The organism is Cytophaga hutchinsonii ATCC 33406, from assembly GCF_000014145.1.
Taxonomy (GTDB): Bacteria; Bacteroidota; Bacteroidia; order Cytophagales; family Cytophagaceae; genus Cytophaga; species Cytophaga hutchinsonii.
This window is the reverse complement of the sequence record NC_008255.1, coordinates 3,268,774-3,499,459: the sequence shown is the minus strand read 5'-3', so window position 1 is coordinate 3,499,459 and position 230,686 is coordinate 3,268,774. Positions and strand designations below refer to the sequence as shown.

At 37.1% G+C, this 230,686-nt stretch carries 189 protein-coding genes, 5 tRNA genes and 1 pseudogene (2 of these 195 running past the window's edge); 129 read left to right on the top strand and 66 right to left on the bottom strand.

All coding sequences use genetic code 11. The features are described from left to right. The 4 genes from fbaA to CHU_RS14860 all read left to right on the top strand — a co-directional run. Nucleotides 1-161, top strand: the 3' end of a protein-coding gene (gene fbaA / locus CHU_RS14875; RefSeq protein WP_011586409.1) for a class II fructose-bisphosphate aldolase. 937 nt of this gene lie to the left of the window's left edge; 161 of the gene's 1,098 nt are visible here — the last part of the coding sequence; its start codon lies off the left edge, out of view; its stop codon occupies nucleotides 159-161. Between the two features lie 137 nt (nucleotides 162-298). Then, nucleotides 299-598 (top strand): hypothetical protein, encoded by a 300-nt coding sequence (locus tag CHU_RS14870; RefSeq protein ID WP_011586408.1) that lies wholly within the window; start codon nucleotides 299-301, stop codon nucleotides 596-598. A gap of 112 nt (nucleotides 599-710) precedes the next feature. Continuing rightward, nucleotides 711-1,112, top strand: a complete 402-nt coding sequence (locus tag CHU_RS19890) for an IS3 family transposase (RefSeq protein WP_011585551.1) — start codon at nucleotides 711-713, stop codon at nucleotides 1,110-1,112. Next, complete coding sequence (locus tag CHU_RS14860; protein WP_148206043.1) at nucleotides 1,103-1,915, top strand: IS3 family transposase; 813 nt, start codon at nucleotides 1,103-1,105, stop codon at nucleotides 1,913-1,915. The genes CHU_RS19890 and CHU_RS14860 overlap by 10 nt, the downstream gene beginning before the upstream one ends. An 80-nt stretch (nucleotides 1,916-1,995) precedes the next feature. On the opposite strand, the gene queA is transcribed toward CHU_RS14860, so the two are convergent. Beyond that, a complete protein-coding gene (gene queA / locus CHU_RS14855) occupies nucleotides 1,996-3,042 on the bottom strand; it encodes a tRNA preQ1(34) S-adenosylmethionine ribosyltransferase-isomerase QueA (RefSeq protein WP_011586406.1) in 1,047 nt (348 codons plus the stop codon). 239 nt (nucleotides 3,043-3,281) lie between these two features. Continuing rightward, nucleotides 3,282-3,851 carry a fasciclin domain-containing protein gene (locus CHU_RS14850; protein ID WP_011586405.1) on the bottom strand — a complete coding sequence of 190 codons (570 nt, stop codon included), beginning with the start codon at nucleotides 3,849-3,851 and terminating at the stop codon, nucleotides 3,282-3,284. A gap of 277 nt (nucleotides 3,852-4,128) precedes the next feature. Between CHU_RS14850 and CHU_RS14845 the strand changes: the two genes are divergently transcribed. The 6 genes from CHU_RS14845 to CHU_RS14820 all read left to right on the top strand — a co-directional run bounded on the left by CHU_RS14845 (nucleotide 4,129) and on the right by CHU_RS14820 (nucleotide 8,630). Continuing rightward, nucleotides 4,129-5,484 (top strand): ethanolamine ammonia-lyase subunit EutB, encoded by a 1,356-nt coding sequence (locus CHU_RS14845; protein ID WP_011586404.1) that lies wholly within the window; start codon nucleotides 4,129-4,131, stop codon nucleotides 5,482-5,484. Nucleotides 5,485-5,514: 30 nt separating this feature from the next. Then, nucleotides 5,515-6,252, top strand: a complete 738-nt coding sequence (gene eutC / locus CHU_RS14840; RefSeq protein WP_011586403.1) for an ethanolamine ammonia-lyase subunit EutC — start codon at nucleotides 5,515-5,517, stop codon at nucleotides 6,250-6,252. A gap of 27 nt (nucleotides 6,253-6,279) precedes the next feature. Then, nucleotides 6,280-6,645 carry a DUF1801 domain-containing protein gene (locus CHU_RS14835; protein ID WP_011586402.1) on the top strand — a complete coding sequence of 122 codons (366 nt, stop codon included), beginning with the start codon at nucleotides 6,280-6,282 and terminating at the stop codon, nucleotides 6,643-6,645. Next, on the top strand, nucleotides 6,642-7,325 hold the full coding sequence (locus tag CHU_RS14830; protein ID WP_011586401.1) for a class I SAM-dependent methyltransferase: 684 nt from the start codon (nucleotides 6,642-6,644) through the stop codon (nucleotides 7,323-7,325). The genes CHU_RS14835 and CHU_RS14830 overlap by 4 nt, the downstream gene beginning before the upstream one ends. Nucleotides 7,326-7,439: 114 nt before the next feature. Then, nucleotides 7,440-8,000, top strand: a complete 561-nt coding sequence (locus CHU_RS14825; RefSeq protein ID WP_041932434.1) for a dihydrofolate reductase family protein — start codon at nucleotides 7,440-7,442, stop codon at nucleotides 7,998-8,000. A 45-nt stretch (nucleotides 8,001-8,045) separates the two neighbouring features. Beyond that, nucleotides 8,046-8,630, top strand: coding sequence for a YbhB/YbcL family Raf kinase inhibitor-like protein (locus CHU_RS14820; protein WP_011586399.1), 585 nt, complete (start codon nucleotides 8,046-8,048; stop codon nucleotides 8,628-8,630). Between the two features lie 23 nt (nucleotides 8,631-8,653). On the opposite strand, the gene CHU_RS14815 is transcribed toward CHU_RS14820, so the two are convergent. The 3 genes from CHU_RS14815 to recA form a co-directional block, all read right to left on the bottom strand. After that, nucleotides 8,654-9,061 carry a response regulator gene (locus tag CHU_RS14815; RefSeq protein WP_011586398.1) on the bottom strand — a complete coding sequence of 136 codons (408 nt, stop codon included), beginning with the start codon at nucleotides 9,059-9,061 and terminating at the stop codon, nucleotides 8,654-8,656. Nucleotide 9,062: 1 nt separating this feature from the next. After that, complete coding sequence (locus tag CHU_RS19000) at nucleotides 9,063-10,547, bottom strand: sensor histidine kinase (protein ID WP_049755583.1); 1,485 nt, start codon at nucleotides 10,545-10,547, stop codon at nucleotides 9,063-9,065. Nucleotides 10,548-10,724: 177 nt separating this feature from the next. Next, on the bottom strand, nucleotides 10,725-11,792 hold the full coding sequence (gene recA, locus CHU_RS14805) for a recombinase RecA (RefSeq protein WP_011586396.1): 1,068 nt from the start codon (nucleotides 11,790-11,792) through the stop codon (nucleotides 10,725-10,727). Between the two features lie 349 nt (nucleotides 11,793-12,141). Here recA and CHU_RS14800 point away from each other — a divergent pair, with 349 nt between their 5' ends. The 9 genes from CHU_RS14800 (at nucleotide 12,142) to tsf (ending at nucleotide 19,539) form a co-directional block, all read left to right on the top strand. Beyond that, entirely contained in the window at nucleotides 12,142-12,951 is an 810-nt protein-coding gene (locus CHU_RS14800; RefSeq protein WP_041932788.1) for a DUF3108 domain-containing protein, read from the top strand. A gap of 111 nt (nucleotides 12,952-13,062) precedes the next feature. After that, nucleotides 13,063-14,412 carry a TlpA disulfide reductase family protein gene (locus CHU_RS14795; RefSeq protein ID WP_049755582.1) on the top strand — a complete coding sequence of 450 codons (1,350 nt, stop codon included), beginning with the start codon at nucleotides 13,063-13,065 and terminating at the stop codon, nucleotides 14,410-14,412. Between the two features lie 8 nt (nucleotides 14,413-14,420). Then, the gene (locus CHU_RS14790) at nucleotides 14,421-15,107 is read left to right on the top strand and encodes a response regulator transcription factor (protein ID WP_011586393.1); all 687 of its coding nucleotides are present in this window, start codon (nucleotides 14,421-14,423) and stop codon (nucleotides 15,105-15,107) included. Between the two features lie 13 nt (nucleotides 15,108-15,120). After that, the gene (locus CHU_RS14785; RefSeq protein WP_011586392.1) at nucleotides 15,121-16,173 is read left to right on the top strand and encodes a sensor histidine kinase; all 1,053 of its coding nucleotides are present in this window, start codon (nucleotides 15,121-15,123) and stop codon (nucleotides 16,171-16,173) included. After that, nucleotides 16,160-16,882 carry an RluA family pseudouridine synthase gene (locus CHU_RS14780; RefSeq protein WP_011586391.1) on the top strand — a complete coding sequence of 241 codons (723 nt, stop codon included), beginning with the start codon at nucleotides 16,160-16,162 and terminating at the stop codon, nucleotides 16,880-16,882. Before CHU_RS14785 ends, CHU_RS14780 begins: the two co-directional genes overlap by 14 nt. Nucleotides 16,883-16,975: 93 nt before the next feature. Then, nucleotides 16,976-17,419: a 50S ribosomal protein L13 gene (rplM, locus tag CHU_RS14775; protein ID WP_011586390.1), complete on the top strand. Its 444-nt coding sequence runs from the start codon at nucleotides 16,976-16,978 to the stop codon at nucleotides 17,417-17,419. 11 nt (nucleotides 17,420-17,430) lie between these two features. After that, nucleotides 17,431-17,817 (top strand): 30S ribosomal protein S9, encoded by a 387-nt coding sequence (gene rpsI / locus CHU_RS14770; protein WP_011586389.1) that lies wholly within the window; start codon nucleotides 17,431-17,433, stop codon nucleotides 17,815-17,817. A gap of 24 nt (nucleotides 17,818-17,841) precedes the next feature. After that, nucleotides 17,842-18,606: a 30S ribosomal protein S2 gene (gene rpsB, locus CHU_RS14765; protein ID WP_011586388.1), complete on the top strand. Its 765-nt coding sequence runs from the start codon at nucleotides 17,842-17,844 to the stop codon at nucleotides 18,604-18,606. A 96-nt stretch (nucleotides 18,607-18,702) separates the two neighbouring features. Next, on the top strand, nucleotides 18,703-19,539 hold the full coding sequence (gene tsf, locus CHU_RS14760; RefSeq protein ID WP_011586387.1) for a translation elongation factor Ts: 837 nt from the start codon (nucleotides 18,703-18,705) through the stop codon (nucleotides 19,537-19,539). Between the two features lie 192 nt (nucleotides 19,540-19,731). Here the strand turns inward: tsf and CHU_RS18995 are convergent, their stop codons facing one another. Next, nucleotides 19,732-20,607 (bottom strand): leucine-rich repeat domain-containing protein, encoded by an 876-nt coding sequence (locus CHU_RS18995; protein ID WP_011586386.1) that lies wholly within the window; start codon nucleotides 20,605-20,607, stop codon nucleotides 19,732-19,734. 132 nt (nucleotides 20,608-20,739) lie between these two features. After that, the gene (locus tag CHU_RS14750; RefSeq protein WP_011586385.1) at nucleotides 20,740-22,026 is read right to left on the bottom strand and encodes an aminopeptidase P family protein; all 1,287 of its coding nucleotides are present in this window, start codon (nucleotides 22,024-22,026) and stop codon (nucleotides 20,740-20,742) included. A gap of 43 nt (nucleotides 22,027-22,069) precedes the next feature. Here CHU_RS14750 and CHU_RS14745 point away from each other — a divergent pair, with 43 nt between their 5' ends. The 6 genes from CHU_RS14745 to CHU_RS14720 all read left to right on the top strand — a co-directional run bounded on the left by CHU_RS14745 (nucleotide 22,070) and on the right by CHU_RS14720 (nucleotide 29,255). Beyond that, nucleotides 22,070-23,629, top strand: coding sequence for a S8 family peptidase (locus CHU_RS14745; RefSeq protein ID WP_011586384.1), 1,560 nt, complete (start codon nucleotides 22,070-22,072; stop codon nucleotides 23,627-23,629). 37 nt (nucleotides 23,630-23,666) lie between these two features. Next, nucleotides 23,667-24,905: a M16 family metallopeptidase gene (locus CHU_RS14740; RefSeq protein WP_011586383.1), complete on the top strand. Its 1,239-nt coding sequence runs from the start codon at nucleotides 23,667-23,669 to the stop codon at nucleotides 24,903-24,905. Then, nucleotides 24,905-25,552, top strand: coding sequence for an O-methyltransferase (locus tag CHU_RS14735; protein WP_011586382.1), 648 nt, complete (start codon nucleotides 24,905-24,907; stop codon nucleotides 25,550-25,552). Before CHU_RS14740 ends, CHU_RS14735 begins: the two co-directional genes overlap by 1 nt. 87 nt (nucleotides 25,553-25,639) lie before the next feature. After that, nucleotides 25,640-27,310, top strand: coding sequence for a LysM peptidoglycan-binding domain-containing protein (locus CHU_RS14730; RefSeq protein ID WP_238379295.1), 1,671 nt, complete (start codon nucleotides 25,640-25,642; stop codon nucleotides 27,308-27,310). 145 nt (nucleotides 27,311-27,455) lie between these two features. Continuing rightward, nucleotides 27,456-28,841 (top strand): PAS domain-containing sensor histidine kinase, encoded by a 1,386-nt coding sequence (locus CHU_RS14725; protein ID WP_011586380.1) that lies wholly within the window; start codon nucleotides 27,456-27,458, stop codon nucleotides 28,839-28,841. A gap of 3 nt (nucleotides 28,842-28,844) precedes the next feature. Next, a complete protein-coding gene (locus CHU_RS14720) occupies nucleotides 28,845-29,255 on the top strand; it encodes a response regulator (RefSeq protein ID WP_011586379.1) in 411 nt (136 codons plus the stop codon). A 78-nt stretch (nucleotides 29,256-29,333) separates the two neighbouring features. On the opposite strand, the gene CHU_RS14715 is transcribed toward CHU_RS14720, so the two are convergent. Then, nucleotides 29,334-30,266, bottom strand: coding sequence for a hypothetical protein (locus tag CHU_RS14715; protein ID WP_011586378.1), 933 nt, complete (start codon nucleotides 30,264-30,266; stop codon nucleotides 29,334-29,336). A gap of 2 nt (nucleotides 30,267-30,268) precedes the next feature. Continuing rightward, nucleotides 30,269-31,534 carry a CHASE2 domain-containing protein gene (locus tag CHU_RS14710; RefSeq protein WP_238379294.1) on the bottom strand — a complete coding sequence of 422 codons (1,266 nt, stop codon included), beginning with the start codon at nucleotides 31,532-31,534 and terminating at the stop codon, nucleotides 30,269-30,271. Between the two features lie 164 nt (nucleotides 31,535-31,698). Between CHU_RS14710 and CHU_RS14705 the strand changes: the two genes are divergently transcribed. The 5 genes from CHU_RS14705 (at nucleotide 31,699) to CHU_RS14685 (ending at nucleotide 34,806) form a co-directional block, all read left to right on the top strand. Then, entirely contained in the window at nucleotides 31,699-32,415 is a 717-nt protein-coding gene (locus CHU_RS14705) for a phenylalanine 4-monooxygenase (protein ID WP_041932432.1), read from the top strand. Between the two features lies 1 nt (nucleotide 32,416). After that, nucleotides 32,417-32,980 carry an acyl-CoA thioesterase gene (locus CHU_RS14700; protein WP_011586375.1) on the top strand — a complete coding sequence of 188 codons (564 nt, stop codon included), beginning with the start codon at nucleotides 32,417-32,419 and terminating at the stop codon, nucleotides 32,978-32,980. Nucleotides 32,981-32,985: 5 nt separating this feature from the next. Continuing rightward, nucleotides 32,986-33,228 carry a TM2 domain-containing protein gene (locus tag CHU_RS18990; protein ID WP_049755581.1) on the top strand — a complete coding sequence of 81 codons (243 nt, stop codon included), beginning with the start codon at nucleotides 32,986-32,988 and terminating at the stop codon, nucleotides 33,226-33,228. 138 nt (nucleotides 33,229-33,366) lie between these two features. After that, a complete protein-coding gene (locus CHU_RS14690; RefSeq protein WP_011586373.1) occupies nucleotides 33,367-34,014 on the top strand; it encodes a class I SAM-dependent methyltransferase in 648 nt (215 codons plus the stop codon). Between the two features lie 93 nt (nucleotides 34,015-34,107). Then, entirely contained in the window at nucleotides 34,108-34,806 is a 699-nt protein-coding gene (locus tag CHU_RS14685; RefSeq protein WP_049755580.1) for a T9SS type A sorting domain-containing protein, read from the top strand. A 95-nt stretch (nucleotides 34,807-34,901) separates the two neighbouring features. Here the strand turns inward: CHU_RS14685 and mdh are convergent, their stop codons facing one another. Continuing rightward, nucleotides 34,902-35,840 carry a malate dehydrogenase gene (gene mdh, locus CHU_RS14680; protein ID WP_011586371.1) on the bottom strand — a complete coding sequence of 313 codons (939 nt, stop codon included), beginning with the start codon at nucleotides 35,838-35,840 and terminating at the stop codon, nucleotides 34,902-34,904. Between the two features lie 69 nt (nucleotides 35,841-35,909). Then, nucleotides 35,910-37,262 carry a tRNA lysidine(34) synthetase TilS gene (gene tilS / locus CHU_RS14675; RefSeq protein WP_011586370.1) on the bottom strand — a complete coding sequence of 451 codons (1,353 nt, stop codon included), beginning with the start codon at nucleotides 37,260-37,262 and terminating at the stop codon, nucleotides 35,910-35,912. Nucleotides 37,263-37,307: 45 nt separating this feature from the next. Here tilS and CHU_RS14670 point away from each other — a divergent pair, with 45 nt between their 5' ends. From CHU_RS14670 to dnaA, 11 genes are all read left to right on the top strand, one after another. Then, the gene (locus CHU_RS14670; protein WP_049755618.1) at nucleotides 37,308-38,831 is read left to right on the top strand and encodes an OstA-like protein; all 1,524 of its coding nucleotides are present in this window, start codon (nucleotides 37,308-37,310) and stop codon (nucleotides 38,829-38,831) included. Between the two features lie 79 nt (nucleotides 38,832-38,910). Further along, nucleotides 38,911-39,708, top strand: coding sequence for an outer membrane protein assembly factor BamD (locus tag CHU_RS14665; protein WP_011586368.1), 798 nt, complete (start codon nucleotides 38,911-38,913; stop codon nucleotides 39,706-39,708). 27 nt (nucleotides 39,709-39,735) lie between these two features. Continuing rightward, a complete protein-coding gene (locus CHU_RS14660; protein ID WP_011586367.1) occupies nucleotides 39,736-40,080 on the top strand; it encodes a DNA-directed RNA polymerase subunit omega in 345 nt (114 codons plus the stop codon). An 8-nt stretch (nucleotides 40,081-40,088) separates the two neighbouring features. After that, entirely contained in the window at nucleotides 40,089-41,294 is a 1,206-nt protein-coding gene (gene coaBC / locus CHU_RS14655) for a bifunctional phosphopantothenoylcysteine decarboxylase/phosphopantothenate--cysteine ligase CoaBC (protein WP_011586366.1), read from the top strand. After that, nucleotides 41,291-42,193 (top strand): DUF4835 family protein, encoded by a 903-nt coding sequence (locus tag CHU_RS14650; protein ID WP_011586365.1) that lies wholly within the window; start codon nucleotides 41,291-41,293, stop codon nucleotides 42,191-42,193. The genes coaBC and CHU_RS14650 overlap by 4 nt, the downstream gene beginning before the upstream one ends. A gap of 48 nt (nucleotides 42,194-42,241) precedes the next feature. Beyond that, nucleotides 42,242-42,469 carry a hypothetical protein gene (locus CHU_RS14645; RefSeq protein ID WP_011586364.1) on the top strand — a complete coding sequence of 76 codons (228 nt, stop codon included), beginning with the start codon at nucleotides 42,242-42,244 and terminating at the stop codon, nucleotides 42,467-42,469. A 3-nt stretch (nucleotides 42,470-42,472) separates the two neighbouring features. Continuing rightward, complete coding sequence (gene recN, locus CHU_RS14640; protein ID WP_011586363.1) at nucleotides 42,473-44,128, top strand: DNA repair protein RecN; 1,656 nt, start codon at nucleotides 42,473-42,475, stop codon at nucleotides 44,126-44,128. Between the two features lie 64 nt (nucleotides 44,129-44,192). Next, nucleotides 44,193-45,017 (top strand): enoyl-ACP reductase FabI, encoded by an 825-nt coding sequence (locus CHU_RS14635; RefSeq protein WP_011586362.1) that lies wholly within the window; start codon nucleotides 44,193-44,195, stop codon nucleotides 45,015-45,017. 85 nt (nucleotides 45,018-45,102) lie between these two features. After that, nucleotides 45,103-45,897, top strand: a complete 795-nt coding sequence (locus tag CHU_RS14630; protein WP_143144000.1) for a pirin family protein — start codon at nucleotides 45,103-45,105, stop codon at nucleotides 45,895-45,897. A gap of 4 nt (nucleotides 45,898-45,901) precedes the next feature. Beyond that, on the top strand, nucleotides 45,902-47,143 hold the full coding sequence (locus CHU_RS14625; protein ID WP_011586360.1) for an S-adenosylmethionine:tRNA ribosyltransferase-isomerase: 1,242 nt from the start codon (nucleotides 45,902-45,904) through the stop codon (nucleotides 47,141-47,143). Between the two features lie 369 nt (nucleotides 47,144-47,512). Continuing rightward, nucleotides 47,513-48,928: a chromosomal replication initiator protein DnaA gene (dnaA, locus tag CHU_RS14620; RefSeq protein WP_011586359.1), complete on the top strand. Its 1,416-nt coding sequence runs from the start codon at nucleotides 47,513-47,515 to the stop codon at nucleotides 48,926-48,928. A gap of 146 nt (nucleotides 48,929-49,074) precedes the next feature. Here dnaA and CHU_RS14615 read toward each other — a convergent pair whose 3' ends face one another. Beyond that, the gene (locus tag CHU_RS14615; protein ID WP_143144001.1) at nucleotides 49,075-49,443 is read right to left on the bottom strand and encodes a hypothetical protein; all 369 of its coding nucleotides are present in this window, start codon (nucleotides 49,441-49,443) and stop codon (nucleotides 49,075-49,077) included. Between the two features lie 32 nt (nucleotides 49,444-49,475). After that, the gene (locus CHU_RS14610; RefSeq protein ID WP_011586357.1) at nucleotides 49,476-50,894 is read right to left on the bottom strand and encodes a trypsin-like peptidase domain-containing protein; all 1,419 of its coding nucleotides are present in this window, start codon (nucleotides 50,892-50,894) and stop codon (nucleotides 49,476-49,478) included. A gap of 77 nt (nucleotides 50,895-50,971) precedes the next feature. Here CHU_RS14610 and CHU_RS14605 point away from each other — a divergent pair, with 77 nt between their 5' ends. After that, the gene (locus CHU_RS14605) at nucleotides 50,972-52,396 is read left to right on the top strand and encodes a hypothetical protein (protein ID WP_011586356.1); all 1,425 of its coding nucleotides are present in this window, start codon (nucleotides 50,972-50,974) and stop codon (nucleotides 52,394-52,396) included. A 12-nt stretch (nucleotides 52,397-52,408) separates the two neighbouring features. Here CHU_RS14605 and CHU_RS14600 read toward each other — a convergent pair whose 3' ends face one another. From CHU_RS14600 to CHU_RS14585, 4 genes are all read right to left on the bottom strand, one after another. After that, nucleotides 52,409-53,728, bottom strand: a complete 1,320-nt coding sequence (locus tag CHU_RS14600; RefSeq protein ID WP_011586355.1) for a hypothetical protein — start codon at nucleotides 53,726-53,728, stop codon at nucleotides 52,409-52,411. A 74-nt stretch (nucleotides 53,729-53,802) separates the two neighbouring features. Beyond that, on the bottom strand, nucleotides 53,803-54,525 hold the full coding sequence (locus CHU_RS14595; protein WP_011586354.1) for a glycosyltransferase family 2 protein: 723 nt from the start codon (nucleotides 54,523-54,525) through the stop codon (nucleotides 53,803-53,805). Nucleotides 54,526-54,550: 25 nt separating this feature from the next. Beyond that, a complete protein-coding gene (locus tag CHU_RS14590; protein ID WP_011586353.1) occupies nucleotides 54,551-55,813 on the bottom strand; it encodes a hypothetical protein in 1,263 nt (420 codons plus the stop codon). A gap of 5 nt (nucleotides 55,814-55,818) precedes the next feature. After that, entirely contained in the window at nucleotides 55,819-57,546 is a 1,728-nt protein-coding gene (locus tag CHU_RS14585; RefSeq protein ID WP_011586352.1) for a hypothetical protein, read from the bottom strand. A gap of 95 nt (nucleotides 57,547-57,641) precedes the next feature. Here CHU_RS14585 and rffA point away from each other — a divergent pair, with 95 nt between their 5' ends. The 7 genes from rffA to CHU_RS14550 all read left to right on the top strand — a co-directional run bounded on the left by rffA (nucleotide 57,642) and on the right by CHU_RS14550 (nucleotide 65,903). Further along, complete coding sequence (gene rffA / locus CHU_RS14580) at nucleotides 57,642-58,775, top strand: dTDP-4-amino-4,6-dideoxygalactose transaminase (protein ID WP_011586351.1); 1,134 nt, start codon at nucleotides 57,642-57,644, stop codon at nucleotides 58,773-58,775. Then, complete coding sequence (locus tag CHU_RS14575) at nucleotides 58,772-59,704, top strand: glycosyltransferase family 2 protein (protein ID WP_011586350.1); 933 nt, start codon at nucleotides 58,772-58,774, stop codon at nucleotides 59,702-59,704. Before rffA ends, CHU_RS14575 begins: the two co-directional genes overlap by 4 nt. Further along, complete coding sequence (locus tag CHU_RS18985) at nucleotides 59,697-60,404, top strand: GNAT family N-acetyltransferase (protein WP_011586349.1); 708 nt, start codon at nucleotides 59,697-59,699, stop codon at nucleotides 60,402-60,404. Before CHU_RS14575 ends, CHU_RS18985 begins: the two co-directional genes overlap by 8 nt. An 89-nt stretch (nucleotides 60,405-60,493) precedes the next feature. Continuing rightward, nucleotides 60,494-61,984, top strand: a complete 1,491-nt coding sequence (locus CHU_RS14565) for a GH3 auxin-responsive promoter family protein (protein WP_011586348.1) — start codon at nucleotides 60,494-60,496, stop codon at nucleotides 61,982-61,984. Beyond that, nucleotides 61,981-63,156 carry a 1-deoxy-D-xylulose-5-phosphate reductoisomerase gene (locus tag CHU_RS14560; RefSeq protein ID WP_011586347.1) on the top strand — a complete coding sequence of 392 codons (1,176 nt, stop codon included), beginning with the start codon at nucleotides 61,981-61,983 and terminating at the stop codon, nucleotides 63,154-63,156. Before CHU_RS14565 ends, CHU_RS14560 begins: the two co-directional genes overlap by 4 nt. Nucleotides 63,157-63,191: 35 nt before the next feature. After that, nucleotides 63,192-64,484, top strand: a complete 1,293-nt coding sequence (gene rseP, locus CHU_RS14555; RefSeq protein WP_011586346.1) for an RIP metalloprotease RseP — start codon at nucleotides 63,192-63,194, stop codon at nucleotides 64,482-64,484. A 21-nt stretch (nucleotides 64,485-64,505) separates the two neighbouring features. Further along, on the top strand, nucleotides 64,506-65,903 hold the full coding sequence (locus tag CHU_RS14550; RefSeq protein WP_238379293.1) for a LysM peptidoglycan-binding domain-containing protein: 1,398 nt from the start codon (nucleotides 64,506-64,508) through the stop codon (nucleotides 65,901-65,903). A gap of 285 nt (nucleotides 65,904-66,188) precedes the next feature. Here the strand turns inward: CHU_RS14550 and CHU_RS14545 are convergent, their stop codons facing one another. Then, a complete protein-coding gene (locus tag CHU_RS14545) occupies nucleotides 66,189-68,327 on the bottom strand; it encodes an OmpA family protein (protein ID WP_011586344.1) in 2,139 nt (712 codons plus the stop codon). Between the two features lie 144 nt (nucleotides 68,328-68,471). Here CHU_RS14545 and lon point away from each other — a divergent pair, with 144 nt between their 5' ends. From lon to CHU_RS14520, 5 genes are all read left to right on the top strand, one after another. After that, on the top strand, nucleotides 68,472-70,913 hold the full coding sequence (lon, locus tag CHU_RS14540) for an endopeptidase La (RefSeq protein WP_011586343.1): 2,442 nt from the start codon (nucleotides 68,472-68,474) through the stop codon (nucleotides 70,911-70,913). 55 nt (nucleotides 70,914-70,968) lie between these two features. Beyond that, nucleotides 70,969-72,009 carry a type IX secretion system protein PorQ gene (gene porQ, locus CHU_RS14535; RefSeq protein WP_011586342.1) on the top strand — a complete coding sequence of 347 codons (1,041 nt, stop codon included), beginning with the start codon at nucleotides 70,969-70,971 and terminating at the stop codon, nucleotides 72,007-72,009. A gap of 14 nt (nucleotides 72,010-72,023) precedes the next feature. After that, the gene (gene hslU, locus CHU_RS14530; protein WP_011586341.1) at nucleotides 72,024-73,418 is read left to right on the top strand and encodes an ATP-dependent protease ATPase subunit HslU; all 1,395 of its coding nucleotides are present in this window, start codon (nucleotides 72,024-72,026) and stop codon (nucleotides 73,416-73,418) included. A 25-nt stretch (nucleotides 73,419-73,443) separates the two neighbouring features. Then, nucleotides 73,444-74,175: an SDR family oxidoreductase gene (locus tag CHU_RS14525; protein ID WP_011586340.1), complete on the top strand. Its 732-nt coding sequence runs from the start codon at nucleotides 73,444-73,446 to the stop codon at nucleotides 74,173-74,175. 375 nt (nucleotides 74,176-74,550) lie between these two features. Further along, complete coding sequence (locus CHU_RS14520; RefSeq protein ID WP_011586339.1) at nucleotides 74,551-75,135, top strand: DinB family protein; 585 nt, start codon at nucleotides 74,551-74,553, stop codon at nucleotides 75,133-75,135. Nucleotides 75,136-75,232: 97 nt separating this feature from the next. Here the strand turns inward: CHU_RS14520 and gap are convergent, their stop codons facing one another. Continuing rightward, a complete protein-coding gene (gene gap / locus CHU_RS14515; RefSeq protein ID WP_011586338.1) occupies nucleotides 75,233-76,240 on the bottom strand; it encodes a type I glyceraldehyde-3-phosphate dehydrogenase in 1,008 nt (335 codons plus the stop codon). Between the two features lie 193 nt (nucleotides 76,241-76,433). Here gap and CHU_RS14510 point away from each other — a divergent pair. The 6 genes from CHU_RS14510 to CHU_RS14485 all read left to right on the top strand — a co-directional run bounded on the left by CHU_RS14510 (nucleotide 76,434) and on the right by CHU_RS14485 (nucleotide 80,433). Further along, a tRNA-Glu gene (locus CHU_RS14510) sits at nucleotides 76,434-76,508 on the top strand. Between the two features lie 104 nt (nucleotides 76,509-76,612). Next, a tRNA-Glu gene (locus CHU_RS14505) sits at nucleotides 76,613-76,687 on the top strand. Between the two features lie 656 nt (nucleotides 76,688-77,343). Further along, entirely contained in the window at nucleotides 77,344-78,135 is a 792-nt protein-coding gene (locus tag CHU_RS14500) for an MlaE family ABC transporter permease (RefSeq protein ID WP_011586337.1), read from the top strand. Nucleotide 78,136: 1 nt separating this feature from the next. Further along, nucleotides 78,137-78,910, top strand: coding sequence for an ABC transporter ATP-binding protein (locus CHU_RS14495; RefSeq protein WP_011586336.1), 774 nt, complete (start codon nucleotides 78,137-78,139; stop codon nucleotides 78,908-78,910). A gap of 123 nt (nucleotides 78,911-79,033) precedes the next feature. Beyond that, complete coding sequence (locus CHU_RS14490) at nucleotides 79,034-79,891, top strand: MlaD family protein (protein ID WP_238379292.1); 858 nt, start codon at nucleotides 79,034-79,036, stop codon at nucleotides 79,889-79,891. Nucleotides 79,892-80,136: 245 nt separating this feature from the next. Next, the gene (locus tag CHU_RS14485; RefSeq protein WP_011586334.1) at nucleotides 80,137-80,433 is read left to right on the top strand and encodes a hypothetical protein; all 297 of its coding nucleotides are present in this window, start codon (nucleotides 80,137-80,139) and stop codon (nucleotides 80,431-80,433) included. 86 nt (nucleotides 80,434-80,519) lie between these two features. Here CHU_RS14485 and CHU_RS19615 read toward each other — a convergent pair whose 3' ends face one another. Together CHU_RS19615 and CHU_RS14480 are read right to left on the bottom strand one after the other, a co-directional pair. After that, nucleotides 80,520-80,675 carry a hypothetical protein gene (locus CHU_RS19615; RefSeq protein WP_177254142.1) on the bottom strand — a complete coding sequence of 52 codons (156 nt, stop codon included), beginning with the start codon at nucleotides 80,673-80,675 and terminating at the stop codon, nucleotides 80,520-80,522. 96 nt (nucleotides 80,676-80,771) lie between these two features. Then, nucleotides 80,772-82,733, bottom strand: a complete 1,962-nt coding sequence (locus CHU_RS14480) for an AMP-binding protein (RefSeq protein WP_011586333.1) — start codon at nucleotides 82,731-82,733, stop codon at nucleotides 80,772-80,774. A gap of 127 nt (nucleotides 82,734-82,860) precedes the next feature. Here CHU_RS14480 and CHU_RS14475 point away from each other — a divergent pair, with 127 nt between their 5' ends. From CHU_RS14475 to CHU_RS14445, 7 genes are all read left to right on the top strand, one after another. Next, the gene (locus CHU_RS14475) at nucleotides 82,861-83,253 is read left to right on the top strand and encodes a DUF1573 domain-containing protein (RefSeq protein ID WP_011586332.1); all 393 of its coding nucleotides are present in this window, start codon (nucleotides 82,861-82,863) and stop codon (nucleotides 83,251-83,253) included. A gap of 269 nt (nucleotides 83,254-83,522) precedes the next feature. Continuing rightward, the gene (locus CHU_RS14470; RefSeq protein WP_011586331.1) at nucleotides 83,523-84,512 is read left to right on the top strand and encodes a 2-hydroxyacid dehydrogenase; all 990 of its coding nucleotides are present in this window, start codon (nucleotides 83,523-83,525) and stop codon (nucleotides 84,510-84,512) included. Between the two features lie 113 nt (nucleotides 84,513-84,625). Next, on the top strand, nucleotides 84,626-87,790 hold the full coding sequence (locus tag CHU_RS14465) for a CHAT domain-containing protein (protein ID WP_011586330.1): 3,165 nt from the start codon (nucleotides 84,626-84,628) through the stop codon (nucleotides 87,788-87,790). A 2-nt stretch (nucleotides 87,791-87,792) separates the two neighbouring features. Further along, nucleotides 87,793-88,917, top strand: a complete 1,125-nt coding sequence (locus CHU_RS14460) for an aminotransferase class I/II-fold pyridoxal phosphate-dependent enzyme (RefSeq protein WP_011586329.1) — start codon at nucleotides 87,793-87,795, stop codon at nucleotides 88,915-88,917. Beyond that, entirely contained in the window at nucleotides 88,914-89,534 is a 621-nt protein-coding gene (gene bioD, locus CHU_RS14455) for a dethiobiotin synthase (protein ID WP_011586328.1), read from the top strand. The genes CHU_RS14460 and bioD overlap by 4 nt, the downstream gene beginning before the upstream one ends. Next, nucleotides 89,527-90,834 (top strand): adenosylmethionine--8-amino-7-oxononanoate transaminase, encoded by a 1,308-nt coding sequence (gene bioA, locus CHU_RS14450; protein WP_011586327.1) that lies wholly within the window; start codon nucleotides 89,527-89,529, stop codon nucleotides 90,832-90,834. The genes bioD and bioA overlap by 8 nt, the downstream gene beginning before the upstream one ends. Nucleotides 90,835-90,870: 36 nt before the next feature. Beyond that, a complete protein-coding gene (locus CHU_RS14445) occupies nucleotides 90,871-92,436 on the top strand; it encodes a hypothetical protein (RefSeq protein WP_011586326.1) in 1,566 nt (521 codons plus the stop codon). 24 nt (nucleotides 92,437-92,460) lie between these two features. Here CHU_RS14445 and CHU_RS14440 read toward each other — a convergent pair whose 3' ends face one another. The 4 genes from CHU_RS14440 to CHU_RS14425 form a co-directional block, all read right to left on the bottom strand. Then, the gene (locus tag CHU_RS14440) at nucleotides 92,461-93,237 is read right to left on the bottom strand and encodes an enoyl-CoA hydratase/isomerase family protein (protein WP_011586325.1); all 777 of its coding nucleotides are present in this window, start codon (nucleotides 93,235-93,237) and stop codon (nucleotides 92,461-92,463) included. A gap of 47 nt (nucleotides 93,238-93,284) precedes the next feature. Beyond that, complete coding sequence (locus CHU_RS14435) at nucleotides 93,285-95,195, bottom strand: ComEC/Rec2 family competence protein (RefSeq protein ID WP_143144002.1); 1,911 nt, start codon at nucleotides 95,193-95,195, stop codon at nucleotides 93,285-93,287. A gap of 74 nt (nucleotides 95,196-95,269) precedes the next feature. After that, nucleotides 95,270-97,096 (bottom strand): T9SS type A sorting domain-containing protein, encoded by a 1,827-nt coding sequence (locus CHU_RS14430; protein WP_148206042.1) that lies wholly within the window; start codon nucleotides 97,094-97,096, stop codon nucleotides 95,270-95,272. A gap of 164 nt (nucleotides 97,097-97,260) precedes the next feature. Continuing rightward, complete coding sequence (locus tag CHU_RS14425; protein ID WP_011586322.1) at nucleotides 97,261-98,247, bottom strand: PhoH family protein; 987 nt, start codon at nucleotides 98,245-98,247, stop codon at nucleotides 97,261-97,263. Between the two features lie 111 nt (nucleotides 98,248-98,358). Here CHU_RS14425 and CHU_RS14420 point away from each other — a divergent pair, with 111 nt between their 5' ends. Both CHU_RS14420 and CHU_RS14415 read left to right on the top strand, forming a co-directional pair. Beyond that, the gene (locus CHU_RS14420) at nucleotides 98,359-99,144 is read left to right on the top strand and encodes an SAM hydrolase/SAM-dependent halogenase family protein (protein WP_011586321.1); all 786 of its coding nucleotides are present in this window, start codon (nucleotides 98,359-98,361) and stop codon (nucleotides 99,142-99,144) included. A gap of 197 nt (nucleotides 99,145-99,341) precedes the next feature. Further along, a tRNA-Leu gene (locus CHU_RS14415) sits at nucleotides 99,342-99,423 on the top strand. Between the two features lie 736 nt (nucleotides 99,424-100,159). On the opposite strand, the pseudogene CHU_RS19945 reads toward CHU_RS14415, so the two are convergent. After that, nucleotides 100,160-100,984 (bottom strand): annotated as a pseudogene (locus CHU_RS19945) (recombinase family protein); the annotation flags it as partial. Between the two features lie 64 nt (nucleotides 100,985-101,048). Between CHU_RS19945 and CHU_RS14410 the strand changes: the two are divergent. The 3 genes from CHU_RS14410 to CHU_RS18980 all read left to right on the top strand — a co-directional run bounded on the left by CHU_RS14410 (nucleotide 101,049) and on the right by CHU_RS18980 (nucleotide 102,388). Next, nucleotides 101,049-101,273: a hypothetical protein gene (locus CHU_RS14410; protein WP_041932428.1), complete on the top strand. Its 225-nt coding sequence runs from the start codon at nucleotides 101,049-101,051 to the stop codon at nucleotides 101,271-101,273. Nucleotides 101,274-101,529: 256 nt separating this feature from the next. Further along, nucleotides 101,530-102,012: a hypothetical protein gene (locus CHU_RS14400; protein WP_041932427.1), complete on the top strand. Its 483-nt coding sequence runs from the start codon at nucleotides 101,530-101,532 to the stop codon at nucleotides 102,010-102,012. Nucleotides 102,013-102,091: 79 nt separating this feature from the next. Further along, complete coding sequence (locus CHU_RS18980) at nucleotides 102,092-102,388, top strand: hypothetical protein (RefSeq protein ID WP_049755578.1); 297 nt, start codon at nucleotides 102,092-102,094, stop codon at nucleotides 102,386-102,388. Here CHU_RS18980 and CHU_RS14390 read toward each other — a convergent pair. After that, complete coding sequence (locus CHU_RS14390; protein WP_041932426.1) at nucleotides 102,373-102,915, bottom strand: RNA polymerase sigma factor; 543 nt, start codon at nucleotides 102,913-102,915, stop codon at nucleotides 102,373-102,375. The two genes, CHU_RS18980 and CHU_RS14390, sit on opposite strands and share 16 nt — an antisense overlap. 138 nt (nucleotides 102,916-103,053) lie before the next feature. On the opposite strand from CHU_RS14390, the gene CHU_RS14385 reads away from it, so the two are divergent. From CHU_RS14385 to CHU_RS14370, 4 genes are read left to right on the top strand one after another with little or no spacing between them, the layout of a single operon-like run. Beyond that, nucleotides 103,054-104,436 (top strand): hypothetical protein, encoded by a 1,383-nt coding sequence (locus tag CHU_RS14385; RefSeq protein WP_011586316.1) that lies wholly within the window; start codon nucleotides 103,054-103,056, stop codon nucleotides 104,434-104,436. Next, complete coding sequence (locus CHU_RS14380; RefSeq protein WP_041932425.1) at nucleotides 104,403-104,768, top strand: hypothetical protein; 366 nt, start codon at nucleotides 104,403-104,405, stop codon at nucleotides 104,766-104,768. The genes CHU_RS14385 and CHU_RS14380 overlap by 34 nt, the downstream gene beginning before the upstream one ends. Before the next feature lie 51 nt (nucleotides 104,769-104,819). Continuing rightward, nucleotides 104,820-105,650 (top strand): SUMF1/EgtB/PvdO family nonheme iron enzyme, encoded by an 831-nt coding sequence (locus CHU_RS14375; protein WP_011586314.1) that lies wholly within the window; start codon nucleotides 104,820-104,822, stop codon nucleotides 105,648-105,650. Nucleotides 105,651-105,685: 35 nt separating this feature from the next. Beyond that, a complete protein-coding gene (locus CHU_RS14370; protein ID WP_011586313.1) occupies nucleotides 105,686-106,114 on the top strand; it encodes a hypothetical protein in 429 nt (142 codons plus the stop codon). Between the two features lie 9 nt (nucleotides 106,115-106,123). On the opposite strand, the gene CHU_RS14365 is transcribed toward CHU_RS14370, so the two are convergent. Further along, nucleotides 106,124-106,777, bottom strand: a complete 654-nt coding sequence (locus CHU_RS14365; protein WP_011586312.1) for a recombinase family protein — start codon at nucleotides 106,775-106,777, stop codon at nucleotides 106,124-106,126. A 417-nt stretch (nucleotides 106,778-107,194) separates the two neighbouring features. Between CHU_RS14365 and CHU_RS14360 the strand changes: the two genes are divergently transcribed. Then, nucleotides 107,195-108,355 carry a hypothetical protein gene (locus CHU_RS14360; RefSeq protein ID WP_143144003.1) on the top strand — a complete coding sequence of 387 codons (1,161 nt, stop codon included), beginning with the start codon at nucleotides 107,195-107,197 and terminating at the stop codon, nucleotides 108,353-108,355. 26 nt (nucleotides 108,356-108,381) lie between these two features. On the opposite strand, the gene CHU_RS14355 is transcribed toward CHU_RS14360, so the two are convergent. The 4 genes from CHU_RS14355 to CHU_RS14340 form a co-directional block, all read right to left on the bottom strand. After that, nucleotides 108,382-110,688 carry a DUF4365 domain-containing protein gene (locus CHU_RS14355; RefSeq protein WP_011586310.1) on the bottom strand — a complete coding sequence of 769 codons (2,307 nt, stop codon included), beginning with the start codon at nucleotides 110,686-110,688 and terminating at the stop codon, nucleotides 108,382-108,384. Continuing rightward, nucleotides 110,681-116,347 (bottom strand): ATP-binding protein, encoded by a 5,667-nt coding sequence (locus tag CHU_RS14350; RefSeq protein ID WP_011586309.1) that lies wholly within the window; start codon nucleotides 116,345-116,347, stop codon nucleotides 110,681-110,683. The genes CHU_RS14355 and CHU_RS14350 overlap by 8 nt, the downstream gene beginning before the upstream one ends. A gap of 115 nt (nucleotides 116,348-116,462) precedes the next feature. Beyond that, nucleotides 116,463-117,515, bottom strand: coding sequence for a hypothetical protein (locus CHU_RS18975; RefSeq protein ID WP_011586308.1), 1,053 nt, complete (start codon nucleotides 117,513-117,515; stop codon nucleotides 116,463-116,465). Between the two features lies 1 nt (nucleotide 117,516). After that, nucleotides 117,517-119,568: an argonaute/piwi family protein gene (locus tag CHU_RS14340; RefSeq protein WP_011586307.1), complete on the bottom strand. Its 2,052-nt coding sequence runs from the start codon at nucleotides 119,566-119,568 to the stop codon at nucleotides 117,517-117,519. A 449-nt stretch (nucleotides 119,569-120,017) separates the two neighbouring features. Between CHU_RS14340 and CHU_RS14335 the strand changes: the two genes are divergently transcribed. The 18 genes from CHU_RS14335 (at nucleotide 120,018) to CHU_RS14245 (ending at nucleotide 145,342) form a co-directional block, all read left to right on the top strand. After that, nucleotides 120,018-120,425 carry a hypothetical protein gene (locus tag CHU_RS14335; RefSeq protein ID WP_011586306.1) on the top strand — a complete coding sequence of 136 codons (408 nt, stop codon included), beginning with the start codon at nucleotides 120,018-120,020 and terminating at the stop codon, nucleotides 120,423-120,425. Next, nucleotides 120,422-120,793 carry a hypothetical protein gene (locus CHU_RS14330; RefSeq protein ID WP_011586305.1) on the top strand — a complete coding sequence of 124 codons (372 nt, stop codon included), beginning with the start codon at nucleotides 120,422-120,424 and terminating at the stop codon, nucleotides 120,791-120,793. The genes CHU_RS14335 and CHU_RS14330 overlap by 4 nt, the downstream gene beginning before the upstream one ends. Continuing rightward, the gene (locus CHU_RS14325) at nucleotides 120,790-121,125 is read left to right on the top strand and encodes a hypothetical protein (protein ID WP_011586304.1); all 336 of its coding nucleotides are present in this window, start codon (nucleotides 120,790-120,792) and stop codon (nucleotides 121,123-121,125) included. The genes CHU_RS14330 and CHU_RS14325 overlap by 4 nt, the downstream gene beginning before the upstream one ends. Before the next feature lie 205 nt (nucleotides 121,126-121,330). Then, nucleotides 121,331-121,735, top strand: a complete 405-nt coding sequence (locus CHU_RS14320; protein WP_011586303.1) for a hypothetical protein — start codon at nucleotides 121,331-121,333, stop codon at nucleotides 121,733-121,735. 193 nt (nucleotides 121,736-121,928) lie between these two features. Beyond that, the gene (locus CHU_RS14310; RefSeq protein WP_041932422.1) at nucleotides 121,929-123,413 is read left to right on the top strand and encodes a recombinase family protein; all 1,485 of its coding nucleotides are present in this window, start codon (nucleotides 121,929-121,931) and stop codon (nucleotides 123,411-123,413) included. Nucleotides 123,414-123,479: 66 nt separating this feature from the next. Further along, entirely contained in the window at nucleotides 123,480-126,050 is a 2,571-nt protein-coding gene (locus tag CHU_RS14305) for a sacsin N-terminal ATP-binding-like domain-containing protein (RefSeq protein ID WP_202944118.1), read from the top strand. Nucleotides 126,051-126,052: 2 nt separating this feature from the next. Beyond that, the gene (locus tag CHU_RS14300) at nucleotides 126,053-127,123 is read left to right on the top strand and encodes an AlbA family DNA-binding domain-containing protein (RefSeq protein WP_011586299.1); all 1,071 of its coding nucleotides are present in this window, start codon (nucleotides 126,053-126,055) and stop codon (nucleotides 127,121-127,123) included. Nucleotides 127,124-127,206: 83 nt separating this feature from the next. Then, nucleotides 127,207-127,800: a hypothetical protein gene (locus CHU_RS14295; protein WP_011586298.1), complete on the top strand. Its 594-nt coding sequence runs from the start codon at nucleotides 127,207-127,209 to the stop codon at nucleotides 127,798-127,800. 239 nt (nucleotides 127,801-128,039) lie between these two features. Next, a complete protein-coding gene (locus CHU_RS14290) occupies nucleotides 128,040-129,080 on the top strand; it encodes a hypothetical protein (RefSeq protein WP_041932421.1) in 1,041 nt (346 codons plus the stop codon). A 133-nt stretch (nucleotides 129,081-129,213) separates the two neighbouring features. After that, nucleotides 129,214-130,068 (top strand): hypothetical protein, encoded by an 855-nt coding sequence (locus CHU_RS14285; RefSeq protein ID WP_011586296.1) that lies wholly within the window; start codon nucleotides 129,214-129,216, stop codon nucleotides 130,066-130,068. Between the two features lie 271 nt (nucleotides 130,069-130,339). Further along, the gene (locus CHU_RS14280) at nucleotides 130,340-131,890 is read left to right on the top strand and encodes a hypothetical protein (protein WP_011586295.1); all 1,551 of its coding nucleotides are present in this window, start codon (nucleotides 130,340-130,342) and stop codon (nucleotides 131,888-131,890) included. A 1,060-nt stretch (nucleotides 131,891-132,950) separates the two neighbouring features. Further along, nucleotides 132,951-133,721: a hypothetical protein gene (locus CHU_RS14275; protein WP_011586294.1), complete on the top strand. Its 771-nt coding sequence runs from the start codon at nucleotides 132,951-132,953 to the stop codon at nucleotides 133,719-133,721. A gap of 286 nt (nucleotides 133,722-134,007) precedes the next feature. Next, nucleotides 134,008-136,359 (top strand): type I restriction-modification system subunit M, encoded by a 2,352-nt coding sequence (locus CHU_RS14270; protein ID WP_011586293.1) that lies wholly within the window; start codon nucleotides 134,008-134,010, stop codon nucleotides 136,357-136,359. 9 nt (nucleotides 136,360-136,368) lie between these two features. Next, complete coding sequence (locus CHU_RS14265) at nucleotides 136,369-137,514, top strand: PDDEXK nuclease domain-containing protein (RefSeq protein ID WP_011586292.1); 1,146 nt, start codon at nucleotides 136,369-136,371, stop codon at nucleotides 137,512-137,514. Continuing rightward, complete coding sequence (locus CHU_RS14260) at nucleotides 137,504-138,802, top strand: restriction endonuclease subunit S (RefSeq protein WP_011586291.1); 1,299 nt, start codon at nucleotides 137,504-137,506, stop codon at nucleotides 138,800-138,802. Before CHU_RS14265 ends, CHU_RS14260 begins: the two co-directional genes overlap by 11 nt. Nucleotide 138,803: 1 nt before the next feature. Continuing rightward, nucleotides 138,804-140,303: a DUF262 domain-containing protein gene (locus CHU_RS14255; RefSeq protein ID WP_011586290.1), complete on the top strand. Its 1,500-nt coding sequence runs from the start codon at nucleotides 138,804-138,806 to the stop codon at nucleotides 140,301-140,303. Further along, on the top strand, nucleotides 140,293-142,233 hold the full coding sequence (locus CHU_RS14250; RefSeq protein WP_011586289.1) for a DUF262 domain-containing protein: 1,941 nt from the start codon (nucleotides 140,293-140,295) through the stop codon (nucleotides 142,231-142,233). The genes CHU_RS14255 and CHU_RS14250 overlap by 11 nt, the downstream gene beginning before the upstream one ends. Before the next feature lie 4 nt (nucleotides 142,234-142,237). After that, entirely contained in the window at nucleotides 142,238-145,342 is a 3,105-nt protein-coding gene (locus CHU_RS14245; protein WP_011586288.1) for a type I restriction endonuclease subunit R, read from the top strand. 54 nt (nucleotides 145,343-145,396) lie between these two features. Here the strand turns inward: CHU_RS14245 and CHU_RS14240 are convergent, their stop codons facing one another. Further along, nucleotides 145,397-145,609, bottom strand: a complete 213-nt coding sequence (locus CHU_RS14240; protein WP_011586287.1) for a helix-turn-helix transcriptional regulator — start codon at nucleotides 145,607-145,609, stop codon at nucleotides 145,397-145,399. Nucleotides 145,610-145,782: 173 nt separating this feature from the next. Between CHU_RS14240 and CHU_RS14235 the strand changes: the two genes are divergently transcribed. The 6 genes from CHU_RS14235 to CHU_RS14210 all read left to right on the top strand — a co-directional run bounded on the left by CHU_RS14235 (nucleotide 145,783) and on the right by CHU_RS14210 (nucleotide 151,331). Next, nucleotides 145,783-146,100: a hypothetical protein gene (locus CHU_RS14235; RefSeq protein WP_049755616.1), complete on the top strand. Its 318-nt coding sequence runs from the start codon at nucleotides 145,783-145,785 to the stop codon at nucleotides 146,098-146,100. 34 nt (nucleotides 146,101-146,134) lie between these two features. Further along, entirely contained in the window at nucleotides 146,135-146,479 is a 345-nt protein-coding gene (locus tag CHU_RS14230) for a hypothetical protein (protein WP_011586285.1), read from the top strand. A 294-nt stretch (nucleotides 146,480-146,773) separates the two neighbouring features. Then, the gene (locus CHU_RS14225) at nucleotides 146,774-147,415 is read left to right on the top strand and encodes a metallophosphoesterase (protein ID WP_011586284.1); all 642 of its coding nucleotides are present in this window, start codon (nucleotides 146,774-146,776) and stop codon (nucleotides 147,413-147,415) included. 323 nt (nucleotides 147,416-147,738) lie between these two features. Continuing rightward, on the top strand, nucleotides 147,739-148,047 hold the full coding sequence (locus CHU_RS14220) for a hypothetical protein (RefSeq protein ID WP_011586283.1): 309 nt from the start codon (nucleotides 147,739-147,741) through the stop codon (nucleotides 148,045-148,047). A gap of 146 nt (nucleotides 148,048-148,193) precedes the next feature. Next, entirely contained in the window at nucleotides 148,194-148,781 is a 588-nt protein-coding gene (locus CHU_RS14215) for a DUF1543 domain-containing protein (RefSeq protein ID WP_011586282.1), read from the top strand. A gap of 513 nt (nucleotides 148,782-149,294) precedes the next feature. Next, complete coding sequence (locus CHU_RS14210; RefSeq protein ID WP_011586280.1) at nucleotides 149,295-151,331, top strand: LamG-like jellyroll fold domain-containing protein; 2,037 nt, start codon at nucleotides 149,295-149,297, stop codon at nucleotides 151,329-151,331. A 72-nt stretch (nucleotides 151,332-151,403) separates the two neighbouring features. Here the strand turns inward: CHU_RS14210 and CHU_RS14205 are convergent, their stop codons facing one another. From CHU_RS14205 to CHU_RS14130, 17 genes are all read right to left on the bottom strand, one after another. After that, nucleotides 151,404-152,501 carry an AI-2E family transporter gene (locus CHU_RS14205; RefSeq protein ID WP_011586279.1) on the bottom strand — a complete coding sequence of 366 codons (1,098 nt, stop codon included), beginning with the start codon at nucleotides 152,499-152,501 and terminating at the stop codon, nucleotides 151,404-151,406. Nucleotides 152,502-152,695: 194 nt separating this feature from the next. After that, nucleotides 152,696-153,694, bottom strand: coding sequence for a PorP/SprF family type IX secretion system membrane protein (locus CHU_RS14200; protein WP_011586278.1), 999 nt, complete (start codon nucleotides 153,692-153,694; stop codon nucleotides 152,696-152,698). A 12-nt stretch (nucleotides 153,695-153,706) separates the two neighbouring features. Then, nucleotides 153,707-155,431 carry a gliding motility-associated C-terminal domain-containing protein gene (locus CHU_RS14195; protein ID WP_041932420.1) on the bottom strand — a complete coding sequence of 575 codons (1,725 nt, stop codon included), beginning with the start codon at nucleotides 155,429-155,431 and terminating at the stop codon, nucleotides 153,707-153,709. Nucleotides 155,432-155,442: 11 nt separating this feature from the next. Further along, on the bottom strand, nucleotides 155,443-158,637 hold the full coding sequence (locus CHU_RS14190) for a gliding motility-associated C-terminal domain-containing protein (RefSeq protein WP_011586276.1): 3,195 nt from the start codon (nucleotides 158,635-158,637) through the stop codon (nucleotides 155,443-155,445). A 2-nt stretch (nucleotides 158,638-158,639) separates the two neighbouring features. Continuing rightward, on the bottom strand, nucleotides 158,640-159,125 hold the full coding sequence (locus CHU_RS14185; protein WP_011586275.1) for a hypothetical protein: 486 nt from the start codon (nucleotides 159,123-159,125) through the stop codon (nucleotides 158,640-158,642). Continuing rightward, on the bottom strand, nucleotides 159,125-163,114 hold the full coding sequence (locus tag CHU_RS14180; RefSeq protein WP_011586274.1) for a T9SS type A sorting domain-containing protein: 3,990 nt from the start codon (nucleotides 163,112-163,114) through the stop codon (nucleotides 159,125-159,127). Before CHU_RS14180 ends, CHU_RS14185 begins: the two co-directional genes overlap by 1 nt. A 12-nt stretch (nucleotides 163,115-163,126) precedes the next feature. Further along, the gene (locus CHU_RS14175; RefSeq protein WP_011586273.1) at nucleotides 163,127-163,831 is read right to left on the bottom strand and encodes a hypothetical protein; all 705 of its coding nucleotides are present in this window, start codon (nucleotides 163,829-163,831) and stop codon (nucleotides 163,127-163,129) included. Between the two features lie 360 nt (nucleotides 163,832-164,191). After that, nucleotides 164,192-166,483, bottom strand: coding sequence for a DUF7619 domain-containing protein (locus tag CHU_RS14170; RefSeq protein WP_011586272.1), 2,292 nt, complete (start codon nucleotides 166,481-166,483; stop codon nucleotides 164,192-164,194). 171 nt (nucleotides 166,484-166,654) lie between these two features. Further along, on the bottom strand, nucleotides 166,655-167,221 hold the full coding sequence (locus CHU_RS14165; RefSeq protein WP_011586270.1) for a DUF4256 domain-containing protein: 567 nt from the start codon (nucleotides 167,219-167,221) through the stop codon (nucleotides 166,655-166,657). 80 nt (nucleotides 167,222-167,301) lie between these two features. Then, nucleotides 167,302-167,847 carry a dihydrofolate reductase family protein gene (locus tag CHU_RS14160; protein ID WP_011586269.1) on the bottom strand — a complete coding sequence of 182 codons (546 nt, stop codon included), beginning with the start codon at nucleotides 167,845-167,847 and terminating at the stop codon, nucleotides 167,302-167,304. 19 nt (nucleotides 167,848-167,866) lie between these two features. Beyond that, nucleotides 167,867-168,055, bottom strand: a complete 189-nt coding sequence (locus CHU_RS19885; protein WP_316910141.1) for a YdeI/OmpD-associated family protein — start codon at nucleotides 168,053-168,055, stop codon at nucleotides 167,867-167,869. Next, entirely contained in the window at nucleotides 168,045-168,446 is a 402-nt protein-coding gene (locus CHU_RS14155; RefSeq protein ID WP_011586267.1) for a DUF1801 domain-containing protein, read from the bottom strand. The genes CHU_RS19885 and CHU_RS14155 overlap by 11 nt, the downstream gene beginning before the upstream one ends. A gap of 45 nt (nucleotides 168,447-168,491) precedes the next feature. Then, nucleotides 168,492-168,875 (bottom strand): DoxX family protein, encoded by a 384-nt coding sequence (locus tag CHU_RS14150; RefSeq protein WP_011586266.1) that lies wholly within the window; start codon nucleotides 168,873-168,875, stop codon nucleotides 168,492-168,494. A gap of 30 nt (nucleotides 168,876-168,905) precedes the next feature. Further along, a complete protein-coding gene (locus tag CHU_RS14145) occupies nucleotides 168,906-169,370 on the bottom strand; it encodes an SRPBCC family protein (protein ID WP_041932419.1) in 465 nt (154 codons plus the stop codon). Between the two features lie 5 nt (nucleotides 169,371-169,375). Then, the gene (locus tag CHU_RS14140; protein WP_011586264.1) at nucleotides 169,376-169,711 is read right to left on the bottom strand and encodes an ArsR/SmtB family transcription factor; all 336 of its coding nucleotides are present in this window, start codon (nucleotides 169,709-169,711) and stop codon (nucleotides 169,376-169,378) included. Nucleotides 169,712-169,890: 179 nt separating this feature from the next. Then, nucleotides 169,891-170,337: a hypothetical protein gene (locus CHU_RS14135; protein ID WP_011586263.1), complete on the bottom strand. Its 447-nt coding sequence runs from the start codon at nucleotides 170,335-170,337 to the stop codon at nucleotides 169,891-169,893. A gap of 173 nt (nucleotides 170,338-170,510) precedes the next feature. Further along, nucleotides 170,511-171,533 (bottom strand): helix-turn-helix transcriptional regulator, encoded by a 1,023-nt coding sequence (locus CHU_RS14130; RefSeq protein ID WP_041932418.1) that lies wholly within the window; start codon nucleotides 171,531-171,533, stop codon nucleotides 170,511-170,513. 271 nt (nucleotides 171,534-171,804) lie between these two features. Between CHU_RS14130 and CHU_RS14120 the strand changes: the two genes are divergently transcribed. From CHU_RS14120 to CHU_RS14110, 4 genes are all read left to right on the top strand, one after another. After that, entirely contained in the window at nucleotides 171,805-173,322 is a 1,518-nt protein-coding gene (locus CHU_RS14120) for a TROVE domain-containing protein (RefSeq protein WP_041932779.1), read from the top strand. Nucleotides 173,323-173,608: 286 nt separating this feature from the next. After that, nucleotides 173,609-173,694: transfer RNA gene (locus tag CHU_RS19455), tRNA-Tyr, on the top strand. A 34-nt stretch (nucleotides 173,695-173,728) separates the two neighbouring features. Further along, nucleotides 173,729-173,801, top strand: a tRNA-Phe gene (locus tag CHU_RS14115). A 155-nt stretch (nucleotides 173,802-173,956) separates the two neighbouring features. After that, nucleotides 173,957-175,390, top strand: coding sequence for an RtcB family protein (locus CHU_RS14110; protein WP_041932417.1), 1,434 nt, complete (start codon nucleotides 173,957-173,959; stop codon nucleotides 175,388-175,390). A 93-nt stretch (nucleotides 175,391-175,483) separates the two neighbouring features. Here the strand turns inward: CHU_RS14110 and CHU_RS14105 are convergent, their stop codons facing one another. Next, nucleotides 175,484-175,921 (bottom strand): hypothetical protein, encoded by a 438-nt coding sequence (locus tag CHU_RS14105; RefSeq protein WP_011586258.1) that lies wholly within the window; start codon nucleotides 175,919-175,921, stop codon nucleotides 175,484-175,486. Nucleotides 175,922-176,202: 281 nt separating this feature from the next. Between CHU_RS14105 and CHU_RS14100 the strand changes: the two genes are divergently transcribed. The 4 genes from CHU_RS14100 to CHU_RS19605 all read left to right on the top strand — a co-directional run bounded on the left by CHU_RS14100 (nucleotide 176,203) and on the right by CHU_RS19605 (nucleotide 178,224). After that, nucleotides 176,203-176,553: a hypothetical protein gene (locus CHU_RS14100; protein ID WP_011586257.1), complete on the top strand. Its 351-nt coding sequence runs from the start codon at nucleotides 176,203-176,205 to the stop codon at nucleotides 176,551-176,553. A gap of 63 nt (nucleotides 176,554-176,616) precedes the next feature. Continuing rightward, nucleotides 176,617-176,754 carry a hypothetical protein gene (locus tag CHU_RS19610; RefSeq protein WP_177254143.1) on the top strand — a complete coding sequence of 46 codons (138 nt, stop codon included), beginning with the start codon at nucleotides 176,617-176,619 and terminating at the stop codon, nucleotides 176,752-176,754. Between the two features lie 159 nt (nucleotides 176,755-176,913). Beyond that, the gene (locus CHU_RS14095; RefSeq protein WP_011586256.1) at nucleotides 176,914-177,546 is read left to right on the top strand and encodes a suppressor of fused domain protein; all 633 of its coding nucleotides are present in this window, start codon (nucleotides 176,914-176,916) and stop codon (nucleotides 177,544-177,546) included. 522 nt (nucleotides 177,547-178,068) lie between these two features. After that, the gene (locus CHU_RS19605; RefSeq protein ID WP_177254144.1) at nucleotides 178,069-178,224 is read left to right on the top strand and encodes a hypothetical protein; all 156 of its coding nucleotides are present in this window, start codon (nucleotides 178,069-178,071) and stop codon (nucleotides 178,222-178,224) included. A 64-nt stretch (nucleotides 178,225-178,288) separates the two neighbouring features. Here the strand turns inward: CHU_RS19605 and CHU_RS14085 are convergent, their stop codons facing one another. Then, nucleotides 178,289-182,932, bottom strand: coding sequence for an FG-GAP-like repeat-containing protein (locus CHU_RS14085; RefSeq protein WP_041932415.1), 4,644 nt, complete (start codon nucleotides 182,930-182,932; stop codon nucleotides 178,289-178,291). Between the two features lie 331 nt (nucleotides 182,933-183,263). Here CHU_RS14085 and fbp point away from each other — a divergent pair, with 331 nt between their 5' ends. Next, nucleotides 183,264-184,304 carry a class 1 fructose-bisphosphatase gene (gene fbp, locus CHU_RS14080; protein WP_011586252.1) on the top strand — a complete coding sequence of 347 codons (1,041 nt, stop codon included), beginning with the start codon at nucleotides 183,264-183,266 and terminating at the stop codon, nucleotides 184,302-184,304. A gap of 50 nt (nucleotides 184,305-184,354) precedes the next feature. Here fbp and CHU_RS18970 read toward each other — a convergent pair whose 3' ends face one another. Next, nucleotides 184,355-188,308: a PAS domain S-box protein gene (locus CHU_RS18970; RefSeq protein WP_049755575.1), complete on the bottom strand. Its 3,954-nt coding sequence runs from the start codon at nucleotides 188,306-188,308 to the stop codon at nucleotides 184,355-184,357. Nucleotides 188,309-188,555: 247 nt separating this feature from the next. Here CHU_RS18970 and CHU_RS14070 point away from each other — a divergent pair, with 247 nt between their 5' ends. The 7 genes from CHU_RS14070 (at nucleotide 188,556) to CHU_RS14040 (ending at nucleotide 197,235) form a co-directional block, all read left to right on the top strand. Beyond that, a complete protein-coding gene (locus tag CHU_RS14070; protein WP_041932414.1) occupies nucleotides 188,556-191,213 on the top strand; it encodes a hypothetical protein in 2,658 nt (885 codons plus the stop codon). A 10-nt stretch (nucleotides 191,214-191,223) separates the two neighbouring features. Further along, a complete protein-coding gene (locus CHU_RS19760) occupies nucleotides 191,224-191,922 on the top strand; it encodes an acyltransferase (RefSeq protein WP_041932413.1) in 699 nt (232 codons plus the stop codon). Nucleotides 191,923-191,935: 13 nt separating this feature from the next. After that, the gene (locus CHU_RS14060) at nucleotides 191,936-193,165 is read left to right on the top strand and encodes a glycosyltransferase (protein WP_011586248.1); all 1,230 of its coding nucleotides are present in this window, start codon (nucleotides 191,936-191,938) and stop codon (nucleotides 193,163-193,165) included. Between the two features lie 3 nt (nucleotides 193,166-193,168). Continuing rightward, entirely contained in the window at nucleotides 193,169-194,248 is a 1,080-nt protein-coding gene (locus tag CHU_RS14055; RefSeq protein WP_011586247.1) for a glycosyltransferase family 4 protein, read from the top strand. Between the two features lie 131 nt (nucleotides 194,249-194,379). Continuing rightward, the gene (locus tag CHU_RS14050; RefSeq protein WP_011586246.1) at nucleotides 194,380-195,579 is read left to right on the top strand and encodes a DUF1972 domain-containing protein; all 1,200 of its coding nucleotides are present in this window, start codon (nucleotides 194,380-194,382) and stop codon (nucleotides 195,577-195,579) included. Nucleotides 195,580-195,590: 11 nt separating this feature from the next. Beyond that, entirely contained in the window at nucleotides 195,591-196,733 is a 1,143-nt protein-coding gene (locus CHU_RS14045) for a glycosyltransferase family 4 protein (protein ID WP_011586245.1), read from the top strand. Further along, a complete protein-coding gene (locus CHU_RS14040; RefSeq protein WP_177254145.1) occupies nucleotides 196,726-197,235 on the top strand; it encodes a response regulator in 510 nt (169 codons plus the stop codon). Before CHU_RS14045 ends, CHU_RS14040 begins: the two co-directional genes overlap by 8 nt. Before the next feature lie 30 nt (nucleotides 197,236-197,265). Here the strand turns inward: CHU_RS14040 and CHU_RS14035 are convergent, their stop codons facing one another. From CHU_RS14035 to CHU_RS14000, 8 genes are all read right to left on the bottom strand, one after another. Continuing rightward, nucleotides 197,266-198,573, bottom strand: coding sequence for an O-antigen ligase family protein (locus CHU_RS14035; protein WP_041932412.1), 1,308 nt, complete (start codon nucleotides 198,571-198,573; stop codon nucleotides 197,266-197,268). 1 nt (nucleotide 198,574) lies between these two features. Further along, nucleotides 198,575-200,878: a GumC family protein gene (locus CHU_RS14030; protein WP_011586242.1), complete on the bottom strand. Its 2,304-nt coding sequence runs from the start codon at nucleotides 200,876-200,878 to the stop codon at nucleotides 198,575-198,577. A 9-nt stretch (nucleotides 200,879-200,887) separates the two neighbouring features. Continuing rightward, nucleotides 200,888-202,000, bottom strand: a complete 1,113-nt coding sequence (locus CHU_RS14025; protein WP_011586241.1) for a glycosyltransferase family 4 protein — start codon at nucleotides 201,998-202,000, stop codon at nucleotides 200,888-200,890. Continuing rightward, nucleotides 201,972-203,237: a lipopolysaccharide biosynthesis protein gene (locus CHU_RS14020; RefSeq protein WP_011586240.1), complete on the bottom strand. Its 1,266-nt coding sequence runs from the start codon at nucleotides 203,235-203,237 to the stop codon at nucleotides 201,972-201,974. The genes CHU_RS14025 and CHU_RS14020 overlap by 29 nt, the downstream gene beginning before the upstream one ends. 6 nt (nucleotides 203,238-203,243) lie before the next feature. After that, complete coding sequence (locus CHU_RS14015) at nucleotides 203,244-203,987, bottom strand: polysaccharide biosynthesis/export family protein (RefSeq protein WP_011586239.1); 744 nt, start codon at nucleotides 203,985-203,987, stop codon at nucleotides 203,244-203,246. Between the two features lie 3 nt (nucleotides 203,988-203,990). Next, on the bottom strand, nucleotides 203,991-204,467 hold the full coding sequence (locus CHU_RS14010) for a response regulator (RefSeq protein WP_011586238.1): 477 nt from the start codon (nucleotides 204,465-204,467) through the stop codon (nucleotides 203,991-203,993). A gap of 265 nt (nucleotides 204,468-204,732) precedes the next feature. Next, complete coding sequence (locus CHU_RS14005; RefSeq protein ID WP_011586237.1) at nucleotides 204,733-206,082, bottom strand: sigma-54-dependent transcriptional regulator; 1,350 nt, start codon at nucleotides 206,080-206,082, stop codon at nucleotides 204,733-204,735. 178 nt (nucleotides 206,083-206,260) lie between these two features. Next, nucleotides 206,261-208,651 carry a PAS domain S-box protein gene (locus CHU_RS14000; RefSeq protein WP_238379291.1) on the bottom strand — a complete coding sequence of 797 codons (2,391 nt, stop codon included), beginning with the start codon at nucleotides 208,649-208,651 and terminating at the stop codon, nucleotides 206,261-206,263. Nucleotides 208,652-209,106: 455 nt separating this feature from the next. On the opposite strand from CHU_RS14000, the gene CHU_RS13990 reads away from it, so the two are divergent. From CHU_RS13990 to CHU_RS13950, 9 genes are all read left to right on the top strand, one after another. Beyond that, nucleotides 209,107-210,120: an LLM class flavin-dependent oxidoreductase gene (locus CHU_RS13990; protein WP_011586234.1), complete on the top strand. Its 1,014-nt coding sequence runs from the start codon at nucleotides 209,107-209,109 to the stop codon at nucleotides 210,118-210,120. A 47-nt stretch (nucleotides 210,121-210,167) separates the two neighbouring features. Further along, nucleotides 210,168-210,755: a Crp/Fnr family transcriptional regulator gene (locus tag CHU_RS13985; protein ID WP_049755573.1), complete on the top strand. Its 588-nt coding sequence runs from the start codon at nucleotides 210,168-210,170 to the stop codon at nucleotides 210,753-210,755. 95 nt (nucleotides 210,756-210,850) lie between these two features. Beyond that, nucleotides 210,851-211,324: a hypothetical protein gene (locus CHU_RS13980; RefSeq protein WP_011586232.1), complete on the top strand. Its 474-nt coding sequence runs from the start codon at nucleotides 210,851-210,853 to the stop codon at nucleotides 211,322-211,324. Between the two features lie 227 nt (nucleotides 211,325-211,551). Beyond that, nucleotides 211,552-212,235, top strand: a complete 684-nt coding sequence (locus tag CHU_RS13975) for an aspartyl/asparaginyl beta-hydroxylase domain-containing protein (protein WP_011586231.1) — start codon at nucleotides 211,552-211,554, stop codon at nucleotides 212,233-212,235. Between the two features lies 1 nt (nucleotide 212,236). Continuing rightward, the gene (locus CHU_RS13970) at nucleotides 212,237-213,205 is read left to right on the top strand and encodes a hypothetical protein (protein ID WP_041932411.1); all 969 of its coding nucleotides are present in this window, start codon (nucleotides 212,237-212,239) and stop codon (nucleotides 213,203-213,205) included. Between the two features lie 154 nt (nucleotides 213,206-213,359). Further along, nucleotides 213,360-213,899, top strand: a complete 540-nt coding sequence (locus CHU_RS13965; RefSeq protein ID WP_011586229.1) for a phage tail protein — start codon at nucleotides 213,360-213,362, stop codon at nucleotides 213,897-213,899. A gap of 75 nt (nucleotides 213,900-213,974) precedes the next feature. After that, complete coding sequence (locus CHU_RS13960) at nucleotides 213,975-215,135, top strand: ABC transporter substrate-binding protein (protein ID WP_011586228.1); 1,161 nt, start codon at nucleotides 213,975-213,977, stop codon at nucleotides 215,133-215,135. Between the two features lie 39 nt (nucleotides 215,136-215,174). Continuing rightward, on the top strand, nucleotides 215,175-218,906 hold the full coding sequence (locus tag CHU_RS13955) for an HYR domain-containing protein (protein ID WP_011586227.1): 3,732 nt from the start codon (nucleotides 215,175-215,177) through the stop codon (nucleotides 218,904-218,906). 294 nt (nucleotides 218,907-219,200) lie between these two features. After that, nucleotides 219,201-220,052, top strand: a complete 852-nt coding sequence (locus CHU_RS13950; RefSeq protein ID WP_041932409.1) for a DUF2911 domain-containing protein — start codon at nucleotides 219,201-219,203, stop codon at nucleotides 220,050-220,052. 77 nt (nucleotides 220,053-220,129) lie between these two features. Here CHU_RS13950 and CHU_RS13945 read toward each other — a convergent pair whose 3' ends face one another. The 3 genes from CHU_RS13945 to CHU_RS13935 all read right to left on the bottom strand — a co-directional run bounded on the left by CHU_RS13945 (nucleotide 220,130) and on the right by CHU_RS13935 (nucleotide 225,637). Further along, nucleotides 220,130-221,107, bottom strand: a complete 978-nt coding sequence (locus CHU_RS13945; RefSeq protein WP_041932408.1) for a c-type cytochrome — start codon at nucleotides 221,105-221,107, stop codon at nucleotides 220,130-220,132. 228 nt (nucleotides 221,108-221,335) lie between these two features. Next, nucleotides 221,336-223,030 (bottom strand): sodium:solute symporter, encoded by a 1,695-nt coding sequence (locus tag CHU_RS13940; RefSeq protein ID WP_041932407.1) that lies wholly within the window; start codon nucleotides 223,028-223,030, stop codon nucleotides 221,336-221,338. A gap of 120 nt (nucleotides 223,031-223,150) precedes the next feature. Beyond that, nucleotides 223,151-225,637 (bottom strand): PIG-L family deacetylase, encoded by a 2,487-nt coding sequence (locus tag CHU_RS13935; RefSeq protein WP_041932406.1) that lies wholly within the window; start codon nucleotides 225,635-225,637, stop codon nucleotides 223,151-223,153. Nucleotides 225,638-225,982: 345 nt separating this feature from the next. On the opposite strand from CHU_RS13935, the gene CHU_RS13930 reads away from it, so the two are divergent. From CHU_RS13930 to CHU_RS13920, 3 genes are all read left to right on the top strand, one after another. Further along, a complete protein-coding gene (locus tag CHU_RS13930; RefSeq protein ID WP_011586222.1) occupies nucleotides 225,983-226,219 on the top strand; it encodes a DUF2798 domain-containing protein in 237 nt (78 codons plus the stop codon). Between the two features lie 38 nt (nucleotides 226,220-226,257). After that, nucleotides 226,258-227,505 (top strand): beta-ketoacyl-ACP synthase II, encoded by a 1,248-nt coding sequence (gene fabF / locus CHU_RS13925; protein ID WP_011586221.1) that lies wholly within the window; start codon nucleotides 226,258-226,260, stop codon nucleotides 227,503-227,505. A gap of 78 nt (nucleotides 227,506-227,583) precedes the next feature. Continuing rightward, nucleotides 227,584-228,192: a TetR/AcrR family transcriptional regulator gene (locus tag CHU_RS13920; protein WP_011586220.1), complete on the top strand. Its 609-nt coding sequence runs from the start codon at nucleotides 227,584-227,586 to the stop codon at nucleotides 228,190-228,192. Nucleotides 228,193-228,367: 175 nt separating this feature from the next. Here CHU_RS13920 and CHU_RS13915 read toward each other — a convergent pair whose 3' ends face one another. After that, the gene (locus CHU_RS13915) at nucleotides 228,368-229,834 is read right to left on the bottom strand and encodes a TolC family protein (protein WP_041932405.1); all 1,467 of its coding nucleotides are present in this window, start codon (nucleotides 229,832-229,834) and stop codon (nucleotides 228,368-228,370) included. Then, on the bottom strand, nucleotides 229,827-230,686 hold the 3' portion of the coding sequence (locus CHU_RS13910; RefSeq protein ID WP_011586218.1) for an efflux RND transporter permease subunit. Its footprint extends 2,308 nt past the window's final position; only the last 860 of its 3,168 coding nucleotides appear in the window; its start codon lies off the right edge, out of view; its stop codon occupies nucleotides 229,827-229,829. Before CHU_RS13910 ends, CHU_RS13915 begins: the two co-directional genes overlap by 8 nt.

The following is a 230,686-nucleotide window of genomic DNA, read 5'->3' as shown; positions in this document are numbered from 1 at the left end:
AAGGACAAATTGGTAACCCTAAAGGTGCTGATCAACCGAACAAGAAATTCTATGATCCACGCGTTTGGTTACGTAAAGGTGAAGATACATTTGTAGCCCGTTTAAAGAAAGCATTCGAAGACTTGAACTCATTCGATGCGAATACTAAAATGGGGAACTAATTTTCTTCAGAATTACTTCTTATATTTAAAGGGATGTTTTAGTACATCCCTTTTTTTTTGAGATTGTATCTCAAATAAAACCATAGTTGAATTATTTCGTAGTAATACTTAATTAGAATTTAAATAGGGAGTGAATTATGGAAAAGACGCAGCAAGAAGTAACGTTGATTGAAAAAGAAGATTTGCATTCAATATTATTTTCAAACAAAGATGTTATTGATGATCCCGTAAAAAGACGATTAAGACAGATTTATTTAGAGCGCGCAGAACGTTTAGGGAACGCCTACCACGGCAAAGTAAAAATGACTTTTATTACAGAAGAAGGTAAGCTCATGATGGTAAATACAACTATCTGGTCGGCCGATCAACAATATATTACATTAAAAGGAGGGATTCATATTCCTACGGTTGCAATCGTTGAAGTTGAATTCAGTTAATAAACAGTAGAAATTATTGCATTAAAAAAGCCTCTCCGCAAATTGCAGAGAGGCTTTTTTAGTAATGGAGTTGTATCGTCCTGAAATAAGTTGACACAAAATAGTCAAACTTATGGAAAAGACAGGAAAAAGAGTTTATGTAAAGCGGACTCAAAAAGATTACAGTTTAGCCTTTAAACTACAATTAGTAGATGAAGTAGAAAAAGGGGACTTAACCTACAAGCAGGCACAATTGAAATATGGTATCCAGGGAAGAAGTACCGTATTGACTTGGTTACGAAAACATGGTAGATTGGATTGGAAAGAATCTGACCAGATGAAAAAGAAGGCCCCCAATAAGCAAATCAAAGAACTGGAGCGTAAACTAAAACGCCTGGAAGCCGAGAAAGAAATTCTCAATGCCGCTATTGACATAGCAGATGAGCTGTTTGATACAGAAATCAGAAAAAAGTATTTGCCCCTCTCAGAAGCCGCTTTCAAAGAGAAGGGGAACAAAGAAGATTTATCACAGTAAAAGGTATAGCTTCAACGTTAGGTTATAGTCGTCAGTATTTATACAAAATGCTCAAGCAGGAGTTGATACTCATTGACAGAAGAAAGGCTATCAAACAACTGGTAGATACACAAAGAAAGCAGCTTCCTAGATTAGGAGGAAAAAAGACTTACCATATTATAAAGCCGTTTATTGATCAGGCAGAACTCAAAGTTGGCCGGGATAAACTCTTCTCAATATTAAGGTTTTATGATATGCTTATTAAGCCCAGGCGCAGATATATTCAAACAACGATGTCTAAGCATTGGCTCAGGAAATATCCCAATATAGTGAAAGGGCTCATCATACATAGACCTGAGCTGGTATGGGTTAGTGACATCACATACATAAAAACAGATGAAGGAAACTGCTATTTAAATATGGTCACTGATGCCTACAGCAGAAAAATAATGGGCTACTCTATAGCAGACTCTATGGATACAGAATCCATGATAAAAGCGTTTGAAATGGGATTGAAAAATAGAAAGTATCCTGATTCAAAATTGATTCATCATTCTGACAGAGGGCTTCAGTATTGCAGTAAAGAATATGTAGCATTGTCAAATAGCAATGGAGTAAGCATAAGTATGACCGAACAATCTGACCCTTATGAAAATGCGTTAGCTGAAAGGATGAATAGAACGCTCAAAGAAGAATTTGGATTAGGTCAAAAAATAATAACCAGACAAGTAGCAAAAGAGCTTACTGAGCAAGCAATACAATTATATAATAACGTAAGACCTCATTTATCATTAAAAATGAAAACGCCAGAAATGGTGCATTAAACAAAAATCCCAGTTACTTTTGATAACTGGGATTAGTATTAAAATCTGTCAACCTATTTCAGGACGATTCAAGTATTCTATCAGATGATGAGCATTACGTCTCCGTAACTTAAGAAATTATATTTCTCTTTTATAGCGGTTTTATATGCTTTTGTCATTAACTCATATCCGCCAAATGCACATGCCATCATATATAGCGTAGATTCCGGCATATGGAAATTTGTAAGCATACAGTTTGCGATTTTAAAATCATATGGCGGGAAGATAAAACGATCTGTCCATCCTGCATTTTGTTTCAAACGGTTGTTTGCTGAAACAGAAGATTCTAACGCACGCATACTTGTTGTACCAATGGCACATACGCGTTTTTTATTATCCAGTGCTTTATTTACCACGTCGGCTGTTGTGCTTTCAATGATAAAGTTTTCCGAATCCATTTTATGTTTCGTAAGATCTTCAACGTCTACCGTTCTAAAAGAACCTAAGCCCACATGTAATGTTAATGGAGCAAAGTTTACACCTTTGATTTCCATACGCTTCATTACCTGCTTTGTAAAGTGCAAGCCGGCTGTTGGAGCAGCTACCGCACCTTTGTTCTCAGCAAAGATTGTCTGGTAACGGTCTTTATCTGCTTCTTCAATCGGACGTTTGATATAACGCGGAAGAGGCGTTTCGCCAATCGTTTCAATGATTTTTGAAAAGTCTTCCGAATTACCGTCAAATAAGAAACGGATCGTACGGCCTCTGGAAGTTGTGTTATCTACAACCTCAGCCACCAGGTCGCTTTCGCCAAAGTATAATTTATTTCCTACACGTATCTTACGCGCCGGATCAACCAATACATCCCAAAGATGTAGTTCAGCATTCAGTTCGCGTAAAAGAAATACTTCAATCTTAGCGCCTGTTTTTTCTTTGTTACCATATAAACGCGCTGGAAATACCTTGGTATTGTTCATAACCATGATATCACCTTCGTCGAAATAATTGATAATGTCTTTGAAAATTTTGTGTTCGATGGTGCCTGTAGCGCGATTAATAACCATCATTTTTGCTTCGTCTCTGTTTGCAGCGGGGTGTTGTGCAACGAGTTCTGCCGGAAGGGCAAATTTAAATTCAGATAATTTCATTTAATATTACGGTATTAAATTTAGAGTGTAATTGAAGATGCAAAGATAACGCTTTTTTGCAGGAAAAAGTGCTAAATGGCCAAATGTGTTATTAAGTATTTGAAATTGAGAATGGTTTGGCAACATAGTGGAATGGAAACCGGTCATTCTAAAAGATGAAAAATTAAAAAAAAACTCTTAAAATAGTAAAAAGCAGCCTTTAACCGGCTGCTTTTTTACTATCAAAAACTAAAGAAGTCTTACTTAGGCATTAATACGGAATCAATAACATGAATAACTCCATTGGATTGATTCACATCGTATGTAGAGATCGTTGCCACATTGCCTGATTCATCTTTAACAACAATGTTATGTGCACCGTTTTTCATAATCGTAAGCGTACCGCCGCTAACCGTTTTTAATGTTGCTTTGCCTTTGCCTGCTGTAATTAATTTATCCATAGCAGCGTAGTCATACGTTCCGCTTACAACATGGTACGTTAATACTTTCGTAAGTGTCGCTTTATTCTCAGGCTTTAACAATGTTTCAACTGTTCCTTCAGGCAAGTTTTCAAACGCATCATTAACAGGAGCGAATACGGTGAAAGGTCCTTTGGATTGTAATGTTTCCACAAGGCCAGCTGCTTTTACGGCTGCTACCAACGTAGTATGTTTTTTTGAATTAACTGCATTCTCAACAATATTTTTTGTCGGATACATAGACTCTCCACCCACCATCACCGTGTTATCCATGGTTTGCGCGTGTGAAGAAAAAACAATAGCTGAAAAAAGAACAGCAGATGCAAGTGATTTTAAATTCATCGATTTCATAATTGTAAAAGGTTAGTGTTTCTAAAATTTGTATAGACTAGATACGAGTGCAGATCTTCAACTGGATTTTTGAAACAGATAAAAACTGAAATTAATTACAATTCAAATGCATCGTACTGAATCAAAACAATCACATTCAGCCTGTTCCGGATAATAAAAAAACAGGTGTTCTACATGAAACAACAATAATTTAATGCACTTGGATTTGCTTATATGCTCTAAACCATTCATATTTAATAAGGTAGTAGATACAAAACCGTTTTATCAAAGAACTATTATGTATAAGCATACCGTATCACAACATGTTTTTACGTTTGACAGCTTAACCGAATTGATGGCAAAGGCAAGTCCGCTGCGATCAGGTGATCAACTGGCAGGTATTGCAGCGGGTTCTTATCAGGAACGGATCGCGGCACAAATGGCGTTGGCAGATCTTCCACTCACTACTTTTTTACAAGAACCATTAATTCCTTACGAAAGTGATGAAGTAACACGATTGATCTTTGATACGCATGAACACACCGCATTTACAGCTATTGCACATCTTACCGTAGGTGATTTTAGAAATTTTTTGTTGAGCAACAATACACACACGTCTCAGTTAACAGCATTGCAAAAAGCAATTACGCCGGAAATGGCAGCAGCTGTTTCCAAAATAATGAATGTACAGGACCTGATTCTGGTCAGCTCGAAATGTGAGATCATTACACGCTTTAGAAATACGATTGGTGTTAAAGGTTGTATGTCTACAAGGCTGCAGCCCAATCATCCAACAGACGATTTAAAAGCGATCATGGCTTCTGTCCTGGATGGATTATTTTATGGGAGCGGAGACGCGGTTATTGGCATCAATCCGGCAACAGATCATATATCCACTCAGGTTCAATTGCTGAAACTGATCGATGCTGTACGAGAGCAATATGCTATTCCTACACAATCGTGTATCCTCAGTCACATTACAAATACCATTCTTGCTATTGAACAGGGTGCGCCCGTTGACCTGGTTTTTCAATCTATCGGAGGAACAGAAAAAACAAACAGCAGTTTTGGTATAAATCTTTCGCTGCTGCAGGAAGGTTACGAAGCGGCGTTATCGCTGGGGAGAGGAACGATAGGTAATAACGTTATGTATTTTGAAACGGGGCAGGGCAGTTCACTTTCTGCGAATGCGCATTACGGCATTGATCAGCAAACGCTGGAAGCACGTGCATATGCAGTTGCCCGTGCGTTCAATCCGCTTCTGGTGAATACAGTGGTGGGTTTTATTGGCCCTGAATATTTGTTTGATGGAAAACAAATTATACGCGCAGGACTCGAAGATCATTTTTGCGGCAAACTGATGGGGCTTCCTATGGGCTGCGATATCTGTTATACCAATCATGCAGATGCGGATCAGGATGATATGGATGCATTATTAACGTTGTTAGGTGTAGCAGGCTGTAATTTTATTATGGGAGTACCCGGCTCAGATGATATTATGCTGAACTATCAAAGCACTTCTTTTCACGATGCATTGTATATCCGAAAACTACTGAACGTAAAACCTGCACCCGAGTTTGAAGAATGGTTATTGAAAATGGGCATCATGAATACGCAACATGAAATTACGGTTCACAGAATATACTGCGGTTAGATGATTTAAATGGACTAACCGGATAACCTTATGGAAGAAGATTACTGGAAGGAATTACGGAAGTTTACACATGCACGTATAGCTATAGGCCGTGCAGGGAATGCGTTGCCTACTTCTGAAGTATTGAAGTTCCGGATGGCACATGCCATAGCACGGGATGCCGTTCAGTCTGAAGTAAACATGGAGTTGTTACAGGAAAAACTTTTTGATCTGGGACTGAACGTGCAACAGGTGAAAAGCCACGCCGCAGATCGGTTGGATTATATAAGACATCCGCACAAGGGTAGATTGCTGCATGAGCAAAGCAGACAGCAATTAGAAGCATTGCATATTGAGAAAACAGATTTGTGTATCATCTTTGCCGACGGTTTATCCGCAGATGCTGTGAATCTGCATGCCATTCCTTTTCTAACAATCTTATTGAAAAATTTATCGTTCTGGAACATTGCTCCGGTAGTGCTTGCAGAACAAGGTAGGGTTGGATTATCTGATCCCGTTGGTGAAGCACTGAACGCACGAATATCATTGATTTTATTAGGAGAACGTCCGGGTTTAAGCGCACCAACAAGCTTGGGTGCATATATCACCTATATGCCGCAAAGCGGCAATACGGATGAAAAAAGAAATTGTGTTTCTAATATTCAGCCTGCAGGATTGAGCTATGAACAAGCCGTGGAAAAAATTTCATATCTCTTACATGAAATGCGCAGGCAGCAAGTATCTGGTATTATGCTTAAAGATAATCAGCAAAATAATTTCTTATATTGAATATATTTTTTACAAAAAGATACGGATATGAAAGAACTTGATAATTTTTATTTCCGTCAGGAAGAGCCTGTTAAAAGCTGTATGCTGGCGTTGCGGAGTATTATACTTTCACAGCATGAAGAGATCACAGCAGAATGGAAGTATGGCATGCCATTTTTTTGTTTTAAAGGAAAAATGTTTTGTTACATATGGTTGCATAAAAAATACAATATGCCTTATATAGGCATGGTAGAAGGCAAACATATTGAACATCCGAAACTCATTCAGGAAAACCGTTCGCGCATGAAAATCATGTTATTCGAAGCAGATAAAGATCTTCCCGTTAAAACAATTGAACAGATTGTACAAAAGGCAATCGGCTTATATGTATCAGGTGAAATTAAAATTAAATGATACCAGGCGGAAATACATTGAAAGAAACAGCTGTTGTACCAGCTGCAACAGGTTATGATCGGATTGCATTTATCTACGATATAATAGCTGGAATTGCATCATTCGATCAAATCAACAAAAGTCAGCTTGCCTTTTTATCAAGTATTCCAACTCAATCTACGTGTTTGATCTTGGGCGGTGGTACAGGTTATTTTTTACAGAAGCTGCTGGAACAAAACGCAACGATACAGGTGACCTATGTGGACGCTTCTCAAAAAATGATTGAGTTCGCACAGAAACGTATTGCTGAAAAAAAACCTTATGACGCACATCGGGTAACATTTGTTTGTAAGCAGGTAAATGTATTTGAATTCGACACGTACGATAGTATTGTTTGTAATTATTTTTTAGATCTTTTTGAAGAGGCGGATGTAACTATGTTGATTAAAAAATTTAAAAAGCATCTGAAAAAAGATGGTATACTCTATATCACAGACTTTACAATGCCGATACGCACAGGCATCATTGAATGGAGTGCAAAAGCAGGATTGAAAGTGTTGTATTGGTTTTTTAAACGGACTACTTCTTTGTCAAATAATCAGCTGCCCGATATTGAATCTGTTGTATTGAAACAGGATTTTATAAAGCTGCATTCTGCGGATTTTTTTAAAGGCATATTAAGATGCAGTTTGTATCGTTGATTTAAGAGTATGATTTTACAGATATATTTTTTATCTTATATACATAATGCACTGGCGTTAGATGTTGTATCTTTCTAGCCGCAATATCAATTTTTAATACAGTTATAGTAAATAATGAGAAAATTAATCGCATCCATCAACATGACCCTGGATGGATTCTGTGATCATACAGCAGTGATTGCCGATGAAGAAATGCACCAGCATGTAAACGATCTTTTTAAAACGGCAGATACAACTATTTTCGGACGTGTTACCTACCAGCTTATGGAAAGCGGTTGGCCACCAATTGTAAAAGAGCCTACAGGTGTTAAGGCCATTGATGAATTTGCTATATTGATTGATACCATACATAAAATTGTTTTCTCCCATACACTGAAAGGGCTTACCTGGAAAAATAGCACACTTGCCAAAGGTGAATTAAAAGCAGAAATTATCCGCTTAAAGCAACAGCCAGGGAAAAATATTCTTGTCGGAAGTCCCAGTCTTATTGTAGCGTTAACGCAATTCGGTTTGATCGATGAATACCAGTTATGCATACAGCCAATTATTTTAGGTAAAGGGCTAATCTTGTTTAAACACATGCAGGATCGGATAGATTTGAAATGCATACGAACAGAAACATATGCATCTGGCGCTATCCTTGCACGCTATGAACCCGCAACTAAAAATCAATAACACAAAGTACAATCACAGCTTCATAAAAAATCATAACATTCCTTTATGAAAAAGAAAATTTGGATTTCGGTAGTTGTTTTATTTATTCTTGCGCTTATAATCAAACCGGTAATGACCGCAGCACAGCAAAAGAAAGAGTTTAAGTATCACAACAATCTTTTAAAAACAATTACACTTACTTCAACGGATTTTATTGCAGACGGAAAAATCCCTGTTGAATGTACAGGAGATGGAGAAGAGCTTTCTCCTGCATTACAATGGACTAATATACCGAAAGGAACAAAATCATTTGTGTTGCTGATGACAGATTATGATGCTCCTGCACCGTTTTTTAAAATAAGCACCGTAGATCATTGGGTTATATATAATATTCCTGCTGAACATACTGCATTAAGCAAAGGCCTGACAAGCGGGCAACTGCAGGAGAGTAATATAAGTTCAGGACAGAATTTTAAGAAGGGAATAGAATACAAAGGCCCAAAGCCGCCGCTTGGTGTGCACAACTATTATTTCCGTGTATATGCGTTATCTGTCTCTGCACTTAATCTGAAAAATCCAACAAAACAAGAGGTCATGAACGCAATGAAAGGGAAGGTCCTTGCATATGGAGAATTGATAGGGAAATATTAAGAGCAGCTACGATGTAGCGTAAATTAAAAATAACTTTCCATTATTTCACTCGCCATTTTCATCGATAAGGGTTTAACACGAAAGCCTGCAACTTCTTTATATTGTTCTGCTCTCTTTCTGTGTTCAGGGTTTACAGAGGTTGTAAGCATAATGACTTTAATGTTGGTTATATAATTCTGCGGAAGCTGTGCGTATTTTTCAAGGAATTCCCATCCATCCATGCCTGGCATATTAATGTCTAAAAAAATCAATTCCGGACGGTCAGGATCTATCTGCGCATTTTGAGACAATATATCCAATGCCCTATGCGCGCTTTGCAATACGATGATTTCATTTGCGCAAGCTGTTTTAGTTAATATGATTTTGTTGATGAAGTTTACTGCTTCATCATCGTCAATCAAAAAAATCTGATTTAATTTAGTCACGGTCATATTATTTTTTTATTGTGAAATAAAATGTGCTGCCTGCCCCCTCTGTAGAATCAGCCCATATTGCTCCGCCAAGCAAATCAATAATTTTTTTACAATAGGCCAGGCCAATACCTGAACCTTCATAGTCACTTTTGTTATGTAAACGTTGAAACAGCGAAAATATTTTATCGCTATAAGAAGGGTTAAAGCCTATGCCATTATCCGATATTTTAAATTGCCATAGATCACCTTTATTTTCAACAGAAATATAAATAACAGGAGGCGTATTACGCTTTTTGAACTTAATGGCATTCTGAATAATATTTTGAAAGACAATCCGCAATTGCGTGGGTTTAGAATACAACACAGGCAATGCATTTATATGGATCTGTGCCTGCGTGTCCTCAATAATATAAGCAAGGTCTTTTATGATCTCCTGCAGTAAAGCGGAACAATCTACCGTTTCATTTTCTATCTCGCGGCTTAGCAGCGAATATTCTAATAAGCCTGTAATAAGGTTCCGCATTCTGTTTGCAGAATCGCTTATGTAATTCAAATATGTTTTTCCTGTCTCATCCAATACATCATTATAGTCAGCAGATAATAATTCTACAAAGCTGGAAAGGCTTCGTAACGGTTCCTGCAAATCATGTGAAGTAATATGTGCAAACTGTTCCAGTTCTTTGTTTTTAATTTCAAGATCCCGGCTGTGTTGTTTAATCGTGTCTTCTGCTTTTTTTCTATGAGTAATGTCGGTATAAGTTCCAAGCACGCCAATGATTTCTCCTTTGAAATTTAACAAGGGAGACTTATTTGTTTCGAGCCAGGTTTCTGTACCGTCGGCGTTTAATTGAGGTTCTATAATATCGAGTTCAGCCTGTCCGCTTTCAATAACACGCTTGTCAATAAAGCGAAAAAAATCAGCCTCTTCTTTTTTCCAGGCTAAATCATAATCCGTTTTGCCAAAAATCCGTTCACCCGATTTAATACCGGCATCCTGGGCAAATTTATTGTTGCATCCCAAATAATTCAGATTGGTATCTTTCCAGAAAATACGGGTAGGAATTGTATCCAACACATTCTGAAACATTTTTTTAATCTCTAATACATCTTCTTCGAGTTTGTTGTCAATGGCTTCCCGGATGAAAAAACAATTTATGTCTTCGCTTACAGTAACATGGTCACCCTGATAAGCTGTTACTATTGTTGAAATGCAGGTGCCATCATTCTTTTTTAACGGAAGCTGCTGGGCGTATTTTTCTTTTTTATACTGAAGATAACCACCTAATATGGTGCTGAATTCTTCCTTGGAATCTACTTCAAAAAGACTATGAAGCGGTTGCCCGATAATATTTTCCATCGTAGATTCAGAAAGGCTGCACAACTTTGTACTGCAATCCAGAATGATATTGCTAAGTGCATCTGTTAATACATAGGCTTCGCTGGATAATTCAAGAATTTTAAAAGCTGTACTGGTTTTGTCTAAAAAAAGCTGTTGTTTGTTCATACTCATTTTTAAAAAAAGAAAAACTAAAAGTGATATTAAGATAAAACAAATAGTTGGATACAATATATAATCTTAAGATAATATATTAACAGACAATAAAAAAAAGGCATCTGTTCATTCCTGAACAAGATGCCTTTTGCCATGAGAAATTCCTGCGGTAGAATTCGCAGGGGAAGATTATGCTTCTTCCTCTTCGAGCTCTTTCGCTTCCATGGCTGCGGGAACTCCGCTTAACTGTACTTTCTGACGAATTTTTAATTCAATTTCATCCTGCATTTCAGGATTGTCAAGGAACACTGTACGTACAGCATCTCTTCCCTGACCTAATTTTGTGCCTTCATAAGAGAACCATGAACCGGCTTTGTTGATGATACCTAATTCAACACCAAGATCAATGATCTCACCTATTTTAGAAATTCCTTCGCCATACATGATATCAAACTCAATCACTTTAAACGGAGGCGCCATTTTATTTTTTACTACTTTAACCTTTGTACGGTTACCTGTAATATTGTCAGCACTTTCTTTAATCTGCCCGATACGGCGGATATCTAAACGTACGGATGCATAAAATTTCAACGCGTTACCACCTGTAGTAGTTTCAGGGTTACCGAACATTACACCAATTTTTTCTCGTAGCTGGTTGATGAATATACAGCAACAGCCTGTTTTGTTAATCGCTCCGGTTAATTTACGTAAGGCTTGTGACATTAAACGTGCCTGTAAACCCATTTTACTGTCACCCATTTCACCTTCGATCTCTGCTTTTGGTACTAAGGCTGCAACAGAGTCAATCACAATAATGTCAATCGCTCCGGAACGGATCAAATGTTCCGCAATTTCTAATGCCTGCTCACCATTATCCGGCTGAGAGATCAATAAGTTTGTTGTATCAATACCAAGTTTTTCTGCGTACGTTTTATCAAAGGCGTGCTCCGCATCTATAAAGGCTGCAATACCACCGGCTTTTTGTGCTTCTGCAATGCAATGCATAGAAAGTGTGGTTTTACCGGAAGATTCCGGTCCATAGATCTCTACAATTCTTCCTTTAGGTAATCCCCCGATCCCTAAAGCAATGTCAAGTCCTAGCGAACCTGTTGAAATGACAGGAACGTCCATTACAACTTCATCGCTTAATTTCATTACAGTACCTTTACCATAGGTTTTTTCTAACTTATCAATGGTAAGCTGTAAAGCTTTTAACTTTTCATTTTGTGGATTTGGTGTACTAGTGCTTTTACTCATGGCAATTGTTGTTAAAAGTTGTTTTTGAAAGATTTACTTGGTATTACAGCGAAATATTCTACTCTTTCGCCAAACCCTTAAATAAAACCGGTTACTTAACCAGCGATACAAACCTATAAAATACTAAAATAATTAGCAAATAAAATGCTAATTATTTTAGTATTTTATTATTATCTCACTAATATACAAACTTTTATCTGTCAGTATCAGGAAGAATTATCAACAATTTGGCATGCTTTTGAAGGGATAATGTAAGAGTTTGACATTAATTTCCTTCAAATCATATTTATATGAATATTGGTATGTGTTTTGTATATTATATTATATCGTAAAATAAATGACAAAAACTATGAAACGCTTGCTGACATGTTTATTCGTATTGGTTTTGGCAACTTCGTTTACATTACAAACACAGGCGCCTCAATCTCCATTTGCTGCTTATGGTCCTAAAGAATCGTTAGTGTATCGCTTACATTACGGATTCGTTACGGCTGGGGAAGCACGTATAGAAGTAGATCCAACCTTGTATATGATCAATAATAAAGTTTGCTACAAAACATCCGTTATTGGTGCTACTTCAGGGTCTGTTGATATTGCCATGCGCGTGCGTGACCAGTGGACCAGCTACATAGATACTGCAACTAAAATCCCGCAGCGGAGCATGCGTAATATTGCAGAGAATAACTATCGTTTGAAAGAAATGGTGATGTATGATTATGCAAACAAAAAGGCTAATGTAATTACAGAAAGTGGTAAGGAACTTGAAAAATCTACTGCGGAATATGCAATTACAAATAACCTGCAGGACATTGTAAGTGGTGCATATTACCTGAGAACACTGGATTATTCTAAAATGGCTCCGGGAACGCCAATCACTATGAAGGCTTTCTTTGAAGACAAGTTATATGATTTTACCCTGAAATATGTGGGTAAAGAAAAATTACACACAAAACACGGATATATTAATGTTATTAAAATTCAGCCTGTAATGCCGGATAATGAATTGTTTGATGGCGGTAATTCAATCAGATTGTGGCTTTCAGATGATGATAATAAAATACCTGTAAAGATTGAAGCGGATATGTTTGTAGGTAAAGTTGAAGTTGAACTAAAAAGCTTTGCAGGATTGAAGCATCCGATCGTATTTACTAAAAAATAAGCACGCCGTGCATTATATTTGCATTACCAGTAAATTAAGGAATTGTTAAAACTAACGTATTCGCTTAATTTGCTGGTAATCTTCATTTAAATATATCTAACTTTGAATAACATGAAATACATAAAGAGCGTTTTCATTTCTTTGCTTGCTTTTACCTTATTGTTATCTGCTGTTACGGCAAAACCAATAAGTATTAAAGGGAAGTTCACAAAGACGGAGACTGGTTACTCTACCATTTATTTGTATAAATATTTAGGAAATGCTGTATATGTATTCGATTCAACGAAATATGTTAACGGTGCATTCGAATTTAAATTCAATGATGTAATTCCAACAGGTTTTTATAAAATTGGTTTTGATAAAGCGGATGCAATAACGCTCGTTGCAGGGTATGAAAGCATTGTTATTACAGGTAATCCCGATATTGAGCGCAGCATGACTATTACAGGCTCAAAAGAAAACGACCTGTTTCATGAATATCAAAAAATAAATAAGACACAGAATGCTCAAAATGCAATTCTGAATCAACAGGCACAACAATTACAGCAAAGACCTGGCATGACGGAAGAGTTATTTAATATCGAAATTGCCGGATTAAGAAAAAAAAGTGATTCGTTGAATACCGCCTATTCCGCACAGATGACTAAGCTTGCAGCAGAACATTCAGGTTTATTTATGACAAAGGTGATAAGTATGTTTTTGTTTGATAACAAAACAGCTGAAACCTTCTTTACCCCCGCAGAATTTACAGATAAAGAATATGCAGCCGGCGATATGCTTCCATCAAAGGTTCAGGCATACTTTCAATATTATGTTACTCAGGATCTGTATTCATGGAAAGCTGCAGCAGAAAAATTGATTAATACTTGTCCTGCAGGTTCAGATAACAGACAGGTATTTTATGCAAGTGTTATTCCCTTGTTTACGCAAAATGACCTGGATTATGCTAAGGGCTTAACAAATACATTTCTGAAAGAATATCCCAAATCAGCAGAAGCAAAACAGTTAAAAGCAAGCATGCCCAAAGGTGCATTATCCATTGGAGAAGAGGTTCCTGATATTACCCTTACAGATATAAACGGAAAAAGACTTTCACTGAGTTCCTTAAAAGGTAAAGTGGTTTTAATTGATTTCTGGGCTTCGTGGTGTGGACCGTGCAGAGGGGAAAACCCGAACGTTGTGAATGCATACAATAAATACAAAGAAAAAGGCTTTACTGTATTCAGTGTATCGCTGGATACCAACAAAGATCAGTGGCAAGCCGCAATTAATAAAGACGGATTAGCCTGGCCAAATCACGTTTCAGATTTAAAAGGATGGAGTTCTGATCCTGCAAAATTATACAATGTTAAAGGTATACCGGCAACATTTCTTATTGATCAACAAGGTAAATTAATTGCAATGAATCTTCGTGGAGAAGACTTGCAAGCGAAACTGGCAGAACTATTAAATAAACCTTAATTAATAAAATGAAAGCGAACAGTCGAATTTTGATCGTAGATGATGAACAGGATATAATTGAATTACTTGAATATAACCTGACAAAAGAGGGGTATGACGTTCGCACCGCTAATAATGGTTTAAAAGCAATAGAAGAAGCTAAAGACTTCCTGCCGCAGCTTATTTTAATGGACATCATGATGCCCAAAATGGATGGGGTAGAGTCTTGCCGTAAAATCAGAGAAATTCCAAAACTGAAAGAATCATATATAATTTTCCTTACGGCACGCTCAGAAGAGTTTTCAGAGATCGCAGCATTTGAAGCCGGTGCCGACGATTTTATTACAAAACCGATCAAACCAAGAGCACTTATCAGCCGCGTTTCTGCATTTTTCCGCAGAGGTACTAAAAACACCAATGAAAAGGAAAGTGTTGTGATTAAAGATCTGGTGATCGACCGTTCAAGCTATACAGTCATGAAAGGGCCGGATAAAATCATCCTTCCTAAGAAAGAATTTGAATTGCTGTATTTTTTGGCAAACCGTCCAAATACTGTTTTCAACCGCGATGAATTGCTGAAGAATATTTGGGGAACAGATGTGTATGTCGTACCAAGAACAGTTGATGTACACATTCGTAAAGTACGAGAGAAAATTGGTGAAGACTATATAACAACTATTAAGGGAATTGGTTATAAATTTGCAATTGATGAATAATTGCCTTTAATAAATGACCCATCCCCGTAATGTAGCCATCTTTTTAGGCGTATTCGTAACTGGTATTACAGCACTTTTACTGTATAGCTACTCGGTAATTCCCGCCTTAGCTGGTTGGCAGTGGATGCTGTTTTTTTTATTTATTTCCATTTCTATATCTACGTATGTATTGCTCAATACAACGCTATATAAAGAACTGGATAACATTTCAGACATGCTTCGCCCGTTTAAAAAGAAAGAAGGAAATCCCGAACGCAATAAATACATCAACACAACAGACCCGATTGTAAAAATCCGGAAAGAATTGTCGGATTTTGCTGTACAGAAACAGCGCGAAATAGAAGAACTGAAGAAGCTGGAAACCTTCAGAAGAGAATTTCTGGCAGATGTATCGCATGAATTAAAAACACCGTTGTTTGCTGCTCAGGGCTTTGTACACACCTTGATGGAAGGGGCCATGGATGATCTCAACGTGCGCGAACGGTTTCTTAATAAGGCTGCTTACAGCCTCGATGGCTTAAATGTACTGGTTGAAGATTTAATTACAATTTCCCAACTGGAAATTGGAGAGATTAAAATGCATTTCCAGAATTTTGATATCCGTAAACTGACCGAAGATATTTTCGAGCAGTTGGAAGATACCGCTGAAAAAAAAGGTACGCGGTTAAAATTTAATAAATATTCGCCTAAATCCTGCTACATCCACGCAGATAAATTACGCATCGGGCAGGTTGTTACTAATTTGATTGTCAATGCAATAAAATATGGAAAAGATAACGGAACGGTTGTTTTTTCCTATACCATTGAAAACGAATCGGTCTTAATTTCTGTCAAAGATGATGGTCCCGGCATAGAAGAGCCACATTTAAATCGTATTTTTGAACGATTCTACCGGGTAGAAAAGAGCCGGTCTAAGGATAAGGGCGGTTCCGGCTTGGGCTTATCGATTGTAAAACACATACTTGAAGCACATGATTCCAGAATCCATGTAACAAGTAAAGTAAATGAAGGGACTGAATTCCAGTTCCGGTTAAAGAAAGGAAAAGTAATAAATGAAAAAGGTTGATATTAAGGATTTAATCATTTTTGAAAATGATGACTATTTTTTTATCAATAAACCTCCTTTTATTTCTTCTCTGGATGAACGTACCGGCGGCGCTCCAAGCATTATACGGATGGCTAAGGAATACTGGCCTGACGCGCAGCTTTGCCACCGGATAGATAAGGAAACCTCCGGTGTACTGGCAGTGGCTAAAAACCCTGCCGCCTACAGGCATTTATCTATGGCATTTGAATCCAGAAATGTAACCAAGGAATACCATGCAGTAGTAAATGGAACACATGATCTGGATGGGGTAGATGTCTACCTGCCGATTTTGGTGTTGCCTACCGGAACAGTCAAAATTGATAAATCAAAGGGGAAATTAGCAGAAACCATTTTCTTCACGATTCAGGCCTATAAAAAAGCAACACTCGTGCGTTGTTTACCAATTACAGGCCGTATGCACCAGATCCGGATACACCTCGCTACACTTGGTGCATCGATTGTCGGGGATGAAACCTATGGCGGGAAGCCTCTCTTTCTTTCAGAAATTAAAAGAAAAAAATTTAATTTGAAAAAAGATTCAGAGGAGCGTCCATTAATTCAGCGGTTTGCGTTACACGCTAATTCTCTGATATTTACAGATATGAATGAGCAGATTTTAGACATAAAAGCACCGTATCCCAAGGATTTTGATGTGCTTGTAAAAAAATTAGAAGAGTATTCTTCATGATTTTTTTGAACTAGGTTTGCATTTAAATTTCTAAACAGGTATCTTTGTATCCCTTTTTGAATTGAAGGGCGAATTATTTATTGATTAAAGAAAATGGATAGCATTAGCTACAAAACAACATTTGCAAACAAGGCTACAGTTCAGAAGGACTGGGTTATTGTTGATGCAGCAGGTAAAACACTAGGTCGTTTTGCCAGCCAGGTTGCAATGATTTTAAGAGGAAAGCATAAGCCTTCTTATACTCCACACGTAGATTGCGGTGACAATGTCATCATTATCAACGCTGAGAAAATTCGTTTAACTGGAAATAAAATGAATGATAAGGTTTATACTTCTCATACAGGTCACCCAGGTGGACAGCGTTTTCAGACACCAAAAGAAACATTAGCAAAGTATCCGGAGAAAGTTCTTGAAAGAGCGATCAAAGGTATGTTGCCAAAAAATCGTATTGGTAGAGAATTATTCAGACACGTTCACGTGTTCGAAGGAACTCAACACCCGCACGAAGCACAACAACCAAAAGTTATTCAACTGTAATTATTGTTTAGATGGAAGTATTAAACGCCATTGGAAGAAGAAAGACGTCAGTAGCACGCGTTTACCTGCAATCAGGTAAAGGTTCTATTGTAGTAAACGGTCTTGATTTCAAAACATATTTTAAAACGGAACCACTTCAGATCTCTGTTGAGAGCCCTCTTAACCTGGTAGCTGAAGCCGGTAAATATGATATTAATGTAAACGTACAAGGCGGTGGTGTTACTGGCCAGGCAGAAGCGATCCGTTTGGGTATTGCTCGTGCGCTTGTATTAGTTAACAGTGAATTTAAATCTCCTTTGAGAAAAGAAGGTTTAATGACTAGAGATTCTCGTATGGTAGAACGTAAGAAATACGGTAAGAGAAAAGCTCGTAAAAGATTCCAATTCAGTAAACGTTAATATTTCTCTCTATTTTATAATACGATGGCTAAGAAAATCGAATATAAAGACTTATTGGATGCAGGCGTTCACTTTGGTCACCTTACACGTAAGTGGAACCCAAAGATGGCACCATATATCTTCATGGAGAAGAATGGCATTCATTTGATCGACTTAAATAAAACATTAGTTTGTTTAGACGAAGCTAATGCAGCTCTTAAGACAATTGTTCGTTCAGGACGTAAAGTTTTGTTCGTTGCAACTAAAAAACAAGCTCAGGAAGTTGTTACAGCTGAAGCTAAAAGACTTAAAATGCCTTACGCAACAGAGCGTTGGTTAGGCGGTATGCTAACAAACTTCGCAACAGTTCGTAAATCATTGAAGAAAATGTCTTCAATGGAGAAAATGATGAAGGATGAAGCATTCAGTTCTTTAAACAAAAAAGAAAGACTTGTATTAAGCCGTGAAAAAGAAAAACTTGAAAAAGTTTTAGGCGGTATCGCTGACTTAACACGTCTTCCTGCAGCTATCTTTGTTGTAGATGTTAAAAAAGAACACATTGCAATCGCTGAAGCTAAGAAATTAGGTATCCCTGTATTTGCTATCGTAGATACAAACTCTGATCCTACAATCGTAGACTTCCCGATCCCTGCTAATGATGATGCATTCAAATCGATCTCTATCTTAACGCAAGCAATCGGTCAAGGAATTGAAGATGCATTGTCTGAAAGAAAAAGAGAAAAAGATGACGCTAAATTAAAAGAAGACGAAGAATCTAAAAAAGCTTCTGATAAAGCTGAGATTCAATAATTAGTTTTCTAAATCATAGTTAAAATTGAACATTGGTCTCCAATGTTCAATTTTTTTTGAAAATAAAATCAATTCAAACAACAAACACATTTAATCATGTCAACAATTACTGCGGCTGAAGTTAATAAGCTAAGAACAATGACTGGTGCTGGTATGATGGATTGCAAAAAAGCTCTTACTGAATCTGGTGGAGACTTTGAAGCAGCTATCGATATTCTTCGTAAAAAAGGACAAAAAGTATCTGCAGCACGTGCAGAAAATACAACTTCTGAAGGTATTGTTTCAATCACTGTTTCTGCAGATGGTAAAAACGGTAAATTAGTAGCGCTGGCTTGCGAAACTGAACCGGTTTCTAAAGTAGCTGATTTCAAAAATCTTTCTGAAGCAATTATGGCTGTTGCAGTTGCCAAAAAACCTGCTACAACGGAAGAACTTTCTGCTTTACCATTAGCAGACGGACGTACAGTACAAGAACACATCATCGACCTTACAGGTAAAATTGGTGAAAAAGTTACTATTACTTCTTACGTTTCTATGGATGGCGAACAGGTTGTTCCTTATATCCACTCAAATGGTAAATTAGGTGTAATGGTTGCATTGAAAAACACGGGCGGAAAAGATTGTTCTGAAGCTGGCAGAGATGTAGCTATGCAAGCTGCAGCTATGAAACCTGTTGCTCTTGACAAAGACGACGTGGATCCTAAAACTGTTGAACGTGAAATCGAAATCGGTAAAGAACAAGCTAGAGCAGAAGGTAAGCCAGAAGCTATGCTTGAGAAAATCGCTTTAGGTAAATTGAACAAGTTCTACAAAGACGCAACGCTTTTAAACCAAGAGTTCGTTAAAGACAATTCAAAATCTATTTCTCAAATGTTAGATGGTTTCCACAAAGGATTAACTGTTTCTGCATTCGTTCGTATTTCTTTAAGCTAATTACTGGCTTCATGTTGTTTATTTACTGAACAACTAACACCATATAATTGAAAAAAGGTATCGGGATTTCCTGATACCTTTTTTGTGTCTATTATACATAGCCTTCTGCTTCTCAGGCCGTGAGAGAGATACATAAAAAAAGATCCTGTCAGTAACACTGACAGGATCTTTTTTTTACCGCTATACCAAACATTATTCGAATGCAATTTCAGTATTTGGTAATAATGATTTAATTCGTTGTTGCTCTTTTACAGAGATTTCATTTCCAACCAATATTAATTTCTTTAGATTTTTAAGATTGGTAATTTCTGCAGGTAAGGTAGTAAGCATGTTTAACGCTAAGTCTAAATCCTGAAGATTTTTAAGCAAACCAATATTCGGAGGTAATGATTTTAACGCATTTTGTCTTAATGTAAGCGTCTTAAGGTGGGATAGAGATCCGATTTCAACCGGAAGTGTAGTTAATTGGTTTTTATTCAGGTTTAATTCCTGTAACTCAGTCATTTTACCAATTACCGGAGGTAATAATGTTAAACGGTTACTGCCTAAATCAAGTGAAATCAATTTATCTAAGTATGTCCATTTTTGAGAAAGTGTCACAAGCTTGTTATTGAACATGTTTAATTTAACTAGGTAATGCAGGTTCTCAACGCCATCCGGAATATCCGTTAAAATTTTAGAGCTGAAATCCGCGCAGTAAACAATTTCCGGTTCAATAAATGCAGACTCCATATTAAAGCATTCGCCTGTGCACAATTCGTTTATTTTTTCAGAAGCTTCATCCTTACCGTATACCATAGAATAAATCAAATCGGAGCAAAGTTCAGAACTAACAAATCCCATTTTTTTGCCTAACAGTTCTTTGGAGTAGGCTCTATAGTAATATGCATCACCAAATTTAGGATTCATACTAATTGCATTGGTAAAGTCACCAATGGCTTTAATATAGTCTTTTTGATTTAAGCTAGATAAACCAGTTTCATAATAATTTTTAGCATCCGGTTGGTTAAAAGATGAACCAAAAATCAATACGGCTAGTACAGAAGAATATGTAAATAATTTTTTCATGGCGGTTTCGGTTGTTAGCTTTAAAAGAAATAATTAAAGTCACAGTGGTTATTTTAACGAAAAATAATCGGCCTTGGTTGTCCTTTTTTTGATTAAAATTCGTTTAAAAAAGAGGTTTTTATAACATTCAAATTATGAACTCATTAGTGATTCGATAGCTTCAATCTCAAGCGGAATATGTTCCATTAAATCGATATTCCCATTTGTAACTAACAGAATATCATTCTCTAAACGAATTCCTATACCTTCTTCCGGAATGTAAATTCCGGGTTCAAGCGTTATCACCATACCTTCTTTTAATGGTTCATTTTTTACATGCACATCATGCACATCCAAACCTAAGTGATGACCAATTCCGTGCATGAAGTATTTTTTATATGCGAGGCTTCCATCTGGTGCATCAACCTCTTTTTTAGAAAGCAGATGTAAACGCAGTAATTCTTCGGTAACAAACTTACCTGTTTGGGTATTAAGTTCTTGTAACGTAACACCTGGCTTAATACATTTTTTGATTTGCTTGAACACGGTTAAAACAGAAGTATACACTTCTTTTTGTCTTGCCGTAAATTTTCCGCTTACGGGAACAGTACGTGTTAAATCCGAGGCATAGTTTCCGTATTCAGCGCCAAAATCCATCAGGATCAAGTCGCCTTCCTTACATACCTGATCGTTTTGGATGTAATGCAATACACATGCATTTGCACCGGCTGCAATAATGGGCTGATAGGCGTGTCCTCTTGAACCTTGTTTTATAAACTCATGAATGATATCGGCTTCTATTTCGTATTCTTTTATTCCGGGTTTAATGGATTTTAATATGCGCTCAAACGCATCTTTAGTTATGTTACATGCTTTTTGAATGGTATCAATCTCTGATTTTGATTTGATACTTCTCAATGCGTTGCTGAGCGGGGCCAAACGCTTGTATTCGTGCAGGGGATAACGTGTTTTGCATGTTTGTACAAACCGGTCATTCCTTGTATCTATAAGCTTTTCAGCGCGGCCATGTTCATTTTGATTGCAATAAATCGTTGTGGCATCATACACCAGCTGCTTTAATATTGCATCAAATTCATGAAACCAGAATATGGTTTCTATGCCCGATAATTTCTTTGCTTCTTCTTTTGAAAACTTCGCTCCTTCCCAGATCGCCAGATGTTCATTGGTTTCAAGAATGAACAATACTTCTTTATATCGCTTATCAGATGCATCCGGAAAGACTAATAGAATCGTGTCTTCCTGATCAATACCGGAAAAATAAAAAAGATCGTTGTTTTGTCTGAATGGCATCGTGCCATCTGCATTGGTCGGATAAATATCGTTTGAATGAAAAATTGCTAACGCGTTCGGGACTAACTTTTCTGCTAATTTGCTCCTATTTTGAATAAAAAAGCTATTATCGATGGGCGTGTATCTCATTTTGATTAAATTTATACTTGAAGTAATTAATAATTGAACATTTATGCAAACTATTATTCGCGCGGTAAGTGCAGTACTGTTTTTTTCTGTTGTTGTTTTACAAACGAATGCTCAAATTCAAAAATATTGGATTTCATTCAAAGATAAAGAGACTGTTGGATATAATTATAAAAACAATTTAAGCCCTCAAACAATTTTAAACAGAACGGCTTATTCAATTCCATTACATCAATACACAGATATTCCTGTTTCAAAAATATTTATTGATTCAATTGCAAAGCTGGATGTTTTAATCATTGCAAAATCAAAATGGCTGAATGCGGTAACTGCAAACTTAACACGGGAACAGGCCGAACAAATAAAACAGATTTCTTTTGTTGCTTCTGTTGAGCCGGTGAATATTTATTTGGTCGGATCTTCTACAAATGAGCTGGAAATTGCTCCTGAACTGATGCATGCTGCCATGAAACAAATGAAATCAAAAGCGTTTAATGAAAAAGGCATTGATGGTAAGGGGATCCGTGTAGGTGTTATCGATGCAGGTTTTTACAAATTACATGAAGATCCGGCAACAAGTTATTTAGTGCAGGATAAAAAAATATTGGGACAGCGTGATTTTATTGATAAATCAAGAACAGACTTAATTGTAAATGCAGCAACATCTGCCGACGACCACGGCAGGCAAGTTGTTCGGATGATTGCAGGTTATGATACCTCTATTAAAGCACAATACGGCATGGCTGTTAATGCATCTTTTTATCTGGCAAGAACTGAAAACGGCGAAAGAGAGTACAGGGGCGAAGAAGATATGTGGATCATGGCAATGGAGTGGATGGACAGCTTAGGCGTTCGATTAATAAGCACTTCGTTGGGTTATGCTACTAAAATGGATGATCCGAATGACAATTATAAGCAGTCTGAAATGGATGGAAAGACAGCACGTATCACAAAAGCAGCGCAGATTGCATTTTATCAAAAGGGAATTTTCTTAGCTGTTTCGGCCGGCAATGAAGGCGACACGCAATGGAGAATTATTTCGGCACCAGCTGATGCTGAAGGAGCCTTAGCTGTAGGTGCTACAAAAGCTTCCACCTGGGACCGCATTTCTTACAGCAGTATCGGCCCGGAACCATTGCCGTATCTGAAACCGAACGTGTCCTGTTATTCTCCAAACGGTACATCATTCTCTTGTCCGGCTGTAGCAGGATTTGTTGCTTGTATGATGAACAATGATTCAACCTTAACCAACGTTCAGTTAAAAGAAATTATTCAGCGTTCAGCGCATCTGTATCCATACGGAAATAATTTTATAGGTTATGGCATTCCGCAGGCTGATCGTGCATTGGTATTAAGCAAGGATCAAAATACGGATTTTGGGAAAGCCGTTCTGATTCATAATTCGAAAAAGGTTTTTAAACATACATTCGACAAATCCATAAAAGTTGAACTGGTGCTGTTCCATAAAAAAAATGAAACGATTGTAATTGATCAGCAAGTAATAATGGTAAAGAAAGGAAAGCTCAAGATAAAGCGACCTAAAAATGCTGAACGTACAACAATTGTTGCAGACGAGTTTTTAACGCTTGAAATAATTTGGGAATAAAATTACTACAGGTACGCTGGTACCTTGAATATATCGGATGACTAAAGAATTTAATGTTTATCAATATCCCAACGGGATAACGTTGCTGCATAAACAGGTTTTATCAACCCGTATTGCTCATTGTGGTTATATTTTTGATGTGGGCAGCCGGGATGAAGATTTGAAAACGCAAGGGTTGGCACATTTTTGGGAGCATATGGCTTTCAAAGGAACTGACAAACGTAAAACATTTCAGATACTAAGCAGCCTGGAGCAGGTGGGAGGCGATTTAAATGCATATACAACCAAAGAAAAAATATGGTTTCATGCATCACTGCCTTTTACGTATCTGGAGCGTGCAGCAGACGTGCTGACGGATATTTCTTTCAATTCAATTTTTCCCGAAAAAGAAATTGAAAAAGAAAAAAAAGTTGTGCTTGAAGAAATGCATATGTATGCAGATAACCCGGAAGACGCTATTCAGGATGAATTTGAAACATTAATATTTCCGGAACATTCATTAGGGTATAATATTTTAGGTACCGAAAAGACACTGCAATCATTCACGCAGCAGAATTTAAAATCATTTCTTAAAAAGAATATTGATACAAGCAGAGTTGCATTTGTGGTGCTTTCGCCGCAATCTTTTACAGAGGTAAAATACATTACAGATAAATACATCCCTCATGTGAAAGCGCAGCATTCAGCCAAGGTACGCGAAAAAAACAGAGGTTTTAAACCAGCTACCCTCATCAAAAAGATTGATGCTTCTCAAACACATTGTGTAATCGGCAGTCTTGGGCTGAATATAAAAGAAGAGCGGAGATTGGGTTTGTTCTTATTGTCAAACCTGCTGGCAGGCCCGGGTATGACATCTACGCTGAACATGGCTATGCGAGAGAAGAAAGGCTATGTATATACCATAGAATCAAACTTTACTTCTTATATCGATACGGGTGTGTATAGTTTTTATTTTGCTACGGAATCAAAACAATTTGAAAAAGCACTGGATGTTTTTCATAAAGAAATAGCAAAAGTAAGGGAAAAGAAATTAAGTACAGTTCAGCTGCATCGCTTAAAAGAACAGATTAAAGGCCAGTTGATAATGGCTGAAGAGAATAACAGTAACTTTATGCAAATGATGGGCAAGAGCTATCTGGATTTTGGTAAGATAGATTCGTTTGATCATATCATAAAAAAGATAGACGGCATATCGGCAGAAGTTATTAACGACTTGGCCAACCAGTTGATGAATCCTGCGCGCATGAGTAAGTTGATTTATGAACCAGAAGCATAATGATTGATATTACAAATCCGTTAATAGAAGAATACATACGTGCACACAGCACGATAGAATCTGATTTATTAAAAAAAGTAAATCGTGAAACGTATGCGGAGGTGCTGATGCCGCGCATGCTTTCCGGCCATTATCAGGGAAGAGTATTGTCTATGCTGGCTCATATGATCCGGCCGAAACGCATTCTTGAGATTGGTACATTTACTGGTTACTCCGCCTTATGTTTGTCTGAAGGATTACCGGCAGGCGCTGAATTGATTACGATTGATATTAACGAAGAGCTGGAAGATCGTGTACGCGCGTACTTCATGGAATCAGAAAAAGCAAAGGCAATAACCTATCTGATTGGCGATGCCATGAAAGTAACAGAATCGCTTGAAGGGTTATTCGATCTGGTATTCATAGATGCAGACAAACATAATTACCTGAATTATTATCATTTGGTTTTTGATAAGGTACCTGCTGGAGGTTTTATTATGGTTGACAATACCTTATGGAATGGAAAGGTTGCTATTCCTGAAGTAGTGGCTAAAGATAAAGATACCCGAAATCTTCATTCCTTTAATGCGTTTATTGCTCAGGACGCACGTATAGAAAAAATCATTCTGCCGGTAAGAGATGGTATAACGATAATCCGAAAAAAATAATAATTCATGTTACGTTTTATAATAGTAGCTTTTAGTATTTGTTGTGCCGTTTTTACATGTAGTGCACAAACATTCACAAAGCCGTCAGTGCCTGATGTAATTGAGTTTGCAGGAATGAAACTGCAGTTAACCGCTGTTGCTAAAAGAAAAATAGAAGCAGACGTTACCATGATTTTTGCAAGCGGTAAATACCTGCAGCAAAAAATAGACCGCGCTAATTTATATTTCCCCATCATTGAACGTATGTTTCATGAGGAAGGCATGCCTGAAGAGTTTAAATATTTAGCCTTGCAGGAATCCAGCTTAGTGTCAGATGCGGTGTCCAGTTCTAATGCTGTCGGGTTTTGGCAATTTAAAAAAGAAACAGCCATTGAAGTAGGTGTGCAGGTAAATAGCCTGGTTGACGAGCGTAAGCACATTTCATATGCTTCCAGAGGCGCAGCGAAATATTTAAAGAAAAATAATTTATTACTGGATAACTGGGTATATGCATTATTATCTTATAATGTTGGTCCGGGCGGTGTAAAGTCGCATGTGAAGCAGAAGTATGTTGGTGAGAAAAACATGACCATTGATGATGACATGCATTGGTATGTGATTCGTTTTTTAGCGTATAAAATTGCCTATGAAGATTTAGTAGGGCAGGCAAATCATCCCGATCTTTCTTTAATTGAATCCAACGGTATTAAAGATAAAACGTTAACCGAAATTGCAAGGCAGGCCAATGTAGAACTGGATTTGTTGAAGGAATACAACAAATGGTGCACACAGGCACGTGTTCCGGGAGATAAAGAATATATTGTTATCATTCCATCTGCACACGGCACCAAACCTAACATAGAAGTGTCTGCACCTGTAGCAGATGAGCCGGTAGTAAGTACAGGTTCGACTCCGAAGACCGTTGTAATGCCAAAGACGTTTCCGGATATTAAAACGTACACGGATTCTATGAACATCCCGATCTTTGTGGCTATTAATAAAGTGAAGGCAATTAAAGCCGTAAAGGGTGATGATATAAATTCTCTGATTATAAAGTCTGGATTAACAAAAAGTGCTTTTTTATATTTCAATGAAATGAAAGGGTTTGAAACTGTTCAGCCGGGTAGTTTTTATTATTTACAATTGAAACGAAAAAAAGCATTGGTTGCTTATCACACGGTTTTAAAAGGAGAAACAATAAATTCCATTGCTCAAAAATATGCTGTAACAACAAACTCTATACGTAAGCATAACCGGCTTAGTAAAAAGGAAGCGGTTAAAGAAAACAGAGTGTTGTGGTTGAGAGATACACGTCCGGAGACAACACCGATTGAATATAAAACACCGCTGCCGGTATATGTTGAGCCTGTTCAAAAGAAACCTGTTGAAAAGGAAACTGTAAAACCTGTTGTTAAAGAAACTCCGGTAATAACGCTTCCTGCTGCTGCTGCTGAAGCAAAAATAAAACGCGATACGGTTTTTCATGTGGTGCAAAGCGGTGAGACTGTATTTGGTTTGTCCCGGAAATATGAGATTGATTCAGACAGTATCCGCGAATGGAACCACCTGAATGGCTACGCAATTCAATTAAACCAGAAATTAATTGTTGGTTTCAAATCAAAAGAGCGTCGGGAAATTACACATGTTGTACAAACCGGTGAAACAGCTTATAAAATTTCAAAGCAATATAATGTTGGTACTGAGGATATTAAAAAATGGAATGGCTTGCCAGATTATAACCTTAAACCGGGTCAGCAATTAAAATTGTATATTCCCTAATCTATCCGGATCAGCATACGTATGATAATGGGTCCGGCGACTTTCCTGTATTTGGTGTATGTTAAATAAGATTAGTCGCGTTATAAAAGCGATAACCCGCAGAGGGGATACGAAAACCTTTAAAATTGAAAGCAGTAAGTATAAGATGCTCTTGAACGAGGCATCGGATGCAATCTATTGGGTAAATCATAAAGGCCTTATTACATACGCAAATCCAAGTGCACAAATACTTTTTGGTTATGAAGAAGTAGAGCTGAAAGATAAATCAATCAGTGATCTGATTGTTTCTAAAACAGATCTCTTCAGTACGTTTTCAAGTAACATTATAGAAGAAAAAGGAGTTGTTATACAGCAGGAATTTGTGCGTAAAGACAACTCAACTTTTTATGGCGAAATGAGTGTGCGGTTATTCGATGATGGTTCGCACCAGGCAATTATACGCGACATTACGAAGGGGGTTATTGAGCAGCGCCTGTTGCTTGACCGTGAAAGAAAATTCAAAATATTAGTTGAAAATGCATTTGATATTATCATTGTATTAAGCTCAGACTTCAAAATAAAATTTATAAGCCCGGCCATAAAAAAGATGCTGGGGTATGAGATTGATTCGGTGCTGGGAGAAAATTCCAATAAGTTTATTGAATTCAGAGATCGTGTAATGATTAAAGAAGTACTCAAAAACCACGGAATTACCTACGCGATAAATGATCTGAAGCTTATTCATAAAAATGGACAAATCATACATTGTGAAGTAAACGCGGTAAATTTTTTAAATGATCCCCTGATCAATGGCATCATTGTTAACTGTCATGATATCAGCAAGCGTATTCAGACAGAAAATGAATTAATTAATACAAACTATGAATTGGATAGTTTTGTATATAAGGTTTCCCATGATTTAAAGGCTCCTTTGCGGTCCATGTTGGGTTTAATTAATTTATCCCAAAAGGAAAATACAGAAGATACGGTAAAATTGTACTTGGATATGATGGTCAGAAGTATTCATAATATGGATATTTTTATAAAGGATCTTACACAATTTTCCAGAAATAGCCGGATGGAGGTTATAAAAGAATCTATTGACTTTAAGGAATTAATTACCAAAATTGAAAACAACTTGAAATATGACGACAATGCCCGCTTTATTTCATTTGAAAGAAATATCAGCCAGCAAAGTTTATTTTATTCTGATCCGAATAGAGTAGAAACTATTGTGAGTAATTTATTGTCAAATGCCTACAAGTATCATAGGTTTGATAGTAATAATCCTTATATTAACGTTAAAATTGAGGTTTCTGAAACGGCGGCTTGTATTGTAATTAAAGACAACGGTTCAGGAATTGCAGATGAATATCATAATAAAATTTTTCAGATGTTTTTCAGGGCATCTGAGAAATCACAAGGGTCGGGCTTAGGCTTATATATAGTTAAAAGTGCGATTGATAAACTTGAAGGTACAATAACATTACATTCAATACCTGATAAAGAATCAACATTTACAGTTGAAATACCAAATTTGTTAACACGTTAAATAATGGCTGCAGAATCTACGTACAAGAAATTAGTAATGCTTGTTGATGATAATGAAACAGATAATTTCATTCATAGAAGAGTATTAGAAATGGGGAATTTCTCCAAAAATATTATTGTGAAAAATTCCGGCAAAAGCGCCTTAGAATATTTGGAAGCAAATCAATCAAATTCTGAATTAATTCCGGAGGTTATTTTTTTAGATATTAATATGCCGATTGTTGATGGTTTTGTATTCTTATTTGAATTTGAAAGTTTTCCTGAATCAATAAAAGAACGATGTAAAATCATTGTCTTGTCGAGCTCTGATAATAAAAAAGATATTGACCGCATCGTTGATAATGATTATGTCGTTCATTTCATTACAAAACCCTTATCAGAAGATTCAATTGCTGAATTAAAGAAGATGGTTTAAACAGATTGCTGCTTAACAGACATAAAAAAAGCTGCTCAATTATTGAGCAGCTTTTTTTATGTTTTAACCGGGTAGATATTATTGTTTTGCTTTCGCAAGGCCGCTGTCGGATAAATATTTGCCGTAAATGATTTTAAACTCGTCTACTTCAGGCTGCAATGCGATAGCTTCTTCGTAGTATTCCATTGCATTTAATGTAAGTTTGTTCTCTGCGCAGAATGAAGCTAACACCATTTTATTTAATGCCGTAGGTTCAGTCAACTCTGTTTTTAACGCTGAAAATTGATTATGCAGATCGGTTGCTTTCTTTTCATCCGAAACATACTGAAGATTATATTTATCAGAATGTACAGAAGGTGCTTCTTTAACTTTTACAATCCAAACAATGTTTTTTTCTGTTTTCAGGTTTAGCTTCGCTAAATCAACAACAAGTTGAGTATCGCTTGTTTCCTGCGTCATAAGTTCTTCATCAAACATGTTGTAGAACGTAACTACATACATTTTTGCAGGTTCTTTAGCAACTTTAACCGGGTTCCATTTAAGAATCGCAAGTTCATCTAACACAACGGCCTGGCTTGGAGCAACAGGTTTGATTTTGTCTGTAGCTCTTTCAACCGATCCTGTTACAGCCATGTGTTTGTAACGGTTTGCCGCTAAATCTTCGTTGTTTGCAGTCATCTGGCCTGCAACATACGTTACATATTTTGAACTAACACTTGCATTCTGCGTGTTCACCTGTGCTACCAATTGAGTTACCTCATAGGTACCTGGTGTTTTAAGTTCGATGGTTTTACCGCTTTTATGCGACAACCCAAGGTATCCGCCCGTAGGGATAACCACTTTATCAGATGCATATAACTTCTTCCCAACGATCAAATCCTGGGTTGAACCTGTTGATGCAACGATAGCTTTGTTTCCACCTTTTGTAATCAGTACTTTAAAAATTTCATCTTGTGCGAAAGATGAAATTGTACTCGCAAAAAGTAAAAATATGAGAGATAGAGTTTTCATAATTATTCTCCGGTTTTATTTTGATTAAGTAAAGATACATTTTTTTCTTTTGTTCTCATATAAAGGGGCTTAAGTATTCCCCAATATATTTCTATCAGGTTACCAGACAATAATAATGCCACGGATGCAAGTGCAATATCAAATGTGTAACTATAGAAATGGAATATGAGAACCATAAAGGCTGAAAGCAAAATTACGCCTATAAGCGATAAAATCATCGAAATACCATCCCACCATTCTGCTGTGTTCAAATACAACCAATTGAATCCCCAGATCATAATAAATATCAGTATTAAGGATAGAGACCAGTTGAGCCAGTCAGGCATATCATTAATATATTTCTCTTTCAGAATCATGGAGACAATATTCGCATGGACAACAACTCCATACATATCGGGTGCTGTCCGGCCTACATATTGGCTATTCAACGGGGTGCAAAATTTATCCTGCCAGTTGTTCTGACCAATTTCTGCACCCATAAAACCCATAATTACAATTTTTCCTTTAATTGTTTCAGGTGTAAATTGTGAATCCAAAACTTCGTACCAATCCAGTGCGGTAAAAACAGTTTTTGAATTTGAGGTACTTCCTTCATCATGAACATTAATATTGCCTTCGTAGTTTATGGCTTCAACATCATGATTTCTTGCTAAATACCTCTTTAATTTCTCAGGAGCATAAATACTTACCAGTTTAGACGGAAAGGATAAAACCGTATCTCCATTTTTAATTTCTTTCGGAATACAGTCACGGGCTGTATTCAGGCTATGTTTTCCTTCTGCAATCATATCTGCAAAACCCGGTTCGGCATACTGCATAAACATGTTATTGGAGTATTTAATGCTGTCTATCGTTCCGGTTGCATGATTTTCGATCAGTTCAGAAACTAAAACCAGATTTTTTGTACGTGAGAAAGCCTGTGCCAGTGCAGAGTCCAGGTCCGGATCTTTAGGATGTCTGAAAAATGCATCTATTCCAATTGCTTTAGGTTCAAAGCCATTTAACGTATTAACGAGTGCTGCTACTCCGCCACGATCCAGATTACCAATATTTACCAACACAATATTGTCTTCAACATCTTCATTTTCTTTAAACTGGGAAAAATACATGTCTGTAAGTTCAAAATCTTTGAACGCATCCGAAATCGGACTGAAAACATCCAGACTATGAACAGGAGTATACGTAAAAATAAGTGTAATGCTGCCCATAAAACCCAGAATCCAGGCCATTACTAAAAAAGTCTCCTTGAAAAGCTTTTTAAAAGTCATAAAAACAAAACTGTTGAATGATAAAGATACAATTTTAGCCGAATTCTACATATTTGTTAGCTTTAAAATTAAACCGGAGAATTTTATATTTTAATTCACAGCTTTGAATTGTAACATAAATTCACTTCAATTCCTTAAATTTGGAGGCAAACAAATATTATTCAATGGATCAAATTCATAATTACACAGAAGAAGAAAATAAGATCTGGGCAACTGCCTATAGTAGAATCTTAAATTTTTTAGGTGATGTTGCAGACGAAAGCGTAATGATCGGAATTCGGACCATAGGATTACCCGGCGATCGTGTGCCGAATGTGGAGGAAATAAATGAACACCTTGCAAAGCACACGGATTGGAGAATTGTGCCATTGGAAGATATGGTTGACGATACGCAATTCATAAGCATGCTGGCAGACAAGTTATATCCTTGCAGAACATGGGTCCGCAGTATTGATCAGGTCGATAAAATGGAAGATGAATATGATATTTTTCATGATGTATTTGGTCACACCTCTTTGCTGTATATTCCAACCTATTGCCTGTATTTGGAACAATTAGGGGAATTAGCCTTAACATACATTAACGATCCGAAGGCAATTTTATATTTGAAACGTGTGTACTGGCATACCATTCAGTATGGTTTGATTGAAGCCAATAAATCATTGCGTATCTATGGTGCACATATGATCACCTCACGTAATGAGGCTTCTTATGCGTTGAATGCAGGTGTTCCGAAATACGATCATAATGTTTCAATCATTATGGATACACCCTATGTTAAAAATCATTTCCAGGAAAAATATTTTGTTATAAGTTCTTACGAACAGCTGCTGGCTTCAATGGATACCATTAAATCGGAATTGGCGAATCGTTTGAAATAATATGACAGAAGATAAAAAGTTTTATAGAACGGTTAAGTTTTCGCAAACAACCATTACTGAATTAATGATTCCATCGTATGCAAACTTTGGAGGCAAAATTCACGGTGGTATTTTGTTGTCGCTTATGGATAAGGCTGCGTATGCTTGTGCTTCCAAACACTCATCCGGCTATTGTGTAACCGTATCCGTTGATACGGTTGATTTCCTTCAGCCGATAGAAGTAGGGGAGCTGGTTGCTTTGATCGCGTCCGTGCATTATGTAGGGAACAGTTCTATGGTAATAGGCATCAAAGTTATTGCTGAAAATGTACATACCTCAACGGTACGCCATACCAACACTTCTTACTTTACCATGGTATCTAAAGATCAAACCGATCAGATAAAAAAAGTGCCTGGTTTAATTCTTGAATCAAAAGAAGAGGTTAAAAATTTTCTGGATGCGATGAAGCGCAAAGAAATAAAAGAATTCTATAAAAAAGAATTAAAAAAATTAGGCGATGAACCGCATTCTGAAGAACATGATATGGATCTTTTAAAACACGAGCGTTGCCAGATTGTACATTAAATTTTATGTTTGAAAAAATAAATTCATTACCGTATTATCTTAAAAACGCCGATGTGCAACCACGCACACGTATGTATATTGTTTGCTTATTGTTTGGTTTTGCCGGCGGGCACCGTTTTATGATGGGATATAAAACCTGGATCTTACAATTTATTACACTTGGAGGTTTAGGCATCTGGTCGTTATATGATCTGGTGAAAATTGCGTTAAACGAAATGTCTATGGCTGACGGAAAGCCTTTATCATAAGCTAATTGAGATAAATAATGCATTTTTCAAAGAAATAAATACATATTAGGCATACATTTTGATATTCTACTTGCGTTATTGTTCGAATAGAATTAACCGGATTTTACGAACAGTATAAGAGCGCATATTTGAATTGACATGGAACAGATAAACGAAAAGAATTTTAATTTTTATAATCGGATTGGCCTGGATACTTTTCAGGCACTTGCGAAAGACGGAGGTTTCAGTACGTTTGTTGATTTGGAAATTGCATATCGATATATACAGCCAACAGAAAATATTGCAGAGATAGGTGCTGGTTACGGCCGCTGCATTGACTTTTTATTAGCTAAAAAGCATCAGGGTAAAATAATTGCAGTAGAACAGAGTCCGAAGTTATGCGAACATCTGCGGGCCGTTTATTCATCTACTATTAAAATAGTTGAAGGCGATATTTATAAAGTGTCTTTTGATCATCAAATTGATGCTGCATTATGGATGTGGTCCGGAATGATTGATTTTTCGGTAGAAGAACAAGCGGCAGTGATTAAACATATACATGAACTGCTAACCCAGAAGGGTAAATTATTTATTGATATTCCACGTATAGGAATTAAAACAATTGCAGATCATATCGATCAGCAACGCATTAAGTTAACAACCGATTTTGGTGAGATTGAATGTTACATTCCGCTCAGTTCAGAGGTTAAAGAGTATGCAGATGCTGCCGGTTTTACGCGCGTGGATGAAATTAATTATGAGACTGCTACAGATAAAAAGCGTACCATGTATATTCTGATGAAATAAACTTCCTCCTAACTTGTTTAAAATATTCTATATTTTCTTTATTTCTTATCAGAAAAAGTGTATTTTGTACAATCGCTATTAAAAAAATACACTATGAAAACAATCTTACAAAAAATCAGCTTATTCGTTCTTGCTGCTGTTGCCGCGCTATCTGTGCATGCGCAGACTGTTGAAGTATCGGTTACAATATTTAATGTTAAAAACATAATTGAAAATAACGGACAATTCGACGCATCATCTTATCAGGATCTTATACAGGGCTTTTTCCCATTAGATGTTACTATTAAAAACACGGGTTCGAGTACATTAACCCTTACAAAGGTTGCAGGTAAATACATTAACCTTTCCGGTACTGGTGCGAGTGATTTTACGATAGATGAATCCACATTAACGGGCACAATCGCAGCAGGATCTTCGGAATCGTTTAAGGTCGCTATTTCACCTTCGGCAACAAATGGCGCCGGTAAACTTGTAACCTTAAATTTAACCAGTAATGATCCGTCAGATAATACCTATTCAGGTAGTATAAAATATACATTTACAAATAAAACTACTGCAGTTACAAAAGCTTCAGAAATTGGTTTGAGCTTATATCCAAATCCTTCTAACGACGGTAAGATGCATGTATCTGCTGAAAATGTTGAAGTAGAAAGAATTGTTGTAAGCAGCGTTTCAGGCCAGACAGAAGAGTTTGCTTCAAAGGAATTCACAACTTCTTTAAAAGGATTGTTACTTGTGCGTTTGTACACAAACAAAGGTGTTGTATCTGAAAAAATTATCATCCAGGAATAAATACAACGGGTTATTAAAAACCTGCTCGTATATATAATAAAGAAGCCCATGAGTTAACTCATGGGCTTCTTTATTATATATACGTTTTGTATGTGTTACGCTTGTTGCGGTAAACCATCCAGTACATTCATTACTTCTTTAACGTGTTTTCTTGAAGTTTCCATCAATGCTTTTTCTTCGGCATTCAATTTCAATTCAATTACTTTTTCAATACCGTTTTTACCGATTACTGCAGGAACACCTAAATAACAGTCGTCTATGCCGTATTCACCTTCAAGCTTGATACAAACCGGGATGATTTTTTTCTGATCTTTTACGATCGCTTCAACCATCTGGGCTGCCGCTGCACCCGGTGCATACCATGCAGAAGTACCCATTAATTTTACTAATTCACCACCACCATTTTTAGTGCGTTCGATGATTGCGTTTAATTTATCTGCTTCTACCAATTCAGTTACCGGAATACCACCAACCGTTGTGTAACGGGGAAGCGGAACCATTGTATCACCATGGCCACCTAATAACATACCCTGAATCTCTTTTGGAGAACAGCCGATTTCGTCTGCAAGGAATGCACGGTAACGGGCTGTGTCAAGAACACCCGCCATGCCGATAACTTTATTTCTTGGTAATTTTGATGTGATGTGCGCGCAATACGTCATTACGTCTAACGGGTTTGATACCACAATAATGATCGCATTCGGAGAATACTTAACAACGCTTTCAGTTACAGCTCTAACAATACCAGCGTTTGTAGAGATCAAATCATCACGTGTCATACCTGGCTTACGTGGTAAACCTGAAGTGATCACGACTACATCTGAATTAGCTGTTTTAGAATAATCATTTGTTACACCTGTTGTTTTAGTGTCGTACTGTGTGATTGGAGCTTTCTGCCAGATATCCAAAGCTTTGCCTTCTGCTACACCTTCTTTAATATCAAGTAGAATTACTTCATTTACAATTTCTCTGTATGCTAATACGTCTGCGCAAGTAGCACCAACATTACCAGCACCAACTACTGTTACTTTCATGATTTATATTATGGTTAGATTCAATTATTTTAGAATCCCAAATTAAGAAAAAAATATCGAAAAGTAACCTCAAATTACATTGTCTAATTCCTGAATAAGCGGGGTAAAGGTAGCAATGAGTATTTTCTTAGTAGAATCAGTTATTTTGTATGTTTTATCAGTCCTGAATCCCACAATCCATAAGATTTCACCTTTGTTAATAAGAATCGGAATCTTTTTCTTTTGATGCACAGGGACTTTTAGATCAATTAAAAAGTCACTCACTTTTTTCATACCCTGCATACCAAACGGGTAAAATTTATCTCCGTCCTGCCAATTGCGGATCGTGAGCGGCCAGTCTATTTTATCTGCATCGATGTAGGCAATGTTTTGCGCATGCTCAAACCCTTTAAAAGATTCAATGCTAATGGTTTGGAAATGTATGGTGCCTGTAGGTACAGTATGGGTTGACTCTGGGTAAACGGGAAATTCAAAATCCGTTAGTTGCTCAATAGGTATCAACAGCCAATTCACCCGGTCTTTCTGCAGCATAAATGCCGGTGCATAATAATTTGCTCCCGGCGCCTGAAACCTGTTTTTATAGATGGTCTGGATGGTTGAAAAGTTAAAACCGAAAGGCAGCAATAATTCTGTTAAAATGGTAAACGGGGCAGGAGTGGCATCAACATCAGCAATCGTGATGCTGTAGCCATCGGGCGTGCTTTGTAAAAGCTGCTGGCGGTATTGTTGAATGTGGTGCTTAAACAATTGTTCTGTGCCTTTAAACCGTTCGGTATTCTGTTTAAAGACCTCTTCCAGGTTTGGGTTGAGGTTTTTAAGTACAGGCACAATTTTATGCCGGATTAAATTACGTGCATATTTTTCTTCCATGTTTGAACTGTCTTCCCGCCATTTCAGATTATTTTCTTCTGCATAGCTGCGTATTTTATCTCTGCCGGCAAATAACAACGGACGTATAATCTCCCCGTTTTTTTCAGGAATGCCATGTAAACCGGCAATACCGGTGCCGCGGCTTAAATTGATCAATGTTGTTTCAATAATGTCATTGAGCTGATGCGCCGTAGCGATGGCTGCATAGCCATATTGCCTGGCCAATTCTTTAAACCAGGTATACCGCAGTTCCCGGGCAGCCATTTGAATGGATAAGGCATTATTGGATGCAAAGGCACTGGTATCAAAACGTTTAACATGAATGGAAATACCCTGTTTAATGGCTAAATCGGATACAAACTGTTCATCTCCATCAGATTCGCTTCCGCGTAAGGAGAAATTGCAGTGCGCCACCCCAAATGAAAAACCGGCTTTTACGAACAGATCAAACAATACAATGGAGTCAATTCCCCCGCTAACAGTAAGTAAAATTTTCTCATTTGAAGAAAAAAGTTGTTTCTCTGAAATAAATTGGCGCAATTCGTGCAACATAGGTTAAATATACAATTTAATTATTTTTGTAAAATGATTACATCCATGTTTCTACGAATATCTTTAATTATACTACTGGTAATGGGTTTTTTAAATGGAGGCGATTGTTTTGCGCAGACACCTTCAGAAAAAATCGAATTAATACAAGCCGGCGCCTTAATGGGCAGCGAAGGTAAGGAAGCCTATGTAAAACTAAAGGATCATGTTATATTCAAACAGGGAGAAATGTTTTTGTATTGTGACTCGGCGTTTCAGTATGCAAAGACAAACTATGTGGAAGCGTTTGGTCACGTACGCCTGGTACAGGGCGATACATTAACCATGACCTGTAATAAACTGGAATATGATGGTAACACGAAAAAAGCAAAAGCAATCGGTGATGTTATATTGATTGATAAACAAACGATCTTAAAAACAACTGCGTTAAACTACGATCGTGAAGGTAAAAATGTAAGTTATTTTTCCGGTGCCAATATCAGTGATAAAGGAAATAACCTAACCAGTACTATTGGTGTATACAATACAGGTACAAAAATATTCACGTTTAAAAAGAACGTACACATTACCAACCCCGGACAAGGTTTCCTGCTAGATGCCGATACGTTGCAATATAATTCTCAATCCCGCCTTGCCACGTTTAGGGGCGAAACCAAGATCACCACAAAAGATGGTGTGATTAAATCAAAAGAAGGATCGTACAATACCGCAACTTCAGTGATGTACTTTGGGGGCAGGGCACAGGTCTTTTCAGGAGACAATACCATTTCCGGAAATAAAATTGACTACGATGAAAAGACAAAACTTGGTGTTGTAACCGGAGAAGTTAAAATTGAAAATAAAAAAGACAGCATTACCGTACTTGGGCAGCACGCCAAATACACAGGAAAGAACGGGTATTCAATCGTTTCCGGAAATCCCTTAATGTATCAGGTTAATAATACAGATACGTTATTTTTAAAAGCAGATACATTGGTTTCAATTAATGATACCATTAAAAAAATAAAATTACTCAAGGCGTATTATCATGTGCAGCTTTTCCGTAAAGACATGCAGGCACGGTGTGATTCTCTGGTATATAATTTTTATGATTCAACCATTTATTTATATACCAATCCTGTGTTGTGGAACGGCGAAAATCAGCTGGTGGCAGATTCTATCTGGATGGTTCAGAAAAACGGTAAGATGCATACCATGCACATGCATGTTAATGCATTCGTGATTTCAAAAGATACCATTGATAATTTTAATCAGATCAAGGGCCGGCAGATAACCGCTTTTTTTGCCAATAATCACATCAGTAAAATTTTAGTGGAAGGAAATGCAGAAAGTATTTACCATGCACTTGAAGGTGAAAAAAAACTGATGGGCGTGAACAAGGCTGAAGCAGGTTCCATCGTTGTACTATTTAAAGATGATAAATTGAGTACCATAACCTATGTGACCAAACCTGATGCTGCTTTTATTCCGCCACAAGAACTTAAACCTGAGGATGTTAAATTGAAGGGTTTTAAATGGCGGATCAAAGAACGTCCAACCAAGGAGACAGTGATAGGAACTAATTTAAAATGAGTTAGTTAACTCTCTTTGACGATATTGTAATAACAAAAATCATTTCGTATATTTGCAAGCTATGCCTTTTAAGAGTGTTTTGAGATTTTCTGTTTGCGCGCTGATTGTTTTTCTGCAAGTGTCTTGCGGTAAGTTTAATCATTTGCAAAAAACAGGTACACCTCAGGAAAAGTTAACTGCAGCCATTGAGTACTATAACAACGGTGATAACTATAAAGCAGGTGTATTGCTGGAAGACATAACTCCTATTTTAAAAGGAAAAGGAGAAGCAGAAACGGCGTTATATTATTTGGCGAACAATTATTATAAGCAAAAGCAATACATGATGAGCGCTTATTACTTCAAGGATTTTTATTTGACTTATCCAAGAAGTAAATATGTAGAAGAAACCATGTACATGAATGTATATTCGTTGTATCTGAACTCGCCTGAGTATAATCTGGATCAGACAAGTACGTATGATTGTTTAAAAGCAATGACTACTTTTCTGACACGTTATCCGAAGACGATTTATCTGGATCAATGTAATGCAATTGTTGATGAACTGAATGCAAAATTGATGCACAAGGCGTTTGAACATTCCATGATGTATCATAAAGTAGGAAATTATAAATCAGCGGTTGTCGCTATCGGCAACTTCGTTAATGAATATCCCAATTCCATTTATGGGGAAAAAGCATACTTCACACGTTTTACGTCTCAATATCATTTAGCTAAAAATAGTGTGGAAGGGAAAATTCAGGAAGAAAGATATATACTTGCCATTGAGTTTTATCAGATATTCATGGATAAGTACCCTACTACCATTCACAAAAAAGCTGCCAGCGAGATGTATGATGATATCATAAAGCGTTTGGAGAAGATTAAATTAAAATAAGTACATTCAATTAACACAACATATAGAGTGAAATCACCAATTGTATCCGCAAACTTAGTTACCAGAGACAACGATAAGATCGCTGAAAAAACTGGCAATATTTATGAATCACTTGTGGTAATTTCTAGACGCGCTAGACAAATTTCTATCAAGATAAAAGAAGAATTAAACTCTAAGCTGGCTGAGTTTGCTTCAAAAGAAGATAACTTGGAAGAGATATTTGAAAACCGTGAACAAATTGAAATTTCTAAATACTACGAACGAATGCCAAAGCCTTCTACATTGGCTACAGAAGAGTTTTTAGAAGATAAAGTAATGTTCCGTCATACAGGTATTGCTTCGGCAACACCTAGAAAAGAAGACGAAAAATAAGGAATTATATGACATTACGCGGACGGAAAATTCTGTTGGCGGTATGTGGTAGTATCGCAGCATACAAGTCTGCGTTAATTGTCCGGATTCTTAAAAAACAAGGGGCAGAAGTGCGTGTAATAATGACGCCTTCTGCCCTTACTTTTATCACGCCACTTACCCTTTCAACCTTATCTGAAAATCCTGTTGCGCACGCCTTCACCGAAGGCGATCAGGGTGTCTGGAACAACCATGTTGAATTGGCTCTTTGGGCAGATGTAATGCTCATTGCACCTGCGTCTGAAAATACCATCGGCAAAATGGCATCTGGTATTTGCGATAACTTAGTGCTCTCCGTTTATTTCTCTGCTAAATGCCCTGTTTATGTTTGTCCTGCAATGGATTTAGACATGTACAAGCATGTTACCACACAGCAGAATCTTGTCAGGCTTCAACAGCATGGCGTGCGGCTGATCGATGCTGAATCAGGTGAATTGGCAAGTGGGTTAATCGGTCAAGGCAGGTTGGCAGAGCCGGAAAACATTGTTGAAATTATTGAGGCAGATTTTGGAACGAAAGCTCCGTTACTACATAAGAAAATACTCATTACGGCTGGTCCTACATACGAAGCCTTAGATCCGGTACGTTTTATTGGAAACCATTCATCCGGTAAAATGGGGCTTGCCCTGGTTAAAGAAGCATGGAAGATGGGTGCAGAGGTAACATTGGTTTGCGGGCCGGTAAATGAAGAATTGTTGCGTATGTTACCGGCTTCTGTTCAGTTGCATAAAATTGTTTCAGGGCAGCAAATGTTTGATGTTGTTCAGGCTGAAATTGAAAAACAGGATGTAGCTATATTTGCTGCAGCTGTTGCCGATTATACACCGGAACAGGTTTCTGATATCAAAATTAAAAAAGCAGAAGATTCGTTTACGATTCGTTTAAAGAAGAATCCGGACATAGCAAAAACGTGCGGAGAAAAGAAAAAGGACCATCAGCTGTTTGTTGGTTTTGCATTGGAAACAAACGATGAGGAAACACATGCTCTAAAAAAACTGCAGTCTAAAAATTTAGATGCCATTGTTTTAAATTCATTAAATGATACCGGAGCTGGTTTTGCGGGTGATACCAATAAGATTACTATTTATGCAAAAGATAAGGAGCCGTTTCACTCTCAATTGTTAAGCAAAGAATATATTGCAAAGGATATATTAAATTATTTGTTGTTGCTATGAAAAAATTAGTACCGGTTATCATTAGCTTCTTTTTTATTCTTTCTGTTGCGCATGTATATGCCCAGGGAGAGTTATATATGAATGTTACCATTGACGCCTCTCAGATTCCGGATATTCAGGAGTCGGTTGTTACGGATATGAAACAAACGATTACCCGTTTTTTGAATGACCGTAAATGGACCAACGATGAATTTCAGGTAGAAGAACGTATCCGGGGAAACATATCTATCACCATTACGGGACAGCCCGCTCCGTATTCTTATGCCGCTACACTGCAGGTTCAGTCTTCACGCCCTGTTTACGGAACTTCGTATGAAACGATTTTACTGAATTACTTTGATAAAAATTTTAATTTTGAACTGAACATAGGTGAACCATTAAATTATAATGACAATATGTTTACTTCTAATCTTACTTCTATGTTAGCTTTCTATGCCAATATTATTCTGGCACTGGATTACGACAGCTTTGGAAAATTAGGCGGACAAACATACGTTGAAAAAGCATATAATATTGCCAACATATCTTTACAGGCAGGTGGCGGCTGGTCACAATCCGGGGATGCCAATAACAGAGCAGCACTGATTGAAAATTTGAACAGCCAATTGTTATTGCCGTTCAGACAGAATTTTTATAATTACCACAGACTTGGATTAGATATTTATTTAAGTGATCCGGCAAAAGCACGCTTACAGATTGTTGGAATGTTTAAAGCCTTAAATGAAGTAATTAAACTGAAGCCCTATTCAACATTGATCCGCAGCTTTTTTTTAGCGAAGCGGGATGAAATCATCAACATTTTCAGAGATGCTGATACAGAACAAAAAAATGAAGTGGTGAATTTGTTGCGGGTACTTGATCCGCTGAATTCAGAGCGATATGCTACAATTTTACGATAAGTTACAAACGTACTTGTTTGTATAGCGATACCTTATTAATTTGCTTGTATGGGAAAGCGATTACAACGGATTGGTATTAGTGACATTCGGGCAAATATGCAGCATCTGATTGATACGGATGTACATCTTGTTCTGAAAGACGGAGCCACTTATTATGGCATAATCACTGCCTGGAAAAATGACTCATTTGAATTTAAAGATTTCAGAAACAGCAAACACCATTTTTTACTTGCAGATGTTTTTGAAATAGTTGTTGATAAATTAGCTGCGTATTAAGCCATGCTTCAAAACTTAGTTATTCAAAATTATTCACTTATTGAAGATCTGGAGCTAGCTCCTTCAGCAAACTTTAATATTATAACAGGTGAAACCGGCGCGGGTAAATCCATTATGCTTGGTGCTGTTGGCTTGTTGCTTGGTAATCGCGCAGACACGAAAGTGTTATTGCATACAGACCGCAAATGCATTATTGAAGGAACGTTTCAGATCGGTTCGTATAAATTAGAAACGTTATTTGAAGAGTATGATCTGGATTATACCAATCAGTGTATCATCCGCCGGGAGATAAGCAGCAATGGGAAGTCCCGGGCATTTATCAATGATACACCGGTTACACTGGATGCCTTAAAAAAACTGGGCGATTATTTAATGGATGTGCATTCGCAGCACGATACATTGTTGCTGGGCAGTGTTGCCTATCAACTATCCCTGCTGGATGGCTTTGCTTCTAATCAATCAGCTCTTAAGGATTATCAGCAGGCGTTTAAAAAATACAAAGACTTACAGCACCGGTTTCAGCTGAAAAAAAATGAACTGCAGGAATTGCAGCAGCAAGCCGACTATAACCAGTTTATCTATACAGAACTTGCAGAGGCAGCGCTGATAGAAGGGGAGATGGAAGCGAAGGAAGCGGAGCTCAAAAAGATAGAGCACGCGGAAGATATAAAGCAAAAACTGGAAGCTACGCTGGATGCGTTAAGTAATTCCGAACAAAGTATTTTATCAACCCTGCAGAATTACAACAAACAGCTTCAATCGATTAAGCAATGGTCCATTGCTTACGAAACACTGGCAAACCGACTGCAGTCTGTTTTTGTTGAACTGAAAGATATAGAAGCAGAACTTGAAGCAGAATCTGCGCAGGTAGAATTTAATCCAAAGCTTATTCCGCCTATTGAAGAGCGGTTGAACAGCATATATTCCTTACTTAAAAAGCATCGTGTACAAACAGTTTCCGAATTGCTGATACTTGAAAAAACGCTTGAAGGCAAAGTGGTTTCATTGGATCAATTAAATGAAGAAGTGCTACAGCTTGAGAAAGAAGTTAAGCATACGTATGACGTTGTGCTTAGCAAAGCTAAAGTAGTTTCTGAAAACAGGATCAAAGCGGTGCCGAAATTTGAACAATCGGTTAAAGCGCTGTTAAAAGAATTGTCGATGCCCGATGCCCACATTCAGCTGGTGTTGAGTGCAGATGCACCTACTATGTACGGTATTGACAAAATCAATATGCTGTTTAGTGCAAACAAAGGTGTGGCACCTAATGAGCTGAAACAAGTTGCTTCCGGCGGTGAATTTTCAAGGTTGATGCTGGCGATTAAATATGTGCTGGCAGATAAGGTAGCGTTGCCGACAATTATTTTTGATGAAATTGATACCGGTATTTCCGGTGAAGTATCGATCAAAATGGGTAAAATGATCCGGGAGATGTCTGCCCGTCACCAGGTGGTAGTTATCACACATTTGCCGCAGATTGCATCCATGGGTGACAAGCATTATTTTGTATTTAAAGATGCCAGCGGCGAACGTTCGGTAAGTAAGATGAAAGAATTGCTTGCAAAGGAGCGGGTTACAGAGATAGCCAAAATGATCGGGGGTGAAAAACCAAGCGAAACGGCTCTGAAGAATGCAATGGAAATGCTTGAATCGAAATAAGGCGCTGCAAATAAAATTGTATATTTGATATTCGTTTTATTACTAACTCATAATCAAACTATACATGGCTTACAATTTGTTGAAGGGTAAAAGAGGAATTATTTTTGGTGCTTTGGACGAAAACTCCATTGCCTGGAAAGTGGCTCAGCGTGCGCACGAAGAAGGTGCAGTATTTACACTTACAAATGCTCCGATAGCGATGCGTATGGGGGAAATAAATAAACTGGCTGAAGCATGTGGCGCAGTGGTAATACCCGCAGATGCTACATCCATTGAGGAATTAGAAAATCTCTTTGACAAATCTATGGAAATTCTGGGTGGCAAAATAGACTTTATTTTACACTCCATCGGCATGAGCCCGAACATCCGCAAAGGCAAGGAATATGGTGATATGAATTACGATTGGTTTTTGAAAACCTTAGATGTATCGGCATTATCCTTTCATAAAATCATGCATGTTGCAGAGAAGAAAGATGCGATGAATGAATATGGTTCTATCCTTGCCTTATCCTACATTGCCGCACAACGTGTTTTCCCGGATTATACCGACATGGCCGATGCCAAGTCAACACTTGAATCCATTGCCAGAGGATATGGCGCACGGTTTGCAAAATTGAAAAAAGTACGTGTGAATACAATCTCTCAATCTCCTACTAAAACTACAGCGGGCAAAGGCATTTCAGGTTTTGGGGCTTTTTATGATTTCGCTGATCTTATGTCGCCGCTGGGTAATGCCAGTGCAGATGAATGTGCCGGTTATTCCATTGTGCTCTTCTCTGATTTAACGCGTAAAGTTACCATGCAGAATCTGATGCATGACGGAGGTTTTTCTTCCACAGGTATGACCCCCGAAATCATGCAGCTGTTTGAAGACCGAACAAACAGCTGATATGAAATAAATATATTATAAAGCCATCCACGAATTATATGGATGGCTTTTCTGTTTACATTACAGGAATTAATCTTTCGGCTTTATGACATACAGATCGGTATATATAATCATGCTCTTAATGACTGTAAGCAGTGCAGTTGCGGCTCAGCAGCCGGGCCGTGTATATCCGGCAATACCAGCGATGGATGGGGAAGGTGCAGAAGTGCTGCGGTTGTTTCCGGGTAAATTTGTGAAGCATGCGGATCCGTTTATTTTACTGGACGACTTTACCGTGTCTCCTCCGGTGGGTTTTCCAACACACAAGCATATAGGTTTTGAAGCCATTACCTACATGATTGAAGGCAGTTTTGTTCATAAAGACAATATTGGAAACAACGATACAGTATATGCAGGCCAGGCACAGCGCTTTACGGCAGGCAGTGGTCTATTGCATTCTGAAATGCCAGGCGCATCAGCTGTGAACAGAGGCTTACAGCTCTGGGTGAATATTCCGGCAGCGGCTAAAGCAGCAGAGCCAACATATCAATTAGTAGAAACACTTCCCGTTGAGTCAGCTGATAGCACACGCATTGTACGTACCATAGCTGGTAAAGGATCTGTGCTGCAAGTGCATTGTGGCTGCGACCTTTCTTACCTCGACATTCAATTAAAGAAGAATACCATTGTGTTGACACCGGAAAGCGGATATACCTCTTTTGTATATGTGCTTGACGGAATGGTTCAGATTCATGAACACGTGGTATATGCGGGAAATTTTTATTTTTTAGAATCAGGTGTTCCAAACACGATTATTGGTGATGGTGTGCCACGCTTTGTGTATCTAAGTGCGAAGCCGCTAAACCAGAAGATTAAGCAGCGTGGCCCTTATGTTTATTAATACGATGAAGATTGATACAGATAATATAGAAACATATAATTATGACTTGCCGGTTGAGCGTATTGCAGAATATCCGTTAGCGGAACGCGATCAATCAAAGCTGTTGGTTTATAAAGACGATCATATTTCAGATAAAACCTTTTCATCCATTGTAGATGAACTGCCCAGGAACACATTGCTTGTATTTAATAATACACGTGTTGTGCAGGCACGGTTTTTATTTCAGACACCAACAGGTGCAACGGTAGAGATCTTCAGCCTGGAACCTGCTGAAGGGCATGGCGGACCTGCAGAGAGCATGAGCGCGCGCGGAAAAGTTATCTGGAAATGTTTTGTCGGAAATGCGAAACGATGGAAACAGCCGGAGTTGATCCGTGAAGTACAGCTCGAAAATGGAAGCATGCTTTCTTTCCATGCAAGACAAATAGAACAAAAAGCAGATTACTACCTTATAGGATTTTCCTGGAATCTGGAGGACATCACGTTTTCAGAAATATTTTCTTTGCTGGGAGATTTGCCTTTGCCTCCTTACATGAAGCGTAAAACAGAAGCATCCGATAAAGAGCGGTATCAAACGGTTTATGCAAAGCATGAAGGCTCAGTAGCCGCGCCAACAGCGGGCCTGCACTTTACAGACGCGATTATGCAGCGGTTAGCCGAAAAAGGAATTCAAAAACAGGAAGTCACACTGCATGTAGGAGCAGGTACATTCAAGCCTGTTAAAACAGATTCTATAAAAGAACACACCATGCACAGTGAATACATTCATGTAAACCGTGCGACAGTGGAGTTGTTAAAGAATGCAGATAATCTGCAGGTAACTCCCGTAGGTACAACATCCATGCGTACGCTCGAAAGCCTTTATTGGCTGGGCTGCAAGCTGTGTAGCAAAGCTGCATTAACAGGTAAACTACTTGAACTGACACAATGGGATGCCTATGAATTACCAGCCTTATCTCTTCGGGAGGCGATGGAAGAATTGTTAAAGTATATCAATACATCTTCTGATAAAAACGCGCTTTCTGCTAAAACAGCACTGTTAATTAAGCCGGGGTATGAATTTAAAGTATGTGATGCCATCATTACCAACTTTCATCAACCTAAAAGTACCTTGCTGTGTTTAGTTTCTGCGTTTATTGGAATTGAATCTATGAATAAGGTTTACCATTTTGCTCTGGAAAACGATTACCGGTTTCTGAGTTATGGAGACAGTTCATTATTGTTTAAACACCCGCACTGTTCGTAATAATTAGTTAATAAAAGATATATACATTTAAGTGAATTTATCACTTCTCTAAATTCACTTATGTGAATTTTTCCACATTCAAACTAACAAATATGATATTGCCAATACTTATTATTACATACTCCATTTTAGTTTTACACGTAAATTTTACTTTATAACATAGTTATTAACATTTGTTAAATTATGGTTCTTTATCAAGAATATATTTAACTTTATCAAGAATATTGATGTTTCCAAATTGTTAAATTAGTGGTGCTCTGAGTACTGAAAAAGTCAAGCCTTAAGTATGATTTTTTACTAAAATATTTTTTCACATCTTTGTCATCCCTTGAAAAACGAAGGAATAAAATTTTTAAACACCCTTAGGATATGATTGATGTAAGAGACTGTAAATCAGTTTGGAACAGTTGTTTGGAGTACATCAGACAATGTGTTGGAGACCAAAGTTTTAAGACTTGGTTTGAGCCCGTTGAGCCCTTGATGTTAGTTAATAATGTCTTAACAATCCAGGTTCCAAGCCAGTTTTTTTATGAATGGTTGGAAGAACATTACGTTCATGTACTTAGAAAGGCAATAGATGAGCAATTAGGACCAGATGGCAGGTTAGAATACCAGATTTTGGTGGATAAAAACGATTTAAATCGTAAATCTTATGGTACAACCTTACATAAAGGTAGTATTATTTCAAGATCGATTAACCCTGGTGTATCTAAAGAAACGAAACAAGAGGTGCCAGCAGTTAGTCAACCGATCGATTCTCAATTAAATGCGAGTTATTCATTTGATACATTCATCGAGGGGGATTGTAACAAATTAGCTCGTTCTGCAGGTTTGGCTGTTGCAAATAAACCAGGTGTAACATCTTTTAACCCGCTTTTGGTGTACGGAAACGTTGGTTTAGGGAAAACACACTTAGTTCAGGCAATAGGCAACCAGATTAAGAAAAACCACGCTGATAAGAAGGTGTTATACATGCCGTCTGAGCGTTTCTTAAGCCAGTTTATTGAGGCAATGAAGAACAACCAGTCTCAGGAGTTTACAAATCAATTCTTAGGATTGGATGTATTGATTCTGGATGATGTTCAATTCTTATCCGGAAAAGAAAAAACACAGGAAATTTTCTTCCATATATTTAATCACCTGCACCAATCAGGCAAGCAAATCATTATTACCAGTGATTGCGCGCCAAAAGATATTAAAGGTTTACAGGAGCGTTTGTTGTCCCGTTTTAAATGGGGTTTGAGCGCAGATCTTCAGGTGCCGGATTATGAAACGCGTAATGCGATCATCTGTAAGAAAATGCAATTTGAAGGTATTGAAATTGCAGCGGATGTAATTGATTATCTTGCTTACAGCGTAGATACAAACATGCGTGATCTGGAAGGTGTTGTAAACTCTCTTATTGCACAGCATACGCTAAGCGGCCGTCAGATTGATCTTGAGCTTGCAAAGCAAATCATTCAGAATATTGTACAGAATGTAGAGACAGAAGTTAATATCGATTATATTCAGAAATTTGTTTCGGAATACTTTGCTGTAACAATCGAGCAAATGAAAGATAAAACGCGCAAGAGAGAAATCGTTATTGCCCGTCAGGTTGCTATGTATTTCACAAAGGAATATACCAATATGTCTTTAAAGTCTATTGGAAATCATTTCGGTGGCCGTGATCACAGTACTGTAATCCATGCATTAACGTCTGTTAGTGATTTAATGGATACCGATAAAAAATTCAGAGCTACCATGCAGGATTTGATTAAGAAAATAAAAATCAAATCGGCGTAAGCCTTACAACTTTAATTGTCAGAGATAATCCTCTATTTGAAAAAACCGGACGCCATGCCGGTTTTTTTATTTTAACCTAATGAACAAAGCCCATGATATCTCATATCACGGGCTTTGTTCATTAATAGGATGTATTATGAAATGTATTATTTTACACGCTCGTATACAAGAGATGTTTTATCCGGACTGGTGATTTGAATTTTACCCGGAGCCAATTCTTTTAATTCCATTTTTTCAGAAAAGTCAGCTTGCTTTTCACTTTTTGTCTGAAGATATTTTTCAGCGGTTATTTTCCATACGCCTTTAGAATCAGATTCTCCGCTTTCAATATAGGTGAAATCACTTTTAAATTCCATAAACGAATCACCCAGTATTTCTTTGGTACTCATGGCTGGTTTTCCTGCTGTTTGTATGGTTTTCAATTCCCATTTGCCAAGCAGTGTTTTATTAAAATCAACGCATGTAAAACTCATTAAAAAGAATGCTAAAAAGGCAATGCCAGAGATTTGTTTCATTGTGTTTTTCATAATCATATTTAGGTTTGTAGTTAAAAATAATACTGGTAAATAGCGCGGGAACCACTGCTGGCAATACCTTCAATGATTACCTGCCCGCGAATGTTCTCAAGAATGCTTGCCACTTCAGCCGGCGTTGATACAGGTGTACGGTTAATCGATGTAATAATAAACCCTTCCTGTAAGCCAAGCCTGCTGATCAAGCCACTGCGAACGGCAACGATACGCACACCATTTGCGAGACCCATTTTTTCTTTCTCTACCTTAGGCAGCGTACTGAAATCGGCACCTAAGGATTGAGAGGAAAATACTTCGTGTTTAACAATTTCCGTGTTGCCATCTTCATTTGTTAATGTCACATAAGCTTCTTTAAGTACGTGATCTCTCTTATAGGTAATTTTAATTTTTTCACCCGGTGATTTGTATGCAATATATTCATCAAAATCGCTTCGTGAAGTTATTGATTTATCATTTAATTTAAGGAGAACATCATTTTTTTGCAAGCCTGCTTTTTCTGCAGCAGAACCCTTTTGAAGATAGGTGATATAGGTTCCATCCAGATCAGAAAGTTTTAATTCTTTTGCAATTGTAGAATTTACTTCGCTTACTTCTAATCCGATAAATGCTTTTTGAACAACACCATATTTAATCAGATCAGCAACGATTTTTTTTACAATATCTACCGGAACTGAAAACCCATAACCGGTGTAGCTACCTGTTTTAGATAAGATAGCTGTATTAATACCGATAAGTTCACCTTTTGTATTTACAAGTGCTCCGCCGGAATTGCCGGGATTAATTGCAGCATCTGTCTGTATAAAGGATTCGATAGGGAAGCTGCTGTTTACAATATTAATATTTCTTCCTTTAGCAGAAACAATACCAGCCGTGACCGTGGAGGTGAGGTTAAATGGATTGCCAACGGCAAGAACCCATTCACCGATTTTTATATCTGCCGAACTTCCGATTTTAACTGCAGGAAGATTTTCGCCTTCAATTTTTAATACCGCCAGATCAGAGGAGGGATCTATACCAACAATTTTCGCTGTATAGGTAGTTCTGTTGTGTACCACTTCAATCTTGGTTGCCCGCTGAATAACGTGGTTATTGGTAATGATGTAGCCGTCTGCAGAATAAATAACACCGGAACCTGATCCGGCAACAAAATTATTACCATTGCCATTAAAATACCAGTCAAACCAATTGTTCGTATTTTGGTTGGCAGAAACGGTCGTTATATACACAACACTGGGTGTACTGATTGCAGAAGCAAGCGTGAAATCCGTAGCAGTATTACTTTGAACAGGGCTGCTATAAGCCGCCTGATGCACGATCGGGACAATGGTCTGATCTGTAGTAGTGCTGCTGTTAACGGGTACGGTTTTATGAAACAGCGCAGCGCCTGAGAATCCCGCAATTATTGAAATCAATAAGAATACAAAATGTTTCATTGGTTGTTAATTAAAATGTTAATCCGCCTAAATAATATTAAATTTAGCAATTCTTTTTAAAGAAATAAACTACGTACATGAGATACAATTCAATTCTGTTTCTAATCGCGGCTTCAATTATTGCGATGATTTTTTGGATATTGGTTGACAATACCTATGATGCGGGAGATAGTATCACACATTATGCAATTGCACATTATTCCTGGAGACATCCCTATCTACTCTTTGATAACTGGGGTAAGCCGGTATTCACCATTCTATCTTCTCCGTTTGCACAATTTGGATGGAAAGGCATTACGTTTTTTAATTCATGTACAGGTATACTAGCCTGCTGGCTGATTGCTGAAATAATACACAAATTAAAATGGCGTGTTTCACCTTATGCAGCATTGCTGTTGTTTTTTATACCAAACTATCCATTGGCCTTGAACTCCGGATTAACAGAGCCCTTATATGCATTGCTGCTTACCTTAACCGTTTATTATAGTGTTGTCGGGAAATACATGTTAAGTGCAATCGCCATATCTTTCCTGCCGTTTGTTAGAAGTGAAGGATTTATTTCAATAATGGTTGTTGCCGTTTTTTTTATTGCCTCAAGTAAATGGAAAGAAATACTCTACATGCTTACAGGTACACTTTGTATTTCGGTTGCAGGAATGTTTGTTCACGATAAAAATATTCTATGGGTATTTTCTACAAACCCCTATGCCGTTAGTCAGCCGGTTGATACCTATGGGGCCGGTGCGTGGAGTGATTATTTTAGTAAGCTTTACTACATGACAGGTATTCCTTTTACGGCCTTGTTCTGGATCGCGTCGATTGTTCTTACAATCATTCTGATTAAAAAAATCGGAAGTAGCCTTAAAACAGCGATCGTAAGTACAGAATATTTATTGCTCGGATTGTTTTTTTCGTTTTTCCTGGCTCACGTTGTATTCTGGAAGTTTGGTTTGTTCAACTCATTTGGCATGAGCCGGGTACTGATTTCAATCGTACCGATTGGTTTACTAATGGTCTGTTATTTATTTGACTGGTTGCTGGTATACTCCGATAAAAACATACTGACTGCCGGAATCTGTGCTTTTGTATGCGTATTGTTTCCTTTCCTGAATAATAAAAGTGCGTGGAATTTTTCGAAAGAATTTAAAGAAGATGCTGAAATAGCAGAAATTAAAAAGATTTCAAGTGATATTAGGATTGATACGTTTCAAACCGATAGAATATATTATACATCTACTCCTTTGATGGTTTTATTAAAATGTGATATTTATGATACATGTAAATATAAATTGATCAATAAATTTAAAAAAGATATAAAACCAGGTTATAGCTATATTGTTGTAAAAGATCAGTGGTCCATGAAAATGGAAAGCACGATTATGAATGAGGATCTGATTTTTGCGGGTGTTAAAAAGATTTATTCAAGACAACTTTCGGAAACAAATTCAGTTGATATTTATTCAAGTGATCAGAATGCTGCGGTATACAGAACAGGAAAGTAGAAGCTCATAGGATTATTTATAAATCTCATGAACCGGTTTTTTATTGATCAGGTAATCTACACGCAGAAAAACTTTCCAGTATTTTTCTTTGTTCATTTCATCCCAGTGGATGTAGGCATATCTGTATTGATAGGTTTGAATCTGACAGAGTAGAATGAGTGCGGCAATTACAGCATACAGTATTTTAGGAGAAGTTGTATGTTCAACCAGTAAGGCAAAAGGAATAATAAACAACATATAATATTCAATAAAAGCCCTGTTTCCAAAACAGCCGCCATATGCCCAGCTTGACCAGCTCGATAAAACAAAAACAATCAGTGCAAAGGAGATAAGCCATCTGCCGTATAGAAACGTTTGTTTCCGTGACCAGTAATAGATGCCGGCTAAGGCAACAAACAACATAGGCATGTAAACAAACAATCCCTTTCGGTAACTGAATAACACATCTGTAATATGAGGAGAAGTGAAATCAAAACCTTCTTCTTTATAAGAATAAATGAACCAGGCGCCAATTGCCAGTTTATAATAAAGCAACTGAATAAAAATAGTCGCACTGAATAACATAATACCGCTTACAAGGAAAGGGATTTTTTTAGAAAATAAATCCTGAATAACATGAACCAGTACGTTGGGCCAGATCAATGGAAGACAAAGTACGATAAGTAAATTTACAGGTCGTATAATTGTTATCAGACCCAATGCCAGGGCGGCAAACAGAAAGTATATATACTTTTGGGTTACAGCAAGTTTTTGCCAGCAGGTAAAAAAAACAGCAACCATAAAGAAGCTGTAAATGTGACTCATACCCGGTTCAAAAATACTGTAATAAAACAAATTTGTTCCCAGTGCAAAACTTATAATGGTGATGATAAGTGTTTTTTGATGCAGGTGAAATTGATTTTTTAAAAATAACCCAATAAGGAAAAATGCGGCATACAAATAAAAAGATGCTGCGATGCTGATGGATAACAATTGATATTTGCCATAGCCATCCTGCGGATCAGAAAAACATGTTGCGGCAAGATAAAAAGGAGCCATCAGGATGGAGGTTCCTATAAAATATCTGTCGATGTTCCCTCTTTCAGTTGGCACGCGAACCAATGAGGTTGCACCTGAAATAAATGGATTTTCAATTTTATCTAAAAAAGTAAAATTAGGGTCGTTATATTCAAAGAATGCAGGTAAAAAGGAATAATACCCAACAGCATCAACTTCTAATATATCCTTATAATTATCACGTCCGCTTTGTGTATTGCCAATTACACAAAGATGCAGCACAAACAAACTGAGTACAGTCCAGAATAAGCTTTTTTTAAGTGACGGTGTCTGCATAAAGGTATTATACTAAAATAACTAGAACATCGGGGACACTCTAGTTATTTTACAGTAAAAGAAGCAGCTTGGTGCTATTTGAATAAGTTATATTTGATAATACAGAATAAGGCTCTGAATGCATCTTTCATTCCGATCTTTTTACCTTCTTCGTATGTTCTGCCATAGTAGGAGATACCTACTTCGTAAATACGGATGTTTGGGATTTGCGAAATACGTGCCGTTACTTCAGGTTCAAAACCAAAACGTTTTTCTTTAAGTGCAATTTTTTTAATGATATCGCTTTTAAATACTTTGTAACACGTTTCCATATCTGTAAGATTCAGATTGGTGAACATGTTGCTGGCAAACGTTAACATTTTATTTCCAATGGTATGCCAGAAAAATAAAATTCTATGCGGGCGCCCACCGATAAAACGGGAGCCATAAACAACGTCTGCAAAATCTTCAAGGATTGGCTGTAAAAGAATGTTGTATTCTCTTGGATCGTATTCCAGATCGGCATCCTGAATAATGACAACTTCCCCCTGAGCCTTTTCGATCCCGGTATGTAACGCTGCCCCTTTTCCTTTGTTTACTTCATGATTATATAAAACGATATTGTGACCGGGATGATCATTAATATATTTTTCTATTGTTGATTTTGTATTGTCTTTTGAACAGTCATTCACTAAAATTATTTCCTTTTGAATATCATTAACAAGCGTTACATCCAAAACTTTATTAAGAATTAAATGAATCGTGCGTTCTTCATTATATGCAGGAATTACAATAGAAAGCGTTTTAATCTGCGACATATTAAAATTATTAGTAATTATTTTTTTATTTTACCGGGCTGATAAGATGACGGTAATATTGCTGCCAATCCCAATCCAGTGAACCAAAACAACCATCAAAACTATACATCATTTTTAATGTGTAAAAACTGCATAGTGTAAACAGAAGTACAAATATAATTGATATTTTCTGTTTATTTAATCTATTCGCTAAAGGAAGGAACAGGAAAGGATAAAATTCTACTAAACTCCTGTGTCCTAAACCACAGCCAAGTTCATAACTGCTCCAGGAGGCATATAGATATATAACACTAAAAAAGAGCAGATAAGGCATAAAAATAATAGGTTTTTTAAACGAATACGAGGATATATTCCATAATAAAACAACCAATAAAAATGGGGAATATATGAAAACGCCATTTTCAGGTGCGAATAAGACTTCCAGTATCTTTGGGCTGAAGACGTAAAAAAAACCTTCGCCATAATAAGGTGTTGCTGAAACAGTTGAATTTATATAATAATAATAAAAGAGTTGAGGTAGTACAATAAGGAACATGATGCCATACATGATTGTACTTATTTTAGAAAAAAATATTTTTTTTGCTGTGATCCGGATTTCACTTAGGCTGTTTTGTGTAACCAATAAAACCGGGATAAAAAAAAGTATATTCACATGGCGCACCAGAAAAATCATACCGCCCAGTAAGCCCAGCGAAATAAGTGTTTTGATGGGTTTGAGCGATAAATAATCCGTCAGGTTAATGCCTATAAATAATAATGCTGTAAAAAGAATAAAAGAGTATGCATGTGACATTCCTGTTTCATCAATACTATAATACAGCAGATTTGTACTGAGCAGCATGGCGGCACAAAGCAACGATGCATATGGAATCGAAGTGTATTTTTTAAATATTATAAACGAAAGCAGCAGGCCTAAGGCTGTATAAAAGGCCGCAGCAACATCTATTGTATAATGATATGATTTATCGAAAGGCGAATCGGAAGGGTTGACTAGTTTGTTGATCAGCCAGAAGGGGGCAATCATTATAGCTTCTCCTGCCGGATATTTTGTTATAATGGTATGGCCGTTTAGGATAAAACCATTACCTGTGTTTGCTTCAATAGCTGCAGGCATTTTCTGCGCATCAAAATTATATTCAAACAATGCCGGTAAATAAATATAGTAACCTGCTTTATCTCCCCATATCTCACTTTTATAGGTGAAAATATCCCTGCGGATATGCTTGTTTACAGATAAGGTCAATAATGTACAAAATAAAAGAAAAAACAGAACGAATGATTTTAACATGTTACTTATTTTAATTCATACAATTTAAATCCATCTTTTTCAGTTATTACAAAAGATTTTCCTTTCAATAAAACAATAATATATTTTTCAGCATTTGTATTGATATAGTCTGGCTTAATCAAATACATATCTACGTTAAATGTGTTGTTAAATGTCGTAATCTGGCTCTGGCTCGGTATAGAGAATGGATAATTCGCATTTTCACTTAACAGAATCAACGTATTCATGATGGAATCGTTTTGATAGCTTTCAAATACTTTGTCAGAAACTCTTGAAAGATATCCGCCCGTGATACTTTTTTTGTGAATGGTTTGATAAAAATGTTCCAGGTTATTAAAATTGCCTATGTGGTGCAGTCCATCATTCACACCTGTAGGCATAATTAAAACTTTATTATTGGGGCTTTTTGCTACAGCATCATAGATTGCCGGGGCATCTGCATTTACAAGTAAGTTATAAGGTTTAGGTTTAAACTCTACAATCATATAAAAAAGCAACAATACGGGTAATGCGTAACTATACAGAATATTTGGTTTGCGGGCAATTGTTTGTGCCCAAAAATAACCGGCAATAATTGGTAACGTAAGTTCAATCATCATAACCGTGCGGGTATTACAACGGATATTATTAAAGAACGGAATGAAGTGGATGATGGCCGTAGGGCTATAAATTATTTTATGCGAACCGAAATAAATGATTGGAGTTGCAAGTAAAAAAAATATTGCGGTTATGAAAATCCACGGAGCTGTTTCTTTAGGCAGGTTGTTTTTAAAGAAATTGTATAGAAGAATAATGCCCACAAATATAATGCTGTACCCTAAAAAGAGCTGATTTTCTAAATTATGCATGCCTCTGTAAGCAATGGATGTTAGTGGCTCAAGAGAGGCATTGTTATAGAGCCAGGAATTGTCGTTGGGAATAAAAAATGCAAGCATATTTCCTCCCCACCAAATACCGCCTTTGTCGTCGAAACCATGTATTACCAGCGGTTCGATAATTAAATGCATGCCAATAAATAATATAAGCAACATACCTGTTTTTTTTATACGCGATAAGTTGATCCAGTATGGGTAAAATTTATAAAAAGCAAACCAGGCGAATGAAAAATAAAGCAAATAGAATGTTGCATAGTAGTCATTTAAAATGGTTAAGAATCCAAGCAGAATACACAAATAAAAATGTTTTTTAGAAATGATTACGGGTAGAAATGATTTGGTTGAAAAATCAAATGCTTTTAAAAAACAAAGTATGTAAAATGGAATCGTTGCTGTAAGCACAAGTGTATAATGTTCGGTTAACCGAAGCATTTTGTATGCAGAAAATGAAAATGCTGCACCAATAATAAATGAAATGAGTTTGTTTTTATTCAGATACATGGAAAGCAGATACGCTCCAAAGGCAGACAGAATAAAATGGAGCATGATATACAGATTCATGCCCAGAAAATTATTTTTAAATAAGAGTGAAAAGCTGCACATGCCGGGCATGTAGCCATGCATCCATAAATTACCACCAATAGGAGACAATACTTTTTCAGTATGAAACAACGGGTTGTTGTTGGCTATATTATTTTTGAAAATATATACATCCCAGATATAGGAAGATGAATCTCCCATTGTATCCGGAGAAATAAATCCCTCATGAAGGTGTACTAAAAGAGGCCATGTAAAAAAAATGCTCAGCAGTGTATAAAATGAAATAACTACAGTATTGGTAAGCGTTTTGTTAAGCATCTATTTGGTATCTGTTGAATACGGAATAGTATATCCCGGTGAAGTGTTAAAATTACAAATTTTAACACTTATATTTGGTTAATTAAAAAAATAATATGATCCCTTTTAATAAACCGCATTTAACAGGTAAAGAAGTTCATTACATCTATGAGGCTGTTCATTCAGGGAAAATTTCAGGAAATGGCATTTTTACTAAAAAATGTCATGATTTCTTTACTTCCACATACGGTTTCACAAAGACATTGATGACATCAAGCTGTACAGATGCGCTGGAAATGTCGTCATTGTTAATGGATATTCAACCGGGGGATGAAATTATATTACCAACGTTTACGTTTGTTTCAACGGCAAACGCTTTTGTATTAAGAGGCGCAAAGCTTGTATTTGTAGATAGTTTAGCAACTGAACCAAATATGAACGTTGAGTTGATTGAAGGTCTGATCACATCTAAAACAAAGGCGATTGTTGTGGTGCATTATGCCGGCGTAGCGTGTGATATGGATGTTGTAATGAACATTGCAAAAAAATATCAGTTATTCGTAGTGGAAGATGCCGCGCAGGCAATAAGCTCCTATTATAAAGATAAACCATTGGGCGGCATTGGCGATTTTGGTGCATTCAGTTTTCATGAAACAAAAAATATCATTTCCGGAGAAGGCGGACTGTTGGCAATAAACAATTCAGATTATTGTAACAGGTCTGAAATTATCTGGGAAAAAGGTACAAACCGTAGCGCTTTTTTTAGAGGCGAAACAGATAAGTATGGTTGGGTAGATGTTGGTTCCTCGTTTTTACCATCTGAAATTATAAGCGCCTTTTTATATGCGCAGTTAGAAAACGTAGCTGAAATTCAGGCTAAGCGACTGGAAATCTGGAATACCTATTACAATACACTAAGCCCCTTAGCGGAACATAAAAAACTCAGGTTGCCTTATATACCGGCGTATGCAACCAACAACGCACATATGTTTTATGTGATCTGCAATTCTCTGGAAGAGCGGACCGCATTGATTGATTATTTAAAAGCACATAATATTCTGGCTGTGTTTCATTATTTATCGCTTCATAAATCACCTTACTTTTCAGATAAACACGATGGAAGATCGATGGATTATGCAGATCAGTATGCAGAAACGTTGGTTCGGTTGCCCTTGTTTTATGATCTTTCCACCGAAGATCAGGAATTTATTTGTACTAAAATCTTATCTTTTTATTCAGAAAAAATATGATTCACCTTTCTGTCGTATCTCCTGTATATGGATGCAAGTCTTGTTTGCATGAGTTGTATCAAAAACTTGTACAGGCATTACAGGCAATAACTCCTCACTTTGAAATTATTTTTGTAAATGATAACAGCCCGGATAATGCATGGGGAACAATTGTTGAATTGGCAGAACAGGATAAGCGTGTAAAAGGAATAAATCTTTCCAGAAATTTCGGGCAGCATTATGCCATTCACGCAGGTTTGGAGTATGCAACAGGAGAATGGGTTGTTGTTATGGATTGTGACTTGCAAGATCAACCCGAAGAAATTTTCAAGCTATATGAAAAAGCAAAAAGTGGATTTGATATCGTATTGGCGCAACGCTTGGTACGTAAAGATACTTTTTTCAAACGCATGTTTTCAAAAGTATTTTATTCAGTACTGGGCTATTTGACAGAAACAAAACAGGATAGCAGCGTTGCTAATTTTGGTATTTATCATAAAAAAGTAATTGCAGCGATTTTGTCCATGAAAGATAAAATCAGGTATTTCCCGGCTATGGTCCGTTGGGTTGGTTTTAAACTTACAGCTGTTGAAGTTAATCATCAGGCGCGCCTTGTTGGGGAAACTTCTTACAATATCGGCAAGTTGTTGCGCATGGCACTGGATATAATTCTAGCGTTTTCGGATAAGCCTTTACGGCTTACCGTAAAGTTTGGATTTTTAATTTCAAGCCTGGCGTTCTTTGCTGCTATCATTCAATTTGTCCGCTATCTTCATGGAGATATTTCAGTGGCAGGTTTTGCCAGCATCATTATTTCTGTTTGGTTTTTGGGCGGAATAATGATTTTAATATTGGGAATTATTGGTTTGTATATAGGCAAAACATTTGACCGCGTAAAAGACCGCCCTGTTTATATTATCCAGCAAACAATTGGCTTAACACATGAATAATATACAGCCATTATCCTGGGACAGTACGTTTTTCAACCGTAATATTGGTCAGGCACACGTAACAAATGCGGAAGAAGCCGATGCACTTAAAATAGCATTTGATACCGGATCTTTTGATTTGATGTATGTGACCGCAGCATCTGAAGCGATACAAAATAAATTGTATGATGTTTTTAATCAGCCACCCGTTGAACACAAGCGCACCTATGAGTTGGCGGCATGGAGCAATCCGGAGAAAAAGCCTATCCATAATATTGTAGAAATTGATCAGGTAACACAAGCGTTGATTCAATTGACATTTGAAAGCGGCATTGAATCAAGATTTTATAAAGACACAAACTTTGATAAATCGGACTTTGAAAAATTATACATTGCCTGGATTGAAAAGTCTGTAAAACACGAACTGGCCGATCATGTATTTGGTGTCTTTCTTTCAAATCAGTTAGCTGGTTTTGTAACACTGGCTTTTAAACAGGATGCTGCGCAGATTGGCTTGATAGCTGTAGAAAAAGCATTCAGAGGAAAAGGAATTGCGAAAGCATTAATTGAACACTGTGTAGTAAATGCTTTCGAATCCGGAAACATGCCTGTTAAAATTGTTACGCAGGCACACAACATTGCAGCATGCAGCTTATATGAATCAATGGGTTTTACGGAGACTTCTTCTGTGCCGTTATTCCATATCTGGAAAAACAGATAACAATCTGTTAGCATAAATATGTTTTTATTACACCAAAAATCTACAGGTACTTACCGGTTCAACAAGTAACTTTTCCTTAACTTGCATGTATGGGAATAAAGTCATGGTTAAGCAAACCACTTGCAAGCTGGATTGTTCAGAAGCAAAAAAAATGGAGTTCAGATCCGGTCGGCACGCAAAAAAACGTGTTCGATCTTCTTATTAAAAAAGCTCAAAAAACAACTTTTGGAAAAGATCACGCATTCGATTCCATTCAGTCACATGCAGATTATTGCAGGCTTGTTCCTGTAAGAGAATATGAAGGTTTCAAAGAATACATTGAACTGGTAAAACAAGGTACACAGGATGTGCTGTGGCCTGGTATACCCTTGTATTTCGCTAAAACTTCCGGTACTACATCGGGTGTCAAATACATTCCGATTACTAAAGATTCCATCGGTTATCACATAAATGGCGCGAAGGATGCGCTGTTAAATTACGTGCACCAAACCGGTAAGTCAGAATTCTTAGACAAGAAACTGATTTTTTTATCCGGCAGTCCGATTATGGAAAAGAAAAACGGTATTTACATCGGCCGTTTGTCCGGTATCGTCAATCACCATGTACCCGGTTATTTGAGAGGCAATCAATTGCCAAGCTTTGAAACCAATTGCGTGGATGATTGGGAAAGCAAGCTGGAAAAAATTGTAGATGAAACGATCGACCAGGATATGTCACTGATCAGCGGCATACCGCCGTGGGTACAAATGTATTTTGACCGCATCGAAGAACGTACGCATAAAAAAATTAAAGATGTATTCCCTTCCTTTTCATTGCTTGTGTACGGAGGGGTTAATTTTTCCCCGTATAAACGGAAACTGATTGAAAGCATTGGCAAAGAAATCGACACCGTAGAAACCTATCCGGCATCCGAAGGATTCATTGCGTTTCAGGATATACCCGGGCAGGCAGGTTTATTGCTGCTGTTGAACAGCGGAATCTTTTATGAATTTATTCCTGTAGAAGAATACGGCTCCGCAAACCCGACACGGTTAACCATCGGGGAAGTAAAAACCGATGTGAATTATGCCTTGGTTATGTCTACCAATGCCGGTTTGTTTGCGTATTCCATTGGCGACACGGTAAAATTTGTTTCAACAGCTCCTTACCGGATTGTAGTGACCGGAAGAGTAAAACATTTTATATCTGCTTTTGGGGAACATGTAATCGGGGAAGAAGTTGAGCAGGCCATGAAAAATGCTTTGCTGAAACATCCGGAAGTTTCCATTACCGAGTTTACCGTTGCGCCCCAGGTAACGCCTGAAGAAGGTCTGCCGTATCATGAATGGCTGATCGAATTCATTTCGATGCCCGCAGATATGGATCAGTTCGCGCACGATCTGGATCAGGAAATGATTCAGAAAAATATTTATTACAAAGATTTAATAGTAGGAAATATCTTACGCCCGTTAGTAATTACTTCAATTTCTGCCGGCGGATTTATTAATGGTATGAAAAAAATGGGTAAGTTAGGAGGCCAGAATAAGGCGCCGCGATTATCAAACGACAGATCGTTTGCTACAATAATATTGACTGCATGAAAGACCCTCAAAAAAAATACATTGCCATTCTTGGATCTACCGGTTCAATCGGCACACAGGCCCTTGAAGTTATCCGGAATAATAAAGATCGGTTTGTGGTTGAAGTGTTAACAGCAGAAAATAATGCAGCGCTGCTTATAGAGCAGGCCGTTGAATTTCGCCCCAATGTAGTTGTCATTGGAAATGAGGGGCTCTATTCAAACGTTCAGCATGCCTTAGAGCCGCTGGATATAAAGGTGTATTGCGGAGTCAAAGCGCTGGCTTCAGTTGTTGAGATGGAAGATATCGATGTTGTATTGACCGCATTGGTCGGTTATGCCGGTTTAATTCCAACGATACATGCCATCAAAGCAGGCAAGCACATTGCCCTGGCAAATAAAGAAACGCTTGTTGTTGCGGGTGATATCGTTACGGCATTAGCCAGACAGCATCGGGTAGCGATCCTGCCGGTTGATTCTGAACATTCAGCCATTTTTCAGTGTTTGCCTGGAGAGGGAATGAATGAAATTGAGAAGATTATTCTGACAGCTTCCGGTGGTCCGTTCAGAGGCATGAAACGTGCAGATCTGGAGCATGTAACTAAAAAACAAGCCTTAAAGCATCCCAACTGGAGCATGGGCGCTAAAATAACGATTGATTCGGCTTCCTTGATGAATAAAGGCTTGGAGGTTATTGAAGCGAAATGGTTATTTGGTCTGGAAGCCGATCAGATTGATGTTGTTGTGCATCCTCAGTCGATCATACATTCCATGGTACAGTTTCAGGATGGTTCCATTAAAGCACAGATGGGGCTGCCGGATATGAAATTACCGATACAGTATGCGCTGGCTTTTCCTGAACGGTTAAAGTCCGATTATCCGAGGTTTGATTTTACACAATATCCGGCCCTTACCTTTGACAAACCTGATACGGAAACATTTCATAATTTATCATTAGCCTATGATGCCTTGCGAAAAGGAGGGAATATGGCCTGTATTTTAAATGCTGCTAATGAGATCGCTGTTGAAAAATTCCTGCAGGATGAGATAGCATTTTTAGAAATGCCTGATTTGATTGCTGAATGTATGGCAAAAGTACCGTATATTGTTGTTCCGACGCTGGATGATTACATTCAGACAGATACACAGACAAGAGCGTTGGCGCGTGCATACACGCAGGTAAAAGTTAAATAATAGCCGTTAATTCAGAATAAATGGAAATAGTGATTATGGCAGCCCAATTAATACTGGGCTTGTCGATTTTAGTTGGAGTACATGAGCTGGGTCATATGTTGACAGCAAAGTATTTCGGCATGCGGGTTGAAAAGTTTTCAATTGGTTTTCCTCCAAAACTTTTTGGTTTTAAAAAAGGTGACACAGAATATTCTGTAGGGGCAATTCCCTTAGGTGGTTTTGTTAAAATATCCGGTATGGTTGATGAATCCATGGATACCGAAGCATTGAAAGAAGAACCAAAAGCATGGGAGTTCAGAAGTAAACCGGCATGGCAGCGTTTGATCGTGATGCTGGGCGGTGTAATTGTAAATGTGCTGGTTGCTTTTTTAATCAATATCAGCCTTACCTGGATCAATGGTGAAGAATACATCAGTGCCGGTGAAGTAAACAAATATGGTATTGTAGCGCAGCCGATTGCTCAGGAAATTGGGTTGCAGAACGGAGATAAAATCGTTGCGGTTAACGGAAAACAGATCGATGATTTTGCGGACGTTTATGAAGCATTGCTGGAACAGAACAGTTCCTTTACAGTTATCCGGAATGGTGCAGCATTAACTATTGTTTTGCCAAGCAATGTGCTGGATAAACTGGCAGAAAAAAATGCGAAGGGGTTTATCGAACCGAATTTCCCGTTTACAGTAGGAGAAGTTATGAAAGGAAGCAATGCAGAGAAGGCAGGCCTGCAAGCGGGCGATTCTGTTATCGGCATCAGCGGACAACGCATCAATTATTACAATGATCTGAAGCAGGTACTTGCTGCAAATAAAAATAAAAAAGTTGAAATGCTGGTTGTTCGCAATCAGCAGGAAGTAAAACTGAACGTGCAGGTTGATACAGCTGGCTTGATAGGCTTTGGTGCTAAAAACGGCATGCAGATCTCAACACGTTCGTTTAGTTTTATCGAATCTGTACCAAGAGGAATTACTTCTTCCATTAAAGTTGTAACCGATCAATTAAAAGCATTCTCTAAAATTTTCCGCGGAGAGTTAAAACCTTCAAATTCAGTTGGTAGTTTTTTTACTATGGGAAAAGCTTACGGACCGAAGTGGATCTGGCCGCATTTCTGGAGTTTGACAGCAACCTTATCAATGATATTGGCGTTTATGAACCTGCTTCCGATCCCGGCATTGGATGGCGGACACGTAATGTTCCTGTTATATGAAATTATTTCCGGCAAAAAACCATCCGATAAATTTCTGGAAAATGCCCAAAAAATTGGTATGTTACTATTGTTATCATTAATGCTCTATGCCATTTCAAATGATGCAATCAGGAATATCTTTTAACTAACCGTATTCAGTATGATAATGATGAAAAAAATTATTCTTCCCGTTCTTATCTTATTCATTCATGTAGTCTCTTTCGCCGGCGTGCAGGATTCTATTGGCGTTACCAAACTGAATAATAAATTACATGTGCAGTATATGGTATCTCCGGGAGAGACGATCTATGGAATTTCCACTAAATACGGTGTTTCATTAACGGATCTGTTTGATATTAATCCTGAACTGGAAAATGGTCTTAAGGTAGGGCAGGTAGTAAACATTCCATACAACCCTTCAGCAATGGCCAAGACTTCGCAGTCGGCAGCATCAAAACCAAATGCGCAGGTATATAAAGTGCAGCCGGGAGATACGTATTATGGAATTGCCAAGAAGTATAATACGTCTGTAGAGCAATTGCTTAAAATGAACAATATGGATTTGAAAGCCGGACAGGAAATTGTTGTGGGATATAATAATACAACTACAACAGCAACCAATCCGGATACCAAAACAACGACAACACCAACCGCTGTAAATCCGACAACAAATACAGCGACAACCAAAACACCGACAACAACAACAACAACAACACCGACAAAGTCACCGGAAACACCACCGGCAACGGTAGAGTCGAATCAGCCGGCATTAACCAGTGTATCTAATTTTGCACCGCCGTTTAATGATATGGGAACGCCGTATACCTATGATTCTTCACGTAAGCAGATCTTAGTTGTGCCGTTTGATCCATACCTGTATTTTTCAGATGCGGATGATGAGATCGCAGGAAAATCCAACATGCAGCGCACAAAAGTAAGAGAGGTATTCAGAAAACGGTTGAATACATTATTAAAAGCTCCGGGCTATGAAACCATTCACTTACTTGGCGGCAGTAACAGTGATTCATTAACAGATCTGAATAAAATATATTCTTCTGTTAGTTATAATTATCAGGCAGCAATCAACAACCCGAATTCGATCGAAGCAAAGCAAGCACAGACATCTGCTGCAACTTCAACAACTACAGCTAAAAAGGGCAACTGGATGAAAAATACCGTTGGCTCTATCACAGGTAGTCAGGAGCCTGTATCGCAATATAATACACCGGCAGATAACGGAAAATATTTTGGTGTGTCTGTTAAAAATCCGGATTTCTTTAAATATTTCGATGAGAAATACAGCATTGATTATTACATCTTCATCAATCAATTTGAAGTAAAGACGAATTATGAAAATTGTTTGGATAGAGCGGCATTGAATTATGAAAGAACATTTACCGTACATTATTCGATCTTCGATAAAACAGGAAAACAAATTGCCGGTGATAAATTTAAAGTACATTATAACTCCAATAACTGTTACGTGTATCAGATCGCGAGCGATAACGTTCCTAAAATGGCACAGAAGATCATCAACCAGTTACCGCCGCCAAATGCAAAGTAATTGAAACGTTAGTATACATAAAGAAGGCCTGCAATGATTTTATTGCAGGCCTTCTTTATGTAGTGACTATATGAACGTATGGCATTTTGATGACTGTTAATATATCGATAAGCTGTTGTAAAAGTGATGAAACAAAGATGTCCGGATTCTGTAGCATATAACAGAATCAGTATAAAAAAATACGCACAATACCGAAGTAGTGTGCGTATAAAGATTTGACTATGTTCTACATCACCGTTGAGGAAATGATGTGTTTAAATTAGGGTACAACAGGCGAAAAGGAAATTATTCTTCCGCAGGAATTTCAATTTCTTCCTGTACTTTTTCTTCTTCAATTGTTGTACTACGGATTAATTCAAATTCAACACGTCTGTTGATTTTTCTGTCAGACTCTGAAACTTCCTGTTGAATAATTGGTTTTTGGTTTCCATAACCAACAGCTTCTATACGGCTTTCATCTATGTTCCCTTTTTCCATGATATAGCTTTTGATCGCATCTGCACGTGCCTGAGATAAGCGTAAATTTGCAGCAGCGTCACCACTGCCATCTGTGTGCCCTGAAATGACAAGTTTTATCTGCGGGTGATCAACCAAAAAGTCTACTACTTTATCCAGATCGCCTTCCATTTCAGGAAGAATTTTAGAACTGTTGTTGTCAAATTCTAAAGAAGTAAATTTCCATTTGTTATACTTAATAGAATTTGTTTTCAGGTTAATAACCGTGTCTCCATCTAATTTGAAATTGTGTTCAATCCGGAAGAAATCATCTCCCTGAATAACCAACAGATAATCGTTTTCATTATTCAGGTCAAATTCAAACGTGCCGTCTTCGCGCATAAACTTTGGCGCTACTTCAATTCCGTTTGTTAAATCAATAACAGAAACAATACCTGTAAACGGTTCATTGGTGAGCGAATCTGTCAGCGATCCTTTCAACTTTGTATACGCCAATGGCTGTGCTTCCATCGGAAGCGGGAAGCTGAACAGTTCCAGGTTTGCCAGATTGTCAATTTCAGATTTAGAATAAAATAAGTCGCGTGATTTTGAATCGATGGTAAAATAATATTCATCGCCGGGGCCATTAACCAATGGTCCGATATTTTTAGGTTCCTGCCATTTTTTTTCCAGCATGCGTGATTTATAAATATCATAGGTATGATACGTAAAATCTAAACTGTCTCTTTTTCCGAAGTTGAGTAAGTGGCCGTTTGAACTGAAGTAAAATACATCGTGGATCGGATGGTAGAACGGACTTACTTCATTCCCTCTGGTATTGATTACAGGACCCATGTTTTGTGCCTGTGCCCAGCCGCCTTTGGGCAACTTATACGTAAACCAGATATCAGATAAGCCAAAGCCGCCGATGCGGTCAGATGCAAAGTAAAGCGTATCTTCTGTATGAGATAACGTTGGGTGGGAATCCCACGAAATACTATTTACCTGTATGCCTAAGTTTTGTGCCACAGACCATTTACCATCATCATCCAGATGCGATTCATAAATATCACAGGAACCCATGCAATCCCGGCAATCATATAAATAATCCGGCACAATACAACGTGCGAAATAAAGCGTGCGGCCATTACGGCTTATGGTTGCAGAACCTTCGTTGCAATTGGAATTGATCACGTTAGAGAACGGAAGTGCTTCATCCCAGAAACCATCGTAGTTCATGGTAAAATACAAGTCCTCATTTTCACGGTAGGTTAGTTTGGTAGGCGTAAGTACTTTTTTCCGTTTTGTGAAAATAAGCATGTTGCCGTCAACATTCATGGTTGGTCCATAATCCGGGTAGCGTAGATCATTTACCAGTTCACCCATGTTTAAAAAGACACTTTTGGGCGGGTACAGCGTATCAACTGCTTTGCGGTAATCAACCAGCTGATAATAATATTCAAGCGGAACAAATTGATCTACTGAAGATGCTGTAATCGTATCGTAATATTTTTTTATTTCTTCAATTCGTTTACCACGTAAATTTTTTAACGCTGTGCGATATAAAAACAATGCCCGGTCTTTGTAGCCAAACATTTGGTATAGGCGGCCCAGCTTCCAGATCATATCTGTATTGCGGCTGAAATTCTGAATGCCGAAAGAATTTACATAGCGCTCCATTAACGGAAGCAGCTCTTTGTAATTCTTTGCTTCTTCCAGCTTTTTAATTTTTGTAAATTCCGCTTCGTTGTAATAAAACGGTATGACATTAATGTTTTTAAACTGAAACTGGTACTCTGACCGCATGACAGAAATGCTGTCTAATTGACCATGTGCCGCCATGGTCTGAAAATTATTTTTATTTTTACCTTTTTGGGGATAGGCTGGTTGATAGAACAGTAAAAACGACAGTAGTAGTGATACACTCAAACTGTATTTCTTCCATTCAATTATTTTCGAAACAAACTTTTTAAAAGTATTTACTGGCATGCGAATTGTAAAACTTATATAAATATAGTTCTAAATAGATTAAATACGCAAATAATCCTAAAAAAATGCCATATTGGCATAATATAAGGAATCGCAGAAGATATGAATAATATGAATAAATCAGAGTGGTCTCTTTTGTCAAATATGTTAGATACGGAGCCGGTAGATATGATTCCACTCATTACCCCTGAAGAAGAGGCGGAGATGGATAAAGAAGAATTCCCTTCTGTATTACCAATATTACCTGTTCGCAATATAGTGCTATTCCCGGGTGTAGTGCTTCCCATTACTGTTGGCCGCCAGAAATCAATACGTCTGGTTAAGAAGTTTTATAAAGGAGACCGCACCATTGGTGTTGTTGCGCAGGAAAACCAAAAGTCTGAAGAACCAAGTTTTCAGGATATATTTAAAGTTGGTACAGTAGCCAAAATTCTCCGCATGTTTGTATTGCCGGATGGTAATACAACGATTATTATTCAGGGGAAAAGACGTTTTAAGATCGAAGAGCAAGTTCAGGACGAACCGTTCATGCAGGCAAAGGTGAGTATGTTGAAAGACATTCACCCGGATATGAGCAAAAAAGAAGTGAAGGCACTTCTGCAATCTGTAAAAGAATCGGCAACTAAAATTCTGAAAATGAATCCTGAAATTCCACAGGATGCACAGATTGCCATCAACAATATTGAAAGTGAAAATTTTCTGACACATTTCCTTTCTTCCAATATCAATGCGGAATTAAAGGATAAACAAAAGTTACTGGAGTTTGATGATGCGGTTGAACGTGCTACGTGGTTATTACAGCTGATGGATAAAGACATCCAGATGCTGGAAATAAAACGCGAGATTCATACCAAAGTGCATACCGATATTGATCAGCAGCAGCGTGATTATTTCCTGCGTCAGCAGATCAAAGTATTGCAGGATGAGCTTGGCGACTTCAGTAGTGAGCAGGAGTTTGAGCGTTTAAAAGAAAAAGCATTAACAAAAAAATGGTCGGATAAAGTACGTGCGCACTTTGATAAAGAAATGTCGAAGCTGCAGCGTGTAAACCCGATGGCACCGGATTATCCGGTAACATTTAATTATTTAGAGTTGCTTGTTGATCTGCCGTGGGGCGAAAATTCGACCGATAATTTTGATCTGGTACGTGCGAAAGAAATTTTAGACGAAGATCATTTTGGCTTGACCAAAGTGAAACAACGGATACTGGAATATCTGGCCGTATTGAAATTGAAAAATAACATGAAGGCGCCGATCCTTTGTTTATACGGTCCTCCGGGTGTTGGTAAAACATCGTTAGGGAAATCCATAGCAAAAGCACTGGACCGTAAATACATTCGTATGTCGTTAGGCGGCGTACACGATGAATCAGAGATCCGCGGTCACCGTAAAACGTACATAGGTGCTATGCCCGGTAAAATCATTCAGGGTATTAAACGCTCTGAAACATCCAACCCGGTATTTATATTAGATGAAATAGATAAAATCTCGAAAGATTTCAGAGGTGATCCATCTTCCGCATTATTAGAAGTACTGGATCCGGAACAGAATTCTTCTTTCATGGATAATTTCCTGGAAGTAGAATACGATCTGTCAAAAGTACTGTTCATTGCAACCTCCAATGCGCTTGATACCATACAGCCTGCTTTGCGCGACCGTATGGAGATCATAGAGATTAACGGATATACACTGGAAGAAAAGATTCAGATTGCGAAAAAATATTTAATTCCAAAGCAAAAGGAAGAACACGGCTTAAAAGCTAAAGATATAAGCTTTACAGATGCTGCCATTGTAAAAATCATTGAAGACTACACCAGAGAATCCGGTGTACGTAACTTAGAACGTAAAATTGGTGCGGTAGTGCGTAACATCGCCGTAGCTATCGCCATGGAAACGGCATATACAAAGAAAATTCAGCCGGCACAGGTACGTGAAATTTTAGGATCCGAAGATTTTGAAAAAGATACGTATCAGCAGGATGATTTAGCCGGTATTGTTACAGGTCTTGCCTGGACACCTTACGGCGGAGAGATCTTAACGATCGAATCCATCATCAGTAAAGGAAAAGGTAAGTTAACATTGTCTGGTCAGCTGGGTGATGTAATGAAAGAGTCTGCATCGGCAGCACTTTCTTTACTGCGCGCAAATGTAGACGCTATCGGTATTGATCACCGCGTATTTGATCATTTTGATCTGCACGTACACGTACCTGCCGGTGCTACACCTAAAGATGGCCCTTCAGCAGGTATTGCCTTATATACATCATTGGCGTCTACGTTTACACAGCGCAAGATCAAACCGGCACTTGCCATGACAGGAGAAATTACCCTGCGTGGTAAAGTATTGCCTGTTGGCGGGATCAAAGAAAAAATCCTTGCGGCAAAACGCGCAGGTATCAAAGAAATTATTTTAAGTAAAAAGAATAAAAAAGATATCGAAGAAATACACCCGCCGGATATTGCAGATCTTAAATTTCACTTTGTTGAAACGGCAGATGAAGTATTAGCCATTGCCTTATTAAAACAGAAAATTAAAAAGCCTTTTAACTTAGAGGTTCCGGAAGAACCGAAAAAGAAAGACAAATAATTACAAATTATCGGCAGTAGATACCAATCTACTGCCGTTTTACGTTTAGCTACATATGATCTTAAGGCTTTTTTTTATATCCATTCTGGCTGTACTACCTGTTTTATCGCATGCGCAGTTGGGGGGGCGTACAGGATATTCTTTTTTAGAAGTACCCGTTGCAGCCCGTCAGGCAGCCGTTGGCGGCTATAATGTTTCCATCCGCGATAAGGATGTTGCTATGGGTTACTCCAATCCTGCGTTATTAAATGACACAATCAGTAAAACCGTTAGCTTTACCTACCAGCCTTTTTATGCAGATATAAAAAAATCTACCTTATTTGGCGCATATGGGTTAAAGGATAATAAAGGCGTAATAAGCGGAGGGGTTAATTATTTTAATTACGGCAGCATCAACCAGACCGATGCAAATGGAAATGAAACCGGTGCAGTTTTTCATCCTGTTGAATACGCACTGGTACTTGGTTACGCGAGAGGCATGGGACCGTTTTCTATGGGGGCAAATGCCAAATATGTACATTCATCTATCGAAACATACAATGCAGCGGCCGTAATGGTTGATTTTGGTGTGTTATACAAACATCCCAAACAGCAGTTAACCGTTGGCCTCGTATTTAAAAACGTTGGCTTTAATGTCAATAATTATGTAAAAGGGCAGGCTGTGAATCTCCCGTTTGATATTCAGCTTGGTGCAAGCTACAAACCCGATCACATGCCGGTACGTTTATCCCTTACTACACATCACTTATATAAATTTGATGTAGTATACAATGATCCGGCAATAAATGTAAAAGTAAACTTAGACGGAACGGTAACACCAATTGAAACAACCTTTGGCGATAAACTCATGCGCCATTTTGTTATTGGCGGAGAGTTTTTATTTACCAAAAACTTTCACGCACGTTTTGGGTATAATTTTTTAATGAGAAGAGAACTCAGGCTTCAGGATCGCTCTGCAACAGCAGGTATGACCTGGGGTTTCATGCTTCGGGTGAAAAAATTTGATATTGGGTATACCCGCGCGTATTATTCCATTAAAGGAGGGACCAGCTATTTCACCTTGGGAATTAATATCAATGAATGGATGAAGAAATAAATTAACAGATACTCATGACAGCTTTACAGGGTTTCCTAACACCAACAGAAATTGTTGCCGAGTTAGATAAATATATTATCGGTCAGCACGATGCCAAACGGAACGTTGCCATTGCATTACGTAACCGTTGGAGACGGATGCATGCAGATGCAGATATGCGAAAAGAAATCATGCCGAACAACATATTACTGATTGGGCCTACCGGCGTTGGTAAAACTGAAATTGCAAGACGTCTGGCCAAGCTGGCCGATGCGCCCTTCACCAAAGTAGAAGCATCGAAGTTTACCGAAGTGGGTTATGTTGGGCGCGATGTGGAAAGCATGGTACGGGACCTGGTTGAACAGGCAGTGAACATGGTAAAGACGCAGAAAAAAGAAGAAGTTAAAATTAAGGTGTCGCAGGTAGTGGAAGATATTTTGCTTGACTTGTTGATTCCGCCGGTGAAAAGTACAGGCATGGGTTTTAAGACAGCCAGTACGCAATCTATAGATACAAACGAAATTCCGGATAACGATCAGGAATTGAATGAACGTACACGTGAATTGTTTCGTGAAAAAATCCGTTCGGGTGAGCTGGATGAACGCAAAGTAGAGATCAATGTGCAGCAGCAGGGGCCTGGTGTGGGCGTTGTAGGCGGCGCAATGGATGAAGCTTCCATGATGAACATTCAGGAGATGATCGGTAATATGATGCCCAAGAAAACGAAGAAACGTAAACTAAGCATAGCCGAAGCCCGCAAAATATTGCTGGAAGAAGAATCTGCCAAACTTATAGACATGGATGATGTGAAAGACGAAGCGATTCGTAAAACAGAAAACATGGGGATTATTTTTATCGATGAAATTGATAAGGTCGCTTCTTCTAAAAAAGGAAATGGTCCGGATGTAAGCAGAGAAGGCGTACAGCGCGATCTGTTACCTATTGTGGAAGGCAGCGCGGTAAATACAAAATACGGCACCGTACATACCGATCACATTTTATTTATTGCAGCAGGTGCGTTTCATGTTTCAAAACCTTCAGATTTAATACCCGAGTTACAGGGCCGGTTTCCGATTCGTGTAGAACTGAATAGTCTTACAGAGGCAGATTTCTACCACATACTTAAAGAACCAAAGAATGCACTGACACGCCAATACCAGGCGCTGCTTTCCTCTGAAAATGTAAACATTGAATTTCATGACGACGCATTAAAAGCAATTTCTGAAATTGCCTTTGAGTTGAATGTCGAAGTAGAAAATATTGGCGCAAGACGGCTGCATACGGTAATGAGTCATTTATTAAATGAACTGCTGTTTGATGTACCCGATAAAATTGAAACCCATTCAACCGTTGTAATTACAAAGGAACTGGTTGATCAGAAATTGAAAGGCTTAGTGAAAAACAGGGATTTAAGCCAATTCATTTTATAACAGTATACTGCTTAATTAAGGTGCTATGCATTTCTATTTTATTACAGGCACATCTTCAGGCATTGGTAAAGCACTTGCTGAACAGCTGCTTTTGCGTGAAGATGTACGTGTGTATGGAATTTCCAGAACATCCGGTATAAACCACCCAAACTACCAGCATATATTTGCAGATTTGAGTGATGCTGCACAACTCAATCAACTTTATCCGTTATTTAAAAAAGTCTATCAGCAAACCGATTCAGTATATCTTATAAATAATGCCGCAGTGATAGAGCCGATCAGATATGCCGGTGATTTTTCTGAACAGGCAATTCAACAGTTCATACAGGTAAACTTAAATACGCCGGTTCAATTGATCAATGCATTTTTGAACATCCCTGATACGGATTTTCAAAAGCGCGTTATTCTCAATGTATCCTCTGGCGCCGCTACCAAAGTAATTGACGGCTGGTCGCTGTATGGGTCTACAAAAGCTGCATTGGATCATTTTTCCCTGCATATAGCTAAAGAACTGCAAATAAAAGGGGAGGGAAAGACCACCGTTTTCTCCATTGCTCCGGGCGTGGTGGATACACCCATGCAGGAAAAAATACGAAATACGGCCGAAGAAAACTTTTCTACTGTTGACCGGTTCAATCAATTAAAACAAAATAATGAATTGGTTTCTGCAAGTATAATTTCTGAAAAATACATACGTATTCTGGATCAACCTCTCGATTTCCCTAATGTCATCTTTTCATTAAGAGATATCAGCTAAAAAAGCGTGTATGATACTTTATTTTGTTCGGGGCAATTCAATTATTGATATTACATTCAAATTTTGTATTTGTTAACTTTCGTTAAATTAATTAATATATTGATTTTTAAATAATTGTAATTTTATATTAAAAATGTAGATATTTTATTTAAAATAAATTGTTGTTTTTTTAAATAAAAGGTACATATTTGTATTAATACTTTTGGAGAAAATATTTTTATTATTTTTTATACTATACTTCTGTGAAAGGGATGATGTTTTTAAAATGTCATCCCTTTTAATTTTTACTGACATTCAATATCTTTAATTGTTATTAACAGCTACAGCAAATAACCGTATTTATAATTAATATTGTAAGAGGAACGAACAGATTGTATGAGCGCAGAAAATACCTATAAGCAATTATTACCGTTGGCAAAATACTGGTTAAAAGAGCTCGACTTTTATGGTAATAATCAATTCAAGAAAAAGGTTACTCCAAACGGTTGGACGATAGGTCAGATTTACGATCATTTGTTAATTTATTCTCAGGAAGTTCATATTAAGGCCATACAGGAATGCCTGGCTAAAAAGCAAGCGGGTCCGAAAGAAGGTAAAACATTCAATGGTTTTCTGCAGTTTGCTTATGGCAGCTATTTGCCGTTTAAGCACAAAAGCAATCCATATAAAGAACCTGGCCAGCCGCTTAGTACAGAAAAGGTTAAGGATGACTTTTATCGCTTCTTAAAGCTGCTGCATAAGGTTGCAAAGGAGATTGACTATAAAAAACCTACGGCAAAGATAAAACATCCTAAATTGGGTTATTTGTCGGCAGAGGAATGGTTTAAATTGATTGAGATGCATTTTCGTCATCATATCAAACAAAAGAAAAAACTGGATAACGAAGTTCGGAGCACGTCCAGAGAAACAGAAGTCAAAGATTTTGACGATATCCCGGATTTACCTTTCCACGACGTTTAAGCCCGATACTAAAAAATCCCTGTATATTTCAGGTGTAAAAACAAAAAACCTCGAATGCTTAAGCGTTCGAGGTTTTTATTATTAATGGCTGTTATAATTACTTAACAGTATCCATGTGGACAATCAAGTCAACCAATTTGTTAGAATAACCCCACTCGTTATCATACCAGGATACTACTTTAACAAAGTTGTCATTCAATGAAATACCAGCTTTTGCATCGAAGATAGAAGTACGTGCATCACCTAAGAAGTCAGTAGAAACTACTTCATCTTCCGTATAGCCAAGGATGCCTTTCATGTCACCTTCAGAAGCAGCTTTCATAGCAGCTTTGATTGTTTCATAAGAAGCAGCTTTTTCTAAACGGCAGGTTAAATCAACTACAGAAACGTCTGGTGTAGGAACACGGAAAGACATACCCGTTAATTTTCCTTTTAATTGAGGGATAACAAGACCAACCGCTTTAGCAGCGCCTGTAGAAGAAGGGATAATGTTTTGGTAAGCACCACGGCCACCTCTCCAGTCTTTAGCTGAAGGACCATCTACTGTTTTTTGAGTTGCAGTTGCAGCGTGAACAGTAGTCATTAAACCTTCAAGGATACCGAAGTTATCATTTAATACTTTAGCTACCGGAGCTAAACAGTTTGTAGTACAGGAAGCATTAGAAACGATTGTCATATCTTTCGTATATGACTTGTTGTTTACACCCATTACGAAAGTAGGAGTATCATCTTTTGCCGGAGCAGATAATACAACTCTTTTTGCACCAGCTGCAATATGTTTATCAGCAGTATCCATTGTAAGGAAAAGACCTGTGGATTCTACAACGTATTCAGCACCAACTTCATTCCACTTTAAATTTGCAGGATCTCTTTCAGCCGTTACACGGATAGCATTGCCATTTACAACCAATTTACCATCTGTAACATCTACCGTACCGCTGAAACGACCGTGAGTAGAGTCATACTTTAACATGTATGCCATGTAGTCAACATCAATCAAATCATTGATTCCAACTATTTGAATGTTAGGATTGTTAACCGCAGCACGGAAAACCAAACGACCAATACGGCCAAAGCCATTAATACCAACTTTAATTTTTGACATAATTATTAAAGATTAAACTACGAACTTGAGATGTATAAATAATATTCTGAAATTATCTGAATAAGCTACAAACATACAATAACGCATATGTAAAATCAACCGGAGAGCCTTTTTATTTATTTTATTAAAAAATATCCAGAATGGTTTTGTATTTATTAAAAACTTTCATAGTTTTGCAAACCTTTTAGAAAAAGGCCTGTTCGTCTAGGGGTTAGGACGCGTCCCTTTCACGGACGAAACACGGGTTCGATTCCCGTACAGGCTACCAAAAATAGCAAGTCAAAGTCCCGCTCATTAACGGGACTTTTTCTTTTTCTTCTCAAACAAAGGCGTTTAACAAAATAAATAACGTCTTTATCTTTCTTTTAAAAAGGCCTGTTCGTCTAGGGGTTAGGACGCGTCCCTTTCACGGACGAAACACGGGTTCGATTCCCGTACAGGCTACCAGATAACTAATAAAAAAGCGTATGAATTGTTTCATGCGCTTTTTTATTAGCAGTTTATTGAATGAATGGAATTTTATCTGTTACTTTTAACTGAAAACAATACGCTTATAATGGTCGGCATACTATGAGAATTAAGCGGAATGATTTTTTATTCACTACTCATTTGCACCTGCACACGCGAAAAAGTATGGTTTTGGAGAAAACCATGTAAGAAAAAACCTTGCAAAGCAATTATCAGTTACTGTTTATAAATACGTACATTCAAAAACGACTGATATAGTATTCAATTACTTTATTCGGTGTGTACAGTAATTGCTGTATATAAAAAAATAAGTGTAATGAAACCAATTGCGTTCAGGTACTTTTGAATGTAAGTATATGCTGCTTAATGCGTATATAAAATATTTCAGGAAAGTAGTTACATGTATTGTGGTATAATAACCATACATATTGTTTGATAATAACGTATATAAATGTAAATTTTTCTTATGATTGTGTAACTGGCTATAAGAAGTATTGTTGTTATTTTACCATATAATAATTGCTCTCATTTGTTCCCGTAAGTTAATAGTGTTAACTTAAAATAGTTAAAGCTGACAATATAAATTTTACAGCATATTAACTTTTACGATTTAAATTTTAATTCATCCGAAGTACATGACTAAAAAAGTCCGACCGTATATATTTTCTAAAGGTATTGATGATATCTTTAAAGGTGTATATGATGCGTTTGCATTTGTTGCATTGTTTTTTAAACAAGTATTTAAGCCACCGTTTAATTTGCGGCAGGTAATTGATCAATGTTATGAAGTAGGCATAAAATCTTTGCCGTTGATTACACTTACCGGTTTTGTTACAGGCTTAGTATTTACAAAACAGTCCAGACCTTCCCTCGAAGTATTTGGAGCAACATCGTGGTTACCCTCATTAATTTCAATTGCATTGGTACGGGCATTGGGTCCGCTTGTCACGGCATTAATCTGTGCAGGTAAAGTAGGATCGAGCATAGGTGCCGAACTAGGGTCAATGAAAGTAACGGAGCAGATAGATGCAATGGAGGTTTCTGCGATCAACCCGTTTAAATATCTGGTTGTTACACGGGTTCTTGCTACAACATTCATGGTATCTATCCTGTCCTTTTATTGTAGTCTGGTAGGCTTGTTAGGTGCATTTGTTAATGTACATGCAAATGATACCACAAGTTTTGCAAACTTTTTTCAAAGCGGATTCAGTGATATTAACTTCATAGATATTTTCTCTTCTGTAACAAAGTCTTTGGTCTTCGGATTCACAATAGGAATTGTTGGCTGTTATAAAGGATTTAATGCAACACAGGGGACGCGGGGGGTTGGTAAAGCTGCTAACCAGGCTGTTGTAACAGCAATGTTTCTGATTTTTGTGGAAGAAATTGTAATTGTGCAGGTGAGTAATTGGATAAGACTTTACTAAGATGGAAAATAACGCGCACAAAATAGATTATAATGAAAAGGCCATTTCCATTAAAGGGCTTTATAAATCTTTTGGAGAGTTGCATGTACTGAAAGGGATTGATCTTGAAGTGCATAAGGGAGAAAACGTTGTTGTACTTGGAAAATCAGGAACAGGAAAATCTGTTTTAATTAAAATATTGGTTGGCTTATTGAAACCGGATGCCGGCGTTGTGCAGGTATTGGGTAAAGAGGTTGATAAACTGAACCAGAAAGAATTAGATGCACTGCGATTACATATAGGTTTTGCTTTTCAAAGCAGTGCTCTCTATGATAGTATGGATGTACGTCAGAATCTGGAATTTCCTTTACTGATGAATTTTAAAAATCTCAGCAAAGCAGAAGTTAAGGATTCAGTGGAAGAAGTGCTTGATGCTGTTGGTTTGATTGATAAACTCAATCAGATGCCATCTGATTTGTCTGGCGGTCAGCGCAAGCGTATTGGTATTGCACGTACATTAATTCTGAAGCCCAAGATTATGTTGTACGATGAGCCAACATCCGGATTGGATCCGATTACATCTTTTGAAATAAACGAATTAATAAATGAAGTTCAGGAGAAATATAACACCTCTTCAATCATTATTACGCATGATTTAACGTGTGCAAAAGAAACATGCGATCGTGTTGCCATGTTATTAGACGGAACTTTTGTGAAAACAGGTACTTTTGAAGAAGTATTTGAAGATCAGGATGAACGTATACAAAGTTTTTACAATTACAATTTTATCAAATAACTAATGAAAGAGTCTCCAAATAAACGCGCTGTCATAGTGGGCATGTTCGTTCTTATAGGCATATTGATCTTGTTGGCCGGGATATTAACGGTTGGTAATCTACACACAACTTTTACTAAAAAGATGAAAGTTACTGCTGTATTTGATGATGTAAACGGCTTGTTGCCGGGCAGCAATATCTGGTTCTCCGGTGTAAAAATAGGTACCGTTAAAACATTGGATTTCTACGGCAAGTCCAACGTTAAAGTAGAAATGAATATTGATCAGGCTTCACAGCAGTATATCCGTAAAGACGCAATGGTTAAAATCGGTTCTGATGGATTGATCGGGAATAAGATCCTGATTATTTATGGCGGCACTGTTGAAGCAGGTCAGGTTGAACCAGGTGATTCATTACGTGTTGCAACCGTATTGTCAACAGAAGAGGTAATGAATACACTCCAGCAAAACAATAAAAACATATTATCGATTACAAACGATTTTAAAGTAATAAGCAAACGATTTGTAGATGGGCAGGGAACGCTGGGTAAATTAATGACAGATGAATCTGTCTTCAATAACATCAATGCAACGACCGAATCCCTTCAGCAGGCTTCTGTAAAGGCACAGAGATTAATGGCTGACCTGGCAGGATTTACTTCTAAGTTAGATGATGAAGGAACATTGATGAATGACCTGGTTACAGATACTGTTGTATTTGAATCCATGCGCACTACAATGGCAGAGCTTCAGCAAGTATCAGCGTCTGCAAATGCATTGGTAAACAACCTGAAGAAAGCCAGTGCGGATTCAACAAGTACACTTGGCGTCTTGATTCACGATGATGCCTCCGGTAAAAATCTGAAAGGAACCTTGCAGAACTTAGAATCAAGTTCTAAAAAATTAGATGAAGATCTGGAATTGCTCAAACATAGTTTCTTATTGCGTGGCGCCTATAAGAAACAGGAAAAAGCAAAGAAAAAAGAACTCGAAGGAAAATAAAAAACAGCGCTCTTAACGAGCGCTTTTTTTATGCGCTGTCTTTCCGGTAGCCACCAACATCCAAACGATTAATTTGTCTTGATTAAAATTAATCTGCCTTGTCATTTTCATCTCGGTTTGCTTTGCAGGCAGCATTTGTTTTGATGCAGCTGCTTTTTAAATGAGGCAGAATAAAAATAAATGGTTCATTAAATAAATATCCTGAAAAAACTAGTTACTTATTTCGGTTTTGCGTAATATAAAGTATGGATCAGTATTTAGTAGACATAGATTTTCCTGAAGCGCCGGATGATGAATTTATTTCATTGATTCCGTCTCAACGAACGTTGATTAATACATACATGCATAGCGGTATTGTAACGTCATATAGTTTGTCTGTAGATCGCTCTAAATTATGGGTTACAATTGTAGCTGATAGCGAAAAAGAAGTAGGCGAAATACTGGGCACATTTCCACTGGTCAGTTATATGGTTTATTCTATTCACAAACTGGCTTTTCATAATACGGCTCAATACAGCATGCCGCCGTTATCCTTGAACTGAAAACCGTTAAAATCATATATAGAAAAAGGATAGCTTCTTGCGAGGCTATCCTTTTTACTTTAACTAAACGAACGGGAAACTATAAATTAATTTTGGTAAGAAGGATCGGAATGGTGTCTATGATGTTTTGCATGATGCGATTTTGCATGTTTGAATTTATGCCCATGAGACACGGTTGAAGCCGATACACTGAACGCTAATAAACTCATCAATATTGTGCTGAATACGACTAACTTTTTCATATGTGTAACTGATTAAATGTTTGTATGAATTTATAATACAAACATACAAACCGAATCTGAAGCGTTGTTGTAGCAATTCTGATCACATTTTGAAGATTAAAAATGTCCTGCCAGTTCTTTCCGCAGCTCTTTCCGCATCAGTTTATTGGAGGCCGTGCGTGGAAAATTTTCTTTAAAAACCAGATCGTATATTTTAAATAAGGGATTTAATTCTGCCTGAATTATTTTTTGCAGTTCTTTTTGCAGCTGCACGTTATCGGTTTCATGCGTGGTATGTACAAATACTACAAGGCGTTCCGGTCCGCCGCCAGTGCTCTGAAGCGCTACGGCAGCACTTTCTATAATATCGGGATGGGTATTGACAACGGTTTCAATTTCAACGGCACTTACTTTGATTCCGCCCAGATTCATCGAGTCATCCGTTCTGCCCATACTTCTGTAATAAGCGGTTCCTTCGATGGTGGTTTTATGAAACCCATCGCCATGTCTGCGCAGCAGCGGATATGCCGGCAATACAGGAAGATTTGCGTAATACTCCTCAGCGTGGCTTTTATTCAGAATTTCCTGCGATAAACCAATGGCAGGAGGAATAAGAAAAACTTCTCCTGCACCTGCCTGCTCAACGACATGTTTGTTTTCATCTAACAGAATGAATGTGCTTCCCGGCGCAGGTGTATTAAAAGAAGACAAGGCAATCGGCAGTTCAACAACATTGCTGATATATCCGCCGCCAATTTCTGTGCCGCCGCAATATTCAATGATTGGTGCATTGAAATTATTCAGGTACATGAGGTAAAAATAATCCTCTGCATCAGACGGTTCACCGGTAGAACTGAAGATGCGTACTTTCCAGTTCGCTACAGGCTGAAAAGCCTGTGCCCGCCAGCTTTTAACAACAGATGGAATGGTTCCTAAAACAGTAACATGTGTCTGTACTGTAAAATCTAAAAACTCTTTTTTTGAATATGCGCCGCCATATACGGCAATGCTGGCTTTGTTAAGCAGCGCAGCAAAGATGAGCCAGGGAGCCATCATCCAGCCCATTCCGCTTGTCCAGGTTACAACATCACCTGCATGGATGTCCTGCAGCAGCTTACCATCAACCGCACATTTAATTGGTGTCGCAGCTTTCCATGGAAGCGCCTTGGGCTCTTTGGTTGTGCCGGAAGAAAACAGAATTGAAATAGTATCAGCTGTAGTGTGATAGTAAGGCGGATAAGAGGTACCGTATACATCTAAAAGGTCTGAAAGCAAGAGGTCGGCTTTGTTTGCACGAATTGTTGATGCATCCGATTGTTCTTCACTATATAAAATGATGCGGCAAGGGTTTGCTTCAAGTACTTTGGGAAGCACGGCTATTTTTTTGTCTGCATACCAATACTGGTCCGTTGTAAGCACTGCTTTGGCCTTAATGATGGCAATGCGTTTTGTTAATTCCTGCGCAGAAAAACTATCGGATACCAGTACCGGCTCAGCGCCCATGTAGATACAGGCCAGGTAGAATGCAATGGCATCAATGCTGAATGGTAAATAAAGAATAATGCGGTCATGTGCAGCAAAACCATTTTTACTTAATCCGGAAGCATATTGAATGACTTTCTGTTTTAATGCCCCGTAGCTGATTGTATGTATCTCTGAAGATTGTTCGGCCTGATAAAAAATAGCAGCCTGTTCGGAAGCAGCCTGGAAGCAGCTTTCAACAATATTAAAGCGAGCATTTTTCAGCCAATGAACCTGATCGGGATCGTCCGATTTTTCTAACACAGATGAATACGGCTGCTCAAATTTGATGGACAATGAATCAATCATCGCTTTCCAGAAACCCTCTTTTTTATCTATAGACCAGGAATAGAATGCAGGATACGAGGTATTTCCGGACTTTTTTATTTCTTCATGCAGATTGGACTGGATGGGATACTGCTCAGGCGCCCAGATGATTGGTAAGGCAGATCCATAAATTTTTTTGAAACCGGTTAATAAATCGGTAAAAGGTAATGCACTGTTTTTTTTCAAAAACGCCTTCCATTCAAGCAGATTGGTATTATCAGAGGTTAGCATAGTTAAAATAGTTTAATTCAGTATACGTAATCCGTAATAATAAGAATAATGAAACTAAAAGTATTCAGCTTTTGTTAAAAATGGCACAATAGTTGTATTATTTAGACTAAACAGACGAAATAAATATATGAATCGTGTTTATTTAGTGTTCTTCTTATTGATTGGTTTTGCATTTGTTTCGAATGCACAGGCTGATTTTACATTTAAAGTGTCGGCACACGATTTCGGTAAAATTAATCCGGGAAAAGATACCTTATGGTATAATTTCACATTCACAAACACAGGTAACGAACCGTTGCAGATTCAGGATGTGAAAACTTCCTGTGATTGTACCCTGGCAGAATGGCCAAAGACAACAATACAGCCTGGTAAGACTGGAGTTGTAAAAGGAGGATTCAAAATTGAAAATAAATCCGGCCCCTTTGAAAAAAACATTATCATCATTGCAAATACTTCACCTGCAACAACGTTTCTTACCATAAAGGGAGAAATACTGACAGCAGGAAGTTCAGCTCAATAAATAGTTTGTTGTTTTAGTTTATATAGTTTATAGTTTATTTTCGAGACGCCCTTTGCTTGTCACAAAGGGCGTTTTTTTATGTGCATTTTTCTGATTACACATAAACAGCATATGTAGTCATCATACAATCTGTTCGCTTTAATAAATGTGTTGTACACATTGTGGTTAAATGCGATTAATCATGTTGTAGACGCGCCTTAAATTATTTATGTTTGTTCTGTTAGATATATTTTTTTCAAAAAAGAATCTTTATTTTATCAGTCAGGAACATGAAAATTTTATTTTACAGTGCGCGCAGTTATGATAAAAAACATTTTGAAGCGGCTAATCCGGGAACGTTTACCTTTGAATACATAGAAGAAGCACTGTCAATAGAAACAGCACATTATGCAGAGGGCGCATTTGCTGTTTGTATTTTTGTGAATGACGATGCCTGTGCACCGGTATTGGAAAAGCTGGCTTCGTATGGGGTAAAAGGCATTGCCATCCGTGCTGCAGGCCACGACCAGACCAATCATGTAGCTGCTCACCGCTTAGGTATGCATGTAGCAAACGTGCCGGCGTATTCACCGCACGCAATTGCCGAACATACCGTTACAATGATTCTTGCATTGACCAGACATATTGTAGAAGCGGATAACCGGGTGAAACAAAGTAACTTTATTCTGGATCCGTTGGTTGGTTTTAACATTCATCATAAAACCGTTGGTATTATTGGCCTGGGTAAAATCGGCGGACTCACAGCAAAGATTTTGCACGGCTTCGGTTGTACCTTGCAGGCCTTCGACCCATACCCAAATCAGGAGTATACAGACAAATACGGCCTTCAATATAAATCCATAGAAGAGGTTCTGGCAACATCTGATATTATTGTAATACATGCTCCGTTAAATGCACACACAAAGTATTTAATCCATGCAGACTCAATTAAAACAATGAAAGATGGTGTAATGATTGTCAATACCGGAAGAGGCGCCATTATTAATACCAAAGATGCCATCGATGGCTTAACTTCTGGGAAAATAGGCTATTTAGGTCTGGATGTATATGAAAATGAAAAGGGATTATTCTTTTCAGATCATTCGGTAAATAAACCTACAGATGAAGTGTTTTTAGCCTTGACAAAATTTAAAAATGTGTTGATTACCGGACACATGGCATTTTTAACAACCAATGCCTTAACATCTATTGCGCAGACAACACTCGAAAACCTGCGTGCCTGGAGCAACGGTAAAGATGCTGATCATGAAATCAGGTAAGCAGCAAAACGCTTTCTATGTATTCTAAAGTATGAATTATAAGGCACGAAAGCACATTCGTGCCTTTATTTATAGCTGATTTACTTATATTCGTATAATTAAATTGGTCGAATATGTTTTCTAAAATACTTCTTTTCGTTCTTTTGTTCGCGAGTGCTTTTTTTGCATCCGGACAACAGGATATTTCTCAACAGCGCGCAGAGATGGAAGCATTGGTTTCATCCGGCAATTATACCGCTGCATTAAAAAAAGCACTTGAAATAAAAAAGATCACGGAGAAGAAATTTGGTTCTTCCCATGTGGAGCATGCACAATCGGTATTAGATGTAGCGGTGGTGTATTATTATTTATTTGATTGCAGCAACAGCGAACTGAACATTGAAGCGGCAAAAAACATCTATGCAAAAACGAGTGGTATTAAATCCTATGCGTATGCAAATGCCTTACAAAATCAATCGTATATATTTTTGACGTGCAACAAACCGGAAAAGGCGGAAGAGGCAGCCACTCAGGCGATAAAGATCATTCAGGAAAATGTGTCTGACAGTACACGCCTGCTTGCGACCTTATATTCAGATCTGGGTTATGTACAGACAACACTCGGCAAAATTCCCGATGCGAAAAGGAACTACGATAAAAGTTATAGCTTAATGAATCGCTATGGATTTATTCATGGAGAAGAATATGCGTTCCTGTTAAACAACATTGCAAGTTTTTATCACGACCTGTCAGATTATACATCGGCAAAAAAATACTACGATGAATCGCTGCTGATCCATAAAAAAGTATTTGGTTCAGATGCACCTGAATATGCAACGGTATTAAACAATGAAGGCATTCTGGATCTGGATTTTGGTTATTACGAAGAAGGCGCACAGCTTATTTTTAAAGCAGCAGCTATTTATAAAAATACCAAAGGTGAAAAAAGTCTGGAGTATGCACGGTCCATGAATGATATCGGAAATGTGTACGACAAAGAATCAGACTATAAAAATGCCGAACAATATTATCTGAAAGCCCTGCAGTTAAAGAAAGAATTGGGCGTTGAAGGAAATGTAACATACTGGAACACCTTAAACAATCTGGCATTGCTGTACGCACGTTTGGGCAATTACTCCAAAGCAATTTCAACCATGCAGGGGCAGCTGGAATTGATTAAAAAATATGGCGGGCAAACACAGCCGGAGTATGGTAATTACCTGAATTCAATGGGAGCCATTTATGAGCAGAACAATGATTATACAAATGCATCTGTTTATTTTAATCAGGCGCTGCAGTTTTATAAAACCTATTACGGGGTATCCGATCCCAATTATTCCAGGGTATTAAATAACTTAGGATTACTTGCGGTGAAACAAGGTAAAACGCAGCTGGCCTTTCAATATTACAATCAGTCATTAGCAATACTGGAACGTGATACGATCGCAAATCAGATTGAGATTGCAGATACCTACAACAACATGGGGGAACTGCATTCTGAAACGGGAGATTTTACCAGCGCATCGGTTGAATTTCAAAAGGCACTGCGCATATATGACAGCGTACTGGGGAAAAAACATCCTTCCTATTGGATTACCTATTCAAACGATGCATTACTCCAATACCGTTCGGGCAATACAAACAAAGCCATTCAGCAGACAAGGCAAGTACTTGACATGAACCTGTCTATGGTATACGATAATTTTACTTTTTTAAGCGAAGCAGAAAAATTAAAATACTGGAACAAAACATACGATCAGTTTGAATTTTATAATTCAATGTGTGTAAAAGAATATACGGCTATTCCGGAACTGATCGGTTCCATGTATAATTATTCATTGGCAACAAAATCACTGGTATTCAATTATACCAATCAGTTAAAATCAAAAATCCTGCAGCACGGCAATAAAGAATTATTAAAAGAGTATGTGGCCTGGGAAAACAAAAAACAATTATTAGCCACCTATTATAATTTTTCTAAACAGCAGCTGGCAACCAACAATATTAACCTGCCTGCATTGGAATCAGAAGTAAACCTGATGGAAAAAAATATTGTGTTGCAATCGGCTGCGTTTAAAATAGCACGTGATGTCCGGAACATAACCTGGAAAGATATACAGGCTAAGTTAAAAGAAAACGAAGCGGCGGTACAAATGCTTCGGGTAAAGCTGTATAACAATGTCTGGACAGACTCTATTGTATATGTAGCATTGATTCTTACCAAAGAAACCGTTGACAAACCGATTATGGTTGTGTTGAAAAACGGGAATAAACTGGAAAAAAAATATTACAATGGATTTTTCAATGCCATTCAATTCGATCAGGTGACAGATTTATATTACACTGTTTTCTGGAAAGAAATTGATCAGCATATCCTGAACAAAACAACTGTGTATGTATCACCTGCCGGTGTGTATAATAAAATAAGTTTACCGGCTTTAAAATTACCAGACGGTAGTTATTTACTTGAAAAACGAAATATACAGATTGTGCCGGTCATGCGCTCGATCGCTGCTTACGCACCATCCAATGTACGCCAGTCGGATAAAGCATTTCTGTTCGGCCATCCGAATTATAATTATACATTGCCTGCTGATACCGCTGCAACAAGAAGTGTAGAAGCGGTTCAGCCGCTTGCAGATGAGTTAAGAGGCACGGAGCTTGCAGACCTGCCGGGAACAAAAATTGAAGTCGATAATATTTCAGGGATTTTAAATGCGTATGGCATTCCTGTTAATACGTATACCGGCAACAACGCTTCTGAAACAGAAATAAAAAAACTCGTGAATCCAAGTGTGCTGCATATTGCCACGCATGGATATTTTATAAAGAATGCAGAAATAGAAGAAGCAGGTACAGCTACAACGGCAACAAACTACAAAGAAAATCCCTGGCTGCGTTCAGGTATCCTGCTGGCCGGTTCAAATTATACCTTAAACAATCAATCCTCTGGAAATCCTCTGGATGATGGTATTTTAACAGCATATGAAGCGATGCAGCTTAATCTGGACCGCACCGATCTGGTGATTCTGTCTGCATGTGAAACAGGCCTGGGTGAAGTGATGAACAGTGAAGGCGTGATTGGTTTGCAGCGTTCCTTTATGCTTGCGGGAGCAGACAACATGCTGATGAGTTTGTGGCAGGTGAATGATGAAGGAACACAATCGCTGATGAGCAATTTCTATAAATATTGGGTCGTGGATAGAAATTCAGGGATAGCATTGCGCAGAGCCCAGTTAGATTTAATGAAAACACACCCGTCTCCGTATTACTGGGCGCCATTTGTTTATATTCGATAAGGATGTCTTATAAAGATAAAATTGCACAAAAACTTCAGGCACGCATGGCAGAAAATGCCTTGCGCAGATTAACGGTACGTGAAGGACTGATTGATTTCTTTTCGAATGATTACCTTGGCTTCGCACGAAGCAAAGCGCTGCACACAGCTATTCAGCAAAAAGAAGAAACATATCAGTTATCTGTTTGCAACGGATCAACGGGGTCACGTTTATTATCCGGCAATTCCGCGTTAGCAGAGCAGGTTGAGAAACAACTCGCGGTTTTTTTTCAGGTAGAAAAGACCTTGCTTTTTAATGCCGGGTATAATGCAAACGTAGGTGTACTTTCCGCTATTCCTCAAAAAGGAGATACCATTTTGTATGATGAATTGATTCATGCAAGTTTAAAAGACGGTGCACGCTTATCTTTTGCCGATCGGCTTTCTTTTAAGCACAACGATCTGGAAGATCTGCAACGCAAGATTAAAAAAGCAAAAGGAGATCTGTTTATTGTTGTTGAATCCATTTATTCCATGGATGGCGATAAAGCTCCGTTAAAGGAAATTGCAGCGCTTGCTAAACAATACGGTGCCTGTTTCATTGTAGATGAAGCACACTCAACCGGTACCTTTGGTTTGCAGGGCCGCGGACTTGTGTACGAAGAAAATTTACAGCATGAAGTAGATATACGCATTCATACATTCGGGAAAGCTATGGGTATACATGGCGCCTGTGTAGCAGGTTCGGCCATGCTGATCGATTACCTGGTAAATTTTTCCCGCGCCTTCATATATACAACCGCTTTTGCTCCGCATGCATTTATTTCGGTTCAGTGTGCATTTGAAATGCTGGAACAAACCGCGGATGTTATCCCGGCACTCAATAAAAATATTAATCACCTGGCCTCGGCATTGCGTACCCACAGCTGCTACATACCCAGCAGCAGCCCGATACAGGTATTAAACATCGGCGGCAATGATGTTGTTAAAAATCTGGCAGCAACCATTCAGGAAAAAGGATTTGATGTACGGCCTATACTTTCGCCTACTGTTAAAAAAGGAGAAGAACGTCTGCGTATCTGCGTGCATGCATTTAATACCCAACAGGAAATTGCAGCGTTAGTAAGCTGCATCAACAGTCAGTTATGAAAAAATATTTTATTACAGCCATATCAACCGATTCGGGCAAGACCCTTGTGAGCGCCATACTAACCAATGCCTTGCAGGCCGATTACTGGAAACCCGTACAGGCAGGCCTTGAAGAAACGGATAGCAATACCATACGAACGCTGCTGCACAGCGGGCATTCCATTATTCATCCGGAAGCATATGCATTAAAGCAAGCCGTTTCGCCGCATGCTGCGGCCAGGAACGAGGGTGTTGAAATTGTACTCGCAGCTATTCAGCTGCCCGATACAAATGGGAATGATCTCATCATAGAAGGAGCAGGCGGTGTATTGGTTCCCTTGAACGATACCGATGTAGTAGCGGATCTGATCACACAGTTTGATGCCGAAGTGATTCTGGTTTCCAATCTGTATCTGGGAAGCATTAATCATACCTTATTAACGGCGCAGGAATTAAAACGCAGAAACATCCGCGTGAAAGGCATTGTATTTAACGGGCCGCGCAATGAAGAATCAGAACGTATCATTTTAAAACATACCGGGTACAAGGTACTGCTGCATGTATCGCCCGAAGAAAAAATAACTAAGGAAGTAGTTACTGCCTACGCAGTAAAATTATTTGATAACTGGTATGAATAACGATCTTATACAAACAGATGCGGCGCATCTATGGCATCCCTATACGCCCTTATTGAATACCCGTCCGTATGCAGAAGTTGTTTCTGCTAAAGGCATGTACCTGCATCTGGCAGACGGCACCTCACTGATCGATGCGATTTCTTCGTGGTGGGTGAATATTCACGGACATGCAAATGAAGTACTTGCAGAAACAATAAAAAATCAGATCCTGCAGCTGGATCATACCTTGTTTGCAGGTTTTACGCATAAGCCTGCAGTTGATTTTGCTACAACCTTTTTACGTGTACTGGGCTGCAACCAGCAGCGTGTAATCTATTCAGAGAATGGCAGTACAGCGGTGGAAGTAGCCATGAAGCTTGCCGTTCAGTACTGGAAAAGCAAAGGCCGGCAGAAAACAACATTCCTTGCGCTGGAAGGCGCGTTTCATGGCGATACCTTTGGCGCCATGTCCGTTAGTGCACGTGGCTTGTTTACCGAAGCATTTGAATCCTTACTGAATCCGGTGAAATTTATTCCCTTTCCGGATGGGACAAATGATGCGTTTGTATTAGAGTCGATGGAAAAGCACATACGGGAAAACGCAGTAGCGGCATTCATCTACGAACCGCTGATACAAGGTACAGGCGGCATGCGTACCTACACAGCTGAAATGCTTGATAAAATGATTACGGTATGTAAGCAGAACGATGTGTTGTGTATTGCAGACGAAGTAATGACCGGCTTTGGCAGAACAGGCAACGCATTTGCATCGCAGTATTGCACAACAACACCCGACATTATGTGCTTTTCAAAAGCAATCACCGGAGGGTTGTTGCCGCTGGGGGTTACCACGTGCAGCAGAGAAGTGGAAGCACCTTTTTTATCGGGTGAATTGCGCCGTGCCTTTTTTCACGGACATTCGTATACGGCAAATCCAACCATCTGCCAGCTGGCATTGGCAAGCCTGAAATTGTTTGAATCAGAAACCTGCCAGAACAATATTAAACGTATCGGTGCCGCACATCAGGCTTTTGTATTAACACATGTTAATCATAGGCATATCAAACGTATAGAATCGTTGGGTACGATCCTTTCCGTTGAGATTAAAACCGGACAACAGGCAAATTATGAACACGATATCAGGCATTTTTTGTACGATTTCTTTATAAAAAAAGGTATTTTGCTGCGACCGTTGGGTAATATTATTTACGTGTTTCCACCTTATATTATTACAGATCAGGAGTTAGAAAAAATTTACAGCGCCATTGTGGAAATGTTGGGGAAATTAGATGACTATTTAAAAAACCCGGGTATGAATTAATACGTACCTAACAGCTACCGGAAACTTATCTATTGAATGAAACGTTTATTAATTCTTTTTTTTTCAACCTGTTATTTTGTTGCGAATGCCCAGGTTTTAACCGTATCGAATGCGTTTACCATTGCAAGTTCTTCGTTAGAAACATTGCAGCAGATCAGTTGTGCAGCACTGGGTAAGGATGCGTTTATCAGTTTGAATAAAACGAAGGGCGCGCAATTGGGTACGTCCACCTATGTGCTGGAAAAGTATAACATGGATTTAACCATAGCGTTCAGCATTCCGTTGTCGGTTGGGGTTGAAGAGGATTATAAGGAACTGCATGTACTGAATAATGAATTGTATCTCTTTTCAGAAATTCACGATATGCTGAATAAAAAGAAAGCCTTAAAAGTATATCGTTTTAATCTTTCAACAGGCGCGTTGTTAGGGGATAAAATTATTCACGAACAAAAAGTGAATCCCTGGCTGGTTGCCATGGCAAAAGGCGCTTCCAAAGAAAGTTTTGAACAGGCTGTTTCCAGTGCCCTGCCGTATAATTTTAACACCCCGCTTGAATATCAGTATTCCCTTGAGTTTTCTCCCGATAAAAAAATCATTCTGGTATATACCTACGATTACAGCCAGAAGACGCTTGTAGCAGAGACTGTGATTTTAGACGCAGCTTTAAACGTATTGCAGACCGGGAACGTGAGTATTGATAATAATTTTGTGAACTACGGCATCTTTGTAAACAACCGGCAGGAACTGCATATTTTAAATTGCGATAAAATGGGCCGCATTGTGCTGGTGCGTTTTGATCTGGCAACAAGAGATATTGTGTTTCTGGATGTGCAGGGTTCTATTTCAAAAAGAGAAGGTTTACGGTTGTGTTTTTTGAATGATGATGAAATCTATGTTGCAAACATAACGGTTACAAATAAAAAATTCAGCGGCATTATGTATTCGAAATTCAATTTCAACGAACGTATTGTTGAGAAACTGAATTTCTATGACCTGTCTGACGGTATTAAGCAGACATCTGCAGCGATACGCAGTGCATCAAAAACATTTTCCGGCGAAGAAAACTGGATGAATTACCAGATCACAAATTTTTATCTGAACGAATACGAAAAAATTATTCTGGTGCTGGAGAAAAAAGACATTGAGAGTATCGGCTATGTGTATGAATCTGGAAGTGTAAACGATATCAAAAACTGGCAGGAGAAATTAGGGAAAGTACATGCGGAATCTGTGGTGCTGTATGCATTCAATAAAAAAGATGAATTACTGTGGGAGAATTATTTTGCTAAAAACCAGGTGAATGATATCAGCGGTGGCATTACGTCTTCTTCGTATACCATGCATGTAAGTGATGAAGGTAAAGTACGCATGTTGTATGCCAGCAGCGATAATGCTACCGGTGTGTACAATCAGCTGAAGTATGTAGAGTGGGATGAATTGAGCGGGAATAAAGTAAAAGAGATTTCACTTGAAAACATTGAAGGACTTACGCTGCTGCGTAATTATTCCTTGTGGTGGGAAAATAAATTATTCCTGGTTGGTAAAAAAGGTCTGTTAGGTAAAAAGACCTACGCCAATTTATATGATTTATCAAGTAAGTAATCCGGCGGGATTACTTACAGGTATTTACCATTTTAAATTTTCTTTATTTAAAAACGCCGCGATTCCTTTTTTACAATCGTCTGAACTGCGTGCCGCAGCGTTCATTTCAGCGGCATAGATCAATGCCTGGTCTAAGGTCATGTTTTGAATAGCTGCAAGCATGCGTTTCGTTAGCTCCATAGACGTGCCTGAATTGTTCAGTATCAGATGCTGCGCAAAACCTGTAACCGTTTCTTCCAGATCTTCTTCGGCATCAACAATGGTACTGATAATGCCATAATTCAAGGCATCCTGTGCTTTGATCACATTGCCGCTTAACAGCATCATACGGGCATTTGCTTCACCGATTTTCTGAATAAGAAAATTCATGACAATCGCCGGTATAAAACCGATCCGTGATTCGGTGTAGCCAAAGTTTGCTTCGGGAATACTGAACGCAAAATCACAGACACTTACCAGCCCGCAGCCTCCCGCCAGCGCGTGGCCGTTCACCTGCGCAATAACAACTTTATTAAGTGTGTAAATAAGTTTGTACAGTTCCATCAAATGTGTAGAGTCTGCTAAATTTTCTTCAAACGTATTGTTTTGAAGCTGCTGCAGGTATTCCAGATCAGCGCCGGCACAAAACGTTACCCCTTCGGCTTTCAGTACAATAACTTTTACGGCATCATTTTTTGAAAAGGCGAGGAAGCTTTCTTTTAACTCAGATACAAATTGATAATTCAACGCATTCCTTTTTTCCGGGCGGTTTAAAATAACATAACCAATGCGATCGCTGATGTTTGTTTGTACAAATTCCATATGAGTATCCTAAACGTGTCGATTAAATATACATAGAATTAACGAGATCAATAAATGGGCACCAGCCTTTTCACTTTTAATGAATGGTAGTTTTTAGCTTGATAACGTATGCTGTCTGATTCCTTATACGAAAAAAGAATGTGTGGAGATTGCGGGAATGTACTGCAGTTTTTCCGGTACACCCACCCAAGTGTACAGGCTGTATTACGGTCTGTTAATCCCATTGCTTTTTCGTTCAGTGACACTTCTGACAATTCCGTAATATGAAAGTATGCCTGCAGGTGTGCTTTATCAGCGGGCTTCACAGGTACCTGTGTATAGGCCTGCGCCATTAATCCGTTTTGTATGAGATAAAGAGAACGTTTGCCATTGCTGATAAATAATTTCCGGGTTGTCTGTTCCTGTCTGTATTCCTGATATATGCGGAAGCCAGACCAGAAAAGACACAAGGACGTAAACAGCAGCATGATTTTTTTATTTCCTTTAAACGGATACACTAAATAATATCCGACAACAACAAGCACGATCATCGCTTCCCAAAACGAAAAGGATATCGGTGCAACAGAACTGTTTGGCAGCATGGAAATAGATGCAGCAACCTGTTGGAAAAGTTCAATGAGCCATTGCGTACTGCGGAAGATCCAGTTGGCATGAATGCCCAGACCCACCAGAAAAATGCTGAACATACTAGCGAAAAGTGCAACGGTTGAAATAGGAATTAAAAGCATGTTTGCGGGAATAAAATATAGCGGAAACGATTGAAAGTGATATAAGATTACCGGGAGTGTAGTAATCTGTGCGCAGATCGTAATGGATACCGATTCAACTAAATACCTGTATACTTTTTTCTGAGGCTGGATGTGTGCGGAAAGATATTGATGCAGCGTAAGGATACCAATGACCGCTAATACAGAAAGCTGAAAGCCGATGTTCCAGGCCTGGTACGGGGAGAACCAAAGCATGATTACCATGCTTGTGCCCAAGGTATTTAATCCGCTGCCGCGTTTTCTAAACGCATAGGCAATAGCAAACATGCCGCACATAAGGGAGGCACGCAATACAGAAGCGGAACAGCCGCTGAGCAACGTGAAATAAGCAAGGATAACAAGCGCGGTTGCTAAAAATATAAAACGGTGTTTTTGGGATTGACCGAACGGAATAAAAAATACAAAGACGGCCTGATAGAGCAGGGCCGTATGCATGCCCGACACGGCGAGTAAATGCGAAACACCGCTTTTTAAAAACGCATCTTTGGTATTTTTATCCAGCTCTTCGCGGTATCCCAGTAAGAGGCTTTCCGCAAGACCTTTTGATTCAGCTGTGGTAAAGATAAGTGAAGTAGCTTTCTTAAACTGTTTGCGGCTCTGCCGGATCCAGGCATAGAGATGCCGGGCACGTGTGTGATCGGATTCGGTATGAATGGCGCACAATTCTATTTTACGGCGGATGCCATTCCCGAACAGATACGCTTTATAATCGAATTCATACGGTAACTGCCGTTCTTCAATAAGCGAAGCAGGTGCCGCCGTTGTAAATACATCTCCGTAAGCAATAGCAGCGCCTGTATCTGTACAGACAATTAAAAACGTTTCTGCATCAAAAAACTGAAAGGCAGGTGTATTGAGTACGCTTGCTTCAAACTGAATCTGAAACGAATTTTTTTGAGGAAAAGAAGTAATGCGTAATTGCTTCACCACAGGGCTGGTGCTGCTTTTCCAGCATGCCTGCCGGATCATGCCTGCACAGATGCAAACGAGGACGATACAGACCTGCAGATATGTTTTATAATGTCTTGAAGGTTTGAAAAACTGTATGCATATATAGAGCAGCCCGGCCCCTGCAATGCAACCTGCATACAAACTTAATGCTGCCGGAATATACTGTGTAAGGCCAATGCCGATCAATAAACATAATGCATACCTCAACATTGGAATGTGCTTCCTTGAAATTTCCCCCATAGCTTAAAAATTAAAAATAAAAAAATCTGACAGAGACTGCGCTAAACTCAGCAGCCTCTGTCAGATTAAAAATACTATTGTTTCACGATGCGTTTTAACACCGTATCTTTTCCGTCGGATACTTTAATAAAATAAACACCGCCGGCTAAAAAAGACAGATTTAGTTCTTTTATGTTGCTGTATACATCTTCTTCTGTTGCTTCAAAAACAAACTGGCCAAGTGTGTTGTATACCGCATAATGTACGGTCTTCTTACCTTCAAATGTAGTTGATACATTTACCAGTCCGCTTGTAGGAACCGGATACACATTTGCCAGCAGTTGCGGCGAAGCATTTACAATGTTGATGTTGTCCAGGTAAAACGTGTTGATGCCTTTTGAATAGGCAACAAACTTAACCCGGATGGCAGCATTGTTTTTATACGCGTTCATGTCAATCTCGCTGGTCATCCATTCATCGGCCGTTGGTGTAAATATCCCCCGCGGATTTGGTGTGCTTGTAAAGCTGTTTCCATATAAGGTGTACAATACATTCCAATCGCCTACGCAGCCCGAAGATACATACACCACAATACTATCCGTAGTGCCGTTGGCAACCTTGGGGCTGTATGCCCAGTCGAACCGCATCTTTGGGATGCTGGACGCCTGTAAATTCATATACGGAGACACAAAGCTGTATGCATATTTATGTGTGTTGTTATCAGAAGCACTGTATACGCTGTCATTTATAACCGATGTGCAATAGCTGCCTTTGCCGTAGCCGCTCACTGCATTGTTTAGTTCAAAACCTGCTGTATAGATACTTGCTGCATTCGGGTTGATTGTAGTCCAGTCATCGGAAAGCAGTGAGCCATCTTCAAACGATTTCTGATACCCCATGGTAACAAGGTTTGTAATGGTGCAGCAGCCAAGCGAGTTGAGCAATGCATTCCGCCGCGGACTCAGTTCGATGGAAGAACGCATGCGTGTTTTCTGATCCTGGGTAAATAAATTCATGCAGGCATCATCCGAATAATCCATGTAGTTTTCGATCATGCGCGCGATATCAGGGGTACATTTTACAGGCGGGTTATCGGAACAGGCAGGAGAGGCGGCAGCAAATGCATTGGCGCATACAGGGGTGTCGGTACAATAATCCGTTTGATTGCAGTAACCGCTGTCAAAATTTCCCCAGGTATGCAGCAGGCCTAACCAGTGGCCGATCTCATGAGAAGCAGTGCGTCCTAAATTATATTTTGTAAAAAGCGTGCCAACGGTACCAAATGCTTTATAGTTGATCACTACACCATCTGTATTGGCCTGCGGGTCGTTTGAGTCGCCGCCCGGAAGACCGCCCGGCTGGGAAGAGTACCCCAGCAGCAGCTGTGTAGAGGGTGTGCCGCGTAAATCGCACACCCAGATATTTAAGTATTGATCGCTCGGCCAGTATGCCAATGATTTCAGTTGTGTTTCTTCTGCAATGGTAAAATTTGCTTTCGATGTATAGGTTCTTGTAATACCTGTTGTGCTATTTCCATTCGGGTCAACTTCTGCCAGGCAGAACTCAAACTTACAGTTTGCGGCAACCGGTTTAAACGCTGCGCGTGTATTTACAGAGTCAGCGTTCTTGTGCTGATAATCTTTGTTCAGCACAACAATCTGGGAAATCACCTGGGCATCGCTGATGTTGGTATTGTTTGTACCGCCAATTATTCCGGCAGCATTGTTGTGGATCACATGCACCACCACAGGAATCCGTATGATGTTATCCGGAAGAGCGGCTGTACGCATGGCTTGTGTGTGCGCATGGAGCTGCTGCTGAAACTGCATGATGTTTTTATATAATGCCGGGTCTTTTACAGAAAGCTGCTGCATGTATGCTTCGTTGCCGCAATGCTGTATGTCCTGTGCGTAAAGGGACATACACGTGATAAAAAAGGCGGTTAAAAAAAGGATGATGTATTTCAATATCGTTATGTTTATGTTGGGGTACCCTTTACGGGTACCCGGTTTTATTCAATAGGGGCGACCGTAAAGGTCGCCTCTACAATGACCGATTCCAGCATGGGCGACCGTAAAGGTCGCCCCTACGGGTTTTTTTCCTGTTCTTTTTCGTATGCTTCCAGAATGCGTTCCACCAGTTTATGGCGCATCACATCTTTTTTATCCAGTTCAATCTGCGCGATACCGGGAATGTTTTTTAAAATCGTTGTGGCTTCCACCAGGCCCGATTTCTGATTGCGCGGCAAATCAATCTGAGAGCGGTCGCCGGTAACAACCATTTTACAGTTATTGCCCATACGCGTCAGAAACATTTTGATCTGCATGGCCGTGGTATTCTGTGCCTCATCCAGTAAAATGAATGCAGCATGCAACGTCCGTCCGCGCATATATGCTAACGGAGCAATTTCAATAACGTTGTTCTCGTAATAATATTTTAATTTTTCTGCCGGAATCATGTCTTCCAGGGCATCGTAAATCGGGCGCAGGTACGGATCGATCTTTTCTTTCAGGTCGCCGGGTAAAAAACCCAGGCTTTCGCCTGCTTCAACCGCCGGACGGGTAATAATGATTTTTTTAACCTCTTTGTTTTTTAAGGCTTTTACCGCCAGGGCAACAGAAATATACGTTTTACCGGTACCGGCCGGGCCGATCACAAACATCAGGTCATTCTCGCGGATACCCTTTACGATCTTCTGCTGGTTCAGCGTACGCGCCTTGATGATGATGCCTTTGTTGCCGTGCAGGATCACATCTTCATCGAGGTTCCCCGATTCAGCACCTTCTTCCGGCACCGTGCCTTCCTGCGTTGCAATTTCAGCCGGACTTAATACCGAGCGGATGTATTTTTCATCCAGGTAGCCATAGCGGTGAAAATAAATCTGCAGCGTATCAATCACATCGGAGATGCGCTGCACTTCAAGCATGCTGCCGATGATCTTGATCTCGTTGCCGCGGCTGATGATCTTCGATTTCGGGAATGCCGTAATTACTTCGTTGATGTTTTTATTGTGTACACCCATAAACTCGGCTACGGGCAAATCTTCCAGGCTGATAATTTTTTCTACGACCAATGCAATCAGTATTAATTGTTATAACAATCACGATAAAAAAGCTTATTTTTACTAATCAGGAAACCGTAAAAACGCTTCTTAACAAATATACTAAAAAGACAAGTCTGGTTCATGGCTATTATTACTTTTATGTCCGATTTTGGCTGGCGCGATCCCTATGTGGCATCGATCAAGGCAAAAATTTTATCGGTCAACCATACCATGCAGATCGTTGATATCACGCACGAGATCGAGCACTTTAATATTCCGCATGCGGCCTATGTGATGCGCAACATCTTCCGCGATTTTCCCAAGGGCAGCGTGCACCTGGTGTGCGTAAACACCCCGGCTTCGGGCAAAGAAAAACTTGTGGCCATAAAGCTTGAAGAACATTATTTTGTGGGCATCGACAACGGTTTTTTCTCCCTGCTGAGCGATAAGCAGCCGTCTACTATTATTGAATTGCGGAAAGACGATAAATATTCGGCCATTTTTCCGGAACGCAGCACACTGGCAACCACGGCTGTAGCCTTAGCGAGCGGCGGTTCCATCTACAACATGGGTATAGAGCTCAAGGCGTTGGCCAGTATGATGCTGCCGCAGGTGAAAGTAACCAAAAGCCAGATCTGGGGGCGTGTGGTGCATGTAGATAATTACGGCAACCTCATTACCAATATTACCCGCGAAATGTTTGACCGGGTGCACGAAGGCCGGCCGTATTCGGTGCTGTTTTCCCGCGAGCAGGTAGAGGTTATCTCAACTTCCTATAACTCGGTGGAAAGCGGGGAGTGCGTAGCGGTGTTCAACAGCAGCGGCAACCTCGAAGTAGCCATCTGCCACGGCAACGCCGCGGAACTGCTGGGTTTGCAGTATGACAGCCAGGTGCAGATTAAGTTCAGTGAAAGTACTGTGTTTTAAGTAATAAGTAATAAGTAATAAGTAATAAGGATGCGCTTTTACGTATTTACCCTTATTATTAGCTACTTAAAACCTGTCAGCTACAAATTAACGCCCCCAGCGCTTAAAACTTATTACCTAAAACATAGAACTTATTTGTTTTTTCACCCAAAATCCCTACTTTTGCAACCCCTACTTCATACGGAATAGGAATGAATGCCTGGATGGCGGAACTGGTAGACGCGCACGACTCAAAATCGTGTACCGTGAGGTGTGTCGGTTCGATTCCGACTCTAGGTACTTGAGCGGACTTATTCAGAATTACTTCTGAAAAGTCCGCTCTTTTTTTTGTGTAACTGCTTGACAATACATTAATTAAATGTAATAAAGAATTCTTCTTAAAAGTTAGATATTGCTTTTTGTCTTTACTGTAAATAATCCCTTCAGGGTAGTAAATTTTTTGTATTTGTCTCTTAATATGCAAGTCTCCCTTCTCCCACATAATCAAAGTATTACGAAAAAATTTGATTATGTTTTTTGCCACAGTTTGAGGGTTCGATATATGTACGTCCAAATCAAACAACTTTTGCTCTTCTTCTGCTACTTTCGCTTCTATCTCTACATAGTGTTCTTGAAATAATTTTTTATCAAGTTCACCTTCCATTAAGGCATCCGCAAGTTTATATAACTTATCTTTAGCCTTCTTTAATTCATTTTTTTGTTCAAAAATCAATTGCTTATGGATTGTTTCCAATTCCTTTAAGAAAGAACAAAGCTGATAACTCAATTTCTCATTAGAAAGTTCAATTGGTAGCTGATTTTTTAGTTGCTCTAAAAACGAAGTAGTAATCAATATTGCAGATAAGCTTTTTCTGCATTCAAAATTATTGCATATATAATAATGTCGGTTTTTCTTCTTGTTTAAATACCCTGTGAATTTAAAACCACAGTCACAACGCAAGTAACCTTTCAATGGCATGTGTTCATTGATTGCAGTGTCTTTTGTTCTTGTTAGTCGAGCATTAGAACGACTATTATTAAGCTTTTTGAATTGAGCAATAGATATAATTTTTGGATGATTTCCTTCTATGGGACTATAATTATTTGAGCGACTAAGCATAATACCACAATAAAATGGGTTTGAGCAGATTTCAAACCATCGTTTTATATTGATATTATACCCTTTCAACGCAATAATCTTTTGTACCTCAGATAAAGTGTGTTGTTTTAACATTAAGTCAAATGCTTCCTGAATTAAATACCCATCTTTGTTAATATAAATTCGTTTTTTTTCGTCTCTGCTGTATCCCTTCGGTAAACTATGGCTCCAATAACCTGCTTCTAATTTTGCTTTTACACGCTGTATGGTCAACTTAGATTTACTTTCATTTTCAACGCTAGCTTGGAGTAGTGACATCGTCAGCATCACCTTACCCTCCATACTATCAGGGTCAATGTTATACATTGCTGAAAATACTTTTACTCTATGACGCTTTAATTTTCCAAGTACCTCAAATGCTCCGTCTAAACCTGTTCGTGAAAAACGGTCATGACTATATACAACTATTCCTGAAATTCTATTTTTAGGTGTACAGACAAAGTTTATCATTCGCTGAAATTCTTTTCTGTCTTCATCAGATTTGGCACTCTCGTATATACCACCAAAATATTCTACGATTCGAAACCCATGTTTGACGGAAAAGTTGGTGCAGGTTTTATATTGATTTTCTAACGAATCATTTGAAAGTTGTTCTTTTGAAGAAACACGAGTATAGATAACAACGTTATTTTCATGATTATCTATTTTTGATATTGCGTCTTTAGGGACAAATTTTTTGAAGAATGCATCGCTTTTATTCATAAAATGATTATTAATATTTAATCATAGGACGAATTAGTTTGATTATCGTCTTATGATTAAAACTATGGAAACACAAAAATATGATTTTGATAAATTGGAGGAATTTTTGAATAACAGATTTCCTTATCCAAATGATTGCATTGAAGTTTTAGAAAGAATTGAATATGCTCTGATACATTTGGAGCATTTATTCATTTTACAACCAGATATATTAAAAGCAATAAAATTATTTGAAGAATTAAAGATATGTATAGAAGATTCTATTCCAAGTGAAAAGCGTAGAATTTAAACTATTTTATTTGCCTCTTCATACTTTAATAAATCTTGGTAAGCTTTTCTTAATACCCAGCCCAACAAATTCTTCTTATTAACAACAATTTGGCGTTTATGAAGAAAGTAATGTTGTAAACTTATTAGTTTGAAATAATCACTTTTATCCATTTTGATTGATTTGAATTTTGTGTCCTGTGTCATCTAGTATATATCAACTCTCAAAAGTTGAATTTAAGTAGAAAAGTAGAATAAGATATATACTATAAAAAATTATGAAAGATACAGGAAAAATAATTGAAGTGACGTTTAGATATGATGACCACATGGTGACGTTTTTGTATAATGTTAAAACAATTGAGGATTATAAAGAATCACTTGAATACCAACTATTCAAAAATAAATTTGGTGATATTTTAAAAGAAAATGTATTAATCGGCGATAATAAAGAATTTATTCAACCTAATGCAAATATTCTCTTATCTATAGCGCAACATACACCATCTAAGGAAGGTTTTGAAATGTTATTAAAGTATTGTTTAGCATTATTTGATATTTCATACCGATATAACAATCGAATTCGAAAGCATATTTTAGATTCTTATCCAAAGAATAAAGAAACAATTCTTATTCATAATATAGTTATCATTAACGATTTTGAAGAAGACCAACAACACATTGAATTTTATTTCGATACTCTGAAAAAAAAGAAGTCTCGTTTATATAGCTTCTTAACTCAAACTATAATGCCACAATAAGGCACTAAAGTGTCTTCCAATGATACACTCATATTCGATATTGCATAGAACTTTGTTAGGATAGTGCCGTCATTATATTGTGGATATAAACGAAAATTTAAAAAGGATAGAAAGAATCCATTATTTGATTAAAAAACGTGCCACAGGTTCACCAGATGAACTATGTAAAAAATTATCAATTTCTCGTAGAAGTTGGTTTAGAATTTTGGCGTATTTAAAAAACGATGTTCAAGCACCAATCGAATATTCAAAATTTCGTAAGACATATTTTTATATAGACAATGGGGATATGACTTTTATAAAATGGATTCCTGAGAAAGCTTTAGAAGAAGCTAAACTTAGTACCAATGGACAAGCTAATTACTCTAACAAATAAGCATTCTCTTTATAGTACCGAAGAATCTTGCGTTTAGAATTATTTAATATGTTTTTTATAGTGGAAACAGCCTTTTGGTGTTGAGAGGCAATTGCTTTGGGTTTGAGACCATTGATATACTCCTCGAAAATTTTCATCTCAGTTACTGACAATCCTACATTTTTATATTCCAACACTAAATAAGAATCACTATTCTGCTCTTCATGTGAATGTGCTGCATATTCAATATTCACACAATTAAGTCGCCGCTTTCTTAGATAATCAAGTGAAGCATTCTTTATCATAACATAAAAAAAGCTTTTGATAGACCTTATATTAGAGAATTGTAATATTCTCTTTTCTATAGGCATGAGCAATAGTTTTTCAATAACAGAATGAATAAGGTCTTCACAATCATCATTGCACAAATATTTTTTTGATACACTTTTAAATAGCCCCCAATATTGGCTGTAAATAATAGCTAAGCTGTCATTGCAACCCTTGCAATACATTTCAAGTAATTCGGTTTCGGTTTTTTCTAATCTCATGGTCGGTCCAACGAAATGGTGCGAATTATGTTTTATAAAATATGTTTTTTTAATGCCATTAGGTGGCACTGTAATTCATTTATTTAGAGCTCGATTATAGTACTATTCCTAAATCATTACGTCATTAATTAAAACTATATGAAAAAAATCTATTTATCATTTCTATTATTTCACTACTGTGTATTATTATTTGCACAAACTCCACCTGCTCAAACTTGGTATCAGAATAGTGATGGTATAAATACATCGGTTAAAGAAAGATGGAATGAAGATGAAAATGGTTTTAAGCATGGGAAATATATTAGATACGATATTGCATCTAATCAAATTAAGGATGTATACTTTGTAAAAGAAGTTGGAAATTATAGCCACGGGAAGAAGCAAGGAGAATGGATTGGGTATACATGTTGTAATTATCGTGAAGAGAGTTCTATTATATCATATCAGGGAAATTTTTTAAATGATAAAAAAACAGGGATATGGAAAGAATTTATTCAGCAAGACTTTCTTCACGGTACTAATATTTACCAAGAAGGGACTTATGTAAATAACGTAAGAGAAGGTGAATGGAAAAATACAATGGGTGTTATGTTAGGGGATGGCACAGTAAGAACATATGCTGAAGCATCTACTAGAAAAGGATTTAAAACTATTTATAGAAATGGCGAGGCAATTAATGCCTATGATGATAAAGGGATTGATTTAATAGAAAACGACAAACAAGAGAATTTAAATAAAACAATTGAAACAGAATTTAATAATTGTTACTCAATAGAAAATTATAAAAACTTTAGAGCGAAGTACCCAAATAGCGATTTTGATAGTGAAGCAACAATTCGCATAAACAAACTGGAAAGTGAAAAACAAAAGTTGATTCTTGCTAAAAGTGAAGAAGATGAATATTTAAATCCTTTGCTTCAGAAATGGGATTCGATGCCTGATACAAGTAAAACAGTTACGTTCTTTAAAGACTATTATAAAGAATTTCCGAATGGATATAGAAAAGATGATGTAAAAAAAAGAACGGATATTATTTGGAATTACTACGATGAAATCAAAAGTAAATATGAGCGTGAAGGAGAGGATATTGGAATATTAAATGCTTTCTTTCAAAGATATCCTAACATAACTACGCCCAGTTTAGATGAATGGCTGGAAAGTAAAATTGAAAAAAATGCCAGTGTTTATAAAAGCCAAATAGAATCTTTAATTAGTAAGAATACAGATGAGTCTTTAAAATTAGCTTTGTCTAAACTAGACGTAATAAATAGATGTAATCGGTTATTGCATAATTCATATTCATTAATATTTTCTATTCAGCATTCTTTATTAAACTGGAAATTGGGGAATACTGAGTTAGCATTAAAAGAAATAAACATCCATAAGAATGATATTGTAGATTTTTCTTCTGGCAAAGAAAAATATTCTAGTGTTTTTAAAAAATACTACAAAGAATATAAGCTTGGATATCCCAATGAGAAAGAGGTTTGGAAGCAGATTTTGTTAATCATAAATCAATAGGCAGCACAAAAGTAGGTAGCGTGAATATTCAAGAATTTACATGTTCTGAAGAATGGAAAGCATATGAAATATGGCTTTCAATAAAGAATCATCATAAAATTATCAATGGTTATACAACGGTAAAACTTTCCTTAGAATTTCTTAATGATTTAAATTTTGAAATATTAGATAAGAATGATATGGCATGTAAAAATCATCTTATTACAATCTCACTTTCAAGGCCTATTGATATGGAATTGCTTCATACTTATTTAGTAATACTTGGAGTTAATAAAATGTTTATTGATAGGAGCTATGAAAATTATAAAACTTATTTAAGTGTGTGGGTTTAACTAAATAATTTAATATAGCATTGAATTTATAAGGTTGAAAACATTTGTATTATGAAGAAAAAATATTTATTGACCGTGTTAGCTATTATTTTGTTGTTATTTATTAACGCAAGAAATAATATTGTTTTAACTGATTTTACAAAAGTTAGAGAAAAAACATACATATATAATTTTGAGGTTTCTATAGAAGAGTATTACAAATTTTTAAAAGATAATAACTATCAAACTGAATTATTACCTGATACAACTGTGTTTAAAGATACATCAGTATTTGGAACACAAATTATACCGTATGGATTTTCTAAGGAGTACTTCTCTTTAAAATTTAATAAATACCCTGCCGTAGGAATTTCTTCAAAACAGGCGGAGCAGTACTGTAAATGGTTGTTCGCTTCAGGTAAAATAAAAGGAGAAATTAAAGAAATTAGATTGCCTAATATTAATGAACACTATTCAGCATTGTATCATCAAACGATTAATGTTGAATTTGAGCAAAACGGTAACTCAATGTTTATTCAAGCAAATAATAATGACGATAACCAATGGACGGACTTGAATCATTTCGATTTAAGTAAAACGTTTTTTAACAATATGTTTAATGAAAATCTATCAGGTATTCAAGATGGATATGTGCATCTATGCCCTATAAATGCCTATTATAAGAACAAAATTGTGAACTTGCTGGGAAATGTTTCAGAATGGGTATATGTAGACTCTTTAATTGTACCTGTTGGTAATAATTTTTCAGGTGAATTAGGTTATTGTAATAGGCTCTCCAATCCTTCTTATTGTACTTTCGATAAATCGTTAATTACGTCAAATGATATTTGGGATAAGCCATCAGCAAAGATTGGATTCAGATATGTTGTGGTAATGAAATAATATAATTGGTGTTTTAATATATAGCTTTAAAATCTATGTTTATAACACAAAAAGAGTTAATCAATGGATTTCTGAATGAAGAAATTAGAATACTTCATTTAAAAGTTGATGAAGAGTATTACGATGTACTGCTTTACTATATTCCATTTAATTCTAAATCAAATATTGTATGTAAAATCGTTGACATTGAAGTCCCGATACAATTATTCCTGCTATCATGTGATGATTTCAGGGGAATACAAAGTATTTATGCTAATGTCTTTTTGCCTGATTTAGCATCTGAAGATTATAACATGAAAACATTACAAATTGACTTTATACGAATAATAGAACCAAAAGATGAAGTTTGTTATCTCGACCTCTTACTTCGTAGAATAGATGAGACTAATAATAAATTGAAAAACTTAAAAGCTCTTGAATATAAGGTTAAATCTTATGATTCAATTTATTCTGTGAAGAAGTAAATCAAGCTGTTAAGTTGCCGATAAAAACTTTTCAGGATGCAACTTATAAAGTTTAATCGCTTTTACAACAGTTGTGGTAGACTTGTATGTAAGTCTCGCTATTTCTCTAATTGTTAACTGTTTTTTAATAAGTTCGAAAAGCCTTTTATTCTCATCGATAAAGATATCTATATCTTTAGTGCTGTTCTTGGGTCTGCCAAGTATTACGTTACGTCTACGAGCTTCTTCTAGACCACTTTTGACACGGCTGATAGTTAGTGTTCGCTCCATATCGGAAAAGGAAGATAGAAAATTTATCATCATGCCGATTAATGGATTTTGATTCAAATTTCTATCTAATGTTTCCAATCCATAATTGTGAATATAAATCGAAATTTTTCTTTCAGTTAAAATCTCGATGAATTTTAAAACTTCACTCGTCTTCCTACCAATACGAGAAACCTCTGATACAAGAAGCTTATCAAATTGCTTCAACTCTGCCATTTTAATAATGGCTTGAAGAGTTGTCCGCTCTGTAATGCCATATTTACCGCTTACTGTTTCAGTAAAAGTATTTACTAAATCGTATTGATTTCTTGTGCAAACTTCATTTAAATCACTCAACTGACGTTCTGTGTCTTGTTTACTCGTTGATACCCTCGCTAAGATTACTAATCTATTCATGCCTGTATTTTTTTTACTAATGATTATTCTAAGTCACTCACATATTAAAGACGCATCAGGTAAAAAGTCGTACTATATTGACCTTCAGTATTTATGTTAATTTTTCTAATGGCAGACAGGGATTTTAGTAAAACAATATTTGCTATTCTTTTTGAAATTATATCCTATATGAATTAAAAAGTTGTTTACAACTGAGAAATAAAAAGGTGACCAATAAATGGATATAAAATTTAAATTATTTAATGACGGAAAATTTTAATAAAAAATGGATTAAAAGTATAATTAGGTAATAGCTATTAAGCCTTATATCTATATGACATAGTCATATAGATATAAAATTATTAAATACTAAACTTAAATGATTTCTGCTCTATAAATAAAAATATATAGAGCATGAGATTATACAGAATTAACAATTTGAATTTAGAATATCTATTGAAAAATGAATTAAACCATACAAATACCTACGTAAAAAATCATATATGGAAGTATGATTACTTGATTACAAAAATTTTGTATCAAACAATTTTGATTCCGAACAAAAGATATTTCACTTTCTCTCAAACCCATGTTAATGAAGTTATGGGAAGAGTTAAAATAAAAGGTAAGTCAGATGATTCATTATATGTAGTTAGAAATGATTTAAAGAAATTAGGAATCATTAACTTCAATGTTACAGGTACAAGTGATATTAATAAAGGAAAATACACTCGGACAGTTTACTATAAAATAAATGACAAATATTTAAATCAAGGTTGGCATGAAGTTAAACATTCAATCGAACCTGTTGAAATAAAATTAAAGGAGCGACAAGAATATACAGGAGTATATGGAAAATTAAGAGATATACTGTTCAATGTTAGTATTGATTATCAAGGTGCAATAAAAGAATTGAAGTCATTAGACTTAGATGATAAGAAGAAGTCATTTAATCTAACGAGAATTAATAATATTCGTGATGGAATAATTAATTTCTCTGTTGATTTTAAATCTACATTAAGGGTATTTCATTCTATTTCAAATCTGAAAAGAGAATTAAGGAAATATATTTTGATAAATGGTAAGCCTTTATTAGAAGTGGATGTTTCAAATGCTCAACCATTATTGTTTTGCAAGATGATTAGAGAATATACGAATGCCTATCTTCCTGAATCTTCTACTGATATTGATTATTACATACAACTATGTGAAACAGGTAGATTGTACGACTATTTATCGGAACAATTTGGAGTTAAAAAAACACCCGAATTTAAAAAGGAATTTTTTGCTAAGGTTTTTTTCTCTACGGAAAACAGACTATACAAATTCAGAAAAATATTTGATTCATTGTTCCCAACCGTTTCCAAGATAATTTCTTTTTATAAAGAAAAGAATTACAAGGATTTGTCTATTGAACTGCAAAGGTTAGAGAGCGAAGTAATGATTTCAAATGTTGCCAAAAATTTAATTGATTTAGAAGTAAATGAATTCATCACGATACATGATGCTATCTATTGTACCAATGAATTTTATAATGTAGTCCGAGCAGAAGTAATTTCATCGTTTCATAATTTTGGATTAAACGCAAATATAAAATAAACAAAAATATTATTGAGTTTTCTAAATCACAATGAAGAATACCAAGATTTTAATTCTTCGGATGTTTTAATGGTTTCTTTATTTAGATTTTCTATATTCCTAAATGCAGTATCATACAATTTCATCTCACTATCAGTAATAGGATTATCTAATTTGTTAATTTGACAATTTATATCTTTAAAATAAGAGTTAATTTTGTTATTAGCATACTTAGAAATAATCGCTGAATGTTCAGTGATTAGCTCATTGTAACCTTCTTCTATTTTTTGAAATAACTCATCATAGCGTTTTTTTGATTCTTGTATGACTTTACTAATTCTCTTGGCTCTTCTATCTTCTGCTGATAGTATTAGATTACTGAAAAAAGCAGCAAAAGCGGCAGCAACGGCTGCTCCTGGATTAATTACGAAGCCAACAACACCTGCGATAAATCCAACCCCAAAAGACGACGATAAATCAATTGAGGGCATTTCTAGGTTTTCAATTCCTGAAAAATCAACAATTTTTTGTTCTGAATTGCTTTGAACGATTTCTCTTACTTGTTTAAGATTGTCTTCAACCCAATTGTCAATTAACTCTTTTAGTATATTTACTTGATGTGCATATTCTAAATTAGTGTCTTCAAGAGTCTTGTGCCCTCCTTGCGATAGATAATTTTTAATATGGCCTGTATTAGGTAATTCTTTATCAATTGAAATTTTTCGCAAGTAATTTTCAAGAGTTGTTAAAATATTATTTTTTCGTATAGTTAATGATTGAAAAATACTTTTTCTGATTTCATTTTCTTTAACTGTATAAATATTTTTTAGCTCAGGAAGTTTATTTTTAACTACCAATAATGCTTTTTCAAGAATTATTCTTTTTTCATTATCAACAAGTCTTGTATTAAGTAAACTAACAAAATCAGATGAAGATTTATATATGTCTTGGTTAATTGAAATTAAGTTAGCTAAACCATATTTGTTTTCATTTAGTAAATAATTCCATATATCATCTTCAAGTTTTTGGACAGTATCTGTTCCTTTAGATTTTTGTAGTCTCACATTTAAACTCTCTTCTGCACTTAGATAATATATTTTTTCTGACACTTTAGAATACAAATCATACTTTTTCAAGTCCTTTATTATTCTTTCTTTAAGGAGTTCTAATTTGTCATTTGATAAAGCATTTATTTTATTAAATACAAGAAAAATTTTATCCAAGGATTGTCCTAATCCTAACAAATGTTTTTTGTATTCACTAGAAAAAATAAAGCCTCCATGTTCTGCTGATGAGGCGTCTATAACATAAATTATAGCATTTGCTTTAGTAGCTGTATTCCAAGCATAGTTGTATATATCTTCATTAGGGTCATTAAATCCCGGTATATCAAAAAACGATACCCCTCTTTCAAGTTGTCTGTTAGCTAAATGTATTGCGACAATGGCTACTGCTTTCTTATTATCTTCATTTTTATCTTGAGAGGCGTGTTCTTCAATTACATTAAAAGAGAATTTTTCCGTAATTATCTTTCCATTTCTATATATAATCTTGACTAAATCTTCTTTATTAGGAAGAACTTGTATTGGAACTCCTGTAGTTTGGAAAAAACCTGTCGGAGATACATCTTTCCTTTTTAGTAATGCGTTAATTAAAGAGCTTTTTCCTACTCGAGATTGTCCTGTTATTGCAATTTTATATATAGCTTGTTCTATTTGTATGTTAAAGGAATCAATATCGTTGCTGATAGATTCAAAATTAAATGGAGTAGATATAGTTGAATACAGTTTCAATAATTCTTTACAACGGTCTTTTAGTTCAAAGTATATTCCTGGTTGAATTATTTTTCGGGATGTTGTTTTCCAACTTAGGACATATTGACGAATGTTTTCTAATGATTCTTTTGTAAGAACATTTGTCACTGGAATTTTTAATGTTATACTTTTTTGGTTTACCCAATTTTCATTAGTAGAGTCTAATTTGTTAATTAGAGTTATATCAATCCATAACATATAAAATTTTTGAGTTGAAAAATCATTCAACGCAAGCATAACAGGCAAGTTTGAACTATACCACTGAATAATTTTTTTAACAGGAATTGAAAACGAAACAGAATCCTTAATGATTTTTACATCGTCGGTAGATTTTAGTTGTACAAAGAAGAATTTACTATCAGGTCTAAAACTATCGGAATCATTAATTGGCCTTGTAATTTCAACTTGTCCATCAATGCCATAGTCTCTAACAGCCCAATTGAAGGGCATGTACCATGGTTCAATTAGTTCTTCAAAATTTCTTTTAGATTGCCATTCTTTATAGTGAGATTTTGGAATTTCAACGTTGTTGTTACTCATAATTATCTGTGTCTTTAGGAGATATTCTATATGTTATGTAGTGAGGAATATTCTCATACAATTCACAAATTTTTTTAAAATAATCCGCTCGGATTAATAACTCTGCTCCCTCGTGTTTAGGTATTTCGCATTCAATACTATCACTGTATCCTAAATTTATGTAATCCGAACTCCAATAATTGTACTTTAAGACCACATCATTCGTGGAATTTCTTGCAAATAATCCTTCAATTATATCACAAATTTTCAACTCAAGAAACTCGAATAAGTCCTCGCTAAGCCACAATATTTTATATTCTTCCAATGGGTCATGTTGAAGTATAATGCTGGTTAGCGATTCATTTTCTTCTTTTATATACTCATTACCATCCAAATCAGATATTGTTAAAGGAATAGAATTACTTAATTCTTTAGCAAAGTTAATGCCTCCATACACTTTATATTCTTGAAGCTCTCCATGACTTTTTTCTAATAATTCACTTTCATAATAGCCGATTCTTATCCATTCTTGATTATCAGTTACTGTCAATGATATAAAATCTTTTTCTAAAGTGGATGGTAAGGGCAATTTAACAGGTCTACTTGTTCTTGATAAGAATTGTGCTATAAGTTTGGATGTGTTTACTTTTAAATCTTCTACAATAATATCTTCCCCTTTAAATTTGTAAATATCCCTATATAAGTCTTTATTGACTAACTCTAAAAAATAATTAGAAGAATGGATGTGAGAAGCCATTTTTTTATATACTCGGTTAGAGTACAGTTCAAGAACGTCTTCATACTTATTCCTAAAAGTAGCCCTATACTTTTCAAATAAATTGCTTAGGTTTATTCCTGCTTTATAAATACTATAGTTTCTAAAATTGAGTTTTAAGAAAAATAAAAATTCTTCTTTAATTAAAGTAGATGGATATATAATTGTATTAGAATTTACAAGAAAAGTCCGTTTACTTTTACCATGTAATTTTTCAATAATCATATCAATCAACAAGTAGTTTGTTGGATATATTTTCTCTATTTCTGTAACGAAATGTTTTTTGTAATTCGAATCCTGTTTATCATATTCATACAGTAATTCTATAACCAAAAGTAGATTTGCTTCAAGAAAATTATCTCTGTTTTTAATAAACCATTTTAATGGTTTTATCATTTTATCAGGATAACAAGAGAGTAAATACCATATAGCTGATAAAGTAGCATGGGTACGTTCAGTTGTTGCTGCTTTAAAACGACAAAAAAGAATACAGATAAATATCTCTTCGATATTTAGGTTTAATTCATTTTCTAATCCTTTAACCCAATCAAATTCATCTTTCGAGGGTAATCTATAGTCAATAGTATTAAAGGCATTCAACCAAGCTTCTTTTATTTTATCTGAGTCAAACCCTACTTCTATTAGACCCTTTAAAAGATTAGCTGATAGGGCATTTCTGTACTGAATATTTAACTTGTCCGAAAGAAGTTCACATAAAAACTCTAAGCTTTTTTCTTTTCCAAGATTATAAGCTTTTTTAATGGCTTCAATGTCTGATAATGAAGAATAACTTCCATTAAAATTATATACATACCTCGCTGTCCAATAATAAATAGACATATCATTAGGCTTCTCAAATAGAATTCCAACATCAAATGCGTTAGACTTGTAAAGGTGGGTCTGAGAGAAAAATGATTGTACAAGTTGTTTAAAGTGATTTGGTTCAACATTAATTGAATCAAAATGATATAATAGAGAATTTACTTCTTTTATAGTCAGTTCATTTTCCGAAATGAAGTCAGTTAATTCTTCTATAGGCATTTCAGAGAATTCTTTCCTTGCTATTATGTCTTTTTTAAAGTCAAAATTAGTATCAATATCTTTAGCAAAATGCTTATTACTTTCCCTGACCTTTATATTTTTAAAATCACTACTTAAATCAAATTCTTCAAATACTGATTTAAGCGCATCTAAAAAAATAATTGAATATTCTTCCGTAGATTTTTGATTAATTTTATTGGAAGTTATTGCGATAAAATTTTTTGCTAATTCAAAATTTAATTCTTTAGACTTACGGGCAATTTCTATACAATTTAAGAGATATGATTCAGATGTTTCTATTGGAAAAGTTTGTGCAATAAATAATTTAATTAGGGGGTTAATGTTATCGTTGTTTTCCTCTGATATTAGTAAGCTTTGTAACGAATCTTCTAATCTCCAATCAATAATAGGTGTAACTAAAGAGTTAAGAAGATATAAAGCACTATCATAAGGGTTAATTTCTAAAAATCTATCATACCACGTAACAGGAAAATGACTAGTTCCCTTACCTGTAGTATGATTAGATATTGAATCTATTAATATTTTTAATTTTTTTATGTATTCATTACCTAATGCATTATCAATTTTATATATATCTACTATTGATTCTGTTAAATCGTCTACACTTGAATCTTTCCAAGAGGTATATCCCAATAGGTATTCTATTCCTTTTTCAAATTTTTGGAGAGCGGTATCTATTTCCTTTTTTAAAGAATATATTTTTGATAATTGAAAATAATAATCAGCTATATATGAATGAAGGTAATATTCTTGCTTTTCTTTTATAATGGCTTCAAATGTATCTGTAATTTTATTAATGTTTTCACTATTGGTATTTTCTGATAATAGTTGAAATAATCTATTAGTATCAAGAGGGCCGCTAAGTTCTTTTCTATAAAAAGTAGTTGTATTATTACTAACGTCAATCAATATGTCAATTATGCAAGACCATTCATTTTCTTTCTTTAATAAAATTAGACCTTCTTGGATAGAAAAGTATATTTCCTTTTCAAGAATATGTAAATCACATGTTCTAACCTGGCCTTTAAATGGAGAGGTTTCACGTTTTAATATTAAAAAGATATCTTTTAGCTCATTGAAGCTTATTTCATTGTTAGTTTTAGCTATTTTAATTTTAGAAGAAAATATTATCCAATCATAAAACCACCCTAAATTTTTAAGAGAGTCACTTATATAATTGATTAAGGTATCATTATTCTTATTAGTTAATACTGTATGAAAAAAAGTATTGAGCGTTTGTAGTTCAGTATTGTGTACATATCTGAATTTTTTTATTTGGTCTATTAGAAGTGCAAAGTCTCCTGATTGAGCTATTTTATTTTTCGAATTTAAAATATCATTTACATCTTTACTTTCAGCTTTTATCTTAGAAATGAAATCGTTGCTGCTAAAGCTATTTATCTCTTTACGAAAAATAATGCAATAGCTTGATAGATTATCTGATTGTAACTGAGACGCAATTTTGAGAATCTCTTTTTCATCTTCACATATCAATAAATATCTTATATAGTAGCCAAATAATTCTACTTCAATAGATTCTCCTTCTTTAAAGAAATCAATGTAAACCTCCCAAGGAGAAGATGTGCCATTTGAGTGACATAAGTAGCAAGCTGCTAATCCTTGTTGTAAAGGTAGGGTAGGTGCTCCATCAAAACTTAAATGTTCTGATACGTATTTAAAGCTCCTTAAATGACCTAAAGCATCTAAATAAGTTTCATAATGTGAGTCGAGAATATCCCCCGTAGTGCTTAATGTTTTATTAAGTTCATTCAATAAAATTATTTTAGGAAAATCTTTTTGTTGTAGTGCAGATTTTAACAGATATTTATAATTGTTTGAGATTGATTTCCATGAATGTCCAAACGATACTGACTTAGAAATAAAATCCTTTGAAATGTATTTTGATATGGTTTCAACATCATTTAATTCATAGAGAAACTGAAAATAAAATCGGAAAGATTTTGAGTATTCGTAAAACCCTTTTTTGTCAAACCATTCAATTATTGGTTTGAATATATTTGAACTGATGTCAACTCCTTCTGATAAAAGGTTCTCTACTATAAATCTTCTAAAGCTTTCATGATATATTATATAACCGTTTTGTGATACATTAAGCTTGAGAACAGGTTCTAAGTCTACTAACGATTTGTCTATATAATTGCCATCACCTGTTATTTCCTGTAATTCAATTTTAGTCAAACTAAAACTTACACCTGATAATATCCTTGGAAGTTTTGCACTCAGATTTAATTTTGACATTAAGTAGCAATAATAATCCTTTAGATTATTAGAATATTCAGGTAGTTGATTTAACTCTTCTTTGCTATAACTACTAAGCCTTTTTACTTCATTAGTCAAATACTTTAAGTAAAGAGGGCTTCCTTTACTTTTATCAAAAAGAAATTTTGATAATGAATAATTTTCTTCCAATGCTGTATCTTGCAATTGGAGCTTGGACATATACGATTCAACTTCGAGTTGTTCCCACTTAGGCATGGTTTCTGAAACAAAACCTTTAATTAATCCCAAATCAGAAATTGGTTGAGAAGAAATTAAAATTTTAACGTGTTCTGATACTTTCAGTTCATTTATCTTATTGATAATGTCAATATCTACTTTCGATATATCAGGATAACTTTTGAATTGAAATATGCGCTCAATATGGTCAATGCCATCAACTATTAAGATGGTTTTCTCTGTGATATTGGAAAGGAGGTTGTTGAGTTCACTTAATGTACTTGCATACCTTTTTTCTTTTTTATGCTTTAATTCACCGAAACAATCTAAAATGTCATTAATTAAGTTGCCGTAAAATACATCAAGCTTTATTCTGTCTTTTTGATGTATATCATCTAAATCTGTATAACATAAATGACGAATTACATTTATACTTTCCTCTTCTAAATATTTCTTGAAATTCTCAATAAACCATGATTTACCACTTCCTGGTTCTCCTGTTAATATAACCTTAGAATGTTGCTCTAATTTGTTTAAAATATATTTACAAAAATTATTTGGTTCAATATTTTGTGAATAGTTGATAGGAAATATTTGCCTGATTGACCCGTAATCAGTCTTTATGGAGAAATAATCAAAAATATACGATATGGTTATATTTTTGCCTGTTCCTCGAAATTTCCGTACTAAGGCTATAAGTGCTAATGCAAACTCTTCTTTAGTTTTATTTTCATTTGGGAAAATGCCTATTCCTAATTGTGATACGTAGTTTAGAACTAACTTCTCTAATTCACCTGCACTATAAAAATCTGAACTTGATTTAGGACATTCTAATTCTATTGTAAAGTTATTTAAGAAGGAATTAAAATCAGCTCGATTAATATTTGGGGATTGAGTGTTAAACCTCTTCCATGATGATTTAGGGTTACCATTTAAAGGCCAAAACTCTTCAATGTCAATTTGAAATAGCTTAGTATTATAATTGGAAAAAGATTTTTCCTCTGTTGCTTCTTTTAGAATTTTGGTAAGGTCATCTATAGGTTCATTCCAAGCTAAACACAATCTCAAAAAGCAGTTACTCTTATTTGGATGACTATTCCATGAAAAAAATAGTTTGTCAAGGGCTATTTGATATGCTGCAGAAGATAAGTCTTTCTTTTCAAAAGTATGAGAGTTAGAACTATTACTGTATTTAACTTGCTTTTTGAAAAAACCATTGTTATTTTCAATAGTTAAATCATCAAATGTATCTCCATCGTATTCTTTCTTATCAATAAAAAAGCTGCTGTCTCGTTCTTCAATTATTTCTTTTAATATGAAGTAAGCGACTAACAAATCTTGATACTCGTATCCCTGATGTGCTGAGTTTAAACTTGAGAGTGACATTTTAAAAATTTGTTATAATTTAGGGTTGTATTAAAATATATGATTCAATAGTGTTTATAAATTAATCTGAAATGTCATGTCTTTTTAATATAAATAGGTGAAAGGCAGAAGAAATTTATGGATTTACAATAACAGTTACTTCAAATGATTTGCCCGTATTTGAGCGTTGACCATTAAGGGAATAAAAATTGTTGACATTCTTTATCTTTGAAGAATCAGGAGCATAGACAAAGAAAATAACATCTTTCAAATTAGGGTAAACAAAATAGGACTCAATATCCTTTTTAAGCTGTTCTATAAATTCCTTTTCATCTTTGTAATTGTCGCTTATCATTTTTGCCTCTATCAATATACCTTCTGAATCTAAGGCAAAATCGACACGGGTATTTTTTGCTCCTGTACGCTGTACCTGCTCTTCAGGCTTTAAATCAGGAAATATGCCAATAAGCATGGTGTGCAATACATCCTGAACATCATACTCATCCTTTATTTCAATTCCTGCCCTGCTATTATAGCGGTGAACCGTTATTTTCTTGATAGCATTGCTAAAATTGTTTAGAATTTGAATAATGAGAGTCTTCGCTGATATATTGAGATATTTCGTTCTATCAAGACCTCTTGCCATGATATAATCATTGATAAGTAAAAGGTCAATGGCATCTGCATCTTTACGGATAATGGAAAAAATACTGTCTTCAGTATCATCTGATGTAATCTCATTAATTACAAAGTCGATTACTTTGTGATACTCATCCGTATCTGTAGACTCCCTAAGGAAGTCGGACAGCTTTTTCTTATAAGAGGGTAGAGCCTTTGAGATGAAATACTTTTCTTTTAAAGACCCATTATTGAATTTATCATCAATTTTATCTTCAATACTTTCTTGTGAAGCAAGATGAATGCCGACAAGCTTTATACAATCTGACGTATAATGTATGCCCTTCTTTAAAGGTTGTCTTTTGATAATCTTTAATTCATCTTCGATTGGAGATATGCTTTTATACCCTTTGGCAGAAAGTATTTCCTCATCACCACTTAACTCATCTACGGATAAAGTATTTAATTTATCTCTGTTAAAAATGTAATAGAAAGCATATTGCTGTAGTGATGGAGTTTCGAATAAACTCTTTTCTATATCTTTAGCGTGTTTGAGTAAATCTGTTAGCATTCTAAATAAACCAAAGTGTATTAATTATTTTACTGTCCTTTGCAGGACGCTTAGTATCCCAATCTTCTATTTCCTTGAGTTTCTCCATTAATCTTGACATCAAGGCAGGATACAATATGGTAACCGTTTTCTTTGATGGAGTAAAAGTTCTATGAGAAAGATGAGAAAACCAATACACTTGCTTTGATAGATAATATGGGTCAACAAAGGTAGAACGTCCGTCTATTAATATCTCTAATGGGATACTGCTTGATGCAGTGAAATGAAGAAGCTTACAGTGAGACGAGATATGAACTAATGTTCCTTTGTCTACATCTTTATTTCCGTCATTGTTGAACATTCTAAAATTGTGCCCGTATGCAAGATGAACAAAAGCATATTTAAACGTCAAATCGGTATCGGAAAATCGTTTCATCAAATTTTCAACCGCCTTAATTTCATATTGAAAGCTCGCTGATTTAAACAAATGAAAAATCAACCTGAACTCTTTCGTTTTATTAAGACTTCTATCTATCTCATTACTAATAGCTGAATATAGATAATCTTCTAAGTTTTTTGCGTAATTGTCAAAAGTAGATAATGGAGTACAATCACCTACTAAATAGCGACCATCAGAATGGAATATCTGCGCTATTCCTAATACTAATTTACCATCACTGCTCAAGGAAGAACCAACTCCAATGACAAGCTCCTCCATCCTTTTGTCTTCCTTCTCTATTGTCCAAGCAGTACCACCAATCTTAGCATAAATGTTTAATGCAATATTATTAATCGTAAATTGATTGGCATTTTTCAGATTGACGACCTGGATATCTTGGGTAGGTATGCCACTTCCTATGAGTTTTGCTTTACAAGTGTGATAAGGAGATTTCTTTACAGGAAGTGTTTTATGGTGCTCATCAACAATTACAATTGCTAAATGGGATTTCAATAAATCCTGATTATAGAATTCCGATTCATAGTTCTCAACTGCTGTTCCGCTTAATACAATTTTGTTGAATCTAAGCTTTTCTAAGTGAAGTTTCCCTTTTAGAGTAGCCTCAAGTTTGTTCCAAAATCCTTCGAGTATTCCTTCATAGGTCTTCGGACATAGAATGGATATTAATACTTCTTCTCCACTGAAACCTCCATAACTATAAGGCTTCTTTCGCTTAACCTGTTCATCATAGGATATGAATGTTTTATTACCTCTCACATCTACTTCAGTCATTGGGCATGTTGTTCCTCCAAAATAATAGCGAGTAGGGGAATTAAGTTTTTCGGAATAAATCTTATTGTTTTCTAAAGGCAAATACTTCTTGGAGATTGATGCTATAGAATTATTATCAGGAAGGAATATTTTAGAGCGGTTATTATTTAGCCATTCATAGGTAGCAGATATAAGTTTAAAACTTTCTGAATTAGCATTTAACTTGGCAACTTGTGAATCATAGTTCTCTTGTTGTCCTGTAGCAGAAAGTAGTCTCTTCAATGCTTTTGTGTTCGCAAATACTATATTGTCTTTGCCTAACAGGTCGTTATGAGCAATATTATTTTTTTCAAAATCTTGTCTTGTGTATGTGATATTTAACCTCAAGCTTGTTGAGAGTAGAAATCCATAACTGATATTCTCTCCTGTACGAAAGAAGTAGGTATTGAAATGTGTTTGGTTCTTTACACTTAATCCTTTTATAGAAGGATTGAGAAGTTCTTTGTTTGAAACGATGTCCCAATAATGGCATTGTTGTTTTTTATAAACAGCAGAGTAATTGGTTCTGAAAAAAGCTAAGATAGATTCTTCTATTATTTTACTTATAACCTTTGGATGTTCTGCGGTATTAACCGTAATGCTCTTCCCTGTAAGCGTTGTAGAAGGCAATGCCGTAATACTCCAATAGTAGATGGTATTGGCTACTTTGTAAAACTTGTAATCGGGGTTCTCTTTTCTTAGAGCTGTATATTTTTCTTTCGTATTGTAAGACACATAAGGCATCTCATAAATATTGAATTTGCTCTTACTTAATTTACATTCGAAAAAATTTACAAACAGACCTGTCATAGCTAAATCAGTCAAAGTTATTTAGTAAAATTACTGATTTTGATACTGTATATATTCCTAAAATTTAAGATGTTATAAACAGGCAAAAAGATTTTTTTAGTGAATTATTTATTTAATATTTTGATTATCAGTTATATATATTATTGTAAAAAATACACAAATTAGTAGGATATGTCAATATATTTGCATAATAAAATTTTTTTATATACATTTGTGTGTCAATCGGTATTTTTATCGGGGTTCAACTCCCTGAGACTTCATAGAGCCTGTGGGGCTCAAACAAGCTACAAATTATAATTAACAAGGTCGGTAACGATTGTGCATAGCTTAACTATGCAGCGTTATAACTGTTCTCAATCTTTGCCACTATTACCTTAATTCGTAATAGGCTGCATGACCTTTGTTTTATTTTAAAGCTACCTGAAAGGGGAATGGAAAAATAATGTAAAGTTTAAAGAATTGGTATGTCAAAAAATAAAAATATTGGGAATCACAAAATCAGTCAAATTAAATTAATGAAAGGGTATAGCAAAATGGAATTAGATATGAAAAAAGAAATTTTGTTGACGTTTACGCAATTCTTTTTGACTTATGCTGACAAGTATGAAGTTGTAGAATGTAGAACAAATTATAGGAGATATTTTTCTATAATTTGTTCTGATAAAATTGTTGAAGTAACACTATCAATAAATAAAATAAATAATGAGTGGACAGTTTGTGAATATGGGTGTACAGAACTTTCAATTAATTCAGTTGATGAGTTAAGATTGAAAATATTATCCATATTAAAATTAAAACAACCACATTTTTTCAGAAAGAAAAAAATTGAAACACTTTTAGCTGAATACAATATAAAACAGAACAAGATATGAATACACAAGTAAAAAAAAGTTTACGTAATAACGTAATTTCTGATAACCATTGTGAAATATATTACTTAAATAAGAAAGACAAAGTTCAGGTTCGATATATTTTTGTCGGGTTGATAGATGAAGCAATTAAGTATGCAAGCGAAAATTGGCTAGATGAGTATTGTTATTTTATACTCGTTGATAAAGAGATGACAGCAGTTATGGCTGTTCAAAATGTGTTAAATAAGAAAAAGTTGACAGATGAAAAGACACATGAAAAAGCAATTAAAAGTATAAATAAATTTAGTTTGCTTAATGGCTCTATTTTGGTTGAAAATGAAAATGGTAGATATAAAGAATATTTGTTAGTAGGAGATAAGAATAAATGAGAGAAAAGTTAAAAAAAATAAAAAATGAACGTATAACGGTTGTAGCAACTGTTTCTCGTTATGGTACAAAGAAAGCTTATAAAGGTAACGATTTACCAACTGTCCTTTTAACAAATATTAAAGATGCAGAGGGCAATGAACTGACGGACCACCTTTGGATTAATTTAACCAAAGGATACAATACACTGGGATGTAGCTTAGGAGATAAGATTCAGTTTAATGCTAGAGTGAAAGATTATACAAAAGGCTATAGGGGGCATCGTGAGGATGTTTATAAACCAATTTCAGTTGATTATAAATTATCTCATCCTACACAATTTTTACGGATATAAATATCCAATCGTATAATTAAGATTGATTAATATCAGTCTAATTTTTAACTATAAAGAGTATTGACAGTTCTTTATTCTGTGGTGCAACTCCACAGGATACTCCAAATAAAAAATTATTTAACTATTTCAATGGTTCAAAGACCATTGACTGATACATCATTGCTTAAAATTTAAAGGGGGACGGCTTACCGAACATATATTATTTATGAAAAGTGACTTTGATAAAGCATTTATTGAAATCGAACATGGTATTGTGACTAAATATCCATTCACGTCTCAGTGCGGTAAATATTGGGAATATTGTGATTGGTTTGCAAAATACATAAATGCAAATGGTAGCCAATATTATAAGACATACTTTAAAAGATGTGAAAATATTCATTCACAATTTTATTTAAACATATCCGAAATTAAAATAGGCGATATCTTGGAGTTTGTCGGAAAAGGTAAATTTGGTAATAAACGTAAATTCGGAATTGTAAAATCTATAAAGTTTAATAGAGTAGCAATCTATGTCACATCTATATGGTTAAAAGCTGAAGAGATACAAAGAGATATACACTCTATGATTCGAGAGGAAAAGATTAAAAAAATATTGAATAAGAACTGATTTAAACAAATAAATAAAATGGAAATAACCCAGAAATCAATACTAATGTTGATGTTCAGAATAGTTGACCACGCATCAGCTTCATCAGACATAATCAGAAAGCACAACAATAATTTATTCTTATCGGATTCAGATAAACAAACGCTAAAAGTATTAGCGCAACTTCTTATAACATATAAACTTAAACAACAGCATGCAGAAAAATAAGAAATGTATCATTTACACAAGAGTTAGTAGCATGGAACAACTCTTGACAAATTATTCAATCGAAACCCAGACGAAATCTTGCGAAGACTTTGCTTTTAGAATTGGCTTCAATGATATTAAATATATGGGAGGTGTTTCTGAAAGTGCTAAAGACGGAAATAGAAAAATATACAATGAAATGCTTAGGTATGCTATGGATAAACGTAACAACATTCAAGCAATCATTGTTTATTCTATGGACAGATTCTCACGTCATCTTGCATCAGCTGCTCCTGATATTGAGAAACTGAATAAGAAAAATATTATTCTTTACTCAGTGCAAGAACAAATTAGTTCGAATGATGATATGGGGATTCATTTTATGAATTTTAAATTGAGTAGTTCACAATTTGAAAATAGATTACGTTCTTCGAGAGCCAGAGATGGAGTTAGGAACCGAATATTAATGGGGAAGTATCCTTTTGCAACTCCACCTATTGGCTATAATAAAGATAGCGATAAGAACCTTGTCATAAATGAAGATGGCGAATTACTTCGAAAAGCTTTTAAGATGCTCTTGGATGGGTATTCAATGATGCATATAATGAAAGTTATGAGCCGATATGGAATAATTAAACCCGTAAATCGTTGGGGTGAAATTTTTCGTAATCCTATTTACGCAGGGCTAATTGTATCGAAGACAAATGATAATAAGCCTATAAAGGGCATACATCAACCTATTGTTTCAGAAAAAGATTTTTACAAGCTTCAAGGTATTTTTGAATTTAAATCAAAGCCCAGGTTAAAAGAAACTGATACTATAGATATTTTCCCTTTGAAAACATTGCTTCAATGTCCCAATGGACATGGAAGACTAACTGGTGATATAAAAAAAACTAAAAAAAATCAACCTGCTTATTACAAATGCAACAAGTGCTCATTTACTGCGTCTGCTCAAAAGGCAAATAATGCTTTTCTTAATTTATTATCGGTAGTAGAGTTTAATCAGGTCTTTAAAGATGAATTTAAAGAAATTTTAGATGCTGTATTTGAAAATACTTTTCAAGAGATGACTGTGAAGAAAAATAAATTGGCAAGAGAAATAAGTATCAAAGAGACTCAACTTACTAATTTATTCGATGCCAAGTTTGCTGAAAAAATAAACGAAAATAAATTTGAAATACTCAGTGCAAAATATACACAGTCGTTGGAAGACATGCAAAAACAATTAGTTTTTGTCACTGCCGAACTACCTGAAAAAAAGACGTTCATTGAAGATTGTTTAATAGATTTAAACAACTTTGAAAAACTTTGGGACGTAGCTGAGTATATGGACAAACAGCAAATTTTTAACACGATATTTAAAGAAAAACCATCAATCGTAAATAATAACCATAAAATTGGGTTGTCCAATATTTCTTTAAATCCTGCATTCAGAAGTAATTTGGTTGAATTAGTCCATAGGAAGGCTATTATTACAGGTAATTATTAATAATGATAAATTATATTATTATGTATATTTAATTCAATAGATAATTAAAAAGTGCTACTAATGACTATGATTCAATCAATAGAAGATGGAAGAAAAGAAGACGGAAACCGTTCAATTGCTGAAAAAATAATTAAGAGACTGCATGATTTGGACAAAACTGTTGAAAATAATCAAGGTCGTTGGGCATGGGAACTTTTACAAAATGCTAAAGACAGTATCGCAGATTTAGAACATAGAAAAGTTTCTATTCAAATTGAGCTTGATGAGGATAACGTAGAATTTAGACACAATGGAGTTCATTTTACAGAACAAGATGTTAGAGGAGTAATAAATCAAATAACTTCGAAAGAAATTGAACAGGGCAAACAATCAAAAAAAACAGGACGATTTGGTACAGGTTTTCTAACAACTCATCTTTTATCACGAATCATTCAAGTTAAAGGCGTTTTAGAAACTAAAAATAAAGACTTTTATAGTTTTGAATTTCCTTTAGACCGTGAAGGGAAAACTACAACTCAATTAATTCCTAAAATTGAAAATGCATGGACTGAATTTCACAATTCAACTAAACTAATAAATGGGCATTACAATGCTAATGATTTCAATACTTCTTTTTTATATAAACTTAATTCTATCGAACAAAAGCGAATAGCAAGAGTTGGTGTAGAAGAATTTATCAAACTAATACCTTTTGTTTTGTCATTTATTCCAAAAGTCCAACAAGTCGATATAATAGATAATACTTTATCAAGAAACATTACTTTTGAAAACAATCAAAAAGAATCAAGTCAATATGTTAAAGTCATTTCTCAGACCTTAAATGGCATAAAGTCAGAGATTCATTTATTAGTCATTTCGGATAATGATGTTTGTATAGGGTGCGAAATAGAAAAAAATGAAAAGGGTTTTAGGATAAAAAGCTTAAAAGATATCCCTAAAATATTTTGCGATTTTCCGCTTATTGGGACAGAGCAATTTCATTTTCCTGTTGTAATAAATAGTTTTTATTTTAATCCCCAAACTGAGAGGGATGGTGTATGGCTAAAAGGAACTGACGATGATGAAGTTCAAGAAAATAGAGAAATATTTGAGTCTGCGATTGAATTATTTAAAATACTTTTAAACGAAGTTTCACATAAACCCTTTTTTGATTTATTTAACATTGTTGAAACTAGGATTCCATATACGAATGAAAAATATTTTGATGAATACTGGTACAAACAGAGTATTCAAAAACCTTTGAGAGAATCTCTTATAGAAGCTAGATTGATTGAGCTTGAAGACGAAAATTTGGAGAAGATGCCTCTAAAAAAAATATGGTTTCCTGCTAAATCCTATTCTGAAAAAGTTCAAACAGAAATATGGAAATTTACTTATGACTTATTCCCTAACTTAGTTCCTAAGAAAAGTCATTCAATTTATTGGTCTGAATCATCTTGGGAAGAATGGAATAAGCTTACATATGTTGTGCTCGCTTCAACAGTTGCAACGCAAGAAAATATTGCTAAGTTAAGTGAAACACTTAGACTTGAAAATAAGGACACATATAATTGGTTAAATTCTTTTTCTGACTTTCTTCTAGCTGAAGAAAGTAATCAAATTTTATTTGAAAAGCATCTTATAACTCCAAATCAAAAAGGAATATTCAAAAAGAAATCCGATTTATATATTGATGAAATAGAAGACTCAACCTTAATAAATATTTTAAAACTACTTGGAGAAGATTGGATGGATGAACTATTAAGTAAAAAAGTGCTTTTTGGAAATTATGTTCCTAAAACCAAAAAGAATATTGCGTTAAGAATTACTGAAAAGTTAAATGACAAAATTAAAAGTTCAAATATTGTCGAAGATAATTTTGTCAAAGCCATAAGTCTTCTTTCGGAATGGTTTGAAAATAATAAAGAGGTGGGGAAAGAACATTTTTCAGAATTATATAGAAGAAGAGCAGAATTATTTATGAATACTATTGAAGATAAAGATAGTTTGTATAAAGTAATGAGAAGTAAGACTGATTTGGCTCAACTTTCAAAAGTAGCTCAGGCAATAGATTCCAATCCTCAATTGCTCAAAAATATCGAAAAAGCAGAAGAACTCTCAAATTTACTAACGCAATTTAATGTTAATGATATTTCAGAATTAAAAAGGATGTTGTTATTGGCTCAGGAAAGAAATGTGATTGATATAAAGTCTGAAATCACAGAAGATGATTTAATAGGTCTTGGAGTGACTTCAATTGAAGAGTTAGAAGTAGCCTTAAAGGATAAAAATTTATCCCTAATGTTTACTCATACTTCCACTCCTAATGTAGACATGTTCCTATCTGTTCAAAAACTTATTTCAAGAGCCAAGGATAACATTATTGACCATTTACAAACTTTACCCGACTATGACTGTAGTGAATTAGAAGTATTAGCTAATACTGTACTTGGGGGTATTAAAAAGGATGGTTTATTAATCCATATAGTAATTAGACCTTCTGATAATGGAAAGGTAATTGTTTATTATAGCTCTGAAAAAGATACTTTAGACTATGCGAATGCTGAACTTTGGATTGATAACGGAATTGAAGTACCTAGACATTTAACATTGGGAAAAATTCTTAAAAATACAGGGATTAATAAAATACCAGTTTAAATATGGATATTGAAAGAGAAATAATTCCTCTAATTGGAACTTCAGAAAGTGAAATATTAGAATATCAGGCGGTATTACCTCCTTCAAAAAATATTGCTCAACTAATCTGCTCATTTGCGAATTCTGAAGGGGGCTATATTGTGCTTGGTGTTTCAGACAATCTTGAAATAAATGGGCTAAGTGAAGATTTTCATTCAAACGCAATTACTCATAAAGCATTAGACTTATTATCACCTCAACCGAATGTTTATTATCAATACATAGCATATAAAGGCAAGAAACTTTATGTAATCAAGATTGAAAAAGCAAGCTCCACGATTTTATTAGAAAATAAAATTTACAAACGAATTGGAGCTGCAACAAAGTTACTTAATGCTCCTGAGATATTATTTAAAATAAATGGTTATTCAAGAATTAAAGAAATTAATTTGAATATTGAAGCATTGAAAATTAATGCAACGAATTCAAAAATAAAGTTATTAGAGCATTATCAAAGTATACTTAAAATTGTTGATGACTTAGGAATCTTGTTGTATCCAAATGACCCAACACAAATAACTATAAATCAAGAGGGGAAAATATTGTCAAGAATAATATTTTCATCGTTTGTTGATAATTTCGAGACTTTTTTATCAGACCTTTTATATGAAATATTTTTAGCTAATCCTTCAACATTAAAGTCTGGTCAGACTGTAACTATAGAAGAAGTTTTAAATTGTTCAGACATACAAGAATTTGTTAGATATTGCTCCAAGCAAAAATTGAGTAAGCTACAAAAAGGTAGCGTAAAGGGTTTTATCAAGGATAATAAACAGATAAGTGAATTGAATGCAATAGATAATGGACAGCAAAACGAAATTGAAAAAATTCTTCAGATTCGACACTTATATTCACATCGAAATGGAATTGTAGATGAAAAATTTCTTCAATATTTTACAGGATTATTTGCTTTGAACTCAGAACACCAAATGCCAATAAGCGAAATTTGCGATAAGCTTTGTTATTTAGTTAACATCACTCACCAAATCGATACTAAAGCAATAATTAAATTTAATTTGGCTATCGGAACATAAAGACATACGCAGAGATATACATTTCTTTCTTATAGGACAACTAGTTTATAAATAGATGTGAGTGTAAATAAAATTATATAAATGTGATAGTAAACGTATCTAAATTTAAAATTGCGCAAGGAGCATTTGCTGATGTTTTTATCGATTTACATTCAAGAACCGCTTTTAAACTTTTTAAAAGCTATAAGCATCCCGATTTAAATGGGACAGGAAAGGAAGAAATTGGCGAAACAAAAACAAACGCTTATAGAAGAAAAGTATTCGATACAGAAATAAAAGCATATAATTCGATTCAAGCTTCTAGTTTGTTGAAACAGTTTACTCCAAAGTATCATGGGACTTTAAAAGTTAAGGTACTTGATAATTGTGGAAAGGATATTTCTTTTCAATATTTAAGAAGGTGTTGTTATAAAATGGATTTCATTGAGGGCGAAAATGAGAAAATAGACTTATTAGATGACAAAATTATTAAAATTCTAGAAAAAAAGATAGGGTTTAATCTTGATGTAATTAAGGAAGCATTTATTGATATGGCTGTTATATATACTTCAGATTCAAGTGTAATTTATAATGAAAACGAATTTAAAATAATTGATTTTGCAACGTTAGACTTTTCAAAATTTGAACCATCTAAAAACAGCCTAGGAGAAAATCCTTATGATAATTTAAATATATAATTTTTTCAAAATTAAGATTTGTAAGTGCTTATAGATTTCTTAAAAGAATGTTTCGTATATGGAATAAGTCGATTGTATTTTTTCAGATACGAGATAGAATCTTCTGAATTGTTCATGAAATCTATATCTTATTTTATATTTTTAGACGAATTATGAGATGTAGCAAAATCTCTTAGAGCCCTAACTTCAGGGGATTTTATGGTTTCAATTTATATTATTTTATAATTTAAGTGTAATTAATGGAGAGTAGAAAGATTGTCACATATAATTGTTTTTCTGAAAAAGGTGTAATGGCATTGCCTGAAATAAAACAGCTAAACTCTATTATTCAATCAGGTATTGAACCAGTTATTTTTTTAGATAGTTGTGTTTGTTTACATATTATAAAGGTCGTTGATTATGGGAAGCGTGCAACTAATGTTGATATATCGAAAATTATTTCTTTAAAAGAATACATTTCTGAACACCCTATTAAGATTAACCCTTTTTTTGGATTGTTAGAGTTGTGCTTAAAAGATGATACATTTAATGTAAATAAGTTTCGTGATTTTAAACATCGCATCGATTTTTTTGATTTAATAAAAGTTAATGATTTTAAAAAATTTAAATATGACTTCAATCGTGATTATCATATTTTTAACAATGAACAAATCGAACTTCCAAGTACTCTTGAAGGCATTGATTCATTAAAAAACAGCTATTGTGCCTTATTGAAAATAAGGAGTATTGCAAAAAAAGGTTTAACTAAGCACAAGGCTATATCTAATATCAATACTTTTGTGGATTGGATGGTTAATGACTTAGAAATACTTTTGGGTATGGAATATAATTTGGCACTAAACATTTTTGGTGGCCAAACCGAATTAAGAAAAATGATTGCAGTTGATTGCAAACAAAGTGAAATCAAGAAAATCATAAAAGGAACAGCATGGGATATTTTTCATTCTAAGAATGCTTCAAATAGCTTTAGATTATATAAAATGTTCGGTGAAAATTTATTTTCTTTTTTTATGACAAATGATAATAATTTATTGAGAATATTTAAAAATACTACCCTTGAAATTGTTAAAGATGGAAATGAAAATTTTAACTCTTCGTTTCTTTATACTTCTGACTTTTCTCATCTACATTTTGAAAACAATTTTATTGATATTTACAATTTAAAGATGATGAATCTTTTTATAGATAGAAGTACTAAAATATATAATTTTGATAATGAAAAAGTCGAAAGTCTCATTAAGAATCTTGAAATAGAAAATGGCATATTGAATAATTATTGAAATGGTCTCACTAATTATATTTTAATGCTAATTATTTATTCATGTTTTACATGAATAATTTTATTCGGATTAGCATAGCTAATCTTTTATTCGTATTTCTAGTTAGTAGTAATTTTATAAAACTTTAACAATTATGACAATCAATTTCAACAGAATTTATGTGATACAATCCCTTAGTAAAGCAAATGGTGATGAATTGACTGGCCAGCAACTTTTTGACGATGTTTTACAGTATTTCAATACAAAATATGGTGATAAAGATGCTCGCATATTCAATGTCGATAACAAAAAGGAGTTGCTTCATGCATTGGAAAATATCAAAAGTCATTGTGAAACAGATGGTATAAAACCAATAATTCATTTTGAAATACATGGGCTGGAGGATAAAACTGGATTAAGTCTTAATCAAGAAGATGTTAATTGGGGGGATATTTACGTTAAATTTATTGAAATTAATGCTGCTTCTAAATGGAACTTGTTTATTACTATGGGAGTATGCTTTGGAAATTATTCTATGTTATTAATTAGACCAAGTTTGCCAGCACCTTTTACGGGGATTTTGGGTTCGTTTGAAGAACTTTTTGAATGGGATTTATATATTCGTTACAATGCTTTCTATCAAGAATTACTAAATTCTTTAGATTTCGAAAAGGCATTAGAAGCTTTACATGACTCTAATCCTGCATTACCAGATGATTATAGATACATCAACTCTGAACAAACTTTTAAGAATGTGTATCAAAAGTATTTTGATACACAATTTTCTGATGTAAAAATCAAAGAACGATTTAATTTAACAATAGCTGAGGAAAAAATAAGTTTTACTAATAGAAATATTAAGAGACAATTCTATTCCAAATTTCGGACAAATCTATTGAACACAAAAAAGGAATTTTTTATAAAAGACAAAAGAAAGTTTTTCATGTTTGATGTATTTCCTGGCCACCAGTATATTTATTGTGTGAACTGGGAACCAAACTATCACTAAAATTTTGCAAAGTTTTATCAATTAAGTGGTGACGTTGAAAATTATCTTCTAACAAACCGAAACAATATAAAGTTTTAATAAAAAAGAAGGATGGCCAGAAAAAGTTGCCAATAGTATCTAAAGAAATAGATAGCTAAATGGTTAAATGAAACTCTCTAATTCGGTGCTGGAAGGGCATCTTTTGAAACACAGAATCCGTTTCTTCTTCATGCGTTAAAATTTTTACGTCACACTAGAAAGATACTATAATATTTAAAATCTATTTGACCAAATGAGTAAAACAGACAAATATCTATCCGACACACTAAAACTCATAGAGGATATTGGTAAAGAACAAAAGTTTAAAGTAAAGGTTGGTAAAACAAAAAATCACGCTTTTAACAACAGGGAATTTAATTTTTCAAAAGCAAAAGATAGCTATTTTTTCAATACAACTACACTTATTAGAAAAGGCGTTCAAACTGACAAAGAAATAGAAGTTAAGAGAGAAACAGAAGTAAAACTAGTTAATGACGAACGACAACTTTTTACAAAAGGGAAATACATAATTCCTTCAAAAATATCCTATCTCGATTTTGACGACCCCGATGGTTTACCAATAAAACACATAGAAGGGAGTATTAACTCTATTTCAACTAAAAACAAAAGCTACTATAAAAAGCAAAGGTGTTACCGAATTATTTTACCTGTAAATCATGAAATAAACTTGAGGGGCGACTTCACGGGATGGCATTACACAGTTGACGGAAAAGGCACGTTTGGAACTTTATTAAAGTTGACTATTAACAACAATAAGTTTCACTTTTTCGCCCATAAAACGAAAGACAAGGAATATTACATCATAATTGATAGCATAAGCAAGCTAATTCTTGATGAATTTCAAAAAACTGCCAATTCTATTCTTCTTGCTTATGCATTTTTAAAAGGCGAATATCACGGAAAAGAAGCTAATATATTAACATACACATCTAATAACTTTAAAACACCTGAGAGTATTTTATCTGTCATTTTAGGAGGCGGAATTTTAGATGGTTTTCCTGTTCACACAACAAAACCTCACAGTTTGGTAAGTATTAAACAAAAAACAAAATACAAGAAAGATAAAAATGGGAAATTAATAGGCGTTGATGAAGCACATTTAAAAAAATATATGGTTGAGTTTCCTCACGAATCACTATCTAAACTTTGTGAGTTAATATGTAATAAGGGTGGTATTTTGAGAGCTGTAATATTGTTTGTGAGTAATCATTCAGCGACACTTGAATTGAAAGTACCAACATTATTTGTAGCGTTAGAAAACGTAACTAAAGTTTTGATAGGTGGAGATGTTTCTGTTCCCAGATTAATTGAAGACGATAAAATCATTAAAGAAATAAAAGCTGTTATAAACACGGCTGTAAAAGGAATTGATATTGTAGAGAAAGACAATAAAAAATCAACTTTTAGTATACAAGAACTAAAAGATTATAAGGCTAATTTCTCAAGAATTTCAAGTAAACTTCACGACTTCAACAAAGGAACTAATAATAAAAAATTGATTGAACCATTTGTAAACTTTGGTTACACACTTTCAGAGGAAGAGAAAAATTTGATTTTTGTGCATAGAAATAAGTTTTTACACGGAGATGACTATATGTCATTAGAAAAAGATTACGAATTTGAATTTAAGGAATTATTTCATATTAGTATGAGACTTCAGAGAATGATAGCAGTACTTCTTTTGAAAGCTTCAGGCTATTCTGGCTATATTCTTAACAATGCGAGAATTTATGATTATATATCTGAAAAATCCATAAATGAAGACATATTTGTTAAAATTTAAAAAGTACTAATGCAAAGCCCGAAAGTGTCACAACTAATGGAAAGAAACCACCTATCAATAATGAAATATAATTACAAATTCAGACTTTATAAATAAAGAATTTACTAACACTAGAACATGTGTTTAATAGGTTTGCTCAATTAATAATAGGTTACTTTTCTGATAGAAAATTTATACTGTTAAGTATTATTATTGTAAACAGGTAATAATTTTCAAAGAAAGGATAAAATACAGATTCAAATAATGAATGTATTATAGGTCAGAATAATTGTCCATAAAATCCATTATTTCCTGTATTTCTCTGATTAATTGGGGTGATATAGCCCCGCTGAGGGGTACAGGCTAAAAATCCCCTGAAGGTTCTAACTTCAGGGGATTTTGTTTTTTTGCTTGATGCCACTTTTTACAATCCCTGACACGTAACATACCCGGAATATACACGGAGCATAGGCGGAACATAGGCGGAATATATAGGGAGGAGATCAGGAGGAGACTACCTGCTGCCGGGCATTTGCTTGGGACGATGCCCCAAGTTGAGATATGTCAGGCTTTCAGCCTGAGAATCCGTCCATGCATAATCTATCTACTGCATCCACTGGTGAATTTCATAATCAACATATGAATCATTACTTATGAAACGCTGACCCCGGCGGGGTCAAATATGTATAGCTAACATCACCACCAACCATTTACGCACAGCCTCGAAGAGGCGTTTTTTTGTCTGTTCGCCGCGGCGAATAGGATTACAGGATTTAAGGGAAAAAGAGAATTTGTTTCCAGTAGAAAAAGCTGTTATTTTTTATTATTGATAGAAAATCTGCGTGGGTCTGTTTACCAGTTTGTATTGTTTATTATAGTACATGTACACTTACTGTACATGTCTCTGTACATGTGCCGCATTAACCTGTACACTTACTAGTATAGCTGCTGTACAGGTTGATTTTACTGGCATTAACGAATGATAACTTTTTTAAACCTGATTTTTTGTTTGCCGTTTTACCTGTAGTTTTACATCCTGTTTTTAAAAATAATTCCTTTAATTGTTATTTTATTTTAAGCTATGGCAACAACAAACTCAGATTTTGAGGGCTCTTTAGGCGGGCTCAGTTTTTACAAACGCAACGGCAAAACTGTTGTCCGCAAAAAAGGCGGACCCAGTGCAGAGCAGATCAAACATTCCAAATCGTGCCAGGCAATACGTGACAGCAACCAGGAGTTTGGCGGGGCTTCTCATGTCTGTGCGCAGATACGGAGAGGGATCGGGAAATACTGGAAAGAGTATTCCGACATGAACCTGATCGGCAACCTTACGGGAGTGTTGAAGAAGATAATCCATGCAGGTAAAGGTGCAAGAGGTATACGGGTGCTGGACATTGCCGCGCATCGCCAAAGGCTGGAAGGGTTTGAATTCAATGCGGATTGCGCGTTTGAGAGCCGGTTTAAAAACACGCTTACGATCAGTATTTCGGAAGACCGGAATACAGCGGTGCTGCAGACGGCTTTTAAGCCGGCAACGGATATCGCTGCACCGGCAGATGCAACTTCCTTTCAGCTGCTGTATACCTTTATGCGTGTGCCTGCCTATGGCGTACATGCTACTACAGGGCGCTATGTTCCGTTACACGATGCAGCGTTTGTTAGCGGGCAGGTGTATTCCGGTTTCTTTTATACGGATTTTGCTATGCGGGTGAAGCTTTCCTTACCAGTAACCTTACCTGTTTCTTCCGCCGAACAAACTGCATTGCTCTGTATCGTTGGGATTGCTTTTTACAAGGGCACAAAGCGGATGGGTAAAGAGGTGTGTGCGATGCAGGTGGTGCAGGTGGGGTGAGGGAGGATTAATCATGAAAAACTATTAAATCCCTAAAGTCTATAGCTTTAGGGATTTTTTTTTGTAATGAGGAGGGATATAGTATCCCAGGGTAAAAATAATTAACTTGAGAAGTTATATTTTTCTATAATGCAATGTAGGTTATGGTTTAATCGAAAACGTTGTTTTGTCGGTAGTCAAATAAAGTTATTGGCTTAATGATAAAGCATTTGTATGTAATCATAAATCACCATTGATTGGAATAATATACTTTACTAACAAAAATAATTAGGTAATAAAATACAAAATGAATCAGGCAGTACACAATAAACTAGTATCCTTTATTTGGTCTATCGCAGACGATTGTTTGCGTGATGTATATGTACGAGGGAAGTACCGGGATGTGATTTTGCCCATGGTGGTATTGAGGAGATTAGACGCACTCCTTGAACCAACCAAAGATGCTGTATTGGAAGAGATGGCTTTTCAGAAAGATGAAGCCAAGTTTACAGAGTGGGATGAAAATGGATTGCGCCAGGCAAGTGGTTATGTCTTTTACAATACGAGCGAATGGACGTTGCAAAGGCTACACGATACGGCAACCAATAATCAACAAATTCTTCAGGCTAATTTTGAAGACTATTTAAAAGGGTATAGTGGCAACGTAAAAGAGATCATTGAGAAATTTAATCTTAAAAGGCAAGTTCAGCACATGGCATCGAAAGATGTTTTGTTGAATGTATTAGAGAAATTTACTTCGTCGTATATCAATCTTACTCCTTTTGAAAAAAATGATCCTGATGGAAGAAAGCTTCCGCCCTTAAGCAATCTTGGGATGGGTTATGTGTTTGAAGAACTGATCCGTAAATTCAATGAAGACAATAACGAAGAAGCTGGGGAGCACTTTACACCGCGCGAAGTAATTGATTTGATGACGCATATTATTTTTGAACCCATCAAAGACAAACTTCCTCCGGTAATGACCATTTACGATCCTGCCTGTGGAAGCGGTGGTATGCTTACAGAATCACAGAATTTTATCAAGGATGAAGATGGTGAAATAAAAGCTAAAGGAGATGTGTATTTGTACGGCAAGGAAATCAATGATGAAACCTATGCCATTTGCAAATCAGATATGATGATTAAGGGGAATAACCCTGAAAACATTCGTGTAGGTTCTACGCTTTCAACCAATGAATTTGCTGGTACTACGTTTGATTTTATGCTTTCCAATCCGCCCTATGGTAAGTCCTGGGCGAGTGAGCAAAAGTTTATAAAAGATGGGAAAGATATTATTGATCCTCGTTTTAAAATCAAGCTTCAAAACTATTGGGGAATTGAAGAAGAAGCAGATGCCACACCACGCTCTTCAGATGGGCAATTACTTTTCCTGATGGAAATGGTGAATAAAATGAAACCGCTTTCTCAAAGTAAATTGGGCTCGCGCATTGCATCGGTGCATAATGGTAGTAGTTTGTTTACAGGTGATGCCGGTGGAGGCGAAAGCAATATCCGCAGGTATATTATTGAAAACGATTGGTTGGAAGCCATTGTGCAAATGCCGAATAACTTGTTTTACAATACGGGTATCACTACCTATATCTGGATTTTAAGCAACAACAAATCGAACAAAAGAAAAGGCAAGGTGCAGTTGATTGATGCCGGTTTTATGTTCCGTAAACTGCGTAAAAACTTAGGAAATAAAAACTGTGAGTTTGCTCCCGAGCACATACGCGAGATCGTATCTGTCTACGAGAAGATGCAGGCTGTTGACCGAAAGGTTGATGATGAACAAGGGATTTCTTCAAAAGTTTTTGATAACACAGATTTTGGATATTACAAAGTTACCATTGAACGACCAAAACGTTTGAAAGCACAATTCACAGCTGAACGTATTGAAGAACTTCGTTTTGATAAAACCCTGCGCGAACCGATGGCCTGGGCCTACGAAACGTATAGGGAAAAAGTATATACCGAAATTGCCAAACATGAAAAGGCAATTATTGAGTGGTGCGAAAAAAATGAGTTAAACTTAAATGCCAAGCAAACTAAGACACTTGTAACTCAAGCTACCTGGCAAAAACAGTTGGACCTGGTAACACTTGCTATGGATCTAATGAAAAAAATAGGATCGAAAGAGTTCAATGATTTTAATCTTTTTAAAGAAAGGGTAGACGAAGCATTAGCCGCAAAAAAACTAAAGCTTTCTTCTTCTGAAAAAAATGCGATTCTGAATGCAGTTAGCTGGTATGATGCAGATGCTGAAAAGGTGGTAAAAGGAACAACGAAATTAGCAGGCGATAAACTAAAAGAACTGCTTGCCTATTTGGGTTGCAAAGAAAAAGAATTGGGTGATTACGGTTACTTTGCAACGGAGAAAAAAGGCGAATACCTGGAATACGAAACAGAAAGTAATTTGCGTGATACCGAAAATGTACCGCTGAAAGAGGCTATTTATACCTACTTTTTGCGTGAAGTAAAACCACATGTAGGCGAAGCCTGGATCAATTTAGATGCTACCAAAATCGGATATGAAATAAGTTTTAATAAATATTTCTATAAGCATAAACCCTTACGAAGCATTGAAGATGTTACGGCAGACATCCTGGCCTTGGAAAAGGAAAGCGATGGACTGATTGCAGAAATTTTAGGATTGTAATTTTTTATTATGAGTCACATTACGGACATAGCGTACAAAAACTGGATTGTTGAACTGAAATCAAAAATCCGTTCGTCTCAGGTTAAGGCATCTTTGGCGATTAATGCTGCTTTGATTGAATTTTATTGGGATCTGGGCAAAATGATTGCTGAAAAGCAGACTGCCTGGGGAACAAAATTTATTGAGCAGGTTTCTCATGATTTGCAGGTTGAATTTCCAGAAATGAAAGGGCTTTCAACCACTAATCTTAAATATTGCCGTAGTTTCTACTTATTTTATCAAAATGCAATTGGTCAACAAGCTGTTGCCCAATTGCCAGTTACTCCAAATGTTCAACAAGGTGTTGGAGAAATAAGTCAACAATCTGTTGACCAATTACAACATATTGAAAAACAGGTAAATGTATTTGGGCAACAGTTTGTTGCACAAATACCCTGGGGGCATAACATACTGATTTTTACCAAATCAAAAAGTTATACAGAAGCCCAGTTTTATCTTCAGCAAACGATTAGCAATGCCTGGGGACGCGAAACCTTGGCGTTGCAGATAAAATCTCAGTTGTTTGAAAGGCAAGGGAAAGCTATAACCAATTTTAAACAGACGCTGCCAGAGCCTTTGTCTGATCTAGCGCAGCAGACGCTTAAAGATCCCTACAATTTTGATTTCGTGAATATGGCCGGTACCATGAAGGAAAAGGATTTGGAGAAACAATTGATTACACACATCTCTAAATTTTTGCTGGAGTTGGGGAAAGGTTTTGCTTTTGTAGGCCAGCAATACCATCTGGAAATAGCAGAGAACGATTACTATTTGGATTTGCTTTTTTACCACATCAAACTGAAATGTTATGTGGTGATTGAATTGAAGAACACCAAGTTTGTGCCGGAATACACAGGCAAAATGAATTTTTATTTATCTGCTGTAGATACCTTGTTGAAGCAAGACGACGATAAACCAACCATAGGTATTTTGTTGTGTCGCGATAAAAACAACATTGAAGCAGAGTTTGCCTTGCGCGACATCAACAAACCTATAGGTATAAGTGAATTTAGTTTTACCGAAATACTCCCCGAAAATCTTAAAAGCAGTTTGCCCACCGTTGAAGAACTGGAAAATGAATTGCAACATCTAACAAACGATACCGATGAAAACTAAACTACAAAAATATCCTGCATACAAAGATTCGGGTGTGGAATGGTTGGGTGAGATACCGAAGCATTGGGAATGTATTCGGATGAAACATTTGTTCAGAGATTATTCTGAAAAAAATAAACAGAATGAAGAATTGCTGTCCGTTACACAAAATCAAGGTGTTGTTCCTAGGAGTTGGGTAGAAAGTAGAATGGTTATGCCGTCTGGCGCATTAGAGTCTTTTAAGTTTATACAAAAAGGCGATTTTGCTATAAGCTTAAGGTCGTTTGAGGGTGGTTTAGAGTATTGCCATCATGATGGTATAATTAGCCCAGCTTATACTGTTTTAAAAACTAAGAGAAAAATTGCCAATCAGTATTATAAATATTTGTTTAAGTCATCAGCTTTTATTTCAGAATTACAAACAAGCATTGTTGGAATACGAGAAGGAAAAAATATTAGCTATCCTGAGCTATCTTATTCTCTTCTACCAATTCCTAAAATTGATGAGCAATCCTGTATCGCCACTTTTCTTGACGACAAAACTGCTAAGATAGACCAAGCGATATCTATCAAACAAAAGCAAATAGAACTACTTAAAGAACGCAGACAAATTCTCATACACAAAGCCGTTACCCGTGGGTTGAATCCAAAGGTTAAAATGAAGGACAGCGGTGTTGAATGGATTGGCGAGGTGCCGGAGGGTTGGGAGGTGAAGAAATTACTTGGATTATGTAATTTCATTAGAGGGAATTCAAGTTTTGGAAAAGATGATTTACTAAATGATGGAGAGTATGTTGCATTACAATATGGGAAAACATATAAAGTAAATGAAGTGAATGAAGAATATAATTATTTTGTCAATAATGAATTTTACAAGGCAAGCCAAATAGTAAATTACGGTGATACTATAATTATTGCTACATCAGAGACAATTGAAGAATTGGGGCATACTGCATATTATAAAAGAAATGATTTAGGTTTAATCGGAGGTGAACAAATATTGTTGAATCCAAATAATGATAAAATAAATAGTCATTATTTATACTTTACTTCAAGAGTGTTTTCAAAAGAACTAAGGAAATATGCAACTGGAATAAAAGTTTTTAGATTTAATATAAATGACTTGAAAACTATATACATTGCTATTCCGCCTCTTTCAGAACAACAGCAAATTGTGGAATATATAGAAACCACCACAGCCAAAATTGCCACTGCCATTTCCCTCAAAGAAAATGAAATAGAAAAGTTAAAAGAATACAAGGCGAATTTGGTTAATAGTGCGGTAACGGGTAAAATAAAGGTGAGTTAGTATGGAAACTGGTCTATTATTAACATTATTAAATAAAACAACATCACTTTCAGTTAATCAAAAGACTGGTATTGAAGTTGTAAGCTGTACCTTTAATGATTTAATAAATACCTTTCAAAAAGCTATTCCCAATACTAATATAAAAGGTCAGTTATGTATACCAGAATATCAACGACCATATGTCTGGAAAGAAAAACAGATCAATCGGCTTTTAGATGATTTTATTGAATATTATAAAAATACGGATAATGACAAACCACTTTTTTATTTAGGTAGCATAATAGTACATAAGGATGAAGGCACACTTAAAATCATTGACGGACAGCAACGAATAACAACATTATTGCTCATCAATTCTATTATCAATAAAGAAATTAAAAGTGGGATTCAATATACTTCTACTACCAGCATCAATAATATAAAACGCAATTTTTCTTACCTTAAAAGTGTACACGCAAAAGATGTTTTTGATTATGCCGATACAGAAGTCCTCAACTATATTGATTTTGATAAAATTAATGTAACGTTGGTAGTTACTGCTACCGAAGATTTAGCCTATACTTTTTTTGAAACTCAGAATACAGGAGGTGTTCGATTGAGTGGTTCTGATATAATAAAGGCACATCATTTACGAGCCATTTCTTCTGAAAAAAATATAAATTATCAGGCCCGAAAATGGGAAGGCATCGAAAGTGAAAAAATAGAAAGTATCATTCAAAATCTTACTAAAATAAGATTTTGGGATAACAGAAATTGGCGCAGGTTCCCTTTTTACAGAGATGAAAAAGGAATAAAGGAAGTCTTAATTGAAGAATTTACTGAAAATACAAAACACGACAAGGAAGATATTTCATTTTATTATAGTGCTGTAAAAATGGAGGCTGGCAGGGCATTTCAAATGCATGAAAGCAACTATAAGCAACTAAAGCAACCTTTGTCGGATGGTAATAATACTCTTGATTATATCAATGATTATGTGCACTTACACGATGTACTATTCAATAGAAGCAAAAAAGATTACAGAGTAAGCGATGCTTTTTATGATTTTAACGAAAAGTTGATGCATGGCAATTCGGGCACATTGTTCTTAAAAGAGTTGTTAGAAATTTGCATTATCACTTATGTAAGCCGTTTTGGATTTTACCGCTTATTTGAAGCCAGTTTATGGTTATATCGTTCTATTTATTCGCTAAGGGTTTCTTCAAGTAGAAACGTTAGAGAGGATAGCATTTTCAAATTCGTTTTTGAAAATCAATTTATTGATAATATCATTGAAGTTTATACAGTAGATGAACTCATTTTATATCTAAAAAGATTTAAGTACACCTTTAATACTGACAATTTAGGAGTGAAAGAATCAAAAGATAAGCACATTGGTTCATTGAATAATTATTTTAATGAGTTTGGTAAAACAGAAGATTTCAAGAAAACTCCAAAAGCTTTTGACAAAGCTTTTTTAACTGCCATTGTAACTAAAATTAAAGAAAACAATGAGCAATAAGATATTCAATACTTCAATAGTGAATCTTGCTGATTTGCAAAAGTTTAGTTTTACTATTCCTACTTATCAGCGGCCTTATGTATGGGGTGATGAACAAATTGAAAAATTATTAGGCGACTTTTATAAATCATATCAATATAACAAGGAGGAAGATTATTATATAGGCACTATTCTTACCAAAGAAAATGGGATGAAGGCTGAGTTAATTGATGGTCAACAACGTTTCACTACATTATGGTTAATAGCATTTGTATTTTCAAGAATAAATAAAAAATCAGAGATTGAGAATTTCTTGACCAATACAGATAAGTCTTTAAAAATGAATTTTGAAATAAGAACGGAAGTAGAAGATTATTTCAAAAGTTTGTTGGAGAAAGATAAAGATGAGGATATTAAAATTATTGAGAGTAGCGAGATTGCGAAATATCCCTATCTAAAAAACATAGCCAAAGCTTTAGTAAATATTAATGGAATAATTCAAACCATAACTCATGAAGAGCTTAAAAAATTTGGAGACTATATTTATACCAAGGTTCAATTAATAAAAAATACCACCCCTCATGCAATTGATTTAAATAAGCTCTTTTCTACGATTAATAGTGCCGGATTGCAATTGGAACAAACCGATATTGTTAAAGCCAATCTATTGAAATGTATTGATGAAAAAGTCTTGTATAGTAAAATTTGGGAAGCTTGTGAGAATATGAATAATTTTTTCGAAAGAAACGTTCGAGATTCTTTCCCCCAAACGGATTGGGCTACAGTAGATTTATGCAGACTCAATGAATTTGATAAAACAAAATTTCTTTTTAATGATATTAATTCAGAGATACCCATAGAAACTAAAAATTCAATATTTACTATAGAAGGGTTAACATTAGAAGATTGCGAGCCTTATGTAGAAATAAAGAAAGGGGTTATAGACGAAAAACGAGAATCAGAAGAAGTATTTTGCCGTTCCGTCATCAACTTCGGACAATTACTGTTGCATACATATAGATTGCATTTGCGAAATGAAGGTAAACCAGATTTTGAAGGTACTTTTCATGTAAATCGGATCATTGAAATATTTAAGCCAATCGAAGAACTGAATGATCCAAATGAGATAAAGCGGTTTTTTGTTTTGCTATGGAAAGTTCGATTTTTGTTTGATAAGTATATAATAAAATGGATAAGTGATGTAGATACAAAAACAGAACAGTTAGAACTTATCAATATCAATAAAAATTCTACCAATTATTATTCAAGAACCAAGTATGCCAAGTCTAGCATGCTTATGTTACAAAGTGTACTATATTTTACTGGAGATTATTTGAGACAGTTCTGGCTTACTTCTTACCTCGGATATTTATTAGAGTATCACGGAGATTTAGATGCAAATTCAGATATACATTTAGACCGCTTAGAAAAAATTGACAATAACTTATCCTTATGTAAAACAATGAACGACAAAGAGGCGTCTTTGGCATTGATTGATTCTACTGTTAATACTGACTTTGAATATGAAATATATTTAACTTCAAGTTATGGCACAAAATTTCAACACTATTGGTTTCAAAAGTTGGAGTTTATTTTGTGGAAAAACTGGTCATTTCCTAAAACTAGTGAATTTGAAAATTATAGAATTACATCTAGGAATTCAGTGGAACACATTTATCCTCAGAATCCAGAAAATATAATTAAAAATCCAAAAAATGAAAATGAGATTTTACATTCATTTGGAAATTTAGTTTTATTAAGTGTTTCACAAAACTCAGAGTACAGTAATAAATCTGTTGATGAAAAACGAAGCATGTTTAATAATAAGAATATTTCATATGATACTTTGAAGTCTTATTATATTTTTCAAAATGAAATTTGGACAAAAAAAGAAATTATTCAACATCAAAATGAAATGATTGAATTAATTTGTAAGCATTATAAAAAATAAAAATATGCCGTCACAAACCAACGAACAAGCCTTAGAATCTTCCATAGAAAAGTGCTTAACGGGTACAAGTCTGGAACAATTGAAGGAACAAAAAGTTTCTCTGCATATTGCAAACGAGCGCAGAGAATTGTACCGTGCTGGTAATGGCTATTATATTGGCTCCCCCGAAGATTTTAATGCACAGTTTGCTCTCGATGAAAAACGCTTTTGGGATTTTTTGGAAACTACCCAACAAGAAGAGTTGAGCAAACTGCAAAAGCAAAGCGATTGGAAACTTAAGATTATAGAGCGCCTTAACTATACTGTAAAGAAGTATGGCATTCTGCGTTTGTTTCGCAAAGGTCTGGATATAGACGATGCACACTTTACCTTATTGTATCCATTACCTTTAGCCAGCAGCAGCGAGACCGTACGCACAAATTTTGAAAGCAATCAATTCAGTGTTACGCGTCAGCTTCGGTATTCACTCATCAATACCAAAGAAGAAATAGACATGGTACTTTTTGTAAACGGCTTGCCCTTTGCAACCATGGAATTAAAAAACCATTGGACCGGACAGAATGCAAAAGTACACGGGCAAAATCAATATAAGACCAAACGTGACATTAATCAACCGCTGCTCAACTTCGGTCGCTGCATTGTACACTTTGCCGTAGATACCGATGAAGCATACATGACCACCCGATTAAATGGAAATGATACCTTCTTTCTTCCATTCAATTTAGGACAACGGGAACCCTTGTTTGGTAAAGGCAATCCGGTAAATCCATTTGGTCATAAGACATCCTATATGTGGGAAGAAATATTTACCCGGAAAAGCATTGCCAATATCATTCAGCATTTTGTCCGTTTCGATGGCAAAGAAACCGATCCGCTAAGTAAAAAGACTTTGTATTTCCCACGCTATCATCAATTGGATGTGGTGCGTAAACTTGTAGACGATGCTAGTAAAAAAGGCGTAGGACAAACGTATTTAATACAACACTCTGCAGGTTCGGGCAAATCCAATTCCATTACCTGGGCAGCCTATCAACTGATCGAAACCTATCCGGAAAGCGATAACTTGCCGGGCAGCAAAGGTGTCTCAAATCCATTGTTTGATTCCGTAATCGTTGTAACCGATCGCAGGTTGTTAGACAAACAGATTCGCGAAAACATCAAAGAGTTTTCGGAAGTAAAAAATATTGTTGCGCCTGCTTATTCATCTAAAGAGTTAAAAGAAAGTTTGGAGAGCGGTAAAAAAATTATCATTACCACCATACAAAAATTCCCCTTCATTGTAGACGGCATTGCCGATTTAAGTGATAAACGTTTTGCTGTTATTATAGATGAAGCACACAGCAGTCAGAGTGGCACTTCGGCAGGCACCATGAATCAGGTCATGGGAAATGCTGCAGGGGATGCTACTGAAGACGAAGAAATAGATCCACAAGATAAAATACTGGAGGCCATGCGCGCACGTAAGATGCGTGGCAATGCATCGTATCTGGCTTTTACGGCTACGCCTAAAAACAATACGCTTGAGCGCTTTGGTGTAAAACAGGAAGATGGAAAGTATAAACCTTTTCATTTGTATTCCATGAAACAAGCCATAGAAGAAGGTTTTATCCTGGATGTGCTTGCCAATTATACTACATACAAAAGCTATTACGAAATTGAAAAATCCATTGAGGATAATCCCTTATTCGAAACGGTAAAAGCACAGAAGAAATTACGTACCTACGTAGAGCAGAACAAACAAACCATTGCAACCAAAGCAGATATTATGCTTGACCATTTCATGACGAAATTGGTTAATACCAAAAGGCTGAAAGGAAAGGCAAAGGCAATGGTTGCAACACAAAGTATTGAGTCTGCTATCAACTATTATTTTGCCTTAAAGAAACTGTTAGACGAACAAGGCAATCCATTCAAAATAGCCATTGCTTTTTCAGGCGTTAAAAAAATAAAAGGCATTGAATACACCGAAGACAGTCTGAATGATTTTCCTGCACACCTGGATACAGCAAAACCAAGTGATCCCGGATATATCAGCGATAAAATTGCACGTTTCGTAAATATGGATGAATACCGCATGTTGGTTGTGGCAAACAAATACCTTACGGGCTATGACCAGCCTAAGCTTACTGCTATGTACGTTGATAAGAAACTACAAGGAGTCATTGCCGTGCAGGCCTTATCCCGTTTGAATCGTTCGGCAGATAAGCTCGGCAAGAAAACAGAAGATTTATTCATACTCGATTTTTACAATACTACTGAAGATATTAAGAAAGCATTCGATCCATTTTATACCGCAACATCGTTGAGCAAAGCAACCGACATAAATGTGTTGCATGAATTAAAATCTAATCTGGATGATACAGGGGTATATGAATGGAGTGAAGTAGAAGATTTTGTAGAGAAGTATTTTAAGGGGGTAAATGCACAAGAGCTTAGTCCCATTGTTGAGGTTGCAGCAGAACGTTTTAATGTAACCTTAGAATTAGATGATAAGGCGAAGGCCGATTATAAAATTAAAGCAAAACACTTTGTAAAGATCTATGGACAAATGGCTTCTATTATGCACTATGAAGTGCAGGCTTGGGAAAAGTTGTTTTGGTTTTTGAAATTTTTAATTCCTAAACTCATTATTGTAGACAATGCAAGTGATGTCTTGGATGGCTTGCTGAATTCTGTTGATCTTTCAACCTATGGTTTAGAACGAGTGAAATTAAATACAACGATCGTACTTGACGCTGCTGAAACAGAAGTTGATCCACAAAATCCCAATCCAAGAGGCGCACATGGCGGCGATTCGGAAGAAGACGAACTAGACTTAATTATTAAAAGCTTTAACGAACGTTGGTTTCAGGGCTGGGATGCTACGCCTGATCAACAGCGAGCAAAATTTGTTGTCATCGCACAGCGAATGCAAGCCCATTCTGATTACAATGAGAAATATGCAGAGAATTCAGACATACAAAACCGAGCTATTGCATTCGCAAAAATAATTGATGACGTAATGGGTAAGCAGCGCAAAACAGATATGGACCTTTATCGTTTATATTCTCAAGACGAAGGTTTTAAAATAGCGATGCAGGATACGATTAAACGGATATTGAGAAATTAGTTATTTAACAATTTCAACGACTCAGCGCAGTGGAAGAAATTTAGATTATTCTTTTTACCTCTTCGTCGACACAATCAATTCCCGCACATCCACATTCAATGCTTCAGCAATATCAAAAAGTGTTTCTAAAGAAGGTTGTACATCATTGGTACACCATTTAGAAACCGTCGTTTTATTTTTATCAAGGGTTTCTGTCAGCCAAAGATTGGTTTTTCCTTTTTCTGCCAGTACAGATTTCAATCTGTTAAAAATCTTCCTTTCAGTCATTTTAATTGCCTATAAGTAAATTATAGTGACAATATACACCTTTTCAAAATGCTCTAAATTGGCATAAAAGTGTAGTAATAAACAGATATGTATTATGTTTTAAGGATATTAATTTGTTTATTACATCATTAATTATTAGTATTGCAACACTTTCATATATCTTTTTTAAAACTATGCAGATAGAACTTCCGACCAACCTCAAACTTTTTAAAATGCCTCCGTCAGCAGAGGTTATGTTGTTTCTTATTTCCGAAGAAATGAAAATCAACCGCTTGGTAGAAGCCGGCTTTGATGCTGCGTATACCTGCGATTTAAGTACACTCATCCTCTCACTGGCAGGCTTTGAGTATCGGCCGGATAGTCTGTATGACGGGTACACGGAGTTGCTGGATAAGCACTGTGAAAAGGTATCGCCTATGGATGAAGAAGAATGGAAGGATGCGTTGCTTGATATGTATATGCAGATAAAGATTGAAACAGGAAATGAATGATTAGAGGCTTGTAAAGACATGTAAACGTACAGCTATGGTAACTCAAATTGAACTACCCGACCTAACAAAAAAAGAACTCATTCTAACCTTGATTAAGGCAGATATGCGTAATGTGAAACTTATATACGGTTTGGAAAATGCCGGGGCATTGGTCGAGAATTTTTATTCAAACCTGAATGTAATTGTTTTAAAGCTGATTGGCTTTGAAGAAACAGAGCGCAAAGATGAATTGTATGCCCTATACGATAAAAAAATGGCAGCTTTAATAGATCTGCATGTAACTGATTTTATAGATGGTATAAATTATCTGGCGCTTGATTTTTACAATGAATTACTTTTGCAAAAGATTAAACTGAATTGCGGTATAAACGCTGAATAGTCAACCAGCTTTGATCCTTATTTTTAAATACAAGTACGCAACAGGTTGTTGCATACTTGCGAAATGGTTTAATTTGTCCAACAAGCTGTTCAATGTTAATTAGGCAACAAGTTGTTGCCTAATTAACATTGAACAGGGTAACTATATATAGAAAATGATCATCCAATACGCTTCCGACCTGCATCTGGAATTCTCTCAGAACAGAGACTTTGTAAAGGCAAATCCTATTAGTACGCAGGCTGATATATTACTACTGGCAGGCGATATCGTACCTCCGCCGCGGCGGATGCAGTCATGCACAAACATGCGGATTTTTTCAGTTATCTCTCAGATCATTTTCAGCATACCTATTGGGTGCCGGGCAATCATGAATGGTACAATTCAGACATGGCAGACCGGAGCGGAATGCTGCACGAAAAAATCAAAGACAATGTATCGCTGGTGAATAATGCTGCAGTAGAGCAGGATGGCGTGCAGCTTATTTTTTCAACCCTCTGGTCACAGATCAGTCCTGCGTTTGCTTTTCAGATATCGCAGGGCATGAGTGATTTTCATGTGATCAAATACAAGGGCAAACCATTTTCAGTGGAGCAGTTTAACCGGCAGCATGAAGAAAGTGTTTCGTTTATACAAAAAGCCTTGCAGCAAAAATACGCAGCAACAACGGTTGTGGTGAGTCACCACATACCAACGTTTCAGCATTACCCGCAGCAGTACAAAGGCAGTGTATTAAGCGAAGCCTTTGCAACAGAGCTATATGATCTGATAGAAGCAGCAAGCCCCGATTACTGGATCTATGGTCACCACCACAGCAATGTGCCCGATTTCACCATTGGCAACACACAGCTGCTTACCAACCAGCTGGGTTATGTAAAGTGCGGGGAACATGCGGGATTTGATAGGGGCAAATGTCTTTTCCGCCGCGGCGGACACTGATTACGCTGATTTTTATGATTTACTATGATTGTTCTTTATTAAACAGTATCATATTTTTTCATTTGTATATTAAGTCAATGCTTGAATGATTTTATTTTTCAAGCGATGTTAGTTAATGCATTCAGCGTAATCCATTCAATAAACGTAATCAGTGGTTAAGACAATGGGAATGATTACTAAGGAATACAATCAAGACTGCGCAATAGCCGTCACATCTTCCGTGCAGAGGTATGATCTAAAGACTGACGGACGCCACAGAACCGATTTGCTTTTATATATACAAACAGGTAATATTAGAAAGTAAAGAAAATAACTTATTTTATATGAACATTGTTAATCGCTGTGCAATCACAATCGTCTATAAGCAACCCTTTGCGGATTGGAACGATCGCGTGTTCCCGGATATGCCTATGGAATCACATGGCTATAAAGAATCCTACACGTATCTGGTTAAAGAGGAGATGGATATTTCAGAAAAAATAATGAAAAAATATTATAAACAGATTTTTGAAGATGCATTGGAAGGCATGTGTACCGATGAATCAGAATGGCCGCCCAACAGAACATTTAAATTGTTTACAGAGTGGTTTGATTTCCATATCAGCGGCTGGGTAGTAGATCTGGTGAAGTAGTCTCCGCGGTAAACAGACAATGAACGTGATGCTATGAAATGCGAAAACAACACTGGCGCTATAATGGGCGCAATCATGCGTGTTAACGGGCGCAATCATACTTATTAAAGGGCGCAATCATGCGCCCCTACTGTGTTTCTGATCATATGAATATTTCCCAACCAAAATTATTTATGCTGCTGCTGGGCTGCAAACCTGCCGGCAGGCACACCGAACAGCACGATGTGTTTTTCGGCATCGGCGATTCCTTAAAAGAACTCGTTCCGGCGATGCATGCATTCTGGCCCGAAGCAAAAAAGAACCTGCACGCAGACGCCTGGAGAGAAGTACACACGGTACAGCAGTACACGATCCGTGCGCGGTTAAAAACAGAAGCAACAGAAACAATAGATGCAACAGGTGCATTGAACTTATTTTTTATCAACCTCGGCGGGTACCGCAAAGGAGAGTTTGAAGAACACCATTACAAAATGCTGATCGTTGCCAAAGATGCCGATGCCGCAGTAGCCTTAGCGAAGAAAGAAACCTTTTATAAACAGAATGGTTTTAAAGGCGCATCCGCACACATCGACGATAAATACGGCATCGATGCAGATGATGTTTACAGCGTGCAGGAAATTTTACCCGAAATTTTTTCGGCGCGATACACCATTGAAATCACAGCAGCAACAGAAAACGAAACCGTACCCGACAATATCCACCTGGGATACCTGCCATTATGGAAAATTACGTAGGGGCAAATTGCATTTGCCCCGTTGCACAAATCGCATTTGCCCCGTTCCGCCAGCAACAGTTGCCCCATTGCATAAATTACATTTGCCCCGTTCCGCAAGCAACGTTTCCCCCGTTTTAAATTCCGGATGCTTATGCGTTCCACCATCAATAGTATTATCCTTCGATAATACTATTGATGGTGTTGTTAACCGGTTATTGTACGCCCGTTAATTTCTTTTGTATCCGTGATAAAATCAGCGGTATCCTGCCACAAAGTTCTTGTTTGATATTTTTTTTTGACGTTATTTCAACACGCGTTTTTTAATGTCGCTGTTAATCATTACGGTGTTATTTTTAGTTGCCGCAGGTTTAACGCGATACATTTCAAATGAATATTCACTTAAACCCATTTTGTGTATGAACGGAACATAAACCCTACGAGTACATAAACCCAAAGAGGTTTACGTCTTTTTACAGAACAATCTTTTTAATTCTTTTAACTACTAATTTTTTCACACAAAAATCAACCCTATATGTTTAAAGTATTATTCAGACAATTGCTGCTGGCTTCAGCGGCAGTTTCAGTGTTGCAGGCTTCTGCACAAACAACGGTAACCTTTGCAGACGCAAAAGATACCTGGATCCGCAAACAGAATGTAACCAGCAGTTACGAAACAACCAACTACGGCAAGGCACAGAACTTCCGCCCGTACCTGTGGACACACGGCGGTGTGCCTACTGTGGGCAGAGGATTGATCCAGTATCCTGAACTAGCACAGCTTCCGTCCAACGCCGTTATTTCAAGTGCAACCTTATACCTGTTCTGTGATACAACAAGCACAACAGATATGAATGCGCATAACTACAACCTGGCAAATGACAACTCCATTTACATCAGCCGCATTACCTCTTCGTGGGTAGATACGGTTGTAACCTGGAGTACACGCCCATCGTCTGTTACAACAAACCGTGCAAGTGTTGCTGCTACGGGTTACCGTGCAACAACCAACTTCAGCGTAAATGTAACCAGCCTGGTGCAGGACATGGTTACAAACAGCAGCTACGACGGGTTCGAGCTGGCACTGCAGAGCGAATCGTATTCAAATCTGTACCGCAACCTGACACTTGCCTCTGTAAACAACCCGCGGGCAGACCTGCGTCCTAAATTAGTAGTTACCTACACCATCCCTGCCAATGCATTGCGTTTTGACGGCAGCGATGATTATGTACAGGCTGCTTCCTACAGCGCGCTGAATACCGGCAGCGGAGACTTTACCTACGAAGCCCGTATCAAGGCATCGTCTACACAGGCATACCTGTACCCGACAATTGTATCAGACCGTAATCCATCTAACCTGAACGGTGCTTCCGTATTTCTGGTGCCGGGTCCGGATGTATGGTCTTCCGGTAAACCATGGATCAATATCAACGGTACAAACTATCCATGCGCCTCCTGCCCGGTACTTACAGATAATGCTGTACACGCATTGGCCATTGTGCGCAAGGACGATACACTGAAGTATTATGTAGACGGTACCTTAAGACAGACACGTACGGTGAACACAGGTACGGGTGATATCACAGATGCCGGTAATGTACGCATCGGCCATGATCTGGCGAATGCATCGAACACCTATTTCAACGGTGATATTGCCGAAGTGCGTATCTGGAATGTGGCACGTACTGGCGCGGAGATCGCTGCCACATACAACACAACACTTGCAGGCAATGCCTACGGACTTACCGGCTACTGGAGGCTGGATGAAGGCACCGGGCAGGTTGCGTACAGCAGTGCCGTATCCAACTTCAATCATGGTACGTTAGGTTCTTCTGCATCTTCAGAATCGGTTGATCCGGTATGGGCAACAAGTACTGTAGGTATTCAGAGAGGTATTGGTTCTTCCTTTGAATTTCCGTTTAATGCAGGTACCATTGCGCAGGGCAAAACCTACAGCAACACCCAGAACAATTCAACAGGCTATGGGTTTGATAATGACCTTGGAAACCTGAGCGATGATGTGTACTACAAGTTTACCATTGCATCCACGTCTCTTGTTACTGCAGACCATTGTTCTTCAGGTTTGTCGGATACATACATCTATTTACTGAACAGCAACAAGCAGGTAGTTTATCAGATAGATGATTACGGCCCGGTATGCAGCAGCTACAGAGCGTCGTTCAGTGTGAATCTTTCAGCGGGTACGTATTACATTGTATCAGAAGGATACTCCAGCAATGCGGGCGATATCACTACACGCATCGCGGTGGCGGCATCTACCGGCACACCAATCGCGCGTACGGCTGTTGCAGAAGATCAGCATTACACAGCGGTACAGACAAACACATCTGCAGGAACAGCAGCGGCTCCGGCAACGATCTTCTCGTATCCGAATCCAGTGAAAGGCTATCTGAACTTCGGTGAAAAAGTTGAATCCTATACCTTATACAATGCATCAGGTGTTCAGGTATTGAGCGGTGCGCAGGCAGAAGGTGTCGGCACAGAATCCTTGAACCCGGGTATGTATATGTTGAAAACAAACAACCGCGTAGAAAAAATCGTTGTTGAATAAAGTTGTTGAATAAAACAGCAGGGGCAGCCTTCACAGCTGCCCCTTTTTTATTATTTCCTTGCCACAGATTCATTACGCTGCATCGTTCTCCTTCTTATGCAGCGAAAAGATCCCCGTTGCCTGGTCGGGCATTTCATCCCCGATTAAAAAACCAAAAGGTTCAAGCGCATCAACGCGGTCAAAGATTACTTTCAGAATCGCGATCAGCGGAATAGATAAGAACATACCTGCCACGCCCCACAACGTACCGCCGATCAATACTACGATAATAGAAATAAATGCATTTACCTTAACCTTCGAAGCAACAATCTTCGGTACTAAAAAATTGTTGTCGACAAACTGAATCAGCATATAGGCGAGGAACACGTAAAGCGCAGAAGCAGGGGTGTCGGTCATCAGGCCCATGATCATTGGCAGGGCAATAGCTACGATTCCACCGATATATGGAATTAAATTAAGTATTGCGCCGATGACACCAAGCAGAATCGCATAAGGAATGCCGATAAGCATTAAGGCAACACTGTTCATAACAGCTACAATACACATTTCAATCATCAGTCCGACTAAATAATTCTGTATAAGACTTTTTGTCTCTTTCAATACATCCGCCACAACCGTATGCTTATCACTTGAAAACAGTTTTGCTATGAACTGCAGCAGCAGTGGTTTGTAAAATAAAAACAGGAATATGTAGACAGGCAAAAGGAATAAGGCAAAAAACACACCCGAAACCGTACCAAGTGTGGTACCAAGCAAACCACTTGCACCTTCCATACTTTTTGCTTTCTGTTCATTGATCCAGCTGTTTACCTTTGGCGTTGTAATGTTAAAGGTATGCGACAGCCAGGTAAGACCTTTGTGTGCAAGTTCAGTGGATTTATGTTTTAATTGCGGCAGCATATCCACAAACATCGAAAACTGTGAGCCGATAAAAAACAAGATACCTGCGGTAACAACAATCATCAAGGTGATTGCAAGAAGTATTGCTACGATCCGGTTTATTTTTTTTCGCTCCAGAAAATTAACAACGGGATTTAACAATATTGCAAGCAGCCACGAAAAGGTTAAGGGCACAAGTATTTCCTGTCCCAAAAATAATACATAAAAGAAAACGAAAAGTCCGATTGTGATAACGGCCAGTTTGTGATACAGGGGTAATTTTTCAGTCATAATGGTAGGGGCAACCTTCACGGTTGCCTTTTTAAACGGTTGCCTTTTTTATAAAACATTTATGGGCACAAAGATCACACATACGAAAAATGAAACATTATACCCTGTAGCATTTGTATTACAGAAATCCCATAATGCAGGGCAACCGTGAAGGTTGCCCCTGCTGTATTAACGGACAACCGTAAAGGTTGTCCCTACTGCACTGGCAGTTTATACGGGTTTTTACCACCGTTGCGTTGTGCCGGGCGGTGGCCATGTCCGCGGGTATTGTGGTGATTGTTGAAATGCGTGCCGTTTTTGTGCAGCGCATTCTGCAGCTTAACGGTTACATAGATTTCATGTGTTCCCCTGCTGTAGCTCTTCAACGGATTGAGTGTGATGTCATAGCTGTAGCCAATAAAGATGCTGGGAATATTAATACCCACCAGCGCTACTACCGCATCGCTGCTTCTGTACGATGCACCAACGGTAAAATGTTTCACAATGTTTGCTTTAACATTCAGATCAATCTGATAGGGTGCGGCGAATACTTTACGTACCAGGGTAGAAGGTTCAATACTTAAATTTTCACTCACTACAAATTCATACCCGGCAGATAAAAAGAAGACACGGCTGGCCGGGTTGTAATTCTTATCCGCGATATCAAATAAGTTGATCGGTGTCTGCGCGAGGTTCTGCGCGGAAAATCCGACATAATACTGCGAGTTGTATAAATACACACCGGCAGCTGCATCGGGAATAAATTTCGTGATTGCAGCCGTAGTAATAACCGGATCATTGGGCTGGTCGAAATGCAGCTTGTTCGGATCAAAGCCGAATTGGTAAAAGGTGCCGGACAGGCCGAAGGAGAACCAGGTATCGCTTGCTTTGCTTACCTGGAAGTGGCGCGCAGCAGAGAAACTTAAGCCCGTGCGTCTGCTGGGGCCGGCTACCTCATTAAAGATGTTGAGGCCAAGCCCTACATACTGGCCGGTGTAGGCGTGTGCGGAAAGGGATTGTGTAACCGGGGCATCTTTCATGCCCTGCCACTGGCGGCGCACCGTTGCCATTACAGGAATTTTTTCATCTGAGCCTGCAACAGCCGGGTTCAATATAAACTGATTGAACATGTACTGGCTGTATAAGGCCCACTGCTGGGCCTGTACGTTCAGGCTCAGTGTCAATACCACAAGAATGCTGAATATGCGTTTCATAAACAAATGCTGTTATCGGATAACCGTTAATGTTCCGCTGAATGGTACATCATCACCGGAATGTAAATTTACTTCATAATAATACGTGCCGCCGGAAACGTCATGCCCTTTGTAGGTACCGTCCCACGGCTCCTGGTAACCGGTAGAAGAGAAAATGGTTTCACCCCATTGGTTAATGACTTTTACTTTTATATCCGGATACAGATCCGAATCGCGGATCACCCACACATCATTGGTATTGTCGCCGTTCGGGGAGAACGCGTTGGGTATCGTGATCAGCGTAATACAGGCTCTCGGGTTGGTAGGCACCGTAACGGTTGCAGAGAACGGACAGGCATGTGCATCTGTTACCGTTATGGTATAATTATTCCCAAGCAGGTCATACAGGTCTTTTGTATCCACGCCGTTTGACCAGGAATAGCTGTAAGGTGCTACAGCACCGCTGTTGGTCATTACAATACTTCCGTCGTCATTGTCTTTACAGGAAACCTCACTTACCGAAAACCCAAACGTAAGATTATCCGGCTGTTTAATTTCGCCCTGTACCAGTGCAGTACAGCCGTTCACATCATCAATCAGTACGTTATAGATACCTGCATGCACCGCAGAAATATCCTGTGTGGTTTGTCCGCTTGACCATAAGTAGGAGTACGGAGGTAAGCCTCCTGTTACAGTAAGGTCAATGCTGGCGTTGGAACTGTCGTAACAGACCGCGTCTGAAATGTCAAGATTGGTAACAAGCAGGAACGATTCCTTTACGTTCATGGTATCGTAAAATTCACATTGAAAAAAATCCCTGATCAGCAGGTAGTAGGTGCCTACGGGAATGTTCGCCAGGTCTTCTTCCGTTTGCCCGAGTACAATTTCAGGCGTAGACCATTTAAATGTATACGGCATAACGCCGCCGCTTACGGTGAGGTCAATGATGCCGTCTTTAAAGCCGTAACATTTTACATCGGTAATAACTTTTTCTGTCGTGATGGGGTCTGGCTGGTTTACAATGATGGATGTAAGCTTTATGCAGCCGTTCACGTCTTTAATGGTTACGTCGTGTACGCCTGCTTTCAGGTTATAGACATCCTGCAGCTGCGTGCCGTCGTCCCAGGTATAGGTATAGAAGGGAAAACCTCCGAAAGCAGTAAGATCAATGGTACCATCGCTGCCTCCGAAGCAGGAAACATTTTTTACTTCATAGGAAGAAAGTAATTGTGTGGGCTGTTTAACCATACTGCTCAGGCTGGCAATGCAGCCTTTGGTATCTTCTACCTGTACGGAATAGTTACCGGCCGCTAACCCTGCTACATCGGCAGATGTTTCACCGTTGCTCCACTGATAGGAATAGGTTGGTGTGCCGCCTGTTACAACGAGTGTTATTTTTCCTTCCGGTGTCTGATAGCAGCGCAGGTCTGTTACGTCTGCAGTGACGGCCAACGGATCGGGTTCCGCGAGTGTTACAAAATAATTGGCGTTGCATCCGGTCTGGTCGGTTATCTTAACAAAAAATGTTCCGGCCGGAAGATTGGCGTGTACATCGGTTGTGATACCGTCAAACCATTCAATAGTGTAAGCGATGCCGGATGGAATATTTACACGAACCCTGGCCGATCCGCTTTTTTCTCCGTGGCACCTGACGTCTTGTTTGTCAAAGGCAACAGTGAAGCTGCACGGGACATAGTCTGCATAGCTATAAAAAGACATGCAGCACAACACAAATACGAACAGAAAGATTTTTTTCATAATTCCTGTACTTATTTTATAATAGTGAGCGGGCTCGTTACAGAAGCAGAACCATCACCTTTGCTGAAAATATAATAATAGGTTGCCGGCGGCAATAAGTTACCGTTGTGCCTGCCGTCCCATGGTTCGAGATACGGGGACGCGCTGTATAACTGCTGTCCCCATTGATTGAATACCTGCATGGTGTTATTCGGATAAAGCCGGATGTTGCGTAATACCCAGCGGTCATTTACACCGTCGTTGTTGGGAGAGAAGGCATCCGGAATAAAGAGGCAATCTCCGTTTCCGGCGGCAACCGTAGCATCCGCGGTATGTGTACAGGATTTTTTATCTGTAACCGTAAGGGTATATATGCCGGCAGCAAGGTCTTTCAGGGAAGGTTCGGCAGAACCGTTTGACCACAGATAGGTATACGGCGGCGTACCTTTTGTTACCGCAGCCTGCAGTTCTCCGTCCTGCTGATCTGCACAGGAGATGTCTTTCACTGAAATTGTAACAAGCATGCCGGATGGAGAAGCAATCACTGCTTTGTTAACCGTTGCGCATCCTTTAGAATCCAGTATATTGATTGTATAGGTACCGGCTGCAAGATCAGAAGCGGATGTACCGCTTGCACCGTTTGACCAGCTGATCAGGTAAGGCGAGGTGCCGCCGGTTACGGCTACCTGCGCTGTTCCATCCGTACCATTGGCACAGCTCAGGTCTGTTTTGGTTACACTGCTTTCCAGTATAAACTGCGGGGCTGTAATTTCAATGTAGCTGTCTGCCGTACAATTATTTTTATCCTGCACAGTCAGAGAATAAACCCCTGCCGGCAGACTGCTGATAAGATTGGAAACAGCACTTAATTCCAGGTCTGCATTTTTCCAGGTATAGCGGTACGGCTGTGTTCCCCCGCTGACATCAGCGAGGATGCTTCCATTCCTGCCACCAAGGCAAGCCACATCGCTTAATACTGAAAGTGTGGGCAGCAGCTGTGAAGGTTCAACCAGCGTAGCGCTCAGATCACGCGTACATCCGTTTGCATCCCGCATGTTTACGGCATAGGTTCCTCCGGACAGCAGGCGTATATCCTTGTCGAATGCACCATTGGTCCACTGATAAAAGTACGGCTGCACACCGCCGCTTATATCCAGGGATACAGAGCCGTCTGCTTTTCCGAAACAGGTAGGGTTTACCGCATTCAGAATCACTGCGCGGATGTCCGGTGGCTGTGCAAGCAGAACCGAATCGGATTGTTTACATCCGTTCGCATCTGTTATGGTAACAACGTGTTTGCCTGCCGGCAATCCTGTTGGAGCAGCAGATGTTTGTCCGTTTGTCCATGCATAGGTATAGGAAGGAATACCACCGGAAGCCGTAACAGAAGCTGTTCCGGTAAAATCATTATAGCAGACCAGGTTTGAGGCAGCGATTGCGGTACGGATCGGATCCGGCTGACTGATCAGCGCATCGGCATGTACCCGGCATTGATTTACATCTGTTGCAATAACATACTGTCTTCCTGCCGGAGCGGCACTCAGGTCTTTAGATGTACTGCCTGTAGACCACTGATAGGCGACAGGTGCAGTGACGCCGGTTACATCAAAGGAAGCACCGCCTGTGGCTGTACCGAAGCACAGGGCATTACTGACGGCAACAGTTGTCTTAATTTTTCTTGGTACAAGCCGGAAGGGTTCCGTAATATATTGCTCTGAAAAACCTTCCAGTTCCCAGGTACGGTTTACATAATCGGGAAGATCAAAGCCTGCCAGGTGCACCGGCGGCGGCTGTACCAGCGGACCGATACTGATTTCAAAGCCTGGTACGGTAAGCTGAAAACACAGATCGCCTACCACCGGAATGCTGATGCAGAAGCGGGGAATAATATCGAAATCCGGAAATTCAATGCCAAATTCAAATGCGGTAAAGACCAGTTCAACATCTACGTGGTCGTAGGTACGGTTGGAAAATTCATTTGTAGAGATTACATAACTCGCATGCATATCCATGTGCGACATGTTGCAAGGATACTGGATCTTCAGATCGGCACCAAGCGGTACGTCGATGATGGAATCCGTTCCTTCAACAATATTTCCTTCTTTTATATCCGTGTATACATACCGCACATCCACGGGCAGCCGCAGCTTGAGGTTGACGGTAGGGTGGAAGCGGAACTGCTGAGATTGTGAAACGGGCATGTTCAGGTTCATCGTGAACAAGGTCCAGTTTAAGCCGATAAAGCGCCGTGTACCGCCAAAGTCCCTGATGCCGCCGGGAGGAATCTGCAGGCCAGAACTGAGGATACCGAAAAAGGTACCGATCGGCGGGGGCGCAAAGCTGAGCAGCTGAATGATATCCAGGCTTGGGATCAGGTATGGGTCACCGCCGCTGGCCACAAGGTCTTTACCTTCTTTTGATGCCGTTGTTTCTACATGCGGAATTTTAACGCTGCCACTCAACGGCGAACTTGCGGGTAAGGTACCGGATGTAGAGCCTTCCGGAATGTCAATGCTGCATACAGGCGGAATATTCAGACACGGGTAGGTGATCTCATCTTTATTCACTTTAAGAATAACCCAGTTTATATCAACCAGCGGGTCCGGAATGGCATCGCCCGCAAAATCAGGCGGGAAGATGCGGATGCTGAAACATTCAAACAAGCAGACGTCAATACCAACCTTCATGTCAAACATGATCGGCATGTCCAGACTCACTTCGCCGGTAGCCGGGTATGCAGTATTTAATTCGAAATCTTCCTGTACGGTATAATCCGTCTTTATGGTAACGGTTTCACCGGCATTAAACGTAGAGTCCTCCGGAAGTACGAGGCTGGTTTTGATGGGGTATTTGACACCAACACCGCCGCCTTCGAAACCGCTTACTTTAAAGGCCAGCGGGCCGATACCAAACGCAAATCTGCCCCAGATACCCGCACCGAATTTAAAACCGGCAACAGAAAAGATGGAGCCCGGGCGCGTATCAAACGGATACGAACTTTCAAAACGATCGAAAAAATTTGTCGTGCGGTTAATGTTAAATCCTTCGCCCGGCCCCCACATCGATTGCATGGAATCGGTTTCAAAGACTACATCGTGCTCAACCGTTTTGGTTTGTGCCTGCGCAGTCAGGCTGCACAGCAGCGCACCCAAAAGCAGAGACACTTTCAGCGTGTTCAGTAACGCATTACTGCAGGTATAAATACTATATGTTGTATTCCGCTTCATGTTTAAAACAGTAACGTGAACATACTTTCCCGTATCGGTACGGTCAATTGCGAGGCGAACATGTCGGGAAAGTTTGCCATGATAATATAGGTATCGTTGTAGGTGCCTGTGACCAGCATCATGCGCTGCATCTTCACATTTTTAACTTCAAACGTGAGGTAATACAGCACGCCTTCCCAATGAGCGGTTACCATTTTTTCAGATTTAATCAGTACAAGATTTTGTGTGCTGAAATATTCTTTCGTCAGCCCCTGGTTAAAAGCGATCGGATTTCTGCCGGCTGCTTTGGTTGATACCAGCGAACTTGAGGTTGCTTTGTGCAGTAACCCTTTGTACATATAAGTAGTATCGAAATGCTGCGGTGCCTGAATGCTCAGGCCGGTTTCCGGAAAGGTATACCGCTCTGCTTTCAGGTAGCGGCTGCCATTCTGTGCGCCGGCATTCAACGCTGTTACAAGTAAAACCATAAGAACTAAAACACGGTACATTATTTCGGCATTTTAAGAAGCTTGTAATAAAATCTGTCAGAGGCTGTTGTCAGCAGCAGCACATAAGAGCCCGGAGGAAGCTGGTCTGTGGGCATACTTTCTTCGGCATTGATTAAGAGCTGTTCTGTAAGCAGGCTGCCATTCATGTCATATACAGATGCGTTCAGCGGCAGCAGGGATAACGACTGTACATCAATGCTGATGCGGTTGTCGAACGGGTTTGGATAACACCGTACGGAAGCATTTCTGAACCCGTTTGTAATGGATAGCATGTCTACAAAAATATATACCGGCACGGATACAGAAATACATCCGGAAAGATCCTGTACCTGTACGGTGTAATCGCCGGTTTCTGCGGCAACAATAATGCGTGTATCTGCATCCGGTATGGCCGTTCCGTTCAGGAACCACTGATACGTTAATCCGGGAGAAGAAGTAAGTACATAATTTTCACCGGCTGTAATAACAGGCGGCGGCATGCAGATGTGAAGTGTGTTGGAGAAAGAGGTACAGCCATCGGCACGGCTTACGCGTATTTTGTAATCGCCGGTTGCATTCACCAGATACGACTGGCTTGTTGCGTTGGATATAGCCACGTTGTTTACGTACCATTGATAGCTGCTGCCGGGGGTAGCGCTCAGTACATTTCCGTTAGACTGTATATGCGGAACAGGAATACATACGGTTACCGGATCGGCCTCTGCACTGCATGTGCTTACATCGCTTACCTGCAGCGAATACTGTCCGTTTTCTGTTACTTTATAAATCTGGTTCACGGCGCCTGCAACAGGCGAACCGTTTTTATACCATTGATAGGAAAGGAAAGAAGCGGTAGAAATAAATTCGTTGTCAACCGTGATCACCGGTTTCACCATCGGTTTTACAGTAACCGTATGCGGACCGGATGTACTGGTACATTTCGCATTGATGGAAACAACAACCGTATACGTGCCCGAAGTGGTAACGCTATAGCTGGCACTGTTTCCTCCGGATGCAACCGTTACATTATTTTTTCTCCATTGATACAGGAAAGCGGGATCTTCTGCCGCTGAAAGCGTTACCTGTCCGCCGGCACAGAATTCCAGCGGCCCGGAGTAGGTTACCGTATTCGGCGGAACAGTGTATACATGGATATTAAATGCTGCGGATGTGTCGGCACAGCCAATGCTGTTGTATACGCGCACGGTATAATCACCGCTTGTTTTGATTGTTTGTGTGCGGCTGTTCATGCCTGGCACCGCTGTTCCGTTCAGGAACCATTCGTAAGATAAGCCGGTACCGGAAGTAGCATCAAGCCGGACAGAATCTCCGGTGCAGAAGGTTAGATTGCCTGAAGGCTGAATGGAAGCAGTGGGAACAGGGAATAAGGTAAGCGGTACAACAGCTGATGTATCGCTGCATTGATTGTTATCAGAAAGAATTACGCGGTAGCTGCCCGCCTGTTTGCCGTAAAATACGGCGGATTGAGCACCGGGCACTGTTATGCCGTTGCGCTGCCATAAATACGTGTAGGTGCCGGTAGTTGCAGTGATGCGCACAGAATCTCCGGCGCAGAAGCTACTGCTACCCGCCAGCGTAGCGGCAGCTGTTGGTTGTGCATGGATCGTTACCGTAAGCTTGGCGGATTCATTGCTGCAGTTAATCGCATTTTTTACCCGTACATGATATACACCGCTTTGCGAAGGCGTATAAGCGTTTCCGCTTACAGGCAGCACGCTTCCGTCTTTCAGCCATTGAACGGTGTTGGTTGTTGCATCGGCAGAGGTATACAGCGTAGGTAATGTATACGGACAGCTTGTTAAACTGCCGCTGCTTGTTATGTTTGCTGCTGGTGCAGAATTCACCAGTACGGTATCTTCCGGGGAAAAGGTGGCGCAGCCCAATCTGTTTTTTACCTGCACTTTGTACCGGCCTGCTGTAAAGGCTTTGTAAGCAGTAAGTGTATCATGTGTCAGCAGAATATTGTTTCTGTACCACTGATAGGAAAATGTGGGTGTTGCAGTGGTCTGCATAAAAACGGTATCGCCCTGGCAGATCGTAAACTTACCGGCAGGTGTAAGGAGCGGAGCGGGAACAGGTTCTGCAACAACGGTAAATGTACGGGAAGAATCGCGGCAGCCTTTGTTGCTTGTAAGTACAGCACGATACTTACCTGACGTTGAAGCGGTATAACTTGCACCTGTGGCACCTGATATGGGCGTGCCGGAAAGCAGCCATTTATAGGTGTTGCCAAACGAAGCATTGAGTGTTACGTTTGCTCCCTGACAGAATTCAAGCTTGCCGCTGTAATGAACGGCTGTGTCAGGCAAGGGATTGATGGTAATGAAAATTCCCGGAGAATATTTTACACAACCTACTGCAGGATCAGAGGAATGTACCACTACACGGTATAAGGCGGAATCTTTGGCATAGAAATTTGTGTTTGTAGCACCGCTTATGTTTACACCGTTTTTCTGCCACTGATAGATTAGCCCTGATCCTGTAACGGCTTGAAGCAGTATCGAATCTTTTTTACAGGCTACAACCGACGCAGGTGTTTTAACCGTTGCGCTGAAAAACGGACAGGCATCGATGCGTGCAACAAAAGCGTTCAGACCTACGCTGCTGTTACTTACAACCGAGCTGTCAATGCGCATGGACGTATTAAAATATCCGGTGATGAATACCTGTGAAGAATCGTATGCGACAATATCTGTACCGGCATCTGTTTTTCCATTGGCATAAGATTGCAGCCATTGTGTGGTGCCGTCCTGTTTGTATTTGGCTACATAAAAAGTAAAACCCGGGCTTGCTGTAATGCTTTTAGAACCTGCAGTAAGCACGGCACCGGAAGATGTTTTTTTTCCGAAGATACCGGTTGCATATACGCTTCCGTCTGTATCTCCCGTTATGCCGAATACAACTGCTGCAGAATCTGCCGCTGGAACAGTAAGGGTTTTCACCCACTGCATGACACCAGCTGTATCGTAGCGCGCAACATACCCGCCATAGCTGGCAGCCGTTGTTAATGTTGTTGTGTCTAATTTGTTATTGTTTTTATAATCTCCGCCCAGCAGGAAAAATTTCTGGCTTTTTTCAAGTTCAATCGTATTTACATGTGCTGCACGTTCTTTTTTGAGCCAGGTGAGTTTTCCGCTGGAATTAAATTTAGAAATAAAAATACCTGAGGTGCCTGTAGCAAAGGTTAAGGTATCTGATTGAACAAATACAGTATCGGTCACATTACCTGTGAGAAAAATATTGCCGTTTGTATCCTGCCACAGATCTTTACCTTCGGCACGCGAGCCGCCGTTTTTTCCTTTGGAAGATTTTAGCCAGAGGTAGGTACCTGATGCATTAAACTTCATGAGATAAAAGGCATATGTTGAAGAACGAATGGTGTCCGCGTCATTGGAAGAAATAAAAGCTCCCTTGTATTTTCCTGTAAACACCACACTGCCATCTGTGCCGGCAGATATAGATGCTGCTGTTGCTTCATCCGCTGCTTTGCGTGCAAACTGTGTTTTTACCCAAAGGAAATTTCCGTTCAGATCATAACAGGCAACAAATGCATCGTTTACCGCAGTGCTGTTTGTAACAACGGTGCTGCCGAAGGTTAACGAACCTTTGTAATGCCCGGTAATAAATAGTGCAGAAGGTGAAGCAGAAACTCCTGTTATTTCAAATAAGGTATTTGTTTCATTTCCTGTAATCTGTCTTGACCACAGGAGTTTTCCGTCTGCGGTATATTTTACCAGGTAACCATCAAACCGGGATACGGCCAGCGGCAGCGTTGTTGCAGACCCGCAGGATGGGTTATGTAATGTGTCCTGCTGAATGATGAGGTCACAGGTAAAGGTGCCGGTTCCGTATACATTTCCGGAAGCATCGCGCGCAATTGATTGTCCGAGTGAAATACTGCGTGTGTTGCCGCTGCTGATCCATTGTGCCTGGGCAATCTGTGTAAACGCGATACCGCAAACGGCTGCAAGAAATAAGAATTTCTTCATGTTGTTACAGCATTAATGTAAAACGACAGAATTGCCGATATTGGTTTTCTGGTTCATGATATCAAGCAGTGAGCCGGTGTATAAAAGTGTTTTGCCATCGGCACTGATAAAATATAAAGGATTGCTTACGTCTTTTATTTTCCGTTCAAATGTACAGGTAAGAGTATAGCGCGCGCCTTTTAACAGATCGTTCGTAAGGCTGTCGTTCCTGCTTGTAGGGCCGGTTACACTTTCTTTGGAAATATCGTTGAACTTTTCAAAATGTTTTTGATTGAATGTATAGTGCCTTGTTTCTGTAGTTCCTCCGTTGTTGGTGGCGTTGCGCAGTATGTTGATAGAGTTGTTCAGCGATTCCATGGATGCAAATGAGTACGTTGCGCCGATAATATAAGACGTGGTATCACACACCGTTTTATAATTTGAAATTCCCTGTACCGACTCCAGCATAGGCTGAAGCGCATCGAATTTGGCTTTCATCTGCAGCAGCGGGTTTGGCATTGCAGCTGCTTTTTTTGCTCGTGCAGATGTATCACCCATAGAACGCTGAAAGTCGCGGCTGAAAGCAAAGATCGGTTTCATCTGAGAAAGATCCATCAGGAAAGAATACGAGCCCGAACCATTTTCACGGATATTGATATGTTCTTTGATTTCAAAACACGAAAAAAGGGTACCTGTTATTATACAGAAACAGGCAACCCAGATGATACGTCTGAACATGAATGTAGAATTTTCTATTTGTGTTTATCCGGATGCTAAAATAATCCCGGGGTAGTATGTAGAGATTCGTTTAAGGAAAAAGATGAATACTGTTCTGTGAAGTAACAAATGCACAATTCCACATTTAACATAAATATTTGATATTAAATGCGTTGTAAAAATACCTTTTTTAGGTAATAAATCAATAGCGTGGGAAAAAAATATAGGGGCAACTCTTTCGGTTGCCCCTATATTAAAACGGTACCATATATTAAAACGGTACCCTATATTAAAACGATACCCCTATATTTAAAAGGGCAACCCTATATTTAAAAGGGCAACCCTATATTTAAAAGGGCAACCGCAAGGGTTGCCCCTACTTTATTTCAGGAGTTTTGAGGTATGGGATGCTCCGTTATAACTTATTTCAATATAATACATGCCCGCAGGTAAACGGTGAACATCTGCTTCCAATGTATTCATTCCTTTGTTAAGAACAACAGATTGATTTATTACCTGCTGATTTAAATTGTTCCATATGCGGAGAGTCGCGTTACCGGAATAGCTGTGTTCATTGAATGTTATAGTAACCTTATCTGTACAAGGGTTTGGATAAACAGTCAGTTTCATTGCAGGGGATGCTTTGCTGGTAATACCTGTTACTACCGGCGGCTCGGCTACAATTGTTTGTGTTGTATTTGTAATGATTGGTTCATTAAAATCAAACAGAATACCTGCTCTGTTGGTTATGGCATCTCCTAATGCCAAATCTGTAACTGGCTTGATGGTAAATTTAATATAGCCATGGCTTTCAGGTTCGTTGGTCTGCATGTCTGGTAAATGAATATTTTCAAATGTCCATATGGCTTTATTGCCGCGCTGCTCATATCTGTACGGGTGGCTGGCACTTAACATGGTTAATGTTTCGATATCAAGTTTGCTGCTGATTGTATCCATTACCACTACATTGATGGCATCTGCATTGCCTGTATTTTGAAAACGGATCGTGTACTCCAGGTTTTCCTGGTTGCTAATGAACACGGGTGTTACCGTACCCTCCGGCAAAACATTCTTGTCATTCGGGTCATACGATCCTCTTGCTTCGTTATGTAAAAAACAGTAGTTGCGTGTGGTGTCGCCTGCATTAATGGGCTTCAGCACAGCGCTGGATGGTAATGGTGTGCCAAGTGCTACAAAGGCCGGCAAGGTAAATGCAACAGAAATATTTTTTTTCTCTCCCGGGTACAGTACCGGAATATTCCAGGTAATAACCGTATCCTGGTGGCTGGTGTAAGGTAAGGACGCAGATTCATAGGCGAATTCAGGTGCATACGAAAAACGCAGCTCTGCATTTGTTACCGGAAAGTTTCCGGTATTGATGCAGGTGATGGTATACCCTGTAGGGAACCCCGGCCTTGGTTGTGGAGAAGCAGTAATCGTAACAGCCAGGGTTTTGATTTCTTTTGTAGGTACTAATCCAAAATCATAGGACGCGGCGTTGCTTACTCCGTCAACAATTTTAATGAGCCGAAGTGCTGAAAGCGTAAACAGGGTATCTGAAACATTTGCGCGGTAAACATATGTTCCGGGAGCAAGATATAAGGTAAATCTTCCCATGGCATCTGTAAGCGTTTGGGGTGCATCCGGTTTTGTGGCAGAGATCAATATGTCCTGTATCACTGTATCTCCCGGATCCTGTATGTTATTACCATTATAGTCTACAAACACAATTCCTCTTGCTGGTGTATAATAGGTGCAATTATTCTGTGTGGTGTTTTCAGCCGTACAGATCGTGGTAGTTGAAGGGCTGAAGTAAATCAGATCGGATGGCATATTAGGCATGCAGGTGATTGGATTTTCTCTAAAGCTCAGCCACTTCAATCCCATTGGCAAATAGGGCAGGCACCTGATCTGATTATTAGAACAGCCTAATGATAACAGTCCCGATGGGAGAGCAGGTAATTCAGAAATAAGGTTGTTGGCTATTTGCAGGAATTGTAAGGAAGGCGGTACTGCAGGTACTGCTGTAATCGTATTATCAGAAACGTTTATATAAAATATTTTATTCGCAGCGACTGAAACGGCCGGAAACTCTGTAAGCGCATTATTTGTGATGCTTATATAATACAGGGAGTCTGGTATTGCGGGCAATACAGCAATTTTATTGCTATCCGCTGCAAGGGTAGAAAAGCTATTCGGGAAGGCCGGTAACTGTGTGAGTTGATTGTTGGAGCAATGAATAACATCTATTTTTGAAGGTAAGGCGGGAAGTGCTGTAAGCTGGTTGCCGGAGCACAGGAGTACATTTAATCCATGGGGCAGGGCAGGCAGGAGCGTAAGTTTATTGTATTCACAATCCAGGAACCGCAGGGAATCAGGAAGTACATCCTCCAGTGTTGTCAGATTATTTTTCGAGCACTTCAAGGTTGTAAGATGTGTGAAAAACTGTATGCCGGAAAGATCAGAAATACCCATGTTGGATACATTCAGTTCATCCCGGTATTTAACTATATAACAGGAAGTATCCATCAGGTCTCCGCTAAAACATTCAGGAAATTCAGCGATTAAGAAACTTCTTAGTACAGGATCCGGAATTGGCTGCAGCTGCTGGGCGTAGAGCTGAATGGTTGTAAACAGCGCAACAAACAAGAGAAAGAATGTGTTTTTTTTCATAGCGGTTAAAAGCAGTGTTAGTTATAAAATATAATTGCAATATATGAAAATATGTTTACATTTTGCTTCATTTAAAAGCCTTTTAAAAAGAAGCAGGGTACTTTTTAAAAGGCATAAAGCTATTTTGCAGGTGCTTTCCCTGGATACCTGTAAAATAGAAAATGACGTAATTTATACGTTTAAAAAACCACGGAATCCTCTGGCTGCGTAATAGGATTCTGCCCCATTATGGTAAAGGAATACGGTATTATAGCGTCGGTCACAAAAGAGTGCGCCGCCCAGTTTACGGACCGGCCCTGTTGTTGCGATCCAGCTGGATGTTTTTAAATCAAATTCGCCCAGCGTCTGCAATTCTCTGTATTGCTGTTCTGTTAAAAGTTCAATGCCCATATCTGCGGCCATCTCAACAGCACTGTTTGCGGGTTTGTTTTCTTTACGCGATTCCAATGCCTGATGATCGTAACACACACTTCTGCGGCCTTTAGGGCTTTCTGCAGAACAGTCAAAAAATGTATAGGTGTTTGTTTTTTTATCGTAGCCAACTACATCCGGTTGGCCACCTGTATTTTCCATTTCATTCAGTGACCACAACGTTGCATCGGAAGCCTTTAGCTTTTCCTCTACCTTAGGCCATTCAAGGCCTTTGTGCCGGTTCATGTGTTTTTCGAAACGTGCTTTCAGAATGCTGAGCAATTCTTTTGCCTGATCGGCTGGTAATTTCTTTTTTATGTTTTTCATAAGGACGTAAATTAGAGAAAGAATGCAGTTATAATGTAACCATTTGATAGAAACGGTAAAGACCGTTACCAAATGATATTTTATTTTTCCGGTTCATAGATCAGCTGTACGACACCCGATCGGAATATATTGGTTTTGATTAGTTTTAAATTCAACCGGTGCTGTAATGTTTCAAATAAAGGCTTGCCGCTTCCCAAGGCTATCGGGTGCACAGATATTCTATAGACATCAATCAGATCTAACTGAATGAATGTTTTGATTAAACTTGCTCCTCCGTAAAGCCAGATATCTTTTCCGCCCTGCTTTTTAATTTCAGCAACATACGCTGCAATATCAGAAGCTATGATTGTTGCCTGTTTGTCCTGCATTACGGTTTTGGAAAAAAGAAATTTTTTCTTTGCATGTATCGCCTGCCAGAGCTTCTGTTCAGCAGCACTTGCGGTACTATCGGGCTGAAATTTTCCCCAGGCATCATAACTTACGCGGCCATAAAATATCGTGTCTATACTTGCGAGGAAACCTTCAACGTTCATATCGTCGTCCATGATGCACCAGTCGGTTTCTCCGTTCGGTCCTTCAATAAATCCGTCTAACGTTACAGCTAAATCCAGCAGTACTTTTTTCATTCTCTATCAATAATTTATTTCAGTCATTCAGACCTTTGCCTTCCAGAATATCGGGAATGCTTTTTTCGATCCGGGCCACGCGCGTTTTAGCTTGTTTGGCGGAAGAAAAATGCAGCAGATAGCCACGTTGGCGCCCAGGTGTCAATGCATTAAATGCTTTTTTCAACGCGGCATCTTCTTTTAAAACCTGTTTGAATTCATCCGGCATAGCAAACGCCGTTGTTTTTTTCCATTTCAACTTTTTGCCCTGATTTTTCTACCGCTATGGCTTCTTTGATATAAGCTTTAATAACTGTTTTCAACTTGTTAATTTCCTGCAGGCTGGTAAACCGCATCTGTCGCGCAGCCTGAACATTTTCCGTTTGCTGTACAAGAATGTCTTTTGGATCTTTCAGTAAACTACCCTTGAAAAAAAGCAATGCACAGTATTCTTTGAATGTATGGATCAACACAATATTTTTGTCTTCCAGTGTATAGCACGGACAGCCCCACTTTAATACTTCAGCCAGATCCGGACTGAGAACAATTGTTCTCAGCGCTTCAATTTCCTGCTGCCATGTTTTGGCTTTGGTAAAATAAAAGTCAACCTTTGAATTCATATAGGTACATATTAATAGGAATGATCTTTTTTCACTTGAAAATGGTTATACACTCCCTGCGGCTGTTTTCCGCCCGGCCGGTCTGAAATACCAGGATACAACAGTTAGTACAAGTAAAAGTGCTGGTCCGAAAAACTCCATGGCTCCATCACCGGAAGCTGCGTGCGAAGCAATCGCTCCGGACATGGAAAAGAAAAAACCAGCATACGCCCATTCTTTTACTAATGGGAATTCAGGAACAAGGATGGCTCCAACACCAAGCATTTTCCATACGCCTAAAATGGTTAAAAAATAAAGCGGATAACCCAGGTGCGCCATCATGTCGGCTTCTTCTTTCATGTGTATCAATTGTACAAGACCGGTTGAGAACATGCCTAATGCAAGCCAGATTGTTGCGATCCAGTAGATGATTTTATTTCTTTTTGTCATAGCAGTACGTAAATAATAACAGTTAATTTTTTATTTCAGTTTGGTTGGGAGTTCCTGTATTCTGTTGTGCGCCATATTTATTCCTTGCGCAAAAGGAAGCTTCAGTATATTGTCTCTGTCGGTAACCGATTTGTATATAACATGCATGTTGAGCTTGCTGGTGGTTTCTGTTGTTTTTTCAAATACCAGAAATTCGAGCTGGATTGGGAATGGGGTATTGTCCATTTCGAACGTGCGCGTTATTTTTTTATCCGGCACAAATTCGTGGATGGTGCCATTGAAGCCATGTTTGTTTCCTTTTGGGTCTGTGGTTTCAAATTGATAACTGCCGTGTTTTTTATTTTCCAGCTTTAGTACCGTTGTTCCCATCCATTGCTCCACAAATTCGGGCTCTGTGTAGGCTTTAAACAGTAATTCCACAGGCAGGTCAAATTCCCGGCTAATCAGTAAATCCTGCTTCCCGTCTTCTGCATGAATGTTCGTTTTTTTTTCCATTGTATTCAACTTTTTCTTTTTGCTGAAGCGGCATATTTTTTCATTACAGATTCAAGTTTGTTAAATCTGTCGTCCCACATCGTGCGGAATGGCTCAATAAAATCAGCCACTTCTTTCATTTTTTTTGCATTGATAAGATAGTGGATTTCTCTGCCGCTTTGTTCCTGTTTCAATAATTCACATGCTGTAAGAATCTGAAGATGTTTTGAAACCGTTGGGCGTGCAGTATCAAAGTTAGATGCAATGGCGCCCGCTGTCATAGATTGGGTAGCCAGCAGCATAAGAATTGCTCTGCGTGTCGGATCTGCTATGGCCTGAAATACGTCTCTCCTTAAATTCATTGTGTAGTTATTTGGCTACAAATATAGTGTAGTTATCTGGCTACGCAAATAATTCAATAAAAATTTTCAGAGGATAATTATAGAATGGAAAACTAGAATGGAAAACGGATATAAAAAAATAGCGCCTTGCCGGAACCCCTACCGACAAGACGCATTTACTTACCCTTCTGTTAAAAATATTACTCTTTGCAATCTTCAGTCTTGATATAAGTACCTTTTGAATCAAAGATCAGTTTTTTGTCTTTTACCTTAGCACCATAAGTTACTGTGCCCTTAGCATCTTTCATTTTGAAGTATTCTTTGTTGACAGCATCTTTATGGTTTTTGTTTACATAATCAGATACCGTTTTAGGAACTTCTTCATCTTTTAATTTTACTTTCGTACCAACCAACGTACCGGAAGCATTATAAATAGCCCAGTTTTTAGTGCTGCTTTCATCGTATTCAGCTGCATAATTACCGTCCATTTTTTTCCATGATACCATTTTTGCGTTCGGATGGTTAGATTCGAATGTGCCGACAACAGTTGCGGGTACATCTTTATCTGCTACCTTTTCAGGTTGTGTCTGCGCGTTTACCTGCAATGCAAAAGCTGCTGCTGCAAGAAATACAATTATTTTTTTCATAGCTGTGTTAGTTGTTGTTTTGATAGATCAAAGTTGGTGCATTGAAGGCTGCTATGTTTTACATGATTTCAGAAAAATGTTACAAGATTATATTTTGCCTTAAAAACACATAGCCGGTATCTAAGATCCGGCTATGTATGCATTATTATGCATTATACATTGGTACGTATGTTTTATTCTTTTTTTTCAGATTCGTACGCTGCAACAGCGCGTTTCATTCTGGCCCTTAATTTACCCTGAATTCTTCTCGGTGCCAATACCTGAAGCTGTTCGCCAAAACCAAGCAGCTCCCGTTCCAGTTCAAAATTCCAGATTACATGAATGGAAAACACTGTTCCGTCTTTTTCCCCGCGTATAATCTGCTGTGAAGCATGTATGGGTTTGGTTATAATATAGGGCGCATGTTCTTTACTGATTTTACATACAATCAATTGCGGTTCCTGATTTGGCATTTTAGAAACACCAATTACATCATCAAAATAAGTGGCGACATCAAAATCCGGTTTCATGTATTTCTCTGAACGCAGTTCCTTAAACTGTTCGATACGATCCAGTGCCAGGATCATTGTTGCTTTCGTACGTTTGTTGCAGCCAAGTATAAACCAGCGGTTGCGGTACTCTTTTAACAAATATGGATAGAATGTTATATTTTGTGCTGATGCAGCCTTAAACGATTGATATAAAATATCAACCGTTTTTTTGTTGATGATGGCTTTATGAAGCAGATCTATGTGCTGCAGTCCTTTCAGTAATTCGTTCTTTTCAAAATCGATATAGGATTTTCCTTTATGCTGGTGCGTATATAATTTATCTTCCAGCCGCGTAACCATGCCGGTTAATTCCTGAAAATACCCAAAGCCTTTAAACTGCTTCAATACATCCAGCACTTCAACCAATGTGCCCAGATCCTGTTGCGTTAACGGGGAATTGGTAATGCTGTATCCTTTGTCTTCGTAGCTGTAAAATTTTTTATCTGTTACGATAATCGGCGCGTTATACCCGAGCTTTTCGCTGCGCATATTTTGTATGTCGAGTTGTATGGTACGTCTGCTGATGCCTTTTGTCATACCTTCATATTCATACAAGGCATCGGAGCATGCTTCCATTAAGTCTTCCAGTGTCCATTTGCGGAACCGGTTCTGTAGGCAGGAATCAATTGTTTTGTATCTGACCAGAGCTAATTTATTAATCGGCATATCAATATGGGGTGAAATTTCATTTATAAAAGTACGAGTTACGGTTTTACTGCGCAATCTATTTGCGTAGTAACGGTTTTTGCCGGTAAAAGGTTAAAATTATTGTTCTTGAAAACCAGGTTGTTGATTCTATATTCTAATTTTTTATAAAAAAAAATACTGCTGCGCACATACACTGCGCGGGAGGTATGAAAATTTGTAGTGTCAATATGAAACAACAAAATTAAAAAGCATATCGGCACTATGTATAACATATTAAATGCGGATAAAAATGAAATTCAACATCAAAGCCAAACAGCCGGATACCGTTCAGAACCATGAAGGCGCAAACGCTTATAAGCTGTCTCCTGAAATGGAACTGTATGCAGCTGTTGTAACAGCTGGGCTGAGTGATACCTTTTATGAAAAAGGGGATACACGTATTGAACGCATTCAGGCATTGATGTTGAAGAACGATCCGGAGTATGTAGCAAAACTGGCAGTATATGCGCGTACCGCCATGTATCTGCGTTCCGTTCCGCTAATGCTGGCTGTTGAGCTGGCAAAAGCACAATCCGGAAATCCGGTTGTTGCAGCTGCCGTTCGCGGTGTAGTAAAACGTGCCGATGAGATCACCGAACTGCTCGCTTATTATCAGCGTGCCAATAACCGTACAGATCTTAAAAAGCTGAACAAATTATCGAAACAGATACAGAAAGGTCTGGCAACAGCTTTTAATATGTTTGATGCATATCAGTTTGCTAAATATAACCGTGAAGCAGAAATAACACTGCGTGATGCCTTGTTTCTGATTCACCCGAAAGCAAAAGATGAAGCACAGCAACTGCTGTTTAATAAAATTGCTTCGGGTACACTGGTAGTACCATATACCTGGGAAACGCAGTTGTCGGCTGTCGGGCAGATCAACTATGGAAATGCAGCGCTAAAGGCTGCTGCTGTAAAACGGACGTGGGAAGAATTGATTGATAGTGGTAAAATCGGTTACATGGCTTTGATGCGAAACCTGCGTAACCTGCTGCAGGCAAATGTATCTGAAGCGCATATCCGAAAAGTGTGTGCGTATCTGTCAGATGAGGAAGCAGTAGCAAACGCGAAACAATTTCCTTTCCGCTTTTTGGCGGCGTACCGTGAAATAAAATTGCAGGAATCTGTACATACTTCCTATATACTTACTTCACTGGAAAAAGCGGTTCTGGTAAGTGCAACAAACATAAAAGGATTTGCCCGGTCAACAAAAGTATTGATTGCCTGCGACGTTTCCGGTTCTATGCAGATGCCTGTATCTGCCAAGAGCAAAGTACTGATGTATGATATCGGACTGATGCTGGGTATGCTGCTGCATGTGCGTTGTGAACAGGTTGTAACCGGTATGTTTGGTGATAACTGGAAAGTGATCAACCTGCCAAACCGCGGCATATTGGCGCATGTAGAAGAATACTACAAACGCGAAGGGGAAGTTGGGTATGCAACAAACGGATATAAAATAATCAAATACCTGATTGCAAATAAAATTGTAATGGATAAAGTATTCGTATTTACTGATTGTCAGCTATGGAACACAGAAGATAAAGGTGAAACGATTGCACAGTTATGGAAAAAATATACGTCTATTGTTCCATCGGCAAAGCTTTATCTATTCGACCTGGCGGGTCATGGCCATGCACCGGTGGATATTCAGAACGATGGTGTGTACCTGATTGCCGGCTGGTCAGATAAGGTATTTGATGTGCTGGACGCTGTTGAACACGGCACGGATGCTGTTGAAAAAATAAAACAAGTGGTTTTATAAAGATGCCCGCTCTGTCTTGTGCTGAGGCAGAGCGGTTACAGAAAAAAATAAAAAATTGCCGGAATGCCGTAGAAACGGGATACATCGCTCAAAGAAAGGGGAAGGGCCTCTATGAAAATAGAGGAGAGGTGCAACTCCTCATGCGTAGCCCCGCTCCTGAATCGTTTATTGCTTCCGGCAATATTAAAGATGCCATGGATAAGAGATGCATGGGTACGTGCAGCGGCCGAACCTGCCGGCAAGGAATTCAGGTTTCTTTTAGTACTGATAGTTATTTTATTTATAGGGGAAAGCGCCAACGATGGCGGGTTGGGACGGACTGTAAATCCGTTGCGTATCGCTTAGCAGGTTCGAATCCTGCCTTTCCCACCAGTTTTGATGCAAAAAGTATTGCATCAAAACGTATGGAAATGTAGCAAAGATGGTCAATGCAGCGGACTGAAAATCCGATGATGCAGGTTCGAGTCCTGCCGTTTCCACAAAGGTGCCGTTGAAAAGAGTTACTTCGCTATTTACGGAAAAAACAGACTCTTTCAGTTATTGCCCTTTATATTAAAAAATAGTTTTATCTGCGCAAATCTGTTGCGCAGATAATCTGTTCCTTTGTTTTATTAAATGAATAAAGAGTAATTTTATGTCTATGAACAAAACACGTATGAATGGGGATGATCTGAAAGCGATCGGTTATGCGGAAGGAAAAGTCATCCGCATGGTACTTGATATTATTGAAAATAATTATGCTTCCCAGGAGAAAGAAGAAGTACTGAATCTGTTTAAGCAGGTTGTATTACACCCGGAACAGTTTCTGGATCATGCCGTATTAAAACACATTGCACAGACACTTATTGAAGATACTCAAGGAGCAGAAACGGATCGTATTCCCTTAAAAGAAACAGGTATTAACTATGCTGTTTTTGGAGCAGATTATATTGAAGCCGGGGCTGTTAAGCAAATGGAAATAGCGATGAAACTTCCGGTAGCCGTTGCCGGTGCATTGATGCCGGATGCACACCAGGGATATGGATTACCGATCGGTGGTGTGCTGGCCACAAAAAATGCGATTATTCCTTACGGAGTTGGTGTTGATATCGGCTGCCGTATGGCCTTGTCCATCTATGATATTCCTGCCGAATATTTTCTTGCCAATGAAGCCATGTATAAAAGAGAACTTATTGCCTGGACTTCCTTTGGCGCCGGTAACGGCTGGAACGGAAAAGACCGTGCAGCCCATGCCGTGCTGGATGATGCAGCATTTAATATGACACCGTTCATAAAAAATCTGCAGGATAAAGCTGCGCATCAGTTAGGTTCTTCAGGGGGTGGTAACCACTTTGTAGAATTTGGTATCATTGAATTTAAAACCGATGATGTTAAACTGAACATAAAAAAAGGCACGTATGTAGCCTTGCTGACACATTCCGGTTCACGCGGTTTTGGTGCTACCGTAGCGGGGAATTACACCAGACTGGCAAAAGAAATCTGTAAACTTCCGAACGAAGCTGCAAACCTTGCCTACCTGGATATGAATCGTGCCGAAGGTCAGGAATACTGGCTTGCGATGAACCTTGCCGGTGATTATGCATCTGCCTGCCATGAGATCATCCACGAACGTTTAACAAAAGCCATAGGCGGGCAGATACTGGCAAAGGTGGAGAACCATCATAATTTTGCCTGGAAGGAAATGCTGAATGGAGAAGAAGTTATTGTACATCGTAAAGGCGCCACACCAGCTGCAGAAGGTGTCATGGGTATCATTCCCGGTTCTATGACCGCACCAGGTTTTCTTGTACGGGGCAAAGGTGAAGCAGCTGCGATCCACTCTGCCTCACATGGAGCTGGCCGTCAGATGAGCCGTACACAGGCAATTAAAAACATTTCTAAAGAGGAAATGCGTAAGATCCTGAAAGATCACGGTGTAACCTTGATTGGTGCCGGTCTGGATGAAGCACCCATGGCCTATAAAAATATTGAACGGGTAATGGCGGCACAAAAACAATTGGTAGATGTTGTGGCTACATTTACACCTAAGCTGGTGCGTATGGCTGCCGATGGAAGCCGTGAAGATTAGATAGCGTTATAAAATAAATTCCTCCGGAGCGTATGGTTGCATAGTGATGCTTCAGTGCTCCGGAGGTTTTTGTTAGTAGAATTCATCAGTCAATTATTTATTTGGTTCAACCGTTTTTACCAATGCCCCTGCAGAATCGAAAAAGAACTCCTTACTTGGTGTGGCAATTTCATAACTTACAACACCTTTGAAGTTTGTTATTTTGTAATACTCCTGAACACCTTCCGTATTGTTTTTTCTTGCGTGATTCTGTGCTGAAAAGGGCAGTTCTGTTACAGGTATTTTCCATTTATTTTCCAGCAGTTTTCCCAGATTATCGTAGGAAGTCCATTGGTTTACGTTGTGCTCCTTGTAGGAAGCGATATAGGTTTGATCTTCCTTGATCCAATTCACCTGTTTGGCGTTTGGATGGTTTTTTTCAAAGGAAGTCTCAACCTGTTTCGGTACACCTGGATCCTTGATCGTGTCCGACTGTGCATACATCTGGTATGAAAGTGCTGCACAAATAATAAATACGCCTATTTGTTTCATAATTCACACGGTTTAAGGGTACTGAAGTAAAGATGCAGTTAATTTTAATCATTTATTTTACATTTTTTCTTTAAATTATTACATAATTATACGCAATTGCGTATAAAGGGATGCTGTAAATCCACTAAATTGTCTAAAAATCAAGCATATGTAAATTATGTAATTATTTGAAGGATTTATGTAAAACTTTCGGGTCGGGAAAAACTGAAATTTGAGCATCAAATCGTAAGTAAAACACAATACAGGTTCTAAAAGCCTGCTATTTATAAACACACAAGATTATGGTACAACCAATTATTGACAGCGCAGAGATGAAGACATTGTCTGCATGCACCAAAATGTTAGAAGAACAAGGTTTCAAAACACAGTTCCTTGCTTTACGTGAAGGGATCAAATCATTGGCATCAGATCGCGTGTATACTCCGGCTCAGGTAAAGATTGTAAGTTTTTACCGTTTTGAAGGAAATTCAGATCCGGAAGATAATGCTATACTGTATTCGCTTGAGACTGTAAGCGGTGAACGCGGATTATTGATAGATGCGTATGGCGCAGAGGGGGATATCAATATTACCAATTTTATTGTTGCAGTAGAAGACATTCATAAAAAAGAACATACTGTTTCAACTATTTAACTAAATAAAAAAATAAAAAATTGACCGGATAATTTACTATTACTCAACTAACCAGATACCACTATGAAAAAGCTACAGTCTAAAAAAACAAAAAAATCTTCTGCAAGAAATACAAACCAGGAGAAAGAAAGTAATAAGATCTATGTTTCTGATATGGGGATCGGTTTCAGAGTAGTAAATTTCAGAGCATTATCTGTGTAAGTAAAGAATATATATTCTTTCAACCAACAGCAGGCTGCTATTGATGCAAGACATCGATAGCAGCTTTTTTTGTTTAATACCAGAAGAACAAATCATATTTTTTAACCACCACTAACTTTTACTGTGTATTGTGCGTATTGATTTAAAACATCTTTTTACATGACATCAGAAGAATATACCAAACAGTTTACTGAAGACGATACGCCCGGCTGGCAGGCAATTGACAAGGTGATTGATACGGTCTATGCCGGACAGGAACCGAGGCATTATGCATCTGTGATGAAATACATGATTGGGGGGCCCGATCCGCTGGACGGCACAAGTATCTATGATTCCCATCAGCAAACGTTCCACCGGCATGTAATCAGTTATGGTATGTCTGAACTGTATTATGCACCTGAAAAGGCAGATAAGGAATTCAGTAACTGGGGATTTGAATTTACCATGCGCATTAAAAGTACAGAAGTAGAAGACGATCCAAAATGGGTGATTGGTTTAATGAATAATCTCGCGCGTTATGTTTTTGATACAGGGAACTGGTTTGAAGCGTATCATTATATCCCTGCGAACGGTCCTATAAAACTGGAATCGAAAACAGATAAAGTCGGTGTGCTTTTTATTACAGATCCGGAGTTAGGTACGATTTCTACGCCACACGGACAAGTAACGTTTCTGCAGTTAATCGGTATTACAGAAGCAGAGCTTGAACGCCTGAAAAAATCACCGGAAGAAGGAGAATTACTGATCGAAGAAATGCGCGTGAATAATCCGTTGTTCATTACAGAACTTTAAGTATCGGTCGGTATCTCTAAAAAATAGTTAGTTATGATTTCAACAATATAATCACTTGCAGATTGAATTATTTTGAACGTTTTGCATACTATTTTACGCAACATGGATTTAATCCGGGAAAAGGCTCTTTGACCATGCCGCACGATGCATCTGCCGGCGTGCCTGATTCGGTTTGGCTTACGTGCGGAGTTATTTTTATTAGTTTTTGTGTATACATCTATATACAAATTCAAAAAGATAAAAAGTAATACGGGCGGCACAGTTGTTATGCAGGCATATTAATTTAATGTTATTAAAAATACTTTTACATAACGCTTTACATTATCCTTTGTTAAAATCGTTATAAGCGGGTATAATTTTGATCACATGAATGATGTATGAATGTGTATTTATTTCTAACTTATATCATAACTCATTTTTACATATAAGCGTACAACCATGTATACTTGTTCATTAATTAGAAAATGAGAAGTTTATTTTTTAAAACCGTAAAATCTAATGCTAACTAAAACTGTTACAACCATGAAAAAAACCGAATCGCCAACTCCAGCAACTATTGCTCAAAGAGCAGAAAAAGAAACAGTTAGAACTGTTCGTGTATCTGATATGGGAATGCGAATAAAAGCTTCACAGGTAACAGAAACTGAAAAGAAACAAACAGAAATTATACCTACATAATATTAAAATCAAAAGCCCTCATTAATATATTTCCATAGGTGAGGGCTTTTTAATTTTTAAAGGTTTATTGAACAATAAGCCTGTTTATATAAGATTGACCAGTTGAATCGTAAAATTTGATCAGATAGATTCCATTTTTAATAGCAGTTAAATCAATATCTAATACATTTTGTTCAATATCTACCATAGATCGAATTGTTTTGCCGTCCATATTTTCTATGGTATATGATGTTATATAACAAATTGATTCATATTGTGCTTTTGCACTTATTAACGCTGCCACAACATGTGTTGTTGCAGGGTTTGGATAAAGACTTACTGCATCGTTGGGCAAATTTAATTTTATTGTATTCCGAACGATATTTGTTGCTACAGGTTGGTTAAAATCGAAAATAATATAGGCTTGGTTTGTGATACTGCTTCCTGCAGCACTGGTGTTTTTGATTGGAATTGAAAAGCGAACAAAACCTTGGGCTAATAAGGAATCTTGTTTATTGCCTACAAGATTTATTTGGTTAAACGTGCAGGTTAGAATATTATTCTGAATTTCATAAGACATACTATGAGAAGATGATTCAATAGATAATGCTGACTTGTCAAGGTGTTCAGAAAGGATGCATGTAATAATGACTTTGTCAGCAGGGTAATTTCCTGTGTTTTCAAAATGTATAGTATAATTTAATGTAGTGCCTTTTGAAACATAACCTTGAGTGCCTTCTCCCATAGGGTAAACAGTCATATCATTTGGGTCGAAAGAACCAATAATCTTCATGGAACTAAGCTGTGAATTGTTCAATAAATTTTCTTCTTGTGAATAATTTGAAATCGAAACATCAAATGTTCTGAATGCATCCAAAGGTGCATATACGGAAACGGAATCTATTAAAAATATAGCTTGCGTATCACCTGCTTCCATTGGATCAATATACCATTGATATTCATTTCCATTTGAAATGTTATTCCATGGGATAGAAGACTGAAGTATGAAAATATCATTTGGAACAATCATTCGAATGGTATCTTTTACAGACGTTAAATTTCCTGAATTTGAGTATTGAATTTTCAATTGATTTTTAAATCCACGACGCAAACTTGTTGGTGAAATTGTTATTCCCATATCTTGGCGTTGATTGCCATTTGATCTTGCTGCTATTGGACCTGCAGTGATGATTTGTCCAATTTGTGTAATAGTAGTTGTTGATGTTGAACAGGTAGATCTCCAATATGTATCGGCAACCAGACTAACAGTATATGTTCCAGTTGGGACATGCACTTCATATATACCTGAGTTATTAGTGGCACAATATATATTACCTGGTTGAATCAATACTTTTTTTCCTGATACGATTTCTTCTCCGCTATCGTAAATACAATTGTGATTTAGATCATTGAATACAATTCCTTTTAAGATACTACTGTTAGGTTCAGTGATAGAAAGTATTTGGTTACTTGGTATATCACTTAGTCGTTGAATAAAACCAGATGGCCAATAGATGATCATGCTATCAATAATTCCTGCATCTGCTAGTCCAAAATGTTGTGTTAATGAATTTTGTCCTCCCAATCCGGATTGTGCATTTATTTCGCGCATTTGCCAGATAGGTGTACCATGAATTCTAGCAAATACTTCAATGCGCCCACCTATAGCACTTTTATTTGAAGCTGTACCTGTTAATTTTGCTTCGATCCATTTATTACTGTTTCCATTATTTGTATACAATGTATTTGTTTCGTTATTCAACGTGGTTACAAATACATCCATGTCTCCGTCTTTATCAAAATCCGACCAAGTATGACCGTAACAGCTTCCTTTACTTGAGTTCAGTAGTTCGGTAATCTTTTTAGTGAATACACCATTACCGTTGTTTATGTAGAGTGCCTTTGTTTTATTATTTGCAACAAAGTATAGATCAAGATCTCCATCTTTGTCAATGTCTACCCAGTTTGTACCATGAGTAGCACCATTTCCGGTCTTTGTAATTATTGAGTTTGTGATTTTAGTGAATGTGCCATCTCCTGCATTATTGTATAGGAATGCATCTGAATTTGAATTTGTAACATACAGATCTAAATCATTGTCGTTATCATAATCTCCCCAACATGCAGATACAGAAAATCCATTGTCAGATGATACAATAGAATTTACTTTCTCAAATATTCCATTTCCTTTATTTTGATATAACGTATTTGAAAAGCCTTTGTCGTTTACAACAAATAAATCCTGATCTCCATCTTTGTCATAATCAGCCCAACTTCCCGTAATACTATAACTGGCTTCAGCAACAATAGGAGAGTTTAGTATTTCAGTAAATGTGCCATCTCCATTGTTATGAAATAAACGATTGAAACGTGTAGGCATATAATCTGTCATAAATAGATCGACAAAGCCATCGTTGTCATAATCGGCAAAAGAAACTCCATGATAATAACCCACTGTTGAATTGATGGCAGAGTTATTTATGCGGCTGAAGCTACCATTTCCATTATTTGTATATAAAAAGTTTGTTGGGTTGCCATTGTTTGCAACAACAAAATCTATATCTCCATCATTATCTGTATCTGCCCAGGATGAAGAAATAGATGCTGCACGGTCGGAGGATGATGTAAATATTCCGGAATTCCTTTTTGTAAACGTTCTATTTCCATTATTAATGTATAAAATGTTTTGTATGGCTTTTGTATTTTCTGTTACAAATAGGTCATCGTCTCCATCTCCATCAGCGTCCACCCAATTAGAAGTCCAGGATGTAGTTTTATCGGTTGATAAAATCCCCGTAGTCATTTTACTAAAAATAAAATTACTTGTGTTGGCGGAATTATCGGTTATTCCTGTTGAAGAGATTGACTGTTGTGTTTCGCCGTTTACAGTTCCTGTTAAAACTGTTTCAACACTTAATACGGTCATATCCGGAATAGAATTCCCATCGTTATATACTAATGCCGGAATAACAGTGGTATGTATTACATATGTATCTGTAGTATTCATTACTGGAATGGTAGCAAATGTAATTGAGCTATTGTCATTGGTTGTAGTAATAGTTCCGGTAATACTAGATGAAGTAGTTGTATTAATCAATTGAGAAGAGACGGGTATTAAACCAGAGCCAACAACTATTTCAACGGATGCATTTGTTGTGTTTGATTCAATAATTAAGTTATTAGTTATTTGAACTTCATTTCCTGGAATTGTTTTAGGTGTTGAAGTACTACCTGTTTGACTAAATCCTTTTACTTGAGAAGAACCGAAATACATCATCCAATTATCATTAAAATTAGTAACCATCACAGCAACCTCTTCGGTCGATTCAATAATTAAATAGGGTCTTTCTGCACCTGCTGCAGTTGTTCCGGTTCCGTTATAAATGTTTTTCCATTCCGTAAGAGTTAAAGAACAATCTGCGTATCTGCCAGCTGCAATTGTAAATGTTTTTGAAAAATGGGTTCCGTTTGTATATGCATCTTTCACTGTCACAACAGTTGCTTCATTTGAATTGGCAAATAAATATGCATGGGTATTTTGCGTAAGTTTTTTATTGGTAAATGGGTCTAATACATTCTGTTCATATCCTGGAGGAGCCATATAAACCAAAAACTTTTTCCCTGAAGCTTTCCCGTTTTCCGCAGAAGCCATTGTTGCAATGTCAGAAGTTCCTACGGAGCCGGTTTCCATCCAATTGGCTTCAAAAACAGAAACTTTTTTACCGGGAGAACAACTAACTCTGAATACTGTTGCATATGTTTGGCCATTTGTTTTACCAATCCATTCACCAGACTTCATATAGTTTAACGGATTAAAATTTTTGACATTGATCCAGGTTCCATTTACATATCGTTCCAGAATAACAGCATTATTGTCGCTCCAGGATACGATTCGAATTTCCTGCTCAGTAGTTACTTGGTACGGAACAGTAAAATAAAAAAGATCTCCCGAGCAGCTGCCATTAGATGAAGGCACATATCCGCCACCATCACGCTCATTACCAAAAAGTGCTCCGTACTGAGTTGTAACCGGTTTGTTTGATTCAATTACATAGGTATGGCCGCTTACCAGTAGATCACGCCCTTCTTTGGAATAATAAATAATATCTTGTCCTTTATTAATTAATCTTTGCGCAACTACAGTTGAAGTGAACATATCAACATTCGTTGTTCCGGAAGTTGTTGTTGGTGTATTTGAGATGCGCCTGATTGTGATCATTGTGGAATCTTCATATGCCATTACATTTACATCGCGTTGTGACGAACTGATTTTGGGTGCGTAGATAATAAATTTTGTACCCAAACCTGTTCCACTGATTGAAGGTACCCAATCGTGTTGCCAATCAGAATCGGTTGATTGAGATGCAAGAATTAAATTGTTCGCTGTTATAATAAAATAATCACCATCCTGTTTTTTTATTCCATTACTTGCGCTTGGGTTATCATCGTTAATGCCATTATCTCGGATATATAAAATATAAGATTGTCCTGCCATTAACATACCTGCCTTAGAGTCATCTGTATCGCCATCCATTCCATCATCTATAATCTGAAATATAGTACTATCGTAAATAGCTGTTACGATCAAACAGACATCTCTATGATTGCTATCGTTATTTGGTGGAATGAAAATATTGAACTTTGTTGCAGGTTCGCCTGTAGCAAATGCAGATTGAATGCAGGCTGTTGAAAGCACTAAAATAATAAGAGTATGAAGAATGTTTTTCATAGCGGTAAAAGTTTGATTTAGACAATCAATGAATAAGAAGCATGCCAAGAGTTTAAAAATGATTTTACCAGAAGTATAAGCCATTTTTTGCTTATTTAAATATTTACCTTATCTGGAATTAGGAAAACATTTCTAAAAAATGGAATTCTGTGTGTAATTCTAAATCATTATATTTTCCAGAATCTGGAAATAATTTCCATGAATTGATTCGTTTAAAATATTTTTTATGTGTCGAAAGTGTTATTTAAAGGTTTTTAATTTCGGGCATCATTCATGAAAATATCTATTACAGTTAAAGCTATTCATGAACATTCATTAAACGTATAAAATTATGGAACGCAATTTATCAACTGTAAAAACCTTAGTTCAATTTATTACTGAAAGTCAAAAGCATGTATTTGGTGCATCAGGTGATTTGTCCAAAATACTAAATGACATTGCTGTTGCAGCTAAAATCATCAATCGTGAAGTTAATAAAGCTGGACTGCTTGATATTTTAGGAATGGAAGGGGGAATGAATGTGCAGAATGAAGAAGTGAAAAAATTGGATGTGTATGCAAATGATCAATTTATCTCAGCTCTTCGATCTGGGGGGCAATGTTGTGCTATTGCTTCGGAAGAAAATACAGATATAATTCCGATCGAAAATAATGGCCATTCAAAATCAAATTATGTTGTACTTATAGATCCTTTAGATGGATCTTCAAATATTGATGTGAATGTAGCAATAGGTAGTATTTTTTCAATTTATCGTAGAGTTTCTGAATCTGGTCCAGGAGAGACTGTTGATTGTATGCAAGTAGGTAATAAGCAAGTTGCTGCAGGATACATTATTTATGGCTCATCTACGATGATGGTGTATACTACGGGTGATGGAGTGAATGGATTTACATTGGATCCTTCAATCGGAGAGTTTTGTTTATCACACCCCAACTTGAAAATCCCGGAAGATGGTTTTATTTATTCTGTTAATGAAGGTAACTACGCAGATTTTCCTCGCGAAATACAAGAATATATTTACTATTGTAAAACACCTGATTTTGAAACAAGCCGTCCATATTCATCAAGATACATAGGATCTATGGTTGCAGATTTTCATAGAAATTTAATTAAAGGGGGAATTTTTATGTATCCGGCAACGGCTAAATATCCATTAGGTAAATTACGTTTGATGTATGAATGCAATCCGTTGGCATTTATTGTAGAACAGGCTGGCGGGAAGGCTATCGATGGTGAAGGTAGAATTTTAGATATTGAACCTACAAACATTCATCAACGCACAGGCATCATCATCGGTTCAAAAAATATGGTTGAAAAAGTAGAAGCCTTTATACAAATGAATGTCGGACTGAATGTGTATCGGCTAAAATAGAATAATAAAAAAATCCCATGCCGATAGCTATATCGGCATGGGATTTTTTATTATTCTATTTGTTTTAATTTTTTTGTGATATCTTCTTGAGCAATTTTAAGTATATCATCTGTAGATTTAACTAAATCAGGTATTTCATCCAGATTGGTTTTGTTTGCTGCGAATTTTTCGATATTTCTTATTGTTTGATGTAATGCTACAATTTTGAATGCATCAACGCTGGCTTTTAACTTGTGTGCTGTTGCTTGTAGTTTTTCATAATCCTTACCTTCAGAAAATAATTTTAATTCGTTTACAATTTCTGGTGTTGATTCAATGAATAACGTAAATATTTTTTTGAGAAAAACGGTGTTATTTTGAAAGTTTTTTTCTAAATGACTATAGTTTGGTAGATATGCGTCATTGGTATCGGATTGAAATAAATGGATGTTCTTTGCATCTTGAAAGATATTTTTGTTTGAACCTGCATGTAGTTGTAATTTTCTAAATAGTGTTTCCCGATCAAATGGTTTAGAAATATAATCACTCATTCCGGCTTCAATATATTTTTCAGAATCACCAACAAGTGCATTTGCAGTTAAAGCAATAATTGGAATTTTTGCTTTCGTTTTATTTGCGTGCGATCTGATTTTTGATGTTGTCTCAATACCCCCCATATACGGCATTTGTATGTCCATTAAAATAATGTCATATTCATTTTGTTCAAAGAACTGAAAGGCTTCAATGCCATTATTAGCAACATCTACCTTTACACCAATTTCATCCATCAATGTTTTTGCAAAATATTGATTGACTTCATTGTCTTCAGCTAATAATACTTTTAAATCATGAAGTTGATATAGGTTAATTTTATTTTTATTGTTTGGAGAGACATCTAACAGATCACCTTTTTTATATGTGATTGAAAAAATAAATTTACTTCCTTTGCCAACAACGCTTTCAACCCAAATGTTACCACCTTGCATCTGAATTAAGTTCTTACTGATAGTAAGTCCAAGTCCCGTTCCTCCATATTTTCTGGATGTATCAGGGGATGCTTGAGTAAATCCTTCAAAAATGCTGTCTAATTTTTCCTGAGGTATACCTATCCCCGTATCTTTAACGGTAAATTCAAATGTGATGTCCGTTGAACTGGAATGCGGAATGCGTCCACTGATTTCTACGGAACCGTTTTCGGTAAATTTAATCGCATTGTTAATTAAATTCAAAAGTGCTTGTGTAAGTCTGAATGGATCGCCAATAACAACTCTATGGTCGAGTTTAATTGGATGTATAATCAAATCAATACCTTTTTCTTCTGCTTTGTAGGTTAAGGTCTGAATAGCACTTTTTATTACTTCACAAATATCAAATGGAATTTGTTCAATGGTTAGTTTTCCGGATTCAATTTTTGCTATATCTAAAATGTCATTAATAATAATCAATAAATTATCCGCACTATTTTTAATCAGCTGAACATGTTTCTTTTGTGTAACATCTAAGGATGTTCGCGAAATCAGTTCAGCCATACCAAGTATACCATTCATTGGAGTACGAATTTCATGACTCATATTAGCTAAGAACATTTCTTTCGCTTTTGTTGATTCTTCAGCAATTTGCTTGGCTTTGATCAGTTCCTGCTCAATTTTTTTGTTTTCAGATATATCTGTAATTCGGACAAGAATTACTTCTTTCTTATTAATAAATATTGTTTTAGCAACAATGTTTCCCCAAAATTCATTTTTCTTTTGTGTTATATAAAGGACTTCCTGATTCCAATATCCAAGTTGTTTAAACTGGTTCTGAGTGTCTGCCAATTCAGCGTCAGTTAGTGGATATTTTCTAAGAGATGTAAGAGGAATAGTATATAATGTATCAGGTTTGTCCGTTTCAAATAGTTCAAGAGTTCGTTTATTAAACTCAATAATTTTATTTGTGCAGGGATCAACTAAAAATTTTGCATCATGAGAGTGATTGAAAATTGCTTGTAGTTTTTCTTCATTTTCTTTTAATTTTTCTTCTGCTATTTGTGTATCTGTCACATCTGTGCAGCTACCAACCATTCTATATGGTTCTCCTTTTCTGTTTCGAATTGCAAAACCTCTGCACATGATCCAACGAATAGAACCATCAACATGTAAATATCTTAATGTATAGTTATATGGTTTTCGTTTTTCGAAATGGTTCTGTAAAATTTCTTTTGCTATTGATAGATCATCCGGATGCATTGTTTTTTCCCAGGAAGATATATGATTTGCTAATGTTTCATCCGTATAGCCTAGCATAGATTTCCAACGCTCACTGAGGTATAAACTTCCGGAAGCGATATCCCAATCCCAGATTCCATCGTTTGCTGCATGAATAACGAGTCTATACAACTCTTCGCTCTTAGCAAGTTTTTCTTGCACTTGTTTTATTTCAGTTATGTTTATTCCATTCCCAATGATAATTTTGATATTGTCATTTTCATCCAAAACAGGGTGGAATTTTCTTAATACATAACTGACATTTCCGTCTTTATCGGTAAAAACATCTTCCCACTCAATAGGTTTTTTAAATTCATGAAGAATATCATGGTTTTTTCGACGCATGATCGCTAAGGAATCATCTTTTCCTCTATATCTGCAATAATCCAGATCTGTCTTTCCAATAATCCATTTGCGTGTTTCCTCATCTTTAATTGCAGCAGGATTAACATATAGATATTGGTAATTTGTGTTAAACACAGCAATGTCAGACGGAATGTTATTTAAAATATCTTCATAGAATTGTTTCTGATCTTGCAGTGCTTGTTCAGTGCGTTTTCTTTCACTAATGTCTTTTGAGAAAGAAATGATGTATTCTTTCTCATGAACAGTTGTATACTTAACACTTGATTCAATGGGATAAGAAGTTTTATCAGGTTTGGTATGGGTTGATTCAAGCAAAAAATTTTGTTTTTGTTTAAAAAAATCAAATTGTTCTTCCCAGGTCATATTGTTGTAAAAAGAAGGAACAATATTTTTTATGTTCAATGTTTCAAATTCTTCAATTGTTCGTTGAAATCTATTCGCACTGCTTTCATTAATAAAAACAAAATTTCCTTCTTTGTCAATTACCTGGATAAATTCATCGAGTTGATTTAGCAATTCTTTTAGCAAGTAAATTTTTTCTTCAGATTCTTTCGTGCTGGTAATATCAGTTGCATAGATATTAACGTAGTCTTCATGTTCTACCGGAACATAAGAAACATTATACGTTCTATCTTTTATACGGATTTCATTTTTTAAAAGCATCCGGGTTTTAAAACTTGCTTTTACATTTGATACGAGAGAATCATAAGTGACATTATTGTTGGAATTGTATTTTGTAGTTGATAAAACAGAGACGAAAGGTTTTGCAGCAGCGTTTGCATAAATTACCATTCCATCAGCGGAGCAGCGGAGGATTGGGTTTGGGCTTTCTTTCGGGAAACGGGATAAACTTTCAATTTTCTTTTTTACATTAATGTAATTCGTTAGATCTTCATAATTCCATAAGTGTCCGAGATATTCATTATTATGGTAAACAGGTATGAAGTCTCGTTTTAATATTTTTCCATCAATTAATTGAAGCTCATCAGAAAGTACTTTTTTTTTATTTTCTAGTAACTCTTCAATTCTAGAGATGAATTGGTCAGGATTTTTAAATTTTATTTTTGATTGTTGTGCAGAATTGGAGCAGTCTGTTCCAATCAATTCCTGAGGTGATAGTGGAATACCAAAAATGTCACAAAACTTTTGATTTACTAAAACAATTTTTCGGTTTTCATCCTCTAATAAAATTGCAGAATCAAGGTTCACAATTAAAGAAGACAAGCGAGACGAATTGGATAATAAGTCTTGTTCTTTTCTTATATAATTCTCTAATATTTCTTTATGTGAATTACTAAACTTCTTCTTCAGTTTTTCTATTTCTAACTTGTTTTTCTCAAGCTCTATTTCAAGCTGTTTCCTAGATATTATCTCCTCTTGGAGCGATTTTTTTAAAAATTCAATTTCTTCCATAGTAGCTGCATTATGAATCAATAATACGAATATTTGATTTAATGGTTTTGATAATCATGGAATTATGTTAGATATGATTGTTAGGATGCAATTTGAAGGTATAAGAGGTTTTTAGCTTTCCATATTTTGGAAAAAAATCCTTTGAATAGAAATTAATTCTGATGAAATAGTTGTAAATGCCTGATAGATACTGATTTTTTATCTTGGCATTCAATTGGCATTGGGGTACATAACAAATACTACTGCTATGATAAAATTTTTGAAAAGAAGAGATCTTGAGCTATTACTTAAAATGTTTATTCCAGGGGGATATGTTGTCACTATTAATGATCCAAATAAGAAAATAGTTCAAGATGAAGTCAATTCATTCGTTGCTTCACATAATCAGTCAGACCAAATATATAAAGTGCTTGTTAGTTTTTCTAACAAGAATTGTTTTTCAATCGATACGTATGATTTCATTTTAGATTTTTCTAACATGGAAGTTTCAGATTTTAAATCCAAGGATTATTATTTTATAAATAATCCAGATAAAACAATGCGTTGGATTTTTCCATCAGATTTAAAGACAGCAACTTTTTTAAATTTTTATAATACTTCTAGCTTTAAAGCCAAAATGTTATCGGTTTTATTAAAGGCAGCTTATGCTTTAAATCTCAAAAAAATAGCTTGTTCAGGGAGCTTTAAAGTTTATTATAAGGAATCATTAAAAATAGAATCGAATATCGAACATATACCTCATGATGGTTATAGTTTGTTTACAGGAACAGTAGGACCCAACAGGAAATTTGTTGTTGAGGTTAATTCCAATGGTATTACTACTCATTTTGCGAAGTGGGCAATTTCTAGTATATCTCAAGTGTTAATTTCAAATGAGTTGTTAAGTATTGATAAAATTAAAAAACTCAATTTGAATTATATGGAAACTCCTAATTGCTTTTTTTCGAAAGACCTTTCAATGTCGGTTTTTGAGAATATCAAACCAAATGATATTGTTTCAACAAACGGATTAACGGATATTCATTTAAAAGCATTAGCTGAGCTATATGAAAAAACTACTTCCTATAACTTGTCAGGTATTACAACATTTCGTGAACATTTAATCACAACTATTTATTCGTTAAAATCGGATGCACGAATTGCAGATTCAGAAAATATTATTGAATTGCTTCGTAAGAGCTTAAATATTTTAGATTTTGATTCTGCCATTCCATTTTCCATGGCCCATTTTGATTTTACGCCATGGAATATGTATGCAACTTCGGATAAATTGTACGTATATGATTGGGAATTATCAGATAAAATGGCCCCTATTTTATTTGATGTGTTTCATTATATTTTTCAGAAAAATATTTTAATTGATCGCACTGATTTAATTAAAATCAAAAAAGAAATCAGTCAGGCAATGGAAAATCCAATTTTAAAAGATGTTATCAATAGATATAATGTTAATGTTGAATTATGCTATAAGGCTTATTTGCTTTATACGATCAGTTATTATTTGACTATTTATAGTCAGCAAAAATCCCTACACAAACAAGTTGAATGGTTGGTAAACATATGGTATAAAGCTCTTGAAGAGATTGTTATTAAGAAAAGTTATGGCTCACAGAGAAAAATTTTTATTGATCACTTATTTACTTTTTTAAATAAGTATGATTATTCATTGATGAAATTTTCTGAAGCATCTATATCTGAGTTACATGATTCATCTGATCTTGATCTATTAATTCGTAAAGAAGATTTAACTCAAATACTTACATACTTAAAAGGAACAGGAGCATTAAAAAAGTTGCTCGTTGTTAAAAAAACGTTTATGGCGACCATTAGTCTTTTCTTTGAAGATGGAAGTTTTTTAAGTATTGATTTACTTTATGGTTTTAAAAGAAAATCTTTGGCTATTTTATGTCCAGCGACTGTATTAGATAATTCAATAAAAACAAATCATGAAATAAAGGTTCCTAAAAGATATCATGATTTTGAATACATGTTTTTGTTTTATCAACTTAATGGTGCAAATCTGCCATCTAAATACATTACGTATTTTGAGTCGCTATCTTTGTATGATAAGACCACTGTGCTGCTACATCTTCAAGGAACATATGATTTATCTGATTACACTGCTGAAAATATCTTTCAATATTCGGATATAATTCGCACTAAAATACACGACGTTATTGATTTGAAAAATGAAAATAAAGGATGGAAATATTTCAATTCTCTGATTGATTATTGGAAAGATACATTTATTGAATCCGTAATGAATAAGGGAGTGATAATTACAGTTAGTGGTGTTGATGGTGCAGGAAAGTCAACGATCATTGAAGATTTGAAAAGTTCTTTTGTTCAAAAATTTCGTAAGAAGGTAGTTGTCTTAAGACACAGACCATCTATTTTTCCAATATTGAGTGCATGGAAGCATGGTAAAAAGAAGGCTGAAGCGATGGCTGCAGAGCGTTTGCCCAGACAAGGAACCAATGATAGCAAGTTATCATCTTTGTTTCGTTTTGGATATTATTATACAGATTATTTATTCGGTCAAGTGTATGTATATGTCAAGTATGTGCTAAGAGGGTATATAGTAATTTACGATCGATATTATTTTGATTTTATAGGAGATTCAAAACGTTCTAATTTAAAATTAAATGCGAAAGTTGTAACATGGTTATATAAATTTATTTACAAGCCCAAACTAAACATATTGTTGTATGCTTCTCCAGAAGTGATATTAAAAAGGAAGCTTGAATTGACAGAAGAGGATATTAAAACATTAACATATGATTATCGTTTTCTATTTAATAAGCTTTCTATTTCGAACAATTCATCTAAATACATATCTATTGATAATGTAAATAGAGCTGAAACGTTGGATAAGATCATTAAAGAATATATTGAAATTTCTTAAATACAAGTTTATGAAACGTATCATTGAAAAACTCATTCAATTTAGAAATCCTGTTTTTAAATTTGATTCTAACGTAAGCTCATATGTTTTGTTAATACTTTTTTGTGATAAAGCAATTTCGGTGTTAAGAGGTTTGAAAATACTGTTGTATTTTAAACGCCCTAAATTATTGATGCTTGGTAGATCTGTTCGATTTATGTATGCTCAAAATATTGTCATCGGAAAATTTGTTAAACTGGATGATGGGGTTTATTTAAGCGGATTGGGAAAAGGTAAGTTGACTTTAGCAAATAATGTGAGTATTGGTGCCTATAGTAGAATTATTGTATCAACTAGTTTAAATAATATTGGGGAATATATTCATATCGGAAATAATGTTGGTATTGGAGAGTTTGCTTATTTAGGCGGTGGTGGCGGCTTAGAGATTGGTGATGATTGTATCATAGGACAATACTTAAGTTGCCATCCGGAAAATCATAATTATGATTCTGTTGATACGTTAATCCGTCACCAGGGAGTAAGCAGGCAAGGAATTGTTATAGGGAAAAATTGTTGGATCGGTTCTAAGGTGACTATTTTAGATGGTGTCCATATAGGAAATAATTGTGTGATTGCTGCAGGTGCTGTTGTAACCAAGTCTGTTCCGGACAATTCAGTTGTTGGCGGAGTTCCTGCACGGGTGTTAAAAAGTAGAATATCTGATAAGTAAAATTTAAATAGTTATGAAAACCATTCTGGCAACAGCTTATGCAATCAATCCATACAAAGGTTCAGAAGATGGAACAGGGTGGAATCTTGTTGGCCAGATTGCACGGTTCAATAAAGTTGTTGTTGTCACGAGAGAAAATAATCAAGAGTCAATAGAAAAATATTTGAGTGAATATCCTGATTCAATTCATAAGAATATAAAATTTTTGTATTTCGACTTACCATATTGGATGCGTTTCTGGAAGAAAGGGGAAAGAGGTGCCATGCTTTATTTTTATCTGTGGCAGTTTTTTATGCCATACTTTATAAAAAAATCTAACGTTCATTTTGACATTCTTCATAATCTGAATTTTCATAACGACTGGACACCAACCTTTTTATGGAAACTCAATAAACCATTGGTATGGGGACCAATAGGCCATCATCCCAAAGCACCGTCAGAGTATGTTTATAAGCCTTATGGAAGGATTGAATATTTAAAGAGCAGAATTTTATGGGTTGTGAAAAATCTATTTTGGAAATGTGATCCCTTTCTGGGTATTGCATTAAAAAAGGCTGACAAAATCATTTGTATGAATAGTGGTGTTGAGAAAGTTCATAAAATACCAGCAGGAAAAGTGGTACGAATGTGTGCAGTAAGTTCAGATTCGAATGCCACATGTGTACTTAATGATTCAAGTATGTTTTCTATTTTATCTGTCGGCAGGCTTGTTCCTTTAAAAGGGTTCGATATAACTTTGAAGGCTTTTCATGTATTCTTTAATACATTATCCGGTGAACAAAAAAAGTGTGTTCAGCTTCATTTGGTTGGAAAAGGACCTTTGTTGAATTTCTTAAAAAATGAAATTAAGGTTTTAGGTTTAGAAAATGCTGTGTTGATTACGGAGTGGGTAGAGAAAGAAAAAATGAAAGATATTTATACCAATGCATCTGTATTTCTTTTCCCCTCACATGAAGGCGCAGGTATGGTTGTGCCAGAAGCACTCTCTTATGGTTTACCTGTAATTTGTTTCGATAATGAGGGGCCCGGTGAATTCATCGATTCAAGCTGTGGCTTAAAAGTGCCCTACTCAAATTATTCAAATTCAGTTGAAGCGTTTTCAAAACAATTAGGTTTGCTTTTTCAGGATAGTAACTTATATAGAGATTTATCTATTGGCGCTTTAAAAACGTTTAATTCTACTTTCGATTGGAACATCAAAGGAGATATTTTAAGGGATGTGTATAATTCATTAAAGAATTAAACCATGAAAAAAATAATTTGTATCCATCTGTTGAATGACTATAGCGGTAGTCCATTGGTATTATCCCAATCTATAAAAGGATTGATTGATAATGGGCATGATGTAGATGTATATACCAATAAAAATTCCGAAGGTTTTTTAACGAATATCCCAGGGGCAAATTATTTTTATTTTAATTACAGTTGGGGCAAATCCAAAGTACAAACACTGCTTTATTTTGTATTTAGTCAGCTTTTTTTATTTATTCGTTTATTAAAATATCGAAACAAAGATGTTGTAATTTATGTAAATACAATCTTGCCATTTGGTGCTGCTTTGGCTGGAAAGTTCATGAATAAAAAAGTTGTTTATCATATTCACGAAACTTCTATTAAACCGGCATTATTTAAATCCTTTTTATTTAAAGTTGTTCAATTCACCGCTTCAAACTTAATTTATGTTTCAGCCTATTTAAGAAACAATGAATCTATTGAAGGTATTAAAAGTCATACGGTTTATAATGCTTTGTCAGAAGATTTTGTTTCGAAAGCAGTCATAGCAATAGATCAGAAAGTTGTTACCAAAAATGTATTAATGCTTTGCTCACTTAAGAAATACAAAGGCGTTGATGTATACATACAATTGGCACGATTGCTTCCATCGTACTCATTTACATTAGTGCTTAATTCTAAGATAACTGAGATCAATGAATACTTAAAAGATTCGGTTTTAAGTCCCAACTTGATTATTCATTCAGCGCAAAAAGATGTTCATTCATTTTTTAAAGAAGCTGATTTAGTTTTAAATCTTTCTTTAACCGATGAATGGATAGAGACTTTTGGAATGACTGTGTTAGAAGCTATGAGTTATGGAATACCTGTAATTGTTCCACCTGTTGGGGGTATTGCTGAATTGGTGACAGATGAATTTAATGGGTTAAAAATAGATTCTAAGAATGTTGAATTGATTTCGAATCAAATTGATCGAATGTTTACGAATAAAAGTTTTTATAATTATTTGTCTTTTAATGCCAGAAAAAGGGCAAGTGATTTTACTAATGAAAATTTTATAAAGAGAATTATTGGAGTGATACAATCAAATTGATTTCCATTTTTTGGAAATGAAGTCTCTTTGAAGGATAAATTACTGCTTTTGGTACGATGTATCATTTTGCATATCAGGTGTTTATGATTATGGGTATATTTTTGTAAAAGCTTACTTATAAAAATAACACTATGAAAAAAGTAGCTATAATTGGAACTGCAGGAGTACCTGCTCGCTATGGAGGTTTTGAAACGTTAGCACATCAATTAGTAACAAATCTGAATGATGAATTCAAACTTCATGTGTATTGCAGCAACTCGTATTATAAAAAAGAAGAACGTGTTAAGTATTGGAATAAAGCGAGGCTTTTTTATGTTCCATTAAATGCAAATGGCCTGCAAAGTATTTTTTATGATATCGTAACGATTATTCATGCACTTTTCTATGCAGATGCTTTAATTGTTTTGGGTGTTTCGGGTGGTATCATGATTCCATTTATAAAGTTTTTTACAAACAAAAAAATCATTGTAAATATTGATGGCTTAGAATGGAAGCGTGATAAATGGAATTACTTTATTCGTAAGTATTTAAAATTGTCGGAGTATCTGGCGGTTAAATTTTCCGATGCAGATATAACAGATAATGCTGCTATAAAAAAATACACAGCCCTTAATTATAAAACGCTTAGTTATTTAATTGAATATGGAGCAGATCATACTCAAGCTGTAGAAATTGAAGGAGAAGATTTTATTAAATATCCATTTTTGGGTAATTCGTATGCATTTAAAGTTTGTCGCATAGAACCTGAGAATAATGTTCATGTAGTATTATCAGCTTTTTCTCAAATGCCGAAGCATAAATTGGTAATGGTTGGAAATTGGAATGTAAGCGAATATGGAAAGCAATTAAAAGAGAAATATCAAAATTCTGCAAATATCCTTCTTCTTGATCCTATTTATCATCAGCGGACAATAGACTTATTGAGATCAAACTGTTCAATATATGTTCATGGACATAGTGCTGGAGGCACGAATCCAAGCCTTGTGGAGGCCATGTTTCTTGGTAATGCGGTAATTGCATTTAACGTTTCTTATAACATTGCCACAACAGAAAATAAGGCTATTTATTTTAAAGACGAAGCTGAGTTAATTTCTGTTGTAACGAAACTTACACAAGATCAAATTAAAGCAAATGCAATACGTATGAAAGAAATTGCCGATCGGCGATATACATGGAAAGAAATTGCATCTAAATACGCCAATCTCGTTTATGGATTTGATTATAGATATGTTAAAAAATCTATTCACTCAAGTGTTAAAGTAGTTAATGAAAAGTACCTACTTAAAAGTGGAGCAGCACATTTAAATAATACTAAAATGTTTTTTGAATAAATAGTATGACTATGGAAAATATTCTATTTCAGTACGCAGATTTGTTGTTAGCATACATATTGTCATTTGCTTCAGCATTTATAGCTATACCGATTGTTATCAAACAATCTAAAAAGAATAATCTTCTTGATAAACCAGATTTCAGGAAACAGCATAAAGAGCCAATACCAACGATGGGAGGAGTAGGAATCTTTGCAGGTCTAATTGTATCAGGATTTATATGGATTGATTTACTTTCTGTTCGTGAGTCTATAGGTATTTCTGTTGCAATTTCAATGTTGCTTGTAACGGGTATCGTAGATGACATAAAAGGTCTTTCAGCAGTATTCCGTTTGGGAATTCAATGTATAGGAGGTGTATTGGCTATTCAGGCCGGACTGGTAATTCACTTACCATCTATTTTTCAATTCAGTGTAGAAACGATGATGATCATTGAATACGGGGTTACCATATTTTTAATTGCAGGTGTAACAAATGCATTTAATTTAATTGATGGTATTGATGGCTTGGCTGGTGGATTGGGATTTATAAATGCAAGCATGTTTGGTTTCTTATTCCTATATTTTGGAAATACTGGCTTTGCAGTTTTGTCATTCTCTTTTGCTGCAGCCTTACTGGCTTTTTTAAAATACAATTTCAATCCAGCCAGAATCTTTATGGGTGATACCGGTTCATTGGTATTAGGTTACCTCATGATTGTATTTGCTATCAAAGTATTTAATCTTTCTTATGCGCATACCCATTCAAATACCTTTATACTTCTCGTATTCTCAATTGTTTTAGTGCCTGTTATTGATACTGCCAGAGTGTTTCTATTTCGTATTCTGAAAGGTAAATCGCCTTTCTCTGCTGATCGTTCTCACATTCATCATTTGCTTTTAAAAACCGGGTTTAACCATAAGAAAGCTTCTTTGATTTTATGTTTTGCAAATATCGTATTGATTGTTGAAGCTTATTTATTGAGAAATGTAGATATACCACTGGCAATTTTACTACTAATTGTATCAGCAATATTTTTAATCGAAATTATTTCTATTAAACGATTATTTAAAATAAGAACCACTGTTCATATACTATACAATGAGTATAAGAAAGGGAGTGCAGACAATCAGCTTTTGTTAAAATATTTAAATGAGAAGAAAAAATATGAATGATTCAGATATTACGATTTATGTTGTCGAGGACAATGAGATCTATAGCTTGATATTGTCAAATGAATTAATGACGAAAACAGATTTTTGTATTAATGTTTTTTCTTCTGGAGAAGACATGATCAAAAATATTGAAGAAGGTAAAAAACCGCACATTATTATATCCGATTACAATCTAAGTTTACAGGGAGAATTGAAAACTGCTGTAGAATTAATTGAAAAATTAAATACAATTGATTTAATGATCCCGGTAATTATACTTACTTCAAAAGACGATATTAAAACTGCTATTGAAATATTAAAAAAGGGTGCCTTTGATTTTGTAATTAAAAATGACAATGCATTTTATCAGATTCTGTCTTCAATCAAAAAAGTTGCAGACTTGCTAAAACTTAAGGAAGAAATACGGATTCAGAAATTAAAGAGAAGCAAAGATATTAAAAGGATGGCATTATTATTTGCTCTTACAACAATAGGCTTTATAACGTTATTGTTATTAAAATAAATAAGGTTAAAGGAATCCATAAGAATTCCTTTAACCTATTCCTAACTTCTTTTTTTGAATAATTTTTTCTAAAATGCTGAATCGGTTTTTGTATCTAACTACCATAGTTAGAATAAGGATTTGATAAAAAAGAATGGAGTAATTAACCTCTCCCCATATTCCAAATTCAGTGAAAGAATTAATAAGTATGGGCATCAGTAATGTAAAGATCAATTCTTTTTGTGCTTTGTCTTCAACTTTTATGATTGTACGTACCATAAAAACCATTTGAATCAATACAATAAAAAAGCCAATGAGCCCCAAATTCATCAGTACCTGAATAAATGTATTGTGCGTCATCGCAGCAGGGTAGGTGTGGGCACCCTGAAAATATGTGGTGTAATTGATGCGCATAAATCCAAACCCTAGCAATGGTTCACGTGGTAATCCTTCTGAAAGTAGAGCCTGCCAAAACGGTAATCTTCCAGTCATGGATAGCACTTCTTCCGCGCCTGAAGTACCGGATGTTTTAGCACCTTCCTTTAAAAAAATTACATTTACAACAATTGGCATGATTAGAATGCCAACAGCAACTACTGTTGCTTTCAATGTATAACTTTTTGAAATGATCACATAATACATGGCAACTAAAAAGAAACCAATCATGGAAGACCTGGATCCTGTTATGAATAAGGCATACAATGCAATCAATATCATGATTGTATTCCAGATCAGATTGGCTTTTTGTTTTAATTCAGCAAAACAACAGGCAATAGCTACACCGCACAACATGCCAAGCTCATTCGGATTCATCATCTGTCCCCCCAATCTGCTTACTTCGCCACCATGTGTTTTTCGGATAAAAATATCCGGAGCTACAATGTTTCCGATTAAAAAGATGCTAAGATTCAATACAATCGCCGGCCCCATAATGGCGCTAATCCTAATGAAATCTTCAGGATAGTAATGATTTAACATTACAATGATATAAATAAAGAAAAAAGAAAAAACCAGCATTTCAATGTCTCGCGTAATTTGTAGTGCGGATACGGCAACATCTGAAGTCCATACAAGCGAAATAAGACCTAAAGAAAGATAAAGGCAATAAAATAGAATTGTTAATACATGCTGATATCTAAAGGATGGTATAAACCCTTTTTTTACGAGTCTATAAAAAATGAATATCGTGATGGTTGTCATTATCAACCCAATTCCTGTTTTAAGCACTTTGGCTATGGCTGCACTGTCGCTGATGGTAGAGAAACCAACCAATCTCATAAACAATATAAATATCAACCAGGGAAATATTTTCCTGGAAGCATTTAAGGTCAATAAAGGAGACTGATTTTTAAGCGTCATTTTATTTATTCTTACTGAATTTTTTACGAATGAATAATATAGCTTTTATGCTGGCCATTTTAATTGTTCTTCTTATTCCTCGATCCTTTTTCATTTTCGAAAAGCCTTCTACATCATTTAATATTAAACGGATGGAATCAAGGGCATATTCTTCTTTTAGTAGATCTGGCTCAATAAGTTGTTTGGTCTTTGTAAAGTTCGCTCTGAATAAATACAAGTTTATATCACTAACACGCATGATGGGAAGTGCATCAATAGATGTATCAAAGGAAGGAGTGTCAAGAATAATGACTTTGAAATTGTTCTTTAATAGGTTTATTTTTTCACTTAATAACGTATTTGTGAATATTGCTTCAGGGATAAGATTACTATCTCCTTCAGGCATTACATACAAATCAGATTTGTTTTGATTGTATATGCATTCATTCATTGAGGAGTCTTCAATAATGTATTCAGAAAATCCTTTCTTATTCGATAAATTATAGAATTCTCCGATAGACTTGTTTCTTAGGTTACTTCCAATTAAAAGGACAGGAACTTTCATATCGGAAAATGCATGAGCCAATCCTTGTGCAATGAATGTTTTTCCTTCTTTATCTATACTGGAAGTTAAAGATATAAGCAGCGAGTTATTATTTGTAATTAATAGTCTAGTAGCCAAAGCAAGAAAATCTTGTTTGGCAGAGTTCTTGTAATTTTCATGTCGTATGTCTGCAATAACCGGGCAAGTTGAATTTTTCTCTAACTCATCTTTGTATTTAATTCGTGAGCTGATTGCCTCATAAATATAAACGATGGCCAAACCGATTATTAATCCCAAAAAACCAAATACCAATAATGTAAATGTCTTTTTCGGTGAAACGGGTTTAGACGGTAACGTAGCTCGTTGAATGATTCTATGGAAAGAAAATGTTGCACCTTCAGCAATACTCGCTTCCGTATTTTTTTCTGTTAAGAAATTATAGATCTCTTGATTCAATTTAAAGTTCCGCTCTAAAATGATCAATTGTTTTTCTTTGGTTGGAATGCTTTCAAAAGGAATTTCTGCTAACAAAATATCTGCCTGTATTTTGTCTCGTTGAATGCGCATTCCATTTTTGGTGTTGTGAATATTTGTTTTGATATATGAGGTTACATCATCAATATTTGCATCAATGACTTTTATTTTGTCATTTTCAGGGGTATATTTTAATAATAATTCTTTTCGTTCTGCTTGAAGTTCTTTTAAACGTTTCATTAATTCCGTATACAATAAACCTCCATATCCTTCATAATTTGCTGCTTTCGATAAAAAATCTTCACTATCTTGATTGATGTATTGATCGATTGTATCCAGTGTAGCCAGATTCATTTCAACGTTTGTTAGCTGAATTTTTAGTTGGGCAACTTTTTTCAGATCTGTTTCAACTTCAAGTTTTGTATTGGTTATGTTATTTTTTAAACGATAATTTTCCAATTCATTTTCAGAGGTAATAAGTTTATCGGCAATCTCAACCAATTGTTGATCTATAAAGTCTACTGTTTTTTTAGCAGCGCCGGTTTTGATTTTTATTCCTTCTTCAATATAGGTTTCCATCAATGTATTGGTCATTAACATTGCCTTTTCTGGTACTGGGTGCTTACAAATAATGCGTATTACTGGGATGTCTTTGTCTAATTCATTTACATCAACATAGGTGCTTAATAGCTCCATCTGTTGTTCCATTGAATTGATCGTAAAAAAGTATTTATCAAAAATTGAAATGGCTGGCTTATTTTTTAAAATATCGGAGTTGAGTTTTATATATAGATCAATTCCTGGAAGTTGAATAGGCTTATTGAAAGATTGAAGTGAATGATACGGTTTTTCATTTAAAATATAAGAAAGGTTGAATTTTGTAGTATCAATCACCTGAATGTTAAAATGAATACCATAAAAGTCTGTATTGGAAATGGTATATCTAACTGCAAATGGACTGTCATAAAATAGTTCGGAGGTTCTGATATTGCCTTCTCTATAATAAGAAACGTCAAATGGAATGTTTGATAATGCAGCACGAAGCATCTCCGGAGATTTAACCACCTCCACTTCGGCCATTATTTTACTTGGATTATTGAATACATCAAAGGTTTTAAAAAGATTGGTATTTGATATATCAATGTTTGGATCTTCTAATTTTATTCTGCCTGTGCACTCATACATAGGCGTACTGTATCGAACAATTCTGCTGGCGATAAAGATCATTACTGCCATTATTCCAATAATAATAGGGAAGCCTTTAAATGCAGGCTGAAAAATCCGAATGATTTGTTGCAGATTATTCATATACTAAAATTATTCTTCATAAACTTTAATAAGTTTTTGAGCAATGGTGTTCCAGTCAAAGTTTAGCTTAATCATGTTAACGGCGTTTTGACCAATCAGTCTGATTTTATTTTCTTTTTTCCATAATTCAATTTGAAACATGGAGGTACAGATTTCATCTGGAGTATTTTTTTTTAAAAAGATACCTGCATTGCTTTTTTCAATTGTTTCTCCCATGTTCGTGAAAGAACTTACAACACATGGAATTCCCGTTGCTGCAGCTTCTAGTACTGCTGTGGGAAGTCCTTCGTTGCGTGAGGGATGATAAAATGCATCCATAGCAGCGATTTCATTAAATTTGTCATCTCCATAACGAACACCAAGAAAAAGTACAACATCAATTAAATTATTTTTTCTGACATATTTAGTTAATTCATTCAAATATTCTCCATTTCCTATCAATTTTAGTTGTCCTGTTCCATTTTGATCTTTGTATTTTTTAAAACCTTCAATTAACAAGTCCAATCCTTTTTGATCACGAGTAATGCGTCCGCAATAGCCAAAAACAGGAATACTACTTTCTGTTCTAGAAAGCATTTTAGGAATGTCTTCCATGCGTTGGCCGTTAGGAATAAGCAGTTTTTTTGATAATGCATGTACTTTGTCAATGTCATTCTTTTCTCTTTCACCTAAACAATGAATAGCTTTGCAGGTTGAAAGCATATTTTTTTCAAATAAATTGAAGTAAATGCATTTCAATAAACCATTTTTTCTAAGCGCATTTGCAGCATAATTTCCATGAGGGGTTAGTATGAAATCCAATCCATGTTTATTCAGTAGTTTTGTAAAATGATAAAATTCAGGAATAAAACCACCGTGTATGTGAAACACGGTGTCTTTAGGACATTCTTCGATAGCCTTTTTGATTTCTGCATCTAGAATCAATTTATTTCTCTTTGCCTGAAATAAATTTAGATCATAGGTTCTTTCAGTTGTTTTATCCTTCGGATCCGGGGTAATACCCCAAACACTAACTCGATAACCAAGAACGGTTTGTTCTTTAGCTAAATTGTCAACTACCTTGTTGACTCCATTCATCCTATCCGGATTTGCTTTACCTAACACTAAGTGAATGATGTGCATGATTGTATTTTTTAAGTGCGTATATATAATAAAGTTGTGTCAATAACTGTGTAATAATAATTCCTGATAGAACGCCGTATATACCAAACTCAACAATAAAAAATCTTGCTGTTAATAAACTGAATAGTGTGCTGATTGCATATCCAATTAATATGTGGTGATTTTGTTCAATGGTTTTGATTGCGAATCTGAGTGGTAATGAAATAAAAACGAGTATATAGAATAAAGCATAAATTTGCACAATAGGTGTGTACTGAATAAAGTCATTGCTATATAATATTTTTATTAAATCCTGCGTGAATAAAGCTAAAAGTATACAGATAAAAGAAGTTATTATGACCCCTTGTAACGCCATTCTTTTTAAGTAATGGATCAATGCTTCCATTCCTAAATTGTGAAATATTTTGGAAGCAGATATTGGGATATAAGATTCCATTGCAATGAATAAAACATTCAATATACCAACTATATTTTGAGCAATGCGAATGATTCCGATTTCAGCTGTACCTAAAATTCCTGCTGCTAATATGATAAAATAATTTCCTGAGAATAATTGCAGCACTGATGTTGCCATTAGCCATTTTCCCTGAATCCAGTGGGCTTTAACGCTGTATTTGATCAATGGAAAACCAATTTTCATGCCAGATGAAAAATACCCAATTGTCGCTGGAATTACATAGCTGAATGCTATTATTTTAAATACATCTTTTATCTCTACGATGATGTTTGTATACAAAAGAAATAAAAGTAGTAAAGTAGATAATACGTCTAAAAGTAAGGTGATGAAAGATTTTCCCATAAGCATAAAATATCTTCTGAAAAAATCATGCATTATAAAAGCAAATATGGAAGCAGGTAATATGAATGTTAAGTCTTTAAAATATGTAGACTGTATAAATAACTTATTAAGCTGCAATGCAAGCAGAACAAATATTGAACAAGCTAAGCTAAATATAATTTGCATAGAAAGTAAGGTATGCAAGTACAGCTTAATTTTATCCTGAATTGTTTTGTAAGCATATATCGTTGTCATAGGGCTTAAAATGAAAGCCTGCTGTAAGCCAGAGATAAATAAAACAATCATCCAGCATAATATAAATGTACCATATGATTCCAATCCTAATAATCTTGTATATAGAATGGATGTTAAAAAATTACCTCCACTAACAACAGCTTGATCTGCTAAGGCAAATCCCTTAGTACTGTGCATGCGAAGTAATGGAATATATTTTTTCATCTTAATTTATCTTGTTAAAAATGATATTAGTACTAATGTTGCGGTCAGCGCACTTGCAAATGGAATAATGATTGGTGCTTTTTTATCAATCATTTTTCCTTTTCGCATTGGTACAAATATTACATCACCAGATTCTAATACTAAATTATTTTGTTTGTATTCTTCCATACTGGTTAAATTCAGCACAAACTTTTTTGCAGTTGGTCCTTCGCCTCGTATTACATGTATTTGTTTTTTATTTGCATAGAAATCCAGTCCTCCGGCTTTGCCTAAAAGTTCTATTACCGTATTAAAATCTTTATCTATGGTATACGTACCAGGCTTAAATACTTCACCCAAAACAGTAATTTCCATATTGACAACTTTCAATACGATTACAGGGTCTACAATTAACTTTGCATACCTGGCGCGTAAAGAATCTTCAGCATTTTTTATTGTTAATCCATCTAACTTTACTTTGCCTATTTGAGGCAGATCTACTTCACCATTCTGATCAATAATGATCCATTTTCCATATACTTCATTTGAATTATATACTCCAAATAAGGAACCCACACTTAAATCATCATGATTCCATATGCTGATGGTAATTTTATCATCCTGTTTTAAGATATGTTCAACTCTTGAAGAAGGTATTGAATCACTTATAAAATTTGAATGCTTATCACTTTGAAAAAGATTTTGCGTTGCACAAGAAGTTACCATAGGTACAACAACGACTATATACAGATAGATGAAGTACGTTTTCATAACTCAAAAAATTAATTTAAAAGCTGTAAAAGCAACCAGTACAAATAAAGATGCAATTGCAAATCTTTTCAATTTGCTTCTTTTTGTTTCGGTTATTACCATTGATTTTAGCATTAGTATTTTTGTAATGGCTAACGATACATTTAAGTGTGCATCATCATCTTTAATTACATAATCAAATGCTCCGTATTTTAGACTATTGATGCCAACCTGTATATCGTCTTGAGCGGATAGAAAAATTACTTGAATGTCTGGATTGATTGATTTTACTTGTTTTAAGACTTCAATTCCATCCATAGTTCCAAGCATGTAATCAAGCACTATGATATCAGGGTTTTTATATAATTGGTTTAAACATTCCTCTCCCGAGTGAAAAATATCTACGGTATTTCTTTTTTGCTCTAATTGATATCCTATCATTTGAGCATATGTCGTGTTGTCTTCTACAACAAAAACACGTGGGTTTATATATTTTCTCATAGCAAAATCATTTGGTTGATGAATGCTTTTGCTATTACAGTGCCAGAAGGTAGAATGTTTTTAAATATTTGATTATTAGATAGTTGAATATTTTAAGTTTTCAATTAAATCTTATTTAAGGAATTTGTTTCCATAAATTGGAAATGTATACACAATACATAGGAATGAATCTATTTTTATTTAATCGATAGGCATTTGAAAAAAAATAGCCCATATATGCTTGTCTTTGATATATGTGATAATAAAGTGGGCGATGTTTTAATGGTTAAATATCGATTTCATGATCTTTGATCATTTTATAGATAGTTGATTTTCCTATATCAAGTTTTGCGGCAACTTTTAATACATTGTTGTCATACTTATTTAAAAAATGTTTAATAATACGTTTTGTGTATTCGTTTAACGTGGTTTCTTCAATCATGAAATCACTGAATGAATTCAATGAACTAAAATTAATATTTTCTTCTTCTACCGATTCAGATGTAGCCATTACAGCAGCCAAATCCGTGATTGCTTTTAATTCTCTGATATTTCCTGGATAAGGATATTTTAAAAGTTTTTCTTTTGCTTCAGTTGTAAATGAAAGTTTTATCATTTTGTTTTCTTTGCAAAAGCTTTCTAAAAAATAATTAGCTAAAAGGATAATATCATTTCCACGTTCTCTAAGAGGAGGTAAGGGAATAGGCAAGCCTAAAAGTCGATAATACAAATCTTCTCTGAAATTTCCTTTTTTGACTTCATCTGCCAAATTTTTGTGTGTAGCAACAACAATGCGTACATCAATTTTTACAGTATTATTTCCTCCTAAACGTGTTACTTCTTTTTCTTGAATAACTCGCAGTAATTTTGATTGCATGCTTAAGTCCATCTCGCCGATTTCATCCAGGAAAATTGTTCCCTGGTCTGCTTCTTCAAATTTTCCTATGCGTCTGTTTAATGCTCCTGTAAAAGCGCCTTTTTCATACCCAAACAATTCACTTTCCATTAGTTCTTTCGGTATAGCAGTCATATTTACAGGTACAAAGGCTTTGTTTTTTCTTTCGGAATTATAATGAATTGCTTTAGCAACCAGTTCTTTTCCTGTACCCGTTTCTCCGGAAATAGAAACATTAATATTAGTTTTGGAAGCTTTATCAATTAAATTGAATATTTTTTGAAGTGCTGGACTATTTCCTTTTATACTGTTTTCGAAGGTATATTTTTGATAAACTTCTTTTCTTAATACATCTACTTCTTTGCGTAATTGAAGATGTTCTTTTAAATTTCGTAAGGTATTCCAAAGATGGTCTTTGGTGTCGTCATTTTTAACAATGTAATCATATGCACCCTCTTTTAATAATGCTACTGCTGTAGATATATCTTCCTGTCCTGAAATGACAATGACCGGTATGCTAGAATCAATATTTTTTATTTTTTTTAATAATTGATTTCCTTTCATATCAGGCAAAGAATAATCAATTGTAATAACAGATGGTTTTAGATGTAATTTATCTAATAATGCTTCGGCTGTTTGGAATTTTTGAATTTGATAATCCGGATTCAGTGATAAATGAAATTCAATGATATTCGAATACATTATATCATCTTCTACAATAAAAATTGTTAAGGTTTCCATAGAACAGTTTGCAAAAACACAAAAGTATATTTAAAATTATAACTATAAAATATACATTCAAATGATATATTTTATAGTTAAATATATTGAAAAAAGATCAATTTGATTATTTTTTTATTAAAATATGTTTTTTAGTTTTTTTAAAGACTAAGATTCCGGTTTAATATATGCTTTTGGCTTACAGATTCGGCAACTGAATTTTAAATTCAGTTCCTTCCTTCAGAATAGAAGCGGTATAAATAGCTCCTTCGAGTTTGGTTAATGTTTCTTTCACAATATACAAACCTAAGCCATCTCCCTCATTGCTGCTTGTTGCACGGTAGAACATATCGTAAATATGGTCGATGTAGGCTGCATCGATGCCGATACCATTATCTCGGATAACGATGCTGCAGCCGGTTTCTACAGTTTGAATGATTAGCTCTACCTGTGGATTTGATTTTGTCAGGTCTGCATATTTGATTGAATTGGAAACAATATTGTTCATGATAATTTTGATGCGGCGGCTATCTGAGTAGAAGGGGAGTCCGGTATCAATTTTAATCGAGAAAGCAATGCGGGAATAATTTGCCAGCGAACTTAAGTTTTCTTTTACGTCTGTAACAATTTTTTCAAATGAAATTAATTCACGTTTTACTTCAAGTCTGTTGTTGCGCGAATATTCAATAATATCTTTTACTGTTTCGTCCAGCCTGTGTACCGAACGTTCAATGCGGGAAATATATTCGGGTATATCCTGATAGTTGTCTGTTTGTACATCATGTAAAACCAGATGTGTAAGTCCCAGGATTGATTTTAACGGTGCGCGCAATTCATGTGAAGCACTATATACAAAACGATCCAGGTCTTTGCTTGTCTGGATGAGCATCTGTTCATTTTCTTTTAACTCAGTAACATCCTGAACCGTACAAAGCACAGACGTTACAGCATTGTGTTCATCAAACTCCGGAACACAGATGGCATGGGCATAGCGAAAAGCTCCCTTTAATTTTGGATTTTCAAAATACAGCGAGCTCAGCTTATGTGTAGCAACTGTTTTTTGAACCATGTATTCAATACCTTTGCACAGGTCTTCGTCAAAGCCGGCTTCTTTCGGCGATTTACCCGAATAGAAATCCAGCGGTTTACCGGTTAGCTTTGTAATGGCTTTGTTAATGTATATGAAATGCAGGTCAGTGGTGATGCGCGTAATGATGTCTGTTGAATTATCCGTTAGCGTACGGAACTCTTCCCGGCTTTGGTATAAGGCATGACGCGCTTTAATTTTGTCCGTTACATTCCGCACAATAACCTGCTCGGCCGCTTTGCCATTATAGCTGAAGGCTACCGAAACAACTTCAATGTCCAGTATCTCTCCTTTTAGTGTTACTGCTTTCTGTTCAGAAATATTTCCGCTCAGATTTTCTGCATCACCAATACGGTTTTCTACTACATTTAAATAATCGGGATGAATAAAATTCATAACCGATAAACCAACCAGCTCATTTAAGTCGGTAGCTCCTAATAATTTTATTCCGGAAGGGTTGGCAAATAAAATTTCACCTTCCATGCTCTGGATATAAATGGCATCAGGTGAAATTTCAACAAGCTTTTGATACGCTTCCATGCTTTGATCGTATTCCAGCTGCAAGGCACGTACTTCGGTGAGGTTGATAGAAACACCCAGTATCCGTAATTCCCCGTCAACCGGGCTGATCAGAGGTACTTTTGATGTATATAAATAATATTTGATATCGCCGAGTGTTACAATCTGTTCGGGTAACACAACTGTTTTGCGTGTGGAAACTACTTTGTCATCACTCTGTTTAATGACAACATATTCATCGCTGTTATAAACAAAATCAATATCTGTTTTGCCCAAAAGTTCTTCCGGTTTTTTCCCGAACAGTTCTCCTTGTGCAATATTAGCCAGCAGATACTTACCGTTGTGATCTTTTAAAAAGATCGGGTGCGGTACTAAATCAATGATACGGGAGAGCCAGTGATTGGTATCGATGAGGCTCGCCGTACGCTGGCGGATTATTTCTTCAAGTTCTGCATGTTTCTGCTCCAGTTCTTTTTCTCTGCTATTTATTCTGAAATCATTCATTACCTGCTTTGCAAGCAGTACGAGTGATTTCTTTTGATTCTCAGTAAGAGTACGCGGATTTGTGTCCAGCACACATAATGCACCCAGCTTATATCCATTTTCGTCAATCAGCGGGGCGCCGCAATAATACCGCAGATAGGGTTCGCCAATAACATATGGATTATTACTGAAGCGTTCATGTACGCGGGCATCCTGAACTTCATGAACTGTATCGGATTGTATCGTTATTTCGCAAAAAGATAAGTCCCGTGTGATCTCCGCTAAAGGTGGCTTAAAAGAAGATAAAAAAACCAGATTGTCTTTATTCAGTAATGTGATAAAGGCATGCTCTGTATTACAGACCGAAGCTGCAATATAGGTCAGGTCTTTGAATTTTTCCTGGCCTTCATTGTTTTCAATCAGGTATTTTTGCAGGGCATTCAGCCGTGCTGCTTCATCGTATTCTGAAGGGTGAGGCATTGGGGTAGAATCGTTTGACATTCCGTTAGGAAGAGTAGTTAATAATGGGTCTATTAAATTATCGTTATTTAATGAACATGTGCAGTACATGTAAGATTAGAGAATAAGTTGGTTGAAAAACAAACGATTGAATCGGATTGAATCTTTAAGTGGCTGGCAGCAAGGTTTCTAACAGATGTGCCGTAAAGTCAGGAAATAAACACATTTGAATCCATTCTCTTTTTTGCCTAAAAGATTCTTGATATAAGATAATTTCAGGAAGAAAATATAGATCAACCGTTGAAAAAAAAATTTGCGTTCAGCAGCGTATGTCTCAGATTCAGGCGATAATACATTGCAGTCTTTAGTAAATAACGGGTATGGGATATCTGTAAAAGGACTGTTTTTGTTTTATTCAGGCATATCTGTTCGCTGGAGGATGGAACTTAATCTGCTGTATTTTCATTATACTGCTTACTTTCAGAGACATCATACATATGAAAAAAATTAAACTCGGCATTCTGGATCAATCGGTTGTTCAGAAAAATAAATCACCGAAAGATGCGGTTGATGAAACAGTTGATACCGTGAAACTTGCAGAGCAGTTGGGGTATTCCCGCTTTTGGGTTTCAGAACACCACAACTCTACCTTTATTGCGGGTTCAACGCCGGAAATTTTAATGGTGAAGCTGGCCGAAGTTACGGATCACATTCGCATTGGCTCAGGCGGCATTATGCTTCCTAACCACAGTGCCTTAAAAGTGGCGGAGAATTTTCGCATGTTAGAAACACTTTTCCCCGGGCGCATTGATCTGGGAATGGGCAGAGCACCGGGTACAGACAGACTCACATCCTCTTTATTAAATCCTTCAAATGATTTTGCTGAAGAAAGTTATTTACGCCAGCTGGATCATTTACAAAACTTTTTTTCAGATACGGCTTATACCAGAGATAACCGGAGAATACTTGCCGTACCGCAGTGCGAAACAGTTCCGGATCAATGGATCTTAAGCTCAAGCGGAGGAAGCAGCCTGATTGCTGCACGCTTTGGCCTTGGGCTTGTGGTTGCAAAATTTATTAATGGATTTGCCACACGGGAAGTGATTGATACGTATAAAAAGAATTTCAAACCATCGGAATATTTTCCGTTGCCCAAAGCCATGTTATCTATTTTTGTATTGTGTGCAGAAACAGATACAAAAGTTAAGGAGATGCGTAAGTTTATGGATTATATTTTTATTCAATTTGAAAAAGGCAATTTTCATGATTTCGGAGACTATGAAACCATACAGAAGTATGTGTTTACACAGGAAGAATTAGAGCGCATTAACTACAATAGCGGAAGAATTATTTCAGGTACTCCGGCATCGGTTAAACAGCAGCTGGAAAAGCTGGCAGCTGAATTTGATGTAGATGAAATTATTATTTCTACCATGGCCGGAAATGCTGCCGACCGGAAACGCTCGTTTGAACTGATTGCACAGGCATTTGAATTGACACCTGCAAATTAATTATTAAAAAATCTATACATTTACCATTGAATAGATGTATAGATAAAATGTCTGCTGAAGAGCAAATCAACCAGTTTAAAAAATTCTGCGCGGCGATCATTTCTTTTGATGAAGAAGAATGGCAGGCGATGGAAAAATGTTTACGCATTAAATTTCTTTCAAAGGACGATTATTTTTTACGGCAAGGAAAGACATGTTCCAGGATGGGATTTGTTTGTAAAGGGTACACGCGTTTATTTTTTTTAATCGATGGTGAAGAGCATACAAAAGACTTTTGTTTTGAAAACACGTTTACCGGATCTCTGGCAAGTTTTTTGGTCCGTAAGCCGGCAGCCTTTAATGTTGTTGCTATGGAAGATACATATATGCTAACCATAGAATACAATGCACTTATGGAACTGTATAAAAATTATATGTGCTGGAATACGTTTGGCCGCATCGTTGTAGAACAATTTGCCATTCGGAAAGAAAACAGAGAAGTTACTTTTTTATTGAATACACCTGAAAAGAGATACGAAGAAGTTTCTGATCAGTATCCGCATCTGCTTCAGCGCGCACCACTAAAGATGATCGCGTCATATTTGAATATGACGCCGGAAACGCTTAGCCGGATACGTTCTAAAAAAACAAAATAGCAAACATAATTTTTTATACCGGTTAGAAATTGATTTAGATCAAGCCGCGTTGTTTTTATTTCCGCATATTTTGCAGTGTATTAAACAAACAAGATATGTTACCTGCACTTCGATTCTTTTATTTACTTCTGTTTATAGTTATCGCATCACAAGGCATCTTTTATTTTTTAGCTGTTGGCAAAGCATTACAGCTGATTTCTCTTAACGGATTTATGGAACAGCGCAAAGTGATCGAACAACTAATTGAATGGCCGCTTAAGGTATTGTATTATACATCCGTTGCGCTGGCTGTAAGTTTGCTTATACTATACAGGAATAATGTTTGTTCGGTTCTTTTTTTAACAACTGCATGTTCGCTGGCATTTCTGTTAGCAGATGTGTTTTTTGCATTAACAAAATCGGTTCCGTTAAATACCTTGATCCGCAACTATACAGCTTTTTCCGATCAGGAATTATATGAAGGTATCCGTACGCAATGGTTATGTTACATTAAAACCAGAGGATTATTATCCATCAGCGGTTTGTTGATTTTACTGTCGGGATTTATGTTTGCGAAAAAAATGGTTTGATTTTTTTAAGTTCCTATAACCAATTGGTCCGATGACTTTTTTTTTCTGTCGTTCGGACAATGATTACATAAGGGCTTTACAGGTAAGATAAACGTTTGCATTACAAATAAGTAGCCGTATACTATTTGTCAGGTTCAGTACATAAAATTAAAGTGAACGGATGAATGTTAGTCATTGCTTTTGATTCCGATATTTTTCAGTAGATTTGAAATCTATCCAGCTATGATATGAATCCATCTTTTTTTCAGCTTGGGGTTTATTTTTCTATTGAAAAATTACAACAGGATCTTCTTTTTTGTGAACGGGAAGTTTGGCCGGCACATTTTAATGCGCAGCATTACACAGGCAACTGGAGCAGCATTGCACTGCGGTCGGGTTCTGGAATTACTACTGATATCAACTCCTTTCCGGATCAGACATACAAAAACACACCACTGCTTGATGCCTGTTTTTATTTTCAGGAAGTCATCGGTTGGTTTCGTTGTGATAAGCAGGCCATTCGGCTGCTACGACTAGATCCGCTGAGCGAGATCAAAGAGCACACAGATAACGATACTTCGTATGAAGATGGTTTTTTCAGAATTCATATTACGGTTTATACCAATTCAAACGTGCTGTTTTATCTGAATAATGAACGTGTACCAATGAGTGCGGGAGAATGCTGGTATGCAAATTTTCAGCTTCCGCATTTTGTAATCAATAACAGCGAACAGCCTCGGGTGCATTTGGTACTGGACTGTATCCGCAATGATTGGTCCGATGAGATCTTCAGCGCTGCAGGTTTTGATCTGACATGTTTATCACAAGAAAAAAAAATGTCAAGAGAAACAAAACAACAGATTATTGAGGAGCTTTTACGAAATCCAACAGAAATAAATATCAAACTTGCCGCTTCTTTACAGAAACAGTAATATGGAAACAGGAGTTGCTACACATCCGATTTTCAATTGGATGCCGTATAAATTGATTGAAAAAGAGGGAGTCGTTTTTGTTGAATGGATCTATCTGGGAGAAAAAAGATTTACAGATCCTTTTTTTGATGATACGATCGCCCGGTGCAAAAGTCTTCCACATAATTCAACGGGCTATAAGATCATAAGCACCGCAGATAATGTAGTGGAATGGGCTGAAGAAATAAAACCTGTACAAATATCCGGATTCATCTTTCATGTGTCACGCTGCGGTTCAACCATGGTTAGCCAATTGCTTGCAATTCCTGCTTCATGTATTGTTATTTCTGAAGCGCCTCTTATTGATCAGATTTTGAGAAACACATCCTTGAGCAGGCCTGAGAAGATACCGTTGATCCAGGCTGTATTTAAATTCTTCGGACGAAAGCGGTTCGAAGAAGAAACACAGGTGATTTTAAAAATGGATGCCTGGCACCTATTCGAAATAAAAAATATACGCAATTTTTTTCCAGATGTACCTTTCGCTATTCTATACAGAAACCCGATTGAAGTTATTCGATCTCATAAACGATTGCGTGGCATGCATATGATACCGGAGCTATTATCTCAGGCTATTTTTGCATCGGAAGAAATAGAAATAAAAAAACTTTCACTGGATCAATATGGAGTACGTGTACTTGAAAAATATTTTCAGGCAATCGCTGATTTTTCTGCCGTAGATAGCAATACGAAAATTTTTGATTACCGGCAGGGAATTGAAAATATCATCAGAGAATTAGATATTTTTTTTGCACTTTTTCATTCAGAAAAAATGTACACGCAGATGCAGGAACGGTTGAAAACACATTCAAAAAATCCAGAAGGTTCTTTTCAATGTGATGAAGAAGTACAAATAAATGATTTGGATTTAACACAAGTTAACAACTTGTATCAACAGATTGCTTTATTATCTCATCGTAAGATATATTAATATCTTTATGTCAGATTTTTTGGATAGTTGTATTTATTCGCTACTTTTCCGACAGCTATTTTAAGTTATGGAAAATTCAACAGCGTTTTTATTCTGTTGAAACTTTTGCAATGTGTTTTTTATTATCAACCAACTATAAAACAATTTACCCACTATGGATGAGTATTTAGCAATTATTAAAATTTTTGGCGGCAATTTTGCACCCCGCGGATGGGCATTATGTCAGGGACAAATTTTAAGCATCGCACAGAACACCGCATTATTTTCACTGATCGGAACTACGTATGGCGGCAATGGACAAACAACTTTTGCATTGCCTGATCTGAGAGGCCGTGCACCAATCGGCTGGGGACAAGGTCCGGGTCTTTCTGCGTATAACATTGGCCAGGTATCAGGTACCGAAACCGTATCTATTTTATTAAATAACATGCCTGCGCACAATCACGCTATTGGCGGTACAGTACAGTTACCCGTAAACGATAGCAATGCTGATGCAGACGGTCCTATCGGGGCTTATTTGGGTACACCAGGCACAGCTATTTACAGTTCAACAACAAATGCTGTAGCTGCAAATCTGAATACAAATCTTACAACTGCTGTTGTAGGGAGTAATAACCCATTGGGCATTTTACAACCGGTTTTAGCAGTGAGTTATATCATTTGTACACAAGGAATTTTCCCTTCCAGAAACTAATCAGATAACATTCAATGAATAGATGGAAGAAGGCAGCATCATGTTGTCCTTCTTCTATTTTACAGCAATTACAGTATGGAAGAATATAAAATCGGAGTCTTATTGCCGCGCTCTTCTTTATATCCGATGTTATCAATGGATCTGATCTCCGGGTTGAAGAATGGATTTAGATCGTTTGGTGTAACCAATGTCAAATTCTGTTATGAGAATATAGATTTTGGAGGAGTAGAAGCTACCGTATATTCAAAGGTCGAAAAGCTTTTGCTGGAAGAAAATGTTTCTATGATAATTGCTTTTATGGATCACACAGAAGCTTTTAAACTGGAACCTCTTTTTAGAAATATAAACAGACTGCTTATTGTTCTTGATCCGGGTGGACACATTCCATTGAATTGGCAGACCTCACCGTTTTGTTATACGTTATCTTTGCAGGCAGCTCTTGGCAGCCGGCTTACAGGTCAGTTGGCAACAACAGAAGGTTCAATGCGGCCTGTTTTTGCAACATCATTTTACGAAGGCGGTTACTTACAGTGTTTTTCTTATCTCAAAGGTTTACAGAATGGAGGAGGAGCCGTACAGGCACATTTGGTTGTGCCCTTTCAACGGGAAGATTTTAAAATAGATCCATTACATCAGGCATTTGAAATGTACAAACCAGATTCGATCCTGGCCCAGTTCTCGGCAGAGTCTGGTGCATTTTTTCTGAATGAATATATAAGCAGCGGTTTATATAAAGAATTAAAGTTGTATTCTTCACCCTTTATGCTGGAAGAAACATGGTTATCTACTATACCCTATCCTTTTGATGGCATAAGAGGATATGTAACCTGGTTTAAAGATCTTTCCTGTGATTCAAATACCTTTTTTCTGAATCAGATTGAAGAAGAAACAGGTACTGCCGGAAATATTTTTTCAATGTTTGGCTGGGAAGCAGCACAATTTATTATTCAGTGTAAACAGATCCTGAATACATACGGCAATAAAATTTTACCAGCTCAATCTGAGCTTGAAAATATTTCCTTTGAAAGTCCAAGAGGTGCAGTTAAGATGCACGCTGCAACACATCATCTGATTGCACCTATGTATATAACAGAAATCATTTCAACCATAAATAAACGCTGTAAGCTGAAGCTTATAGAAGAGGATACAGCTGTTGCAGAAAAATTTGAACACTATATTGCTGATAAACCTGAAGGGGTATTTTCAAAATGGACAAACACGTATTTATGTATATAATAAATTAACCGTTTTTTATTTTCACCAACCATCTACGCTATGAAAAAATGTTACACATGTATGCGGGCCTTACAGATCATTCTTATGGTACCGTTCTTTATTGTACTGGCTTCGGCCGCTTGTTTTGCCCAGACGACATTAATTGCGGGCGATATTTCAATTGTTGGTTTCAATGCAAATTCTCCCGATGGATTTTCATTTGTGAACTGGGTGGATCTTAGTCCGAACACGGTAATTAAATTTACGGATAATGGATTCAATAGTAGTTTAGTCAGTAATACAGTATTGAATTACCGGGAACAGGAACAATATGTCGTTTGGACAAATAACACCGGCAACATAATTCCTGCCGGTACTATTATTACGATCCAGGCAAATTCCGCAACAGCACCTACTGCTACTGTTACAAATATTGGTACAATCACATCTGTTACGAATTCTTCCAACGGAAGTGCAGCATCGAACATGTCACTCACCAATACATCCGGCGACCAGATTTTTGCTTTTCAAGGAACAGGCGGACCCAGTACAGGTTCAACAACTGCAACCTTTAGCGGCACACTTTTATTTGGTTTCAATTATTCAGGTTCATCAGGAACAGCAACAACATGGCAGGCATTGGGAGCGATCAACGGATCTACCTCTTATTTGCCTCTTGAACTTATCGCCAGTCAGATAGCCATAGGCCCGAATGTGGTAGGAGGTCAGTATACAGGCCCAACTACCGGACAGCTTTCTTTAGCGGCATATAAATTATTGGTTGCCAATACGGCTAACTGGACTACGGTAGGCACTACCGGAACCGTTATATTACCTACTTCTACAGCAGTAACTTTTACAGCAGGTACTCCGCCTGTCATCACGTCACAGCCTTCTAACAGCAGTATTTGTGCAGGAACAAACACGACATTCTCCATTACAGCATCCAATGCTTCCACGTATCAATGGCAGGTAAATACAGGTTCCGGTTTTGTGAATCTGAGCAATGGTGCACCTTATTCCGGTGTAAATACTGCTACGCTAACAATTACGGGTGCTACTTTCGCATTGAATGGCTATCAGTATCAAGCAGTAGTTACAGGTGCTTCAACACCAAATGCAACATCAAATGCAGTAACACTAACTGTTAAAGCATTACCGGCAGCAACAGCTACACCAACCTCAGCATCTGTTTGCAGTGGTACAGCAACCAACATTGCATTGACTTCTATACCAACGGGTGCAACATTTGCCTGGACAGCAGCTACAGCAAGCGGTACGGTTACCGGTTCGTCAGCAGGTTCGGGCACGTCGATTGCACAAACGCTGAGCGGTAATGGAGTAACCAATTATACCGTAACACCAACATTAAACAGTTGCCCGGGTACTCCCGTTACAGTAGCGGTTACAGTAAATCCAAATCCGGCAGCAACAGCTACACCAACCTCAGCATCTATCTGCAGCGGCTCTGCTACTAATATCGCATTAACTTCTACACCAACGGGTGCAACATTTGCGTGGATAGCAGCTACAGCAAGCGGTACAGTTACCGGTACGTCAGCAAGTTCGGGCACGTCGATTGCACAAACCTTGAGCGGTAATGGTGTAACAAATTATACCGTAACGCCAACGTTGAATAGCTGTCCGGGAACACCAATCACAGTTGCCATTACAGTAAAACCTGCTCCAACCGCAACAGCTACGCCGGCATCAGCATCTATCTGCAGCGGCTCTGCTACTAATATCGCATTAACTTCTACACCAACGGGTGCAACATTTGCCTGGACAGCAGCTACAGCAAGCGGTACGGTTACCGGTACGTCAGCAAGTTCGGGCACGTCGATTGCACAAACCTTGAGCGGTAATGGTGTAACCAATTATAGCATTACACCAACATTAAACAGTTGCCCGGGTACACCCGTTACAGTAGCGGTTACAGTAAATCCAAATCCGACAGCAACAGCTACACCAACCTCAGCATCTATCTGCAGCGGCTCTGCTACTAATATCGCATTAACTTCCACCCCAACCGGCGCATCTTTTGCGTGGACAGCAGCTACAGCAAGCGGTACGGTTACCGGTTCGTCAGCAGGTTCGGGCACGTCGATTGCACAAACACTTAGCGGTAATGGTGTAACCAATTATACCGTAACGCCAACGTTGAATAGCTGTCCGGGAACACCAATCACAGTTGCCATTACAGTAAAACCTGCTCCAACCGCAACAGCTACGCCGGCATCAGCATCTGTTTGCAGTGGTACAGCAACAAACATTGCATTGACATCAACACCAACGGGTGCAACATTTGCCTGGACAGCAGCTACAACAAGCGGTACGGTTACCGGTACGTCAGCAGGTTCGGGCACGTCGATTGCACAAACGCTGAGCGGTAACGGTGTAACCAATTATACCATTACACCAACATTAAACAGTTGCCCGGGTACACCCGTTACAGTATCAATTACTGTAAATGCAAATCCTGTTATTACAAACCAACCTTCTGCCAGCACTATCTGTACAGGAGCAAATACTACATTCAGTGTTTCAGCAGCCAATACAACCGGCTATCAATGGCAGGTAGACGCAGGTGCAGGTTTTGTAAATATTACTAACGACGGTACCTACTCCGGTGCAACGACAGCTGTACTTACAATCACCTCCGCGACAGCAGCATTAAGCAGTCATGTATACAGAGTAAACGCAACAGGAGGATGTACGCCTGCAGCTGTATCAAATAGTGTCTTGTTAACCGTAAATACAGCACCGGTCATTACAGATCAGCCGACAGATCGTTCTATCTGCGGAGGTGCAGATGCTACGTTCAGTGTTTCAGCAACCAATGCAACCGGGTATCAGTGGCAGGTAGATGCAGGTTTGGGTTTTGTGAACATTTTAAATGCGGCCCCTTATTCCGGAGCAACTACAGCAACGTTAACGATCAGCTCTGCAACGCAGGCATTGAATGAATATCTTTATAGAGCAGTAGTAACAGGTGCATGTTCACCTGCGGCAACATCAGGAAGTGCGTTATTATCTACCGCAGATAATGTAAATCCGATCATTACAGGTTGTCCGGCTGATATTGCCGTAAATGTCGGAAGTCCGAATTGCAGCAATATCGTAACCTGGACAGAACCTACGGTTACAGACAACTGCAGCAGTACCATTCTTCTGACATCTGATCACCATTCCGGGGATGTGTTTGTAGCAGGAAATACCGTTGTTACATACATTGCTAAAGATCTATCCGGCAATGAAGCTACGTGCAGCTTTACTGTGACAGTAACCGATGTGAGTATGCCTGTATTTACATCTTGTCCTGAAGATGCTGTAATAACAGCAGGCGAATATATATTTACAGCGCCTGTTGCTACGGATAATTGCAGCATCGTAACGGTAGAACAAACAGCGGGTTTAGCATCAGGCACAATTTTCCCTGAAGGTGTAACGGTACAAACATTTGAGGCTACGGATGTATCCGGAAACAAAGCAACCTGTTCATTTACGGTTACGGCATCTGTGGCAACGTCTGCACAGATGGGTAAACTGAACAATGTTCGTGTTTATCCGAATCCGGCATCCGATGTTGTTTATATTTCACCAAACACATCTTCTGCACATGAGTATGTAATCCTATTACAGGATATTTCCGGAAAAGTTATTTTACAGCAAAATCTGACTGCAGCACAAAACGATCTGAGACTGGATGTAAAAGATGTTTCTAAAGGAATTTATTTTTTAGTGATACGGGATGCTTCCAATCAGAAAATAGAAAAAATAATAATTGAGTAAAAAGTATTCTGAATAAATAGCTGAAGTCCCGGTCTGTTTTTACAGCCGGGACTTTTTTATGTTCACAGTATGTGTTATTATATTTCACCAGATCAATATCCAATGAGGTATTTATTTTTTAACGCTGTATCCCTCTATAATACATGTATATAAAGAATATCTTTTGTTTTTTGAACGATTTTTACCGGAATGTTGTTCACCCGCAGTTTGTGAAAGTAATGCAAAAATAGCTTTCGATTAACAACTGAAAAGCATAATTTGAACATTATTAATCAAACTAAATTAACCTTGAATATGAATAAGATCTCTTTGATTGCAGGCGCAATCGCATTAACACTGACAACGCTTGTATCACAGGCACAAACATTAAAAACACCGGCTCCAAGTTCTTCTCAAACAATCAAACAAGGCTTTGGTCTTGGTGATATCACGGTAGATTATTCCCGCCCTTCTGTTAAAGGCCGTACGGTATATGGTGACCTCGTTCCATTTGGTAAAGTATGGAGAACCGGTGCAAACGCTGCTACAAAAATTACATTCTCTGAAGATGTAAAAGTAGAAGATAAAGATGTGAAAGCTGGTACATATGCTGTGTATACAATCCCGAACAAAGACAGCTGGGAATTTATCCTTTACACAGATTTAACTATGGGCGGAAACACATCTGCCTATAAAGCAGAAAATGAGGTATTGCATGTAACTGTAAAGCCGACAGCATTGACAAGCAAAGTTGAAACGTTCACAATCAACCTTGCTGATGTAACAGGAACTTCTGCTACATTAGAATTGCTTTGGGATAAAACACGTGTACCGGTTAGAATTACTACAGAAATTGATGCGAAAGTGATGAAAAGCATTGAGTCAACAATGGCTGTAGATTCACGTCCGTATTTTCAGGCAGCAAATTACTATTATGAAAATAATAAAGATCTGAATCAGGCATTGGTTTGGATTAACAAAGCTGTGGAACAAAATCCAAAAGCATTCTGGATGACAATGCTTAAAGCGCGTATTGAATTGAAATTAAACGATAAAAAAGCAGCGATTGCAACAGCAGAAAAAACTGCAGCGTTAGCAACAGAAGCTAAAAATGATGATTACGTTAAAATGGCTAATGACCTGATCGTTGAAGCGAAAAAGAAATAATCTGTTTAATATAGAAATTCACAATAAAAAAGTCACGCTCTACGCGTGACTTTTTTATTTCTGATAAATGATCGCAGTTATTTTTTAGATGTAAATTTTTCAACGTTATTGCTAACGGGTTTTACTGTTTTAAGGTAAGCATAGATTGCGCCCAGATCTTCACGCGTCATTTTTGCATACATCATCCAGGGCATAATCGTATTGTATTCAGTAGGGCTAACCTTAGCGGGAGTATACAAACTGTCTGCATACATTTTAAAACGGTTTATGAATGCGGCTTCATTCCAGTCACCGATACCTGTTTCTGCATCCGGTGTAATGTTTGAAGAGCGTAGTATACCTCCTGTAATAGGGAATTCAAATCCGCCCGCAAATTCCATACCTGCGATCTTCCGGCCGTTGTCCTGTTTGGTATGGCATTCTGCGCATGCCGCAGCGTTTAATAAATACTTGCCGTATGCAACCTGAGCTTTTTTGTCTGGTATGGCGTGTGGTTCTGCTTTTGAAGGAATTGTATTGATAATAAAATTCATCGGGAAATCAGGTTTTGATTCAGGAACGTTATTTTCAATGGGAGCCAATGTTCTTAAATAAGCAATGATGGAATAAATATCTTCCGTAGCCATCTTACCATAATTGGGGTGAGGCATAACAGGAAATAATGCAGAACCGTCTTTACTTACGCCGGAAGTAATTGCACGATAGATTTCACCGTCTGTCCAGCTGGATAGCGCGGCCGGGGTGATGTTTTTAGAATAAAATATACCGGGGAAACCGAATTTCTGATCGAATATTTCTCCGCCTTTACCCCAGCTTGTTGAATCTGCAGGGCCGGAAAAGCGCGACCAATCGCGGGTTGAGTGGCAATCCATGCAAACACTGACAGAATTTGAAAGGTACCGGCCACGCTCAATCCTTTCCGGTGTTGCTTTAATGGTAATCTGTGGTGCAGAGCCGACATCGGGAAGAGCAGTTTTTACATATGTGAGAAGACCGGTTACTAATAAAATGATTGCTCCGAATACATAGAGGACAATTCGAAAAACTTTTTTCATGTTATTTAAAAAAGGTTTGTTTTGTTTTAAAAAATAAACATACAAAACTTACTGAATCAAATTTATTAGTGGGTGCCAATAAAATATTAATTCATAATTAGTATAAATAATTTTTGAATGCTTTCTGTTTTTAATATGATTTTTCAGAGGTACTGATAAAAATCAGGATTGAAATATCCGGACAACCGTAACCCTTGCGGTTGCGTCTAAAATCCGGTTGTCCGATAATCACGATATTTTTTTCGTCGGTAATACCAATTGCATGATCCACGCAATGAAGATCAATAAGACACAGCCAACAGCGTTCAGCCAGAGGTAGGCCATCCAGTCTTTCATCCAGATAGCGATAATAATTATTTCAGTAATGATTGCGGCATAAAATACAGCGGTGCCTTTTACCATTTTTAAGTAAAAGGCTACTAAAAATATTCCAAGGATGTTGCCGTAAAACAACGAACCTAATTTATTTACAGCTTCTATCAGGTTCCCTAATTTGCCGGCATATAAAGCAACCAATACGCAAAATACGCCCCATGCAGCGGTTGCCCAACGCGAAGCACTTAAGTAGGTGTTTTCATCCGCTGCTTTGTTAACGAAACGTTTATAGAAATCGATGATGCTTGTTGAGGCCAGCGAATTGATGCCGCTTGCTGTAGAGCCCATGGATGCTAATAAAATGATAGCGATCAATAAACCAACCAAACCAACTGGAAGGTATTTGGTAACAAAGCTCAGGAAAACATAATTGGTATCGTTGGGGTCGGATAAGGAATTATTTTTAGCCATCAATAGAATGGCTTTATTTTTTAATGAACGCGTGATTGTGTCATCTGTGTGCAGATTGAATTGTGCTGCATTGATTGATTGTTCATCCTTGCGGTCCATCGCAGTGATCAATGCTGCCGCATGTATTTTCTTTTGTTCGTACGCGCGTATATGTTCCTCTTCCAGGGCTTTATATTCCGGCGCATAGCGGCTCCCTTCAATACGCGCTACTTCTGTTTTGTTAAAAAACAACGGAGGTGTATTGAACTGGTAAAACACAAAAACCAAAATGCCGATCAGTAAGATGGAAAACTGCATCGGAATTTTGACCACGCTATTCATCACTAAACCCAGCCTGCTTTCTTTAATCGATTTACCTGTCAGGTAGCGCCCTACCTGTGACTGATCTGTGCCCAGGTAAGAGAGTTGTAAAAAGAAACCTCCGAGCAGTCCTGACCAGATATTGTATTGATCTTTCATATCAAAACCTGTATTGATGGCGTTCAATTTATCCATCTTTCCCGCAAGGTATAAGGAATCAATAAAACCAATTTGTGCGGGTAATAAATGAACGACCATAAAGGCTGCTACAAACAAACCTGAAAAGATAATTGCCATCTGGAACATTTGTGTGTATGCAACAGCTTTAGTGCCGCCATATACAATGTAGCTGATTACAATACCGCCTGTAAAAAGTGTTGTGTACGTGATGTGAATGCCTAATATGGAAGATAGAATAATGGAAGGTGCATAAATGGTAATACCTGTTGACAGGCCGCGCTGCAGCAGGAATAAAAATGCAGTCAGCGAGCGGGTCTTGCTGTCAAAACGGTTTTCCAGATATTCGTATGCCGTATATACATTCAGTGTTCGGAAAATTGGTATAAAGGTTTTACATAGAATCACCGTTGCAATGGGTAAACCAAAATACAGCTGTACAAACCCCATACCATCGTTATATGCCTGGCCGGGTAGAGAAATAAAGGTAATGGCACTCGCCTGCGTAGCCATTACAGATAAGCCAACCTGGTACCAGGGCAGTTCCTGGTCTGCTAATAAATACCCTTCAATATTTTTTGCGCCTCTGCTTTTCCATAAACCATACGCAACAATACTAATGATTGTAAGACCTAAGACACACCAGTCAATAATACTCATTTGAAGTAGATGGTAAAAATGTAACAGAACAACATTGTAGCAAACAGCCACATAAGAATAAATACATAGACATTATTCCATGTATTCAGAAATGGCGGCTTATCTTCCTGGTCAGTCATATTAGTTGTTTTGTGGAATGCTTAAGATATTTACAAATAAACGGTAAGCACCCGGAACACCTGCCGGCAGCTCACGGAAGAACACAAGACCTGTATAAACGAAATTGCCTTTGCCATATTTACTCACAATCAAACTTCCTTCATTAGGTTTTTCTGTCGGGTCGTTCATGGAAAGTAACGTTTGATAATGTGCATCCATCTCTGAAGCAAAGTAAATTCCACGTTCCTGTACCCAGCCATTAAAATCAGCTGCAACAATTTTATTCGGATAATTAAATACAACATTGGCTGGTTGAAGAATACGTATTTCTGCCAACTCATCTGTTACCCGTTCCCTTGAAATGGTAAACGGATACGGCCCGATCTTCGCCAGCAAGGGACCGATGCGGTTATTCGTGTTGTATTGAACAATTAAGTTTCCGCCTTGTTCAACATACTGCATCAAGGTTTTATAATATACTTGTAAACGGTCGTTGGTATTGTACGCCCGGATACCGGAAACAATGGCATCAAAGCCGCTTAAATTTCCTTTGTCAAGCAAATCGTCTGTTAAAATAGTAACGGTATAACCAACCTGCTTCAGGCATGCTACCACATCGTCGCCTGCTCCCGGAATATAACCAATATTTTTACCGGCAGTCTTCAAGTCAATGTAAACAAGATTTGATTCTGCATCGCTTAAAATAAATTGATATGGAATGTGATCGTATTCAATGCGTGTAATGCTTTTATTAAAATTCGCTGTACCTATTTTTAATGACGCTGCAATTTTGCCATTTACACATCCCTTAACCGGTTGAACCAATACATTGACAATTACTTCTTCTCCTTTTTCTTTCAATACAACATCCGGATTCAGACACGTTGCTTTCCAGCCTTCCGGTAAGGTCCATTGCAGCGTTCCGCTTATGTTGGCCTGGTTGGCTTTAACCACAAACTGAACGTTTCTGGCTATAGTATCATTAAAGGCATATACCCGTTCAGCAAGGTTTACCGTAGCAACCGGAAGCACTTCCAGCGGACGGTAGATTTCACCTTTTACCGGATCCGTATATTTGTATACAACTGGTCTGTTTACAGTAAGAAGCAGATCCTCTATCTGTAACTGAAAGCTGACACTGGCTGCAGCATCATTTTCAGCTTTACCTATTAATAATGGATTGCTTACGGAATACAATCCGCTGCTGTGCTTTTCATTCAGCCAATAAGGGTTTGCGTACGGATACGTTGCAGCAAGTTTTTCCTTGTGTTTGAATGTATACAGTTCATTTGTTTTCAGTGCAAGAGCAAGGCTGGAATCCTGGCCGATAAAATGAATGTTCTTTAATGTAACAGCCGTTTTATTTCGATTGATAATCTGCAGGGTTGTTTGAATTTCATTTCCTGGAATAGCAATATAATCTGCTGCATACGCTTCCATCCAAAGGCCGGAGCAAGCAATCAATAACGCTTGTACTTCAGAAATTTTTTCGCGTTTCCATACAGCAAGTGTTGCATCGGTTTCAGGTAAGGCTTGTAATTGTTTGTAAAGTGCAACCAGATCGGTTACAATTAACTCAGGCTGCTGTGTATTGTATTTGGCAAGGATCTTTTCAATTGTTTTTGAAAACTTTGCGGTTGCAGGAAAACGGCTCCAGCTGATGTTGATATTTTCAAACAGATCTTTTTTGGCAGAGTCCCCGCCAAGTTGTTTGAAGTATTCGATTGTCTGGCCGCGTGTTTTGGCTGTTCCAAAGCCCTGGCTTTTATGCATCGATCTGTTTTCAGAAGAAAGTTCTCCATAGGATTTTCCGAGTAACGGATTAAAACCGCCGATATCAATTTTGATCTGGTTTTCAGAAGTTGTATTGATTGTGCCAAAACTGAACGTATTCCAGAAGATGCGTTTTGCCTGCCACACCGTTGTGTATTTTAATTGTTCGGGAAAACGTGTCGGATCAGCTGCTGCTGTAAACGCTTCTATCGCAAGAATAGCCGAAGCTGTGTGATGGCCGTGACCACCTTCTCCTGTAGTAGGGAAACGTGTAATAATTACGTCGGGTTTGAAATTACGGATCACCCAGACAACATCTGCAAGAATACTGTCTTTGTTCCAGAAGCCAAATGTTTCATCCGGATTTTTAGAAAAACCAAAATCATTTGCACGGGTGAAAAACTGTTCTGCACCATCAATGCGACGGGCTCCTAGTAATTCCTGTGTACGGATAAGTCCAAGCGGTTCTCCTTGTTCTTTGCCGATCAGGTTTTGGCCGCCGTCACCGCGCGTAAGCGATAAATACGCTGTGCGTAATTTGCGTTCATAGGAAAGATAGGGCAGGAGACGGGTGTTCTCATCGTCCGGATGTGCGGCAACATATAATACAGAACCAACCGTATTCAGTTTTTGAAGTTTTTGAAGAATATCAGAAGAATTAACAGTTGGTGATTGTGCCTGAAGCGTATTGCAGCCAATCACGCTGCAAAGGAAAAGTAAGAATATTCTTTTCATGAAATAATATTGCAAATAGTATAGAGGTACAAGGTATTAAAAACATGCCTGTATAACAAGCATGCAGCGCTACTCTTATTACAGTAAACATATTCTTATTGCAGCTATTTTCCGTTAAAAAAAATCAATAAGGGAACTTTTTTTCAAAATATTTTTCACCCAGCAATCCCGAAAGAAGCTGTTGTTTGCTTTCAATACAGCTGCAGGCTTTTATTTTCATTCAAACCGCCACAGATACAGTTGTTTACTAGTACGCAGGAATCTTTTTCTATAATTAGTTGTTAAATTATACCGATCGGTATAATATTGTATTTTTAAATACCAGCCGGTATAAAACGGTAGCATATGAAAAAAAGAGATTTACATCGGAAAATTATATTTGCCTTACTTATGGGTGTGGTAACTACAGGTATTATTTCATTCACACTGATTTCCATTAATATCGGTTATACAGATAAATTTCTATCGGTGTGGTTCAGATCATGGAGTATTGCTTATGTGGTAGTTATTCCATCAATACTTATTATAGGTGCACAAATACAAAAAATAGTTGATCGTATTCTTCCGGTTGAAAAACAGTAAAACAAACATATAATAACATATTCTAACGTTTAAAAAAGATGATCAAACGAGTTGTTGTAACAGGAATAGGCGCATTGACACCTATCGGTAATAATACAGAAAGTTTCTGGAATTCCTTAATCAGCGGAACAAGCGGAGCTGCACCGATCACAAAATTTGATGCTTCTAAATTTAAAACACGGTTTGCCTGTGAGCTGAAAAACTTTGATCCGGTAAATTTTATGGAAAAAAGTGAAGCAAGAAAATACGATTTGTTCACGCAGTATGCATTGATTGCAGTTGAAGAAGCTGTACAACATGCTCAGATCAATTTTGAAACATTAAACAGAAACCGTATTGGTGTAATCTGGGGAAGCGGCAATGGAGGGATTGGTACGTTTCAGGAACAGGTAACGGAATTTGTAAAAGGAGATGGTACGCCACGTTTCAATCCATTCTTCATTCCTAAAATGATCCTGGATATTGCTGCCGGTGTTATCTCCATTAAATATGGTTTACGCGGGGCAAACTTTGCTACGGTATCAGCCTGCGCCACATCCAACACGGCTATTATTGAAGCATTCAATCACATACGCTGGGGTAAAGCAGATATGATTATTACAGGTGGTTCTGAAGCGCCGATCAATGAAGTTTCGGTAGGCGGCTTTAATGCGTCGCGTGCTTTATCTACATTAAATGAAAATCCGTCTATCGCATCCCGTCCGTTTGATACAAACCGCGATGGATTTGTAATGGGCGAAGGAGCTGGTGCGCTTATTCTTGAAAGTTATGAAAGTGCCGTGAAACGTAATGCTCCTATATTAGCTGAAGTTGTAGGTGGCGGTATGGCAGCCGATGCGTATCACTTAACGGGTACACATCCGGAAGGGGAAGGGGCATATCTTGGGATGCTGGAAGCTCTGGCGGAAGCAAACATTAGCGCGGCTGACATTGATTATGTAAACGCACACGCAACGTCTACCCCGCAAGGAGATATCAGTGAAATGAAAGCGATTGAACGTGTATTCGGTGCTTCAACAAAATTACATGTAAGTGCTACCAAATCTATGACAGGCCATTTGCTGGGCGCAGCCGGTGCGGTAGAAGCTATTGCATGTATCAAAGCTGTTCAGCACAATATTATTCCGCCTACTATCAACACCATGGAGATTGATGCGGCTATTAATCCGTCGTTTCAGTTTACGTTAGGGGAAGCGCATCATAAAACGGTTCATTATGCCATGAGTAATACGTTTGGCTTCGGCGGACATATTGCTACTGCGATCTTTAAAAAATATGAAGAATAAAGAGATGTAAATATCGACGCTTTATGACCTGAATACGTATATTGAACAAGTATACGTATTCAGTGTATTTATATAGTTATGAAAGAACTTTCTAAATCAGATCGTACGAGACAATTTATTATTGAATCAACTGCCCCTGTTTTTAATGTAAAGGGTTTAGCGGGAACTTCTCTGACAGACCTCACCGAGGCTACAAATTTAACCAAAGGCAGTATCTACGGGAATTTTGAAAATAAAGAAGCAGTCGCTATTGCAGCCTTTGATTATAACTGGGGACATGTAAAAAGTGTGCTTACAGCAAAAGTGCAAGCGTGTAACACATACAAAGAAATGCTGCTTGTCTACAGCAGTATGTATAATGATGCAGACGGCAGTTTGTTTCCGGTGGGCGGCTGTCCGCTGCTGAATACAACGATTGAGGCAGACGATACACATGATGCATTAAGAAAGAAAGCCGGAGAGGCTATTTTAAGCTGGAAAAAAAATCTGGTAACAATTATTAAAAAAGGGATTCAGGCAAAAGAATTCAGGCCGGATACAGATGTAACTAAAATTGCTTTTTCCATGATCGCTTTGGTTGAAGGAGCTATCTTAATTCACCGGGCAACAAAAAACCGTGCGTATTCTGATTATGTTTTTGAAAGCCTGGAAGATCTGATTGCCGGAATTGAAGTAAAGAAAAAATAACCGGTATAATTTTCTGTGCTACTGCTGCCAGTATTTTTTTTCGGCCGTGTGCACACATTTGACCGCCTTAATACGGGCTTATAAAAGTACCGGGAGCCCCGAATCTATTTAGTACCCCTAAACTACACTAAATAGAAAACAAGCCTCCCGGATAGATTTTAAAGCAAGCCGAATGTTATCTCCATCCACCGCCTAATGCACGGTAGAAATATACCATAGCATTTATCTGCTCTTTTTTAGTTTCAATCAATTCCATTTTAGATTCAAGTGCATCGCGTTGTGTCAGCAATACTTCCATGTAATCTGCTCTGGCAGAAGTAAACAATCCGTTTGAAATGGTAACAGATTCGTTCAGTGCCTGCACCTGAAGGAACTTCAGATCATAGCTTTTGCCAAGATTGTCTATTTTTGCAAGCTGATTCACAACTTCGATGTATGCATTCAGAATGGTACGTTCGTAATTGTAAACAGCCTGAATCTGCTTTGCATTTGCACCAATGTATATAGCCTTTATTTCATTTCTGTTGATCAATGGTGTAACCAATGTTCCGGCTAATGAAAACATCATGGATTCCGGGCTGCTGATGATAAACTTTGGATTGAATGCTTCATATCCGATACCGCCTGTAAGGCGCAACGTTGGATAGAAATTCGCTTTCGCAACTTTTACATTCAGCTTTGCTGCTGCCAGGTCATTTTCAGCTCTTTTAATATCCGCACGGTTTTGAAGCAATTGCGGAGGTACACCTTTATATATCGTATCCGGTATAATATTGATGAACGATTCAGCATTACGTTTGATTGGTGTTGGGTATCTTCCAACAAGAAAATTGATTCTGTTTTCCTTTTCAATAATTTTTTGCTGAATATCAAACTGAAGACTCTGTGTATAATACACCTGTGCTTCAAACCTGCGTACAGCAAGCTCTGTAACTTTAGCAGATTGCTTTTCCATCTTTACTATTTTAAGCGCATTGTTTTGAATGTCAATGTTCTTTTTTAAGATGTCAAGTTGATTATCCAATGCCAGTAATTCAAAATAGTTGCTGGCAATTTCTGCAACCAGGTTTGTAACCATGAAATTCTTTCCTTCAATAGAAGCAAGGTATTTATACACGGCCGCTTGTTTTGCATTGCGGAGTTTTTTCCAGATATCTACTTCCCACGAAGCATTCAGGCCGATCTGATAATCGGGTAACACTTCCGGAATCCGTTTGCCAGGTTCGATGTCTGTTGTTTGATCCACGGCACCAAAGCGCGTATAGCGGCCAACTTTTTCAGCACCTGCTCCGGCACCAACAGATACATTGGGTAAGTACATCCCTTTACGTGCGCGTACTTCCGCCTGTGCAACATTGATTTCGTATAAGGTAATGTTCAGCTCCTGGTTATTATGCAGTGCTGTATCAATAAGACTGATCAGCGTCGGGTCGGTAAAATATTCCCGCCACTTTACCAATGCCGTATTCGTGGTGTCTTTAGAATTGCCTGCTTTAACCACTTGAGAAGTATCTCCTGCAGCTGCAAAGTTCGCAGGAACAGTTGTATTGGCTGTCTTTTTTGTAAGCGTAGGTGTACAGGCCCAAACAATAAGGCTCAGACATACTACTACTGTATTTCGATAGGGGAATTTTTTAAACATGGTGGTTTTTGTCTTCGCTTAATGGATCAAAATCTTCATCTTTAATCATTTTACGTCCTTCAGCAATACTGCCGAATATGTAATACAATCCGGGTACAATGATTACACCGAATACTGTTCCGAATAGCATACCTCCAAGAGAGGCCGCTCCGATTGTTTTGTTACCAATGGCACCAGGACCATGCGCGAAAATCAACGGAATCAAACCTGCAATAAAGGCAAAGGATGTCATAAGGATTGGTCTGAAACGTGCCTTTGCACCTTCAATAGCCGATTCCAGCACGCTTAAGCCTTCGTTGTTTTTCATTACGGCATATTCAACAATCAACACGGCATTTTTACCGAGCAAACCAACAAGCATAACCAGGGCAACCTGACCATAAATGTCGTTTGCCATACCGGCAGTTTTGATCAATAAGAATGCTCCGAAAATACCGGCTGGTAAGGATAAGATTACAACCATCGGAAGAATGAAACTTTCATATTGTGCAGCAAGTACGAGATACACGAATACCAATACGATAAGGAAAATGTAAACGGCTTCATTACCACGGCCAACTTCATCTTTCTGCAAGCCTGACCAGTCAATGTCATAACCTTTAGGTAATGTTTCTGCAGCTACTTCTTTAATTGCTTCAATTGCTTCACCGCTGCTGTATCCGGCAGCAGGAGAACATCTGATAGAAGAGGTCGTGTACATGTTGTATCTGTTGATCTCGTAGATACCCTGTGTTTTTTTGATAGACATGAAAGAAGAGTAAGGGACCTGTTCACCTTTGTCATTTTTTACATAGAGTTTCAGGATGTCTGTAGGAATCCGTCTGAAAGAAGGATCTGCCTGTACGAACACTT

What these genes read in the sequence shown, in the direction of transcription:
- CHU_RS13980 (WP_011586232.1), top strand. Translation starts at nt 210,851, where the DNA reads ATGTTACCTGCACTTCGATTCTTTTATTTACTTCTGTTTATAGTTATC.
- CHU_RS14200 (WP_011586278.1), bottom strand. Translation starts at nt 153,694, where the DNA reads ATGAAACGCATATTCAGCATTCTTGTGGTATTGACACTGAGCCTGAAC.
- rpsI (WP_011586389.1), top strand. Translation starts at nt 17,431, where the DNA reads ATGGAAGTATTAAACGCCATTGGAAGAAGAAAGACGTCAGTAGCACGC.
- rpsB (WP_011586388.1), top strand. Translation starts at nt 17,842, where the DNA reads ATGGCTAAGAAAATCGAATATAAAGACTTATTGGATGCAGGCGTTCAC.
- CHU_RS14745 (WP_011586384.1), top strand. Translation starts at nt 22,070, where the DNA reads ATGCAAACTATTATTCGCGCGGTAAGTGCAGTACTGTTTTTTTCTGTT.
- CHU_RS14630 (WP_143144000.1), top strand. Translation starts at nt 45,103, where the DNA reads ATGACATACAGATCGGTATATATAATCATGCTCTTAATGACTGTAAGC.
- CHU_RS14180 (WP_011586274.1), bottom strand. Translation starts at nt 163,114, where the DNA reads ATGAAGAAATTCTTATTTCTTGCAGCCGTTTGCGGTATCGCGTTTACA.
- CHU_RS14585 (WP_011586352.1), bottom strand. Translation starts at nt 57,546, where the DNA reads ATGCTTAACAAAACGCTTACCAATACTGTAGTTATTTCATTTTATACA.
- CHU_RS14600 (WP_011586355.1), bottom strand. Translation starts at nt 53,728, where the DNA reads ATGCAGACACCGTCACTTAAAAAAAGCTTATTCTGGACTGTACTCAGT.
- CHU_RS14165 (WP_011586270.1), bottom strand. Translation starts at nt 167,221, where the DNA reads ATGAAAAACATAAAAAAGAAATTACCAGCCGATCAGGCAAAAGAATTG.
- CHU_RS14280 (WP_011586295.1), top strand. Translation starts at nt 130,340, where the DNA reads ATGAGTAAAACAGACAAATATCTATCCGACACACTAAAACTCATAGAG.
- CHU_RS14615 (WP_143144001.1), bottom strand. Translation starts at nt 49,443, where the DNA reads ATGAAACAAATCTCTGGCATTGCCTTTTTAGCATTCTTTTTAATGAGT.
- CHU_RS13935 (WP_041932406.1), bottom strand. Translation starts at nt 225,637, where the DNA reads ATGAAAAGAATATTCTTACTTTTCCTTTGCAGCGTGATTGGCTGCAAT.
- CHU_RS14470 (WP_011586331.1), top strand. Translation starts at nt 83,523, where the DNA reads ATGAAAATTTTATTTTACAGTGCGCGCAGTTATGATAAAAAACATTTT.
- CHU_RS14740 (WP_011586383.1), top strand. Translation starts at nt 23,667, where the DNA reads ATGACTAAAGAATTTAATGTTTATCAATATCCCAACGGGATAACGTTG.
- CHU_RS14055 (WP_011586247.1), top strand. Translation starts at nt 193,169, where the DNA reads ATGAAAAAAATAATTTGTATCCATCTGTTGAATGACTATAGCGGTAGT.
- CHU_RS14160 (WP_011586269.1), bottom strand. Translation starts at nt 167,847, where the DNA reads ATGAAAAAAGTACTGCTGGATTTAGCTGTAACGTTAGACGGATTTATT.
- CHU_RS14370 (WP_011586313.1), top strand. Translation starts at nt 105,686, where the DNA reads ATGTTTATAACACAAAAAGAGTTAATCAATGGATTTCTGAATGAAGAA.
- CHU_RS14780 (WP_011586391.1), top strand. Translation starts at nt 16,160, where the DNA reads ATGAAAAAGGTTGATATTAAGGATTTAATCATTTTTGAAAATGATGAC.
- CHU_RS14850 (WP_011586405.1), bottom strand. Translation starts at nt 3,851, where the DNA reads ATGAAATCGATGAATTTAAAATCACTTGCATCTGCTGTTCTTTTTTCA.
- CHU_RS13970 (WP_041932411.1), top strand. Translation starts at nt 212,237, where the DNA reads ATGGAAACAGGAGTTGCTACACATCCGATTTTCAATTGGATGCCGTAT.
- CHU_RS14390 (WP_041932426.1), bottom strand. Translation starts at nt 102,915, where the DNA reads ATGAGATTAGAAAAAACCGAAACCGAATTACTTGAAATGTATTGCAAG.
- CHU_RS14030 (WP_011586242.1), bottom strand. Translation starts at nt 200,878, where the DNA reads ATGAATAATCTGCAACAAATCATTCGGATTTTTCAGCCTGCATTTAAA.
- CHU_RS14520 (WP_011586339.1), top strand. Translation starts at nt 74,551, where the DNA reads ATGAGCGCAGAAAATACCTATAAGCAATTATTACCGTTGGCAAAATAC.
- CHU_RS14825 (WP_041932434.1), top strand. Translation starts at nt 7,440, where the DNA reads ATGAGAAAATTAATCGCATCCATCAACATGACCCTGGATGGATTCTGT.
- CHU_RS14800 (WP_041932788.1), top strand. Translation starts at nt 12,142, where the DNA reads ATGAAACGCTTGCTGACATGTTTATTCGTATTGGTTTTGGCAACTTCG.
- CHU_RS14170 (WP_011586272.1), bottom strand. Translation starts at nt 166,483, where the DNA reads ATGAAAAAAAACACATTCTTTCTCTTGTTTGTTGCGCTGTTTACAACC.
- CHU_RS14015 (WP_011586239.1), bottom strand. Translation starts at nt 203,987, where the DNA reads ATGAAAACGTACTTCATCTATCTGTATATAGTCGTTGTTGTACCTATG.
- CHU_RS14220 (WP_011586283.1), top strand. Translation starts at nt 147,739, where the DNA reads ATGAACATTGTTAATCGCTGTGCAATCACAATCGTCTATAAGCAACCC.
- CHU_RS18995 (WP_011586386.1), bottom strand. Translation starts at nt 20,607, where the DNA reads ATGAAAAAATTATTTACATATTCTTCTGTACTAGCCGTATTGATTTTT.
- CHU_RS14710 (WP_238379294.1), bottom strand. Translation starts at nt 31,534, where the DNA reads ATGACTTTTAAAAAGCTTTTCAAGGAGACTTTTTTAGTAATGGCCTGG.
- CHU_RS14235 (WP_049755616.1), top strand. Translation starts at nt 145,783, where the DNA reads ATGCAGATAGAACTTCCGACCAACCTCAAACTTTTTAAAATGCCTCCG.
- CHU_RS14190 (WP_011586276.1), bottom strand. Translation starts at nt 158,637, where the DNA reads ATGAAGCGGAATACAACATATAGTATTTATACCTGCAGTAATGCGTTA.
- bioD (WP_011586328.1), top strand. Translation starts at nt 88,914, where the DNA reads ATGAAAAAATATTTTATTACAGCCATATCAACCGATTCGGGCAAGACC.
- CHU_RS14670 (WP_049755618.1), top strand. Translation starts at nt 37,308, where the DNA reads ATGTTTCTACGAATATCTTTAATTATACTACTGGTAATGGGTTTTTTA.
- CHU_RS14595 (WP_011586354.1), bottom strand. Translation starts at nt 54,525, where the DNA reads ATGTCGCAGATTAAAACGCTTTCTATTGTAATTCCTGCATATAATGAA.
- CHU_RS14605 (WP_011586356.1), top strand. Translation starts at nt 50,972, where the DNA reads ATGAGATACAATTCAATTCTGTTTCTAATCGCGGCTTCAATTATTGCG.
- bioA (WP_011586327.1), top strand. Translation starts at nt 89,527, where the DNA reads ATGAATAACGATCTTATACAAACAGATGCGGCGCATCTATGGCATCCC.
- CHU_RS14100 (WP_011586257.1), top strand. Translation starts at nt 176,203, where the DNA reads ATGGTACAACCAATTATTGACAGCGCAGAGATGAAGACATTGTCTGCA.
- CHU_RS14645 (WP_011586364.1), top strand. Translation starts at nt 42,242, where the DNA reads ATGGGAAAGCGATTACAACGGATTGGTATTAGTGACATTCGGGCAAAT.
- CHU_RS14320 (WP_011586303.1), top strand. Translation starts at nt 121,331, where the DNA reads ATGAAAAGTGACTTTGATAAAGCATTTATTGAAATCGAACATGGTATT.
- CHU_RS14610 (WP_011586357.1), bottom strand. Translation starts at nt 50,894, where the DNA reads ATGAAACATTTTGTATTCTTATTGATTTCAATAATTGCGGGATTCTCA.
- CHU_RS14735 (WP_011586382.1), top strand. Translation starts at nt 24,905, where the DNA reads ATGATTGATATTACAAATCCGTTAATAGAAGAATACATACGTGCACAC.
- CHU_RS14750 (WP_011586385.1), bottom strand. Translation starts at nt 22,026, where the DNA reads ATGAGATACACGCCCATCGATAATAGCTTTTTTATTCAAAATAGGAGC.
- CHU_RS14835 (WP_011586402.1), top strand. Translation starts at nt 6,280, where the DNA reads ATGAAAGAACTTGATAATTTTTATTTCCGTCAGGAAGAGCCTGTTAAA.
- CHU_RS14020 (WP_011586240.1), bottom strand. Translation starts at nt 203,237, where the DNA reads ATGAAAAAATATATTCCATTACTTCGCATGCACAGTACTAAGGGATTT.
- CHU_RS14715 (WP_011586378.1), bottom strand. Translation starts at nt 30,266, where the DNA reads ATGAAAACTCTATCTCTCATATTTTTACTTTTTGCGAGTACAATTTCA.
- CHU_RS14350 (WP_011586309.1), bottom strand. Translation starts at nt 116,347, where the DNA reads ATGTCACTCTCAAGTTTAAACTCAGCACATCAGGGATACGAGTATCAA.
- CHU_RS19890 (WP_011585551.1), top strand. Translation starts at nt 711, where the DNA reads ATGGAAAAGACAGGAAAAAGAGTTTATGTAAAGCGGACTCAAAAAGAT.
- CHU_RS14250 (WP_011586289.1), top strand. Translation starts at nt 140,293, where the DNA reads ATGAGCAATAAGATATTCAATACTTCAATAGTGAATCTTGCTGATTTG.
- tilS (WP_011586370.1), bottom strand. Translation starts at nt 37,262, where the DNA reads ATGTTGCACGAATTGCGCCAATTTATTTCAGAGAAACAACTTTTTTCT.
- CHU_RS14195 (WP_041932420.1), bottom strand. Translation starts at nt 155,431, where the DNA reads ATGAAAAAAATCTTTCTGTTCGTATTTGTGTTGTGCTGCATGTCTTTT.
- CHU_RS14105 (WP_011586258.1), bottom strand. Translation starts at nt 175,921, where the DNA reads ATGAAACAAATAGGCGTATTTATTATTTGTGCAGCACTTTCATACCAG.
- CHU_RS19000 (WP_049755583.1), bottom strand. Translation starts at nt 10,547, where the DNA reads ATGAACAAACAACAGCTTTTTTTAGACAAAACCAGTACAGCTTTTAAA.
- CHU_RS14500 (WP_011586337.1), top strand. Translation starts at nt 77,344, where the DNA reads ATGACTAAAAAAGTCCGACCGTATATATTTTCTAAAGGTATTGATGAT.
- CHU_RS14275 (WP_011586294.1), top strand. Translation starts at nt 132,951, where the DNA reads ATGGCAACAACAAACTCAGATTTTGAGGGCTCTTTAGGCGGGCTCAGT.
- CHU_RS14210 (WP_011586280.1), top strand. Translation starts at nt 149,295, where the DNA reads ATGTTTAAAGTATTATTCAGACAATTGCTGCTGGCTTCAGCGGCAGTT.
- gap (WP_011586338.1), bottom strand. Translation starts at nt 76,240, where the DNA reads ATGTCAAAAATTAAAGTTGGTATTAATGGCTTTGGCCGTATTGGTCGT.
- CHU_RS13940 (WP_041932407.1), bottom strand. Translation starts at nt 223,030, where the DNA reads ATGAGTATTATTGACTGGTGTGTCTTAGGTCTTACAATCATTAGTATT.
- CHU_RS13950 (WP_041932409.1), top strand. Translation starts at nt 219,201, where the DNA reads ATGAATAAGATCTCTTTGATTGCAGGCGCAATCGCATTAACACTGACA.
- CHU_RS13945 (WP_041932408.1), bottom strand. Translation starts at nt 221,107, where the DNA reads ATGAAAAAAGTTTTTCGAATTGTCCTCTATGTATTCGGAGCAATCATT.
- CHU_RS19610 (WP_177254143.1), top strand. Translation starts at nt 176,617, where the DNA reads ATGAAAAAGCTACAGTCTAAAAAAACAAAAAAATCTTCTGCAAGAAAT.
- CHU_RS14625 (WP_011586360.1), top strand. Translation starts at nt 45,902, where the DNA reads ATGAAGATTGATACAGATAATATAGAAACATATAATTATGACTTGCCG.
- rffA (WP_011586351.1), top strand. Translation starts at nt 57,642, where the DNA reads ATGATCCCTTTTAATAAACCGCATTTAACAGGTAAAGAAGTTCATTAC.
- dnaA (WP_011586359.1), top strand. Translation starts at nt 47,513, where the DNA reads ATGATTGATGTAAGAGACTGTAAATCAGTTTGGAACAGTTGTTTGGAG.
- CHU_RS14420 (WP_011586321.1), top strand. Translation starts at nt 98,359, where the DNA reads ATGGCTATTATTACTTTTATGTCCGATTTTGGCTGGCGCGATCCCTAT.
- CHU_RS14225 (WP_011586284.1), top strand. Translation starts at nt 146,774, where the DNA reads ATGCACAAACATGCGGATTTTTTCAGTTATCTCTCAGATCATTTTCAG.
- CHU_RS14635 (WP_011586362.1), top strand. Translation starts at nt 44,193, where the DNA reads ATGGCTTACAATTTGTTGAAGGGTAAAAGAGGAATTATTTTTGGTGCT.
- recA (WP_011586396.1), bottom strand. Translation starts at nt 11,792, where the DNA reads ATGAGTAAAAGCACTAGTACACCAAATCCACAAAATGAAAAGTTAAAA.
- CHU_RS19615 (WP_177254142.1), bottom strand. Translation starts at nt 80,675, where the DNA reads ATGAAAAAGTTAGTCGTATTCAGCACAATATTGATGAGTTTATTAGCG.
- CHU_RS14385 (WP_011586316.1), top strand. Translation starts at nt 103,054, where the DNA reads ATGAAAAAAATCTATTTATCATTTCTATTATTTCACTACTGTGTATTA.
- CHU_RS19605 (WP_177254144.1), top strand. Translation starts at nt 178,069, where the DNA reads ATGAAAAAAACCGAATCGCCAACTCCAGCAACTATTGCTCAAAGAGCA.
- CHU_RS14000 (WP_238379291.1), bottom strand. Translation starts at nt 208,651, where the DNA reads ATGTCAAACGATTCTACCCCAATGCCTCACCCTTCAGAATACGATGAA.
- CHU_RS14790 (WP_011586393.1), top strand. Translation starts at nt 14,421, where the DNA reads ATGAAAGCGAACAGTCGAATTTTGATCGTAGATGATGAACAGGATATA.
- CHU_RS13915 (WP_041932405.1), bottom strand. Translation starts at nt 229,834, where the DNA reads ATGTTTAAAAAATTCCCCTATCGAAATACAGTAGTAGTATGTCTGAGC.
- CHU_RS14260 (WP_011586291.1), top strand. Translation starts at nt 137,504, where the DNA reads ATGAAAACTAAACTACAAAAATATCCTGCATACAAAGATTCGGGTGTG.
- CHU_RS14845 (WP_011586404.1), top strand. Translation starts at nt 4,129, where the DNA reads ATGTATAAGCATACCGTATCACAACATGTTTTTACGTTTGACAGCTTA.
- CHU_RS14335 (WP_011586306.1), top strand. Translation starts at nt 120,018, where the DNA reads ATGTCAAAAAATAAAAATATTGGGAATCACAAAATCAGTCAAATTAAA.
- CHU_RS14130 (WP_041932418.1), bottom strand. Translation starts at nt 171,533, where the DNA reads ATGCCGATTAATAAATTAGCTCTGGTCAGATACAAAACAATTGATTCC.
- CHU_RS14410 (WP_041932428.1), top strand. Translation starts at nt 101,049, where the DNA reads ATGGAAACACAAAAATATGATTTTGATAAATTGGAGGAATTTTTGAAT.
- CHU_RS14040 (WP_177254145.1), top strand. Translation starts at nt 196,726, where the DNA reads ATGAATGATTCAGATATTACGATTTATGTTGTCGAGGACAATGAGATC.
- CHU_RS14785 (WP_011586392.1), top strand. Translation starts at nt 15,121, where the DNA reads ATGACCCATCCCCGTAATGTAGCCATCTTTTTAGGCGTATTCGTAACT.
- CHU_RS14255 (WP_011586290.1), top strand. Translation starts at nt 138,804, where the DNA reads ATGGAAACTGGTCTATTATTAACATTATTAAATAAAACAACATCACTT.
- rseP (WP_011586346.1), top strand. Translation starts at nt 63,192, where the DNA reads ATGGCAGCCCAATTAATACTGGGCTTGTCGATTTTAGTTGGAGTACAT.
- CHU_RS13975 (WP_011586231.1), top strand. Translation starts at nt 211,552, where the DNA reads ATGAATCCATCTTTTTTTCAGCTTGGGGTTTATTTTTCTATTGAAAAA.
- CHU_RS14375 (WP_011586314.1), top strand. Translation starts at nt 104,820, where the DNA reads ATGAAGAAAAAATATTTATTGACCGTGTTAGCTATTATTTTGTTGTTA.
- CHU_RS14070 (WP_041932414.1), top strand. Translation starts at nt 188,556, where the DNA reads ATGATAAAATTTTTGAAAAGAAGAGATCTTGAGCTATTACTTAAAATG.
- CHU_RS14330 (WP_011586305.1), top strand. Translation starts at nt 120,422, where the DNA reads ATGAATACACAAGTAAAAAAAAGTTTACGTAATAACGTAATTTCTGAT.
- rplM (WP_011586390.1), top strand. Translation starts at nt 16,976, where the DNA reads ATGGATAGCATTAGCTACAAAACAACATTTGCAAACAAGGCTACAGTT.
- CHU_RS14705 (WP_041932432.1), top strand. Translation starts at nt 31,699, where the DNA reads ATGGATCAAATTCATAATTACACAGAAGAAGAAAATAAGATCTGGGCA.
- CHU_RS18985 (WP_011586349.1), top strand. Translation starts at nt 59,697, where the DNA reads ATGAATAATATACAGCCATTATCCTGGGACAGTACGTTTTTCAACCGT.
- CHU_RS14205 (WP_011586279.1), bottom strand. Translation starts at nt 152,501, where the DNA reads ATGACTGAAAAATTACCCCTGTATCACAAACTGGCCGTTATCACAATC.
- CHU_RS13930 (WP_011586222.1), top strand. Translation starts at nt 225,983, where the DNA reads ATGAAAAAAAGAGATTTACATCGGAAAATTATATTTGCCTTACTTATG.
- CHU_RS14120 (WP_041932779.1), top strand. Translation starts at nt 171,805, where the DNA reads ATGAAATTCAACATCAAAGCCAAACAGCCGGATACCGTTCAGAACCAT.
- CHU_RS13920 (WP_011586220.1), top strand. Translation starts at nt 227,584, where the DNA reads ATGAAAGAACTTTCTAAATCAGATCGTACGAGACAATTTATTATTGAA.
- CHU_RS14355 (WP_011586310.1), bottom strand. Translation starts at nt 110,688, where the DNA reads ATGAGTAACAACAACGTTGAAATTCCAAAATCTCACTATAAAGAATGG.
- CHU_RS14650 (WP_011586365.1), top strand. Translation starts at nt 41,291, where the DNA reads ATGAAAAAATTAGTACCGGTTATCATTAGCTTCTTTTTTATTCTTTCT.
- CHU_RS14310 (WP_041932422.1), top strand. Translation starts at nt 121,929, where the DNA reads ATGCAGAAAAATAAGAAATGTATCATTTACACAAGAGTTAGTAGCATG.
- CHU_RS14140 (WP_011586264.1), bottom strand. Translation starts at nt 169,711, where the DNA reads ATGAATTTAAGGAGAGACGTATTTCAGGCCATAGCAGATCCGACACGC.
- eutC (WP_011586403.1), top strand. Translation starts at nt 5,515, where the DNA reads ATGGAAGAAGATTACTGGAAGGAATTACGGAAGTTTACACATGCACGT.
- CHU_RS14720 (WP_011586379.1), top strand. Translation starts at nt 28,845, where the DNA reads ATGGCTGCAGAATCTACGTACAAGAAATTAGTAATGCTTGTTGATGAT.
- CHU_RS14725 (WP_011586380.1), top strand. Translation starts at nt 27,456, where the DNA reads ATGCTCTTGAACGAGGCATCGGATGCAATCTATTGGGTAAATCATAAA.
- CHU_RS14575 (WP_011586350.1), top strand. Translation starts at nt 58,772, where the DNA reads ATGATTCACCTTTCTGTCGTATCTCCTGTATATGGATGCAAGTCTTGT.
- CHU_RS14830 (WP_011586401.1), top strand. Translation starts at nt 6,642, where the DNA reads ATGATACCAGGCGGAAATACATTGAAAGAAACAGCTGTTGTACCAGCT.
- CHU_RS14435 (WP_143144002.1), bottom strand. Translation starts at nt 95,195, where the DNA reads ATGGGGGAAATTTCAAGGAAGCACATTCCAATGTTGAGGTATGCATTA.
- CHU_RS14245 (WP_011586288.1), top strand. Translation starts at nt 142,238, where the DNA reads ATGCCGTCACAAACCAACGAACAAGCCTTAGAATCTTCCATAGAAAAG.
- CHU_RS14465 (WP_011586330.1), top strand. Translation starts at nt 84,626, where the DNA reads ATGTTTTCTAAAATACTTCTTTTCGTTCTTTTGTTCGCGAGTGCTTTT.
- CHU_RS14265 (WP_011586292.1), top strand. Translation starts at nt 136,369, where the DNA reads ATGAGTCACATTACGGACATAGCGTACAAAAACTGGATTGTTGAACTG.
- CHU_RS13985 (WP_049755573.1), top strand. Translation starts at nt 210,168, where the DNA reads ATGTCTGCTGAAGAGCAAATCAACCAGTTTAAAAAATTCTGCGCGGCG.
- CHU_RS14460 (WP_011586329.1), top strand. Translation starts at nt 87,793, where the DNA reads ATGTCTTATAAAGATAAAATTGCACAAAAACTTCAGGCACGCATGGCA.
- CHU_RS14300 (WP_011586299.1), top strand. Translation starts at nt 126,053, where the DNA reads ATGGATATTGAAAGAGAAATAATTCCTCTAATTGGAACTTCAGAAAGT.
- CHU_RS14490 (WP_238379292.1), top strand. Translation starts at nt 79,034, where the DNA reads ATGAAAGTTACTGCTGTATTTGATGATGTAAACGGCTTGTTGCCGGGC.
- CHU_RS14270 (WP_011586293.1), top strand. Translation starts at nt 134,008, where the DNA reads ATGAATCAGGCAGTACACAATAAACTAGTATCCTTTATTTGGTCTATC.
- lon (WP_011586343.1), top strand. Translation starts at nt 68,472, where the DNA reads ATGTTAGATACGGAGCCGGTAGATATGATTCCACTCATTACCCCTGAA.
- tsf (WP_011586387.1), top strand. Translation starts at nt 18,703, where the DNA reads ATGTCAACAATTACTGCGGCTGAAGTTAATAAGCTAAGAACAATGACT.
- porQ (WP_011586342.1), top strand. Translation starts at nt 70,969, where the DNA reads ATGATCTTAAGGCTTTTTTTTATATCCATTCTGGCTGTACTACCTGTT.
- CHU_RS14795 (WP_049755582.1), top strand. Translation starts at nt 13,063, where the DNA reads ATGAAATACATAAAGAGCGTTTTCATTTCTTTGCTTGCTTTTACCTTA.
- CHU_RS14005 (WP_011586237.1), bottom strand. Translation starts at nt 206,082, where the DNA reads ATGGAAACCTTAACAATTTTTATTGTAGAAGATGATATAATGTATTCG.
- fbp (WP_011586252.1), top strand. Translation starts at nt 183,264, where the DNA reads ATGGAACGCAATTTATCAACTGTAAAAACCTTAGTTCAATTTATTACT.
- CHU_RS14590 (WP_011586353.1), bottom strand. Translation starts at nt 55,813, where the DNA reads ATGTTAAAATCATTCGTTCTGTTTTTTCTTTTATTTTGTACATTATTG.
- CHU_RS14215 (WP_011586282.1), top strand. Translation starts at nt 148,194, where the DNA reads ATGAATATTTCCCAACCAAAATTATTTATGCTGCTGCTGGGCTGCAAA.
- CHU_RS13965 (WP_011586229.1), top strand. Translation starts at nt 213,360, where the DNA reads ATGGATGAGTATTTAGCAATTATTAAAATTTTTGGCGGCAATTTTGCA.
- queA (WP_011586406.1), bottom strand. Translation starts at nt 3,042, where the DNA reads ATGAAATTATCTGAATTTAAATTTGCCCTTCCGGCAGAACTCGTTGCA.
- CHU_RS14095 (WP_011586256.1), top strand. Translation starts at nt 176,914, where the DNA reads ATGACATCAGAAGAATATACCAAACAGTTTACTGAAGACGATACGCCC.
- CHU_RS14550 (WP_238379293.1), top strand. Translation starts at nt 64,506, where the DNA reads ATGATGAAAAAAATTATTCTTCCCGTTCTTATCTTATTCATTCATGTA.
- CHU_RS14560 (WP_011586347.1), top strand. Translation starts at nt 61,981, where the DNA reads ATGAAAGACCCTCAAAAAAAATACATTGCCATTCTTGGATCTACCGGT.
- CHU_RS14815 (WP_011586398.1), bottom strand. Translation starts at nt 9,061, where the DNA reads ATGACCGTGACTAAATTAAATCAGATTTTTTTGATTGACGATGATGAA.
- CHU_RS14365 (WP_011586312.1), bottom strand. Translation starts at nt 106,777, where the DNA reads ATGAATAGATTAGTAATCTTAGCGAGGGTATCAACGAGTAAACAAGAC.
- CHU_RS14700 (WP_011586375.1), top strand. Translation starts at nt 32,417, where the DNA reads ATGACAGAAGATAAAAAGTTTTATAGAACGGTTAAGTTTTCGCAAACA.
- fabF (WP_011586221.1), top strand. Translation starts at nt 226,258, where the DNA reads ATGATCAAACGAGTTGTTGTAACAGGAATAGGCGCATTGACACCTATC.
- coaBC (WP_011586366.1), top strand. Translation starts at nt 40,089, where the DNA reads ATGACATTACGCGGACGGAAAATTCTGTTGGCGGTATGTGGTAGTATC.
- CHU_RS14325 (WP_011586304.1), top strand. Translation starts at nt 120,790, where the DNA reads ATGAGAGAAAAGTTAAAAAAAATAAAAAATGAACGTATAACGGTTGTA.
- CHU_RS14400 (WP_041932427.1), top strand. Translation starts at nt 101,530, where the DNA reads ATGAAAGATACAGGAAAAATAATTGAAGTGACGTTTAGATATGATGAC.
- CHU_RS14305 (WP_202944118.1), top strand. Translation starts at nt 123,480, where the DNA reads ATGATTCAATCAATAGAAGATGGAAGAAAAGAAGACGGAAACCGTTCA.
- CHU_RS14085 (WP_041932415.1), bottom strand. Translation starts at nt 182,932, where the DNA reads ATGAAAAACATTCTTCATACTCTTATTATTTTAGTGCTTTCAACAGCC.
- CHU_RS14565 (WP_011586348.1), top strand. Translation starts at nt 60,494, where the DNA reads ATGGGAATAAAGTCATGGTTAAGCAAACCACTTGCAAGCTGGATTGTT.
- CHU_RS14475 (WP_011586332.1), top strand. Translation starts at nt 82,861, where the DNA reads ATGAATCGTGTTTATTTAGTGTTCTTCTTATTGATTGGTTTTGCATTT.
- CHU_RS13960 (WP_011586228.1), top strand. Translation starts at nt 213,975, where the DNA reads ATGGAAGAATATAAAATCGGAGTCTTATTGCCGCGCTCTTCTTTATAT.
- CHU_RS14690 (WP_011586373.1), top strand. Translation starts at nt 33,367, where the DNA reads ATGGAACAGATAAACGAAAAGAATTTTAATTTTTATAATCGGATTGGC.
- CHU_RS14155 (WP_011586267.1), bottom strand. Translation starts at nt 168,446, where the DNA reads ATGAATTCAAAGGTTGACTTTTATTTTACCAAAGCCAAAACATGGCAG.
- CHU_RS14495 (WP_011586336.1), top strand. Translation starts at nt 78,137, where the DNA reads ATGGAAAATAACGCGCACAAAATAGATTATAATGAAAAGGCCATTTCC.
- mdh (WP_011586371.1), bottom strand. Translation starts at nt 35,840, where the DNA reads ATGAAAGTAACAGTAGTTGGTGCTGGTAATGTTGGTGCTACTTGCGCA.
- CHU_RS18990 (WP_049755581.1), top strand. Translation starts at nt 32,986, where the DNA reads ATGTTTGAAAAAATAAATTCATTACCGTATTATCTTAAAAACGCCGAT.
- CHU_RS14820 (WP_011586399.1), top strand. Translation starts at nt 8,046, where the DNA reads ATGAAAAAGAAAATTTGGATTTCGGTAGTTGTTTTATTTATTCTTGCG.
- CHU_RS13990 (WP_011586234.1), top strand. Translation starts at nt 209,107, where the DNA reads ATGAAAAAAATTAAACTCGGCATTCTGGATCAATCGGTTGTTCAGAAA.
- CHU_RS14135 (WP_011586263.1), bottom strand. Translation starts at nt 170,337, where the DNA reads ATGAAAAAAATAATTGTATTTCTTGCAGCAGCAGCTTTTGCATTGCAG.
- CHU_RS14010 (WP_011586238.1), bottom strand. Translation starts at nt 204,467, where the DNA reads ATGAGAAAATATATAAACCCACGTGTTTTTGTTGTAGAAGACAACACG.
- CHU_RS14870 (WP_011586408.1), top strand. Translation starts at nt 299, where the DNA reads ATGGAAAAGACGCAGCAAGAAGTAACGTTGATTGAAAAAGAAGATTTG.
- CHU_RS14145 (WP_041932419.1), bottom strand. Translation starts at nt 169,370, where the DNA reads ATGGAAAAAAAAACGAACATTCATGCAGAAGACGGGAAGCAGGATTTA.
- CHU_RS14060 (WP_011586248.1), top strand. Translation starts at nt 191,936, where the DNA reads ATGAAAACCATTCTGGCAACAGCTTATGCAATCAATCCATACAAAGGT.
- recN (WP_011586363.1), top strand. Translation starts at nt 42,473, where the DNA reads ATGCTTCAAAACTTAGTTATTCAAAATTATTCACTTATTGAAGATCTG.
- CHU_RS14445 (WP_011586326.1), top strand. Translation starts at nt 90,871, where the DNA reads ATGAAACGTTTATTAATTCTTTTTTTTTCAACCTGTTATTTTGTTGCG.
- CHU_RS14050 (WP_011586246.1), top strand. Translation starts at nt 194,380, where the DNA reads ATGAAAAAAGTAGCTATAATTGGAACTGCAGGAGTACCTGCTCGCTAT.
- CHU_RS14110 (WP_041932417.1), top strand. Translation starts at nt 173,957, where the DNA reads ATGTCTATGAACAAAACACGTATGAATGGGGATGATCTGAAAGCGATC.
- CHU_RS18970 (WP_049755575.1), bottom strand. Translation starts at nt 188,308, where the DNA reads ATGGAAGAAATTGAATTTTTAAAAAAATCGCTCCAAGAGGAGATAATA.
- CHU_RS18975 (WP_011586308.1), bottom strand. Translation starts at nt 117,515, where the DNA reads ATGCTAACAGATTTACTCAAACACGCTAAAGATATAGAAAAGAGTTTA.
- CHU_RS14025 (WP_011586241.1), bottom strand. Translation starts at nt 202,000, where the DNA reads ATGCACATCATTCACTTAGTGTTAGGTAAAGCAAATCCGGATAGGATG.
- CHU_RS14185 (WP_011586275.1), bottom strand. Translation starts at nt 159,125, where the DNA reads ATGTACCGTGTTTTAGTTCTTATGGTTTTACTTGTAACAGCGTTGAAT.
- CHU_RS14430 (WP_148206042.1), bottom strand. Translation starts at nt 97,096, where the DNA reads ATGTCCCTTTACGCACAGGACATACAGCATTGCGGCAACGAAGCATAC.
- CHU_RS14285 (WP_011586296.1), top strand. Translation starts at nt 129,214, where the DNA reads ATGACAATCAATTTCAACAGAATTTATGTGATACAATCCCTTAGTAAA.
- CHU_RS14480 (WP_011586333.1), bottom strand. Translation starts at nt 82,733, where the DNA reads ATGCTAACCTCTGATAATACCAATCTGCTTGAATGGAAGGCGTTTTTG.
- CHU_RS14175 (WP_011586273.1), bottom strand. Translation starts at nt 163,831, where the DNA reads ATGTTCAGACGTATCATCTGGGTTGCCTGTTTCTGTATAATAACAGGT.
- CHU_RS14035 (WP_041932412.1), bottom strand. Translation starts at nt 198,573, where the DNA reads ATGACGCTTAAAAATCAGTCTCCTTTATTGACCTTAAATGCTTCCAGG.
- CHU_RS14150 (WP_011586266.1), bottom strand. Translation starts at nt 168,875, where the DNA reads ATGACAAAAAGAAATAAAATCATCTACTGGATCGCAACAATCTGGCTT.
- CHU_RS14545 (WP_011586344.1), bottom strand. Translation starts at nt 68,327, where the DNA reads ATGCCAGTAAATACTTTTAAAAAGTTTGTTTCGAAAATAATTGAATGG.
- CHU_RS14230 (WP_011586285.1), top strand. Translation starts at nt 146,135, where the DNA reads ATGGTAACTCAAATTGAACTACCCGACCTAACAAAAAAAGAACTCATT.
- CHU_RS14240 (WP_011586287.1), bottom strand. Translation starts at nt 145,609, where the DNA reads ATGACTGAAAGGAAGATTTTTAACAGATTGAAATCTGTACTGGCAGAA.
- CHU_RS14045 (WP_011586245.1), top strand. Translation starts at nt 195,591, where the DNA reads ATGGAAAATATTCTATTTCAGTACGCAGATTTGTTGTTAGCATACATA.
- CHU_RS14440 (WP_011586325.1), bottom strand. Translation starts at nt 93,237, where the DNA reads ATGGAATTTGTACAAACAAACATCAGCGATCGCATTGGTTATGTTATT.
- CHU_RS19760 (WP_041932413.1), top strand. Translation starts at nt 191,224, where the DNA reads ATGAAACGTATCATTGAAAAACTCATTCAATTTAGAAATCCTGTTTTT.
- CHU_RS14290 (WP_041932421.1), top strand. Translation starts at nt 128,040, where the DNA reads ATGGAGAGTAGAAAGATTGTCACATATAATTGTTTTTCTGAAAAAGGT.
- CHU_RS14485 (WP_011586334.1), top strand. Translation starts at nt 80,137, where the DNA reads ATGGATCAGTATTTAGTAGACATAGATTTTCCTGAAGCGCCGGATGAT.
- CHU_RS14525 (WP_011586340.1), top strand. Translation starts at nt 73,444, where the DNA reads ATGCATTTCTATTTTATTACAGGCACATCTTCAGGCATTGGTAAAGCA.
- CHU_RS19885 (WP_316910141.1), bottom strand. Translation starts at nt 168,055, where the DNA reads ATGCCGGATGAATTCAAACAGGTTTTAAAAGAAGATGCCGCGTTGAAA.
- hslU (WP_011586341.1), top strand. Translation starts at nt 72,024, where the DNA reads ATGACAGCTTTACAGGGTTTCCTAACACCAACAGAAATTGTTGCCGAG.
- CHU_RS13955 (WP_011586227.1), top strand. Translation starts at nt 215,175, where the DNA reads ATGAAAAAATGTTACACATGTATGCGGGCCTTACAGATCATTCTTATG.
- CHU_RS14685 (WP_049755580.1), top strand. Translation starts at nt 34,108, where the DNA reads ATGAAAACAATCTTACAAAAAATCAGCTTATTCGTTCTTGCTGCTGTT.